Source organism: Mucilaginibacter sp. P2_D11 (assembly GCF_056404435.1).
Map to the genome: position 1 here is coordinate 1 of NZ_JBFUEA010000015.1, position 163,768 is coordinate 163,768.

At 45.6% G+C, this 163,768-nt stretch carries 164 protein-coding genes; 94 read left to right on the plus strand and 70 right to left on the minus strand.

What is annotated here, in order from left to right; translation table 11 throughout:
- On the minus strand, positions 1–137 hold a 137-nt coding region (locus AC1DXC_RS21290), incomplete at its 3' end, for a transposase family protein (RefSeq protein WP_477459078.1).
- 163 nt (positions 138–300) lie between these two features.
- Positions 301–636, minus strand: coding sequence for a DUF6616 family protein (locus AC1DXC_RS21295; RefSeq protein WP_477461204.1), 336 nt, complete (start codon positions 634–636; stop codon positions 301–303).
- A 159-nt stretch (positions 637–795) separates the two neighbouring features.
- Here AC1DXC_RS21295 and AC1DXC_RS21300 point away from each other — a divergent pair, with 159 nt between their 5' ends.
- Positions 796–1,074, plus strand: coding sequence for a hypothetical protein (locus tag AC1DXC_RS21300; protein WP_477461205.1), 279 nt, complete (start codon positions 796–798; stop codon positions 1,072–1,074).
- Positions 1,075–1,461: 387 nt separating this feature from the next.
- Here the strand turns inward: AC1DXC_RS21300 and AC1DXC_RS21305 are convergent, their stop codons facing one another.
- From AC1DXC_RS21305 to AC1DXC_RS21330, 6 genes are all read right to left on the minus strand, one after another.
- A complete protein-coding gene (locus tag AC1DXC_RS21305; protein ID WP_477461206.1) occupies positions 1,462–3,195 on the minus strand; it encodes a peptidase associated/transthyretin-like domain-containing protein in 1,734 nt (577 codons plus the stop codon).
- Between the two features lie 22 nt (positions 3,196–3,217).
- Positions 3,218–4,204: a FecR domain-containing protein gene (locus AC1DXC_RS21310; protein ID WP_477461207.1), complete on the minus strand. Its 987-nt coding sequence runs from the start codon at positions 4,202–4,204 to the stop codon at positions 3,218–3,220.
- Between the two features lie 3 nt (positions 4,205–4,207).
- Positions 4,208–4,780, minus strand: a complete 573-nt coding sequence (locus AC1DXC_RS21315) for an RNA polymerase sigma-70 factor (RefSeq protein ID WP_477461208.1) — start codon at positions 4,778–4,780, stop codon at positions 4,208–4,210.
- Between the two features lie 149 nt (positions 4,781–4,929).
- The gene (locus AC1DXC_RS21320) at positions 4,930–5,601 is read right to left on the minus strand and encodes a DUF6134 family protein (protein ID WP_477461209.1); all 672 of its coding nucleotides are present in this window, start codon (positions 5,599–5,601) and stop codon (positions 4,930–4,932) included.
- A gap of 664 nt (positions 5,602–6,265) precedes the next feature.
- Positions 6,266–6,760, minus strand: coding sequence for an SRPBCC family protein (locus AC1DXC_RS21325; protein WP_477461210.1), 495 nt, complete (start codon positions 6,758–6,760; stop codon positions 6,266–6,268).
- 165 nt (positions 6,761–6,925) lie between these two features.
- Positions 6,926–7,738 (minus strand): DUF3108 domain-containing protein, encoded by an 813-nt coding sequence (locus tag AC1DXC_RS21330; protein ID WP_477461211.1) that lies wholly within the window; start codon positions 7,736–7,738, stop codon positions 6,926–6,928.
- Between the two features lie 252 nt (positions 7,739–7,990).
- On the opposite strand from AC1DXC_RS21330, the gene AC1DXC_RS21335 reads away from it, so the two are divergent.
- Both AC1DXC_RS21335 and AC1DXC_RS21340 read left to right on the plus strand, forming a co-directional pair.
- Positions 7,991–9,010: a sensor histidine kinase gene (locus AC1DXC_RS21335; RefSeq protein WP_477461212.1), complete on the plus strand. Its 1,020-nt coding sequence runs from the start codon at positions 7,991–7,993 to the stop codon at positions 9,008–9,010.
- Positions 9,007–9,723: a LytR/AlgR family response regulator transcription factor gene (locus tag AC1DXC_RS21340; protein ID WP_477461213.1), complete on the plus strand. Its 717-nt coding sequence runs from the start codon at positions 9,007–9,009 to the stop codon at positions 9,721–9,723. The genes AC1DXC_RS21335 and AC1DXC_RS21340 overlap by 4 nt, the downstream gene beginning before the upstream one ends.
- 138 nt (positions 9,724–9,861) lie before the next feature.
- On the opposite strand, the gene AC1DXC_RS21345 is transcribed toward AC1DXC_RS21340, so the two are convergent.
- From AC1DXC_RS21345 to AC1DXC_RS21370, 6 genes are all read right to left on the minus strand, one after another.
- The gene (locus tag AC1DXC_RS21345) at positions 9,862–10,881 is read right to left on the minus strand and encodes an asparaginase (RefSeq protein ID WP_477461214.1); all 1,020 of its coding nucleotides are present in this window, start codon (positions 10,879–10,881) and stop codon (positions 9,862–9,864) included.
- A 28-nt stretch (positions 10,882–10,909) separates the two neighbouring features.
- On the minus strand, positions 10,910–11,677 hold the full coding sequence (locus tag AC1DXC_RS21350) for a TatD family hydrolase (protein ID WP_477461215.1): 768 nt from the start codon (positions 11,675–11,677) through the stop codon (positions 10,910–10,912).
- Positions 11,678–11,792: 115 nt separating this feature from the next.
- Positions 11,793–12,788 carry an FKBP-type peptidyl-prolyl cis-trans isomerase gene (locus AC1DXC_RS21355; RefSeq protein ID WP_477461216.1) on the minus strand — a complete coding sequence of 332 codons (996 nt, stop codon included), beginning with the start codon at positions 12,786–12,788 and terminating at the stop codon, positions 11,793–11,795.
- Positions 12,789–12,932: 144 nt separating this feature from the next.
- Positions 12,933–13,940, minus strand: coding sequence for an FKBP-type peptidyl-prolyl cis-trans isomerase (locus tag AC1DXC_RS21360; protein ID WP_477461217.1), 1,008 nt, complete (start codon positions 13,938–13,940; stop codon positions 12,933–12,935).
- A gap of 110 nt (positions 13,941–14,050) precedes the next feature.
- Positions 14,051–15,025 carry an FKBP-type peptidyl-prolyl cis-trans isomerase gene (locus AC1DXC_RS21365; protein WP_477461218.1) on the minus strand — a complete coding sequence of 325 codons (975 nt, stop codon included), beginning with the start codon at positions 15,023–15,025 and terminating at the stop codon, positions 14,051–14,053.
- Between the two features lie 8 nt (positions 15,026–15,033).
- The gene (locus AC1DXC_RS21370) at positions 15,034–16,044 is read right to left on the minus strand and encodes a DHH family phosphoesterase (protein ID WP_477461219.1); all 1,011 of its coding nucleotides are present in this window, start codon (positions 16,042–16,044) and stop codon (positions 15,034–15,036) included.
- Between the two features lie 145 nt (positions 16,045–16,189).
- Here AC1DXC_RS21370 and AC1DXC_RS21375 point away from each other — a divergent pair, with 145 nt between their 5' ends.
- Complete coding sequence (locus tag AC1DXC_RS21375) at positions 16,190–16,609, plus strand: nucleoside-diphosphate kinase (protein ID WP_477461220.1); 420 nt, start codon at positions 16,190–16,192, stop codon at positions 16,607–16,609.
- Between the two features lie 128 nt (positions 16,610–16,737).
- Positions 16,738–16,935 carry a hypothetical protein gene (locus AC1DXC_RS21380; RefSeq protein WP_477461221.1) on the plus strand — a complete coding sequence of 66 codons (198 nt, stop codon included), beginning with the start codon at positions 16,738–16,740 and terminating at the stop codon, positions 16,933–16,935.
- Here the strand turns inward: AC1DXC_RS21380 and AC1DXC_RS21385 are convergent, their stop codons facing one another.
- The gene (locus AC1DXC_RS21385; RefSeq protein ID WP_477461222.1) at positions 16,936–17,226 is read right to left on the minus strand and encodes a DciA family protein; all 291 of its coding nucleotides are present in this window, start codon (positions 17,224–17,226) and stop codon (positions 16,936–16,938) included.
- Positions 17,219–18,319 carry a DNA replication/repair protein RecF gene (gene recF / locus AC1DXC_RS21390; protein WP_477461223.1) on the minus strand — a complete coding sequence of 367 codons (1,101 nt, stop codon included), beginning with the start codon at positions 18,317–18,319 and terminating at the stop codon, positions 17,219–17,221. The genes AC1DXC_RS21385 and recF overlap by 8 nt, the downstream gene beginning before the upstream one ends.
- 221 nt (positions 18,320–18,540) lie before the next feature.
- Between recF and AC1DXC_RS21395 the strand changes: the two genes are divergently transcribed.
- The 7 genes from AC1DXC_RS21395 to AC1DXC_RS21425 all read left to right on the plus strand — a co-directional run bounded on the left by AC1DXC_RS21395 (position 18,541) and on the right by AC1DXC_RS21425 (position 23,746).
- A complete protein-coding gene (locus AC1DXC_RS21395; RefSeq protein WP_477461224.1) occupies positions 18,541–19,167 on the plus strand; it encodes a hypothetical protein in 627 nt (208 codons plus the stop codon).
- A 143-nt stretch (positions 19,168–19,310) separates the two neighbouring features.
- Complete coding sequence (locus AC1DXC_RS21400; RefSeq protein ID WP_477461225.1) at positions 19,311–19,988, plus strand: tetratricopeptide repeat protein; 678 nt, start codon at positions 19,311–19,313, stop codon at positions 19,986–19,988.
- A 153-nt stretch (positions 19,989–20,141) separates the two neighbouring features.
- A complete protein-coding gene (ribH, locus tag AC1DXC_RS21405; protein ID WP_477461226.1) occupies positions 20,142–20,639 on the plus strand; it encodes a 6,7-dimethyl-8-ribityllumazine synthase in 498 nt (165 codons plus the stop codon).
- A gap of 241 nt (positions 20,640–20,880) precedes the next feature.
- Positions 20,881–21,210 (plus strand): bacillithiol system redox-active protein YtxJ, encoded by a 330-nt coding sequence (gene ytxJ / locus AC1DXC_RS21410; protein ID WP_477461227.1) that lies wholly within the window; start codon positions 20,881–20,883, stop codon positions 21,208–21,210.
- A 220-nt stretch (positions 21,211–21,430) separates the two neighbouring features.
- Positions 21,431–22,309 carry a lipoyl synthase gene (gene lipA / locus AC1DXC_RS21415; RefSeq protein ID WP_477461228.1) on the plus strand — a complete coding sequence of 293 codons (879 nt, stop codon included), beginning with the start codon at positions 21,431–21,433 and terminating at the stop codon, positions 22,307–22,309.
- Positions 22,310–22,334: 25 nt separating this feature from the next.
- Entirely contained in the window at positions 22,335–22,886 is a 552-nt protein-coding gene (locus AC1DXC_RS21420) for an RNA polymerase sigma factor (RefSeq protein ID WP_477461229.1), read from the plus strand.
- A 2-nt stretch (positions 22,887–22,888) separates the two neighbouring features.
- Positions 22,889–23,746, plus strand: a complete 858-nt coding sequence (locus AC1DXC_RS21425; RefSeq protein WP_477461230.1) for an anti-sigma factor — start codon at positions 22,889–22,891, stop codon at positions 23,744–23,746.
- A 224-nt stretch (positions 23,747–23,970) separates the two neighbouring features.
- Here the strand turns inward: AC1DXC_RS21425 and AC1DXC_RS21430 are convergent, their stop codons facing one another.
- From AC1DXC_RS21430 to AC1DXC_RS21460, 7 genes are all read right to left on the minus strand, one after another.
- Positions 23,971–25,470, minus strand: coding sequence for an NAD(P)H-hydrate dehydratase (locus tag AC1DXC_RS21430; protein ID WP_477461231.1), 1,500 nt, complete (start codon positions 25,468–25,470; stop codon positions 23,971–23,973).
- A 64-nt stretch (positions 25,471–25,534) separates the two neighbouring features.
- Complete coding sequence (locus AC1DXC_RS21435) at positions 25,535–26,227, minus strand: GIY-YIG nuclease family protein (protein ID WP_477461232.1); 693 nt, start codon at positions 26,225–26,227, stop codon at positions 25,535–25,537.
- 28 nt (positions 26,228–26,255) lie between these two features.
- Complete coding sequence (locus AC1DXC_RS21440) at positions 26,256–27,071, minus strand: Fic family protein (RefSeq protein ID WP_477461233.1); 816 nt, start codon at positions 27,069–27,071, stop codon at positions 26,256–26,258.
- Positions 27,072–27,114: 43 nt separating this feature from the next.
- Positions 27,115–27,840: a phosphodiester glycosidase family protein gene (locus AC1DXC_RS21445; protein ID WP_477461234.1), complete on the minus strand. Its 726-nt coding sequence runs from the start codon at positions 27,838–27,840 to the stop codon at positions 27,115–27,117.
- A gap of 21 nt (positions 27,841–27,861) precedes the next feature.
- The gene (uvrA, locus tag AC1DXC_RS21450) at positions 27,862–30,708 is read right to left on the minus strand and encodes an excinuclease ABC subunit UvrA (protein ID WP_477461235.1); all 2,847 of its coding nucleotides are present in this window, start codon (positions 30,706–30,708) and stop codon (positions 27,862–27,864) included.
- Positions 30,709–31,302: 594 nt separating this feature from the next.
- Entirely contained in the window at positions 31,303–32,211 is a 909-nt protein-coding gene (locus AC1DXC_RS21455) for an EamA family transporter (protein ID WP_477461236.1), read from the minus strand.
- A gap of 94 nt (positions 32,212–32,305) precedes the next feature.
- Positions 32,306–34,030 (minus strand): protein kinase domain-containing protein, encoded by a 1,725-nt coding sequence (locus tag AC1DXC_RS21460; protein ID WP_477461237.1) that lies wholly within the window; start codon positions 34,028–34,030, stop codon positions 32,306–32,308.
- A 449-nt stretch (positions 34,031–34,479) separates the two neighbouring features.
- Between AC1DXC_RS21460 and AC1DXC_RS21465 the strand changes: the two genes are divergently transcribed.
- Positions 34,480–38,106 carry a YobI family P-loop NTPase gene (locus tag AC1DXC_RS21465; RefSeq protein WP_477461238.1) on the plus strand — a complete coding sequence of 1,209 codons (3,627 nt, stop codon included), beginning with the start codon at positions 34,480–34,482 and terminating at the stop codon, positions 38,104–38,106.
- Between the two features lie 59 nt (positions 38,107–38,165).
- On the opposite strand, the gene AC1DXC_RS21470 is transcribed toward AC1DXC_RS21465, so the two are convergent.
- From AC1DXC_RS21470 to AC1DXC_RS21490, 5 genes are all read right to left on the minus strand, one after another.
- Positions 38,166–39,086 (minus strand): hypothetical protein, encoded by a 921-nt coding sequence (locus AC1DXC_RS21470; protein ID WP_477461239.1) that lies wholly within the window; start codon positions 39,084–39,086, stop codon positions 38,166–38,168.
- Positions 39,087–39,629: 543 nt separating this feature from the next.
- The gene (locus tag AC1DXC_RS21475; protein ID WP_477461240.1) at positions 39,630–40,274 is read right to left on the minus strand and encodes a hypothetical protein; all 645 of its coding nucleotides are present in this window, start codon (positions 40,272–40,274) and stop codon (positions 39,630–39,632) included.
- Entirely contained in the window at positions 40,271–40,744 is a 474-nt protein-coding gene (locus tag AC1DXC_RS21480; protein WP_477461241.1) for a hypothetical protein, read from the minus strand. The genes AC1DXC_RS21475 and AC1DXC_RS21480 overlap by 4 nt, the downstream gene beginning before the upstream one ends.
- A 569-nt stretch (positions 40,745–41,313) precedes the next feature.
- On the minus strand, positions 41,314–42,105 hold the full coding sequence (cdaA, locus tag AC1DXC_RS21485; RefSeq protein ID WP_477461242.1) for a diadenylate cyclase CdaA: 792 nt from the start codon (positions 42,103–42,105) through the stop codon (positions 41,314–41,316).
- Between the two features lie 308 nt (positions 42,106–42,413).
- The gene (locus AC1DXC_RS21490; RefSeq protein ID WP_477461243.1) at positions 42,414–43,385 is read right to left on the minus strand and encodes a polyprenyl synthetase family protein; all 972 of its coding nucleotides are present in this window, start codon (positions 43,383–43,385) and stop codon (positions 42,414–42,416) included.
- A 355-nt stretch (positions 43,386–43,740) separates the two neighbouring features.
- Between AC1DXC_RS21490 and AC1DXC_RS21495 the strand changes: the two genes are divergently transcribed.
- Positions 43,741–45,066 (plus strand): Gfo/Idh/MocA family protein, encoded by a 1,326-nt coding sequence (locus AC1DXC_RS21495; RefSeq protein ID WP_477461244.1) that lies wholly within the window; start codon positions 43,741–43,743, stop codon positions 45,064–45,066.
- Between the two features lie 183 nt (positions 45,067–45,249).
- On the plus strand, positions 45,250–46,629 hold the full coding sequence (locus tag AC1DXC_RS21500) for a 3-keto-disaccharide hydrolase (RefSeq protein ID WP_477461245.1): 1,380 nt from the start codon (positions 45,250–45,252) through the stop codon (positions 46,627–46,629).
- 151 nt (positions 46,630–46,780) lie between these two features.
- On the opposite strand, the gene AC1DXC_RS21505 is transcribed toward AC1DXC_RS21500, so the two are convergent.
- A complete protein-coding gene (locus tag AC1DXC_RS21505; protein WP_477461246.1) occupies positions 46,781–47,206 on the minus strand; it encodes a hypothetical protein in 426 nt (141 codons plus the stop codon).
- A 19-nt stretch (positions 47,207–47,225) separates the two neighbouring features.
- Positions 47,226–47,657 carry a hypothetical protein gene (locus AC1DXC_RS21510; RefSeq protein WP_477461247.1) on the minus strand — a complete coding sequence of 144 codons (432 nt, stop codon included), beginning with the start codon at positions 47,655–47,657 and terminating at the stop codon, positions 47,226–47,228.
- A 238-nt stretch (positions 47,658–47,895) separates the two neighbouring features.
- Between AC1DXC_RS21510 and AC1DXC_RS21515 the strand changes: the two genes are divergently transcribed.
- From AC1DXC_RS21515 to AC1DXC_RS21545, 7 genes are all read left to right on the plus strand, one after another.
- A complete protein-coding gene (locus AC1DXC_RS21515; RefSeq protein ID WP_477461248.1) occupies positions 47,896–49,902 on the plus strand; it encodes a glycoside hydrolase family 127 protein in 2,007 nt (668 codons plus the stop codon).
- A gap of 15 nt (positions 49,903–49,917) precedes the next feature.
- A complete protein-coding gene (locus AC1DXC_RS21520) occupies positions 49,918–52,113 on the plus strand; it encodes a putative Ig domain-containing protein (RefSeq protein ID WP_477461249.1) in 2,196 nt (731 codons plus the stop codon).
- Between the two features lie 137 nt (positions 52,114–52,250).
- On the plus strand, positions 52,251–53,198 hold the full coding sequence (locus AC1DXC_RS21525) for a dihydrodipicolinate synthase family protein (protein ID WP_477461250.1): 948 nt from the start codon (positions 52,251–52,253) through the stop codon (positions 53,196–53,198).
- A gap of 208 nt (positions 53,199–53,406) precedes the next feature.
- A complete protein-coding gene (locus AC1DXC_RS21530; RefSeq protein WP_477461251.1) occupies positions 53,407–54,984 on the plus strand; it encodes an aldehyde dehydrogenase (NADP(+)) in 1,578 nt (525 codons plus the stop codon).
- A 155-nt stretch (positions 54,985–55,139) separates the two neighbouring features.
- The gene (locus AC1DXC_RS21535) at positions 55,140–56,141 is read left to right on the plus strand and encodes a 4-hydroxyproline epimerase (protein WP_477461252.1); all 1,002 of its coding nucleotides are present in this window, start codon (positions 55,140–55,142) and stop codon (positions 56,139–56,141) included.
- Positions 56,142–56,319: 178 nt separating this feature from the next.
- Positions 56,320–57,564: an NAD(P)/FAD-dependent oxidoreductase gene (locus AC1DXC_RS21540; RefSeq protein ID WP_477461253.1), complete on the plus strand. Its 1,245-nt coding sequence runs from the start codon at positions 56,320–56,322 to the stop codon at positions 57,562–57,564.
- Positions 57,565–57,652: 88 nt separating this feature from the next.
- Positions 57,653–58,534 (plus strand): AraC family transcriptional regulator, encoded by an 882-nt coding sequence (locus tag AC1DXC_RS21545; RefSeq protein WP_477461254.1) that lies wholly within the window; start codon positions 57,653–57,655, stop codon positions 58,532–58,534.
- 7 nt (positions 58,535–58,541) lie between these two features.
- Here the strand turns inward: AC1DXC_RS21545 and AC1DXC_RS21550 are convergent, their stop codons facing one another.
- Positions 58,542–59,480: a hypothetical protein gene (locus tag AC1DXC_RS21550; protein ID WP_477461255.1), complete on the minus strand. Its 939-nt coding sequence runs from the start codon at positions 59,478–59,480 to the stop codon at positions 58,542–58,544.
- 149 nt (positions 59,481–59,629) lie between these two features.
- Positions 59,630–60,649: a fatty acid desaturase gene (locus AC1DXC_RS21555; RefSeq protein WP_477461256.1), complete on the minus strand. Its 1,020-nt coding sequence runs from the start codon at positions 60,647–60,649 to the stop codon at positions 59,630–59,632.
- Between the two features lie 177 nt (positions 60,650–60,826).
- Between AC1DXC_RS21555 and AC1DXC_RS21560 the strand changes: the two genes are divergently transcribed.
- The gene (locus AC1DXC_RS21560) at positions 60,827–61,240 is read left to right on the plus strand and encodes an EamA family transporter (protein WP_477461257.1); all 414 of its coding nucleotides are present in this window, start codon (positions 60,827–60,829) and stop codon (positions 61,238–61,240) included.
- 183 nt (positions 61,241–61,423) lie between these two features.
- Positions 61,424–63,910: a TonB-dependent receptor gene (locus AC1DXC_RS21565; RefSeq protein ID WP_477461258.1), complete on the plus strand. Its 2,487-nt coding sequence runs from the start codon at positions 61,424–61,426 to the stop codon at positions 63,908–63,910.
- A 245-nt stretch (positions 63,911–64,155) separates the two neighbouring features.
- On the opposite strand, the gene AC1DXC_RS21570 is transcribed toward AC1DXC_RS21565, so the two are convergent.
- Together AC1DXC_RS21570 and AC1DXC_RS21575 are read right to left on the minus strand one after the other, a co-directional pair.
- Positions 64,156–64,605, minus strand: coding sequence for a YybH family protein (locus AC1DXC_RS21570; protein WP_477461259.1), 450 nt, complete (start codon positions 64,603–64,605; stop codon positions 64,156–64,158).
- Positions 64,606–64,678: 73 nt separating this feature from the next.
- On the minus strand, positions 64,679–65,494 hold the full coding sequence (locus AC1DXC_RS21575) for a DUF6597 domain-containing transcriptional factor (RefSeq protein ID WP_477461260.1): 816 nt from the start codon (positions 65,492–65,494) through the stop codon (positions 64,679–64,681).
- A 121-nt stretch (positions 65,495–65,615) separates the two neighbouring features.
- On the opposite strand from AC1DXC_RS21575, the gene AC1DXC_RS21580 reads away from it, so the two are divergent.
- From AC1DXC_RS21580 to AC1DXC_RS21605, 6 genes are all read left to right on the plus strand, one after another.
- A complete protein-coding gene (locus tag AC1DXC_RS21580) occupies positions 65,616–65,810 on the plus strand; it encodes a hypothetical protein (RefSeq protein ID WP_477461261.1) in 195 nt (64 codons plus the stop codon).
- Between the two features lie 260 nt (positions 65,811–66,070).
- On the plus strand, positions 66,071–66,586 hold the full coding sequence (locus AC1DXC_RS21585; protein ID WP_477461262.1) for a DUF2911 domain-containing protein: 516 nt from the start codon (positions 66,071–66,073) through the stop codon (positions 66,584–66,586).
- Between the two features lie 102 nt (positions 66,587–66,688).
- Positions 66,689–67,777, plus strand: a complete 1,089-nt coding sequence (locus AC1DXC_RS21590; RefSeq protein ID WP_477461263.1) for a DUF3810 domain-containing protein — start codon at positions 66,689–66,691, stop codon at positions 67,775–67,777.
- A gap of 894 nt (positions 67,778–68,671) precedes the next feature.
- The gene (locus tag AC1DXC_RS21595; protein ID WP_477461264.1) at positions 68,672–70,855 is read left to right on the plus strand and encodes a penicillin acylase family protein; all 2,184 of its coding nucleotides are present in this window, start codon (positions 68,672–68,674) and stop codon (positions 70,853–70,855) included.
- 50 nt (positions 70,856–70,905) lie between these two features.
- Positions 70,906–72,810, plus strand: a complete 1,905-nt coding sequence (locus AC1DXC_RS21600; protein ID WP_477461265.1) for a DUF3857 domain-containing protein — start codon at positions 70,906–70,908, stop codon at positions 72,808–72,810.
- A gap of 77 nt (positions 72,811–72,887) precedes the next feature.
- Positions 72,888–73,373, plus strand: coding sequence for a hypothetical protein (locus AC1DXC_RS21605; RefSeq protein ID WP_477461266.1), 486 nt, complete (start codon positions 72,888–72,890; stop codon positions 73,371–73,373).
- 13 nt (positions 73,374–73,386) lie between these two features.
- On the opposite strand, the gene AC1DXC_RS21610 is transcribed toward AC1DXC_RS21605, so the two are convergent.
- The 5 genes from AC1DXC_RS21610 to AC1DXC_RS21630 all read right to left on the minus strand — a co-directional run bounded on the left by AC1DXC_RS21610 (position 73,387) and on the right by AC1DXC_RS21630 (position 77,495).
- Complete coding sequence (locus AC1DXC_RS21610; RefSeq protein ID WP_477461267.1) at positions 73,387–74,106, minus strand: LolA-like protein; 720 nt, start codon at positions 74,104–74,106, stop codon at positions 73,387–73,389.
- A gap of 12 nt (positions 74,107–74,118) precedes the next feature.
- Entirely contained in the window at positions 74,119–74,448 is a 330-nt protein-coding gene (locus AC1DXC_RS21615; protein WP_477461268.1) for a putative quinol monooxygenase, read from the minus strand.
- 113 nt (positions 74,449–74,561) lie between these two features.
- Complete coding sequence (locus AC1DXC_RS21620; protein WP_477461269.1) at positions 74,562–75,050, minus strand: hypothetical protein; 489 nt, start codon at positions 75,048–75,050, stop codon at positions 74,562–74,564.
- Positions 75,051–75,602: 552 nt separating this feature from the next.
- The gene (locus AC1DXC_RS21625) at positions 75,603–76,499 is read right to left on the minus strand and encodes an MBL fold metallo-hydrolase (RefSeq protein WP_477461270.1); all 897 of its coding nucleotides are present in this window, start codon (positions 76,497–76,499) and stop codon (positions 75,603–75,605) included.
- Positions 76,500–76,631: 132 nt separating this feature from the next.
- Entirely contained in the window at positions 76,632–77,495 is an 864-nt protein-coding gene (locus AC1DXC_RS21630; protein WP_477461271.1) for an alpha/beta hydrolase, read from the minus strand.
- Between the two features lie 495 nt (positions 77,496–77,990).
- Between AC1DXC_RS21630 and AC1DXC_RS21635 the strand changes: the two genes are divergently transcribed.
- Positions 77,991–79,238: a serpin family protein gene (locus AC1DXC_RS21635; protein ID WP_477461272.1), complete on the plus strand. Its 1,248-nt coding sequence runs from the start codon at positions 77,991–77,993 to the stop codon at positions 79,236–79,238.
- A 139-nt stretch (positions 79,239–79,377) separates the two neighbouring features.
- Here the strand turns inward: AC1DXC_RS21635 and AC1DXC_RS21640 are convergent, their stop codons facing one another.
- Complete coding sequence (locus AC1DXC_RS21640; RefSeq protein WP_477461273.1) at positions 79,378–81,939, minus strand: phosphocholine-specific phospholipase C; 2,562 nt, start codon at positions 81,937–81,939, stop codon at positions 79,378–79,380.
- A gap of 250 nt (positions 81,940–82,189) precedes the next feature.
- Between AC1DXC_RS21640 and AC1DXC_RS21645 the strand changes: the two genes are divergently transcribed.
- A complete protein-coding gene (locus AC1DXC_RS21645) occupies positions 82,190–83,488 on the plus strand; it encodes an alpha-L-fucosidase (protein WP_477461274.1) in 1,299 nt (432 codons plus the stop codon).
- Between the two features lie 86 nt (positions 83,489–83,574).
- Here the strand turns inward: AC1DXC_RS21645 and AC1DXC_RS21650 are convergent, their stop codons facing one another.
- From AC1DXC_RS21650 to AC1DXC_RS21660, 3 genes are all read right to left on the minus strand, one after another.
- The gene (locus tag AC1DXC_RS21650) at positions 83,575–84,099 is read right to left on the minus strand and encodes a DinB family protein (protein ID WP_477461275.1); all 525 of its coding nucleotides are present in this window, start codon (positions 84,097–84,099) and stop codon (positions 83,575–83,577) included.
- A 164-nt stretch (positions 84,100–84,263) separates the two neighbouring features.
- Positions 84,264–85,898 carry a RagB/SusD family nutrient uptake outer membrane protein gene (locus tag AC1DXC_RS21655; protein WP_477461276.1) on the minus strand — a complete coding sequence of 545 codons (1,635 nt, stop codon included), beginning with the start codon at positions 85,896–85,898 and terminating at the stop codon, positions 84,264–84,266.
- Positions 85,899–85,919: 21 nt separating this feature from the next.
- Positions 85,920–89,150, minus strand: coding sequence for a SusC/RagA family TonB-linked outer membrane protein (locus AC1DXC_RS21660; RefSeq protein ID WP_477461277.1), 3,231 nt, complete (start codon positions 89,148–89,150; stop codon positions 85,920–85,922).
- Between the two features lie 513 nt (positions 89,151–89,663).
- On the opposite strand from AC1DXC_RS21660, the gene AC1DXC_RS21665 reads away from it, so the two are divergent.
- The gene (locus AC1DXC_RS21665; RefSeq protein WP_477461278.1) at positions 89,664–90,836 is read left to right on the plus strand and encodes an acyl-CoA dehydrogenase; all 1,173 of its coding nucleotides are present in this window, start codon (positions 89,664–89,666) and stop codon (positions 90,834–90,836) included.
- A gap of 45 nt (positions 90,837–90,881) precedes the next feature.
- Here AC1DXC_RS21665 and AC1DXC_RS21670 read toward each other — a convergent pair whose 3' ends face one another.
- The 3 genes from AC1DXC_RS21670 to AC1DXC_RS21680 all read right to left on the minus strand — a co-directional run bounded on the left by AC1DXC_RS21670 (position 90,882) and on the right by AC1DXC_RS21680 (position 93,513).
- Positions 90,882–91,589, minus strand: a complete 708-nt coding sequence (locus AC1DXC_RS21670; RefSeq protein ID WP_477461279.1) for a DNA alkylation repair protein — start codon at positions 91,587–91,589, stop codon at positions 90,882–90,884.
- A gap of 79 nt (positions 91,590–91,668) precedes the next feature.
- On the minus strand, positions 91,669–92,199 hold the full coding sequence (locus tag AC1DXC_RS21675) for a DcrB-related protein (RefSeq protein ID WP_477461280.1): 531 nt from the start codon (positions 92,197–92,199) through the stop codon (positions 91,669–91,671).
- A 123-nt stretch (positions 92,200–92,322) separates the two neighbouring features.
- Complete coding sequence (locus tag AC1DXC_RS21680) at positions 92,323–93,513, minus strand: hypothetical protein (RefSeq protein ID WP_477461281.1); 1,191 nt, start codon at positions 93,511–93,513, stop codon at positions 92,323–92,325.
- An 87-nt stretch (positions 93,514–93,600) separates the two neighbouring features.
- Between AC1DXC_RS21680 and AC1DXC_RS21685 the strand changes: the two genes are divergently transcribed.
- From AC1DXC_RS21685 to AC1DXC_RS21715, 7 genes are all read left to right on the plus strand, one after another.
- Positions 93,601–94,869, plus strand: a complete 1,269-nt coding sequence (locus AC1DXC_RS21685) for a hypothetical protein (RefSeq protein WP_477461282.1) — start codon at positions 93,601–93,603, stop codon at positions 94,867–94,869.
- A gap of 345 nt (positions 94,870–95,214) precedes the next feature.
- Positions 95,215–96,873, plus strand: coding sequence for a serine hydrolase (locus tag AC1DXC_RS21690; RefSeq protein WP_477461283.1), 1,659 nt, complete (start codon positions 95,215–95,217; stop codon positions 96,871–96,873).
- Positions 96,874–96,947: 74 nt separating this feature from the next.
- Entirely contained in the window at positions 96,948–97,721 is a 774-nt protein-coding gene (locus AC1DXC_RS21695; RefSeq protein ID WP_477461284.1) for a hypothetical protein, read from the plus strand.
- Positions 97,722–97,788: 67 nt separating this feature from the next.
- Complete coding sequence (locus AC1DXC_RS21700; protein ID WP_477461285.1) at positions 97,789–98,523, plus strand: DUF1444 domain-containing protein; 735 nt, start codon at positions 97,789–97,791, stop codon at positions 98,521–98,523.
- Positions 98,524–98,581: 58 nt separating this feature from the next.
- Positions 98,582–99,307: a hypothetical protein gene (locus tag AC1DXC_RS21705; protein WP_477461286.1), complete on the plus strand. Its 726-nt coding sequence runs from the start codon at positions 98,582–98,584 to the stop codon at positions 99,305–99,307.
- A 102-nt stretch (positions 99,308–99,409) separates the two neighbouring features.
- Positions 99,410–100,270: a tetratricopeptide repeat protein gene (locus AC1DXC_RS21710; protein ID WP_477461287.1), complete on the plus strand. Its 861-nt coding sequence runs from the start codon at positions 99,410–99,412 to the stop codon at positions 100,268–100,270.
- A 66-nt stretch (positions 100,271–100,336) separates the two neighbouring features.
- The gene (locus tag AC1DXC_RS21715; protein WP_477461288.1) at positions 100,337–101,017 is read left to right on the plus strand and encodes a hypothetical protein; all 681 of its coding nucleotides are present in this window, start codon (positions 100,337–100,339) and stop codon (positions 101,015–101,017) included.
- A gap of 70 nt (positions 101,018–101,087) precedes the next feature.
- Here AC1DXC_RS21715 and AC1DXC_RS21720 read toward each other — a convergent pair whose 3' ends face one another.
- From AC1DXC_RS21720 to AC1DXC_RS21730, 3 genes are all read right to left on the minus strand, one after another.
- Positions 101,088–101,522, minus strand: coding sequence for a hypothetical protein (locus AC1DXC_RS21720; RefSeq protein ID WP_477461289.1), 435 nt, complete (start codon positions 101,520–101,522; stop codon positions 101,088–101,090).
- A 505-nt stretch (positions 101,523–102,027) separates the two neighbouring features.
- Positions 102,028–102,249, minus strand: a complete 222-nt coding sequence (locus AC1DXC_RS21725; protein ID WP_477461290.1) for a hypothetical protein — start codon at positions 102,247–102,249, stop codon at positions 102,028–102,030.
- A 256-nt stretch (positions 102,250–102,505) separates the two neighbouring features.
- On the minus strand, positions 102,506–102,808 hold the full coding sequence (locus AC1DXC_RS21730) for a hypothetical protein (RefSeq protein ID WP_477461291.1): 303 nt from the start codon (positions 102,806–102,808) through the stop codon (positions 102,506–102,508).
- Positions 102,809–103,009: 201 nt separating this feature from the next.
- On the opposite strand from AC1DXC_RS21730, the gene rpsL reads away from it, so the two are divergent.
- From rpsL to AC1DXC_RS21760, 6 genes are all read left to right on the plus strand, one after another.
- Entirely contained in the window at positions 103,010–103,432 is a 423-nt protein-coding gene (rpsL, locus tag AC1DXC_RS21735; RefSeq protein ID WP_090645085.1) for a 30S ribosomal protein S12, read from the plus strand.
- 19 nt (positions 103,433–103,451) lie between these two features.
- Complete coding sequence (gene rpsG, locus AC1DXC_RS21740; RefSeq protein ID WP_134335638.1) at positions 103,452–103,919, plus strand: 30S ribosomal protein S7; 468 nt, start codon at positions 103,452–103,454, stop codon at positions 103,917–103,919.
- A gap of 139 nt (positions 103,920–104,058) precedes the next feature.
- Positions 104,059–106,170: an elongation factor G gene (gene fusA, locus AC1DXC_RS21745; RefSeq protein WP_477461292.1), complete on the plus strand. Its 2,112-nt coding sequence runs from the start codon at positions 104,059–104,061 to the stop codon at positions 106,168–106,170.
- A 179-nt stretch (positions 106,171–106,349) separates the two neighbouring features.
- A complete protein-coding gene (gene rpsJ / locus AC1DXC_RS21750) occupies positions 106,350–106,655 on the plus strand; it encodes a 30S ribosomal protein S10 (RefSeq protein WP_022830652.1) in 306 nt (101 codons plus the stop codon).
- An 87-nt stretch (positions 106,656–106,742) separates the two neighbouring features.
- Entirely contained in the window at positions 106,743–106,913 is a 171-nt protein-coding gene (locus AC1DXC_RS21755; RefSeq protein WP_477461293.1) for a hypothetical protein, read from the plus strand.
- A 96-nt stretch (positions 106,914–107,009) separates the two neighbouring features.
- The gene (locus AC1DXC_RS21760; protein ID WP_477461294.1) at positions 107,010–107,357 is read left to right on the plus strand and encodes a hypothetical protein; all 348 of its coding nucleotides are present in this window, start codon (positions 107,010–107,012) and stop codon (positions 107,355–107,357) included.
- Between the two features lie 35 nt (positions 107,358–107,392).
- On the opposite strand, the gene AC1DXC_RS21765 is transcribed toward AC1DXC_RS21760, so the two are convergent.
- Positions 107,393–107,824, minus strand: coding sequence for a hypothetical protein (locus AC1DXC_RS21765; RefSeq protein WP_477461295.1), 432 nt, complete (start codon positions 107,822–107,824; stop codon positions 107,393–107,395).
- Positions 107,825–107,951: 127 nt separating this feature from the next.
- On the opposite strand from AC1DXC_RS21765, the gene AC1DXC_RS21770 reads away from it, so the two are divergent.
- Positions 107,952–109,115, plus strand: coding sequence for an acyltransferase family protein (locus tag AC1DXC_RS21770; protein WP_477461296.1), 1,164 nt, complete (start codon positions 107,952–107,954; stop codon positions 109,113–109,115).
- Positions 109,116–109,147: 32 nt separating this feature from the next.
- On the opposite strand, the gene AC1DXC_RS21775 is transcribed toward AC1DXC_RS21770, so the two are convergent.
- From AC1DXC_RS21775 to AC1DXC_RS21785, 3 genes are all read right to left on the minus strand, one after another.
- On the minus strand, positions 109,148–109,558 hold the full coding sequence (locus AC1DXC_RS21775) for a VOC family protein (RefSeq protein ID WP_477461297.1): 411 nt from the start codon (positions 109,556–109,558) through the stop codon (positions 109,148–109,150).
- Between the two features lie 95 nt (positions 109,559–109,653).
- A complete protein-coding gene (locus AC1DXC_RS21780) occupies positions 109,654–110,082 on the minus strand; it encodes an EVE domain-containing protein (RefSeq protein ID WP_477461298.1) in 429 nt (142 codons plus the stop codon).
- 39 nt (positions 110,083–110,121) lie between these two features.
- Entirely contained in the window at positions 110,122–110,919 is a 798-nt protein-coding gene (locus AC1DXC_RS21785) for a hypothetical protein (protein ID WP_477461299.1), read from the minus strand.
- 228 nt (positions 110,920–111,147) lie between these two features.
- On the opposite strand from AC1DXC_RS21785, the gene AC1DXC_RS21790 reads away from it, so the two are divergent.
- The gene (locus AC1DXC_RS21790; RefSeq protein WP_477461300.1) at positions 111,148–112,404 is read left to right on the plus strand and encodes an NAD(P)-binding domain-containing protein; all 1,257 of its coding nucleotides are present in this window, start codon (positions 111,148–111,150) and stop codon (positions 112,402–112,404) included.
- Positions 112,405–112,468: 64 nt separating this feature from the next.
- On the opposite strand, the gene AC1DXC_RS21795 is transcribed toward AC1DXC_RS21790, so the two are convergent.
- A complete protein-coding gene (locus AC1DXC_RS21795; protein WP_477461301.1) occupies positions 112,469–113,287 on the minus strand; it encodes a hypothetical protein in 819 nt (272 codons plus the stop codon).
- A gap of 25 nt (positions 113,288–113,312) precedes the next feature.
- On the minus strand, positions 113,313–113,954 hold the full coding sequence (locus tag AC1DXC_RS21800; RefSeq protein ID WP_477461302.1) for an energy transducer TonB: 642 nt from the start codon (positions 113,952–113,954) through the stop codon (positions 113,313–113,315).
- A gap of 327 nt (positions 113,955–114,281) precedes the next feature.
- On the opposite strand from AC1DXC_RS21800, the gene rplC reads away from it, so the two are divergent.
- The 29 genes from rplC to rplQ all read left to right on the plus strand — a co-directional run bounded on the left by rplC (position 114,282) and on the right by rplQ (position 129,653).
- Positions 114,282–114,899 carry a 50S ribosomal protein L3 gene (rplC, locus tag AC1DXC_RS21805; RefSeq protein WP_133235764.1) on the plus strand — a complete coding sequence of 206 codons (618 nt, stop codon included), beginning with the start codon at positions 114,282–114,284 and terminating at the stop codon, positions 114,897–114,899.
- A gap of 1 nt (position 114,900) precedes the next feature.
- Entirely contained in the window at positions 114,901–115,533 is a 633-nt protein-coding gene (gene rplD / locus AC1DXC_RS21810) for a 50S ribosomal protein L4 (RefSeq protein WP_133235762.1), read from the plus strand.
- Between the two features lie 2 nt (positions 115,534–115,535).
- The gene (rplW, locus tag AC1DXC_RS21815) at positions 115,536–115,826 is read left to right on the plus strand and encodes a 50S ribosomal protein L23 (protein WP_133235760.1); all 291 of its coding nucleotides are present in this window, start codon (positions 115,536–115,538) and stop codon (positions 115,824–115,826) included.
- 7 nt (positions 115,827–115,833) lie between these two features.
- On the plus strand, positions 115,834–116,661 hold the full coding sequence (gene rplB / locus AC1DXC_RS21820) for a 50S ribosomal protein L2 (protein ID WP_133235758.1): 828 nt from the start codon (positions 115,834–115,836) through the stop codon (positions 116,659–116,661).
- A 2-nt stretch (positions 116,662–116,663) separates the two neighbouring features.
- Entirely contained in the window at positions 116,664–116,930 is a 267-nt protein-coding gene (rpsS, locus tag AC1DXC_RS21825; RefSeq protein ID WP_133235756.1) for a 30S ribosomal protein S19, read from the plus strand.
- A 6-nt stretch (positions 116,931–116,936) separates the two neighbouring features.
- Positions 116,937–117,365, plus strand: a complete 429-nt coding sequence (gene rplV, locus AC1DXC_RS21830; RefSeq protein WP_133235754.1) for a 50S ribosomal protein L22 — start codon at positions 116,937–116,939, stop codon at positions 117,363–117,365.
- Positions 117,366–117,371: 6 nt separating this feature from the next.
- Complete coding sequence (rpsC, locus tag AC1DXC_RS21835; RefSeq protein WP_133235752.1) at positions 117,372–118,241, plus strand: 30S ribosomal protein S3; 870 nt, start codon at positions 117,372–117,374, stop codon at positions 118,239–118,241.
- Between the two features lie 56 nt (positions 118,242–118,297).
- On the plus strand, positions 118,298–118,720 hold the full coding sequence (rplP, locus tag AC1DXC_RS21840; RefSeq protein WP_133235750.1) for a 50S ribosomal protein L16: 423 nt from the start codon (positions 118,298–118,300) through the stop codon (positions 118,718–118,720).
- 114 nt (positions 118,721–118,834) lie between these two features.
- The gene (rpmC, locus tag AC1DXC_RS21845; protein WP_477461303.1) at positions 118,835–119,038 is read left to right on the plus strand and encodes a 50S ribosomal protein L29; all 204 of its coding nucleotides are present in this window, start codon (positions 118,835–118,837) and stop codon (positions 119,036–119,038) included.
- A gap of 19 nt (positions 119,039–119,057) precedes the next feature.
- The gene (gene rpsQ / locus AC1DXC_RS21850; RefSeq protein ID WP_067059745.1) at positions 119,058–119,312 is read left to right on the plus strand and encodes a 30S ribosomal protein S17; all 255 of its coding nucleotides are present in this window, start codon (positions 119,058–119,060) and stop codon (positions 119,310–119,312) included.
- A 1-nt stretch (position 119,313) separates the two neighbouring features.
- On the plus strand, positions 119,314–119,682 hold the full coding sequence (gene rplN, locus AC1DXC_RS21855) for a 50S ribosomal protein L14 (protein ID WP_067059744.1): 369 nt from the start codon (positions 119,314–119,316) through the stop codon (positions 119,680–119,682).
- Between the two features lies 1 nt (position 119,683).
- Positions 119,684–120,025, plus strand: a complete 342-nt coding sequence (gene rplX / locus AC1DXC_RS21860) for a 50S ribosomal protein L24 (protein WP_477461304.1) — start codon at positions 119,684–119,686, stop codon at positions 120,023–120,025.
- Positions 120,025–120,594 carry a 50S ribosomal protein L5 gene (gene rplE, locus AC1DXC_RS21865; RefSeq protein ID WP_477461305.1) on the plus strand — a complete coding sequence of 190 codons (570 nt, stop codon included), beginning with the start codon at positions 120,025–120,027 and terminating at the stop codon, positions 120,592–120,594. The genes rplX and rplE overlap by 1 nt, the downstream gene beginning before the upstream one ends.
- Positions 120,587–120,856, plus strand: coding sequence for a 30S ribosomal protein S14 (gene rpsN / locus AC1DXC_RS21870; RefSeq protein ID WP_067190114.1), 270 nt, complete (start codon positions 120,587–120,589; stop codon positions 120,854–120,856). Before rplE ends, rpsN begins: the two co-directional genes overlap by 8 nt.
- 156 nt (positions 120,857–121,012) lie before the next feature.
- Entirely contained in the window at positions 121,013–121,411 is a 399-nt protein-coding gene (gene rpsH / locus AC1DXC_RS21875) for a 30S ribosomal protein S8 (RefSeq protein ID WP_477461306.1), read from the plus strand.
- 17 nt (positions 121,412–121,428) lie between these two features.
- Positions 121,429–121,986: a 50S ribosomal protein L6 gene (gene rplF / locus AC1DXC_RS21880; protein ID WP_477461307.1), complete on the plus strand. Its 558-nt coding sequence runs from the start codon at positions 121,429–121,431 to the stop codon at positions 121,984–121,986.
- A 5-nt stretch (positions 121,987–121,991) separates the two neighbouring features.
- The gene (gene rplR, locus AC1DXC_RS21885; protein WP_192902006.1) at positions 121,992–122,339 is read left to right on the plus strand and encodes a 50S ribosomal protein L18; all 348 of its coding nucleotides are present in this window, start codon (positions 121,992–121,994) and stop codon (positions 122,337–122,339) included.
- Positions 122,340–122,351: 12 nt separating this feature from the next.
- Complete coding sequence (rpsE, locus tag AC1DXC_RS21890; RefSeq protein WP_133235736.1) at positions 122,352–122,870, plus strand: 30S ribosomal protein S5; 519 nt, start codon at positions 122,352–122,354, stop codon at positions 122,868–122,870.
- A 6-nt stretch (positions 122,871–122,876) separates the two neighbouring features.
- On the plus strand, positions 122,877–123,056 hold the full coding sequence (gene rpmD, locus AC1DXC_RS21895) for a 50S ribosomal protein L30 (RefSeq protein ID WP_133235734.1): 180 nt from the start codon (positions 122,877–122,879) through the stop codon (positions 123,054–123,056).
- Between the two features lie 4 nt (positions 123,057–123,060).
- A complete protein-coding gene (gene rplO, locus AC1DXC_RS21900) occupies positions 123,061–123,507 on the plus strand; it encodes a 50S ribosomal protein L15 (RefSeq protein ID WP_477461308.1) in 447 nt (148 codons plus the stop codon).
- A 6-nt stretch (positions 123,508–123,513) separates the two neighbouring features.
- Complete coding sequence (gene secY, locus AC1DXC_RS21905) at positions 123,514–124,854, plus strand: preprotein translocase subunit SecY (RefSeq protein WP_477461309.1); 1,341 nt, start codon at positions 123,514–123,516, stop codon at positions 124,852–124,854.
- A gap of 8 nt (positions 124,855–124,862) precedes the next feature.
- Complete coding sequence (map, locus tag AC1DXC_RS21910) at positions 124,863–125,654, plus strand: type I methionyl aminopeptidase (RefSeq protein ID WP_477461310.1); 792 nt, start codon at positions 124,863–124,865, stop codon at positions 125,652–125,654.
- A 63-nt stretch (positions 125,655–125,717) separates the two neighbouring features.
- Positions 125,718–125,936: a translation initiation factor IF-1 gene (gene infA / locus AC1DXC_RS21915; RefSeq protein ID WP_022833270.1), complete on the plus strand. Its 219-nt coding sequence runs from the start codon at positions 125,718–125,720 to the stop codon at positions 125,934–125,936.
- 8 nt (positions 125,937–125,944) lie between these two features.
- Positions 125,945–126,061 (plus strand): 50S ribosomal protein L36, encoded by a 117-nt coding sequence (gene rpmJ / locus AC1DXC_RS21920; RefSeq protein WP_074487407.1) that lies wholly within the window; start codon positions 125,945–125,947, stop codon positions 126,059–126,061.
- 71 nt (positions 126,062–126,132) lie between these two features.
- Complete coding sequence (rpsM, locus tag AC1DXC_RS21925; RefSeq protein WP_133235726.1) at positions 126,133–126,510, plus strand: 30S ribosomal protein S13; 378 nt, start codon at positions 126,133–126,135, stop codon at positions 126,508–126,510.
- A gap of 145 nt (positions 126,511–126,655) precedes the next feature.
- Positions 126,656–127,045: a 30S ribosomal protein S11 gene (gene rpsK, locus AC1DXC_RS21930; RefSeq protein ID WP_133235724.1), complete on the plus strand. Its 390-nt coding sequence runs from the start codon at positions 126,656–126,658 to the stop codon at positions 127,043–127,045.
- 67 nt (positions 127,046–127,112) lie between these two features.
- Entirely contained in the window at positions 127,113–127,721 is a 609-nt protein-coding gene (gene rpsD, locus AC1DXC_RS21935; RefSeq protein WP_477461311.1) for a 30S ribosomal protein S4, read from the plus strand.
- A gap of 194 nt (positions 127,722–127,915) precedes the next feature.
- Positions 127,916–128,908 (plus strand): DNA-directed RNA polymerase subunit alpha, encoded by a 993-nt coding sequence (locus tag AC1DXC_RS21940; protein ID WP_133235720.1) that lies wholly within the window; start codon positions 127,916–127,918, stop codon positions 128,906–128,908.
- Positions 128,909–129,119: 211 nt separating this feature from the next.
- Complete coding sequence (gene rplQ / locus AC1DXC_RS21945) at positions 129,120–129,653, plus strand: 50S ribosomal protein L17 (RefSeq protein ID WP_477461312.1); 534 nt, start codon at positions 129,120–129,122, stop codon at positions 129,651–129,653.
- 196 nt (positions 129,654–129,849) lie between these two features.
- Here the strand turns inward: rplQ and AC1DXC_RS21950 are convergent, their stop codons facing one another.
- From AC1DXC_RS21950 to AC1DXC_RS21960, 3 genes are read right to left on the minus strand one after another with little or no spacing between them, the layout of a single operon-like run.
- Positions 129,850–130,806: an acetyl-CoA carboxylase carboxyltransferase subunit alpha gene (locus AC1DXC_RS21950; protein ID WP_477461313.1), complete on the minus strand. Its 957-nt coding sequence runs from the start codon at positions 130,804–130,806 to the stop codon at positions 129,850–129,852.
- Between the two features lie 49 nt (positions 130,807–130,855).
- On the minus strand, positions 130,856–131,353 hold the full coding sequence (locus AC1DXC_RS21955; RefSeq protein ID WP_477461314.1) for a hypothetical protein: 498 nt from the start codon (positions 131,351–131,353) through the stop codon (positions 130,856–130,858).
- Positions 131,354–131,362: 9 nt separating this feature from the next.
- A complete protein-coding gene (locus AC1DXC_RS21960; protein ID WP_477461315.1) occupies positions 131,363–131,851 on the minus strand; it encodes a hypothetical protein in 489 nt (162 codons plus the stop codon).
- Between the two features lie 105 nt (positions 131,852–131,956).
- On the opposite strand from AC1DXC_RS21960, the gene AC1DXC_RS21965 reads away from it, so the two are divergent.
- From AC1DXC_RS21965 to AC1DXC_RS21975, 3 genes are all read left to right on the plus strand, one after another.
- Positions 131,957–133,267: a gluconate:H+ symporter gene (locus tag AC1DXC_RS21965; protein ID WP_477461316.1), complete on the plus strand. Its 1,311-nt coding sequence runs from the start codon at positions 131,957–131,959 to the stop codon at positions 133,265–133,267.
- A gap of 12 nt (positions 133,268–133,279) precedes the next feature.
- Positions 133,280–134,080 (plus strand): alpha/beta fold hydrolase, encoded by an 801-nt coding sequence (locus AC1DXC_RS21970; RefSeq protein ID WP_477461317.1) that lies wholly within the window; start codon positions 133,280–133,282, stop codon positions 134,078–134,080.
- Positions 134,081–134,174: 94 nt separating this feature from the next.
- Positions 134,175–134,495 (plus strand): YMGG-like glycine zipper-containing protein, encoded by a 321-nt coding sequence (locus AC1DXC_RS21975; RefSeq protein WP_477461318.1) that lies wholly within the window; start codon positions 134,175–134,177, stop codon positions 134,493–134,495.
- Between the two features lie 210 nt (positions 134,496–134,705).
- Here the strand turns inward: AC1DXC_RS21975 and AC1DXC_RS21980 are convergent, their stop codons facing one another.
- A complete protein-coding gene (locus tag AC1DXC_RS21980) occupies positions 134,706–136,502 on the minus strand; it encodes an ATP-binding protein (RefSeq protein ID WP_477461319.1) in 1,797 nt (598 codons plus the stop codon).
- Between the two features lie 263 nt (positions 136,503–136,765).
- On the opposite strand from AC1DXC_RS21980, the gene AC1DXC_RS21985 reads away from it, so the two are divergent.
- From AC1DXC_RS21985 to AC1DXC_RS22000, 4 genes are all read left to right on the plus strand, one after another.
- The gene (locus tag AC1DXC_RS21985; protein WP_477461320.1) at positions 136,766–137,125 is read left to right on the plus strand and encodes a response regulator; all 360 of its coding nucleotides are present in this window, start codon (positions 136,766–136,768) and stop codon (positions 137,123–137,125) included.
- Positions 137,126–137,175: 50 nt separating this feature from the next.
- A complete protein-coding gene (locus tag AC1DXC_RS21990) occupies positions 137,176–138,207 on the plus strand; it encodes an alpha/beta fold hydrolase (protein ID WP_477461321.1) in 1,032 nt (343 codons plus the stop codon).
- A 145-nt stretch (positions 138,208–138,352) separates the two neighbouring features.
- Positions 138,353–140,797, plus strand: coding sequence for a TonB-dependent receptor (locus AC1DXC_RS21995; RefSeq protein ID WP_477461322.1), 2,445 nt, complete (start codon positions 138,353–138,355; stop codon positions 140,795–140,797).
- A 120-nt stretch (positions 140,798–140,917) separates the two neighbouring features.
- Positions 140,918–141,262: a Spx/MgsR family RNA polymerase-binding regulatory protein gene (locus tag AC1DXC_RS22000; protein WP_477461323.1), complete on the plus strand. Its 345-nt coding sequence runs from the start codon at positions 140,918–140,920 to the stop codon at positions 141,260–141,262.
- Positions 141,263–141,416: 154 nt separating this feature from the next.
- Here AC1DXC_RS22000 and AC1DXC_RS22005 read toward each other — a convergent pair whose 3' ends face one another.
- On the minus strand, positions 141,417–142,355 hold the full coding sequence (locus tag AC1DXC_RS22005; RefSeq protein ID WP_477461324.1) for a sugar phosphate isomerase/epimerase family protein: 939 nt from the start codon (positions 142,353–142,355) through the stop codon (positions 141,417–141,419).
- 97 nt (positions 142,356–142,452) lie between these two features.
- A complete protein-coding gene (locus tag AC1DXC_RS22010; protein ID WP_477461325.1) occupies positions 142,453–143,466 on the minus strand; it encodes a hypothetical protein in 1,014 nt (337 codons plus the stop codon).
- 347 nt (positions 143,467–143,813) lie between these two features.
- On the opposite strand from AC1DXC_RS22010, the gene AC1DXC_RS22015 reads away from it, so the two are divergent.
- From AC1DXC_RS22015 to AC1DXC_RS22030, 4 genes are all read left to right on the plus strand, one after another.
- A complete protein-coding gene (locus AC1DXC_RS22015) occupies positions 143,814–144,515 on the plus strand; it encodes a head GIN domain-containing protein (RefSeq protein WP_477461326.1) in 702 nt (233 codons plus the stop codon).
- A gap of 312 nt (positions 144,516–144,827) precedes the next feature.
- Complete coding sequence (locus AC1DXC_RS22020) at positions 144,828–145,646, plus strand: SDR family NAD(P)-dependent oxidoreductase (RefSeq protein WP_477461327.1); 819 nt, start codon at positions 144,828–144,830, stop codon at positions 145,644–145,646.
- A 75-nt stretch (positions 145,647–145,721) separates the two neighbouring features.
- Positions 145,722–146,612, plus strand: a complete 891-nt coding sequence (locus AC1DXC_RS22025; protein ID WP_477461328.1) for a helix-turn-helix domain-containing protein — start codon at positions 145,722–145,724, stop codon at positions 146,610–146,612.
- 469 nt (positions 146,613–147,081) lie between these two features.
- Entirely contained in the window at positions 147,082–148,698 is a 1,617-nt protein-coding gene (locus AC1DXC_RS22030) for a carboxylesterase/lipase family protein (protein ID WP_477461329.1), read from the plus strand.
- A gap of 865 nt (positions 148,699–149,563) precedes the next feature.
- On the opposite strand, the gene AC1DXC_RS22035 is transcribed toward AC1DXC_RS22030, so the two are convergent.
- The 6 genes from AC1DXC_RS22035 to AC1DXC_RS22060 are packed head-to-tail and all read right to left on the minus strand — an operon-like array spanning position 149,564 to position 154,312.
- Positions 149,564–150,211: an HhH-GDP family DNA glycosylase gene (locus AC1DXC_RS22035; protein WP_477461330.1), complete on the minus strand. Its 648-nt coding sequence runs from the start codon at positions 150,209–150,211 to the stop codon at positions 149,564–149,566.
- Between the two features lie 7 nt (positions 150,212–150,218).
- Complete coding sequence (locus AC1DXC_RS22040) at positions 150,219–150,848, minus strand: 7-cyano-7-deazaguanine synthase (protein WP_477461331.1); 630 nt, start codon at positions 150,846–150,848, stop codon at positions 150,219–150,221.
- Positions 150,838–152,166 carry a nucleoside 2-deoxyribosyltransferase gene (locus AC1DXC_RS22045; RefSeq protein WP_477461332.1) on the minus strand — a complete coding sequence of 443 codons (1,329 nt, stop codon included), beginning with the start codon at positions 152,164–152,166 and terminating at the stop codon, positions 150,838–150,840. Before AC1DXC_RS22045 ends, AC1DXC_RS22040 begins: the two co-directional genes overlap by 11 nt.
- Positions 152,166–152,540 (minus strand): hypothetical protein, encoded by a 375-nt coding sequence (locus tag AC1DXC_RS22050; protein ID WP_477461333.1) that lies wholly within the window; start codon positions 152,538–152,540, stop codon positions 152,166–152,168. Before AC1DXC_RS22050 ends, AC1DXC_RS22045 begins: the two co-directional genes overlap by 1 nt.
- Positions 152,541–152,562: 22 nt before the next feature.
- Positions 152,563–153,024 carry a hypothetical protein gene (locus AC1DXC_RS22055; RefSeq protein ID WP_477461334.1) on the minus strand — a complete coding sequence of 154 codons (462 nt, stop codon included), beginning with the start codon at positions 153,022–153,024 and terminating at the stop codon, positions 152,563–152,565.
- 1 nt (position 153,025) lies between these two features.
- Entirely contained in the window at positions 153,026–154,312 is a 1,287-nt protein-coding gene (locus AC1DXC_RS22060) for an AAA family ATPase (protein WP_477461335.1), read from the minus strand.
- A gap of 1,293 nt (positions 154,313–155,605) precedes the next feature.
- Between AC1DXC_RS22060 and AC1DXC_RS22065 the strand changes: the two genes are divergently transcribed.
- Both AC1DXC_RS22065 and AC1DXC_RS22070 read left to right on the plus strand, forming a co-directional pair.
- A complete protein-coding gene (locus AC1DXC_RS22065; RefSeq protein WP_477461343.1) occupies positions 155,606–156,586 on the plus strand; it encodes a M1 family aminopeptidase in 981 nt (326 codons plus the stop codon).
- A gap of 102 nt (positions 156,587–156,688) precedes the next feature.
- Positions 156,689–157,378, plus strand: coding sequence for a carboxypeptidase-like regulatory domain-containing protein (locus AC1DXC_RS22070; protein WP_477461336.1), 690 nt, complete (start codon positions 156,689–156,691; stop codon positions 157,376–157,378).
- Here AC1DXC_RS22070 and AC1DXC_RS22075 read toward each other — a convergent pair.
- On the minus strand, positions 157,365–158,684 hold the full coding sequence (locus tag AC1DXC_RS22075; protein WP_477461337.1) for a sensor histidine kinase: 1,320 nt from the start codon (positions 158,682–158,684) through the stop codon (positions 157,365–157,367). The two genes, AC1DXC_RS22070 and AC1DXC_RS22075, sit on opposite strands and share 14 nt — an antisense overlap.
- A gap of 152 nt (positions 158,685–158,836) precedes the next feature.
- Between AC1DXC_RS22075 and rpsU the strand changes: the two genes are divergently transcribed.
- The 4 genes from rpsU (at position 158,837) to hpf (ending at position 161,235) form a co-directional block, all read left to right on the plus strand.
- Positions 158,837–159,028, plus strand: coding sequence for a 30S ribosomal protein S21 (gene rpsU, locus AC1DXC_RS22080; RefSeq protein ID WP_128531938.1), 192 nt, complete (start codon positions 158,837–158,839; stop codon positions 159,026–159,028).
- A gap of 160 nt (positions 159,029–159,188) precedes the next feature.
- Positions 159,189–159,377, plus strand: a complete 189-nt coding sequence (locus tag AC1DXC_RS22085; RefSeq protein WP_477461338.1) for a hypothetical protein — start codon at positions 159,189–159,191, stop codon at positions 159,375–159,377.
- Positions 159,378–159,966: 589 nt separating this feature from the next.
- On the plus strand, positions 159,967–160,875 hold the full coding sequence (locus tag AC1DXC_RS22090; protein WP_477461339.1) for a tyrosine-type recombinase/integrase: 909 nt from the start codon (positions 159,967–159,969) through the stop codon (positions 160,873–160,875).
- A gap of 12 nt (positions 160,876–160,887) precedes the next feature.
- Positions 160,888–161,235, plus strand: a complete 348-nt coding sequence (hpf, locus tag AC1DXC_RS22095) for a ribosome hibernation-promoting factor, HPF/YfiA family (protein ID WP_477461340.1) — start codon at positions 160,888–160,890, stop codon at positions 161,233–161,235.
- A 200-nt stretch (positions 161,236–161,435) separates the two neighbouring features.
- Here hpf and AC1DXC_RS22100 read toward each other — a convergent pair whose 3' ends face one another.
- Complete coding sequence (locus AC1DXC_RS22100) at positions 161,436–162,821, minus strand: serine hydrolase (RefSeq protein WP_477461341.1); 1,386 nt, start codon at positions 162,819–162,821, stop codon at positions 161,436–161,438.
- A 50-nt stretch (positions 162,822–162,871) separates the two neighbouring features.
- Positions 162,872–163,474 (minus strand): hypothetical protein, encoded by a 603-nt coding sequence (locus tag AC1DXC_RS22105; RefSeq protein WP_477461342.1) that lies wholly within the window; start codon positions 163,472–163,474, stop codon positions 162,872–162,874.
- Positions 163,475–163,768: the final 294 nt, after the last annotated feature.

The following is a 163,768-nucleotide window of genomic DNA, read 5'->3' on the forward strand; positions in this document are numbered from 1 at the left end:
TCAATGCCGCATAAAGCTGCCGCGATTGTTATCGTGATGATATCCGTAAGTAGGTGCCGCTTCTTCCTGTCTATCCGAAAATCCTGCATCTCGCTGAAATAAGCAAAAATGCTGCTTGTGCTGTTTTTTGTATCCATCTGATTGTCAGATAAATATACAAAAAATAAATAGAAAAAACAACTTAAATGTCTAATAATCAGCTGTTTACTAAAGCCAGGATTTGTGAATTATTTTAATGCGTTTGCCCTGCGCAAAATACCCTAACTCACAATTAAAAACCGCCGGAAAGTTTAGCAAGGGTTAAATATTGATGAGTTTGCCAATGATATCCGTTGGGCTTGCTGCATTGCCTTTGAGGTTTAGCTGATCGAAATAATTGTACCAGCCTGCGCCGGTTACCAATGCCTCGAAGGATTTGGCCAGCTCATCGGTAGGGAATTTCCATACCGCGAAAAAATCGTGGCCGAGGCGCTCAACCGTGTCGGCATCGTTTTCGCCCCAGGTTATGATTTCTACGCCCTGCTCCAGCATTTGCTGTATAGCAGGACCTACCTGGCCCATGTATGCGCCACGTTCTTCGATACTTAAATCAAGCCAGGCTTGCTTGGCCGACCATACTTCGATGTAAAATTTCATCTGGTTGAGGTTTTAATTGGTTTAGCAATGATACTGATTTAAAGCGCATTAATGCGTCCATCTTCGTAAAATATTTTCACTGGGGTGATAGGGGTAGAAGCCAGCCCGGTTGTATTAAGGGTATATGAAGATACTGGTTTTAGAAGTAAAGCTGAAGGGATGATGGTAAGGTCGATACACGCACACGGGCATATCAAAGGCCTGTGCGGTTTTTTTGGCAGCATGCGCAACACCTTTGAAGTGTTGGATGGCGATACCCTAACGGTAACATCGGGCAGGTTTTGCGGGTTGAGGTTCGATTTTGAGCCGGGGCTGTGCAGCGTGAGTTATGGTTATTGCAGCATCTGTTTCGACCTGACGGGAGATTTCACGGCTGACGCACTGATCAGGGCATTGTTAAACCACCGGATTATAAAGGATGAGGATTGGGAGGATTGAACAGGTTTTTTGTCCAGTTTTATTTTGTGGAAATTTGGACAAATCCGGTGGAATTTTGCCCTTTCGCGAAATGAATACATGCCGGTCTGTCGACTCTGCCACTGGCTTAAATTTTCAAAAATACCGTAAAAAATCCGAGAAAATCCGAGTTTTTCGGAGTTTTTTGGCGCTTTTTATGGCTTTTTCCTTGCAATCATAAAAAGGGCGAAATTTGCATGGAATGGCTGTGTTTGACTAAATCGTGCGTTTACGGGCCAAAAAAAATTTCCAGCTTTTTCCAATAAATCGCACCTGCCGCAGCTATAAATTTCCAGGAAATTCCAGCTTTTATTTGGCATGAAAAGCTTCGATGAGAATCCTTAATAATCTCACCGCGCTACGTATTGCCTAAAAGAAATTCAGCCCAACATTCCATCCCATAAACCAGTTGGCGTTTTTAGCCGGGTTGAATTTGGGGTGCAAATCCTGCAGCAAGGCATAGCCCTTTATGGCATTATGCTGCCCGGTGTAGTACAAGTTTGCCGATGGCCCGCCGATGATTGCGATGCCTTTGCCCAACCGGATATTGATGTTAGCATCAAACCGGGTAAGCAGGTTGGTATAATGCCAGGTGCCCTGGTAAAGGTAGCGGCTGCTCAACTCAGGGTTAAAATTGAGCCATTTGCCAATGCCCAAAACGGTGCCGAAGCCCATCCCTATGCCGTATATCCTGGCGTTTTGGCGTAGCCTTGCGCCGCTGGTGTATAGGGTATAAAAATTTTCGCTGCCCGATTTTAGGGTGAGGTTGGCATCCAGCGTTTCGTTTGCGCTAAGGGTAATTTTATGGTAGCCGTTCCGTACGATATTAATCAACCCTACGCTGAAACCGCGCGAAGTATCCGCAATATTGATTAGCCCGAGCTGCAGCCCGCGCAGATTTTTGGCGTAATTGAATAAGCCGCCCAACTGTATGCCCTCGAATTTACTGCCCGCCACGTTGCCTATGGCAGCCACCTGTATACCGCTTACGTTCTTATTGGCGATATTGCCTAGCGGCGCCACCTGCACGCCCGATACCTCGCCGCGCACATGGTTATATAAACTCATCTGCACGCCGTTTAAATTGCGCTTTACGCTATTATGCAAAATGGCTAATTGTACCGCATTCACACTGCCCAATACGTTATTGTAAAGCCCGCCTATCTGCATCCCGCCAACATTGCCGCCCACTATATTAAACGCCCCGGCAAACTGGAAACTCTTTACGTTGCCCTTATCTAAATTAAAAATAATACCTATCTCGGCACCATCAACGCCGGCGTTGTAACCGCCAACGGCGTTCAATGATACCGTGTTCACAATTTGGCCGTTCATGGCATCATGGGTGCTTACGTTGGGTATAGCCGATGCCTGAAACGGCGCATTGGCTATCAGTCCCTTTAAATTGGCTGCCTGTATTTTTTGTTTGGTGGACAGGACGAGCTTACCTATCGACGTGGTCTCTATCCCCTCCGGGTCGTCATTCAAAGCGTAGTACAGTACGCTTTTACCTGTAACGCGGTGCACGTCTACATCGCGCAGGAAAGTAATAGTGGTATCTTTATACAATTCCTTGCTGATGGTGAGTTGCACCTGGTTGCCCGCATCCCGTAGTTTCAGTTCAAAAAAACCATTGGCATCGGTAAGGGTACTTTGCAAAATGTTTCGCTCGTAAACGGTGGCATTGGGTAGTTTTTTGCCGCTATGTTCGTCTGCAATAAAACCATTGATAACGAATTCTTCGCCCTCGGTGGCGGTTTTATCGGCAAGCAGGTTAAGCTGCAGGGGCGCATACCGCAGGATGATGAAATCAGTCGCTTCTTTATATTCGAAACGGCGCATCAGTAACCTGTCCAGCACTTCTTTTATCGTCCAGTTATCAGCGTCCAGGCTCACCAGGCTATCGGCTTTGAGCAGGTTGCTATTGTACGAAAAGAAGAATTTACCCTTTTCTTCGATGGTTTTCAGCATTAAGCCTACCGGCCTGTCTTTTATATGGATGGAGATACTGCGGCCCAGCAATGATTGCGCGCATAACCGCTGACTTAGGGCCAGGGGAACAACACAGGCGATAAAAAACAGCAAACGCTTCGGTAGCAGCATGTATTAAGGTAATAGATGGTATTTATTTGAGGATGATCTGCCCGTTTTTACGCTCTACCTTTATCTTGAATGTTTCCTGCACCACCATCAGCACCTGCTCCAGCGATTGATCCCTGAAAACCGTGGTAATAGGTAATTGCTCCAGCGCTTTGTTTTCGATGACGATATGCGCACCATAAATGGAATTGAGCGCGGGCACCAGTTCGGCAAGCGGGGTTTGGTCGCACACCAGCTCGTGGTTTACATAATAGCTGTATAGCTTACCTTTTACACTTTGCTTGCTCAACCTGGCTTTGCTGCTGCCTACCTCGGTCTTTTCGCCTGGGTTAAGGTTGATGCTGTCGCGGCTCCTGGCCACACTCACTATGCCGGTAGCTACGATTACTTCGGTTTTGCCATCCCTGCTTTTTATATTGAAAGACGTACCAACCACCCTAATGGTTACATCGTTTACCTTAATAATAAATGGCTTGGTTTTATCGGGCGTAACATTAAAAAAGGCCTCGCCCTGCAAGCTTACGTTCCGTTGGCTGCCGCTGAATTTTTGCGGGTAGGATAAAACCGAGGACTTGTTCAGCGTAACCACCGAGCCATCAGACAGCGTATCTGGCAGCACCGCGTTATTACTCGCAACGGTTACCACCTTCGAGCCATCGTTTAAATAATTAAGCGCAAAATACCCTACAGTGCAAAGCACTATTATGGATGCAGCCATCGCAAGCCAGTTTCTTTTTTTAGTTTGGAGCGGCACAACCTGCGCATCGCCAGCTGCGGGCATGTTTTTGATGCGGTTTTGCAGGCGGGCGTAAGCAGCATCTTCATCCACGCTACTTTTAGCCGCAAGGGCCAGGCTCTCGTCCCATATGCGTTTCAGTTGGGCGTAATGCGCTGTGTTTGCAATGTCGGCGGCCAGCCAGGCTTCCACTTCGGCGGCTTCGGCAGGCGTAGCTTCGCCAGCCAGGTGTTTCACCAGCAAATCGTCGTTTATATGGCTGTGTTGCTTACTCATCTGCTATCGGTTTATCCATATAAAAAACATCAGCGTTAAAAATTCGGCCAACTTAAGTCGCATCAGCTTCAGGGCCTTGCCCATTTGGTTTTCGATGGTTTTTACCGATAGGCCCATCTGGTCGGCAATCTGCTGGTATTTCAAAGCCTCGAACCTGCTCATCTGGAAAATAATGCGGCATTGCTGGGGCAACTCCAACATGGCCTGCCGTATGCGGCTTTCCAGTTCGCCGGTCATTACCTTGTCTGATGCATGCTCGTTTTGCTCTTCCATTTGCCCGCTATAATAGGTCTCGAAATTGGCCTTAACCTTTTGGTGTTTGATGTAGTTGAGGCTTTCGTTATGCACGGCCCGGTACAGGTATGCCTTTATAGAGCCATCGGTTTTCAGCTGCTCCCTTTTTTCCCATACGCGGCAAAAAATATTCTGCACTACTTCTTCGGCCAGTTCGTCATCCTTCAAAAAAGCATAGGCATAAGCGTGCAGGCTTTTAAAATGAGTTTTAAACACCCATTCAAACACCTTTTCGCTGCCCTCTTTCAGTAAAGCAATAACCGTGCTGTCGCTGTATTCCACCCTTTAGCGGCTTATAATTTGCGCTAAAGATAGGGGTTGTCTGGATTGTCTGAACTCGAATTTTATGGAATTTTTGAAATTGACAGGATGTAAGGGAATATTCAAATTCTGTAAAATTCCATTAATTCGTTTAATTCGAGTTCAGATAGCTACGCCAGCTGTATCTGAATAGTATAAAGCGAATGATGTATATCCACCTTGCTGCAGATGCCGTTGGCGTAGGTGTAATAATTGTAGTTGCCGTCGGGCAGGTCTATGCGGTAAACGTGGCTGCCGGTTTTCTTTACCTGCAAAAACTGCTGGAAGTTATCAGAATACACCTGCGCGTTATCGGCAGGCTCGTGGTTGTATAGCAGCATCAGGTTGGTGCTGATGTTTTGGTTAAGCGTACCGTTTTTGCCCTCAGCAATGGTTTGGTAGGCATTGCCTGTGGCTATGGTTTGCCTGTTGGCTTTTTCTTTGCCGTTTACGTTGCGTAGCACGTGCGAATTTACCAACCGCCCATTCTGGAAGGTGGACTCCTCGTTGCAATTAACTTTTATGCTGAAGATAAAGCGCATCTTCACTTCGGATATCATCTTGAGGTACAGGCTCTCGCCATCGCGCCGCTGGTAAAAATCCAGATGGCCCACCACCTTGCCACTGTGCAGTATATTGTATTTTACGGTTTGTTCCTGCGCGGAAGCGGTACCGGGATGTGCGAGCAGCAACAAGCAGCCAGCCGTATTGCGTGCGAGCTTTACTGCCCTGTTCCCCTTGTATCGGCCTATTGCCGGCATGGCGTATTTCTTAAAAAGCCATGTAAGTAATGCTATCATCATTGCGTGTATTTTTTGTTTTATACACGTATTACAATGATGCAGACTGTTACCCCTATGCGAGGATAAGGATTTATTTTATTTTTTGATTTCCTGCTTCCTATTGGCGCAGGGTCTCTTGATAGATTTAAGTTAACCCATAAAATCTGCGCACAAAAAAGTCGTGAGAACCCATAAAGCGTTCCCATGGAACGCGCTTTTATATCTTACTTTTTTCTACCCATAAGGTATCCCGAAGGGATACACATTTACCTTCTTCGTCTCTTCGGGATGGCTTATGGGTAGACCCATTTAAACCGCCCATTTACGTTCCATCGCAACGTTTTATGATATTAAGTATGCAATAGGGATGTCTTTTCAGGCACAATATTTTATGGGTTAACTTAAATCTATTGAGAGCCCCCTGCGGCGACGAAAATAAAAAGCTTCCCGCCCGATAGCAGTTAAGAGTGTTGTTGCTTCTTTTTCTTTGAAACGCTGCTGTTTTTCAGCCGGGCTACTTGCTTCCGCATATCTTCTAAAGAGGTATTAGGCTGTTTGGAGATGGCTGCCTGAGCCCGTTTGTTCATTTCCGAGAATGATATCCTGTAATTCATATTTACTGATTTTCATCGAAACAATATTTACCGTCCGCTATGCGGGCTAATTAGTCAGCGGTCCTTAATCCTTATTTCCCCGCCAGCAATTCATCCAGATTACCCATACCCATGCTGAAGCCTTCTTTGAAGCCCATGCCGATGATGGTCTGCAAGTCGGCCTCCGAATCGAAGCGTATCTCTATATCCACCGTGGTAGCCTCGCCCTTAGCCGCGAATCCTTTGTTCCAATACGTCACCGGGAAATTGGGATTATCTTTATAGTCCTCATCGCAAAAAGTTACGGCGTTGGTTATCCTATCCTTTATGGTAATGGTCTTAAAAACCTCCTTGCACAATTGCGCATCGCCCTGCGGGCCTGTCATTGCATAAATCCACATGCCACCTTCCCTAAAATCCATCACTTTGGTTATGGCACGGTAGGGGCGTGGTGCCCACCATTTTTCAAGCAGCTGGGCTTCAGTCCAGGCCGTCCAAACATCAGTTAATGGGGCAGCAAAATCCCTTGATACATGAATTTTTTTGTTGGGCAGGTCCTGCGTAAAAATCATCTCTGTGTTTGGCATAGCTGTATGGTTTATGTTTTTAAGTATTGGCAAGTCGGGAGCAAATTTGTTCCTCTCACAAAGATATTACAACTAGGGCTGCATAAAAGTTGGCGCCGATAACAAAAAATGGCCGCCCAAGGGCAGCCCGTATAATTTTTCAGATGGGTACCGGTAGGGCGGTGCTTATTTTGTTAACTTATCCAAAATGTTGGGCGAACCGGCCGGCATCTTCACTTTGTAACGGTACATGCCTGCAAAGTTATCCTCCTCTTTCAAAAACTCGTGATTCTTTTTGCTTATCCAGAAGGTTTCGGTAGCATGGCGGCCGGCGTTATCGCTTTCGTAGAACAGTTTCCAGCAGTCAACTTTTTGGTTATCCAGTGTGGTAATCACTTCGCTGCCGATGACTTTATAGAGTTCATATTCGGGCTTGCCGAAACCGGCATCGTAAAAGTTGATGGCGAAGGTTTTGCCGGCAGCCAGCGGTAGCATCTCGAAGGTTTCCATATCCAGGTTCCAATTGTAGCAGGGTTCTGCAAAATCGAGCTCGAAGGCTTTGGCGGTGTTGGCAGCAACGGTATCGGCACCCGTAATGTTGTCGCTACCCCAGTTGAACGATTTGTTTTTGCCGTTAATGGTTTCTGAATGGTAGATAGGCGAGAAATCGTTTGCCTTGTTTACCGAATAAACTGTGCGGTAGCTTGCGGTATCGCCGCCAAACCAATGCTGAGTGGTGATGAATACTTTCTGGCCGTTTTGGGTGCCGGTTTTGGTATCGCGCAGCCAGAGCCAAAATTTAAGCACCTTAGGGCTTTTAGGGGTCTGGAAGTAGACTGCATACTGGCGCAGCCCGGGTTTCAGGCTTGCGGTGTTCAACCGGTTATCTTTCAGGCGGATGGTATCAACTTTTTGAGCAAGCGCGTATTTGGGCTGCGCAGATAAAAATAAGGCGAGCAGGCTGACGATTATAGCCGGGGTGGTGCAGTTTGTTTTCATGTTATTGATGATAATGGTATTGCGTTTTTGTTTATTGATAACAAAGGAGCGGCGGGGCGGGCAGGTGCCGAAACTATTTCAACCCAGTGCCTGCTATATTTAGCCGTTGAGGGGCTTTATTCAATATTTGCCAAACCAGCAACAAAACGCACGATTAGCCAAACCATGAAGAAAAACAGGTTATTGGTTGAATAAATAAGCCCATCGGTTTAAAACAATAGCCCCGCACCAAAAAGCTTCGTATTTTTAAGCATGAAATTATCCTCGGGAAAGCTTACCGCCATCCAACTGCAGCAGGCGGTTTGGGTATCGGTGTTCGTGGTGATTATGCTTTCGCTACTGCCTATGGATAGCTTTGGCCAGGCCTTTGCCTACGCAATTATCTATACGGCTTTTTACGCAACAATTATTTACGGCAATATCCTGTGGCTGTTCCCGCGGTTGTACCAGCGGGGCTATATCGTTTGGTACGTATTGGCCGTTATCGCGTTCCTGTTTTCGGTGGGTATCACACGTGGGTTTGTTACACTTACCGTTTACAATACTTTTTTTGCGTTGAAGCCCGAGGCGATGACCTTTAAGGTGTTATCAAGCTTCATTGTAGGCGGCGTGCTTATCTTCCTGCTCAGTTTTATCTTCCGCATCGCGATAGCCTATTTCGAACTGAAAAGGCAATCAGACGAAATCATAGCCCAAAAAACGCAGGCCGAGCTCAACCTGCTTAAATCGCAGGTGCAGCCACATTTTCTGTTCAATACGCTCAATAATATTTATTACGAGGCGTACCTGGAAGCGCCGCGCACGGCGGGACTCATAGAGCAGCTATCCAACATCATGCGCTATTTTGTAGACGAAAGCCCAAAACAGGTGGTATCTATAGGTACCGAGATACAATTCATCGAAAACTACATCGAACTGGAAAAAATCCGGATCCGCTACGATATCCGCATCAAATTCGAAAAACATTGCGATGCCTCGCTTAGCATCCCACCTATGTTGTTGATGACCTTTGTGGAGAATATTTTTAAGCACGGCATCGATAAATCCAGTACAGATAATAGGATTGACATCTCATTGCTGCAGGACGACGGCCGACTGATATTCACTACGGAAAACACCATGCCGCAGGTACCGCCGCACGCTGCCTCAACAGGCTTCGGTATTGCCAACCTACGCAAACGGCTGGAACTACTGTATAAGGATGATTTTGAACTGACTACCCAAAATAATGGCGATATTTACCATGCCCGCTTAAATATACCGCTGCCATGAGCCTGAAGTGCATTATTATAGACGATGAACCTAATGCGGTAAACCTGCTGGAGGTGCTTATTGGCCAAACCACCCAATGGCAGCTATTGGGCAAGTGCTATAACGCGCTGGAGGCGATAGAATTTATGAAGAGCCACAAGGTAGATTTCATCTTCCTGGATATAAACATGCCGCACCTTACCGGCATGGAACTAGCCGGACTGTTGCCGAAGGACACCAAAATAGTATTCACCACGGCCTATGCCGAGCATGCCGCCGAAAGTTACGCTTACCAAACGATAGATTACCTGCTGAAACCCATTACCCTGAAACGCTTTTTGGCTGCCACCCAGAAAATAGAGGCTAGTTTTGGAAAAACGGCCGTGCCGCCTGCAGAAATAGCCGCTATCAAGCCGGAGCCAGACTACTTCTTTTTTAAAAGCGGCAAGACCTTGCGCAAGATATTGCTGGATGAGATACTATACTTTGAAGGAGAGAAGGAGTACGTGCGCCTGGTAACAGGCGCTGAGGAATTGCTGATATACCGCAGACTAAAGGATATTGAAGAGCAATTGCCGCAGCCCTTTGTGCGGGTGCATAACTCGTATATCGTAAATACTAAACAGCTTAATAAAATACAGGACAACCACATTTACATCGGCAGCAAGCAGATACCGGTGAGCGATAAATTTCGAGAGAGCTTTATGGAGGCGATAAGGCAAAGGATATTTTAGGAGGCGGGTGCCGTTTATAAAAATCGTCATTGCGAGGCACGAAGCAATCTCTACGTAGGAAGAGCAGCTTTGCAGATCCGCCCCGCTTGCCGGGAGATTGCTTCGTGCCTCGCAATGACGATGGGTAAGAAAACTTCCCTACGACTCCGTCAACTCACCCCTTAAATCTTTTTCCAAACAGCGTTTCACTTCCTGCGGATCGTCTATTTCGCCGAGGAGGTACATCATTTTGGTTACTGCGGCTTCAAAGGTCATATCAAAACCGCTGGCTACGCCCATATCTTTTAGCTCTTTGCTGGTTTCGTAACGGCCTAGCTCTACAGTGCCCACTTTACATTGCGAGATATCCAGGATAACTTTTCCTGCGCCTATTGCGGCTTTCAGCAGGTCGATGAACCATTGATCTGTTGTAGTATTGCCCGCACCAAAAGTTTCCATTACAATGCCGCGCACATCTGCTCCTAAAATGGTTTCTACCACTTTGGGGCTAATACCGGGATAAAGTTTTAGCACCGCTACATCGCTAACGAGGTTGTTATGAACTTTTAACGGCCCTTCGCCCGGCTGCCGGATGTCGTTCGCGCTGAAACGCAGGTGCACGCCCGATTCGGCCAGTATGGGGTAGTTAGGCGAGCGGAAAGCCTCGAACTTGGATGAATTATATTTAAACGCGCGGTTACCGCGGAACAGCTTATAGTCAAAGTAAATACAAACCTCGGGAACGCGACTTTTGTCGTTCTTTTTGGCCTTGGCAATTTCGATGGCGGTCATCAGGTTTTCCTTGGCATCCGTACGTACGGCGCTTATAGGTAACTGCGAGCCGGTGAATATCACGGGTTTATCTAAATTCTGCAACATAAAGCTCAGTGCCGATGCTGTGTAGGCCATGGTATCGGAGCCGTGCAGAATTACGTAACCGTCTACATCGTCGTAATTTGCTTCTATAAGCGCGGCAAGTTCGCTCCAAACAGCGGGGTTCATGTTAGATGAATCGATAATCTGCTCAAACGAATGCACCTTTATCTTGCAGTTGAGCTTTTCCAACTCGGGCACATTATCCATAATCTGCTCGAAATTGATGGGTACTAGTGTTTTGGTAACAGGGTCGGTCATCATACCTATGGTGCCGCCGGTATAGATGATCAGTATTTGGCTCATGCGTTTGGTTTATGCTTTAATAAAATAATTACACCCCAAAAACTTTCTTTGAGTTTTCGGTGGTGGTGCTTGCCACTTCTTCTACGGTAATTTGATGCAGCTCCGCAACCTTTTGGGCTATGTATGTTAAATAAGCGCTTTCGTTAGGTTTACCACGGTACGGAACAGGCGTAAGATACGGAGAATCGGTTTCTAAAACGATATGCTGCAACCCGATTTCGGGTAAGATTTTGTCCAGCCCGGCGTTTTTATAAGTCACCACGCCGCCTATTCCCAGGTAAAAGCCTAAGGCAATTACTTTTTGGGCTTGCTCCAGCGTGCCGCTAAAGCAATGGAATATACCGCGCAACAGTTCGTCTTTTTCTTGTAGTAATACTTCATACACTTCGTCGAAAGCGTCGCGGCAGTGTATCACGATGGGCAGTTTTAGCTGCTTGGCCCATTTTATCTGCAGTTTAAAAGCCTGTATCTGTTCGGTTAAGAAGGTTTTATCCCAATAGAGGTCTATACCTATCTCGCCGATGGCGTATATGGGGTGCTTGTGCAATTCTGGCTGCATCAGCATCAGTTCGTGCTCCCAATCGGCCTTTACCGAGCAGGGGTGCAGCCCCAGCATGGCAAAGCAATTATCGGGGTAAGCAGCCAGTAAATCCGCTATCAGCGGCATAGAAGCTGCATCTACATTGGGTAAGAACAGCCGCTGCACGCCGCTATCCAGGCAACGCTGCATCAGGGCCTGCCGTTTTGCATCGTCGGTTTCGTAGTATAAGTGGGTGTGCGTATCTGTCAATACCATGCTGCAAAAATAAAAAAGCCTCCGTTGCAGGAGGCTTTTTATGCTGATTAAATTCAATTTTTACCGTTAGCTGCTTTTTTGTTGGCGTTTTGGCCTTGTAAAGCAGCGCGGGAGCCTACTTCTTGTCTTTGCCAGGCACTACATCTACCATCTCTACATCAAATATCAAGGTGCTGTAGGGTGCAATGTTGCCATTGCCTTGCTCGCCATAGCCCAGGGCCGATGGTATAACAAAGGTAGCTTTAGCGCCTTTGTTAAGCAATTGCAAGCCTTCTACCCAGCCCTGTATCAGCGGCTGTACGCCCAGGCGGAACATTAAAGGCTGGTAAGGGTTACCTTCCTGGTAAGTGCCTGCAGCCCTGGCTACAGATTCGATACTGGTATCGAACACGCTCTCGTTTGTGAGGCGGCCGGCGTAATGTATCACGATAGAATCGCCCGGCATGGCGTTTGGCCCTGTACCCGGTTTGGTGATCACATAACGCAGGCCCGAGGCCGTGGTTTGTAGCACCAGGCCATGCTTGCTTACGTAAGCGTTGGCATCGGCGGTTTCGGCTTCTTTTATTTTGACGAGCCCGGCCTGGCGTTCGGCCATGGCATCGGCGATGGATTGTATCTTAACGATTTTGATAGTGCACAAAATATTGCCGCCTTTGGCCAAAAATGCCGGGCGTTGTGCTTCCATGCCTTTAAAAACAGAATCGACAGGCACTTTTACGAAGGCGCTATCGTTTGCGGCCAGCAAAGGCAAAATATCCATCAGATCGCCCACGTTGCGCGATGGCTGCGCCTGCACTTTTACAGGCTGCCCCATTTTATAGCTGCTGAAAAGCACCGAATCTTTATCGGTACGCTGGGTAACGTGGAAGGTTACCACATCGCTCAATTTTATTTTTGGCCCGGTGTTTTTCCGGACGATTTTGTAAAGCACGCCGTTGGGCAATTTGGTAAAACCGCCTGCAACCAATATCGGCCCTTTTGCCGCCGGGCCTTTTTTGGCCGTTTTGCCTTTTGCTGTTGTGGCCTTGCCTTTAGCAGCCGGCTTTTTTTTCACCTGGGCGTAGCCGGTAAAAACGCTTAGGATTAAAATGATGGTGAGGAGTTTCTTCATTTGTATGTTTGTTTGTATTGCTGGCTGGTGTTCAAAGGCCTTATCCGGCAAAAATTATTTTTCTTAAAGAGCCGTCCGCTTATACAGGGCAGGCTATAAATGTTTAAATATCTCGTCGCTAGTGGCATAACAGCGTGTAGCGCTTCAGGGTTTAGGATGTACAATATCCACCACCTCTATCGTAAATACGGTTGGCGCAAACGGCGGAACCATCGGTGGGGCGCCTTGCTCGCCCCAGCCCAGCACTGAGGGGATCACAAATGTAGCTTTGGTGCCTTTCTTCAACAATAACATGCCTTCGTCCCATCCTTTTATCACCTTGCCTTCGCCAACGGCAACACGTAGCGGGGTAAATGCGCGGCCGGGATCCAGCGGCTGGTTGTTGGCAGCGGCAGCTTTAAGGGCATCTTCTTTAATGCTGCTATCGAATATTTTGCCGTTTAATAAAGTAGCGGTATAGTTTACTACTGCGGTATCGCCCTTGGCAATGTTTGCGCCGCTGCCGGGGGTGGTTATCTCATAAACCAGGCCCGATGCAGTTGTAGTAGTTTTCAGTTGATTATCATCAACGTATTTTTTTATTTTAGCAGGCTCAGCTTTCAACATGATATCGCCCTGCGCCTTTATGTATTCGGATACCCGCGCCTGGAAAACAGCATCGCTCAGGTTGCCTTTTGGTATCACTTTCACTACCTGTAGGTTGTAGATAAGGTACTTGCCTTTAATGCCAGAAGGCTTTGGCTGCCCTTTTTTGAATATCGAATCAATGTTCATTTTAAAGGTTGCGCTATCGCCTTCGCTAAGAAGGCCAAAGCCGGTGGTTATGTCGCCCTTCTTCTCCGGTTTAGGCATTGGGGCAAATACCGGGCGGCCTTGCTGGTAGGTACTGTAAAGCACCGAGTCGCCATCGGTTTTAAGCACCAGATTAATGCTCATGAAATCGCCTGTTTTGATGGTTGGGCCGGGTTTATCTACCACTATATTATAAAGCAAGCCACCACCGGCTTGTTTAAACCCATCTATCATGGGTAAGGGGGGCTTTTTGGCTGTTACGCCATTTGCCAACTTGCCTTTAGCAGCAGGCTTTTTTTTCACCTGTGCGTAGCCGGTAAAAACGCTTAGGATTAAAATGATGGTGAGGAGCTTCTTCATCTGGATGTTTAAGTATTGCGGGCTGTTGCCGGTTAGCCCTATCCGGCAAAAATATTTTTCATAAAAAAGCCTTCCGCTTATACACGGAAGGCTTTCTCTGTTCTTAAATATTATCTGATTGTTGGCGGTTGTGGTGCCGCAACTTTTGGTGCATTAGGGTTTGGATGAACAATATCCACTACCTCAACCGTGAACACGGTAATGGCAAATGGCGGGATCATCGGCGGCGCGCCTTGCTCGCCCCAACCTAAAGATGAGGGAATTACAAAGGTTGCTTTGGCGCCTTTGTTCAATAACAACAAGCCTTCGTCCCAGCCTCTTATTACCTTGCTCTGGCCTACGGCTATGCGTAACGGTGAAAATGGGCGGCGTGGATCGATCGGTTGTTTGTTGGCTGCAGCAGCCTTCTCTGCATCAGCTTTAATGCTGCTATCGAAGATTTTGCCATTGATCAATTTACCGGTGTAGTTTACTACGGCAGTATCGCCATTGGCAATGGTTGCGCCGCTACCGGGCGCGGTTATTTCGTAAACTAGGCCCGAAGCGGTGGTAGTGGTTTTGAGTTTATTATCCTCTGCGTATTTCTTAATCTTGGCAGGCTCGGCTTTCGCAATTGCATCGGCCTGGCCTTTCATATATTCAGATATACGGCCCTGGAAAACAACCTCGCTCAGGTTGCCCCTTGGTATTACTTTTTCTACCTTAACATTGTAAACCAGGTATTTGCCTTTGATGCCCGGCGGTTTTGGCTGGCCTTTTTTGAAAACCGAATCGATACTCATTTTAATGGTTGCGCTGTCGCCTTCGCTAAGCAGGGCAAAACCGCTGATGATATCGCCTTTTTTCTGCGCTTTAGGCATGGCGTTTATTACCGGGCGGCCCTGCTCGTAAGTGCTGAATATTACCGAGTCGCCATCGGTTTTAAGCACCAGGTTCAGGCTCATAAAATCGCCTGTTTTAATGGTTTCGCCCGGTTTATCTACGTGTATATCATAAAGCAAGCCGCCTTCAGCTTGTTTGAATCCACCTTTACAGCTTGCCAACCCTACAGCTGCAAGCGCAATTAACATTACGTTTTTCCTCATTTTAGTTTTTACTGTATTAATAGTTTTTTATATTCAGGTAATATTGTTTTGAATTTTGCTACCGTGGCCTCAAGGCTTTCGTTTGATTGCCCGCCCGCCGCGTTGCGGTGGCCGCCGCCGTTGAAATACTTTTTGCATATTTCGTTGGCCGGAAATTCGTCCTTACTCCTTAACGATAGTTTTACCATATCGGTACGTTCCACAATAAAGGCCGCTAATTTAATGGTTGCCATGGATAAGGCATAATTTACGATGCCTTCGGTATCGCCGGTGTTTACGCCGAACTTATCCAGATCAGCTTTACTAACGGAAATTAGGGCCGTATTGTATTCGGGCAATATCTCCAGCCGGTTGGCCAGGCAATGCCCCAAAAAGCGCAAACGGTTTTCAGATGCGCTGTTGTATATCAATTCGTGTATGCGCCAGTTCACCGCACCGCAATCTATCAGTTCGGCCGCTATGCGGTGCACATCTGATGTGGTATTGGGCAGGCGGAAGGAAGCAGAATCGGTAAGGATGCCGGCGTACAGGCAGGTGGCCACGTCTTTATCTATCAAATCTTTGCGGCCAAGCTCGTTAACGATGAAGGTATAAACCAATTGCGCAGTCGCGCAGGCCTTGATGTCCCAATAACGGTAATCGTCGAAATCCTGCGGCTCCAGGTGATGGTCTATCATCACTTTATAAGCTTTGCTGGCGCCCACCAGTTCGCCCATTTGGTTTATGCGGCTAAGGCTGTTGAAATCGAGGCAAAAGATGATAGCGGCATCGGCAATCAGCGCGGCGGCTTGTTCGGTATGCTCGGTGTAGATAATTACTTCTTCGTTGCCGGGAAGCCAGGCCAAAAAATCGGGGTAGTCTGTAGGTGCTATAACCCTTGCGTGGTGGCCAAGCTGTACCAAATAATTATACAAACCTAACGACGAACCCATAGCATCGCCATCGGGTTTGTGATGGGTAGTGATAACTATTTTTTGGGGCTGAGCTAAAAGTTCTGTAAGCGAGGCTAAATCCAACATCAATTTTTAAAAAGAAGTTGCAAAGCTAAATAAATTAATTAAATACAAACAGCTTATTTAATAGTAAAAGCTTTATGTTTCAGATGTAAAACCCTACTTTTGCGGCAATTTTAATAATCTATAATAAAAAGATTAACCCTGAGAAATGAAAACTAACCGCACATTTACCATGATAAAGCCCGATGCAGTAGCAAACGGCCACATCGGCGCTATTTTAGACCATATTACCAACGCGGGCTTTAAAATAGTAGCCCTTAAATACACCGCATTAAGCGCACAAAAGGCAGGCGAATTTTATGCCGTACACGCCGAGCGTGGTTTCTATGCCGACCTGGTAGGCTTTATGTCTTCCGGCCCTATCGTAGCTGCTATATTGGAGAAAGATAATGCCATTGCAGATTTCCGTACTTTGATTGGCGCAACCGACCCATCTAAGGCCGAAGCGGGCACTATCCGCCAGTTGTTTGCCAAATCTATCGAAGCAAATGCGGTGCACGGGTCAGACTCTGACGAGAACGCTGATATAGAAGGCAACTTCTTTTTCTCTGCTTTCGAAAGGTTCTAACAACCAAATACATGCAAAGGGCCCGCAAATTTTTGCGGGCCCTTTGTTATTAAATTCCTCTTGTTTTTTACAATATTCCTTGGTAGCTTTACGTTGTAAGTTATATTACGATAAGCCCAGCAAGAACCATGAGAGCCCTGTTTAAATACGTCGTTTATTCTATAATAATCGTTACTATTTTATTGGTGTCTTTAGATATTTTCCGTTACCATCCAGAAGCCCAGTTTGCTTTTATCTTCCCTGGTATATTTTTGCTGGCGTTTTCGCACATTATGGATGATGCCCTGCGCGGTATTACTGCCCGCATACGCTTAGGCCGCAGGTAATCACAAAAACACTATTTCTTCTACCAGTACGGTGTGTGCCTCGTCGTTTATTTTGGCGATGATTTGGCTGCGCATGTTTACCAACTCGTTTTTCACTACAGACGATTCGATGCGCAGGAACAGCTTCTTATCACGTATGAATAATTCTTTGGTGCGGTTGGCCATGGGCTTGCCCACAATATCAGCCCAGTTGGCTACCACATGGGTTTCATCGAACCGGCGTTTTATTTTGTACACATTAAGCATCTGCTCAATGGCTTCCTTAATGGATTTGTCGTTTGCTTTACGCATCTATATTACCCTCCGTTACCTTAAATAATTTTACATCCACCTTTATTGCCTCGAAAACCTGCTGTACCCTGCTCATGCTGGTATCGGTAATGAACACCTGCCCAAAATCGTTGTTGCTTACCATCTGCATCAGCTTGGTTACGCGGCCATCATCCAGCTTATCAAAAATATCATCCAAGAGCAATAGGGGTTTAAAACCTTTTTTTTGGGTGAGGAAGGTGTATTGCGCCAGCTTCAAAGCAATTAAAAACGATTTCTGCTGCCCCTGCGAGCCAAACTTTTTCATGGGCATGCCATGGATGTTGAACTGCAGATCATCTTTATGTATGCCGCTGGTGGTACGCTCCAGTATGCGATCGCGCTCGATATTCTTCTTCAGCAGGGTTGCCAGGCTATCATTCAGCAATTGCGATTCGTACACCAGTTCTACCTGCTCGGCACCATTGCTGATAAAGCTGTAGTGCTGGTTGAATATCGGCGTAAACGCTTCCATAAATGCCCTGCGCTTTTGGAACAGGCGGTTGCCCGATGCCGTGAGCTGCTCATCCATTACGGCCAGTAGTTCCGGGTCGTACCGGCCGGTATCGGCAATCAGTTTCAGCATGGCGTTGCGGTTGGCCAGGAACTTATTGTAGGCAATCAGCTCATCCAGGTACTGGTTATCTGTTTGCGATATTACATTATCGATAAATTTGCGGCGTTCTTCGCTGCCTTCGATAATAATGCTGATATCGTAGGGCGATACCATTACCAGGGGCAGCAGGCCTATATGGTCGGCCAGGCGCTGGTAATCTTTCTTATTTCGTTTGAATTGCTTTTTTTGGTTGCGCTTTACGCCGCAGGCCACCACTTCTTTATTGCCGTTTTTCTCGAACACGCCGTTCACCATAAAAAAATCGGCACCCTGTTTTATCTGCTGGCTATCGATGGGATTGAAATAGCTTTTGCAGAGGCTGAGGTAGTGCACGGCATCGAGCAGGTTGGTTTTGCCTGCGCCATTATTCCCCACAAAAGCATTTACGCCGGGGCTGAGGGTAAGCTCGGCTTCGGTATAATTCTTAAAATTTAAAAAGGAGAGCTGCTGCAGGTACATGGGATGGCAAAATTACGCAATTGGTTCATTAGTTCAGTGGTTCATTTGTTCATTGGTGGGTAGTTTATCATATCCTGAGAAAACCGCGTTAGCGATTGCAGTGGAAACCCCGGAATGGAGTCCCCACTTCTATCAGTGGGGACGGAATGAGGAGTTGTAACGGAAAGCGCGGGCCGCAGGCAACGCCATAATAATTAATGCAGATTGCTTAAATTTATCACATGCTAAACTTTATCAAAAGGACGGTACCCGTCGCAATTGTATTTGTTTTATCGGGTTACATTCTAAACTTCATTATAGCTGCTACAAGTTGCTCGTGTTCCGCATTGGATGTCTATTTGGGTGAGGGTTTTTTTGAAATCATTTCCTCATTTATAGTGGGCACTGTTATGCTGTTTGTTGGAATAGGGGTTTACTTCTTTATGCGAAAAAGGGTTAAGCACAGGCTTCGGTTTAAATATCTTTATTGGTCATTGCTGCCCCTTTTAATTTTATCCGGACCCATTTACGACAAAATCAATAATTGGAAATACCGACGCATGGAACTGTCTATCTGCCAAAAAAGCAACAGTGATGGTAGTATGAATGCGAAAAGTACCGGCCTTGATTTAAGAGAATATGACTATTTTAAGAAACACATGAAGGTTTTTGTGCCGGAATTACCCGGTAGCGCAAAAAATATCGACATCAGTTTCTATGGCGATGATTTCCTGGGGGATTTTAGCCTTAATATTAGCTTTACGTGCGCTATACAAGAGAAAATAATTAAAGGTCAAAACTGGGGCATTGAAAGCGTTGATGAAAGTCACGCAACGCAACGTGCATTTTATAGTAGTCACGTTCAGTAATATCATCAGTTGCTACAACATAGAGTCGACAAGTGCGCAACCCCGCTCATAATCAACCAAATCAACCGTTTAACTAACCAAAAATAATTATTTGTTAAAAGTTTTGAAAACCGTAGTTTTGCAAACTTAATTTTTAAATACAGATGTCAGCAACCGAGTTGAAAACAAAGGCTACGCCAGCGCAAACAGAAGCAGTGAAGAGTGGCAGCTTTGTTCAGGAGAACCAAAAAAGCTTGTTATTTATAGCAGCCGCTATCGTATTGATGGTAGGCGTATATATTGCCTACCTTAAAGTGTACCTGGGCCCACGCGAAGAAAAAGCAGCCAACCAAATACACGTAGCGCAAGACTACTGGACCAGAAAAGACTGGGACAAAGCCATAAAAGGTGCCGACAGCTACCCTGGTTTGGAGCAGATCATTAAAGATTACAGCAATACCAAAACCGCAAACCTTGCTTATTTTTACTTAGGCGTTGCTTATTTAAATAAAGGCGAGTACCGCAAAGCGATTGATAACTTCGATAGCTACCGTGGCGATGACATGATGGTTGCAGCCGAAGCATTTGGTGGCGCAGGCGATGCTTACGTAGAATTGAAAGATTACGACAAAGCAGAAACCTACTTCAAAAAAGCGATAGATAAAGCTAACAACCAATTCCTTTCTCCGGTTTACCTGAAAAAGCTTGGCCTGGTTTACGAAGCCAAGAACGATAACAAATCGGCAGCGGAAGCCTACAATAAAATCAAGACCGACTACCCTACAAGTGACGAAGCGCGTAGCATTGATGCTTACATAGCGCGTACCGAAGCGAAATCGTAATTAGGTTACCGAGAGGTTAGAAAAGTTAGAAGGGTTAAAAAAGTTGTAATTGCGAATGCGTTACTTCTTTTTTAACCCTTTATCCTTTTAAATATATTTGATTCCTAACTTTTTTAACATCTTTAACCTTTCTAACTATCAAAAACTAACACCATGTCTTCTGCCCTTAAAAACCTTTCAGATTTTTCTACTGCTACCGAAATACCATCGGCAAAGCCTTTTACTTTTGGTATTGTAGTGGCCGAGTGGAATGCCGAAATAACCAATGCATTATATAAAGGCGCTTACGATAGTTTGATAAAATACGGCGCAAAACCAAAACATATACACAGCTACCCCGTACCCGGCAGTTTTGAATTAACCAGCGGTGCCGAACTGCTTTTGCAAACCGGTAAATTTGATGCGGTGATATGCCTGGGCTGTGTAATACAGGGCGAAACCCGCCATTTTGATTTTATTTGCAATGCAGTTGCAAATGGCGTAAGTAATGTTGCCATAAAATATTCAAAACCTGTTATATTTGGAGTGCTTACTACCGATAACCAACAACAGGCTATCGACAGGGCAGGCGGCAAACACGGCAACAAAGGCGATGAAGCGGCTGTAACTGCCATAAAAATGGCAAAATTAGCCGCAACATTACGTGGCTAAAAGCGTATAATTGGGAGATATATAAATACAGGAAATGAAAAAGATATTTTACATAGTTGTTGTGGCCCTGGTAATTGGCATAGGCTTTTCCTCATGCTCAAATAAATTGTGCCCGGCATACGGCTCATACCCCAATAGGGGCCGGTAGGTAGCTTGCCATTTTAAGCACGCAACCTTAAAACATTACGCAGTTTTACATTGTATTTACTTTTAACAGAGTTTATACGTTTATTTTTGCGGCATGGAATGGATATCGTTGGAGTCGGCTTCGCAGCTGGATAGTATTAAGCAGCAACAAGGCTACAGCCTTATTTTTAAGCACAGCACCCGCTGCAGCATCAGCATGATGGCCAAAAGGCGCTTCGAGCTGGATTGGGAAGAGCTACCCGGCGATATGCCCCTCTACTTTTTAGACCTCATCAAACATCGCGACCTTTCCGCGAAAATTGCCGAAGATTTCCAGGTACACCATGAATCGCCACAGATGCTGGTGATAAAAAACGGCGAATGCATATTAGATCAATCGCACGGCGCTATCTCTGTTGATGAAGCGGTGAGCGTGTTAGCTTAGATTCAAGAAATCAAGAACCAGGAATCAGGACAGAAAATAGATGAAGCTCTTAAGTATTTCTTAGGGGCTTTTTTTATCCGAACAATTGGTGTGCTAAAGTTATAGCTTTTCTGACTTCCCGACTTATCCGACTCACGGTCTTTCTGACTAAAATCAACCTACTGTAAAACTTCTGTTCCCCCTTTAGGGGGTTAGGGGGTTTTTAACTACTTTTGTACCTATGATTGAACTGCCTGTAGTGCCCGCTAACCAGCCGCAACGCAAGCCCGATTGGCTTAGGGTTAAGCTCCCCGTTGGGAAAGAATACGCACATGTGCGCGGCCTGGTTGATACCCATAAGCTGCACACCATTTGCGAAAGCGGCAATTGCCCCAACATGGGCGAGTGCTGGGGTGCCGGCACGGCAACCTTCATGATACTGGGTAACATCTGTACCCGCAGCTGCTCGTTTTGTGCGGTAGCAACAGGGCGCCCGCTGACCGTTGATACCGACGAGCCAAACCGCGTAGCCAATTCGGTAAAGCTGATGCAGGTAAAACATTGCGTAATAACGTCGGTAGACCGCGATGACCTTAAAGATGGCGGATCTATCATATGGGCCGAAACCATCAACGCTATCCGTCGCGAAAGCCCCGAAACTACTTTGGAAACGCTGTTGCCCGATTTTCGCGGGAATTGGGATAACCTGGCCCGCGTGCTGGAAACCCGGCCTGAGGTGGTATCACATAACCTGGAGACTGTTCGCCGCTTAACTAAAGAAGTGCGCATACAGGCCAAATACGACCGAAGCCTGGAAGCTCTACGCCATGTAGCTGATGCCGGCCTTCGTACTAAATCGGGCATTATGCTTGGCCTGGGCGAAAAGGAAGAAGATGTTTTAGAAGCCATGGACGACCTGCTGGAAGTCGGCGTGCATATCCTCACCCTGGGCCAGTACCTGCAGCCAACCCGTAACCACCACCCGGTTATAGACTGGATACACCCCGACCAATTTGCCAGCTACAAAGAGTGGGGACTACGGAAAGGATTCAGATATGTTGAAAGCGGACCGCTGGTGCGCTCGTCGTACCATGCCGAAAAGCATTTATTTGAAATGTAATTAATCCTTTCTATCTTCACCGGAGTTGAGTCGCAAAAGAAAAATATCACTATCCGAGGAAGAATTAATACTTGCCCTCCGCAACCGCGAAAAGATTGCGGTGGAGGCATTGTATGATATGTATTCCGCATCCCTGTTCGGAGTAATCTCCCGCATCATTACCGAAATCCCGGTTGCTGAGGATGTGCTTCAGGAAACTTTCGTAAAAATCTGGAATTCCTTTTCGGGCTACAGTGCCGAAAAAGGGCGCTTGTTTACCTGGATGGTGAATATTGCCCGCAATTTGGCTATAGACAAGATCCGTTCAAAAGATTTTAAGAACCAGGCCAAAAACCATGAGCTTGAAAATAACGTAACTTTCATTGACGAACAAAGGAATACCGTTTATAAACCTGAGTTGCTTGGTATAAAGGAGCTAGTTGCTACCCTAAAGCCCGAACAAAAGTCAATCCTCGACCTGGTGTACTTTAAAGGTTACACCCATGTGGAAGCCGCCGACGAACTTGGTGTTCCGCTGGGCACCATTAAAACGCGCCTGAGGATGGCCATACAGCAGCTGAGAAAACATTTTAATTGACAGTGGAAAACATCAAGGAGTACATAGAATCTGGGATATTGGAACTTTACGTTCTGGGCAGCATCAGCCCCGACGAAAAGTTACAAGTGGAGAAGATGGCCGCTGAAAATACTGAAGTTAAGGCAGAGATAGAAGTAATAGAACGCTCGATGGAGGCTTATGCCGAACTGCATGCCATTGCACCGCCCGAGGCCTTACGCGGCAGGATACTGAACAGCCTGCTCACCAATTTGGCAGATGACCGCATCTTTACCAAAGCGCATAGCCGCACCGAAGAAGTATTTGAGGATGATGATTTAGAGGTAGACAATGTTATAGCCATGCCCGCAAGGCAACCCTCATTTTTTAAATATGCATTTGCGGCCTGCCTGGTTTTATTGCTCATTAGCATTTATGGTTTAATAAACCTGTATAGCAAGCTACAGGATACCAATACGCAGCTCACTGCCATGCAGGTAGATAAGCAAAAGATTGCGAATGACGTAAACAACCGCGAAAAGGAACTGGATATATACCGCGATACTGTTTACAGGGTATTACGCCTTAAAGGTACAGCCAAGGCACCTACTGCCGCCATGACACTTGCCTGGAACACGCTCAACAAAAAGGTGATACTCGATTTAAAGAGTATGAAGCTGCCCGCGCATGACGGCTCGCATCAATACCAGCTTTGGGCATTGGTAGGGGGTAAGCCCGTAGATTTGGGTGTGTTCGATTCTGCTAACGCGATAGATACATCTGGCGTAAAAGAAATGAAAGCCATCGCCGCCGCTGATGCCTTCGCCGTAACCATAGAGCCTATGGGCGGAAGTGTTAACCCAACCATTACAGAGATGGTAGTATCAGGCGCATCAAAATAGTTGATACCTTATCAATAAAAACACGAAATCCCGATTGGTACTACCAGCCGGGATTTTTTTGCATTTGTTAAATTTTGTTAAAACTTTAAATTAAATGTGTTGTTTAAGTAACTAATATGATTTTCACACGTCATATAGCTACAAAAAAGAAGTATTTAGTTCTTTATAAGATCAGTTAATAGTTAATAAGAAAAAAGGGATGTTTGATACTTACATCCCTTTTTTTATGCATTCAATTTTGCCATAGTAATGGGCAGTTGCTGTATAATCACTCCGGGGAGGGCAACATGCATGCGATTGGGCAGGGCAAGTTCATCGCCGGCTTTTCCGTGAATGTAAATCCCTGATATGCAAGCTTGTTTCGGCGTATATTTTTGCGCCAATAATGCGGTAATAATACCTGTCAATACATCGCCCACACCCCCTGTTGCCATTGCAGCGTTGCCGGTTGGGTTAAAGTACAGCATGCCATCGGGCGTAGCGGTAATGGTGCAATTATTCTTCAGTACAATGCAAATACCCAATTCCACAGCCTTTTCTTTAGCCGTTTGCAAGCGCTGCCACCAGTTGGCATGCGCGCCAAAAAGCCTGTCGAACTCTTTCATATGCGGGGTAAGTATGCTGTCTGCGGGGAGTTTTTTGAGCAAAGTTTTATTTTCTGATAACAGGTTTAGTGCATCTGCATCAACCACTATAGGTTTTTTATAATTCTTGAGGACGGCCTTTAGCAGCTTTAGAGCCTCGGTATCTTTGCCAAGTCCCGGCCCAATGGCTATGGTGCTGAACTTATCCCATTCAATATCGGGTGTGTTTCCGTCCTTGCGGATGATAGCCATCAACTCCGGCAGGTAACTATTGAGGGCGACCAATCCGCTTTGCGGGATGCAGGCCGTAGTAAGTCCCGCACCCGCATGCGCACACGCCGATGCCGATAGCAGGGCAGCCCCCATGGTTTCGTTTTTACCTGCAATAATTAGGGCGTGCCCGTAAGTGCCTTTATTGCTGAAACGTTTGCGAGGTTTTAGCAGGTTACGAACGTCCGCTTCTTCTACCAGTTGATAGGACGTATCTGATGAATTGATAAACGCTTCGCTAAGGCCAATCTTAACCACCTCGCAGCAATCGATATACGGCCCCGATTCGGGCAGCAAGAAATTCACCTTGGGCTGCTGAAAGGTAATGGTTAAGGCCGATTTGATTGCGGTTGCATCGGCAGGTATCTCGCCATCGGTAAAGAACCCGGTGGGTACATCTACCGAAACGATGGTGGTGTCCAGTATGTTCAGATGCGCTACCAGCTTTTCATAATCGCCCGTTAAAGGTTTATTGAGTCCGCTGCCCAGTATGGCATCTATCAGGATGTCGCATCCTTCATCGGGGAAGGTATCGCCGGGCTTTATTTCGGCAATGGATATTTTACCGATGCGGGCGAGATTTGCATTGAAATCGTCGCTGGCTTTATCGCTAAAGCGGATGATTTTGATATCGATGTTTTTATAGCCATGCTCATATAGCAAACGCGCGATAGCCAGCCCATCGCCGCCATTATTGCCCGTGCCGCAGTAAACCGATATGCGCTTGCTTTTATCGGCAAAATGGTTGATGAACCAGCCCACAAACGCCTTGGATGCCCGCTCCATCAAATCGATAGAGGAGATAGGCTCATGCGCTATAGTATAAGCATCCGCTTCGCGGATTTGGGAGGCAATTAGTAAGGGTAGCATATAATGCTAAAGGTAGGATTTTGAGGAATTGTTTGGGAGGGGAGTCAACTACTTGTTATAAAATCTAAAAACCTGAAAAGCATGTATAAAATGCAATGGTCCTTAAGATATTCTTCACCGACAATTTATCGGGACTTGTTTCATCTTTCTTTTTCCGAAATTCTATCGTATCATTTACTTGATCAATTACCTGGGATGTCCTTAGCATAGATAGTTTTTTCCTGAAATTGATATTACCGAAATTGTGGTTTTTACTAATGTTTAATGGCGGGTTGAGCTTCTCAATTAAAAAGTTTTCTATTTCAATTAAATGGGCCGTACATATATAATACATTGTCAAATTTTCTTTCATCCATTTAGATAATTTGACTTCGTCATCAAGTCTAAATTTATACTTGTTTCGTGCGCCATTTTTGTCTCGATATATACGTTCATACCCAAGTAAAACTCCTATGCTTAATCTTAAGGTAGAACGACCTGCATTATTGCCGATAAAATGTTGTTTAACATCTCTATTTCTAAGACTTACTCCTGAAATTCCTGTATAAATAACTTTTCTACCGTCAAAAAGCGAATAAATAAGTTCAGCATCAAAAGCTAACTCACTACCTTTATTTAAACATATGATATAATTTCCAGGACAATCTGGCACGTCCGTGTAATGTTGGATTGCAGGATTATAGAAATTGCCTTTAAATGCATCGAGTTGAAAGTCCCAATTCGAAATTAATTCTGTTTTTTCTGGTTTAAATATCATGCTTAATAACAATTTAACGGCAGCTACATTAATTGCTCTCCTGCATATCCTTCCCTCCAATCACGTCCGCTGTGAACTGCAACGACCGCAATACCAACCCCGCCATAAATTCGTAAAACAGGTCGGGTTCACCTCCACAGGTTTGTATATCCATTAGGTATTGATAGTAAGTATTCCGCTCGTTCTCGTTGATATAAAAAGGCGGGTATCCATAAGATATCAGGATAAGGTTTGATAAAATCCTCCCGGTACGCCCGTTGCCGTCGTAAAAAGGGTGGATATTAACATATTCGATATGGAATTTCAATGCTAACTCTATGGGGTGGATTGCGCCTTTTGCATTGCGGGCAATCTTCTCCTTTTCGGCGTTGGCCCAATTAACCAGTTCTTGCATCTTTTCGGGAACATCGGTATGAGAAACGAAATCATAACGTTCGCCGCGGGAGTTATAAAGGTAATTATCTATCGTTTTCCACTGGCCGATATGCTTGCGCTTTTCCGGGTCATCCTCGTACATGATGCCTTTATGGATATCGAGTATGCGGCTTTCGGCTATATTAAGTTCGCCTTTGCCCATGCGCATAATGGTGTTGATCACGTCGTCGTGATTCTTTATTTCGAGAATATCTTTTAAAGGCTTATCGTTTACGCTTACCACACCCACCATCACCGTACGTGTTTCGCGTTTGGTGAGGCTGTTGCCTTCCATGCTGTTAGAGGTGTAGTTCCACTCTAAACGCAGCTTATAGTTGATTTTGTTGAGCAAAGCCACAGGAATTTGTCCATGCCCTTCTATCGCGGCTTGAAGATTATCGATTTCCTGAAGTTTGTCTGTGAAGCTCATATTGTCGTTTCGATTGGCAATATCGGATTTTTATCGGTAGGATTTACCTCCCCGTTACGCCCACCACCACCCCAAACTCACCGTCCAACTGCAGCCAATCCTTTTCGGGTAGGTAGGCCTTCGACACGAACCCATCTAAATACAGTGCGTTCTTACAGCCCATCTTCCTGAAGTAATCAGCGAAATCGTAAAAGTTTACGGGTTGTTTGGATAACACGAATAGCACGCTGCCATCAGGCATGATGCCTACGCCGTTGCGGATGTTCTTATTTGGTGAGCCCTCCTTAAAAGCCGGGTGGATTTGCCCGTTGATAACCAGCATGGGGCCCGATTGCGTGGCGTACTTTATTTTGCCATTATTTTTAAACTCGGGCGTGGTGCAGATAGCTGCGGTATTATCCGTGGTGAGGTAAAATACGCCATTAGGCTTAAGGTAAAAATTGCCGCTTGCCGTGGTGGTATCCAATGGCGAGAGGGTTACTTTATTTTGAATGTACAAGCCTACCGGCGAACCACCAGGTTTGTACATGCCACCATTTGTGGCGAATAATAACTGCTTCTTTTCCTTTTCGACGGCAGTCTTCAGGTTCTGGATGCTGCCGAAATTTTGCCCGCTTGCATCCTGCCAGTAGAGTTTTAGCTCCTGCTTTTTTGGGTCGACCCGGTAACTGAGGAAGGTATCATCATCCTGCGTAACAGCAAAAGCTGCCGTTGCCGCCAACAGCAGTATAATTGCGGACAGAATTTTTTTGCTTCGCGTCATTTCCATCCACAATATAGCGGTTATCCTTTATTTTATCCCCATTTCCTTTTTCAGGAACTGCCCGGTGAAGCTTTCCTTCACTTTGCACAGGCCTTCGGGCGTGCCACTGAAGAGGATCTTACCACCACCCAAGCCACCCTCCGGGCCAAGGTCTATCACATGGTCAACCACTTTGATTACGTCGAGGTTGTGCTCTATCACCAATACCGTATTGCCTTTATCAACCAACTGGTTTATTACGCCCAGCAACACGTTGATATCCTCGAAGTGGAGGCCGGTCGTGGGCTCATCCAGTATATAGAAGGTATTGCCGGTGTCTTTTTTAGATAACTCGGTAGCCAGTTTTACTCGCTGCGCCTCGCCGCCGGATAGGGTTGTAGAGGATTGCCCCAGCGTAATGTACCCCAGGCCCACATCAAATAAGGTTTTCACCTTTCGGTAGATGGCCGGGATATGCTCGAAGAACGGCGTAGCATCCTCGATACTCATATCCAACACATCGCTGATGGATTTGCCGCGGTAGCGCACTTCCAAAGTTTCACGGTTGTAACGGCGACCGCCGCATTCTTCGCAGGGCACCTGTACATCCGGTAAAAAGTTCATTTCTATCACCTTTTGGCCCGCGCCCTGGCAGGTTTCGCAACGGCCACCTTTTACGTTGAACGAGAAACGGCCCGGCTTGTACCCCCGTATTCGCGATTCGGGCAGGGCCACAAATAGGTTGCGGATATCCGAGAATACGCCGGTATAGGTAGCCGGGTTGCTCCTTGGCGTACGGCCTATCGGGGTTTGGTCTATCTCAATTACCTTGTCAACATTCTCCAGCCCCTCAATTTTATCGTAAGGGAGCGGTGTTTTTTTGGCACGGAAAAAATGGTGATTCAGGATAGGGTACAGTGTTTCCGTTATCAAACTGGATTTACCGCTGCCCGATACCCCGGTTATGCCAATCAGTTTCCCTAACGGGAAATCTGCCGAAACTTTCTTCAGGTTATGCCCCGTGGCTTTTTTCAGACTCAGGGTTTTCCCGTTGCCTTCGCGGCGTTTTTTGGGGATGGCGATCTCGCGTTCGCCGTTGATATATTGCGTGGTGAGGGTATGGTGAGCCATCAGTTCGGCCGGGGTGCCTTGTGCTACTATCTGCCCGCCGTGAACGCCGGCTGCCGGGCCCATGTCTATCACATGGTCGGCTTCCAAAATCATGTCTTTATCGTGCTCTACCACTAATACGGTATTGCCCAGGTCGCGCAGGTTTTTTAGGGCGTTTATCAGCCGCTCATTATCGCGCTGGTGCAGGCCGATGCTCGGCTCATCCAAAATGTACATCACGTTCATCAATTGCGAACCAATTTGCGTAGCCAGCCTGATACGCTGTGCCTCGCCACCTGAGAGCGTTTTAGCCGTACGGTCAAGCGTTAGGTAGCTCAAACCAACATCCAAAAGGAAGCCTATACGGGCGCGGATTTCTTTCAATATCTCTTTGGCTATCATGTTCTGCCGTTCGCTGAGGCGGTCCTCCAGTCCCTCGTACCATTGGTTTAGGGTGGTGATATCCATAGTAGCCAGCTCGAAGATGTTCTTCTCATCCACCTTAAAATGCAGCGACTCCTTCTTCAGTCTTGCGCCTTCGCAGGTGGGGCAGGTACGCAGCACGCGGTAGTTCTCCATATCGTCCATGCCTTCGTCGTTGCGGCGCTCCTGCTGCTCTTCCAGCATGCGGATGATACCGTCGAAGGTGATCTGGTAGTTCTGTACGTTCCACTTGTTGTATTCAACGGCAACGCTTATCGTATCCGGCGAGCCGTTCAGGATGATATCCAGCTGCTCGCGGGTTAGTTTCTCTATAGGGGTTGTGAGGCTGAACTCGTATTTTTTTGCTAAGGCCTTCAATACCTGGAATATCCAGGTTTCGCGGTATTCGCCTATAGGGGCAAGGCCGCCGTTGGTAATGCTAAGCTTAGGGTTTGGTATCACCGATGCTTCATCCACCTCGAAGATATAGCCCAGGCCGTTGCACTTTTCGCAGGCGCCGTAGGGTGAGTTGAACGAAAAGGTATTCGGCTGCGGTTCATCGTAGGATATGCCCGATACCGGGTCCATCAGGAACTTGCTGAAGTAAGCCACATTGTTATCCTTATCCGCTATGCGGATGATGCCTTTGGCTATTTTAAGTGCCTGTTGTACAGATTGGTAAAGGCGTTTGCTGTCATCCTCGGTCACCACCAGGCGATCTACTATGATGTCGATATCGTGGATCTTATAGCGGTCCACCTGCATTTTGGGTTCGATATCGGCAATGGCGCCGTCTATGTACACCTTCAGGTAGCCCTGCTTGCGTATCTGCTCGAATAGCTCGCGGTAGTGGCCTTTACGGGCTTTTACCACAGGGGCCATAATGTTAACCGGCTGACCCTGAAACTTCTCCATGATGGTGCGCAGGATCTGGTCCTCGCTCATGCGCTCCATTTTTTCGCCGGTGGTATAGCTATAGGCATCGCCTGCGCGGGCGAAGAGGAGGCGCATAAAATCGTATATCTCGGTAATGGTACCTACCGTACTGCGCGGGTTTTTGCTGGTGGTTTTTTGCTCGATGGCAATAACCGGACTAAGTCCGCTAACCTTGTCAACGTCAGGGCGTTCCATGCCGCCCATGAACTGGCGCGAGTAGGCCGAAAACGTTTCCATATACCTGCGCTGACCCTCCGCATAAATGGTATCGAAGGCCAACGAACTCTTGCCGCTGCCGCTTAACCCGGTGATTACCACCAGTTTATTTCGTGGGAACGACACGTCTATATTTTTGAGGTTATGCACCCGGGCACCGTACACTTCTACTTCGCTTTGCTCGCCCAGGTCTATTGTTTTTTCGCTCATATATGCTTTGGAAAACGTATAAGGCAGCCATGGGTTTGCGCAGGCCGCGTTTATACTAAAAATTTTCGCAAATATATGCAAAACAAGCGGTGTTTCATACGGTTAGCCCCGGCGCGAATTGTGGTTTTATGTAAAATTTTCGCCCTGCGGACGCCGCAAAAACGCTGGTTTTGATGGGTGGAGTTTGTCCAGTTTTATTTTATAGAAATGTTGGAAAAATCAGGCGAAATTAGACCCGCCCGCGAACACCATCGATGCCGGTTTTATGTCTTTTTTACCTGCTTAAATTTGCCAAAATACCTTCAAAAATCTGTGTTTTTCTGTGCTTTTCGGTGTTTTTAGCGCGTTTTCGTCGCCGACCTGAAAAGTGCGAAATTTGCATGGAATGGCGGTTTATAGCTAAAACGTGTGTTTACGGGCCGAAAAAAATTTCCAGCTTTTTCCAATAAATCGTACAGGGTTAGCTATGGTTTTACAGGAATTTCCAGCCTGAACCGCTGATTTTAATGATTAAATGATTTCGCTGATGAATGTCTGAACCATGATTTTCCTGATTAAAGGATAGCCTGATTTATTTGTTTTGCGGATTCGGCTTTAGGCAGAAGCTGGTTCCCCTACCGCTTTCGGCTTGAAAAACATTTGCGCATTAAACACCAGTACCGCCATGAATATGATACAATAGGCTGCCAGTTGCAGCGTACTGATATGCTCGTGGTACACCACACTGGCCAGTACGAACGCAATGATGGGGTTGATGTTGAGCAGCATGCCCACGGTAGAAGAGTTGAGTCCCTTGAGGGCGTAGAGGTTCAAAAACAGGGGGATGATGGTAAAGGCTACCGCTATAACTTCTATGTACACCCAAAAGTGGGTTTCGGTAGGTACGGGGCCGCTGTAGGCCGGGTAAAAGGGCAGCAACAAAATGGCCGACAGCACAATGTGGAACGTGAGCAAAATAAACTTATCGAAGCCGGTATTCTTACGCTGGCTCACCAGGTACAGGGCATACGTAAGGCCGATGATGACGCCGTACACCATATCCATAATATCGGCGTAGGATAATAGCAGGCAGCCGGCAATGCTTAGCGCTACGGCGGCCCATTGCGGTTTGCTCAGTTTTTCGTGCAGTAAAAAGAAGGCCAGCAAGGTGGTTAAGATGGGGCAAACCAAATAAGCCAGCGAAGTTGCCTTGATGCTGACATGGTTGAGCACATAAATAAACGAGAACCAGTTGATGTTTAAAAACACGCTGCCGCCTATGTTGAGCAGGGCCACGCTGCGTTTTTGCGGAGCGGGCAGCGCCCCGAACCTCGCCACCGCATCGGCCAGGGCTTTGCGTTTGAAAAGCGCGGTAATCAGCAGCATCAGTATAGCGCAGCTGAAAATGCGGTAAAACAAAATATCAACCGAAGCATAGGCCTTAAGCGGTTTAAGCACCAGGCTAAAAAAGCCCCAGGTGGCGTATGCGCTAATAGCGGCCAGGTAATATTTTGCGTTTTTCACGGTGATGCGCTTTGGATTGCGCGCAAATATCTGCAAAAACAGCGCGTACTAAAGCCACGGGATTGTTAAAATCGGGGATTTTGCCATGGGGCAATTACTTCGTGTTACCATGTTTGTCGATATAAAATCCTGTTGCGCCTATGAAAGCTTGCGCAGTTCCGTCTCTGAAAGTGCTGATGTAATCGTACTTTATCGGTACCACCAATTGCCCGGTATTATCAACGGCACCCGATTTTTGGTTCAGGGTAACAATGCGGAGCCCATCGCCCGGGCTATTTATATCATCATAAACGATGGGAAGGACTATCTCCCCCTGAGTATTAATAAGCCCATATTGCCCGTTCAGCATAACCCTGGCTAAGCCATCATTAAAATTATCGGCATCGCTATACTCAAGCGGTATCACCAGTTTCCCGTCCTTATCTATAAACCCGTATTTCTTATTTTTACTCACAACAGCCAGGCCTGCATGAAATTTCCCGGTATAGTCGTACGCACCTGGCGCAGGCTTGTCCTGCGCCTTGTTGCCAGGCTCCGCTGCAGTTTTCGGGCTATCTTGTTTTGGATGCGCGGGCTTCGGCCCAAGGGGCTTCGTTTCTTTATATACTTTTAAAGAATCGTCTTTATCAATGCCCAGCGTATCCGGGTCGTTCGCAAAAGAAGGCGACGCACCGGCATTGTTTTGCAGTGCATAGTTATAACCTACCAGTGCCAAAAATACTGTCACAAGGATTACTACGATGGTTACTCCCGCCTTCGATTTGCGTTTGGCCGGTGGGATGGTGCGCACAATGAGCTTCCGCTTATCAATCGTATCTGCCGGCGTTCGCCCGGTTACCGTGTCGGACACCGGTTCATTAGCAACCTTGATTTCCTTTCGCACCGGCGCTGGCGGGGTGGGTAACCGGGGCTCTTGTTTGGGTTCGGGCGTAATTTGCGGCCGCGGCATTGGCTTGGGCACGGGCGGCTTTTGTGGAGATGGTATTTCAGTGGCAGGCTCCTCCAAAAGCCCTATCAATTCGGTAGCGCCTTGTGCCCTGTGCCGGGCATCTTTTACCAGGCAGCGGCTCAATAACCTGCCATAGGGATGAGGTAGCCCCATTAACCTGGGCTGCAGGTCTTCGCGGCGCAATATCGCAGGCATCACCTCCTCAAAGCTGCCTTTAAAAAGCGGCTTGCCTGCCACCATGCCATATACCATTACCCCAAAGCTCCACAAATCGAGGTTGTTGCCTATTTTGCCATTGATGCCGTAGTCTGCCGGGTTAAACTGCTCGGGAGCCATAAACTCCGGGGTGCCTGCCAATCGCGAGGACTGGCCGAGGCTGTTGGCCGTATCCTTACTGATCCCGAAATCGGCAAGCTTGGCCACCGGGCCGTTGGGCGTATTCTTCACCAGGATATTCTCGGGCTTCAAATCGCGGTGGATGATGCCATTATCGTGCAAGTAAGCCAAGCCCAGCAGCACATCCTTAAGTAGTTTTTTAAAGTGGCCCGGGTTAGCTTTGCAATAGGTTTTGAGGTCGCCGCCGTCGATGTATTCCATAATGCCTATCTGTAGCTTTTCTTCCTCGCCCCAGCGGTTGGTTTCGTTTATGATAGCTACATCGTGAAAACGGCACAGGTTGGGATGTTCTAGTTTGATGGCCTTCTTTATCTCGCTAATGAGGTCGTACCTGGCAGAGGTTTCGGTATTAAAAATCTTCAGCGCTACGGTCCTGTCTAACACATTATCCCACGCGCGATACACACGTGCAAAGCCGCCTTTGCCCAGCAAATCGGTCTTTAGGTTGTATTTGTAGCGGGTGTGGAAATCCATAAGTGTTTATTGTGCGTTGCGTAGGTTTATGGTTGTATGGTTGCCATACCGCTGTTGCGCTTGCATGCCAATCAAACACCAGAAAGATAGTATTTATTGGCGAAAAAGTACAGCCGGGAAAAACAACAACCGCTCAATTTATTAATAGTTAAAGCCACAGGGCATTCGCCTGCTTAAATATAAATAGGCGAAGATTCAAAACGTCACGCTTTTTTTGAATACTTATTTTCAGGCGGGCTTTACGCTGCTACGGGTTTAGGTGGGGGTGTGCGGCTCGGGTAGAAAATGTCATGAGAACGCCCCGCACTTGTCCTGCACTACATACCTCACGCCAGATAGGGGGGATGTCGCGTGTACGCCGTGCATTTGGCCTGCGCTGCATACGCGCGCGGTTGGGAATCTCATGGCGATAATTAAATAATATTATCTAACTTGGATTTTTAAACCTTATGTCAACTCAGGAAAGAATTAGCCAATTATTGATTTACTGGATCAAGCAGCTTCATCGCATAAATTCGAAATGTTTTGGAAATATTCATAATCCAAACCCTAAAAATTTCGAAGATTTAACCCCACAATATCAGTTAGAGGTTGGTAATACTTATTCCGATGCACTTTCTTGGGCAGTTAGAAATCCAGAAGTGAAAAATCTCGCGCTAACGGGTCCATATGGATCCGGTAAAAGCAGTATTTTGAAAACCTTTGAAGCCGACCATCCTGAGTACACCTATTTAAATATATCTCTGGCCTCTTTTGAAGACGACATACAAAATGGAATAGACGTTCGAAAACGAATTGAGATAAGTATTCTTCAACAAATATTTTATAAAGTCAGTGTACGAAAGGTGCCTTTTTCTCGATTTCGCAGAATTCGAAATACACCCGCTTGGCGTTTTATTCTCAGTGCCACTTTGATGATTATCTGGGTATTATCAGGCGTTTTTATATTTAAGCCAGAGTTCTATGACCGCCTATCGTGGTGGAATAGATTTATGACGACCTATGGAGATATTACTTTGTATGTGGCTATAATTTTATTTATTACAGGCGCAATTTTATTTCTGACAAAGCTGTTGAAAACCTATAATAGCGCACAGTTTAAAAAATTGAATGTCAGCAATGGGGAACTTGAGTTGGCACAAGAGGCCGATACCTCCATATTAAATAAACATCTTGACGAAATTTTGTATTTTTTTGAGGAAACCGCATACGATGTTGTAATTATCGAGGATTTGGACAGATTTGAAGATCCAGAGATATTTACAAAACTAAGAGAGTTAAATAATTTGATTAACAGCTCCAGTCAAGTTAAAAGGCAGGTGACTTTTATTTACGCTTTGAAAGACGATGTTTTTAAAGATAACAATCGTACAAAATTTTTTGACTTTTTAATACCAGTCATCCCAGTTATTAATTCGTCAAACTCAGGTGAAAAACTTCTTAAAAAGTTTGTAGACTCTAATACTAAAGGGCTTCTTACTGACACTTTTATAAGTGACATAACGCTTTTTATTGAAGACATGCGGATGCTCAAAAATATATATAACGAATATATTCTGTACAAGGAAAAAATCGGGTTAAAGGTAAATGAAGAAAAATTATTAGGGATAATCGTTTATAAAAATTTCTATCCAAGCGACTTTGCTGCATTGAATATAAACCAAGGATTAGTCTATCAGTGCTTTCAAAACAAAGCTGAAGTAATAAAAAGTGTTAAAATAAAAAATGAACAAGAAATCGCCGAAAGTATTTCTCAGATAAACGCTTTAGAAAGTGAACTATTAGCAAATATAGGTGAATTACAATCTGTCTACACCATGGCGATGATAAATATGTCACCTACCGCTTATAAATATAGACTGAATTCAAACACGTATGAAAACAATGAACTATTGGGGGAGGCATTCTTTCAAGATTTTCAAGTATCTACTACAATTCAGCATGTTAAAGCTGGCTATGGTAGTTGGTCTAACGCTAACTTCACCTTTAAAAAAATCGAAAAAGAAGTAAATGCAAAGTTATCCTATGTGCAGCGTGAAGCAATAATAAACGCAAAAAACGAAGGTGAATTAAATAAAGCAAAGGCTAGGATCGAGTTACTTAAAGAAGAAAACGCCAAAATTTCCGGTTGGTCATTACAGGAATTAATCAACAAACAATCTATTTCAGCACTATATAAAGATGCAGCCAAAGAAAAGTTGTTAATTTATTTGCTACGTCGCGGGTACATAGACGAAATGTATCACACCTATATTTCATTTTTCTACGAGGGCACAATAACAAGAACCGATATGGATTTTGTTATAGCTGTAAAGAACCTTGAAGCTTTAGAATTCGACTTCGGACTCGTTAAAATCGATCAAATACTAAAAAAAATCAGCATAAATGAATTTCAACAATCTGAGCTTCTAAATTATGACTTACTGGATTATCTTGTTCAAAATGCTCAAACATACAAGCGCGAGTTTTACGCTATAATTAATCAATTAAGTAATCAAACGGCAGTTTCCAATAAATTCTTGTCTGGGTATTTAATAAATGGCAAGATGATCAATGTGGTTTTTAAGACTTTGTGTAAAGAGTGGGCCGATGTTTGGAACCATATATCGAAAGCGAGTAGTTATTCACCAGAAACCGTCACCACCTTTTTGATAACAATTTTGCGTTATGCCGATCTTGTTGATATCATAAAAATCGATTCAAAAAAAGTCTTAAGTTCTTACATTAATAATAGGTCAGACTTCCTTGCACTTTTTGAGAAACAAGATTATCCCAAAATTAAGGATGTTCTTAAATCACTCGATGTAGAATTTATTGATTTAGACTATGTCGAAGAATCTAAAGAAATGTTCGAATTCGTTTACAAAAACAGTTGCTATGATATTAATGCCGGAATGATTGAAAAAATAATCCGACTCTACGGTAAGCATGATGACAATCTATCTGAGAACCTATTGAGTAAACACTTGACCACGATAAACTATTCTGGATGCCAGCCATTAATCAATTATATAAATGAAAATTTAGACATTTATGTTGAAGGTGTTATGTTAGCCTTGGAAGATAATTATGCTGAAGAGACGGATATTCTTGCCCCAGTTTTTAATAGTAACCTTAAGGTTAATATTAAAGAAGCTATTCTTAAACAAGGGACTGAAGTATTCAAGAGTATAGAGGAACTCCCTCAAGAACTTTGGAATTATGCCCTTCAAGTAGATTCAATCATGCCGGATTGGGAAAATGTCGTTGCATACTTTCAGAGTGAAGTAAAAGACGAAAATGTATTAACCACTTGGCTACAATGGAGCGATAACGCAGAAATGCTAAGTGATGATGAAATGGGCGATCCTGATGGTCAAGATAAAGACACATTGAAAACGCTTTGTGAATTTCTGCTACTTAATAATAATTTATCTGATGAGCATTACGAAAAATTAATTGGCAAAGTATTATGGCTGTATAATGCTTTGGAATTTCAAAATTTATCGAAAAATAAAATTGAAATTTTATTAAAAAAGCGCACACTTGGTTTTACTAAATATAATTATGACCTCCTTAAGAAACATTTCAATGGATTGAATATAACGCTGCTTACGCAAAATTTCAATGCCTACTTGACAAATGCCCTAGATTACGTGTTTGATAATTTAGATTATGTCAATCTATTAAAATCTAACTTTATTACACCTCAGCAGAAAATTTCGCTAATTACAGAGATGGATGCCTCCATTATTAATAATCATGTTTTAAGCAACTTTATTTCTCAAATATTAATTACCTCGCCCGCACAAGTAACGTTTGATATATTAAATAAATTAATTATTTATAACAGTGAACAGACTACGAAATTGAAACTCCTTATAATGAATTTCAGCTCATTAACTAACGAACGACGCTTTGATATGCTTAATTTGATTGGAAAACCTTATGACCAAATCACGTTAAAAGGAAAACGTCCGTCATTTCCTTTTAACGAAGACAATCTTAACTTGACTAAAAGATTGGCCGTTTACGATTTAATCGCTTCTTACAAAATTGACAAAAATAAAATCACCATTAACAATAAAAGAAAATAACCCACTAGGCTGGCTCACGCGTGTCGCGTGTCTAGTACTTGGAACAAGTAGCTTTTTATCTAAACTAAAACGTCTTCAAGCCGGATTGAGTCACCAAGCATTAGCCATTTTTCAATTAGTTCTGTTAATAAATTCGGCTCTTTTAATTTAGCGGTTAAAATTTGTTGGTTTTTTTCATCAGACACCTCATCACCAATTTTAATCCACGTCCAAACACCGGACTGTATGGTATTGTCATTTGCATTTCCTAAATGAAGCCCAGTCATAACACACATATTGGTGTTGACAAATAACTGGAATGCGCCAATGTTTTTAGTATTTGTGTTTTTCCAATAACCTACAAGGAAATCTCCAAAAAGTTGAACCTTTATCTCATGTTCATATCTCTTCCCAGAAGGTGAAGTGATTGCCAAATTAGTGCCTGAAAAGCTGCCCCTATTTGCCTTGTCCAACCGTTCGATGTCGATTTGATAACCGAGGATTGGTTCCTTACGGCTTCTAGATACGTATTCAAAACGAGAAAGCCAATAACCAGTAATTGCATCGTAATGCGTAGTTAGCATTTCCGGCTCAGTAGTATTTTCTGGCCGTTTATCTATTTTTATCGATTTTGCACGTAAAGTATGGGACACCGCAGGTATAAGATCCCGGTCGGTTAAGCCTATGGTATCTATATATTGCGACCAAGTTAAACCCTTTGCATATTTCCTTACTAGAACTTCTCTAATATAGTGATTAGCACCTGTTGCATGTTCTTGACTCAATTCACGAGTAGCACTAAGATAACCTAAGGATTTTTTCAATGAATCGATTGATGTTCCTCGTCCAGGCCATAGCATATCATCAAACAACGTATTCTTATTCTCTTTGAAATATTTGTCTATGTAAGTGCCTAACGCTAAAAACCAATCATTTCCATGAGGCCTTCCAAATTCCTTGAGAACTTCTAATAATAAGGGTTTAGGTATTAAAAGGAGCATATCGACAAAATTTACACGCATGCGTAAGCATGCGTACGTGTGATTAGTTTACATGAAATCCAATAACGACCTTCGTAGTGCGATGAGATAATAAACTCATTGCGAAGCAAATATATTATTAATTTAATTTTTTCTATTATGAGCACACCAAATGTTGACACGTCGTCTTCTGCTTACCAGGAAGGTTACAAAGACGGCTACACGAGTGAGGACAGAGATCCAATCTCAAGTTTTTTCCATTCATTTACCACCCACAGTGACGACTACCGAGAAGGCGAAGCTCAGGGTGAGCGTGACCGTTTCCGTGATGATCATAACAAATGATCTTATGGCAAATGCTGTAATTGTTAAACTAATAACAAGCCGGCACGAGGGCCGACTTGTTATTTTGAAACTCGTCTATACCCGACCAGTTCGCAAGACTAACACATTCCTCTGGCTGGCGACGCCCTTGCTGGCGCACGCGTGTGCCGTACTTTAAACAGGGTAACTATTCCATGCATTGCTCAAATGAGCCACATCTACACCAGCATAAGACTGCCTTTACTTGATGGGAGGGTACTTTCCGGGAGTTACATCGTAAGAAAACGTTCGGCAAAGTTGTTGAACATCCCTGAATTCATAATAGTCCAGATATTTCCACATTCGTTTTTGTAAAGCAGACAATAGCTTGCTTTTCCTTTTATGGTTAGGATCAGCGATTAACTTGATCTGGTAAACAAGGTAAGTACGAAGCACAGCGGAGTCAACTACTTTAGTCTGGTAATACCTGTTAAATAATCCCAATTCGTCAAAGTATTCATCAAAAACCTCGCGGATTTTTGATTCCTGGTCGTCAAAGGAACCTTTAAGCGAGTCAATTATAAGGGCACGCTCAACCATTCTTTCATCAACAGTCACTAAATCGTCCTTGGTAAACAGTGGTAGTTGTTTGCGGTCATAGTCTAATATTTGGTTCACCAACTGCACCGACCGGTTTTCTTGAAATTTTCGGAATTGCTCAACCGAGAAATTCGCCTTTTTCCATTTTTCGCCGTCTTCATAAGTTTTATATGAAAATACTATAGTGATTACTGCGCCAATAATACCGACGACTTTCACGATAGATTCTAATTTGCTCTTCGCAACTGCTTTGCTTTCCAAAATAGCTCTTTTAATCAAAAAGGAGTTTCCGAATAATCTTTTCATTTGAGGAAGAATTTAAAGACTTTACTGTAACCGCGAAAGCGTTTTATAGCTTGTAATCGCTGCGGAATGTAGTTTAGTACGATGTCAAAGTCGATTTGGTGACTACTATCCCGAGGAATGTCCATCAATATATCTGTGTTGCCAGACAGATATTTTACATGTAATGTATCCGGATCGGCATCGTCGGCTGTTTCGAGCTGTTGTTGTTGCTGCTGCTGCTGCTGCTGTTGCCCATCTGGTATTTTAGCTAATTTAACCAAAGCGGATTGAACGACAGGAAACTTATTTGGCCCGGTTTCGGTAATTCTGATGACGATATGAGCGCCTATACTAACCTCGTATACACCGTCGATGGGCCTTACAGGGTGTTTGTTAACAAGAACGCTGATATCTCCTTGTGCGTAAACAACGGTATTTGTCGTCAGTACAAATAGTAGCGACATAAAAATTCGTATGCTATCTTTTATCATGAAAAGGCGGTTTAAATGTTGGCTGAATATACAGTATTTATTTAATGTATTTACCTGATAAACAAATTTTTATAAAATAATGATCGGTTGTACAGCTCAAAACAAATGCATAATTGCTTTAGCGTGTTTTACCTGGGCTGCATACCCCCCTCAACTGGCGCGGGTATGCAGCCCAGGGCATGAGCGCAGTGTACCCGTGCCTAAGCATGCAATTGCATGTTTAATTAAATGACGAATACTTTACCTTAATCTGCCTTCGCAGTAGGGATTGAGAGGGGAAGCCGCCTGCGCGAGGGCTTGAGCGCGGAAGGGGCGGCCGAAGCGCAGCGTAGCCCGGCAAAGCCCGGCCCGCTTCTATCAGCGGGACTGCCACAATTCACTGGGCAGTTGGCAGTTATTTGCGTAACGGCTAAGGCTCGCTAACCACTCAATGCGGGATTTGCTTCTTCCTGAAAAAAAGTGTCTCGTTGATGAAAACCGCTGTACCTTTGCGTGCCGTATAAGATCCCTCCCTCGTACCTCGGTTCGGGATGACAGGGTGGTAGAAACCCGTATGCAAAGTATCTCCCTTAAAAGTCCTTATTCAACAATTTCTCCAACTCCGCGAAGCTGATGTTCATTTTTATGCGGCCTTGTTTGGCGTAGGATATTTCGCCGGTTTCTTCTGATACGATGATGGCGGTTGCGTCGTTGGCTTCGGTAACGCCTATGCCGGCGCGGTGGCGCAGGCCGAATTGCGCGGGGAGGTCGGCCTTTTCGGTTACGGGCAAAATGCAGCTGGCCGATTTGATTTTGTTGCCGGCTATTACCACCGCACCATCGTGCAGGGGGCTATTCTTCTGGAAGATGGCCTCCAGCAGGCGTTTGGATATTTTGGCTTCTACCACCTCGCAGCTGTTCTGGTAAAATTGCTCGTCGTAATACTTGGCGAACACGATGAGCGCCCCGGTGCGGGTTTGCTTCATGGTTTTGCAGGCATCAATAATGGGTTTTATGCGGGCGTAGTTGTTCTTTTCGGCTTCGGCTTTGCCGAAGAAATATTTCCACCAGGCCTTGTTTCGCTGCAGCGAGGCATTCTTGCCCACCAGCAGCAGAAACCGCCGCACCTCCTGCTGAAAAACGATGATGATGGCTATGATGCCCACATTGGCAAAGCGACTGAGGATGGCGGTAAGCAGCTTCATGTCCAGCGCTTCTACCACCTTATACAGCAAAAATATCGCGATGAAACCGATGAAGATATTGGTGGCGATGGTGCCCCGCATGAGGTTATAAAGCTGGTACAGGATGAACGCCACCAGCAACACATCCAGTATATTGGGGATAGTGGGTTTCAGGAAGCTGAAATCGATGCCTTGCATGTTGCGAAGTTAATAAGTTTTGGGTGATATTGGATGGGGGTAACTACGTCAGCCATCATGTTGAATTTATTTCAACACCCCATCATAAAAGTGGCCACCATGCTAAGCCGCTTTGCGTGCCGTTGACCTGCCGTGTGGGGTACTGAAACAAGTTCAGCACGACGATGTGTATGCTTTGCATGCCGCCGACTTGCCGTGTGGGGTACTGAAACAAGTTCAGCATGACGATGTGTTTGCTTTGCATGCCGCCGACCTGCCGTGTGGGGTACTGAAACAAGTTCAGCATGACGATGGGGGGGCGCAGCCTATTATTTACTCCGTTCCGTAGTAAAGCGCACCAGTTGCTGCAGGCCGGTGCGGGCAGGGCCCGGGGGGAAGGTATCCAGTATGGCGAAGGCGCTTTCCTGGTATTTTTTCATCTGGATCTCCGAGTATTCCAGTCCGCCTTTTTGTTTCACGAAGCTTACGATCTCGGCAATCTTTTTGGGGTCGTCGTTATGGTTTTTCACCAGGTTTATCATCCGTTTCTTATCGGCGGGGCTGCTGTTGTTTAGCGCGTAGATAAGCGGCAGGGTGACTTTCTTTTCTTTGATATCGATGCCCACGGGCTTGCCCACATCGTCGGTACCGAAATCGAACATGTCATCTTTTATCTGGAAAGCGATACCGATATGCTCGCCGAAGAGGCGCATTTTTTCTACTGTTTCGTCGTCGGCACCGGCAGACGCCGCTCCGCAGGCACAGCAGGAGGCGATAAGCGATGCGGTTTTCTGGCGGATAACCTCGTAGTAAACGGGCTCGCCAATATCCATGCGGCGCACTTTTTCTATCTGCAGCAGTTCGCCCTCGCTCATTTGCTTTACCGCTTCTGATACGATCTTGAGTAAAGCAAAGTCGCCGTTATCTATAGATAGCAGTAAGCCTTTAGACAACAGGTAATCGCCAACCAGGACGGCTATCTTATTTTTCCATAAAGCGTTGATAGAGAAGAAGCCCCGGCGCTGGTAAGAGTTATCAACCACATCGTCGTGCACCAGCGAAGCCGTGTGCAGCAGTTCTACCAATGCCGCCCCGCGATGGGTGCTTTCGTTGATACCCCCGCAAATGCTGGCCGAAAAAAACACGAACATGGGGCGTATCTGTTTGCCCTTGCGTTTTACGATGTAGTGGGTAATACGATCGAGCAGGGGTACCGAGCTTTGCATGGAAACCTTGAATTTCTCTTCGAAAACATCAATTTCTGCAGCAATAGGTTTTTTAATCTCGTCGATGTTCAGCATCTGCAATGAATCGCTTTGGTGGCGTTGTTATTTGAAGCAAACATAAGCTAAAAAAAATTATCTGCGTAAAAGGGGTATTTTTTTACGGCAATTAAACTATTGGCCGCCAAAACCATCTATAAGGTGTACATCGCCAGAGACGATATATAAGTTTTGATTTTGTGAGTTAGAGTTTTCGTTTGAGCAGGTCCCGGTGGTACGGGGCCTGCTTTTTTTGTGGGCTTTAATGTCTCGCGCCTGCCTCCCCTTTAATTTATGTATTAATTTATGTATTAATGTTACAAACAACTAAATACATAAAAACCTAAATTAGCCCTTACCAATTACCGCAAATACATTTACCAAACCCGGTTTTATGCAACGCAGAAGATTTATCCAGAACATGGCCGTTACCGGCACCAGTTTCCTTGTTGGCTCGCAAATGGCCATGGGCGGCGTTTTTAAAGGCTCGCCCAATAAAAAAGTAGTTTTAGGGGTGATGGGCGTTAACAGTCGCGGCGCCTTTTTGGCGGCGAAGCTGGCCGCCATACCCGATACCGAGATAGGCTACATTTGCGATGTAGACAGCAAAGCGATGGATAAATGCATCGCCGAAATCGAAAAAATTACCAGCAAACGGCCAAAAGGTATAACCGATATACGCCAGCTATTAGAGAAGAAGGATCTGGATGCCCTGGTAATAGCCGCGCCCGACCATTGGCACGCCCCCGCCACCATCCTGGCCTGCCAGGCCGGCAAGCATGTGTATGTAGAGAAACCCTGCAGCCACAACCCGCACGAAGGGGAAATGGCCATTGCAGCCGCTGCTAAATACAACAAGCTGGTGCAGATGGGTAGCCAAAGGCGTTCCTTCAACAATGTACAGAAGATGGTGCAGGAATTGCACGACGGCATCATCGGCAGGGCGTATTTTGCGAGGGGCTGGTATGTAAACAACCGCAAATCCATCGGGTTCGGCAAGCCTGCGCCTGTGCCCTCCAACTTGAATTACGAACTATGGCAGGGCTACGCGCCGCGCAAGGCTTATAAGGATAACCTGATACACTACAACTGGCACTGGCATTGGAACTGGGGCACAGGCGAGGCCCTTAACAACGGCACGCACGAAATTGACGTGATGCGCTGGGGCCTGGGTGTTGATTTCCCGGACAGAGTGACCTCATCAGGCGGGCGTTTTGCCTTTAAGGACGATTGGGAAACTCCCGATACGCAAACTATACTGGCCAACTTCCCCAATAACACCGCCTTAAGTTGGGAGGGGCGCAGCTGCAACAGTTTCAACTCAGAAGGCGTGGGTCGCGGCGTAGTGTTTTATGGCGATAAAGGCACTATCAACTACGGAGGCGGCAACGGCTACCAGGTTTTCGATTACAATAATAAACTGGTAAAAGAAATAAAAGACGAAACCCCGGTAGATGCCGGCAACAAAGTGAGCCCTACCGAACTGCTGGACAGGGTGCACCTGCAAAACTTCATTACTTCGATACAGGGTGATACGCAGCTGAACCAAACCATCATCAACGGCCATAAATCAACCGTGATACCGCAACTGGGCAACATTGCCCAACGCATGGGCCGTGTATTGAACTGCGACCCAACCAACGGCCACATCCTGCACGACCCCGAAGCCATGAAGCTTTGGACACGGGATTACGAGCCGGGATGGGATTTGAAGGTGTAGGCTTTTTTAAAATCCCCTCTTGAGAGGGGGCGCGACGGGCAAGAGCGAGGGGAGGGGTGTGTTTGCCACGATGCTACGTTTGCAATGCATATCGGCTAACACACCCCTGCCCCCTCTCAAGAGGGGAATCGCACGTCGCCCCCGCTTTTTATAGCAAATTGAATAAAAACATCAACCATAAATATGAAGAACAACCTAAAAATATGGATACTAGCCGCTGCTGCTGCAACCCTTGGCATACAAACAGCATCGGCACAAATAAAACCGGGCTATACCAGCCTTTTCGACGGTAAAACCTTGAAAGGCTGGAAAAAACTGGCCGGTAATGCGGAGTATGCTGTGGACAATGGCGTAATCATTGGCACGGCAGTGCTTAACAGCGGCAACACCTTTTTGGTAACTGAGAAGGAATACAGCGATTTTGTGCTGGAACTGGATGTGATGACCGAAAGCAACCTCACCAACTCGGGCGTGCAGGTGCGCAGCCATTACAACCCTGCCGGTCACGAAGGCAAGGGCCTGGTTTACGGCAAGCAATGCGAAGTTGACCCCAGCGACCGCAGCTGGACCGGCGGCATCTACGACGAAGGTCGCCGCGACTGGCTATACCCCATGGAACTAAACGGCAAAGCCAAAGAGCTTTGGAAAACCGGCGAGTACAATCATATCAAAATAGAATGCATTGGTAATGCCACCAAAACCTGGGTAAACGGCGTAGCCAAAGCCTTTGTGGTGGATACGCTGGATAACAAGGGTTTTATAGGCTTGCAGGTGCATGCGATAAGTGAAGCCGGACAGGCAGGAAAGAAGATATTTTTCAAAAACATCCAGATAAAAACGGGCAAGCTAAGCCCGCAGCCATTTTCTGAAGACGCTTACGTAGTAAACCTGGCACCCAATAAGCTATCAGATTTTGAAGAACACGGCGGCTGGAAACTGCTGTTTGATGGCAAGAGCAATAAGGGCTGGCACAGTGCAACGGCTGCTACCTTCCCCGTAAAGGGCTGGAGCGTAAAAGGTGGCACCATTTCGGTACTGGGCTCGGTAGGTGGCGAAGCTACCAACGGCGGCGATATTGTTACGGACGGGGAGTATGCTGCGTTCGACCTATCGTTTGAGTTTAAAATGGTAACCGGCGCGAATAGCGGGGTTAAATACTTTGTTACCCTGAGCGAGAAAACTGCTGGCTCGGCCATAGGCCTGGAGTACCAGGTGCTCGATGATGCCGTGCACCCCGATGCCAAGCTTGGCCGCGATGGCGACCGTACCCTGGCTTCCCTTTACGACCTTATCCCCGCCAAAAAGCAGGCCCGTTTTGTGCACCCTATTGGTGCCTGGAACATCGGGCGTATTGTAGTGTATCCCAATAACCACGTAGAGCATTACCTCAACGGCATCAAAGTGCTGGAGTATGACCGAGGCTCGCAAGCCTACCGCGATCTGGTAGCCATTAGCAAATACAAAGTTTGGAAAGATTTCGGCGAAGCTGCGAAAGGGCACCTGCTATTGCAGGATCATGGCTTTGATGTGAACTATAGGAATATAAAGATAAAGCAGCTTTAGTTCTTGGTGGCGACTTAAACACAAAGGCCACAGAGGGAGAAACACAGAGGCCACAGAGCTTTGCAAATTGGTATTTTAACTCTCTGTGGCCTCTGTGCTCGCCACTTCGCAAGTTCTCTGTTCACTCTGTGTTTAAATGGCCACTAACGCGTCATTCAAATTTATCCGCCACCACCTGTATCTTCATATCGGGCATTTCTGCCGCTACCATGGTTACGGTAACCTTGCCTGCTTTGCCCTCGATGGTAATGGTGGCATTAAGCTCTTTGCCGCCATCGGTAAATACGGAAGTTACTACCGTTTTCCCTTCCTTATAAGGCATTGTCCAGTTGCAGCTGTAAGATTTTATAGGGCCTGTCATTTTGTGTTCCTCATCGCCCGGTGCAATAATCACTTCGGTTTTGGTGAGGGTGATTAGCGTCTCTTCATCCTTAGTGCGCTGCAGTTCGCCTTTGGCGTTGTAGTAATTGGTTGTCGATGATGCCAGGAACACCGGTTTGTCGCATTGTGCAAAGCTGATTGTTGTGCCTGCCAGTACCAAAGCAAAGGCCAGCGCGATTTTCTTTAAATTTTTCATGTTGTTATAATTAAGCGGTTTATTCGAATGTGTTGGCCACTACCTGTATCTTTTTACCGGGCATCTCATCGGCGGTAAACGTGAGCGTAACTTTTCCGTCTTTACCTTCGATGGTAATGTTTACGTGCAGGTCGTTGTTGCCATCGGTCAGCAGGGCTTTCAGGGTTGTTTTGCCTTCTTTGAAAGGGGTGGTCCAGTTGCAGGTATATTCGGTAACGCTGCCATTCATCATATGATCGCCCGGTGTTATGGTTATTTCCGTTTTGGATAGGGTTACGATGGTTTGTTCATCGGCTGTCTTTTCCACTTCGCCCTTGTCATTCAGATAAGTGGTTACTGATGAGGTTAATTTTACCGGTTTCTCGCACTGCGCAAAGCTAATGGTGCTGCCTGCCAGTACCAAAGCAACAGCCAGTATGCCCGCTTTTAAAATGTTGTTTTTTGTTTTCATTGTATGGGTTGAATTTTAATTTCCACAAAGATATATGTTTAATATAGTATTATGCAATACAAAGTACTATATAAATTAATAAATTGTGAATTGATTGTATTTTATCGCAACTTGGCGAGTGTTGTTGATTATGATGGTAATATTTAGTTATAATCAGATAAAAACTAATCGATAAGCCGCTCATTTTCCCTTACTTTTGAATAACTTTACCTTTAGCTATCAAATTATCCTGTCGCCCATGAAGAAGCTCCTTTTTTTGCTTTTAGCCTTTGGTGGTACTTCGGCATCTGCGCAGATGCACGATTATCCTATACAGCCCGTTGCCTTTACCAAGGTTACACTGGCGGATAAATTCTGGACCTCGCGCATCGAAACCAACCGAACAGTAACCATCCCGGCATCGTTCGACCGTTGCAAAACCACGGGCAGAATAAAGAACTTCCAGATGGCGGCGGAAGGCAAGGGCAAGTTTTGCACCGTTTATCCCTTTGATGATACGGATATCTACAAAACCATCGAAGGGGCCTCTTACTCTTTGGCGGTGCACCCCGATAAACAATTAGATGCCTACCTCGATTCGCTGATTACTGTTGTTGGAAAGGCGCAGGAAAAGGATGGTTATTTGTACACCTACCGCACTATCGACCCGTTACACCCAGGTGGGGCGGCAGGCCCCGAGCGCTGGGTAAAAGAGAACGAGCAGAGCCACGAACTATATTGCGCCGGCCATATGTACGAGGGCGCAGCCGCGCACTTTATGGCAACAGGCAAACGCAACTTCCTCAATATAGCTTTAAAAAATGCCGACCTGCTGGTAGCAACTTTCGGCCCCGGAAAAAGGGCAGTTGCCCCGGGCCACGAAATTGTGGAGATGGGCCTGGTGCGCCTTTACCGCATCACCGGGAAGAAAGAATACCTCGACCTGGCCAAATTCTTTATCGATCAGCGCGGCAAAAAGCCCTACAACAAAAAAAGCAAGAACGTTTGGGAAAACGGCACTTATTACCAGGACGATAAACCTGTAATCAATCAAGATGAGGCCGAGGGCCACGCCGTACGCGCCATGTACCTGTACTCCGGAATGGCCGATGTAGCAGCCTTAACAGGCGATAAGGAATATCTAGCCGCCATAGATAAGATATGGGACAACATGGTGGGCAAAAAAATGTACGTGCAGGGCAGCATAGGCGCCGTTGGCGATGGCGAACGCTTTGGCGATAATTACGAACTGCCCAATACCACCGCCTATAACGAAACTTGCGCCGCCATTGGCAGCGTGTTCTGGAACCAGCGTATGTTTCTGTTGCATGGTGATTCTAAGTATATAGATGTGCTGGAGAAAGTGCTTTATAATGGCCTTATCTCGGGCGTTGGACTGGATGGTAAATCGTTCTTCTATACTAATGCCATGCAAATTCAAGAACATTTTAATCATCCTGATATCGAGCGCGAGCGTTCGGGCTGGTTCGTATGCTCTTGCTGTCCAACCAATATTGCCAGGCTCATACCCTCGGTGCCAGGCTACATTTATGCGCAGAACGGCAAGGATGTGTTCGTGAACCTGTTCATCAGCGGCACGGGCAGCATGCTGGTAAACAATAAGACTTTGCAGATAACCCAGCAAAACAATTACCCATGGGATGGCGGCCTTGCCTTTATTATCAACCCGGCATCGGCTATGGATATGAACCTCAAGATACGTATTCCTGGCTGGGCACAGAACCAGGCCGTACCGTCGGACCTGTACAGCTATCAGCAACCCTTGAATAAAAAAGTGGTTATTAAGCTTAACGGCCAGCCGGTAGATTATCAAATAGAAAAGGGCTACGCCGTCATCAGCAAAAAATGGAAAAAAGGCGATAAGGTAGAAATGCTATTGCCGATGGATGTACAGCGCGTAGTAGCCAGCGACAAACTGCCCAACGATGCCGGCAGGATAGCCCTGCAGCGCGGCCCCCTCATGTACGCCGCCGAATGGAAAGACAACGGCGGGTTGGCCAGCAATATCATCATCCCGAAGGATGCGGTGTTTACTTCTCAATTCGATGCGGGCCTGCTTAATGGGGTGACCGTTTTAAAGGCCGATGTAAAGGCCATCAATATAGATGCCGACAAGCAAATAGTAAGCACCGAAACAAAAACCCTTACGGCTATACCCTACTATGCATGGGCCAACCGGGGCAAAGGAGAGATGATGGTTTGGTTTCCTGAACAGGTAAAATATGTCGATATTATCAGCCGATAACCAAATCTCTATCAAATGAAAAAGATATTCGCCATTTTGTTCCTGCTGGCCTGCTTTGCAAAAGCCAATGCGCAGGTTTCGCTCGCGACCGGCTGGAAGTTCATGCCCGGCGACAGCACCATTTACAGTGACCAAACCTATGACGACAGCCAATGGAAACCCATCGATGTGGCTAAATCCTGGGAGCGGCAAGGCTACCCCGACCGTAACGGTTTTGGCTGGTACCGCCTGCATGTAACTATACCCGCATCATTAAAAAACAATGCCTATTTAAAGGACAGCCTCCGTTTTGATTTGCAGAATGTAGACGATAACGACGAGGTGTACCTCAACGGCAAACTGGTAGCTAAAACCGGCAATAATATCAAAGAAGGCCATTACGGCCCGCGCCGCTATGTGCTGGCCACCAACAACTCCGCTATTTTGTGGGATAAAGAGAACGTAATCGCTATCCGCATATTTGATACAGGCGGCGATGGCGGCCTGTACGGCAACCAGTTCAGCATCAGCATGAATGATATCATGGACTATGTTACCATTAATACTGATGCGGATTTTTTTTACGGTGAAAAAAAATCCTTAGGTAAATCCATCAAACTCGTAGCCAGAGGCAGCTACAAATATAAGGGCATCCTCGAATTTAAGATGACGGACCCTGAGGACGGCAAAGTGCTTTATCAAAAAGCAAACAACGCTGCTTTCACAAATCACAAACCTTTCACTTATACCTTTAATGCTGCATTACTCGAGAAGAAATCGTACGTATTGAGCTATGAGTTTACCGATAGCCTATCGGGAACCAAAATTTCGAAGACAGAAAGTACGCCGTACATTCTTACGCCCGAGCCATCGGCGCAGCCAAAAATAAACGGCCCCGAGGTTTATGGCGCAAGGCCGGGCAACCCCTTCTTGTACCTCATCCCGGCAACGGGGCAAAAACCGCTTACTTATAAGGCGGTTGGTTTACCAAAGGGCTTAGTGCTTGATGGTAAAACCGGTATCATTTCCGGTACTGTTGCCCAAAAAGGAAACTATGTTGTAACGCTTACGGCAAGCAACGCCCTGGGCGGTAATAGCAAAAAATTCAGCATCAGTATAGGCGATAAAATTGGCCTGACCCCTGCTTTGGGCTGGAACAGCTGGAATGCTTTCGGCCTGAGCGTGGATGATGCCCGCGTGCGCACCGCCGCCAACACCATGATAGAAAAACTGGCCGCTTACGGCTGGAACTACGTGAACATAGATGATGGCTGGGAAATAGACAAACGCCTGCCAAACGGCGCAATAACTACCAACAGCAAGTTCCCGGATATGAAAGCGACTACCGCTTATGTGCACAGCCTGGGGTTGAAGATGGGGATTTACTCATCGCCCGGCCCAACCACCTGCGGTGGCTACTTAGGCAGCTGGCAGCACGAGGATCAGGATGCCCAAACCTATGGCGACTGGGGTATCGACTACCTGAAATACGATTGGTGCTCTTACAGCGAAGTAACGGCTTCGAAGCCATCGCTTGATGATTTGAAGAAGCCTTACCAGGTAATCCGCGCATCGCTGGATAAGGTACACCGCGATATTATGTTGAGCTTTTGCCAATATGGCTGGGGCAAAGTATGGGAGTGGGGTGCCGAAACCGGCGGCAACAGCTGGCGCACTACAGGCGATATAGAAGACACCTGGAGAAGTATGTCGCAGATTGGTTTTAACCAGAACGAGGCCGCCAAATTTGCGCAGCCCGGCCATTTTAACGACCCGGATATGCTGGTTGTAGGCAAGGTGGGCTGGGGGCCAACCCTGCATAACAGCCGCCTTACTGCCGATGAGCAATATACACACATCAGCCTGTGGAGCTTGCAGTCGGTACCACTATTGATAGGATGCGATATGGGGGCACTGGATAAATTCACCCTTAACCTGCTTACCAACAGCGAGGTGCTGGCGATAGATCAGGATGCCCTGGGCAAAGCCGCCCGCCAGATCGTAAAAGGCGATACTTACCAGATATGGGTAAAACAAATGAAGGACGGCAGCAGGGCAATCGGCCTGTTCAACCTGAGCGACAAGTACCAAACCATTACGTTGGATAGCCAAACAGCAGGTGCATATACCAGCATCCGCAACGTATGGCAGCAAAAAGATATTGCCAAAAGCGCAGGCGATTTTAAAGCCAGCATAGCGCCGCACGGGGTGCTGCTGTTGAGGGTGAAGTAATATAGAAATAAGAAACGTCATTGCGAGGAACGAAGCAATCTCTACGCAGGACAAGCGGTCTCGCAAATCGGCTCTGCTTGCCGGGAGATTGCTTCGTGCCTCGCAATGACGAAGTTTAATATTAAATAAATAGGTTTATGAGCATAGTATGGAAAGGGGTATTCCCCGCGGTAACAACCAAGTTTACCGATAACGATGAATTGGATTTCGAAGCGTTCGACAAGAACATCGAAGCGCAAATAGAGGCCGGCGCAAACGGCTTTGTATTAGGTGGTTCGCTGGGCGAAGCAAGCGTGCTTACCGACGAGGAAAAGCTAGCCTTGCTGGAGCATACCGTAAAGCTGGTTGATAAACGCGCCTATGTGATATTGAACATAGCTGAGCAAACTACTAAAGCTGCCTTGCTTTGCGCCAAAAATGCCGAAAAATACAGTGCCGATGGCCTGATGATGCTGCCGCCGCTGCGTTACAAAGCCGACGATGCCGAAACTGTGAAGTATTTTGCCGACGTGGCCCAAAGCACGCACCTGCCCATCATGATATACAACAACCCCTACGATTATAAGATAGAGGTTACGCTGGATATGTTTGAAGAGCTATCGGCATACCCGAACATACAGGCGGTAAAAGAATCAACCCGCGACGTAAGCAACGTTACCCGTATGATCAACCGTTTCGGCGATAGGTTCGCGATCATGACAGGTGTTGATACCCTGGCCCTCGAAAGCCTTTTCATGGGTGCCGATGGTTGGATAGCCGGCCTGGTTGATGCCTTCCCGCGTGAAACCGTAGCTGTTTACCGTTTGGCTAAAGCCGAACGTATGCAGGAGGCTCTGGCCATCTACCGCTGGTTTTTACCCGTGCTGGAGCTGGATATCCACCCTAAACTGGTACAATACATCAAACTTGCCGAAAGCGTAACCGGCCTGGGCACCGAAACCGTGCGCTTACCGCGCTTAAAAATAACAGGCGACGAGCGCGAAAGGGTTCTAAAAGTGATTAACCACGCCGTTAAAAACCGGCCCGAATTGCCTGTTGGCAGCTGGGGTGTAGAAGCAGAAGTGGATGTGACCGGGGTGAGCTAAGGGAGAGAGTAAAGAAATAAGAGCCAAGAGCCAAGAAGTGCCCAAGCACCTCCACGTCATTGCGAGAAGCGATGGGCTGGCTAAGGAGGTGGGGCGACGAAGCAATCCTCGGCAAGCAGAGTCGCTCTGCAAGTCCGACCTGCTTGCCGCAGGTTGCCACGCTTCGCTCGCAATGACGGACTGTTTAAATAGGTTCTAAAATTAACACATGATTACTCAAAATATAATAGGATATTCGTTAATACCCCCAACCGGTAAAAGCTTCAGGGCGATGAGCCCTGCAAACGATACCGAACTGGACGGCGATTTTTCGGCAGCAACGGCTGCCGATGCAGATGCGGCCATGCAACTGGCCGATAAAGCATTTGCCGTTTACCGCCATACCGATGCCAAGACAAAGGCTGCCTTTTTGCGCAGCATTGCCGAAGGCATCACCGCACTGGGTGATGAATTGCTTAACCGTTGCGCGGCAGAAACTGGCTTGCCCATTCCCCGTTTAACGGGCGAGCGTGGCCGTACTACAGGTCAACTGAACATGTACGCCAACCTGCTGGAAGAAGGCAGTTGGGTAGATGCTGTGATAGATACCGCCATCCCTGATAGAACGCCGCTACCAAGAGTTGACATCCGCAAAATGCTGGTGCCAATTGGCCCGGCGGCGGTGTTCGGTGCAAGCAACTTCCCGATGGCTTTTTCTGTTGCCGGGGGCGATACCGTTTCGGCATTGGCTGCGGGTTGTCCGGTGGTGGTGAAAGCGCATCCGGCGCACCCGGGTGCAAGCGCATTGGTTGCGGAAGTAATTATGCAGGCAGCTAAAAAGCATAACCTGCCTGATGGCGTTTTCTCTCACCTGTTCGATGATGGCTACGCCGTTGGCGAAGCATTGGTGAAACATCCCAAAACCAAAATCGTAACCTTTACCGGTTCGCTAAAAGGGGGCATGGCATTGGTGAAAATGGCCCGCGAACGCGATGAGCCTATCCCGGTATTTGCCGAAATGGGCAGCATAAACCCGGTGGTATTATTGCCGCAGGCCTTGCAAAACCGTGCCGAAGAACTGGCTAAAACCTATGGCGAATCTATCACCATGAGTGCGGGGCAGTTTTGTACCAACCCGGGCTTATTGCTGGCGGTGAAATCCGAAGGATTAGACAGGTTCAAAGCCGCCCTTGGTGCAGCTATAGTAAGCGTGAACTCCGCTACCATGCTCACGGCGGGTATCTGCAGCAATTACCAAAAACTTTCCGAAGAAAGGCTGGGTAACCATGCCGTAGTGGTTATTGGGCAGTCGGAAAAGTTGAATACCGGAAGCGCAAACCAGGCATTGGCTGTGGTAAGCGAAATAGCTGCTTCAGATTTCCTGGCGGATGATAAATTCAAGGAAGAAGTCTTCGGTCCTTACAGCATGCTGGTAGTTGCCGATAATATGGCGCAGTTGGAGACGGTTATCAGCACATTACAAGGGCAGTTAACCGCCACCATTATGGCCGAAAGGGAGGAACTGGCCTTGTACGAACCCATACTAGATAAACTAGCGGCCATAGCCGGTCGCGTGATATTGAACGGCCCGCCAACAGGCGTGGAGGTGGGTAACGCCATGCAGCATGGCGGCCCTTTCCCGGCAACATCTGATAGCAGGTTTACATCGGTGGGTACAGGTGCTATCAAGCGTTTTGTGCGCCCGGTAGCCTGGCAAAACTGGGATAATGCTTTGTTACCCGATGCCCTGAAAGACGAAAACCCGCTGGGTATTTGGCGGCTATTTAATAATGAATGGAGTAAATAATAAGAATAACGTCATCTTGAACTTGTTTCAAGACCCCATCATAAAAGTAGCGAATATGCAAGCCCGCTTTGCATATCGTTAAACTGCCGTGTGGGGTATCGAAACAAGTTCGGCATGACGGTTATTTTTTGACTTTAAGCTTCGACTTAGAAAACATGACTAAAACATTCTTCTGTATCGACGCGCATACCTGCGGTAACCCGGTGAGGCTGGTTGCCGGTGGCGGCCCCAATTTAACAGGCGCCAATATGAGCGAGAAGCGCCAGCACTTTTTAAAGGAATACGATTGGATACGCAAAGGGCTGATGTTCGAGCCGCGCGGCCACGATATGATGAGCGGTAGCATCCTGTACCCGCCTCACGACCCGGCTAACGACGTAGCCGTACTGTTTATCGAAACCAGCGGCTGCCTGCCCATGTGCGGGCACGGCACTATCGGTACGATAACCATCGCGGTGGAGGAAGGGCTTATCACCCCAAAAACTCCGGGCATTATCCGTATGGAAGCACCCGCCGGATTGGTGCTCATTTCCTACCAACAAGTAGGCGGTAAGGTAAAATCGGTAAAGTTGGTTAACGTAGCCTCGTACCTCGATTCGGAAGGGCTGGAAGTTGAATGCCCCGATTTAGGGATGCTCACAGTCGATGTTGCCTATGGCGGCAACTTCTATGCCATAGTGGATCCGCAAGTGAACTTTGCCGGACTGGAAAACTACACTGCCGATCAGCTCATATCATGGAGCAGGGTATTGCGCACGCGTATCAACGAGAAATATACCTTCGTCCACCCCGAAAATCCGACAATCAACACCTGTACGCATATCCTTTGGGCAGGTAAGACCATATCACCGGAAGCAACTGCCCGCAACGCTGTTTTTTATGGCGATAAAGCGATAGACCGCTCGCCCTGTGGTACAGGTACATCGGCACGAATGGCGCAATGGCATGCCAAGGGCAAACTCAAAAAAGGCGACCAGTTCATCCACGAAAGCATTATCGGCAGCCAGTTCATCGGCACGGTAGAGTATGAGGTAACGTTAGGCGGCAAGCCCGCCATTATACCCGGCATAGAAGGCTGGGCAAAAGTTTACGGCTACAACACCATCAAAATTGATGACGAAGATGACCCGTACGCGTTTGGGTTTCAGGTGATATAGAGGCATATAAAAATAATCATAATAAACTATGTCATTGCGAGGCTCATGTGTGGGCTGCGCGAATGGGAGCCGTGGCAACCTCATAGGACAAGCGCCGATGCTTTGCGAAGTCGCCAAGTGTCCTATGAGGTTGCCGCGCTTCGCTCGCAATGACAAATTTGTTAAAGAATAAGATTCCATGAGTAAAACAACCATCATAGGAGGCGGCATAATAGGCCTTTTTTCAGCTTATTACCTGCACAAAGCAGGCTGGGAAGTAGAAATACTGGAGCAGGGCGACCTGAGCGACAATGCCTCGTTTGGCAATGCGGGCATGATAGTGCCCAGTCATTTTATACCATTGGCTGCACCGGGCATGATAGAGCAGGGCATCCGCTGGATGTTCGATAGCAAAAGTCCGTTCTATGTAAAACCATCGCTCAACCCCGAACTGATAGGTTGGGGATTGAAGTTCCTGAAAGCAGCCAATAAAAAACATGTGGAACGCTCGGCCGTAGCCTTGCGCGACCTTTCGCTCCTGAGCAAAAAGCTATATCTGGATTTTGGCAAAGCGGCGGGTTTTGATTTCGGGTTGGAGGATAAAGGCATCCTGATGCTATATAAAACTGCCAAATTTGAAGATGAAGAGCACCACATCGCCGAAAAGGCAAGAGCGCTTGGGCTCGACGCGCAAAACCTTACTGCCGATGAAGTTCGCGCTTTGCAGCCCGAGATTGATACGGACGTATTAGGTGCTGTGCATTACCATTGCGATGCGCATCTGTATCCCAATAAACTGATGGCGGGTTTAGTGAAATACCTCGAAGCAGCAGGCGTAAAGATTCATCGAAATACGCCGGTTACGCATATCGAACGCGGTCAAGGTAAAGTGGTATCCGTGCAAAGTAATGATAAAAGTTTTAAGGCGGATAAATACCTGATTGCGGGTGGTGCCTGGTCGCCGGCGATTGCTAAACTTGCCGGGCTTAACGTTCCGTTGATGCCGGGCAAAGGCTATTCGTTTATGGTAGAGGAGCCACAGAAAAGGATGAGCATTCCGGCCTTGCTTTGCGAGGCAAGGGTATCCGTAACGCCGATGAATGGCAGTATCCGCTTTGGCGGCACCATGGAAATAGGCAAGATAAATGATAAGATAAACATGAACCGCGTAGCGGGTATCGTAGAATCTATCCCCAAATATTTCCCAGGCTTTAAACCAGCTACCCCGCAGGTAAAGGATATCTGGTACGGTTTTCGCCCCTGCTCGCCCGATGGCTTGCCTTATATCGGCACGTCATCAAAATACAGCAACGTAGCCATAGCTACCGGCCACGGCATGATGGGCCTTAGCCTGGCACCGGCAACAGGTAAACTAATTGAAGAGGTGCTCAACGAAAAACAAGTATCAACAAATATTGACCAATTTTCACCTAACCGATATTAATCAGCCCCCTCTAAATCTACCCCGGGAGGGGAGACTTCAAAAAGCCCTCCCTTCCGGGGAGGGTTGGGTGGGGCTTAACCAATAACCCATGAAAGTCCTCCCCTTTACCATACCGGTGCCACATGGGCAAAGCATTATTGTGCAGGAGGAGGAATTGCCACATTTTTACCCGCACCTGCATCGCCACGCCGAAATACAGGTAACCTGGATACAACAGGGCGAGGGTACGCTGCTCGCAGGTAACAGCATGCACGTTTTTGGTAGTGGGGACGTATATGTATTGGGTGCTAACCAGCCGCATTTGTTTAAAAGTAGTCCCGAATATTTTGCCGAGGGGAGCGACAAGCAGGTGCGGGCCATCAGCGTTTTTTTTAACCCCAACGGGCAATTGACTGCACTTTTTGGCCTGCCGGAGATGGCGCTGGTGAAAAGCTTTTTTACCCAATGGCAAAGCGGTTTTAAGATACCTGCGGATGCCGCTGTGGCTTTTTGGGCCATGATACAGAAGATACAATACGCCAATGGAGCCGCGCAGCTGGCTTTGCTGATAGATATGCTGAATGCGATGAGTTCGCTGGAGGGCATTGAGCCATTATCATCCGGCAATTACCCCTACTCCATGACCGACCCCGAAGGTGCCCGCATTGCATCGGTGTACAACTACATTATGCACAACTACAGCAACGCCCTCACGCTGGATGAAGTAGCCCGCCTGGCGCATCTAACGCCGAACGCTTTCTGCCGGTATTTTAAAAAGCATACCCGCACTACCTTTATCGCATTTGTAAACAAGGTGAGGGTGAACGAAGCCTGTAAATTGCTGGTAAACGGCAGCCTGAACAACATTGCCGATGTGGCGTATAGCTGCGGCTTTAGCAGCATTACCAATTTCAACTACGTGTTTAAGGCCATTACAGGCAAATCGCCGAGGGAATATATGAGCGGGTACGCGGGTGCGGTAAAAAACTAACGGCTGATTAATTCGGTACGTCGTAATAATAAATGGGCGAGTACACGCCTTCGCTGGTAGTATAATAACCCTTGCCATCAGGCGTAAAGCCAATGGCTTCGCCTTGTTTCTCTTGTTTATAAGGCAGTTCGCGCGGGGGGCGCTGCATGGCCTGCCATACGGCTTCATTGGGGCGACGCGTCCAATAATATACTTTCTCGTAGCTTTTCAGCAAAATGCGGGTTCCATCTTTAGAAATATCCCCCGCAGTTATCCATTTAAATGGGCGTATGCCTTTAAAGAACAGCTTGGTGCGCAAGGTCATGGTAACGGTATCGTCGTTGCGGTAGTTGAGAGGCGAGGTATAAACGCCCACGCTATCGCCACGTTTAGATACGATGTATATCAGCTTCTCCAGCGGATCTATCATCATGGTTTCGGCGTCGCGTGGGCCGCCAGGATATTGCAGGTTGATAGGAACAGGGACAGTATTGGCCACACTGTCTTTCCCCCAGGTCTTTTTCTCTTCGGCGCGGTAAATGGTAATGAATAACCGTTGGGAAGAATTGTCGCCTATGTCGCCAACGTAAACATAGCTTTTGCCTTTTACGGGGCCGGGGCCAACGTCTATGTCTTCTACATCCAGCGCGCCCAGGTGCTGTTTATGGCCTCGGTAATAGATGGTGGTTCGCAGTTTACCATCGGGCGTTATGGCAAAAAAACGGCTGGTATCGCCGCTATCGTTATGTACGTAATAAATATCGGGGTTAAGGGTTGATGCGGCAATGCCCGATGTTTCGTCCATCGCTTTATCCTGCAATCGGCCGGCCGGCTGCTGCTTGCGATCAATAAGGCGATGCTTGGCATAGGCACCAACAAACATCAGTATCACAATGGGTATCAGCACATTTAATTTCTTGCGTCGGCTCATGTCTTTATAAGCATTAATAACATATAATCGTTTCATATATTATCAACTTCGCACAAAATTAGCTTATTGGTTATCAAAAATAGCAAAATTGTGCCATTTAAATGCATCAGGTTTAATATGATAGCGTATAAGTATAAAAAAAGCCACCCTGCTAGGGGCGGCTCATCTATATTTTAAAATAACGGTTAAGCTACCTTTTCAGTTTTCAGGTCGGCGGTCATTTCAATATCCGGCTTGCTGGTATCCGTAATGGCCACTCGGCCACGCTCGCGGCGCAGGATGCGGTTGAATAGTGATATCTCCCTATCAAATAAAAACTGGAAGAACAGCTTGGTCCACGAGGTATGGTAATACAAAGTATCGTAATACTCGGGGGCTGTTTTCTTGATATCCGGGAGCTTGTTCCAGGGGATAGAAGGAAAATCGTGGTGCTCGTTGTGGAAGCCTACGTTAAAGGCCACGGTATTGAGCGGACCGTAATAGCTATAAGTTTCCTGCTCTACACTGTGGGTAAGGTAGTGCTCCTGTATCCAGCGGGCGCCCAGCGGGTGAAGGCCAACCGAGAACGAGAAGCTAAGCAACAGGAATACAAGTGAATGCGGACCCATGAAGTAAACGATAGCGGCTGTAAATACTACCTGTATCAAAAAGTTGGTTACTATCCAGCCGTCGAATGGGTGAATCTCGCGCAGGCGTGATAAACGGAACAGTTGGAACACCGGGAAAAACAATAACCACAAGGCTTTACCGAAGAATGAATTGCTGATGAGCCTTGCTTCCCAACGGTTGGGTAAATCGGCATCCAGTTCATGCACGCCCTGGAACGAGTGGTGCTTGATATGGTATTTCTCGAAAGATATAGCGCTTGGCAATATCTGCGGCAAATTGGCAAACATAGATGCAAAGCGGTTGGCATTACGGTTTTTGAAGAGCAATTGATGGGTGCACTCGTGTATCATCACAAATAAAGCATGATCGGCAAAGGCGCCTAAAAAATAAGCTGCACCAACTACCAGCCACCACGATTGATCGCGCAGGAACCAGGCTAAAACCACCTGGAAAGCTACCAGGCCTATGATTGCGAAGATGGTATTGGGGTTTTTCCCTATTAGTTTCCTAAGCTCCGGAAACTTTTTCAATATCTTTTTTGTACGGATACGATGCGGCTCAGACTCTTCTGAATAAACGAAATCGGTTTTCTTCATATTGGGTTAAAACGATGAAGATAAGAATAACGTGCCACAAAATCTATTTTATTGTAAATTTTGATGATTTTCATCGGGCAGAATAACCTTGTTATTTCTTTTTAGGTAAATAATCTCCTCAATTTAAAATCAGTTTTTGTGCTTAGTTTTGTGTAATTGCTAATTAAAAACACGGATATGTGGTGGATTTACGCTCTTCTCTCAGCACTGTTTGCGGCACTCACCGCTATATTCGCCAAAATTGGCATCAAGGGCGTAGATACCGATTTGGCTACGGCTATTCGCACCGTTGTTATTTTATTGATAGCCTGGGCGATTGTTTTGTACAAAGGAGCGGAACACGGCATGGGTAGTTTAACCAAAATCAACTGGGTGTTCCTGGTGCTATCGGGCTGCGCAACGGGTTTATCGTGGATATTTTATTTCAAGGCGCTGCAATTGGGCAAGGTATCGCAAGTGGCACCGGTAGATAAGTTGAGCGTGGCCATCGCCATCGTACTATCAGTAATCTTTTTGGGCGAACCGCTCACGCTGAAAAGCTCGGTAGGTGCGGTGCTGATTATCGCGGGGACGCTGGTGTTGATATTCTAGGGAGTATCGGGTGACCAAAAGTTTTTTTAAACACTTAGCGGCTTTGCGCCTTTACGAGAAATAAATTCTTATAAATGCATGGCGTTACGCGGCCATCCCATATCGCCACCCATCTGTAACAATTCCGTAACCTTAGCTTAAACTCAGTTTTTATCCAAATTTCTTTGGCAGTTTTGTGGTTCTATGAATATCAGGTTATCCATCAGGGCTATATTTTCGGTCCTATTATTAGTTATTATATCTGCAAATAGCTTTGCGCAAGTGGGCAAAGGTAAAATAAACGGGAAAGTTGTTGATGCTGTTACTAAGCTGCCCGTAGATTATGCTACCATCTCGGTTTTCAAGCAAGGCGCCACCAGTCCGTTCAACGGCATCAGCACCGACGCCAAAGGGACGTTTAGCATAGATAACGTACCCGCCGGCGACTATAAAGTGACCGTAGATTTTTTGGGCTACACCCGCACCACTATTGATCATGTAATGGTAATCGATGGCGGTGGTACCCCCGCCTTGAGCAATATATTGCTGGCCCCCGTACAAAATCAGCTAACCGGGGTTACTATCACCGCCAAGGCCCCCATCATAGAAAACCGCATAGATAAAATGGTGTACAACGCTGCCAATGATCTTACGGCCCAGGGCGGCGTGGCGCTGGATGTGCTGAAGAAAGTACCCCAGGTATCGGTAGATATTGATGGTAACGTAGAACTGCAGGGTAACGCCAATGTGCGTTTCCTCATCAACGGCAAACCGAGTAGCATTTTCGGAGCCAGCCTTGCCGATGCCTTGCAGGCCATACCGGCCAGCCAGATCAAAAGCATAGAAGTAATTACCAGTCCCGGTGCTAAGTACGACGCTGCGGGTACAGGCGGTATCATCAACATCATCTTAAAAGATAGCAAGGTAAAGGGCATCAACGGTAGCGTTAACCTCGCCGCAGGTACAAGGCTGGAGAACGGCTCGTTCAACCTTAATATGCGTAAGAACAATTTCGGTGTAAACGCTTTTTTCAGCGGGAATGCGCAGTTGGCCACAACCGGCTTAAACAGCAATAACCGTACATCTACCGACGCAACAGCGGGTACCATTACCAATTTAACGCAAGGCGGCAACAATACGCAACGTCGCAGCGGCTATCAATCGGGCCTCAGCTTCAACTGGAGCATTTCGCCTAAAGATGAATTGACAGCGTCGGTAGGTTTTAACCATTTCGGTAACCATGGCAATGGCTTTAGCAACCAGGACGAATTTAAAAGCACTACTGCCGGCACGCCGATATACGATTTGCTGAGCAACCGCATATCCGATAGCCGGTTCCACGTAAACGCAACCGACCTTAGCCTGACCTACAAAAAACAATTTAAAAAGGAAGGACAGGAACTGGAGATATTGTACAGTACCAGCTATGGTAAAAATACTTTCTCGTACTTTAACGAGCAGGATTATTTAACCGGCGGCTACCCAACATCCGGCTCGCGCAGCAGCAACCCAGGCAACGACAGGGAAACCAATATTTCTATTGATTATGTGCATCCTTTCAGCAAAGCTTTCACGCTGGAAGGCGGCGCAAAAGCGGTAATAGAAAACCTGAAGAACGTTGTTAATACCGATACGCTGCTGAACGATGGTACGTATGTCAATAACGCAAACCAAAGCTATGGTTTCAACTACAAACGCCAGATATATGCGGGCTACCTTTCGGTATCTACATCGTTATTCCACGAATTTTTAGATGTAAAAGCAGGCATCAGGGACGAGCATACCAACACCACTGCCGATTTCCCCGGCGTGGTGATACCGGGTTACAATACCGTAGTGCCATCGTTAACCTTCTCGCATAAGCTGAGCCCGACCTCATCTGTAAAAGCTAGTTATTCGTATCGCATAGAGCGCCCCGACTATGGCGACCTGAACCCCTTCTACAACATCAGCGATCCGCATAACATTAGCACCGGCAACCCCAATTTAAAACCCGAGCTGAGCCACGGTATCGAGCTTGGCTACAACAAATCTTTCGATGGCGGCGCTAATATTTATATAGGCAGCTTTTACCGCCATAACATCGATGACATTCAGCAATTCAGTACCCGTTACGATAGCCTCGACGTTAACGGCCGCGTGTATCCCGATGTATTACTGAACCAGCGCAGCAATATCGGCACGCAAACCACCGTAGGTGCCAACCTTTTCGGGTCGGTACCCATAGGCAAGTTGAATTTGCGTACCAATATGTTCTTTGCTAGCCGTACCAATACCAACCCGGGCGTATCTAAAGTAACGGGGCTGGCTTACCGCATCAACCTCAATGCCAGTTACCAGTTCCCGCATGATTTTATGGCAGAAGCTTTTGCTAACTACAACTCATCGCAAAAGAATTTGCAGGGTACCCGTCCGTACTTTTTCTTTTACAATATTGCGGTGCGCAAGCAATTCATGAACAAAAAGGCTAGCCTTGGCCTGCAGGCCGCTAATCCGTTTACGCATTACGTAACGCAACGGGCTACCACCTTCGGCCCTGGTTTTAACCAGGTAAGCATCAGGCAAGTGCCTTTGCAAAGCTTCGGTATTACACTTAGCTACAAATTCGGCAAGCTGGAGTTTTCTAAGGATAAGGACAAGGGGCGCGATAAAGAAGACAACAATATGCCGCAGGGCGACGGCGGAAGGTAGTAGCTGGGAAAATATCGAATATTCGGGACTCTAAAACTCGTTTCCTGTCGCTCGCATATTTGACTCACCCCGACGGCCCGCAATACGCGGACGTCGACCCTCTCTGCTTCGCAAAGAGGGTTAAGAAAAAGAAGAAAAATATAACCCCAATATCTCCCCTTCTTTGCGCAGCATAGGAGGGGGCGGGGGGTGAGTCGACTCGCGACGCGGACATATGGCCATGCTGATATTTCCCACAGCCAACTTTATCCTTTTCTGTCGCTATTAAATATATCCCTAAATATTTTCCAGCCTTGTTTGGTCTTTTTCCAAAGCTTCAGGTATTTGCCGGCATCAACCAATTTACCATCGGTGCCGATTACCTGCCAGGTACCCTCTTCGGTTATGTATTGCGTACCCACGCCATAAATATCAAGTGTAGAAAATTTTACACCTTTGATTTTAGTATCGGCGTACGCAGTTTTAAAATCTTTGGTGAGCGCGGCGCGGCCGCGTACAGCCGCCGCGTTGGGCGGTAACAGGCTGCCATCGACAGTGTACAAATCCACAATGGCCATATCTTTGTTTTGGAACAGCCGGAAATACAGGGCGTTGGTTATTCCGATTTCTTTCTTGATGTTGACGAGGCCCTGCGCATGGCATAGGCTACTGATGCATAAGAAGGCGAGGGCTGCTAAAATGATGTTCTTTTTCATGTTTGGTGGTTTTATCGAGCAGTAAACCTACCGCTTGTGCAAACCAACAAATTGTAAAAATCGGAACTTGAGCTTACCTGTTCAGCGGAACGAATAAATCGGTAGAACTTTCCGGACGGAAGTGCGATGGCGCTATGCCGGTAAAGGTTTTAAAATCTTTAATGAAATGCGATTGGTCGTAATATCCACATTGGTAGGCGATGGTGGTTAGGGGTAATTGCTTTTGCGTTACCAGTTGCAGGCTTTTTTGGAAACGGGCTATCTTGCCGAACAGGTTGGGTGTGAGCCCCGAGTGAGCCAGGAAAAGCTTTTGAAGATAACGCGATGATATACCGTAACGCCCGGCTATAGTGTTGATACGGTCGGGCAAATCATCGGGATTTAGCCGACGGATGATATGGTCCATCATATTCAATTTTGCCAATTTTAGCTGGAAGCGCTGCAGGCGCGATAGCAGGAACGCTTCGAGGAGCGTGATACGGGCGGGTAAGGAGGCGGTATACAGCAACCGATCATACAGCAGGCGGCCCTCGGTACTGGTTATATCATGCAGGTCTGTTACCTCATCGTTAAACGCGGCAATGGGTTCCTCAAAAAAACAGGCTGCTGTATGCGGGAAAAAGCGGATGCCGAGCATGGCATGCTTGCCGGTGGTGGTGAAAGTAAAGGGCCGGATGGTTTGTCCCCATAATTGTACGCGGGGTTGGCTTACTGTGTTGCCGTTGATGATGCGTTGCGGGCCATCGTCGCCCAGGTTAAACATCAGTTCCATCGTGCCCGAAGCGAAAACCTGATCATGCGTGGTGATATGGGTATCGCTTTCGCAGGTAAAATAGCATTGCACGTAATGTTTCAAAATACCATCGGGAAGGAATTCTTCGTAACGCATGTCAGTGTTGTACAATCAGCATAAAAGTAACAAGAAAAAGAGTAACGCGCCTAAGCAATTCCTCCCATACTAAAACAAAAACCTTGCAGTTTGTATTATATAACAACAAGCATTATCTGCCATGAATACTGCTGACAAACACTACAAATGCATCAATAGCCGTACCGGGTACGCTATTTTTTATCACTCCTTAAATAAGGCACTAAGCGCCGACGAATTAAAGGCCGAACTGGAACGCATAAAAGCGCAGGTAGCTATCAAGAACGATATTTACCAGGAAACCCTTTATTGGGAAGAGATAAAGGACGAAGAATAAAATTGCCGTTTTGCATAAAAAAACCCTCTGCCTTGTTGAGGACAGAGGGCCAAAACTCACAACAATTGTTTAACCTTTCGGTCAATTCCTAACTGCAATGTGGGTTATAGGTGAATAACAAGGCCGGGAGATAAAAGTTTTTTAAATCGGGCTATTTTTGGATGAATAAGCGCATTTTTGCCAATACATGCACCTATATTTGTCAACAATAAATCACGCTTCAGGCGTTTATATATCAATCTAAAAAGAAACATTGAATTATGATGAAAAGAACATTCCAGGTTAAGGCAGCAGCATTTTTTGTGTTTGCCTTGTTAATTTCGAGTTTTGCATTTGCACAGCAAAAACCCGCCAGCCCGCGCGATAGCGTTAGCGCTAAAGTTGCAGGCTCTACCATTACCATTAATTACGGCAGCCCATCGGTACGTGGCCGTAAAGTTTTTGGCGAATTGGAACCATTTGGCAAAGTATGGCGCGCCGGTGCAAACGAAGCCACCGTGTTTACCACCAGCAAAGATATTATGATAGAAGGTAAGAAATTGCCTGCTGGTACGTATGGCTTCTTCGCCATCCCTACAGAAACCACCTGGACTATTATCTTCAATAAAGTGGCCAAACAATGGGGTGCCTTTAAGTACGATGAAAGCCAGGATGCCCTGCGTGTAACCGTAAAACCGGTAGCCTCGGCCATGAACGAGCGTTTGGTTTATAAAATCAACGGCAAAGGCTTCTCACTTAACTGGGATAAGTTATCGGTACCGGTAAGCGTAAAATAATCATTTCGTGATTTTTAATAGCAAGGCCCTCCGCAGCAAACGGAGGGCTTTTGTTTTAACCGGATGTTTACCAGCGGCCGCTAAAAGCCATATATTTACCCTGTGGAGATAAAACGATATTTCGCAGAACATCCCTTGCTAAAAAGATGCGCGGTTATTGCGCTGCTGGCCCTCGCCATTTGGCTGCTGATGCTTTTTGCCCGGCACCCTGCGGCGATAGAGAGGTATTATTCGCAAGGCCTTTACCCGGCTATTTGTTTTGTGCTGCACCCGGTGCTCAATCTGTTGCCCTTTAGCTTTGGCGATTTGGGATACATTGCGGTGGTTGCCTATTTGCTGTACGCGGTGATTAAACTCATCGGGCATTTGATCAGGAAACGTTTCCTGCGCGCAGGAATGCTGGCTCTGGGACTGTTGATAGGCGTGCAGGTCGGCATATTACTGTTTTACCTTTTTTGGGGTCTTAATTATTTTCGCCCATCGGCTGCAGAAAGGCTTCATTTGAAAGAAGAGAAATTTACGGTTGCGCAACTGCAAGCGGTTACTACTTTGCTGATAGATAGCGCCAACGCCACCCGCGCCCGTGTCACCGCTGCCGATCTGGCGGCATCCAACGATACCATCTATAAAAATGCAATGGAAGCGGTAAAAAAGCTGGGCACTACATCGGCTAATTTTAAAACGTATAGTCCGGCTATCAAACCATCCCTGCTTACGCCGTTGCTCAACTATATCGGCACATCGGGTTATTACAACCCTTTTTCCACCGAGGCACAGCTGAATTACCAGCAACCGGCATTTGTGCGGCCATTCGTCGCCTGCCACGAAATGAGCCACCAGATGGGGTACGGGGCCGAGGACGAGGCCAACTTTGTGGGTTACCTGGCCGCAACCGGCTCGCGCAACAGGTTGCTGCGCTACTCGGCCTACCAGTTGGCCGTGCGCGAGTTTATGTTTAGCCTATACATGGCCGATAGCCTGATGAGCAAACCCCTCAAGAAACGCATATCCCCGCAAGTAAAAGCCGATTTTAAGCAGGAGCGCCAATACTGGCATGCTTACCAGAATAAAGCCAACGTAATCACCGGCATTTTTTATGATAATTTCCTGAAGGCCAACAACCAACCCCAGGGCCTCGATACCTACAACCGTATGGTAACGCTGGTAATGGCGATGTATAGGAAGAAATGAGGTTAAAGGTTAAAGGTTAAAGGTTAAAGGTTAAAGGTTAAAGGTTAAAGGTTAAAGGTTAAAGGTTAAAGGTTAAAGGTTAAAGGTGCATTATGTTAAGCATGAATCGTGGAATCCTTAAATCAAGCGCATCATGGTTCAGAAAATAATCCTGCATAATCCTGAAATCGCTAAATCCCGTAAATCAAGGTTCGGAAAAAAAACAACAAAAATCGGTGAAATCCGTATAAAATAAAAGCGTCCCGTATCTCACCCCGGGACGCTCTGCAACATCATCTCTCAAATAATGTCGATCAACTAAATCTCAGATAACATGTTAGTTTATCCAAGTTCTTTATTTATGCAACCCTGCGGTTGATGAATGGCTCTTTAAATGGCATCATGGGAGCTGTTTTTCCTGCGGAAAACTAGTCGCACCCTCCATCATACCGATAGATAACTGTCAAATATACAAATAAACGACATTGCAGACCATATATTGTCTTCGTCTTATTATAAAAAGACGAAGTTTTACATATAAATGTTACACTATCCTTAAATATTATTTGCTTTTGCTGCCAAAACAGCATCGAACACAAAATGCTGTAAATTATAATGCCAATATACAAATTATAGGCATAGTGTAAAAAACTTTTTAAAGTATTTTTTTTACGATACACTATGCCGGGTGTTAATGCTAATAATGGCTTTTTTTATAGCTGTTTTTGGCGTATTGATGATTTGTTTGAAGGCGGCACTTGGTAAATGTTTTTAAAGTGTCCATTTTACACTATTATTCGCCTCCTTTTTGGCCGGGAGCAACAACAGTAGGCCACATTATGGCAATTATTATTAAATTGGCAATAGTTTAAACCCCGGCAGCGGGCCATAAGCCATGCTGCCGATATATCGCTTATGAAGAAGCTTTTTATATTCGTCCTTTTTGCGCTGCCGCTGCAAATGCTGGCGCAAACATATACGCCTGCAGAGATTGCCCGCTACAAGCAGCAGGCGCAATCGGTAACCATTATCCGCGATAATTATGGTACGCCGCATATCTACTCAAAAACGGATGCGGGCGTGGTGTTCGGGTTAATGTACACGCAGGGTGAGGAAAACTTCAAGGGCATAGAACGTAACTATCTGTACCAAATGGGCCGCCAAAGCGAGGCCGACGGTGCTGCCCCGCTTTATACCGATGTGCAGCTGCAATTGATAGCCGATAGTGCCGATGCCATAAATGATTATAAAAACAGCAGCCCCTCATTCAGGAAACTGCTGGATGCCTTTGCTGATGGGCTTAATTACTACCTGTACAAACACCCGGAAGTAAAGCCGCTGGTTTTTAAAAAATTCAAACCCTGGTACGCGCTTATGTTTACCGATGGCAGCGTAGCCGCAACCGAAACGGGCGACATCACAGCTAAAGAAACGGAAGCTTTTTATGGCGATGCCGCGAACAGGGTGGGTGCGCTGTACAACCCGCAAAGCATCATCAACATGAAGCAGGAGCGCGAGATTGGCTCTAACGGCTTTGCCATTTCGCCATCGCGCACGGCAAGCGGGCATGCCATGCTATACATTAACCCGCACGTGCCCTTTTATTTCCGCAGCGAGGTAGGGCTGCAAAGCGAAGAGGGTTTGCATGCCTATGGCGTGGTTACCTGGGGCCAGTTTTTTATATACCAGGGCTTTAATGCCCATTGCGGCTGGATGCACACTAGCAGCTATGCCGACGTTGGCGATATGTATGCCGAAACCGTAGTGAAAAAAGACGGCAAATGGTTTTACCAATACGATGGTAAACTACGCCCCGTAACGGAAAAAAAACTGAGGCTTTTGGTAAAAAAAGGCGATACGCTGGCGGCTACCGATATTACCGCGTACTATACCCATCATGGCCCCGTGCTGGCTGCCCGCAATGGCAAATGGCTTGCCCTGAAGCACTACAACCGATCTTACAAAGCCCTGCTGGAATCATGGCTGATTACCAAAGCCAATAACCTGGCCGGGTACCGCAAGGCCATGGGCCTGCTGGCCAATACCAGCAACAACACCGTTTATGCCGACGATAAAGGCAACACCGCCTTTTGGTACGGCAATTTTATGCCCAAACGCGATCCGGCGTTCAACTGGGAGATACCCGTAGACGGTACAACGCCCGCCACCGAATGGAAGGGGCTGTGCACTATAGATGAGCTGGTGCATGTGTACAACCCATCTACCGGGTTTATTCAAAACTGTAATTCATCGGTTTTTACGTCGGCAGGGGTTGCCGGTCCCAACAGGGCAAAATACCCCCTTTATATGGCACCCGACGATGAAAATTACCGGGGCATAACCGCCGCGAATGTTTTGAAGGATGCCAAAAACCTTACGCTGGATGGCTTGATTGCCAAGGGCTACGATCATTACCTCGCCGCTTTCGACGATCTGCTGCCCAACCTCTTTGCCGCCTACGATGGCGCACCCGACAGCCTCAAAACCAAACTGGCCGAACCTATGGCCATACTGAAGGCCTGGGATAGGCGTAGCGGGGCCACATCCGTAGCTACCACGTTGGCAGTAGAATGGGGCACGCTGGTGTTCCGCGCCATGCCCCCGCCCGAGCCAGGCGAGAGTAGCTACATCGTAAAACGCATGCGCAGTTTGTTGCAAACGCTACCCGCCGCCCGCCAGCTGGAAATGTTTAGTACGGCATTGAATACCCTGCAAACCCGCTACGGCAGCTGGAAGACGCAGTGGGGCGATATCAACCGGTACCAGCGCCCTGCGGATGGCCTTACCTTTAGCGATGCCTTGCCCAGCCTGCCGGTAGGGCAAACCTCATCCAACTTTGGGCAGCTGCCCTCATTCGTGAGCCGTATAATGCCGGGTACACAAAAACGTTACGGCTACTCGGGTAATAGCTTTATAGCTGCCGTTGAGTTTGGCCCCATCCTCAAAGCAAAAACCATTATCACCGGCGGGCATTCATTCGATGCATCGTCGCCAAACTTTACCGATCAGGCGCAGGGATATATCGACGGGAAGTTTAAAGATGTGCTGTTTTACAAAGGCGATGTGCTGCGGCATGCGGTGACCACTTATCACCCCTAATTTTATTTGTTGCAGCATTTTGTTAATTTGGTAGCACCAAAGCCGTTCACGTGAAAAATATTTTCGCTTTCCTTTTGCTCTTTATATGCGCAGGCTTCAATGTTAGTGCGCAAACATCCATTTATGGTGAAATAGATACTGCCGACCTTAAACTCGCCTCTTGCAATTTCGATAGAGGGGCCAACGCCATGGTGCTGTTTGATGTGGGCAAAATTACTTATGATAAGTATGAGTCTATTGTGATGGAGCGTCACAAACGGATAAAAATATTCAATGATAAAGGGCTCGAACAAGCCAATATACGTTTAGAATATTTCGGCGCGCGCAGCAACGAATCGATAAAGAATATCCAGGCGGAAACCATAAACCTGGAGGGCAATACCATCGTAAGAACACCTGTAGACCCCAAACTTTTTTATACCGAAAAGATAGATAAACAGCGGCGTGCTATTGTATTTACATTCCCCAAAGCAAAGGCAGGCTCGGTTATAGAAATAAAATATACCTGGAAAACGGGTTATGGGTACAACTATCCCGATTGGCTTTTCCAGACGCTGATACCAACCCGCTATAGTGAACTAAACGCAGGTTTACACTTCAGGTATAGCTTCAGCATCGTTAAGAAGGCAACCCTGCCCTTTGTTAATGATACAGTTTTTACTCCGAAAGATAGCTATGTAACCAATTACATATGGAGCATGAAAAATGTACCCGGCTTTAGAATAGAGCCATATATGCATTCGATAGAGGACAACTTACAAGGGATTTATTTTAAGCCTATGCGCGCATTTGCCTTTTGGAACACCATAGCAGAAGAAGTATTGGCCGATGAGGATTTTGGCGGCCAGCTTAAACTACCGCTGGATAAAGAAGCACAATTAATTAGCGATGCAAATGCCCTTGCCACTACCGACGACAAGATAGCTTACCTGTTTAATACCGTTAAAAATGCGATGAAATGGAACGAAGTAGACAAATGGTACACGGAGGATGGCATTCAAAAATCATGGCTTAACAAAACAGGCAATTCAACCGAAATCAACCTCATTTTGTATCACCTCTTAAAATTAGCGGGGATAAAAGCAACCCTGTTGGTACTGGGCACACGCGATAATGGGGAAATAGAACTAACGAATCCAAGTTTCGGCAGGTTGAATAAAACGGTTGTGCAGGTGCCTATAGATGCGATTAATTTTTATGTGATGGATGCAACAGGCAAGTACAATACGTATAATAACACCCCATACGAATTACTGGGCTTAAATATGCTTATGATTAACGCGGACCGGCTAGGCACCGACGTGATAAAGCTTAAAACCGGCGTTTCATCTACGGAAATTGTTTTTGTAAATGCCACCGTGAGCCCGGTCGGTAAGCTGGAAGGGAACGTGCAAAAGAGCAGTTCGAATTATAAACGCATAAGCAAGCTGGAAGAATACGATGACATTGGGCAAAAAAAATATATCGAAGATGAGCTTAAGGAAGGCAATTCCAACCTGGAGATAATAGCCCATAAGTTTACCAATATGGATGTGGATACTTTGCCGCTACGCGAAGATTTCGATTTTAAGCTGGAACTTACCGGGTCTGATGCCAACTATATCTATATTAATCCCAATCTGTTTACAGGCCTGGGGCAAAATCCGTTTTTAAGTGAAACCCGCCTCTCCGATATCGATTTTATTTACCTGAATACCTATTCTGTAAATGGCAGGTATATTATCCCTGCGGGGTATAAAACAGATGTGCTGCCAAAATCACTAACAATAGTATTGGCTGATAATAGCATCACTTTTAAACGGTCTGTTGGGGAGTTTCAAGGGGCGATAATTGTTAACTATGTTATTGATTTTAAAAGAAGTTATTACAGCCGCGATGAATACCCGGAATTGAGAGCGTTTTTTAAAACCATGTACGAGATGCTTAATGAGCCGATAGTATTAAAAAAGCAATAGCATATTATCCGGTAAAGCTATAATGCCGCATTTACAAACTCACTTAAAATGGATTATATTTGTTGGGAGGAAAAGAAATGAAAAAATACCTGTTGCTCATGCTATTGTTTTGCCTGCAGGTTAGCGCCCGCGCGCAAAGCATCACTTTTGCCGATCTTACCAACCTGGCTAACCTGAGCGACGGGCAGGCGCATACCTATTTAACGCTTGGCCGGGTGTTTAAGCACCAGTATATTGAAGAAGTGGATGGTAAGAAGATAGAACATTTCCGGTCGATAAACCCAAAGGCGAGCGAGCAGACCATCGTTATAGGCGTAAACAAAGTTTTGCCCAATACGGCGGTGTTGCATACGGTTACCTATACCTCGCGCGATCCGCAGCACATCCTCAATATGGTTGCACAGGCACGCCGTTCAAGGCTCGTGATGCAGTTCCAGGGGGCAGACAGGTATAATAATATCTACGTTTTCGATAACGACTTTTACCGCATTTCGATGTACATCAGCACCACCGAAAACAAAGGCTCGGTGCGGATAGATCAGAAGGAATACGTGGCGTATTAATTTGGTGCCTGCCTTATTTGTTGCCTAACAATGATGGATCGAAAACAGCCTTATCAGTAGGTAAATTGGGCACTATATCATGATACGTTTCTGTTTGCAGCAGTTTATCGTTGATGTAGAACTTGCAGAAGGTTTCGCTCCACGTGCCGCCTTTTAGTTGTACGTGTTGCTCAAAAGTGGCTTCTTCCTTGCCGTTGGCGTCGTATTTAAAATATCGTACTGCCACTAGTTTATCCTTGTCTATCCAAAGCTGGGTTACTTTTTCGCCATCCTTATCGGCGCCTATCACGTAAACGGGCTTGCCGTTGTAAGTGTCTTCATGAAATTTGGACAGGTCGAACTTCAGCTCGGCAAAATGGGCCAGCACCTGCTCGAATGGCTTGAAGTACATCCCGCCTAAAAAGAAAATCAATTCGTTTTCGCCTTTGCCCGCCCGTACTACCTTATTGTTGCGGAACACGTACGATGAATCGCCCCGGTAAATAACACCGTTGCCCGTTTTGTCGCCAAAGTCTATCCGCAGCAAATCCGGATAAACGATGTGCTCGTACCAGGTATCGCTGCGCAACAGGCTATCGTTTCGGTAACGCTGGGTGGTTTGGTTAAATGTAAGCGAGGTATGCCATTTGCCGTGGTATTTGGCGTACATCTTCTCCAGCACGGCGGTGCTGCTTAGCTTAGCGCCCGATAGGGCGGATAAGGATATGAGGGCGGCGAAAAGCAAGGCTTTCATATGATAATGGTATTAATTACTTCCCGGTTTTGTAGCAGCCCCGATTAGGTTTACATCCACCAGTTCCAGCGATGTTACCATGTGCTGCACCGTTTGTTTGTATTTTTTAAAGTGGGGCGTTTCTATGTGCAATTTGTATGCAGCTGTATCGGCGTATATCTCCAGTATGGTGATGTGCGCGGGGTTGGTTTTATCGGCAACAGCGTAGTAGGTAAGTACGCCCGGCTCAAGCTTCACGGCTGTGGTCATCTGCTCTTTTAAAGCGGCGTTATATTGGGCTAACTGTGCGGGGTCTACCTGTATCTTCGCCAGCCTCACCATTTGTTCTTCTTGCTGTGCCATTGTTTTTTGGCTAAAAATAAGCATGAATATACACATGCAGAAAATTAGAAGCGGCCGCTCCGGGAGATTTAATTTCATATCAGTAATGTTAATTAGCGTGCAAATGCACGGCTTTACTTCATTTTATCCAAATTAATAGCGACTACCTTGTTGTTAATATGTATTGCAACGGTAACGCTATCCACAAAGTTCAACGAATCGCTCGAATTAAAAAAATAGTTTGCCAATGGCGTATTTGGGCCAGTGAGGTGTATTCGCTTTAGTAGCTTATAATTTCCGCCCTCTTCGCCTAAAGATATATGTTCTGCTACCAGCATGATGTTTTCTTCTTCGGGCACTTCTAGAATCCGGTAAAAACAGTCAATACCATCGCTTTTTTTAAAGATATTACCCGAGTGTACCTTGTCTATTTTGAGGTAAATAGCTTTTTCAAAAGCATCGGCAGAAGGCGTAGCGAGAGTTTGTTGATTTGGAACAATAGCGCGCGATTGCTTTAAAGTATCCTTTTTTAACGCTTCCGTCGGCGTGCCTGCTGTATTGGGTTTACAGCCTATCAAAACAACAACGGGAATTATTAAAACAGCTTTAATTGCTAAATTCATATTTCCATTTGTTTTCTTTGCTTAAGCTTTTGGCCAAACTTTTGGCCCTGTAATAGTTTATTACTCCCAAAAAAGCAAATAGCGAATCCCCCCTGCCTAACGACATCACATTTAAATAAACATCTCCGCCATCAAACAGGCAGCTTATAGACGTTGACAGGCTGGGGTATATTCGGCCCTTTTGGTATCTAACATAGGCTTTGGTATTCTTCATCCTGCTTGCCCGCGGATATTTTATTGTCAATGCCTCGTGCAGCAATTTTCGATTGCTTGCGCTATCGCCGCTCCCGCTTATTTTTACGGTAAGGTGCATTACCCACGTATCAATTAACGCCCAAATTACAACTGTAATCCCCCACAGCGTCTCTATGTAGTGTGGAGCGCCGGAAAGTTTAATAATCAAGGCACCAAAAAGATTGAAGACGACAATCCCCGGGATGGCAATGAAGCAAAACATCGTATAAGAAAAGAGCATAAAAAAGCCTGTCCTATAAATTAGCCGGCGCTTTTGTAAGCTCTTTTCTACATTTAAAGATAAGAACGGATCTTCTATCACGCCGATAACTCCTCATACGCCGCCGACAAACTGCGCTGTATACCATCGCCCTGCCAAAGCGTTACGCCGGGGATAGCTTTTGCGGCTAATATCTCCTCCTTGGTTTTGCCGGCTTTTATGCTGCTTTCTACAAAAGCCACCAGTTTCTCCAGATAATCCTGCATCTGCTTTACATCCTCTACCGTGCCGGTAACTTTTAATGGCTCGAAGGCATGGCCGAAAACGTATTGCGTGTTTTTATCGAAGTGCTTGGTGGCAGCTTCCAGGGCGATTGGCCAATGTTTGCACGATGCGCCTGCGCCGCGGTCGATAAACGGGTGCATTTTATTAAACACCAAATCGCCTGCATGTACGATGTTGGCATGCTCAAAGTGGATAAAGGCATCGCCATTGGTATGGCCCGCGCCAAAGTAATGCCCGCTGATGATCTCGTCGCCTACTTTTACTTTCCATTTATCGGTAAACGTAGTATCGGGGTATAGTTGCTGGTCTTCTTTTTTCTGCTTTACTGCCGATGCTTGCTGGTTTACAAGCGAATTGGCGTGCGCGGCCACATTTTTGGCTATGCCTTTAAAAGCGATGTTGCCGCTGGTATGGTCGCCGTGGTGGTGGGTATTGATGAGCCACTGGAAGGGCTTATCGCTTTTCTTCTGCATTTCGGCAATCAGGTGCGGTGCGGTGTTAGGGAACTGCGCGTCAACCACTACGATGCCTTCCTTGTTCACCATCCAGGCGATGGTGCCGCCCTGTTCGATAAAGATACCTACGTTATTACGTAATGGGATAACCTGGTAAGCCGGATCAACCAATATCGAAGCAAAGCTACGGTTGCCCAAAAACGATAATGCCCCTGCGGCGACAGCTGTATTTCTTAGGAATTGTCTGCGTTGCATATATGTTAGTTCATGGTTAATAGTTCATGGATGATAGTAGCTCATAGTTCATAGCCAAATTACGAATAGCAGAGTAGATATTCAAATTGCTCAAATCCTACCATGAACCATTATCTATGAACCATGAACTAATTAATACTGATGAAATGCCTGGGATACGAACTCCAACACACTGGGTAACGATGCGCGCCAGTAGGTCCAGTTGTGGGCGCCGTCGCGGATGCGGTACTCATGCGGTATCTCCTTTTTGCGCATCAGGTTATGCACCAGGCCGTTGCCCTCGTACAAAAAGTCGTCGTCGCCGCAATCAATATACCAGCGCACGGCTTTTTTGTTGGCATCGGTAAGGGCGTTCATCAAAGGTATTACGCTGTAATTGTTGTAAAAGTTGGTTATGGTGCTATCGGTCAGGGTTACGCCGGGGTTCATGCGGGCTATGCCTGCTTTAGCCTCATCCAGGCTCAGGAAACCGGTAGCTGCGCTTAAAGGACAAGCCGAAGAGAACAATTCTGGATGGTGCAGCGCGTAAACAAAGCTGCCACCTCCGCCCATGCTGAGGCCGGCAATTGCCCGGTAACGCTTCTCGGCTTTTACGCGGTATTTTTTCTCTATGTAGGGCATCAGTTCGGTAAAAAAGAAATCCTCGTAATTCCAGTCGCCCTTAATATCGTTGAAATAGCCTCTGCGACCGGTGTTGGCATCGGGCATCACAATGATCATGGCGGTGGCGCTACCCTCGCGGGTGGCTTTGTCGGTAATGTTTTGCACCTCGCCAAATTGCACCCAGCCGGTTTGGTCGTCGCCCGCACCATGCAGCAGGTAAAGGATGGGGTAGCTGCGGCCGCTGGTTTCGTAATCGGGCGGCAGGTAAATGGCAAACTTGCGTTCGCTCTTGAGTATTTTGCTGTTTACGGTAAGGTTATCGAACACTTTGCTGCCCTGGGCAAACAATAAAGCAGGGCAAAGCACGAGCAGTACGGACAGGATTTTTTTCATCAGCTATTGGTTTTGATAATTTGGTTTCGATGCAACCGGGGTTTGTTGCAGGCAGATAAATTTAGGATTAAAAGTTGAGAATTAAACACGTTTTATATGCTGGATAATTTTATTAAAAAACGAGCCGTCGGGTTTTGTTAGCCGTAATTGATGGCGTTGCCTACGGCCCAGGCTATACGTTCCAACTCCTCGCCCTTCCACCCGCGCCATCCCTCCCGCGGCTGTGGGGTTTCCACTACTATCCTTAACGCGGAGCTTCTTTATTTGTCAAATTAAGGTGCTGAAATTTGACGTTTCCGATAGCGAGGGGAGAAGTGCGAAAAATAGACGCAAAACGCATCACTAAAATGAGAAAAACTACCTTTTTTTGCTGCATTATGGCAAAAACACGGAGATTTTAGCAAGTAATTTTTCTCCATTTGCCTGTATCACTTGTAAATACGTCCCCGTAATGTAATTAACTAACCAGGTGAAAATAAATTAAAAACTGATCTTATGAAACGCATTGCTCCGCTGCTATTTGGCTTATTAATGATTGGCTTCGTTTCCTGCAATAAAAACGACATCGACCCCGGCGAGGGCAAGAGCCTGGTGCTTACCGCCGCCGAACAACAAAAGGTAGCAGCGGATAATGCGTTTACACTCAAGCTGTTCAAAGAGATATCGGCATCAGAGGGCACCGACAAAAACCTGTTTATGTCGCCGCTTAGCGTAAGCTTCGCCGTGGGGATGACGGCCAACGGCGCCCGCAACGGAACGCTGGATGCTATCAACAGTACCATGAATTTCACCGGCTTTACGCAGCCTGCAGTAAATAGTTACTATAACAAGCTGATGACGGAACTACCGGGGCTGGAACCCAACACGCAACTAAAAATAGCCAACTCCATCTGGTACCGGCAGGGGCTTGAGGTGCTGCAACCGTTTATCGATGTAAATACCAGCAGCTACCAGGCAAAGGTGCAGGCCTTGGATTTTGCCAGCCCCGATGCCAAAAACACCATCAACAGCTGGGTAAGCGATAAAACCAACGGCAAGATACCCCGTATTGTAGATGCCATTAACAGTGAATCGCAGATGTTCCTGATCAACGCTATCTATTTCAAAAGCGTATGGAAAACCAAATTCGATGCCGGCGAAACCAAAAAGCGCAACTTTAACCTCGCAGGCAGCGGTAGCGTACAGGCCGATTTTATGGCCGGTAAGATAGATTACAACAACAATATCGTTACCGAGGGTGGCAAAACCACCATCATCGCCGAATTTCCCTATGCGCACGACAGGTTCAGCATGGTAGCTATTTTGCCCGATGCAAGCGTATCGGCGAAAGAACTGATAGCGAGTATTAATGCTGATAAGTGGAACAGCTGGATGGCCGGGCTGGGCGCACAGCAAAGCCAGGTTTACTTCCCTAAGTTTAAATTCAGCTATGGCAAATCGTTAAAAGACCCGTTGATAAACCTGGGCATGGGCCGGGCCTTTAGCGATATGGCCGACTTTACGGGCATCCGCGCCGCGGGCGGCCTCACCATAACCGATGTTAAGCATAAAGCGTTTGTAGATGTGAACGAGCAAGGCACCGAAGCCGCCGCCGCAACATCGGTAGAAATCGGCCTTACTTCGGCAGGCCCTATACCGGTATTGGAATTCAACCGCCCCTTCATCTTCGTTATTCGCGAGATGAAAACCGGGTTGGTACTGTTCGCCGGTGTGGTTAACAATCCGTTGTTGGGCGGGGAGTAAAAGGAAGTCCGAAAGTCCGAAAGTCAGGAAGACGGAAAGGCTGGAAGTCTGAAACAAACAGCCGGTGCTAGGGTCAAATAAAGCGACTTTTGTAGCTCTCTTTCGGACTTACTGACTTTCGGACTTCCCGTCTTTCCGACTAAACTACAACACCACCCATCAATGGGTCGGTAAAGCTGTGGTTGCCGGTTTCTACCCGGCCTGCGTAGCGTTTCTCGAAAGTGGTGTGGCCTTTAACCTTTATGGTAAAATCATACCAGCAATGGTTTTTTTGCAGGTTTAGCACCAGCGGCGTAAACCTTGCGGCGTTGTAAACCGTGCGGGTAAGCGGTGCGCTTTTGTAGGCATTGTCAATCACTTCTACCAGCAACGGCGTTGTACTGCCCGAGCTGAAACCTATCTGGATGTTGCCCGTAAGCTTTTTGCCTGCGGCATCCTGCTGGTATTTCACATCGGCAGTCAGGTCGGGGTCTTGGGCGTTGCCCTTAAATTCGCGGTAGAAACCGTTGGGGCCATATACGCGCAGGTGGTACAGGCTATTTTCGAAATCATTCAATGCCCACTCATCGCTTATGTTATCGCCGGGAGTGAGGGCGTAGCTCCACGTGCGGGCAGCTTCCATCTGGCCGGGGTTGTAAAAGCCGGCGTGCCTACCCGGCGCGTACACATTGAAAGGCGCGCCAAGCGCTTGTTTGCCAAATGCCCTGTTTGATACTTCGAATTTGATTTGGAACGATTTCTTATCATCGCTCAATACACCATCGGCATATAATTCATAAGGCAGCGCGTTGGAATGTTTGATGCCCGTTTCCTGCTTCGGCATCAGGGGCGATGCGTGGCGGTTGGTTTTGATGAGCCTGATATCGGTCTCGTTCAGTTTCTTGAAAGTCGGTAGTTTTTTGAACTTGGCCTTGTGGATGCCTTCTACATATTTATTCTTATCCAGGAACGTGGGGTTGGCTATATGCTCGCCATGGTAGGGGCGGAATACTGTCGTTAAATCACCGCAAACGGTGCGCCGCCAATCGCTTATGTTATGTTCGGTGATGGTTTTGCCGGTTTTGTGCGCGAGGAATTTCTCCAGGAACATCAGGCAGGAGGTATGGTCGAACACTTCGGAATTTACCCAGCCGCCGCGGCTCCAGGGCGATGCGATAACCATTGGCACCCGGAAGCCCAGGCCTATGGCGCTTTCGCGGTCGTAATGCGTTGGGAAATCCTTGCGTTCCTGCTCTTGCTGCAGGGTTACGAATTCTACACGGGTGTCAATGCCATTAGACACCTTGCCCGTTCCCTCTTTGTGCGAGTGCGGGGCCACGAAAGGCGGCACGTGGTCGAAGTAGCCGTCATTCTCGTCGTAATTCAACACAAAAATGGTTTTCTTCCAAACCTCCGGGTTTTGAGTGAGAATATCGAGCACCTCGGATACGTACCAGGAGCCATACCATGGCGCGCCGGGATGGTCGGAGAAATTCTCGGGTGCTACCAGCCAGGATACTGTTGGTAGCTTGCCTGTTTTTACATCCTGCCTAAACTGGTGCAGCACATCGCTTTTTGGCACCTGCATTTCGCGTTTAGTGCCGTTATCGTCGTATTTCAGAGTGGTCAGGTCGTGGTAATGCGGGTCGGTACGGTTGGTGTCGAAACCTTTAAGGTGTATGTTCTTCTGCTTTTGCGAAAGCTTGTCGAATGCACCCGGCTCCAATAGTTGCGGGTTGTTTTTGATATCGGCCAGTTGCTCCTGCATCCAATGCAATTCCTCCTTAAGTCGCTTAAGCTTTGCATCGCCTGCCGGCAGGGCGTTTATCTTGACCTCGGTCTCCGTGATTTTGCCGGGCAGTATTTCCAGCATTTTCTTGCGGAAGACGGTGTGCTTATCGTGCAGTTTTACATTGTATTGCTCAAAAAACTCCAGTGGGTTATCGGTAAAGTTTGAGAGCCATGGGTCTTGCTCGCCCTCGAAACCAACGGGTATGCTCAATTCGTTCTGGTAGCATTTCCAGCTGATGCCTGCATCTTCCAGCCGCTCGGGGAAGGTGGTCCAGTTCAGTGTGCCGAAATCGGCGTCCTCGTTCCAAACCCTCGGCCGTGATGATTCTTTTTGTTCTTCACGTATGGTACCCGACCAAAAGAACAACCTGTTTGGCGTAGTGCCGGTAAGCGATGAGCAGAAATTTTGATCGCACACGGTGAACGCATCCGCCAGGGCGTAGTTAAAGGGCAGGTCGGCACGGGTATGGTAGCCCAGGGTTAGGGGCATATCGCGGTACTCGGGGTTACCCGATTTTTTCTCTATCAGCCACTGGTCGAATTTGCCGTCGTTGCGGGCGTTTACCTGGTTGGTCCAGCTGTGCGGCAGCGAGTTCATCCAGGTGGCCTTGGTGTTTTTGATATCGAGGTGGAAAGGCGCGAATGTTTCGCCCTTTTCGTTGGTTTGCAGCCAAACGGGGTTTTTATTGGGAAGGTCGATAGCCCGTGGGTCGTTATATCCGCGTACCCCTTTCAGCATACCGAAGCAATGATCGAACGAGCGGTTCTCCTGCATCAGGAAAACAACGTGCTCGGCATCGTGCCAGGTGCTGCCAGCCGCCGGGTTTATGGCCAGTGCTTTTTGGATGGATGCGGGCAAAACGCTGCTAAGACCTGCCGCGCCGGTAAGCATGGCTGCCTTTTTAAGGAAATCTCTGCGGGAATCTAACATGAGGGTAAATATAGTTATCGATAAATTGTCTGAACTCGAATTTTATGGAATTAATGAATGAACAGAATTTAAGCCATAGACAACCAATTGCTATGAATTCCGGCAATCCGGTTAATCTGCTTAATCCCGGTTCAGACAATATCCTGCAAGGTTATGATTACACTGTTAACTGTAAATAATATAAATGTGAATGTTACGGTTAAGCATAAAAATTGCTAATTTTCGGCTCGATAAATCTATATACATCATTATGCGGAAACTTACCCTCATTTGCCTGCTGTTTTTAACGGCTATCTTAAATACCCGTGCGCAAAGCCCGTACGCGCCCACTGCCGATAACCTCGCCGCCCGGAAGAAATTCCAGGAGCTGAAGTTCGGCTTGTTTATCCACTGGGGTATCTACAGCATTTTGGGCGATGGCGAATGGGTGATGCATGAAAAAAAGATACCTTATGATAGCTATAAACGCCTCGCCGGTTTTTTTAACCCACAGGAATTTAATGCAAAGGAATGGGTGGCCTTTGCCAAAAAAGCGGGCATGAAGTATATCACAGTTACCTCGCGCCATCATGATGGGTTCAGCATGTTCGGCACCAAAATGTCGCCTTACAACATTGTGGATGCTACCCCATACCATAAAGACCCTTTGATGGAACTGGCCAAAGAATGCGAAAAGGAAGGCATCGAACTGCATTTTTATTATTCGCTGCTGGATTGGGGCCGACCTGATTATGCTTTCGGTAGCCCGATTGTTGATGGCAAGCCCGTAAACGGCGATTGGGATAGCTATATCAAATTCATGAAAGACCAGCTTACCGAACTCATCACAAAATACCCTGCTGTAAAAGGGATTTGGTTCGACGGGCATTGGGAGCGAAAAAACGTAAACTGGCATTACGACGAAATATATGGCCTGATACACAAACTAAACCCTGCGATACTGGTTGGCAATAACCACCATATGGAGCCAATAGGCGGCGAGGATTTCCAGATGTTTGAGAAGGACCTGCCCGGCGCTAATACCACAGGTTTCAGCGGGGGCTCTAAAATTGGCAACCTGCCCCTGGAGACCTGCGAAACCATCAATAACAGCTGGGGCTTCAACATCAACGACAGGAGCTTTAAATCATCTAAACAGATTATCCATTACCTGGTAAACGCCGCCGGTCGCGATGCCAACTTTTTGCTCAACATCGGCCCAATGCCAAACGGTAAAATACAATCGGAATTTACCGACACGTTGGCCATAGTAGGTAATTGGCTGGAAAAGAATGGTGAGAGTATTTACAACACAAGGGGCAATGCCATACCGCCGCAACCATGGGGCGTTGCAACCATTAGCGGTAAAACGATGTATGCGCACGTAACCACTGCACCAAAAGAACCGTATGTTTTTATTCCGCAGTTGAAAGAAAAGGTGAATAAGGTTGTGTTGCTAAGCAGCGGGGCAGCCCTCAAATTTAAGCAACAACCCGAAGGCGTATTTATCTACACTAACGGCGTTGCCATCAACCCGGTGGATATGATTATCAAACTGACGGTGAATTAAATAAACACTAATTAAGGGCATTTTACGAATTCTATAAAAGCAAGATTTGTCAACTTTTTAAAAGTTGACAAATCTCCTTATTGTAATTAAACCGTTTCGGCCTCAACTTCTATCGGCACAAATTCTTCATCGGCACTTGGGCCGTAGCTGCCGGGGATTGGAATATCCAGCAAGCGAAGGTAAACGCCCAGTTGTGCGCGGTGGTGGATGATTTGTGATATGGTGAGGCGTATTACCTCCCATTTTTTATCGCGGCTGTAAATTTCCCGGCCGTTGCGCAGCGTCCAGATATCGTTCATCAGCCACTCTTTGTCGGCCACCAGTGCTTCTAATCCGGCTACGAATGATTTTTCGAATAGGGCCATCAAATCTTCGGTATTGTTAATGATGGTTGGGTCGTAAGGCGCAGCGGCAAAGTCCAGCTCTTCGGTAGATAGTACCATGGGTATCCAGGTAGGCAGCTCGGCAATATGGGTGGCAAGGCTGCGGATATTCATGCTTTTTGGATGCGGTTTCCAATCGTATTTGTCGTTTGGTATGCGCTGCAGCATTTTGCGGGTGGCTGCCACTTCTGAGTTTAATTGTTCCAGGAAAAATTCGATGGTTGTCATAGCTTGTTGTTTTTAGTTTGTAATTCAAAGAAACGACGAGCTAATGACAGCCCTATGTCAGTAGGAAAAAAAGAATTGATAAAATAAAAAGGCCGTGCAATTTGTGTGCACAGCCTTGGGGTATTAGTATTAACTGATATAAAGAACGAAACAAATAAGAATCATTAATTTGGATTCTTTATCGGCGCGCTACCTGCTGCCGGCGGGTTTAATTCAAACTCATCAGCTGGAACGTCCCAATAGTCAAGGAAGTTATAGTTGATAGTTGCATTCGTGTTTAATACGCCAGAAGATGTAAGCACTACAGCATTTGTGCGGCCACCACCTTTAGATATGTCATAAATCACACCCCAACGCCTTGCGTCGTAAAATGCGGTCCCCCTGAATAAAAGCGCAAGGCGTCGTTCTTTACGAAGTTCTTCTTGTGCTGCAGCCAGATTTAAACCGGTGCCGGATACTTTTGCAAGCCCGGCGCCCTGGTAAGTACGCACCGCATCAACACTCGCTAAGCCTAAATCAATTTGGCCGGTGTTAATAAGCGCTTCTGCTTTCATTAGTTCATTCTCTTCGTAGCTGCCTGCCATATACACTTCCTGGTTGCCCGGGGTTTTGTCAGCAATTGTGAAGGCGTTGTTACCCGGAATTGGGGTGAGTTTAGCATCATTCAATTGCCACCTTGTGCTAAAAGTAAAGCCGCCTACCTGGTTGTAAAAAGGCGTTCCTTGTAAAAAGTTCTTGCTTTTACGTAAATCGCCCGTTTTAATATCCTGCACTAAACGTTCGCTGATGGTGAAGCTGGTTGCTGTTTTATCACCCGCAGTATTAGCTGCTACCGAGCCGCCACCGGCGGAAAAGACATAATTATTGGCGGCGGTGAAACCTGCAAAAACATTATCGCCCGCCTGGATCCCAGCGTTGGTTAAAGTTAAAATAGTTTGCCAATTGGCGGCCGTCATGGCCGATGTACGTGTGTTAGCCAATAGATTGCGCGCCATCAATGTATTTATGCTGCGCACAAACATATCCGTTGTAGGCACTTGCGCGTTACCCACCTGGAAAAATGAAGGGATCAGTTTACCCATCAGTTCGGTATAAGTTGCGGTATTGGATATGCCTTTTAAAAGCGTCATAGCCTGCGTAAGGTTTTTGTTTGATTCGGCGATGAGCGCAGCGCTGGTAACATAGTTGCCGTTTGTTACGCTCACGCCATCGTTTATTAGCCCGGCGTAATAAACAGAACCTAACCTGGCGTAGGCAAGGCCTTTCCACCAGTATGCCCATGCCTTGTACGTAGCTTGTTTAGTTGCTGCGTCGCCACCTAAGCTAACGTTGTCGGTTAATGCCAGTATCTGGTTACAGGCATTGTTTAATCCGTACATGCTTTGCCATTCGTAGTAGAACATGTTGGTTCCCTGCTTGTCGCGCGTGTTGTTAAGCCTTAAATTGGCTATTTGCCGCTGCGGGTTAGTTAGCCTGCTGCCATCGTCGAGGATTGCGTAATCAGGCACGTTAACAAGGTTAACGTTTTGGTTGGATGCCTGCGCAGATACATCGTCGGCCAATAATTCATGGTAACCGTAGCATAACGAAAAGAAACTGTCTCCCAGCCATCCGTCGCCATTTACAAAGCCATTGATATATACGCTGCCTGCTGCAAGTGAAGTAAGGCCCGATTCTGTTTTTGCCTGCTCCAGCGTGGGTGAATTTGGATTTTTTACATCCAATTCTTTCTTACATGCCGACGAGCATACTACTCCGGCCATGATCATTGATGTTACTATATATTTATATTTTTTCATTTTATTTTCAATTAAGATCAATTAAAATCCAAGATTTAAGCCAATTTGATAAGTTTTGCTGTTAGGTGTTGAATCATGATCCACGCCCCTGTCAAAAGGTGAGTTAGATGAACCAGAGCTTGTCTCCGGATCGAAGCCGGTGTATTTGGTAATTGTGAGTATGTTACGACCGGTAAATGTTAACATAGCTCTCTTAAATACCTTGCGGCTTATCAGCTTAGAAAAATCATATCCAAGGTAAATGTTTCTCAATCTTAAAAAGGAAGAGCCCTCGTAGAAGTAATCTTTGGTTCCATTTCTTGCACCGTTACGGGCACCTATTATATCAGCATAAGCGCTTCTGTAGTAGGCAGTGTATGCACCGGATGTGCCTCCAATATCAACAGGTGTGTCATAATCACCGCTGATACCATCGCGGTACTGCCATTCTTTGGTTTGGTTGTACAAGTGGCTGCCATAAACCCAGTCGAACTGAAAGCCGAAGGTGAATGCTTTGTAGTTGAACGAGTTAATGAACGACATGTTGAATTTGGGGTTTGGATCGCCAATGGGAGAAACCTCGTTAGCAAACTGAATACCTTTATTGGCGATGTTTACAACACGGCCATTCACAATGGTATATTTGTCGTAATCTGCCGGCAATATGTATGGTACACCTAAGCTGTTTGTTTCGCTAACGCTGGTTAAAGCCTTAAAGCCATATATCTGGCCAATTTTTTGGCCTGCAATTAAGCTCAGCTGTGTACTGCCGGCTGCAGTAGCGAGGATGATAGGCGCGCCGCCGGTACTGGTAATCATGGTGGTTTGATTACTAAAGTTGGTGGTAAAATGCCAGTTAAAATCCTTGGTTGTTAATACGCTCAGGTTTAACGACGCCTGTATACCGTGCGATGCAAGGCCAATGGCATTGGTTTTTATTTGATTACCACCTGTTGATGGAGCTGTATTTACGTTATAAATAACATTATTAGCTTTACGGTTCCAGTAAGTACCACTGATGGTGATATCATTAAACCAGTTGCCCGATGCGCCTTTAATGCTAAAATCAGTACCGATCTCGTATTCTTTGGAGACCTCTACTTTAAGGTCGGGGTTAGCGAGTGCCGTAGGTAGGTTAAATGTTAACGACTGGCCAAGGTTGCCGGGATTAATGGTGGGATACCTGTCAAACGGATAAGGTTGTGTACCAGCCTCGCCATAACCACCCCTGATCTTAAATTCGGGAATGGCGTTCCCAAGGAATGAGTTTTTCCAGAAACCGAACGATGATGTGCGGATATATGCATTTGCATTAGGAAAGGTAAATGGCTTTGAACCTGCACCAAATGCAGACGAATAGTCTGTTCTGAAACCGCCGGATACACCACCGTAATCGCCAAAGTCGATTTTTTGATTTACTACAAAGCCATAGGTTACAAAAGGCGTGGTATAATCAAAAGACACGGCCTGGGTTGCGGTTTGGTTAAAGTTGTAAATAGCATAAACAGGCAATTCTAAACCATAGGTATTAAACTGCTTATCTAAACTCTTCCTGTAATCATATCCTAATAACGTACTTGTAGTAATAGGCACATTAAGATGAAAGTCTTTTTCAAAATCGGTTTTAATTACCGCCGAACCGTTAAAATTTTGGAAGGTAGTAGAGCTTGTATTTTTCACTAACTCGCCATTCGGGTTGGCTGCAAAAGCACCGTAGTACGAACCTAAATCTATAGCAGTTAAAGTGGCAGATTGATTTTTATAGATAGTGTTTTGCTCGGTATGCTGGTAGTTGAGGCCATATTTGGCGTTTAGGCTTAGGAATTTGTTAACCCTATAATCTGCCATGAAGCTTTGCAATAAGTCTTCGCGGTGCGAAACTCTGTTTGCCCATTGCGTATAATAGTTGGGGTTAGATCCGTTTACGCTAACAGTACCGGAGTTTAATGATAGCGGGTAACTGCCATCCTCATTTTTACGGTCAAAATCATAAAAAGGAGAAGCATTTAACACATCAAATATACCGCCAGCGTTACCAATCCCGTAATTAGGGTTAATGGTGTTTTTGGTATATATTAATTGCGTAACAGAACGTATTGTAAAACCTTTAAATAGTTCGGTGCCTATGTTTGCGGTTAAATTTGAACGGTCGTTATAGCCGTTGTTCTTGATGTTACTTTGTTGATGATTGTTTGAAGCCGTTAAATTGTAGTCTGACTTGTCGCTACCGCCGGAAATGGCTACGCTATTATTAATAGTGTATGCTGTTTTAAATAGCTGTTTAAGGTGATCGTAGTACTTTAAGTTTGTGCCATATTGCTGCTGAGCAATGTTTTTGGGGTTGCTCATTGCTGTTGGGGCACCCACAGATGGGTCTGCACCAAAGGCCCATTGTATGCCTGTATAACGGCCATCCTGGTCAATAGCTATTGGAGCATTGCTCGCATCAACAAAAATACCATTTGCATCCACCTTAAAGCTACTCAGTTTTGCCTGGTGCACATTGCCAAGGTTTAAATATTGGTTGCTGCTGGCGGTCGACGCAACTTCAACCCGTGTTTTGCCAACACGGCCTTTTTTGGTGAAGATTTGGATAACACCGTTTGCACCCTGCGCACCATAAATAGTAGACGCTGCCGCGCCCTGTACAATTTCTATATGGTCAACCGTCGCAGGATCGAGTTGGCTTATATCTGTAGTACGGGATTCGATACCATCTACAAGGATCATGGGAGAGGTGCTTCCCTGTACAGTATTTATACCACGTAATACGATATTGGTTCGTGCACCCGGTGTACCGTCTACCGAAGATATCTGTGCACCGGCAACCTGGCCAACCAAACCCTGGTCGATAGATGCCTGGGGAGATGCGGTAAGCGCTTTGCCTGATAGCGATTCAACAGCAATACCTAATTTGGCTTTGCTTGTTGCAACACCCGAACCGGTTACCACAACTTCGCCCAAAAGTTTTGAGTTGGTAATAAGCACCGCATTAATTACAGAGCCATTAATTGGTACCTCTAAAGAGTTGTATCCAAGATAGGAAAACACCAGTACACCACCTGAAGAAGGGACGCTTAAGCTGAATGTACCGGTTGCGGATGTTTGTGTGCCGGTGTGAGCGCCTTTTAGCACAACAGTGGCGCCGGGCACCGGCAAACCATCGTCTTTAGCGATAACAGTACCGGTTACTGTCCGGCTTTGGGAGTAGGCAAATTGGCACGATAGTACCAACAGCAACCCAATGAGGTTTTTGAATAATTTTTTTTTCATGAAAAGATCAGTTAAAGTGAAAAGTTAATGCACACAAGATACTAGTGTAACATTTACATTACAATTGGCTTGGAATTTTTACTTTAATTGCAAAAATGATGTTGCAATTGACATTGTTTTATAGTTTTTTTAAAAAAATGCAATAATAATTGTGTTATTTTTAATTATTTGCTGGTGTTATATTAGTAAATTGGTATTTATTGTGAGTTTTTACTACATAAATTTCATTAATAATAGCTTTTTTATGAAATCTATGTGAAATACTAGTCTGGAATTGTAACATTTTAGATTAGTTGTAGATATTTTTTTAATAATTTGATTTTTATAGATAGATATATAATTTTTTTTCGAACCATTGTGGTCTTTTTAATGAATTATAAAAAGATTTTCGTTTTTTTTTATTTAAAATAAGGTTTATTCGAGGGTGCAAGAGCGGGTAACATTATTTGATAAAATACTATGCATGCATAGTATTTTATCTCTATCTTTATCCCAATCAATTATAACCCTGAAATGGACCACCTACTAACCGATACGCCCGCAGGCTACGATTTCTCTATCAGCGATAACCAGAAAATGATAGGCCAGATGGCCAAAGATTTTGCAGAGAAGCATATCCGCCCCAATGTAATGCAATGGGACGAGGAGCAGCATTTCCCGCTGGAATTGTTTAAGCAACTGGGCGAAACCGGCATGATGGGCGTTTTGGTGCCCGAGGAGTACGGTGGTTCGGGCTTTGGCTATGCAGAATACGTAACGGTTATAGTAGAAATTGCTAAAGTTTGCGGTTCGATTGGTTTATCGGTAGCGGCGCATAATTCATTATGTACCGGCCATATACTGGCCTTTGCCAACGAAGAACAAAAGCAACGCTGGTTACCCAAACTGGCCACCGCCGAATGGCTGGGTGCCTGGGGACTAACCGAGGCCAACACCGGCAGCGATGCCATGGGCATGAACACCACTGCCGTTTTAGACGGCGACCACTACATCGTTAACGGCTCTAAAAACTGGATAACCCACGGTAAAAGCGGCGACGTGGCCGTAGTGATGGTACGCACCGGCAACAAGGGCGATAGTAAAGGGATTTCCGCGTTAGTGATTGAACGCGGTACGCCGGGTTTCAGCGCGGGCAAAAAAGAAAATAAGCTGGGCATGCGCGCATCCGAAACCACAGAAATGATTTTCGATAACTGCCGTGTACCCAAAGAGAACCTATTGGGAGCCGAGGGCGAAGGCTTTAAACAAGCTATGAAAGTGTTGGATGGCGGGCGTATATCCATCGCGGCCTTATCCTTGGGCATTGCCAAAGGCGCTTTCGAGGCGGCGGTTGCTTACTCCAAAGAGCGCCACCAGTTTGGGCAGCCGATAAGCAGTTTCCAGGGGATATCTTTTAAACTGGCCGATATGGCAACCGAGATAGAAGCCGCAGAATTATTGGTGATGCAGGCCGCCGAGTTGAAGAACCGCCACCTGCCGGTTACCAAACAATCGGCGATGGCTAAATATTTTGCATCGGAAGTAGCCGTGCGTTGCGCCAACGAAGCCGTGCAGATATTCGGCGGCTACGGCTACACTAAAGATTTCCCCGTAGAGAAATTTTACCGTGATGCCAAGCTTTGCACCATAGGCGAAGGCACTTCAGAGATACAGAAGATTGTGATTGCCAGGGAGGTGTTGAAATAACACTGATTACACAGGTTGAAGTTCATTTCACCGATTTTGTACTCTCTAACACTTTACCGTCTTTTTCTTAGCGGAGTTTGGGTTTCGTTCCTTTGCTTTTTTGATATAATCTGCCGCAGCGGGCACTTTGCAGGCTGTGCCATTCATATCTACCATTACTGTTCCGTTTTTAGCTGCCGTGGCCAGGGCATGCTCATTTAATTCCGAAACATAGGCACCTACAGAAATGATAAAGCTGTTCATTTGGTAGCGTACGCGGTTTGGGGAGGTATGGATAGTCTGCTCAATGCGCGTTAACAGACTTTTCAGTGCATCCATATCCAACTCACTATCCGGTTTTAAGGCGACCATGTTAGCCAGCGTGGCCCAACCCGAGGAGGCGATGCGTTCTTCGCTGCTATCTATCCATTCCAACCCAAGTACGAAACCAAAACGGCTGCCGGCGGCAACCCAGGGTACTGTGTATTCGCCGATGTTGTTAGACAGGGCAAGCTCGGCCCATCTTTGCAATTCGGCTTTAGTCATTTTGGCATCATCGGTTATCAGGCCGGCCAGGTACATGGCATCGGCGTTGCCGGTTTCAAAAAGGCCCTTGGCCAACTCGTAGTCGGTTTTGGTTTTCTTTTGGATTTTTTTCAGGCACTCTACCTTCACCCCGAAAAACGGCTCTTTAACGCCATGTTTTAACAATATCTTTTTGATGCTTTCGCTGCCGTACGCCTGTAGTTCGGCCATAACTTCGTCTACGGTCATGGTTGGTCGGTTAATATAAAATAGATTTTGAAGAATCCTAAGTTAGTTATTTAAGCCCAAAACTGAAATGAACGCCCTATTACTTCAGAGCTATCGATGCCATAATTTCTTCGGCCGTGGCTTGCCATTTCGGTAGCAGTTTTTCGGTGCAATTAAAACTTAGCATTAAAATTTTCCCGTTCAACTCCGAAAACGCCATATAGTTATACACTTTCTGATCAACGGCATCAATTGTAAACTTTAGAAAGCCAAACGTTTTGCCATTTATTTGTTTTACCCCATCTGCCAGCCATTGTGCATCGGGGCGGTTCTTTTTAAAAAAGTTCAACTGGAATTCTTTAAATTCAGCTACCTGGCCTGGTTGTATAGATTGAGGCAAATAGTTAACAATAATATTTACCGTTCCATCTTCGTCAGATAGTACAGCTTGGGGCTGCTGAGTACGATTAGGATATTTTACGGCAATCATTTCTGCCGACATTTGTTTGAAATCTGTGGGGATAAGCATTTCAAGTCTTCCTTCGAGGTAGGTTCGCTTCTCCAGTTTTATTTGGGCATTGGCAAATGTGTATATAAACAGCGCGACAAAAGCGAGGAACGGTACTTTCATGGAGTGGGTGTTTTTGGTTTTACAGGGCTTAATATATTAAAACACCTAAAAATATGGATAAAAAAGAAGACATCAGAATATTATGAGCCGCTGGTTGGCCAACCAGCGGCTCATAAGGCGTTCTTACTCCTGTAAAACAGCTATGCTGCCATCCATCTTAGCTATGCGGGCTACGATGCCCCAACCGTAAAAGTAGTTGGATACGCCGATAATCAACTCGTTATCGCCGGCTTTGAGGGGGATGTCGAACGAGGAGTTGGCCACATCCAAACGCCCGTCGGGATATTTGCGTATGGGTTGCGGGTACTGGTTCTTATCGGCATATATCAAGCCACCGTTGATAAATACGTAGGCCTCATCGCTAAAGCCGAGCTGTATTTTTACCAATTGTTCTTTGGTGCTGCGTATTTTTGTTTTGAGCCATGCGTAGCGATTTTTGTTCTGCACGCCGCCGCCGCGGTTTTCCATGCCGCCGAACATACGGGTAAGGTTGATGAGGCCGTGCCGCTCGGCCAAGATGGGCTGCCATTTGGTGGTGTCGGTGGGTAAGTCTTCGCGTATCAGTTCGCGGCCTTTTTCTAAAAACTGTGCGGCAGATACATCCCAGCGGCGGATGTAACCTACGTCGTGATTGGTAAGATCGGCACCTGCAACCGGCGACAGTCCCTCCGTATCGTTGGGTTTGATAACCAGGTTAGCAAAGTATGCCGGCCCATCGAACGCGATGCCGCCTGTTGCAGCCTTTGCTTCAAGTCGGGGTATTTCCAAAGTGGGTTTGGCCATGTTGTTTACATACACCCGCATTTGCATGCCCGATATTACCAGTTTAAAATGGTTCCAGTCCTCATTCTTCAGTTGGGCTGGCCCCTGGTAGTGGTTCATCATATCCCATAGGTTCACCCCGCGTACGATGGGCGCATATTGGATGGCATCGTTTCGTTGCAGGGTTTCGTCTTTAGCCATGCGCAAGTACACCAACTCGCTTTCGTTGCCGTTTTGCCGGCGGAAATACACGCTGAGGAACGATGATTTGGCAACATCCACCGGCTGGGCATCAAATTCGATGGTGCCGTCGGTGAAAATCAGGTCCTTTAACACCACTTGTTTGTTGCCGGGGAGTACCTTCATGGCCTTTGCGCCTTTATAGGTGATGAACTCTACCTTTTGCAGGGTAGTATCGAAGTGGGCAGCATCGAAAGGGATGGCGATAGCTTTAATTTTAGCTTGTTTTACCTGTGCCATGCCGACGATTGCGTAAAATAGTAGTGCAAGGATGAGCACCGGTTTGATGAGATGCGGAAGTTTATTTTTCATGATTATTTATAATTTTAAGCTAAATTGGATGGCCACAACGGCAAAGCCATATTCAAGTTCATTCAAACACATTCACGGTCAATCAGCATGCAAAAAGAGGTTCAGTACATAGCCCGCTGGCGGGAGATTGCCGAAGAGCAATTGGGCTGGGGTGATAGCACGGCTTGGAGCGATCTCGATTTTGAGAAGCTGAGCCAACTTTTTTTGCATAAAACTGGTGCCATGCTCAGCGTTACCACGTTGAAAAGGCTTTGGGGCAAGGTGAAGTATGATAGCACACCTAATGCAGCTACGCTGAACACGCTTGCCAAATTTATCGGGCACGACAATTGGCGGGAATTTAAACAGCGCATCGACGAGCAAAGGCAAACGACCGCAACACCTGTGGCCGATTTGTCCCCCAGGAAAAAGAATTACCTGCCGACAATCATCAGTATAGCCATCATGAGTATTGTTCTGGTCGGGATATTGGCCTGGATAATTAAACCAAAGCAGCCCGGGATAGTAGCCGCCAAACCCGTGCAATTTGCTGCGAGGGTTGTTGCCGATGGCTTGCCCAATTCGGTAGTGTTTGATTACGATGCATCGGGTTTGCAGGCCGACAGCCTTACCTTGCAGCAAACCTGGGACCCAAGCAGAACGGAGCGCATCGCCACATCGGGCACACAGCATACCTCTATCTATTATCACCCGGGTTATTTCACCGCGAAACTCATGGATAAAGGAAAGATAGAAAACGAAACCCCGGTATATATAAAAACGAAAGGTTGGGTAGGCTTGCTTGATAAACAACCGTCTCCCACCTATCTGAGCGATGCTGAAATACATCTGCCCGGCGCGCTGGGCCTGGGTGCAAAGGCCATTGCAGCCAAAACAGGCCTACCCGTTTTTAACGGCCAATGGCTGCGGTTTTATAATGTGCGGGAATTTGATGGCATATACGGTAGCGATTTTATGTTGGAAACCACCCTGCGCAATACATCGACTCCGCAAGAATCCTCGTGCCGCAAGGTTATCATTTACATTTTGGGTAAGCAGAACGCCATCATCATCCCCTTGGCCAATAGAGGCTGCAGTTCTGATCTGAGGCTTTTTACGTCATCAGAATGGGTAAACGGGCGGGATAAAGACCTGAGCGCTTTCGGCTGCGATTTTAGCAAATTCCAAAAGCTGCGTTGCAGCGTAAAAAACATGCAACTTACTGTGCGGCTAAATGGTGTGCAAATATATAGCGCGCCCATAACCCAAACCATTAAAGAAGTTGCGGGCCTCTGCATCGCCTTCGAAGGCCCCGGCGAAATAAGGGATGTTATACTAAGTAACAGCAGCAAAACAGTGCTGAACGATAGCTTCTAAATCGTGAAAACAAAAAGCAGGCGTGGCCTTGCGCTATACCTGCTTTCATTTAATCTTTATTAACTATTAACTGACCGATTTTTAATTCGGTTAATTACTGGTATAACTCCATAATTATATTTCTAGTATAATAATTATATTATAAATTAATATTTCTTTTCCACCCAATTCTAAGGATAATGTGTGCTTCCTTATCCATCTTAAAGCGACTGAAATTTTGTTTCGATTGACTAGCTATGAAAAGATTTAATCGGATTATTATTCGTCTCAATCGATAAATATCAAAATTATATTTGTTTTTATTTGTTTCGGCGATATCTTTACCTCATGGTTCTTTATCGCACAATGAAAATAACGTTTGTTTTATCCCTTTTCATTGCCGCCTGCGGGCCGGCGCATGCCCAACCCTTGAAGGTATTGAAAAATATGTTGAGCGATAACGGTTTGCCGGGCTTGCAACTGGCATATACTGTTAATGGTAAAACAACAACGCTTAATGCCGGCCTGGGTGGGATGGAGGCGTCCGAGCCCCTCGACGCGGAGACTATATTCCGGGCGGGTTCGTTGGGGAAATCTGTCTTCGCCTATGCGGTGATGCGGTTATACGATAGGGGGCTTATTTCCCTGGATACGCCTTTATTAAACTATACTGGTACTTACGACAGGTTCGACGCTACCGACCCACGCTTTGCCAAGATAACGGCGCGGATGGTGTTGAGCCACAGCAGCGGCCTGGCAGAATTTTCGCAGTTCGATATCCATGCGCAGGTTAAGTTGTTGTTCGATCCGGGTAGTTCATTTTCCTATTCGGGCGAGGGTATATGGTTCCTTCAAAAGGCTGTGGAGAAAATAACGCGTGTGCCTTTCGAGCAATTGATGCAACAGGAAGCCTTTATCCCGCTGAAAATGAGCAACAGCACCTACACAGAAACCGACAAACTGGATAGTACATCGCTGGGCGCGGCAAATGAAGAACTAAAGTGGATGTCGCCCAACGCCGCCTTTACCCTGCTTACCACTGCGCACGATTATAACCTGTTCTTACAGGCATTGATAAGTGGCAAAGGACTAAAGCCCGCCACGAAACAGCTGATGTTTGCCAGGCAAAGCAATGCCCAATGGTATCAGCGCGATACAGTTAAGGCCGATGCCTATATCGATTGGGGCCTGGGCGTGGGGCTTCAGCAGAACGAAAAAGGCAAAGCCATTTGGCATTGGGGCAGCGCCGGCGATTTTTATTCCTTTTATATAGCCTGCCCGGCTACAAAAGAAAGCCTGGTATTTTTTACCCGCGGCGATAGGGCTTTGAAGATTACTGATGCTATCATCAACCGTTTCCTTGGCCGGCAAACTACCTGGGCCATGCGCTGGCTACAGTTAGGCTATGATAACCCCGAGACGATGGATCGGTTGTTCAATAGCCTGCGCCAGCAAGGCATTGCTGCTGCTCCGGCTATCTTCAATAAGCTGAAATTTACGGGCAATCAATTTTCGGAAAGAGACATCAACAACTACGGCAAAACGCTGCTGAAACAAGGGCGCAACAAGCAGGCGTCAGCTATTTTTAAGCAGCAGGCAGCCCGGTACCCGCAAAGCCCCGTAGCTTATGAGGGCATGGCTGCTGCCGCAGAGGCGAACGGCGATAAAGTATCGGCAATAGCGAGTTATCGCCGCTCGCTCGAGTTAGACCCGGGTAACTCAGGTGCAGGCTACCACGTCAAGGCTTTGGAAAACGCAGCGCGTTTTACGCCCGCCCAGTTAAAAGATTTTGAGGGGAGATTTAAAAACACAGGCAACGGAATGTATTTGCAAATGAACGCCGTGGGCGACAAGCTGGTGATAACCCAAAGTTGGGATGGCGGGAAACTGGAATTTTTTAGGGTAGAGGAGCTGCTGTTCTATAACAACGAGCCGGGCTTTACCCTGAAGTTTACCAGGGATGCCGCAGGGAAAATAGAGAAGGCTTTTGTGAACGATATACCAGTGGGCTGGGTGAAGGAATGAGTCTATCTATCAAAATTATTACCTTGATTTATAGCTGATTTGCTTATATTCGTTCAGTTCAATTTTAAATTCGGATGAAAAAGCTGCTTCCTGCCGTCGCGCTGTTTATTGTGGTTATTTGTTTGCTTACTGCCTGCACCAAGAACGGCGTACCCAACGCCCCCAAAGGGGAAATTGCCGTTACCAAGCTCCGGGTGAAAATAAACGAGCCTGATTCTATGCTGCTGGTTGGTGTGGATACCAATAAAGTGGTCAGTTGGACGGTAGCGCCCGCAGGGCAAAATACTTTACGTACTTTCAAAACTGCCGCGCTTATTCAGTTTAATAAAGCAGGAAGCTACGTTATAAATGCCGGCAATAGCGATATTCAGGCCAAACCCATTACCATTACGGTTATCGATTCGGTTTACGAACCGCCTGTTTCCTACATTAATTTTGATGCCAGCGAAGAGATAACCGTTGTGCCGCGGTACGTAAAAAGCGCCACTTCCGATTCCAGCTATATAGCTTACACCGCAACCACCAAAAAGAAGTACTGCAATAACTACAGCCTTGGCGGCGGCGTTTGGTACGATACCAATGGAGGTGGGGCTTACTATCTGAGTTTCGACTATGCTTTTTTAAAAGTGCCCATAACCGGCTGTAGTGCCAGCGTTATTTTATCGCAGAATAATGATTATCGCAGTTACCAGCGAAAGTTGTTGCCGGGCACCTACGCACTGCATTGCGAATTTGGTAACGGTGTTTCCAGCGGCACAGGCAGTATTGAAGTTACCGATACCCAAATCATTTTCCATTGGGATGATGCTCACAATATTATTATCTCGCCAAAGGTATTAACGAGATAAACCTGGTATTTATGGTTTAAGGGCTTTTATATTTATACGTAATTTATCCGCCTTAAATAGCCCTGGAATGCCTTTATCACTACACGCTAAAAAAATCAATCTTGTTGTCTTGCTGCTGTTGTTCGATAGCTTTTGTTTCGGCCAAACAAACAGCATAGATATCAGCACTTACGACAAAGCTAAGCCTTATTTAACCGTACGCATTTATTCGGATGCCAGCGTTGCACAAAAAGGCGGCGTAGGGAAAATGGTTTCGCGTGTTGACCTGGAAGGCGCCACCACCGTTTTGATGCTGGATATGCCCGGAGGGTTTTCGCCGCTGTTTAAAACTGATTTCGAAAAATGGAACAAACCTGCCGATGAGGTATTTAAAGATGCCCTGGCCAATGTGGGTAGCCAAAAGGTGGAAAAAATTACGAAAATATTCGATGGCGATATCTACAAAACAGAATTCAACTTTTTGGCCAACGATGATTATGCGGCCAGCTATGCGCTAAACCTGGCCGCAAACGCGCCCGATCTGGTTGGCGAATGGGGCTCGGTTATCGTGATACCCAACAGGGGTTTTGCAGCGATATGCACCATATCGAAAGCCAAACCGGTCGACTTCGTAAAATTTATCCAACGCATTAAACCTGTAACCGATAAATCGTTCGCCGAACACAAGGTGCCGGTATCTAACGGGTTCTATTGGTACTACAAAGGCAAATTCACCCTGGTACAGGTATTTACCGACGATAAAGGGAATATAAACGTAGTGGCGCCCTTGGGACTGGGAGAATTGATGAGTGTGAAGAATTAGGAGGGAATGTACGCTACCGGCCATCTTAGCATCTTATGGTAAAATTGATAAAAGACATATGATTTTCTACTTTCCCTTAGATAGCGCGCGCCAAAAGCTACATGTAGAAATTGGTAATGCTATAAAAGAGCTTTATCCTATAGGAGTCACCCGCGAATCAACGGGATATCGTGAGTATGAGGGAATAAAGAAAATCATGGAAGTGATTGAAGAAAGTATGACCCGGAACAAAAAGTTCAGCACACCTTGGGTTGAATTTTTGAAAAAGCTGCGTGCCGGATTCCCTAAAAAAGTACACAGCACGACTATGCCAATAGATATATCCTTCAGCGGAGATATGATTTTGGAAAAATATGAGGACAACGCATTGAGGCGAATAAAACGGCTTGCTTTTTCGGTTAGCATCGTTTCTCCATTCTTTACCATTTATGGTGTTGATGAAACCTTTATAAAGATGATAGAATATAAGGAGGCAAGTGGCTTTCACGCTATCAATGTAATCACCGAATCGCCTTATCTGGAGTTTGAAGAAAGCTTTAATTACTTAAAATTAGAAATATCGCAGCAATGGCCCAACTATAGCTTTGTGCCAATAAGAATAGGATTGATGAACGTAAAGGGCCTGCAAACGCCCTATAGTAATTTGGAAGAATGTAAAGTGCATAATGCACTTTTTAATGGAGCGCTCGATTATAGCCCGGTTCAATATTTCCGGGGCGAAAGTTATTATGGGAGCGGCAACAGTGATGTTACCGTTAATTTATCGCCTCCACCCCCGAGTTAACCTAAAAGCCAAATGTTTTAAGCTTTACGATTAGATTCGTCAACTTTTTAAAAGTTGACGAATCTGTATTGGCGAGCATTTATTTAATGCTAACTTTAGCATATGAAACCTATCCTGTCGCTTATTATCCTCTTTAGCATTGCCCTTACCGGTTTTTCTCAAACCGCAGGCAACGCCCCTTTACAATTCAATAAACGTTACACGCAATGCGAGCGGAAGTGGGTAGTGCTGACAAAAGCAGATACTGCTAAAAGCTACGGATTTGGCTTTATTTATATAGACGAACAGGCTGGGTTTACTTATGATTTAAAAGGAAACTTAACCATCGACGATAAGGGCGTTTACAAAGCCGATACCACCATCTTCAACGGGCAATCTATAAAGCTCCGTATCCCGCCCAACTGGAAAGATATAGCGTTGCTGCCGCCTGATAAAATTAAGGCGCTTGGCCTGCCCCAGCAGCCCTCGTGGGTGAGTAGTTATTACAATTACACCGATACTGTTAAACATAATTACCGCTGGGGATGGATTTATAATGATTTGGGCGAATCGGCCATTGCTATAACCTACCTGGAGCCGGCTTACCGTATGAGTAATAAGGCGGACAGCATAACATTTGAATTGGGCTTTTCATACAATGCCATTAACGATTTTAAAAAAGCAATAGAAGTGCTGGAGCCTGCCACTACCCGTCAGCCCGACTATTTTCTTTATTATAAAGAACTGGGCTACGCTTACCTGTATTCGAAATTGTATGATAAGGCTATTGAAACTTATAAACGGGGTTTAGGCCGTTTCCCCGATAAGCAATCAGAATCGCGCTGGGAACTGGCATATAATATGGCACAGGCGTACAAAGCAGCTGGCAATTCCGATGAATATAAAAGTTGGATGGCCAAGGCCAAAGCCTACCTCCCTGCCGATTCGCAGTATAACAAGGTAATGACAGATGCCGGGTATTAATTTTCTACTAACTTTTTAAAAGTTGTCTAATCCGTTTTTTTATCATTTGTAAATTCATTTAAATGCATGAAAGATCGTTTTGCGGTGATGCTCGGATTGGCTCTACTCATTGCATGCAAAAGGCGCGGGGAACAGAAGTTTGTGATCTTGCAAAAAGATTCGACACATGTACTAAATAAAACCATTATCGATTCGGACACCGTAACAAGTATTATAAATGAAAAGCAAGAGGAAGAGGTTGACGAATTGGACGACAAGCTAAAAACAATCTCGTTGGCCGAATATAAAGGACTCGATAGTTTAAACAAACCTCGGTGTGCCTTAGACTCTAATGGCTTCGTCAAAAACTTAGGAGTTATCGTAAAAAGTGGATGTGATGAAGTTTGCGAAACACATCTACTTGAAATTAAAAGCGGCAAGACAATGCCCTTGCCAGCTGATTTTGATGCCGGTCTTCTTGGGATACTGGTATCACCACTATGCGATCGGTTTGTAACATATTCCTCTTATGATATCCCCGATTATGATAAATATTATGCTCACCGAGCATTAGTTGTGTTGTACGAAATAAATAAGGGTGTGGGGTTAAAAGCAATCAAGAAAAAAAAGACTTTCGGCCTTAAAACATGGTCTATTAAAGAAGTGAAATGGCTTGGCGATAAGTCAATCGCTTTGAAATTATATCAAGAAGTATATTCGGAAAAAGTCAAATTCGCGTATTTTAAGGTGGGAATAAAAGCAAGATGAACTCCTAAAACTAATTGTACCGTATTCGACGCTATTAGCCCGATGAGATTTGATGACTTTTTAGGAGTTGTCAAATCTGGCTTTTCAACGCTCTCCTAAACTTCACGTAGGACATAATTAGTACAATAACATACGGTACTGTGTTCAAAACCAAGAAAATACCGGCACTATCCCATCCATGGGAATAATCAAATGTGTCTGGGGCCGTCGCAATAAAAAGAAAAGCTATCCAAGCTGCAGGAAATGCAAACCATGTTAAAGCGCTTAAGGCGAGGCCGCTATTTATTTGCATATAATGATTCAGTAATATGGTCAAACACAAAACCGCAAAAATTAATGCGTTTACCAATACCATAAACAGCATTATCGGGAAAAATGATTCCATCGTCAACCATTCACTTTTGTAGGTGCTGAATAGGCTTTCTAATATCATATAAAGGATATTGCAACCTAAAGCAATCCAGAAAGACAATAGCACAGCCCGTTTGTAGTATGTTTTTGCCATGGTGTAAGATAATAGTTTATCCGCTACTCTGCACCAGCCCAACCCACCTAAACCCGATTGACGGAAAAGCCGCTTCTATCAGCGGCTTGTACAGAAAGCGGGGCTGGCGGGAGATAGCAGCACAAGCCCGCCTTTTCAAATTAATAAACCTGCATGTTCCCTAAATAAAATGCAATTGCTACGGGTATAACTATAAATACTATAAACCAAAGATAAAACTTGTATTGTTTGCTGTGATAGGCGTTAAGTAAGCTCACGATGATAAAAAGCATAGCAGTAAGCATTCCGCTGAACACTAAAAGCCCACCATCTTTTATGGGGTGCAGTATTATTATATATGTGCCATACCACAGCCAGCAATATATTAAATAAAAAAACACCGAGTAGGGGTGTTGCTTAATACTTTGCAAAACTTGTTTCATGCTTGGGTTAGCATTGATACGCTAACAGTGGAAAAGTAACCCTACCAATGTCACCGTTCCTATCGCGATTGAAAAATTAGGTTTTAATAACTACCTAGCAATATAAGTGGTAAGATGATGAGCGGTAATAGCGACAGGTAAAATTTATTAACTTTTACCCCAATGGCATAGCCGGCTGTTACAAAGCTGAAGATAATATCTATTACAAACGTACTGAAGATGACTAATTGTACTGCTTCGCCACAGTTTTGAATCCCGCTTCTTTCGGGGTGCGATGCCATTTGCCTTGTCAATTCAATTCGCATAGAAATACACCGGTTAAGTAACAGCCAATAAATTAAATATGTAATAATTGCAATTGGATGCTTTTTTATAAGGCTGAACAAATGCTGCATGGCTATATTTCGTATTAATAACAATTGCCCCTAATAAGTAACCCTGTGGTTTATTAGAATCTGTTTTTAATTGCCCACCCCGCCCAGTGAAGCATCCACACTGACGTGTTTGACTTTTGATAAATCGGAGATATTCGCAAGCGTGTATTTTGGTTGGGCAGAGACATCAAATATTCCCGTAAATAATCATTGGCAATAAAATTGCCAACGAAAGCCACCAGTAAAAGCTGCCGTTTTCGTGTTTAGTAGTACCCCCAAAAATAGTTACTACCAAAAATATAATGCCGAATAAGTAAACAGGAATACCTACCCATTCTCTAACCCCATGCGGCCATTTACCATTGTTTTGTTCTACTATTCTTTGATATTCAAGTTCCCGTATAACCTGCGATACAAAAAGTGTGAAAAATAGAATATAGCAAATTGTAGAAATGGGATGCGCGGCAATTGACTTTAAAAAGGCTTTCATTACTTTGCTATTAATACACATTGCGTTTAAAGGTAACCTTTTAGCCCAAAATCCCCTCAAAATCACCCCATTTCGGCAATCCACCCACCTAATCAGCCCATTACAAAAACTTTTTTACGCAAGCGCTTGAAAATCAAAAAATAGTGCCTACCTTTGCAGTCCTTAAAATAAGGATAAAACAGTAAATACAAAAAGGAAAAAATGCCTACTATTCAGCAATTAGTTAGAAAAGGTAGAGTAGCTCTGGTTGACAAGAGTAAGTCACCAGCGTTGGACAGCTGTCCACAGCGAAGAGGCGTGTGCACCCGTGTGTACACCACTACCCCTAAAAAACCAAACTCAGCAATGCGTAAAGTTGCACGTGTGCGCCTTACAAATGGTAAAGAAGTTAACGCCTACATCCCTGGTGAGGGCCACAACTTACAAGAACACTCAATTGTTTTGATCCGTGGTGGTCGTGTTAAAGATTTACCTGGTGTACGTTACCACATCATCCGTGGTGCACTGGATACATCAGGTGTTGCGGGCCGTAACCAACGCCGCTCTAAATACGGAACCAAACGCCCTAAACCAGGTCAGGTAGCTGCACCTACAAAAGGCGCACCAGCTAAGAAAAAGAAATAATTAAAGGAGGATAGTAACAATGAGAAAGTCAAAACCAAAAAAAAGAATCCTTCTTCCTGATCCAAAATTCAATGATGTTTTGGTAACCAGGTTTGTAAATAACATGATGTTCGACGGTAAAAAATCTACCGCCTATACTATATTCTATAACGCAATTGAAATTGTTGAAAAGAAAACCAGCGAAAACGGTTTAGATAGCTGGAAAAAAGCTTTGAACAATGTAATGCCTGCCGTTGAAGTAAAAAGCCGCCGTGTAGGTGGTGCAAACTTCCAGGTACCAACCGAAGTTCGTCCTGAGCGTAAAGTTGCTTTGGGTATGAAATGGTTAATTAGCTATGCACGTCGTCGTGGCGAAAAAACCATGATGGAGAAACTTGCCGGCGAAATCATCTCTGCTGCAAAAGGCGAAGGTGCTGCTGTTAAGAAGAAAGAAGATACGCATAAAATGGCTGAAGCCAACAAAGCGTTCTCTCACTTCCGTTTCTAATAAGATTACACCGATATAAAAAGGATTACACCGATTATATATTACGGTTACATTGATTTAGTATGATTGCGCCCTTAAGCGTGATCGTACCAAATCGGTGAAATCATCCAATAATCAGTGAAATCAAAAAAAAACAAAAATGTCAAGAGATCTAAGATATACAAGAAATATAGGTATTGCCGCTCACATCGATGCCGGTAAAACCACTACAACAGAGCGTATATTGTACTACTCGGGTGTTAGCCACAAAATTGGCGAGGTACACGAGGGTGCAGCTACGATGGACTGGATGGCGCAGGAGCAGGAACGTGGTATTACCATTACCTCGGCTGCTACAACCGTTGGTTGGAAATACAGGGGCCAAAACTACCATATCAACATTATTGATACCCCGGGACACGTGGATTTCACCGTTGAGGTGAACCGTTCATTACGTGTACTGGATGGTTTGGTGTTCTTATTTAGTGCTGTTGATGGTGTTGAGCCGCAATCAGAAACTAACTGGCGCCTTGCCAACAACTACAACGTTGCCCGTATAGGTTTCGTTAACAAAATGGACCGTAGCGGTGCCGACTTTTTAAATGTTGTAAAACAGGTAAAAAGCATGTTAGGCAGCAACGCTGTTCCTTTGCAATTGCCAATTGGTGCTGAAGAGCACTTTAAAGGTGTTGTGGATTTGATCAACTGGAAAGGTATTGTTTGGAATGAGCATGATAAAGGTATGACCTTTACCGAAGTGCCTATCCCGGAGGATATGATCGAGGAAGCTACAGAGTGGAGAGAGAAATTGCTCGAATCTGTTGCTGATTACGATGAGAGCCTGATGGAGAAATTCTTTGATGCGCCTGAAACTATTACCGAACGCGAAGTGCTTGACGCTTTACGCAAGGCTGTTTTGGATGCTAAGATAGTTCCAATGGTTTGCGGTTCATCGTTCAAAAATAAAGGTGTACAAACCATGCTCGATTACGTGATGGAATTGCTTCCTTCACCTATGGATGTTGAAGGTATTGTAGGCCATCACCCAGATACAGGCGAAGAAATTTTACGTAAGCCATCAGAAAAAGAGCCGTTTGCAGCTTTAGCATTTAAAATTGCAACCGATCCTTTCGTAGGCCGTCTTTGCTTTATCCGTGTTTACTCGGGTAACTTAGAGGCTGGTTCATATGTGCACAACATGCGTTCTGACAACAAAGAGCGTATCAGCCGTATATTCCAGATGCACGCTAACAAGCAAAACCCTATACCTAACGTAGGTGCAGGTGATATTGCTGCGGTAGTAGGCTTTAAGGATATCAAAACTGGCGATACCCTTTGCGATGAGAAACACCCGATCATCCTTGAATCGATGAACTTCCCTGACCCGGTTATCGGTTTAGCTATTGAGCCTAAAACACAGGCCGACGTAGATAAATTAGGTATCGCTTTAGGTAAATTATCAGAAGAGGATCCAACCTTCCACGTAAAATCTGACGAAGAAACCGGCCAAACCGTAATTAGCGGTATGGGCGAGCTTCACCTGGATATCATCATGGACCGCTTAAAACGTGAGTTTAAAGTAGAGGTTAACCAGGGTGCGCCGCAAGTGGCTTACAAAGAGTCGATCACAGGCACTATCCAACACCGCGAAACATACAAGAAACAAACCGGTGGTCGTGGTAAATTTGCCGATATACAGGTTATCTTATCACCAAACGACGAAGGTAAAGAAGGCTTACAGTTTGTGAACGAAATTAGCGGTGGTTCTATCCCTCGCGAGTTTATCCCATCTGTAGAAAAAGGCTTCGCAGCTTCTATGGCGAATGGTGTACTGGCAGGTTACCCGTTAACCAGCTTAAAAGTAAGGTTAATTGATGGTTCGTTCCACGCAGTCGATTCAGATGCGCTATCTTTCGAGTTAGCTGCTAAGATGGCCTACCGCGAGGCATTGCCAAAATGTAAACCGGTATTGCTTGAGCCGATCATGAAAATCGAGATCCTTACCCCTGAAGAAAACATGGGTGATGTTATCGGTGACATGAACCGCCGTCGTGGCCAGCTGTTAGGTATGGATTCACGTGCAGGTGCACAGGTAATTAAAGCTACTGTACCACTTTCAGAAATGTTTGGTTATGTAACCCAGTTACGTACCATCACATCTGGCCGTGCTACTTCTACCATGGAATTTGACCACTACGCTGAAGCCCCACGTAACGTGCAGGAAGAAGTAGTTGCCAAAGCAAGAGGTAAAAGAGCAGCTGGTAATAACTAAGAAGGATTTAGGATTACACCGATTAAAACGATTACACCGATTATCTGTGTAATCCCCAAAATCGGTGTAATCATTAAATAAAAATAAACAAGTACTGCTCTAACAAATAGCTCTTAGGGTAGTTAATTTTAAATCGGTGAAATCATCCTAATCGGTGAAATCCCAAAAAAACAAACAACATGAGCCAAAGAATCAGGATCAAATTAAAATCTTACGATTACAACCTGGTAGATAAATCTGCCGAGAAGATCGTAAAGACTGTAAAGCCAACCGGCGCTGTAGTAAGCGGACCGCTGCCTTTGCCAACCGAAAAGAAAATTTTCACTGTATTACGTTCACCACACGTAAACAAAAAAGCACGCGAGCAATTCCAATTATGCTCTTACAAGAGGTTATTGGATATCTACAGCTCTAACTCAAAAACTGTAGATGCTTTAATGAAGCTTGAATTGCCAAGCGGCGTTGAAGTTGAAATCAAAGTGTGATAGTACCGGAAGATCCGAAATTGAAAAAGCCATTCTTGCAAAAGAGTGGCTTTTTTGCATTTGGATAATTTTAGTTAAATTTGAGAAATGGCAACCTATATAGTAAATCCTTCAAAAGCGCAGGAAAAAGCTGTGGAAGCTTTTCTTACCGCACTGGAAATTCCTTTTTTTAAATATGAAGGGGACTCGCCGCCTTACTTAATAAATGGTAATGAAGTTGTAGGAGAAGATGATAACGCCGGGGGGATCCCAACCTAATTTGTAGTTGTAATGGCGTTGTATAAGGTTTCCGCAAAAACATTTCTTTTATTATCATTTATGACAGCCATTGTTCTTGCAGCCTGCAACAATAGAATGCCAATAACAACTCAAAACCATACAGCCGCAGTTGCTTCTCAGCCTAAATGGAGTTACGGCCAATTAACTGATACAATCAAGAACGCCATAGTAATAACCCAAGCAAAAAATGGCATGTTTTGCGGCCGGGCAACCTGCGCATCTGTAAGCATAATTGAAGTAAATAAAAAAGATACCATACGGGTGCTCGAACTATCCAGCATGCATGGGGATTTTGCAGAAGGGGTAAAGGTTAATATCAAACCCGGCAATAAGCCAATCTCGTTTGTGTTGATGCCGGTAATTGAGGGCTACGACCGAAAGAATTACAAAACCTACTACGGTACCATACTTGCGGCTAACTAAATGCCGCGAATGGTTAGTTAGATGAAGCGCTGCCGCTAATAATGCAACTCCCCGCTCTCCAGCTTCACCACAAAAACATCGCTTCCTTTATAAGCAATTAACTCCGTACTACGAGTAAAGTTGCCCGCTGGAACACTGGTTGCCGTAAAGTAAATGCTGCCGTCGCTGCTGAACCTTTTGCCTGATGTTAAGGTAAGCTCGTCGTCGCTTATCAAACCATCGCCATGGGTTTTCAATACGATTTTATCGGCATTGGTAGTGCCCTCCAATTTTAAGTTAACCGTACCGCCGGTGCCCGTGGTAAAACGGGTAACATACCATTGGTTGGTGCTTAAAGTGATGGTTGTACCTTTATTGCTGGTGTATTTTTCAACAGTGGGGGAGGTACCCGCGGTTTTGGTGCAGGCACTAAGCAGGGTGGTAAAACATAGCGCCAGCAACAACACGGTTTTGGATATAGGTTTCATATCGTCGATTTAAGGAATTCGGTTCATTATACGTTACGGCGTTTTGTTGCAAACGATACACCTTACGCAAATTATCGTTCCACAATTTGGCTATCTTAGCCAACGAATTCATCAGTATAAAAACGCCTTGGCTTACCTTAAAGAACTCGCCCATAAATTATCTGCAGATATTACCGAGGTGCCTCCTGTATTGCAGCAAAGCCACTTCCCCGCGCTCGATGGTTTGCGCGGCCTGGCCATATTGCTGCTTGTATTTGGCCATTTTGGCATTAATTATTATTCGTGGCATTACGGCGTTCTTTTTAACAGCACCACAGGGGTGCATATCTTTTTCGTGCTTAGCGGTTTTTTGATCACCACCCTCCTCATCAAAGAAAAACTGCGGAACGGCCGTATCTCCTTAAAACACTTTTATATCCGCCGGGCCCTGCGCATATTGCCGGTTGCCTGGTTGTTTTTGCTGGTACTTGCCGGGCTTAACCATGTTTTTGAATTGCATATCAGGCTTTTCGATTTCATTGCCGCCATGCTGTTTTTCAAGAACATGCCTATGCCGCAGGAGCCTTACACGGCACATTTTTGGTCGTTAGCGGTAGAGGAACAGTTTTATCTTACCTTCCCCATTTTACTGGCCCTTAATATAAGGTGGTACACCATCGTATCGCTGGCTATTGTGATTTTTGTGCCGATGGTTTGTATCATAGATTACTTTACGCCCGTCGTATTTACAAGTAATGCCGTTTTACACCTGCTTGTGCGTATTTGCAACTATACATTTTGGAAGGGGCCGGTAATCATCCTCATCGGCTCCGTGTTTTCAGTGCTGATGTTTAAAGGAGTAATCAAGCCCGAAAAGCTGAAAGCTAACCAGTTTTTAAGCTTGGCAATCCTGCTGATTGGGATTATCATCCATGCCAAAACGTTTTTATTGTACACAAAATACGTATCAGAATATCTGTCGGCAATACTTATCGGGTTTGCCCTCGTTATCACCATCAGCCAAAAAGATTTCCTTTCAAAAATACTCAGCAACGTCTTTTTAACCACACTGGGCGTGTTGTCGTATAGTATTTATATATGGCAGGAACTGTTTGCCGGGCCAAGAAGCCTGCAGCCATGGATGCAGTATTTTACGCAGTTGCCGCTATGGGGCGCTATCGGCTTTAAGTTTATATTCCTCGCTATCATCGTGAGTTTTTCTTTCGTGTTCGAAGCCTGGTTCCTGAAGCTGAAAGATAGATTCCATTACGCACGCAACGGCGCAGATAAAAAAGCAGCACCCAAAAGCTAAATTCGGGTGCTGAGTGCTATTGTATAAATATCTTATTGATGCTGTGGCATGCCCGCAGGATCCATCCAGGCGTATTCCCATTGGTGGCCGTCGAGGTCTTCAAAACTGCAGCTGTACATCCAGCCATAATCAATTTTGTCTTTAGGGGCGGTTGCGCCGGCTTCTACCGCTTTGCTGAGGATGTCATCTACCCCTTCGCGGCTGTCTGCAGACAGGCAGATGATCGATTCCACAACCTTAGTAGAATCCGCAATTTCTTTGCTGCTGAAAGTTTTGAAGAACGATTCCACCAGTAGCATCACATAAATGGTGTCGCTCACGATCATGCAGGTAGCTTGTTCGTTGGTAAATTGAGGATTAAAGGAATACCCCAATTTTTTGAAGAAATCCACAGATTTATCCAGGTTTTTCACGGGTAAATTCACGAAAATTTGAGTTGCCATAATGTTTTTTTTGGTTTGTTATGTCAAAGGTATATAAAAACAACAACCGTGGTAGCGTGTAAAAACGACCTTTAAGTGGCGATTTTACGACATGGCTAGGGATGCAGGAAATCCTGCCAAACGCCTTCCAGCTCATCAATCAGTTCGGAGCGAATAGAGATTCCCGATGCCTGCGGCGACCAGTTTTGCTGGGCAAGATTGCCGGTTTTCAGGATGTCCATGGTGAGGATAAGCTCTTTAGCAGGGTTCAATAGAGTATCGATGCTGATTTCTATCCGGTGATAGTGCCTGCCTTTACGGAAAGCAATGTATGGTTCTGACGAGATGGTACCCGAAGCGAAGATGCCTTTTGGTTCAACGCCAAGCCTTACGATATAGGCCCTATCGCCGGGTTGGATTGCTTTATGGCTGGCAACACTCCAGTTGTCAACCAGTTTGCCGGTTAATTTGAGCGTTTGAATATCCTCGTCCATATCTGCCCAGGCAAATTTTAACGGATTCCAGCCGAAGAGATAAGCTTTCATCTATAAATCACATTACTACTTTTCAACGGCTGGGGGGACTTAGCCTTTACCCAACAACTCATCTAGTTTATTGCGTTCGGTTTGCAATTCGCGGGCAAGTTTCTTTTCTTTTTCGTTGGCTTTCGCTTTGTAGGTTTTGTAATCCTCCTCCAGCTCGTTATAAAGCTTGCTGCGGTAATTGGCCTCGCGGCGATGCGCGCCCGAACTGGCTATAACGATAATGGCAATTGCGCCAAAGCCAACTACCAATCCCCACATTATCAAGTTGTAAGTGGCTTTGGTAAGCGGCATACCCAGCAGGCTTACGCTATCCGCCTTCGCGTTGGAAGTAGATAGGTTCTGGTCCTTAGCCGTAATATCAGCTAGCAACGAATCCGCTTTTTGCGTTTGCACCCTTAGTTTAGTGCTGGCTTCGGTAAGCTTGCGGCGGGTGGCGTTAAGCGTATCCGAATAGTTTTTCCAAAGAGCCATTATCAATGGCTGCTGGTAATGGTAAACTTTGGTAAGCAGATATTGGTATTGCCCATTCAGGCTTTTATCGTTCAGCAGGGCAGGGTTATCCGGGATGTACTGCGGTATTGGTTTAACGGTAGCAGCGCCGGTAGTTGCCGGCGTTTGGCCAGGCGTACTAACGGCAGTTTTTGCTGCAGTGTATTTCGGCTTGATACCGACAGACGGTTGCTTTACTATGGACTTCAGTGTTGCGGCCTGCCCGGCAACAGGTTTAACAACCACAGGCTTTGCTTTTTTTACAGTATCCTGTGCGTAGCCGCTGGCCGCAATACCTATAAAAAGCAATGTGGAAATAATTACGGTTATTTTCGGAAGCTTTATCATATAACGTGTATATCGGGGGAAACAAGTTTTATTCAAAAAGGCGTACAGCCTTTAAACGGGAAAATGTAACCTAAAGTTTGTAAAATTAATTTTAAGGTATTATTTGGCTGTAATTGGCCCGATTTTGCCTGATAGCTAAATTCACATCTTAAAAATATAAAAAAGATGGAAACTTTTGCTAATTGCGTGTAAATAGCAAAAGCATATATTAGGCCTTTTATTTGTAAGATGCATATAGGGTTTATTGGATTGGGTGATATGGGGCGATTGTACGCCAAGGCATTTGCCAGGGCAGGCTACGAGGTTTGCGGTTGCGACCTACCCGCCAACCGCGAACGTTTGGAAGAGGAGCTACGGCCATTGGGCATAAAGCTGATGGATGACGGTAAGGATGTATCGCGCGTAAGCGACCTTATTATCTATTCGGTAGAGGCAGATAAACTGGAGCAGGTGGTGGCGTTGTATGGGCCATCTACCAAATACGGCGCAATAGTGGCCGGGCAAACGTCCGTAAAGCACCCGGAGATTGCCGTATTCGAAAAATATTTACCGGGAGATGCGCAGATTATTACCTTCCATGCCATGCATGGGCCGGGCTTCCAGCCGAAAGGGCAAAAGCTTATCCTGATACCCCACAGGCATGCAGGCGACTCTTACCAACAAATGTTCGATTTATTTACCGCCGTGGAAACCGACATTGTAGAAATTGCCGATTACCACGAACATGATAAAATAGTGGCCGATACGCAGGCCGTAACGCACGTTGGTTTCGAGAGCATGGGTACCGCTTGGAAATCGGCAGGTTTTTTCCCTTGGGAAAATGCCTCGTACGTTGGAGGCATCGATAATGTAAAAATATTGACCACGCTGCGCATCTTCAGCTACAAGGCGCACGTGTACGCAGGGCTGGCCATATTAAACCCATACGCGCGGCAGCAGGTAAAGCAATACGCCAATTCCGAATCGGAGTTGTTCAAACTGATGATAAAAGAGGAGGAGGCCGAGTTCCGCGAGCGGCTTTACCGTGCGCGCGATTTTGTTTTCCATGAGAGCCGTAAGCCTATTATGTTTAATGATAAGGTTATGCAGGAATTTTCATTAGCTAAAGACGCAGGGCACCAAAAACCAAACTCACATTTGAGTATATTAAGCATGGTTGATGCCTGGTACCATCTGGGCGTAAACCCTTACGATAACCTTATCTGCCAAACCCCGCCTTTCAGGCTGCGCCTGGGCATTGCCGAATACCTGTTTAAGAACGAGGAGCTACTGGAAGAATCGATCCTGACTGCCCTATACGATAAAACCATCCGCGGCGACGATCTGGAGTTCCACTCGGCAGTAAGGGAATGGAGCGCAATAATTGGCTACGGCGATATGGAAGGCTACAAGAAACACTTCAACGAGGTGCAGGCCTTTTTTAAGGGGAGGCTGGAGGAAGGCAATAAGCAGAGCGCGGAGTTGATACGGAGGTTGATGGAGTAGAATAATATGAGATTGCGGCACTGTATGTCATCCAATGCCGCAATCATTATTGAGGACGAACCTCTTACTTAAACCCCGGGAACACGATGTGGAAGATTGCCCACCATCCATACTCACAAGAAAGATATAGCTTAAACGGCCCTTTAACGACTACTTGCTCGCCATTTTCTAAAACCGCGTTGTATTTTACGAAACCCTCGGCGTAGCCCATGCCCGTTTCGGTTTTAAATTCAAAGTCGATTTTGGCGATAGTATAATCGGTATCGGTAAATGCTGTATATGAATCGAATATGCTTTTAAGCCTTTCCGATAACGCTTCTTTATTTATAGCAACTCCACCAGCCAAAACAAATTCATCTGCCAGGCACCAGGCTCCTTTTGGGTCGCGCTTAAACCAACCGGATATAAATTCTTCGGCGCGGCTTTCAATATCCAGTTGGTGATTGGGGTGATATTCCTCGTAGTGGAAATGGCTTATCATGCCCGGCACCTGCATATCGTCCGTTTCCTTGTCGAATAACTCTTCTACAATAAAGGTGTATTTGATGCGGTTTTCATACTCTCCGCTAAAATCAACCACCATATTTTTTGAAAACAGCAGGGCATTTACCTCTTCCAAAGCCTTATCCAGTTCTGCGTCGTTCAGTTCATCGGCTGGCTTAAAATCGGGCTGGCCCAATATCTCGAAGACGGTAGTTCGCTTGTTCGCCGCATAGTTGTTCTCAAAGGCCATGATGTTCTTCAGGAACATATTCTCCATTTCCGGATTGAGGTTGCCGCTGCTGAAAGAATCGGATCCAAATTCCGCCTTCAGTTTCAGGTGGAGGAACTCATTTTCCATACGGAGACTTTCTTCCTCGTTATTTAGCTCATTGTTATTCATATCAACAGTATTAAATGTTATTGACTTAGTTTTTCATTTTTACCAGATATACTCCCTTTTTATCAGGCATTAAAAATTCCGGGTTATTATTGGTGTCGTAGGGTAGGGCTATGTCTACATCTGCCGATGGCACAAATGCCCCAAAAATGGTTTCAGCTTCTTTTATCGTAAGTAGTTTGCCCTTTACTTCAAAGATAAAACCATACTCTGACTGTTTCAGAGCGTCGAACGCAACAATGTTTTTTGGCATGGAAAACACAATGGGCACTACAAACTTCACGTCCACCGGGACGCTGTTTTGTATTCCCGGTCGCCACCTGGGAGAGGATAAGATTATTCTTACGGCTTCCTGTTCGCAGCCGGAGCCAATAGTATCAAGTGCTTTTACATCTGTTACAGTACCATCTTTTGCAACGGTGAAACTGACTCTTACTCTACCGGTAACGCCAATTAATTTTGCAATTTCGGGCACCCTCATCACATATTGAATGTATTTTTTAAAACCAAGATCGCCACCGGGGAATGATGGTGCCTGTTCTATGGCTATAAAAACCTGGCTGCCTTTTTTTATAGTATCGGCATGCGGAGGTTCTTCGCTAACAGAGGACTGCGCAAACGCTACTTTTGCAACAGTAATGAGTATAAATAAGGTGTAAAGGCGTTTCATGCACTAAAGATAAAACTTCAATAAGAGTTTTTCCATTATCACGCCGAAAATTACTGGCCTAACCTTTCGCTGATTGAACCTCCTCTTATGATTTCGTCGGTTTAAGATAATGTGTTTGCAGTTAAAGTTAATTGAAAATGAGGATAATTAAGCATGCTATGTGACCCTTGCAAAGTGATTTTTGTACTACCAAATAATTATTTAAAAATAACTTGCTAAGTATTTGACAATTAATACAAAATTCCTATCTTTGCCGTCCCTTAAGGGGAAATCATATGCCTTGAACGAAGCCCTACTGCTTCGATGGGCACTAATAAAATATAGAAAATGTCAGGAATAATTGGTAAAAAAGTAGGAATGACCAGCATTTTCGATGAAACAGGGAAAAATATCCCCTGCACTGTAATCGAAGCTGGCCCTTGCGTAGTAACTCAGGTCAGGTCTGTAGATACAGACGGATACGCTGCTGTTCAGTTAGCGTATGGCGAAAAGAAGGAGAAAAACACCTCCGCACCTCTAAAAGGCCATTTTGAAAAAGCCGGCACTACTCCTAAGCGTAAGCTTGTAGAATTCAAAACTTTCACGGATGAAAAAGCTCTTGGTGACACTGTTACCGTAGATATTTTTGAAATCGGTGATTTTGTTGATGTAGTTGGTACTTCAAAAGGTAAAGGTTTTCAGGGTGTGGTAAAGCGTCACGGTTTTGGTGGTGTGGGTATGCAAACTCACGGTCAGCACAATCGTTTACGTGCACCGGGTTCATTAGGAGCTTCTTCTTGGCCTTCACGTGTATTTAAAGGTATGCGTATGGCTGGTCAAATGGGTAACGTTCGCGTTAAAGTACAAAACCTTCAGGTTGTTAAAGTATTTAGCGAGCAAAACCTAATCGTAGTTAAGGGTTCCATCCCAGGAGCTAAGGGTTCATTCGTAATATTGGATAAATAAGATGGAAATCAACGTATTAAATCTATCAGGTAAAGAAACGGGTGCCAAGGTGCAGCTGCCTGAATCCGTATTCGGTGTAGAGCCCAACGATCATGCTATTTACTTAGATGTAAAGCAGTTCTTAGCTAACCAGCGCCAGGGTACGCACAAATCAAAACAACGTAATGAAATTGCAGGTAGTACCCGCAAATTACATAAACAAAAAGGTACAGGCGGCGCCCGTGCCGGTAGCATCAAATCGCCATTGTTTAATGGTGGTGGTCGTGTTTTCGGTCCGCAGCCACGCGATTATAGCTTTAAGCTGAACAAAAAGCTTAAATCATTGGCGCGTAACTCTGCCTTATCATACAAAGCAAAGGATAATAACATTTTGGTATTGGAAGATTTCAACTTCGATGCTATCAAAACCAAAACTTATATCCAGATGGAAGCCGACCTGAATGTAACTAACGATAAAACGTTATTGGTACTTGCAGGTGTGGAAAATAACAATGTGTATTTATCAAGCAGGAACCTGAAGAAAACTAAGGTAATAAACGTTACCGACATCAATACTTACGATGTATTGAACGCCGGCAAACTTATCCTTACTACAGGTGCTGTTAAAACTTTGGAGGAAGCATTAGCTAAGTAATTATGGAAATTTTAAAGAAACCCTTACTTACTGAAAAGGTTGCTCAATTAACTGAGAAGCTTAATCGCTACGCTTTCAAGGTTGATCCCAGGGCCAACAAAATTCAGATCAAAGGCGCTATTGAGGCTATGTATGGTGTTAACGTTACAGCAGTTAACACAATGAAATACGCAGGCAAACTCAAAACCCGCAACACAAAAGCAGGTGCAGTATCTGGCCGCGCCGCTACTTACAAAAAGGCCATCATTACGCTGAAAGATGGTGAAACAATAGATTTTTACAGCAATATATAATAAGAAGATGGCAGTAAAGAGATTTAAACCGGTTACGCCGGGTACCCGCTTCAGAGTTGATGTATCTAACTCAGATATTACAACAAATGTTCCTGAAAAGTCGTTGGTTGTATCAGTAAATACAAGGTCAGGCGGCCGTAACCACGATGGTAAGATGACCATGCGCTATTTAGGCGGTGGGCACAAGCAAGCATACAGGTTAATTGATTTTAAACGTAACAAGTTTAACATCCCTGCAAAAGTTGCAACAATTGAATACGATCCAAACCGTTCGGCACGTATAGCTTTGCTACACTTTGTTGATGGTGAGAAACGATATATGATAGCCCCTACAGGTTTAACAGTTGGACAAACTGTAGTATCTGGCGAAGGCGCTGCTCCTGAGGTTGGCAACACAATGCCCCTTAAGAACATCCCTTTAGGTTCTATTATCCATAACATCGAGCTTAACCCTGGTCAGGGTGGTATCATAGCACGCAGTGCCGGTACCTACGCACAGTTATCTGCACGTGATGGTAAATACGCCATCATCAAATTGCCTTCTGGCGAAACCCGCATGATACTGGCTACCTGCCTTGCAACTATAGGCTCGGTTTCTAATGCCGAAAGGGCAAACGCCGTATTAGGTAAAGCCGGCCGCAAACGTTGGTTAGGTCGTCGTCCTCGCGTTCGTGGTGTTGCCATGAACCCGGTAGATCACCCTATGGGTGGTGGTGAAGGCCGTGCTTCGGGTGGCCATCCGCGCTCACGTAAAGGTTTGTTAGCTAAAGGCTACAAAACTCGTGACAAGAAAAAAGGGTCTGATCGTTATATCATTGAAAGAAGGAAGAAATAATAATGGCACGTTCAATTAAAAAAGGACCTTACATAGATCATAACCTGGAAAGAAAAGTTCTTACCTTGAATGATTCTAGTAAAAAATCAGTTGTTAAAACATGGTCGCGCCGTAGCATGATCTCTCCTGATTTCGTTGGTCATACATTCGCAGTACACAACGGTAATAAGTTTATCCCTGTGTACGTAACAGAAAACATGGTTGGTCACAAGTTGGGCGAATTTGCTCCAACCCGCACATTCCGCGGTCACGCAGAAAAGAAAAAATAACAGGCAATGGAAGCAACAACAAAAATTAAAAGGTCTGTACAGATCAGGCAACAAAAAGAAGCTGCGAAACTCGTTGTGGGTGGCTCGTCTATTGCCAAGTTACAGAACTGCCCAACTTCACCGCGCAAAATGCGTTTGGTGGTTGACCTGATACGTGGTGTTGAAGTAAGCAAAGCTTTAAACATCTTAAAATTCACCAATAAGGAAGCAGCGATACGTGTAGAGAAGCTTTTGTTATCAGCCATCAAAAACTGGGAAGCAAAAAACGAAGACAAACGTATTGAAGATAGCAACCTGTTTGTGAAAGAAGTATCAGTAGGTGGTGGCCGTCAGCTTAAGAGGTTACGCCCGGCTCCGCAAGGAAGGGGTTACCGCATACGCAAACGCTCTAACCATGTAACACTGATTGTGGATAGTAAAAACGATAACAACTAATTTGAAATGGGACAAAAAGCACATCCAATAGGTAACAGGTTAGGGATCATCCGCGGTTGGGATTCTAATTGGTTCGGTGGAAATCACTATGCCGACAAATTAGTTGAAGACGAAAAGATCCGCAAATACTTATCAGCTCGTATCAACAAAGGTGGTGTATCTAAAGTTGTTATAGAACGTACTTTAAAACGCATCACTGTAACCATCCACACTGCCCGTCCGGGTATTGTGATTGGTAAAGGCGGTGCCGAGGTTGATAAGATCAAAGAAGAGCTAAAGAAATTAACCAAAAAAGATGTTCAGATCAACATCTTCGAAATAAAACGCCCTGAGCTTGATGCTCAGTTAGTTGCCGAAGGTATTGCTAAACAGCTTGAAGCACGTATCTCTTTCCGCCGTGCCATGAAAACTACTATCGCATCTACCATGAGGATGGGTGCCGAAGGTATCAAAGTAATGACCAGCGGCCGTTTGGGCGGCGCCGAGATGGCCCGTACCGAGCAGTACAAAGAAGGACGCATACCATTGCACACTTTCCGTGCCGATATCGATTACGCTTTGGCAGAAGCATTAACTACCTATGGTAAAATAGGTGTTAAGGTTTGGATTTGCAAAGGCGAAGTTTACGGCAAACGCGATCTGTCTCCAAACATTGGCGGTACAAGCAGCGCAAGCGGTAAAGGTGGCAGGCCAGAAGGTGCAGCCGGTTTCGGCGGCCGTGATGGTGCAAGAGGTGGCGAACGTGGCGGCGAACGCCGTGGCGATCGTAAACCAGGCCCAGGTGGCGACCGCAGAGGCGGTGGCGGCCAGGGTGGTAACAACCGCCCAGGTGGTGGCCAGGGTGGTGGTAACCGCCCGGGTGGCCCAAGGAGATAATATTAACAATAAGGTTAGAAAAGACATATCCGTGACGGATATAAAAGCTTAATAAAATGCTACAGCCAAAAAGAACGAAGTTCAGAAAGATGCAAAAAGGCAGGATGAAAGGGTTAGCCAGTCGTGGCACCGAGCTTTCATTCGGATCTTTCGGTATAAAATCACTCGAAGCAGCCTGGATTACCAGCCGCCAGATCGAGTCTGCACGTATCGCTGTAACACGTTTCATGAAACGTGAAGGCCAGGTGTGGATCAGGATATTCCCTGATAAGCCTGTAACCAAGAAACCAGCAGAGGTACGTATGGGTAAAGGTAAAGGTGCTCCCGAGTATTGGGTAGCAGTTGTACGCCCGGGCAGGATGATATTTGAAGCAGAAGGTGTACCCTTGGAGGTTGCCAAAGAGGCATTGCGCCTTGCTGCACAGAAATTACCGGTGCAAACCAGATTTGTAACACGTAGGGATTACGTAGAGGCATAAACGCGGAGTTGAAAGGTTGTAAGGTTGAATGTTGCAAAGTTGAAATGACTTTTCAACCCAAAAAGAAACATTACAACATTAATACATTCCAACATTACAACAAACAATAAGAAAATGAAGAACTCAGAAATTATAGGGCTTACTACCGAAGAATTAGCGGCGAAGCTCGGCGAGGAAAAAGGTCAACTGACTAAACTGAAATTTGCTCACGCGGTTTCGGCTATCGAAAATCCAACCCGCATTACTAAAGTGCGCAAGGAGATTGCTCGTTTAAACACTGAAATAACAAAGCGTAAAGCTGCGTCGGCTTCTAATTAATTTTAAGCGTCGGAAAACAATGGAAAGAAATTTAAGAAAAACACGTACCGGCCTGGTAGTAAGCAATAAGATGGAAAAGTCTATTGTAGTTGCTGTAGAGCGGAAGGTGAAGCACCCCATCTATGGTAAGTTCGTAAAGAAAACTACCAAATTTATGGCTCATGACGAAACTAACACATGCGGTGTTGGTGATACCGTATTGATTATGGAAACTCGTCCGCTGAGTAAGAACAAAAACTGGAGATTAGTTCAAATTTTAGAAAGGGCTAAATAACATGGTACAGCAGGAATCAAGATTAAATGTAGCCGATAACAGCGGAGCTAAAGAAGTTTTAGTGATACGCGTATTGGGCGGTACAGGTAAAAGATACGCTTCTATCGGTGATAAGATCGTAGTAACCGTAAAAAGCGCTATCCCGTCGGGTAACGTAAAAAAAGGTACCGTATCTAAAGCCGTAGTGGTAAGAACCAAGAAAGAGATCCGCAGGAAAGATGGTTCATACATCCGTTTCGACGATAACGCAGCCGTGTTATTAAACAACCAGGATGAGCCAAGGGGCACACGTATCTTTGGCCCTGTTGCCAGGGAACTGCGTGAAAAACAATTTATGAAAATTGTATCATTAGCACCGGAGGTATTATAATATGGAAAAGAAAGTAACAAAACCGGCTAAATTGAAAATCCGTAAGGGCGATTTAGTAAAGGTTATTGCCGGCGACTCTAAAGGTTCGCAAGGTAAGATAGTTGAAGTAATAATAGACAAAAACAGGGCTATTGTAGAAGGTGCCAATATGGTATCTAAACACACCAAGCCTAATGCAGCCAACCCTAATGGCGGTATATTGAAGCAGGAAGCTGCTATCCATATTTCGAACCTGGCGCTGGTTGAACCAAAAACCGGAAAAACTACCCGCGTTGGCCGTAAATTGAACGATTCCGGCAAACTGGTTAGGGTTTCTAAAAAATCAGGGGAGGAAATTAAATAATGACTTACGTACCAAGGTTAAAAACCAAATATAAGGACGATGTTCGCGGCGCACTGAAAGAGAAATTTCAGTACAAAAGCGTAATGCAGGTGCCTAAATTGCTTAAAATAGCAATTAACCAGGGCGTTGGCGGTGCTACTACCGATAAGAAATTGATCGAGAACACCATCACCGAGCTTACTACCATCACCGGTCAGCTAGCGGTATCTTCAAAATCTAAGAAAGATATCTCGAACTTTAAATTACGTAAAAATATGCCTGTTGGCGTGCGTGTAACTCTGCGCGATAACACCATGTACGAATTTTTAGATCGTTTGATCTCTGTGGCCCTGCCACGTATCCGCGATTTCAAAGGTATCAATGATAAAGGCTTCGATGGCCGCGGTAACTATACTTTAGGTATTACCGAGCAGATTATCTTCCCGGAGATAAATATCGATAAGATCAACAAGATACAAGGTATGGATATTACCTTCGTAACCTCTGCTGCCAACGATGTTGAAGCATTGGAGTTACTAAAGCAATTTGGTTTACCATTTAAAAATCAAACACCAATCAACAATGGCTAAAGAAGGCGTAAAAGCACGCGAAGTAAAACGTGCTAAATTAGTAGCAAAATATGCTGAAAAAAGAGCAGCACTTAAAGCAGCCGGCGATTTTCAGGGTTTAGATAAACTACCTAAAGCATCATCACCGGTAAAATTGCACAACCGTTGCAAGTTAACTGGCCGCCCACGTGGTTATATGCGTCAGTTTGGTATTTCGCGCGTAACATTCCGCGAGATGGCACTGGATGGCAAAATACCAGGAGTAAAGAAAGCAAGCTGGTAAATACCAGGTAAAATACGAGTCAAGGTAAATTCAAAACATACAACAATATGTTTTGAATTTTTTTGTACCTTTGCGGCTCGAATTTTAAAACGAATTAACCGATGGAAGGTCGCCCCGGATGTTACGGGAAGGAAACCACCATCATAATCAATAAAAATGAATACAGATCCAATCGCAGATTATCTTACAAGAGTAAGGAATGCTATTAAAGCCAACCATAGGGTTGTTGAAATTCCTGCATCAAATCTGAAAAAGGAAATCACTAAAGTGCTTTTCGAAAAAGGTTACATTGCTAATTTTAAGTTTGAGGACAACGGCCCTCAAGGCAGCATCAAAGTTGCTTTGAAGTACCACCCGATAACTAAGATTTCTGCTATACGCAGCATTTCTCGTATTAGTAAACCAGGTTTGAGGAAATACGCCGGTATGGATACCCTGCCGCGTGTATTAAATGGTTTAGGTATCGCCATCTTATCGACTTCTAAAGGTGTAATGACCGATAAAGAAGCTCGTACCCAGAATGTGGGTGGCGAAGTTTTATGCTACGTATATTAATAGGAGGAAATTAAGCAATGTCAAGAATAGGAAAAGCACCTATAGCAATAACCGCCGGCGTAACTGTTACCGTATCTGCAGAAAATGTAGTTACCGTAAAAGGCCCTAAAGGCGAATTGCAACAGGCAGTTGATAGAGATATCATCATTGAGCAAGAAGGCGACCAGTTATTGGTTAAACGCCCGTCAGACCAAAAACGCCACAAAGCGTTGCACGGTTTGTACCGCTCGTTGTTAAACAACATGGTTGTTGGCGTAACCGAAGGCTACAAAATTCAGCAAGAATTAGTAGGTGTGGGTTACCGTGCAACAAACACAGGCAACACTTTAGATCTGGTGCTGGGTTATTCTCACCACTACGTATTTGAATTGCCGCAAGAAATTAAAGTTACAACCACTGCTGATAAGGGTAAGAACCCAACCATCATCCTGGAATCTAACGATAAACAATTGATTGGCCAGGTAGCAGCGAAAATCCGCTCGTTACGTACGCCAGAGCCTTACAAAGGTAAAGGTATCAAGTTTGTTGGCGAAGTATTGAGAAGAAAAGCAGGTAAATCAGCATCTAAAAAATAAGCGCCATGAAATTATCAAGAAGAGACAGGATTAAAAAAGGCATACGTAAACGCCTTTCAGGATCGACAGCACGCCCTCGCTTATCTGTTTTCAGAAGCAACAAAGGCATCTACGCTCAAATTATTGACGACGTTAGTGGCAAAACCTTAGTATCAGCATCTTCATTATCGAAAGATTTTGTTGCAAGCGGCTCTACTAAGTCAGATCAATCAGTAGCTGTAGGCAAATTGGTAGCTGAGAAAGCTATCGCTGCAGGTATCGTAGATGTAGTGTTTGACAGGAATGGTTATTTGTACCACGGCCGTGTTAAATCACTGGCTGAAGGCGCACGTGAAGGTGGTTTAAACTTTTAATCGAAACAGGAAATGTCAACAATCAACATAAAAAGAGTAAAAACCAGCGAGATCGAATTAAAAGATCGCCTGGTAAGCATACAACGTGTAGCCAAAGTAACCAAAGGTGGCCGTACATTCAGCTTTTCTGCTATCGTAGTAGTAGGCGATGAAAACGGTGTTGTAGGTTACGGTTTGGGTAAAGCAAAAGAGGTTACCGAAGCAATTGCAAAGGGTATAGATGATGCTAAGAAGAACCTGGTAAAGGTTCCAATCATCAACAACACTATCCCTCACGATCAGATAGGTAAATTCAGCGGTGGTTTCGTTTACATCAAACCAGCAGCAAACGGTACCGGCGTAATAGCAGGTGGCGCGATGCGTGCTGTGTTAGAGAGTGCCGGCGTGCACAACGTATTGGCAAAATCAAAAGGATCGTCAAACCCGCACAACGTGGTTAAGGCAACCGTATCTGCATTATCGCAATTACGCGATGCGCACACGGTGGCTCAACAGCGCGGTATCAGTTTAGGTAAAGTATTTAACGGATAATCAGCCATGTCGAAAATTAAGATCACACAGATAAAGAGCGTTATCGACAGAACCGAGCGCCAGAAAAAAACTGTTGAGGCCCTTGGCCTTAAAAAAATTAACCACAGTGTGGAAGTTGAAGCCACTGCAGCTATTATAGGTATGGTACGTAAAGTAAACCACCTGGTAGCGGTAGAAAATATTTAATATCATGAATTTAAGTAATCTTAAACCTGCAGAAGGTTCTACTAAAAATAGAAAAAGAATTGGCCGTGGTACAGGTAGTGGCCGTGGCGGTACATCAACCCGTGGCCACAAAGGTGCGGGTTCACGTTCGGGTACATCTACCAAGGTAGGTTTCGAAGGTGGCCAGATGCCATTGCAGCGCCGTGTACCTAAGGTTGGTTTTAAAAACCCTAACCGCGTAGAGTATGTTGGTGTAAACCTTGATGTATTGCAAGCGTTAACTGAAAAATATTCGTTATCAACAGTTAACTTCGATATATTGAAAGAACACGGTTTGGCATCACGTAACGACCTGATTAAGATTTTAGGCCGTGGCGAACTTAAAGCCAAGTTAGAAGTTACAGCACATGCATTTACTGCTACTGCACAAAAAGCTATCGAAGCAGCCGGCGGAACCATTGTAAAGTTATAATTTTCGATGAAGAAATTTTTCACCACATTATCCAATATCTGGAAAATTGAGGATCTAAGAGTGCGTATACAAAACACACTCTTATTTCTTTTAATATATCGTATTGGTTCGTTTATAGTGTTGCCTGGCGTAAACGCAGCAACGCTTGATACTGCTAAAGCAAAAGAGGGCCTTGTAGGCTTGCTTAATATGTTTGCAGGAGGTTCGTTCTCACGTTCGTCCATCTTTGCGTTGGGCGTAATGCCTTACATTTCGGCCTCTATCGTGGTGCAACTTTTAGGCATAGCGGTGCCTGCCGTTACTAAAATGCAAAAAGAGGGTGAAAGCGGCCGTAACAAGCTAAACCAGATGACCCGTTATCTAACCATAGCAATTACTGCTTTGCAGGCTATCGGTTATCTTAAATCGCAGATTACCGGCGAACCACTTATACCTAACCCGTACTTTATTGTACTTAACGTATTCGTGTTAACTGCAGGTACTCTATTTGTAATGTGGCTGGGCGAGAAAATCACCGATAAAGGTATTGGTAACGGTATATCGCTTATCATCATGACGGGTATCATAGCGCAGCTGCCTGCAGCATTCGCTACCGAGTTCCAGTCACGTACCAGCGGCCCGGGTGGTTTGATTACCTTCATCGTGGAAATTGTAGCGCTTTTGGGCGTGGTGATGTTTACCATCCTCATCGTACAGGGTACACGTAAAATTGCCGTGCAATACGCAAAACGTATCGTAGGTAACAAACAGTACGGCGGCGTACGCCAGTATATACCTTTAAAGGTAAATGCTGCGGGCGTAATGCCAATCATCTTTGCCCAGGCATTGATGTTCATCCCGGCTACTGTTGCCCAGTTTTTCCCTAACGCTGCATCAAACGGCATATTGATAGCATTATCTAATATCAACTCATGGGAGCATAACCTGGTATTTGCTATACTGATCATTCTGTTCACGTATTTCTATACTGCTATTACGGTTAACCCTAAGCAAATGAGCGATGATATGAAAAAGAACGGCGGCTTTATACCGGGTGTTGCACCAGGTAATGCTACCACTACTTTCATAGATGAGGTTATATCTAAGATAACATTGCCGGGTTCTATCTTTTTGGCCATCGTAGCGGTTATACCGTCGTTGGCTAGTATGGTAGGAGTAAGCAGCTTGTTTGCAAGGTTCTTTGGCGGCACGTCGCTCATTATCCTTGTAGGTGTTGTGTTAGATACTTTACAGCAGATAGAAAGCCATTTATTGATGCGTCATTACGATGGGTTGATGAAGACTGGCAGGATCAAAGGTCGTTCAGGCGTGCCTACAGCTGCAGGTACTACGCCCACTGCTATCTAATATACAGCATGTCGAAAATCATTTATAAGTCTGTTGAACAAATAGAGCTGATAAGAGAAAGTTCGTTACTTGTTTCTAAAACACACGGGGAAATAGCTAAGGTTATAGGCCCCGGTGTTACAACCCTCGAATTAAATAAACTTGCCGAAACCTTTATCCGCGACAACGGTGGGGTTCCGGCATTTTTAAACTATAACGGTTTCCCCTATTCTTTATGCATTTCGCTTAACGATCAGGTGGTACATGGCTTCCCTGGAAAAAAACCTTTGGTTGAGGGCGACCTGGTATCAGTTGATTGCGGTGTGGTATTGAATAAATACTACGGCGATTCGGCGTTTACATTTGCTATTGGCGAGGTTGACGAGAAAACGCAAAAACTGATGCGCGTAACCCGCGAGTGTTTGGATTTGGGCGTAGCTAAGGCCGTAGCAGGCATGCGTATTGGCGATATAGGCCACGCGGTGCAAGAGCACGCCGAAAAGAATGGGTTTGGTGTAGTACGTGAACTGGTTGGCCACGGTGTAGGCACGCGCCTGCACGAGAAGCCTGAGGTACCTAATTACGGCAAACGCGGTTCCGGGATTAAACTGGAAGAGGGGATGGTAATTGCTATTGAGCCAATGATTAACGCAGGCCGCGCCGGCGTTAAGTTTTGGGACGATGGCTGGACCGTATCAACCAGCGACAAAAAACCATCCGCACATTACGAGCATACGGTAGCCGTAAAAAAAGGACAACCAGACGTTTTATCGACGTTTTCGTACATTGACGAAGTTTTGAAAAATAAAAATAATAATTAAAATATTTTTATTAATTTTGCATCCCGTTTTGGGGGCAGATAATTAAGTAATAATCAGTAAAATATGGCAAAACAATCCTCGATTGAGCAAGATGGTACAATTCGCGAAGCATTATCCAATGCGATGTTTAGAGTTGAACTTGAAAACGGCCACGAGATTATTGCGCATATATCGGGCAAAATGCGTATGCACTACATTAAAATCCTTCCTGGCGACAGGGTAAAACTGGAGATGAGCCCGTATGATTTAACAAAAGGAAGAATAACCTACAGATATAAATAATAAACGAGATGAAAGTTAGAGCATCCATTAAAAAACGCAGCGCTGATTGCAAAATCATCCGCCGTAACGGGAAACTTTATGTGATAAACAAAAAGAATCCTAAATACAAACAGCGTCAGGGATAATAAAAGACAAGTGTAATAGTCCGTACAACGGTGGCCCGCCGTTCGGTATTACGTAAAACAAAACAACAAACATGGCAAGGATTTCAGGTATTGATTTACCAAAAAACAAAAGAGGTGTAATAGGTTTAACTTACATCTACGGAATAGGACGCTCTACTGCAGCGGAAATTTTGAAACAAGCAGGTATTGATGAGAGCGTTAAAGTTCAGGAATGGAATGATGAGCAGTTGACTGCCATCCGTACCATCATCAACGATCAGATAAAGGTAGAAGGCTCACTTCGTTCGGAAGTTCAGCTTAACATCAAACGTTTAATGGATATCGGTTGCTACCGTGGTACCCGTCATCGTAAAGGTTTACCGTTACGTGGCCAGCGCACCAAAAACAACTCACGTACCCGTAAAGGTAAACGTAAGACAGTTGCTAACAAAAAGAAAGCTACTAAATAGTAAGTGATTAGTGACCGGAGAGTAGAGTTTAGTTAACAGCTGCTTTATTTGAAAGTCACTAGGAATATAAAATTATAACAAATGGTTAATGGGTCCGAATTAGAAATCACTAATTCAGTAATTCACTAACTCAATAATTAAGAAAATGGCTAAAGCTAAAAAAGTAACCAAAAAACGCATTGTTATTGTTGAGTCAGTTGGCGAAGCACACATCAATGCAACTTTCAACAACATCATCATTACCCTTACCAACAAAACCGGCCAGGCTATTTCATGGTCTTCGGCAGGTAAAATGGGTTTCAAGGGTTCTAAAAAGAACACCCCTTACGCTGCCGGCCAGGCTGCTGCCGATTGCGGTAAAGTAGCTTATGATTTAGGCTTGCGTAAAGTAGAGGTATTTGTAAAAGGCCCGGGTTCTGGCCGCGAAAGCGCTATCCGTACCCTGCAAACTACAGGTATCGAGGTTACTACCATCAGGGATATTACGCCGCTTCCGCACAACGGTTGTCGCCCATCAAAACGTAGAAGAGTTTAATTCACTAAATTTTTAAAGCTAAGATTCGGCAGCTACAGGTTGCACGATACTTTAAAACACACAAATAATGGCAAGATATACAGGCCCAAAATCAAAAATCGCACGTAGGTTCCGCGAGCCAATCTTCGGCCCGGACAAGGCATTGGAAAGAAAAAACTACGGACCAGGTATGCACGGTGCTTCTAAAAGAAGAGGAAAGCAATCTGAGTACGCAGTACAGTTGATGGAAAAACAAAAAGTTAAGTACACTTACGGTGTATTAGAACGTCAGTTTGAAAACTTATTCCACACTGCATCAGCTAAAGAAGGTATCACAGGTGAAAACTTGTTGAAATTTTTAGAGGCACGTTTAGATAACGCAGTTTACCGCTTAGGTATTGCGCCTACCCGTTCTGGTGCACGCCAGTTGGTTGGCCACAAACACATTACCGTAAACGGTAACGTAGTAAACATTGCATCTTACCAGTTAAGGGCAGGTGACGTTATCGCAGTACGCGAAAAGTCAAAATCTCTTGAAGCCATAACCACTTCGGTTGCCGGCCGCAAGATTAACAAATATAGCTGGTTGGAGTGGAACGCTGCCGAATTAACAGGCAAGTTCTTAAACTACCCTAACCGCGATGAGATACCTGAAAACATTAAGGAAAACCTTATTGTGGAGTTGTACTCAAAATAAGAATTAGATATGAGATTGGAGATATGAGATTTGAGATTAGGTTCGCAAATCCCATATCTCAATTTTTAGTTTATAACATTTACAATTATAGGCGGTTTGGATTATAGGATATGTTGAGGGTGCGGTTTTATTCTCACATCTCATATCTCACATCTCAAATCTATTATTAAACAAACAATAAACCCAAGATATAAATGGCAATTTTAGCATTTCAAAAACCAGACAAGGTTATCATGCAGAAATCGAATGATTTTGATGGCACGTTTGAGTTTCGTCCGTTAGAACCAGGCTTCGGTGTAACCATTGGTAATGCTCTGCGTCGTATCTTACTTTCTTCATTAGAAGGTTATGCTATTACATCAGTACGTATCTCTGGCGTAATGCATGAGTTCTCAACCATCAAAGGCGTGGTTGAAGATGTTACCGAGATAATCCTGAACCTGAAACAAGTACGTTTCAAAAAAACAGGCGAATCGGGCGATAATGAGAAAATATTTGTGATCATTAACGGCCAGGATGCTTTCAAAGCAGGCGATGTTACCAAGTTTTCAAACAACTTTACTATACTGAACCCTGACCTTGTTATCTGTAACATGGATTCATCGGTAACGCTCGAAGTTGAGCTTACTGTTGCTAAAGGTCGCGGTTACATCTCTAACGAGGAAAACAAAAATCCTGATGCAAACGTAGGTGTGATAGCTATCGATTCTATCTTCACCCCGATAAAGAACGTCAAGTACACGCTTGAAAACTACCGTGTAGAGCAGAAAACGGATTATGAAAAACTAATCCTTGATATCTCTACCGATGGTTCTATCCACCCGGAAGATGCTTTGAAGCAAGCTGCCAAAATCCTTATCCAGCACTTTATGCTGTTCTCTGACGAGAACATGATGCTTGAGGCGCAGGCTAAAGAAGAAACTAAAGAAGTTGACGAAGAAATTCTTCACATGCGTAAGATCCTTAAAACCGAATTGGTTGATTTGGACCTGAGCGTACGTGCTTTGAATTGCTTAAAAGCTGCGGATATCCGTAGCCTGGCCGATTTAGTTTCTTACGATGTTGCAGATATGCTTAAATTCAGGAACTTCGGTAAGAAATCTTTAACTGAAATTCAGGACCTGGTAAAATCAAAAGGCTTATCTTTTGGTATGAACCTGGCTAAATTTAAGTTAGACGAAGAATAAGATATGAGATGTTAGATTTGAGATATGAGATTGCTCTGTTTCGGATCTGACATTTTTATTTACAATAAACGGGGTAAAAAGAAGCGGGGGAGAGCTTTGTCTCACATCTCAAATCTCATATCTCACATCTAATAATTAACCCGGCATAATTCCGAGGGCTTGACGATAACACGCCGCCCAACGGTATGCACGTGCCATAACAAAAAAACAAATGAGACACGGTAAAAAAGTAAACCATTTAGGCCGCACCGACAGCCACCGCAAAGCGATGTTGGCTAACATGGCCTCTTCGCTTATCCTACACAAGCGTATTACAACAACCTTAGCAAAAGCAAAAGCTTTGCGCGGTTATGTTGAACCTTTATTAACAAAATCAAAAAGCGATACTACGCACTCACGCCGTACCGTATTTAGCTACCTGCAGGATAAAGAGGTAGTTGGTATGCTGTTCCGCGAAGTTGCTGAGAAGATTGCTAACCGCCCAGGTGGTTACACACGTATAGTTAAATTAGAGAACCGTTTGGGCGATAACGCCGAGATGGCCATCATCGAGCTGGTAGATTACAACACTGTTTACGGTAATGATACTGCTGCTAAACCAGAGAAGAAAGCAACCCGTCGTCGTGGTGGCGCTTCAAAAGCAAAAGCACCTATCGAGGTTGCCCCGGTTGCTGAAGCCCCCGTTGCAGAAGCTACACCAGAAGCACCTGCTGCTAACGAAGAAAACGCAGAAAAAGGCGAATAATTTAGCTTTTACTGATATTGAAAACGACTTCCGATATTTCGGGAGTCGTTTTTTTTGTGGGCTTTTTACAGTGGAATAGAAATTATCACCTCAACTAAGGGCAACAAAAAAAGCGGCTTAACGCCGCTTCCTTGTCTTGTATCTTGTCCTTCGATTTTTCCTCTTGATTCTTGGCTCTCGATTTCTGCACCTATAATTACGCCTCTATCACTACGCCCATGTTGCAGAACTTGTCTATACGTTCGGCAACCAGTTCATCTACGTTGCGTTCGCCAAGTACCTTAAGGTCTTTCAGGAGTTGTTTTTTAAGGGTAGCTGCCATAGCAACCGGATCCTGATGGGCACCCCCAAGCGGTTCTTTTATCACGCCATCGATGAGTTTGTTTTTCAGCATCTCAGTTGAGGTAAGCTTCAGCATTTCTGCTGCACGCTCCTTGTGTTCCCAGGTTTTAAACAGGATGGTAGAGCAGTTCTCCGGCGAAATAACCGAGTACCAGCTATTATCCAGCATCATTACTTTATCGCCTATGCCTATGCCCAATGCGCCGCCCGATGCGCCTTCGCCAATAACTACGCATATAACCGGTACTTTCAGTACGGCCATTTCCAGCAAATTGCGGGCTATGGCTTCGCCCTGTCCGCGCTCTTCCGCTTCCAGGCCTGGGAATGCGCCGGGGGTATCTATCAGCGTAACTACCGGCTTGCCGAATTTTTCAGCCATTTTCATCAGTCTTAAAGCTTTGCGGTAACCCTCTGGATTCGCCATGCCAAAGTTGCGGTACTGGCGCTCTTTGGTGTTACGGCCCTTTTGGTGGCCAATGAACATTACGGTTTGGCCGTTTAAAGTGCCAAAGCCGCCGATGATGGCCTTATCGTCGCCTACGGTACGGTCGCCATGCATCTCGATGAAATCATCGCACATCAGCTCTATGTACTGCAGGGTGTAAGGGCGTTCGGGGTGGCGCGATATCTGCACCTTTTGCCAACCGGTAAGGTTGCTGTATATTTCTTTTTTTGCGGCTTCCAGTTTGGCTTCCAGTTCGGCAATGGTGGCGCTCATATCCAGCTTATTCTTCTCTTCCACCTGCTGCACCTTTTCTATCTGCCCCTGAAGCTCTGCCAGCGGTTTTTCAAAATCAAATGTAATCTTCATACGATTTATTGAGCCGCTAAATTAAAAAAATCAAACGGCATATTGTCAATTATTCGTTTTTGAATGATTTGAGCTTTTCTATTTGCGACGGCGCAAGCTGCAGCCGGGTATTATAAGCCGCAGTTAAAATGGCTATGCGCAGTTCGCCAAGGTACAATCCGTAGCGGTTGGCAAAAAATAATATATCCCCATCATTTACCTTTTTCGACTGGAACAGACCATCCAGCTTAGCTTCGTTAGTTACTATAAAGCCACCCATTTCTATTTTCTTACGCTGTAACTCGGTGTTTATTTTGGTTAAGGCAGCGATTTGGGTAGGGCTAAGGCCGAGCTCTTTCTTGTATTTTAAAGCCTTTTGTGCCGATGGGTAACCATTCAGGTCGGCAACCAGGCTCATCTGGTACAAATCCTGGCCTTTCATCAGCGCATCATATTGGCTATTACTGATGGTTTTTACCGGCGAAGGTTTCAGCAGGCTATCGGGCGTTTGGGCGGAGGCGCTGATGCCAACGAGTACCAAAACGAAAAGCGCATATATTTTTTGCATAGTTGTGATTTAGGACGTCGGTAAGTCAAGTGCGTTGCGCTGATTTTCATGAACAACCTCTTTGTTAACAGACCAACCTTTATTCTTTAATATTTTGAAACTTAATATAACGCCTATTGCCAAGCCAATGATGATAAAAATTAAAGTGCTTACAATAATCATTTTCGGCCCTTTTGGCCATTGCTGGTGTATCCACAGCGACCTAAGTCCAGCATACATTACCAACGCGCCACCTGTAAACGTTATCAGAATCCCATACTTTCTTGGAGAGGGGGCCAATGAGCAACATAGCAGAACATAAGAACTGTACACAAAAATCAAATCAACTCCGTGTATCAAAAAATGTAAATTAAAAAGAGGCAACCAATAGATCCGGTAGGGATATATATAGTTGAAGATCACCAACATCCCCAATGTTATCGCGGTGGGTAGAATAACGGCGGCCACCCATCTTAATATTTTTAGTTTTTGCAGTGCCATTATGAATGCTTTTCTCATGCTAAGCTAAAGATACCTAATAATATCTGTCTAAAATAAAAGGCCTTGTTCATCTTTTACATAAATGTTGTTACTTTAGATGCACCTGTTAATAACCATTTATCCATGCTGGTCATATTTTTTTGCATCGTGTTGCTCATATTGCTGGTAAGCTGGGCTAAAGTAAACCCGTTTTTGGCTTTCCTTATCGTATCTATTACTGCCGGGTTGTGCCTGGGCATCCCGCTGGGTAAGATAGCCGGCTCGGTACAAAAAGGGCTGGGCGACACGCTGGGGCAGTTGGCCATTATTATTTGCCTGGGTGCTATGCTGGGCAAACTGGTGGCCACCAGCGGCGCGGCGCAAAAAATTGCCGAGGTGCTGGTAAATGCATTCGGCACAAAATATATACAACTAGCTTTAGTAACCGCTGCGTTTGTGGTGGGTATCCCCCTGTTTTACGGTATCGGCTTTGTGTTGATGGTACCTTTGATATTCTCGGTAACGTATAAGTATAAGCTGCCTGCAGTTTACATTGGTTTGCCCATGCTGGCGGCACTATCGGTAACGCATGGCTTTTTGCCGCCGCACCCCTCCCCATCGGCATTGGTAGTGCAGTTTCAGGCCAACATGGGGATTACGCTGTTATACGGGCTTATTGTGGGCATTCCGGCCATTATAGTTGCCGGCCCGGTATTGTCGCAATTCCTCAAGAACATCCCGTCAGAACCCCTGGCTACTTTCCGCGCCGAAGAAATACCGCAGGAAAAACTGCCAAGTGCCGCCAATAGCTTTTTTGCGGCCCTGCTGCCCGTGCTGCTACTGGGCATTACAGCTGCGTTCCCTTTCATTGGTGATAATAAAGACTACCTGCACAAAGTTATAGCCTTTATAGGCGACCCGCCCATCGTAATGCTTATCGCGCTTATAGTAGCCACCTACACACTCGGTATAAAACAGAAAAAAAACATGGGCCAGTTGGCCGGTATTTATACCGATGCCATTAAGGATATCTCCCTCATCCTGCTAATCATCGGTGGTTCGGGCGCGTTTAAGAATGTACTTACCGATGCTGGCATCAACAACCAAATTGCTAACAGCCTCAAAGCCCTCAACCTGCAGCCTTTGTTTTTGGGCTGGTTGATAGCGGCAATCATCCGTATAAGTTTGGGTTCGGCCACAGTAGCAGGATTAACGGCGGCAGGCATCGTCTCAACCCTGTTCGTTAAAGACCCAAGCATCAACCGCAACCTCATGGTATTATCTGTAGGTGCGGGCAGTTTGGCTTTCTCGCATGTGAACGATTCCGGTTTTTGGTTGTATAAAGAGTATTTCAACCTCACTATAAAAGATACGTTCCTCTCCTGGAGTGTAATGGAAACGGTGGTATCGGTTGTGGGACTGGCGGGGGTGCTGCTATTGAATGTATTCGTTTAAAAACCATCAATAATGAAAAAGGTAATCATCCTCGCCCTTTGCCTGGCATTCGGCACAAAAATATATGCACAGGCAATAGCTAACGATGGCAGCTATTACACATCGTTCGATGGCACCAAAATTTATTATGAAGTAAAAGGGGAGGGGTTCCCGGTGGTGATGCTGCACGGCTTCACCGGCACAGCGCAAGGATGGAAGAACGGCCTGCTTTACGGCAATCTGCTGAAACAGGGGTATAAGGTAATTATACTGGATATGCGCGGAAATGGCCGCTCTGATAAGCCGCATACCGATGCTGGCTATAACAACGATGCCGAAGCTAAGGACGTGATGGGCTTGGTCACCAGCCTTGGCATAAAAAAGTATGATGTTATTGGTTACTCGCGCGGTTCTATCATTACCTCGCGCGTGATGGTGCTGGATAAACGCGTGCAGAAGGCCGTAATGGGCGGCATGGGTGCCGATTATACCAACCCCAACTGGCAACGCCGCATACACGCATGGAAAGCCCTGGAGGGCGATACCAGCATGCATGATGTTGATGATATGATGGTATGGATAAACAAGAACCCTTTTGATAAAGTGGCGCTTGCCCTACAGCAAAAGCATCAGCCCAGTACCAGCCCTGCCGAACTGGCAAAGTTGAAGATACCGGTACTATTGATAGATGGCACCGAGGACACCACCAATGGCGACGTTGCCGATTTGCAGAAACTGATACCGCATGCGCAGATGGCTACCGTGCCCGGCGACCATAATAATGCAGGGAAAACTATACAGTTTTCTGACGCAATTATCCATTTCCTACAATAGCGCATTAAACCATAGCCGTTTTAAGCACTCCCATAGTATGTAAACAGCGTGGCCTGCTATTTGTAATAGCAAGCCATATTTAGATACTATCACCATGAAAAAGATATTCATATACGGCGGCCTAATTATGGCATTAACCTCAGGTTTAAGCATTAATGCCGAGGCCCAACAGAAAAAAGGATTAAGCAAACAAGGTAAGGGCGCTATTATAGGTGGTGCCGGTGGTGCCGTTGCCGGCGCATTAATTGGCCACAACGTAGGCGGTGCCGTAATAGGCGGTGCCATAGGTGCAGGCGGCGGTTACATTATTGGCAACGAAGCACGCAGGCGCGAACAGAAAAAGAAACATGCCGCGTGGCTGCAACGCCGCAGGGCCTGGAAAGCAGCGCATCCGGGTAAAGCATACCCATATTAATTAAGGAGTTTTTACGCAGGGAAGCCCACGGCGATTGGCCTTGGGCTTTTTTTGTGTGCGGTCTTCAACTACCCATCGTCTTTGCGAGCGATAGCATGGCAATCATCGGCAGGAAAATCGTAGTGGACTCTGCTTGGCTATGATTGCCACGTCGTGTCGCCGCACGTTTCGCGCGCCGCTCCTCGAAACAACGATGAGAGAAGGGAGAAGTTACACCGGCAGTATGAAATAGAACTCGGCTCCTTGCCCTTCCTGGCTTTCTACGCCTATTTTGCCATGATGCAGTTCTACTATTTCGGCGCACAGGTAAAGCCCTATGCCGAAACCGCTGAATCCCCTGGTGCTTTCGTCTTCTACCCTGTAAAAGCGTTTGAAGATGTTTTGCTGATCTTTTAACTTAATGCCAATGCCCCGGTCCTGCACAGATACTTTTACCCGTCCCTCCTGTGTTTGTATCGATACCTTTACTGCTGTGTTTTTGGGCGAATATTTTACCGCATTGCTAATGAGGTTATTGATTACCTGCCCAATCTTTTCACGGTCGGCCTCTAAAATAACCAGTGGCCCTCCCTCAAACGTAATAATATGGCTTGCGGCGATGGGCCTGTAATCGGCCACCACCTCTTCTATCAGGCCATTGATGTCCGTTTCGCTTTTGTCCAATGTTAATTTACCCGATTCGAGCTTGGAAAGGTCCAGGAAACCGTAGATAAGCTTGGTCATTTTGTTTACCTGGTTTTCTGATTTCTGCAAGGCATTTATCAGGAAGGCATCGCCGGCGGTTACCGCTTTAGAGAGTAGTAATTGTATATAGGCTTTTAGCGAGGTAAGCGGCGTTTTCAATTCGTGGCTGGCCATGGCAATAAAATCGTTCTTGCGTATCTCGTCCTGTTTGCTTTCGGTAATATCCAGCACAGTGCCAATGAAGCGGTAAGGCACTTCCTCGTCGGTAAACATTACTTTGCCCTTTGCCCGTACCCAGCGCAGGCGTTTATCGGTTATGCCTATAGTGCGATACTCTACATCATACTCGCCGTTGCTAAGGCCTTTGTTGAAGGCGTGGGTAACCGCATCGTCGGTTTTTTGGCGGTCGTCGGGATGCAGCCCTAATAAAAAGGACGTTTCGTAACTTACCGGCCCGCCATCATCTATGCCGAACAGTTCGCGGCAGCGGTTGTCCCAAATCAGGCTTTGGTTCATCAGGTCCATATCAAAGGTGCCTAGCTCCGCTGCCTGCGTAGCCAACCTTAGGTTTTCTTCGCTTTTGCTTAGGTCCTGCATAATGCGCTTTTGCTCGCTTATGTCCTGCACGGTTCCCAGCATGCGCACCGGCACGCCGGCATCGCTATAAAGTATTTTGCCGGTAGTACGTATCCAATGTATAGTAGCATCCAGCCAAACCACCCTTGCTTCGTAAAAATAAATACCCGTAAGCAGGGCTTCATCAAAAGCTTTTATCAGGATGTGCAGGTCGGCAGGTAGTATTATCTGGCGCAATTCGTTATGGGCGATATTTTGCGAGCTATCCCTACCGAATATAGCAGCCAGTCGCGGAGAGTGGATGATGGCCCCGCTTTGCAAATCCAGATCGAAAGTGCCCAGGCCGGTAGCTTCAGCAGCCAGACGCAAGCGCTCTTCTGCATCCTGCAGCTTCCGGCGCGAGTTTACTTGCTCGGTAACATCGGTTGCTATCACCATAATGCCCGTTATACCTTCGCCGGGTGCCGTTATGGGCTGATAAACAAAATTGAAATAGTATTGGCCCTTTACATTATTGCGTACTAAAAATACGCTGGCTTCATAACCGTAGTAGGTAACACCCGTATCATAAACGCCCTGCAGGATGCTGATGAACGGCTGACCCACAATTTCGGGCAGGCCCTGGGTAAGGGGCATCCCTATAACCTCCCGGCCTTTGCCCCATACTTGCAACATTTGTTCGTTGGCCAGTTCGATAACCAGTTCGAAACCGCGCAAAACACCTATAGCTACAGGGGCCTGTGCCATTAAATCAGAGAAATTTTGCTGGTTTAAATTGCCAGCTTGGCTTTGGTTTGTTTTCACGTTTTATATATAACAATAATAATACAATTAATAAGAAACACCCCGTTCATATTCTTTTAATTTAAACTATGTAAAATAATTATGCTATTTTTGAACAGCCTTTCCCCCGAATATTTGCGCTATCTGTAGTTTTTGAATGCAGCGGTAAAAAAAATCATATACTTGAATACCATTTTGGGCTTTTTGTAGTTTATTAAACATCTTTTATGGTAAAGCGTATTTTAGTATTAGACGACAACCAGGACATTCTGGACATAGTGCACGAGACCCTCACCTACGAAAATTTTGAGGTAAGGAGTACCGGCGAAAGCGAAGAGGTAATGCCTTTGGTTGAGGAATTTAAACCCGACCTGGTGATATTGGATTACCGTGTAGCGGGCACTAACGGCGGCGAGCTTTGCCGTCAGATAAAAGCGCATCCCAAATTCGGCAACGTGCCTGTTATAATTTTTTCGGCCTACATCAACCGTGATGCAGAACTTTTGCGCTACGGCTGCGATGCCATTATCAACAAACCGTTCGACCTTACCGAACTGGTAGAAAAAGTAAACAACCTTATCTCGTAAATTTCCTGTCGCCCATAATTTTAAAGCCCTATTAAAGTTTAAGCTGTATTATGCTTAGTAAATTTTATGCGTTAGCGCTTACCTGCGCGTTGCTGTTTACCTTAAGCGCGGCATCGGCCCAAAGCAACTATACCACCACTGATTTTTTTGTAACCAACGGCCCGTTGCAATTGCAGGTGCGCAAAATTGTAGAAACTACCTACTCATCGCGCCGTAAACTGCCGCTGCTGCTGATACATGGTGGCACGGGAGCTACCACCTCTTTCGATTTGAATTTAGAGGATGCCTCGTTCGCCAAATCGCTCGCACTTGGTGGTTTTACCGTTTATCTGATGAACATACGCGGCTGGGAACATTCTACAGCGCCGGCTTACAACCTTGCCGATACCTCCCTGGTTGCGGGCAGTTGCCAGGAAGCGGCTTCTGACATAGACGCCGTAGTGAATTATGTGCTGCAAGGCAACCCCGCTGGTAAAATAAACCTGTTTGGCTGGGCTGCGGGCGGGCATTGGGCGGCTTACTATACTACCCTACATAACGACAAAGTAGCCAACCTTATCGTACTCAATAGCCTCTACGGCGTAAAAGCTCCCTGGGCATTTAACGAAGCTTTTGCAGATGCTGCCGATTCCTCTAAATTCAGTAATAGCATTTCCGCTTATCGCCAATCCGACGAGCAGGCAGTTGCCGATATCTGGAAGATGGGGTTGGCAGAGGCCGACACTATCAGCAAGGCAGATTCTGCCACCATACAAGCCTTTGCCAAAAGCGCGGTGAGTTTTAACGATGAGCATTTGCTTAAAACGCCGGGAGGGTTTCGTAAAGAAAGCTTTTATATGGCCGGCGGCCGAAAATATTGGGATGCGAAAGATATCACGGTACCCACGCTAATTATCCGTAGCGACAAAGACTTTTGGTCGCGACCGATAGATGTGGATACTTTTTATGATGAGCTTGCAAACGCACCAAATAAAAAGAAACTGACGATTGCCGGAGGCCACTTCTTGTTTTTAGATTACCGGGGCAATGGGCGCAGAAGATTACTTATCGCTATCAATAATTTCGTGAAAATGGGCTTGTAATAATCACCCGGATCCAGCCCTGCTTGCCCATGAGCGACCTTGTATCAAAACTGTTACCTAAAAATTTAGTTAAAAGATGTTAAATGGCATTTTTGGGTGCAACGGTGCTATAGCTTTGTGCGTCTTGTAAACCAAAACTATTACAATGAGAATATTTTTACTTGCCGCCATAGCCAGTTTAAGCTGCACTTTGTCTTTTGCGCAAAGCACCGCGCCTATTACTATTAAAGGCATGGTGATAGATTCTGCCGCAAATAAACCATTGGATTATGCAACCATTGCATTAGCTGATGCAGCCACCAACGCGCCGGTAAAAAGCACCCTAAGTAAAGATGACGGCACCTTCTCCTTAGCCAACCTGCCCGCAAAAGCCTATAAGCTTACCATCGTATCTATGGGCTACCGCAGCAAAACCATCGACATAAAAGGCGATGCCAGTATAGACCTGGGCAAACTGATGCTATCCTCAGGCAATAAACAGCTTAATGAGGTGACCGTAACCGCGGCCCGCCCCTTGATGAGGCAGGAGGTTGACCGCATAAGCTATGACGTACTGGCCGACCCGGAAAGCAAAGCCCTTTCGGCATTGGATATGATGCGCAAAGTACCGATGTTATCGGTAGATGCCGACGATAAGATACAGCTGAAAGGCAGTGGCAACTACAAGATACTCATCAACGGTAAGGAATCGGCACTAATGGCCCGGAACCCATCTGATGTGCTAAAGGCTATGCCCGCCACCAATATCGAGCGAATCGAAGTGATAACCACACCTCCGGCCAAGTACGATGCCGAGGGATTGGCAGGCATCATCAACATCATCACCAAAAAAAATGGCGACCAGGGGTACAACGGTAGCTTAAACTCACGCATCAATAGCGTTTTCGGGCCGGCAATTAATTTAAACGGTACGGTAAAACAAGGCAAGTTGGGGCTGTCGCTTTTTGGGGGGATAGGCAGCAACGGGCATAACAGCAACCCATTCAGCACTTCGCAAACCTTTTTTGCGCAGAATACCACCATCCAGCAAAACGGAGAAAATACCTTTGGCGGCCACTTTAAATATGCCAATGCCGAGCTGAGCTACGAGATAGATTCGCTTAACCTTATCACGGGTTCGTATCAAATGTTTCAGGGCGATTTCGACCAGAGCAGCACCCAGCTATCTGCCCAAACAAATAGCGCAGGCGGGCTTATGCAAGGTTACAATTTAGCATCAGATGGGTACAACCATGATCGTGGTATGGACCTAAGCCTAAACTACCAGCTTGGGTTCAAGGGCCATAAAGACGAATTGCTTACCCTAAGTTATAAATACAGCTACGGGCCCGGCACTATATTTGCCGATAACCTATTCAGCAACCGCGTAAATTATGCAGAAGCCCTGCAGCCCAACTACCGCCAGTACAACGAGGCGGGTAACCGCGAACACACCTTTCAACTGGATTATGCTTACCCCATAAAAAAAGTGAGTATAGAAGCCGGTGCGAAGGCTATCCTGCGTAATAATTTTAGTGATTTCCGCCGCGAAGATTTCGACCCGGTAAGCAGCCAATATGTTATTAACGATGCCCAAACCAACATCTTCAACTACCACCAGGATGTGTATAGCTTTTACAACTCTTACCAGTTAAAGTTCACCAAATTTACCGCCAAATTTGGAGCCAGGCTGGAGCGCACAGAGGTGAACGCCGATTTTTCGGGTACGCCGCTGGATAAGGGTTATAATAACCTTATCCCATCTATATCGGTACAGCGCAGCTTTAGCAAAAGCAGCGTAAGCCTTGGCTTTACGCAGCGCATACAACGCCCGGGCATTTTTCAACTGAATCCGTTTATCGACAGGAGCAACCCCAAATTCATCAACACCGGTAACCCCGACCTGCGCCCCGAGCTGAACAATACGTTCGAACTCACATACAGCAATTTCTCCAAAGGCTCTATCAATGCCAGCCTTAGCTATGCCTTCTCTAACAATGCCATCCAAAATGTTACCAGCATCGATATAGAGAACGCCGGCAGCGCCCACCCCGATACCGTTACCACCACCACCTACCAAAACCTCGGCAGTAATCGTACGCTGGGTTTAAACCTAAACAGCAACTACGCGCTTACCAAAAAGATATCATTCAGTTTAAATGCCCGCATCAGCCATGTATGGCTAAAGGGTACTTATAGCGGCCAGTTCTATAAAAACGACGGTTTTACCGGCAACGTGTTTACCAATCTGGGCTACAAATTTGCCGAGGGGTACCGCTTTGGCATTGATGCCGGCTATTTTAGTAGTAATGTTTTGTTGCAGGGGAAAAACGGCAGCGGCATATTTTCCTCGTACGTATTGGGTAAGGAGTTTCTTAAGAAAACGCTCACCATATCGGCGGTGGCCAATAATCCCTATGCTAAGTTCCGTACCTTTAAATCCTACACCACCACGCCTGATTTTGAGCAATCATCGTTCTTCAGCAACCGCTACCGCAGCTTTGCCATCCGTATCAATTACAAATTTGGTAAGCTGAGCGCTAACATCAAAAAGAACCAGCGGGGCATTAATAATGACGATACGCAAGGGAAAAGTGCGCCATCGAATTAGAATTTGTCTGAACTCGAATTTGCCGAATTAAGGAATCAACAGAATGTATAGTTTCTTAATTCTGTAAATTCTCCGAATTCTTTAAAATTCGAGTTCAGACATTTCCCTACCTTTGCCCCCATGAAAATTTACGGCATCACCAACTGCAACACAGTAAAAAAAGCGCTCGACTGGCTAAAAACCAACAACGTTCCTTACGAATTTCACGATTTTAAAAAGCTGGGCATAAGTGCTGAAAAACTGCAAGAATGGGAAGCCAAAGCAGGCTACGAAAAAATCATGAACAAACAGGGTACTACCTATAAACAGCTTGATCCTGAAGTAAAGGAAGGTATCAAAACCAAAGAAGATGCGCTTGCCCTGTTAAAAGAAAAAACCAGCATGATAAAACGCCCCGTGATAGAAAAAGATGGGTTTTTGTTTTTTGGGTTTGATGAAGGGGTTTATAGTAAGGGGTTGTTGTAAGTATACAGCGAATTTATCCCCTAACGTCCTTGCGAGCGATAGCGTGGCAATCATCGGGAAGCAAGGCGGCTTTGCAAGTCTGCCTTGCGTTGTTGACCTCCTTGCCGATGATTGCTTCGTCGTACCTCCTCGCAATGACGACGTTTTTTAGTGCCTACCCCAACCTCTCCTTCATCAACTTAGCATAATCAGCAATTGCAATAGCCGGGTCGCTCAATTCAGGGTGCCAGAGTTTTTCCCATTCAAAGCTGTAATAGCCTTTGTAGCCACCGTTCTTCAGGATATCTACTGCCTCTAAAATAGGGGTATCGCCTTGACCCAACAGTACGTATTGCAGGTTCTCTCCTTTTTTCACATCGTCACCCCTCAGTATCTTCGCATCTTTTATATGCGTATGCCTGATGTAGGGCTTCAAAACTTTGTATGCATCGGCAGGTGCCTCGCGGGTAATGCTCCACATGTTCACCACATCCCAAATGAGGCCGGCGTTTGGGTGTGTGGCAGCCTTCATCACCATTTCCAGGTCACTTATTTGCACCAGGTCGCCGTGTGATTCTAACAGGATGCTCACCTTGCTGCCTTTGGCATGCTCAGCCAGTTCCAATAATCCTAATGTTATCAGTGCCATGGTCACGGCCTTATCTTGTCCTTTCGGAATGTTATTAGGGAAGGCACGCACAAAGGGGCAATCCAGTTGCTGTGCCAGGTCGATGAAGCGTTTGCCTTCGTCCAGGTTTTTCTGCCGCTCGGCACCCTCGGCAAAGTGCAGCGCGCAGGACGAGCCTAAGTCTACAAAACGCAGTCCTTTATCTTTCATTAGTTGCAGGGTATCTTTCCGGGTTTCCGGGCGTGACAGCTCTTTAACCTTGGTCAGATCCATTTCTCGCTGAATGCCCCGCAGTTCCAGCCCGCTGAAGCCATGCAATGCCGCGAAATCAACGATTTGATTAAACGGCCAATCCGGGCAGCCTAGGGTAGAGAAGCTAAGCAGTGGCTTGTCTTTTTTTAAAGTAAATGAGGATGCGACGGCGGCCCCCGCTACCAGCAGCGAAGATGTTTGTAAAAATTTACGGCGCGAGTAGGAACTTGTCATAGATGGTTCTTTTTAAAAGAATAGATAATTGGCTAAAGCAGGGCGTTGCCTTGGAGGCATCTGCTTTTTAAAGTTAAGAAAAAAACAGGCAGGCCCCTCACGGTTTCAGTTTCTTATTACTGTTCAGTTGATTTTGTATCTGTACAAGTTGTTTCAATATTTTTTGGCTGAGCTGGTCCTGGGCCCGCTGTTTTTCTTCCAGCATTTTTACCTGCTTATCTTTCTCAATCAGGTATAAAGTAAGTTCTTCTACTTTTTGCAGCAGCAGTTTATTCATCTCCACAAGGCTTACACCATTATTAGGTGCATCGCCCGCCGATGGCATTTGCGGAAGGTTATGTTTTTGATCGATATAGACTTTCAGTTTTAAAAGCGGTGTTAACGTATAACCTGGCTTTAAAGCATTGCCTGTGGGGCCTAAATCGACTTTAACGTCCCTGGCGCGAATGGTACCACTAACCGACAATTTTTCCTGAGGGTTTGATACGCCTATCCCAACGTTCCCCGCAAAAAAATTGTTTGCGCTGCTATCTTCCACGTATACACCATACTTATTGCCCACCCCAACGGGGAAAGTATTTACATACAGCCCGTATGCATTGGCTATTTTAGCCGCGCCTGTATTGCCTATGCCGGCGCGGAAGATCTTCCAGCTGGTAATAGTCCCCGGCATACTGGTGTTGCCCCCGCCCTGTACGCTAACCGCGCTGGCTAAAGTTTGTGCACTATTGAGCTGCACATTCCCAATGGTACCCAGAGCCAGGTTTACGACGCCAGAGGGGTGAGAGACTGCCACAAAGCCCTCTGTACCCTGTATTGAGCCAATGGTGGCAGCTTTTTGCTCGGCATAATTAAAATTCGCTATCTTAAAATTATCGCTGGCTGTGGTAGAAAAAATTGCCTGGCTACCCAAAATGGCCGCCGGTATGCCAAGCGCACCAACGCCAATGGGGGTGCCATCGGTAAAAGTTGCTATTCCGTTAACCTGTAGCGGATATGCCGGCTTGCCGGTGCCGATACCCGTATTGCCAGATGGAGGGAATGTGTTTTGAGCAAAAGAAAACTGAACTGTAATAAATGCTGTAGCTAAGGTTAAGTAAATTTTTTTCATGAGATAAAGGGCAGTTAGGGCATCATAATCATCGAACGAATGCAGCGCGCTGGGGGTTTATTCCCTGCCGTAAGGCTCCGGCTTTAAAGATAAGTTTATTTCCACATAAGGCGCTACCGTACACGTCTCCGCATGTATCTTTGAAAGTGCCTTGCGGTAATCCATTATGCAACCAATCCCCACTCACTAACCCGCCCATTTCCGCCCACCTGCTGTACCAAAAACGGACAATCCTTACCTTTATAAATAACGCAAGTATCTGTAATTAAGCTATATATAAAAAAGGTACAGCAATTGATTACCTTAGCGTAACCAATCATTAAAATACATTATCAAAAATTACCTGTATGAAAAAGCACCTATCCGCCATCTTAACGCTCGTTTGCGTGTTCTTTATGTTTACAAGCGCTACAGCACAAACAACCACACGCACGGTATCCGGCTATACCGGCATCGAATGCAACGGCCCGTTTAACGTAACCATCAAAATAGACGGTACCGAAAGCTTAACCCTGGATGTGGATGCCGATGCCGAAAAAGACGTAATAACAAAAGTAGAAGACGGCGTATTGAAGGTAGAACTAAAAGGCGGCTGGAAAAAACACCGCGATATTAAACGCGCCAATATTTATATCTCGGCAAAAAGTTTAAACTATCTGGGCAGCGGCGGCTCGGGCAATGCGGTACTGGCTGTCGGTACCATAACCGGGCAGCGCGCCAAAATAGAAGTAAGTGGATCGGGCAACCTAACAGCGGCAGTAAAGGCCGAAAGCATCCTGATCGGGGTAAGCGGATCGGGCAATGCCAAATTAAGCGGTAGCGGCAACAATACCCGCATCAGTGTATCAGGCTCGGGCGAAGTAAACGCAAAGGCGTTGCAGGTAAACACCGTAGATGCCTCCATTTCCGGCTCGGGCAGTATCCGCATCACAGCAAACCAGTCCGTTCCGGCACGTATATCCGGGTCGGGTAGTTTACAATATTCGGGCAATGCAAAAATCATTAACGAAAGCCATTCCGGCTCGGGCAGGATCGAGAAAGCCGATTAATGGGAGGGAAGGAACCTTCGTCACTTAAATGATGCGCTTTGGGCGGTTGGTTTAAACTGCTAACCGCCCAAGTAAACTGGCATCTCACCTTACTGAGGAATTTCGTTCAGCAATCGACGCACTCTTAGGTGTCATCTTCCCAATCCTTTCATCACTTTTCCAAAAAAGTTCGCATACTGCTTCTGCGGTAGACCACCATGTTATGCTCTGACAGCTAATCTACCACAATCTGTGCTAAACATCCCGTGTTTTGTATAAATCCTGCCGACCACGCCGCCATACCTTTGTTATCAACAAATAACAAAACAAGCAATGTCAAAAATAATCTTTATTACCGGTGCCTCGCGTGGTTTCGGTAAAATTTGGGCAAAGGCCCTTTTAAAACGTGGCGATAAAGTCGCCGCAACCGCCCGCAATACCGATAGCCTTAACGACCTGGTAACCGAATTCGGCGATGCGGTACTCCCCATCCAACTGGACGTTACCGACCGCGTCGCCAGCTTCGCCGCTGTAAACAAAGCAAAAGAACACTTTGGCCGTATAGACGTGTTGATCAATAACGCAGGCTTCGGCTTATTCGGTGCCATAGAAGAAACTACCGAAGAGCAGGCCCGCCAACAGATGGAAACCAACTTCTTCGGGCTGCTTTGGGTAACGCAGGCCATAACGCCTATCATGCGCCAGCAGCAGAGCGGGCACATCATACAGGTATCCAGCGTACTGGGCCTGATGACCCTGCCGGTTTTAGGCCTCTACAATGCATCCAAATTTGCAGTAAACGGCTTAACCGAAACCCTGGCAACAGAGGTAAAGGGCTTCGGCGTCAACGTAAGCCTCATCGAGCCTAATGGCTTTTCTACCGATTGGAGTGGCGCATCGGCTGCACAAACTGAAGCCATTGAGGCATACGCCCCCGTAAAACAAGCCTTTGCCGAAGGTGCTACGCCCGATACCTGGGGCAACCCCGAAACCACCTCAGATGCCGTACTGGCCCTGATAGACAGCCAGAACCCGCCGCTGCACTTCCTGCTGGGTAAGGTAGCTTACCCGATGGTAGCCGGTGTTTATGCCGCCCGCCAGGCGGACTTCGATGCCTGGAAAGAGGTATCTGCAGCTGCCCACGGTCATTAATAAATCATTTTAACACCCTGAGCCACAAGCTGTGCATGCAAATTGCGTAGTTTGTGGCTTGTTAATTTACCCGCCATGAAACACTATAAGAACCTCACCGAACTGCACCGCGAGAATGGTTTCCCCGCACCTGAGAGCCCGCTCTTCAGCGCCTACCGCTGTGACCACGCCTGCAGCATGGGCGACCGCGAGTTCACCAGCGATTTTTATATGATCGGTTTCAAGAAGATCAAATCGGGCATGGTGCTGTATGGCCGCACCCGGTACGACCATGAAGCCGGCTCCATGATGTTCTTTAAACCCCGGCAGGTGATAGAAATGAAAAACCTCCAGTTTGAGGAAGACGGTTTCATGATGTTCGTGCACGAGGACTACCTGAGCGGGCACCCCCTGCATGCCGAGATCAGGAAATACCACTACTTCGATTACGAGATAAACGAAGCGCTGCACCTCTCGCCCCGCGAGGAAAAGACCGTTTGGGAACTCTACAGCATCATTGAGGGTGAGTATAACAACAACCAGGACGAGTACAGCCGCGAAATCATCCTCGCCAACGTAGATACCATGCTCAAGTATGCCCAGCGGTTCTACAAGCGGCAGTTCATCAACCGGGCCGAGATTTCGGGCAAAACGGTTACCCGGTTTAACCAGGAGATAAGCAATTATGTATCAACTGGTTTGCTGGCCAGCAAGGGCCTGCCATCGGTGCAGGATATGGCCAGTCGGCTCAATATTTCGCCCGGCTACCTTACTGATGTGCTGAAACAGGAAAGCGGCAAAACCGCGCTGGAGCATATCCACATCTACCTCATCTCCGAGGCCAAGAACCGCCTGCTGGGCGAGGACCTATCCGTATCGGAGATAGCTTACGAACTCGGTTTCGAGAACCTGTCGTACTTCTCGCGCCTGTTCAAAAAGGAAACAGGCATCAGCCCCAATACCTATAAAAAGCAGATGTTGAATTAGTCGGGGGGAGGAGAAATTCAGCGGCCCGAAACGGACCAAAAAAGCCTTTTCTTGTCCAGTTTTATTTTATAGAAAATTCAGGTGAAACCGCGGCTGCAAACATGTAATAATACCGGGGTTTTTCCCGTGTTTTTCTGTGTTTTTCTTCGTTTTTCTTCGTTTTTCGGAGGATTTCGATGTTTTTTCGGGCCAGGGAATTAGGGCAAAAACCGCTGTTTTTGGGCAAAAACGCGTCTAAAATTTCCAGCTTTTTCCAGCTTTTCGGTAGTTTTTATGTGTGGGTTTCTAATAAATTCTAATGGGATTTTTGGGGGTGGAGAGGACTCGTGTGGAAATGCGATGACGTTAATCATCACTTGCTGCCACAAGCCGGGGACCAACTACGGCAGAAATTTATTTTATATAGATAGTTTTTAAATGTCATTGCGTTATATTTACGCAATGTAAATTGTAACCAACAAAAAACTATATGAGAATAAAGATAACGCTGTCAACATTATTGTGCCTGTGCCTGCTCAGTACAACCACATTTGCACAAACCCAGTACGCCGTGAAAGCAGGCGCGGATATCGCGGTAACCACTACCGTGTACGGTAAAGTAAAGGGCTATATCCACAATAATATCTTTACTTTTAAGGGCATCCCTTATGCAAAGGCGGACCGCTTTACCCTGCCGCAAAAACCAACCCCCTGGACGGATGTACGCAGCTCCATGACCTATGGCCCCGTTTGCCCAACAGACCCTACTACCAGCGTAAGCGACCCTTTTGAATTTGCTTTTAACCATAATTTAGGCTATAATAACGAGCATTGCCAAACCTTAAACGTGTGGACACAGAAATTAAACGACGGTAAAAAACGACCCGTAATGGTTTGGTTGCACGGAGGCGGATTTACCGCAGGCTCATCTATCGAACTGCCATCCTACGATGGTGAAAACCTCGCCAAAAAGGGCGACGTTGTTTTGGTTTCGGTAAATCATCGCTTAAATGTTTTGGGCTTTCTCGATCTTTCTGCCTATGGCGAAAAATATAAGAATTCAGGCAATGCCGGGCTTGCCGACCTGATAGCAGCTTTGCAATGGGTAAAAGAAAACATTGCTCAATTTGGGGGCGATCCAAACAATGTCACCATTTTCGGGCAATCCGGCGGGGGAGGGAAAGTTACCTGCCTGATGAATACGCCCCTGGCAAAGGGCCTGTTTCAAAAGGCTATTGTTGAAAGCGGCAGCTATATTACTTCGTTCACAGATAAAGCTGTTTCGCAACGGGTAGCGGCAGCCTTGCTTGCCGAATTACATCTGCAGCCCTCGCAGGTAGATTCGCTTCAAAAGATCCCTTACGAAACCTTGAACTTAGCAAGCAAAAAAGCGTTAGTAAAAGTTGGCGCCGAATTAAGGAAAGAAGGGCACCCCACCAATGTAGGCTGGAATGCCGTACTGGATGGCGAAATGTTCCCTTACCAACCTGCCGACGCTAAGGCAATGGAACTGGCCAGGGAAATACCCTTGTTGGTAGGCACCACAAAAAATGAATTTGCAGCTTTCGCTCCCACGCCTAAGGACCTCACCATGGACAAGGTAAAGACAACGCTGCAGCAGAAGTATGGCAGTAACACAGATGCCTACATGGCGGCCGTAAAGCAGGCGTATCCAAACACCAGCAAGCCATCGGAGTATATTGATATCGAATTTGGTTTTCGTTCCTTAGCCATTAAGCAGGCAGATCAAAAATCGGCACTACAGGGCGCGGCGCCGGTGTACATGTACCTTTTTACCTGGCAGTCGCCCGTAAACGATGGTATGTATAAAGCGATGCATTGTATGGATATTGCCTTTCAATTTGATAATATCAAACGCTGCGAAGAAATGACAGGCGGTGGCAAAGATGCCTATGCGCTTGCCGCCAAAATAAGCAGCGCCTGGATCAATTTTGCCGCCACAGGTAACCCCAATACACCCGGCTTGCCGCAATGGCCGGCTTACACAACAGCCAATGGCGCGGTAATGATACTTGACGTTAAACCCGTAGTTCGTAACCATCCCGACGCCGAACTGTTAAAAATAGCTGCCGCGCCAAAGTCTTAAGGTAAGGTAATGATCGTATCGTTCGCTTAAACGCATCTATTCAATATTAGCTTACGCCGTTGGTCACAAGGCCAACGGCGTTTGTTTTAGCTCCCGCCGCGGTTAGTTTGGTGACCAACGGCGGCGAGAAATTAAAACTGTCGTCATGTTGAACTTGTTTCAACACCCCATCATAAAAGTGGCCAATTGCTTAGCCGCTTTGCATGCCGTTTACCTGCCGTGTGGGGTGCCGAAATAAATTCGGCATGACGTGGGGTTTATTAAATAAAAAACCGTCATGTTGAACTTTTTTCAACACCCCATCATAAAAGTCACCACCTTGCTGAGCCGCTTTGCATGCCGTTTACTTGCCGTGTGGGGTGCCGAAATAAATCCGGCATGACGTGGGGGGAGCGAGGTTTAGCCCCAATGTAATCACTCACCGCTCCCCATTTACCACATACCAATGATGGCCTTCCCTGCGGGCCGGGCTTTCTGCTCATACGCCTGCAGGCCTTACGCGCGAAGGCTCCCAACTACCGTCGGGACGCCAATCCCTAAGGCGGGAGAGGGGATTAGGGACAAACCAATAGCACAGTTTCCGGCGCCAGTAGGTAGCGCAAGGAAAGAGCTTGGCGTACTCGTGACTTTCTTTGCAATGTGGTTGGGCACGAGTGCTCTGCCCGCTTGGCCTGCGCTGCATCGCGCGCCAGGGTGGGGGGCTTCACTGCCCTGGCCCTCGAATGCGAAACGAAGCCAGTTGCCTTCTTTTACGATGCCCCGCCGCTGTTGGTCTTGTGACCAACGGCTTTTATTTTGATGAATGAAATTTATTCCCGGAACGTCATTAGCTTGTTTGGTGACAACACCAACAAGGGCGGAGATACTAAATTTGCATTGAGAGTTGCGTTGTTATATTAGTAGACCTACCAGACATAAATAACCAGATACTATGGTCAATTGAAGACCTTGAAATCTCCAAGAAGTCTGCAGCGTATTCAACCAATTTCTTGGTGTAGTCATAACCGATGGTATCGATATCAGCCATCTCGACAAATGAATATATATGTCGATCTACAGCTACTGTGTCAAAATTAAGCAACTTTAATGTGTAGTCTATCGTTTTGGGGCCGAATCCTTTTAACATGCGCATTTTATTTCTGTTACGATCTGCTTTTAAGAATGATCGAAAATCGTCACAGGAATCAACGCCGTATGATGAAGCGAATTCCAAAAGATCTCTAAAGCGACGCAGTTTTTCAGGATGTTGCCAGCGAATGATTTGGCTAAGCCCATATATATTAATTAGTTCTTCGAATTTTGTGCATGTATTCGCGTCTGGATGATTCAATAATAGATTTTGAACGCGAGGCCTAACAACAGTTTTATAATTTAAACCGGCCTGTAAAACAATATCGGTAAATAAAGCGCCCATATGGTCGTAGCAATATTCACGATTGAAATTAACCGTTTGAAATGTTTCTAAACTCTCGATGTAATTTGCTAATTTTCGCGCTTCTAATACTATTGTCATAGTGGCATTATTCGTTTTCAATTCGTCTAATTGCTTCGAGACGGTCTACGCAGTTGGGACACGCACCACATGGGATAATAGAAGAAGCTTGACAAGAAAAAGTTTCGCCTATTGCAGCTCCCAATGAAACACCCAATTTCGCTACTTCGTATTTTGAGTAATAACGAAATGGCATGTTGATTTTTACTGAACCATATTCTTTCAACATCCCTTCCATTTTATCGAAAAATTCATTAGAACAATCGATTTCTTTGGCGTGATTACTATTAATAAAGGCAGAGTAAACGTTATTCAATCCTAATGTTTGTGCAAAAGTGGCACCAATAGTCAGCAAAAGTACGTTTCGGTAAGGAATATAAAGCTCATCAGCAGTAATTTCTTCTTCCCATAAGTTTGCTTCCCGAATGAACCTCGAACGCGATTTCGCGTAGACAGACTGAATATCAATGCATTCAATTTTATCTTGATATTCCGTTGGAAGTACTTTTTTTAGGGACTTAAGCTCTGTATCAGCGCAATGTTGACCATAATTTATAAAAAGTGGTACGAACTCGATTTGTTGTTTTTTTAACCAATAGGCCATTGTGGTTGAGTCTAAGCCACCGGAGGCCAATAGAACACCATCTTTATTCTCCATTTAATAATAAATTTGATTGGATGAAAACCTCAGCAATGATATTATCAAGATCGTCGGATACTATTAGAGGCAATTCTGTTAACATACAGTTATTTGCGATACAATAGGGGTCAAATACTAATGTTGGTAAACCTCTTGCTGCTGATATCCCAATTTCAATTAAAGTTCCAGGATCATTGTAAAGTAATATGGCAATTAAAATTTGGCAGCGGTCTAATAACAGCATGTCATTTTCAAACAAAACTTGCTTTCGTTTTTTTGAAGCACCAACTTCCATTTGTCCATTTTCTAAAATAGGCCGGTGGGGGTTGAAATTGTGATAAATTAAAGCATCGTATAAAATATCAATAAAGGTAGTATCAACGTGATCAAAATCAGGCGCAGCTATGTAAATATGGATATTAGACCTCTGTTCCCACGGTACACAAACGCCGCCCAAGCTGAGAAGGTCACCTAGGTTAGCTTTTAAAAGGCGATTTACTTGAGTTTTAAAATCATCTGGATAAGTAGTTTGGGCATATTCCGCAGCAAGCCATGACGCTAATGTCATAGCGTGACGAACGCCTAAAAAGTTTTTTTGAATGACAAAACAAGCGTCATACACATCGCCGACCCCAACTGAATGAATGATCGGTTGAGTTTGAGCACCAACAGAAAGGTAATCATCAGAATCAAAATCAAATCCGCGACTGCCGCCGCGATTTTCTTTTAATATCAACAAGTTCGTGAATGGTCGAAATAGGTCAGCGAAATCTTGAAAATGATTATCATAAAAATTTTGAAAAATAGTCGATGATGTAGAAACAAAAATCGTGTCGATCTTTCTCGAAACTGAAGAAAATAATGAAAAATCGTCAATATTGTTAGCAACATCGATATGCACTCGACCCTTTATATTCTTTAAAAATCTATTTATATCGTAGTTCCCTGAAATAAAAAGGCAATCTGTATAATCACAACTTAAAAAATGTTCAATCGCAGTAAAATCATATTCTACCTTAATTTGGTCTCGAAGAATAAATTCGTAACCTTGATTACCCGCTTCCTTAACTTCCTCAATTAAAAAAAGATAAGGCGCGCCCACAACGTTTCCTACTTTAGTAATTTCAGTACAGCCGTTACTATTTAAATAATCAACTATTTGGCTGTCGAGATAAGCAGGAGCGAAATACGCAACTTCAAACGGAATTCCCTGGGCCCACAGAGATCTTGCGGCATGAATGATGCCTCCTAAACGCATTTTAGTTGGTGTCGTAGTTGTTTTTAACGTAATATCAACAACTATATCGCCTATCAAACAAATTCGTGTTTCCGCCATTATATTGGAACGATATCAACTAATACTGTGGGAGTTGGCGTTGTGCGTGAACTATTGACAACCCCGTGATATGCAAAACTATCATCCAAGCAAATTTTAATATAATTATATTTTGTAGGTAAATAACCAATTTCTTCGCCAAGGTCGGTTTCAACAGCAATTCTGTGACCATTAAACGCTACTTTTACAGTAGTGCCACCTGGGGGGACGTCACCATAATTAATGAAATAAAAACATCGGGCAACTTCTTCTAAGTTGGCTGAAAAGCCCAACCCGCATTTGTCCACACCGCTTGACCCGCCATTTGCCTCTTCTGCGTTAGTGGGTTTGCGTTTTGAGTAATCTGTAAATGATCCTGAACCTGTACTTCCCATGATAATTTGTGTAAAAACTTATTTATTGTTGACAAATTGGCGCGATATTTCGTTGTACCAAAAGATCGCGATTTCTATATTGATTATAAATCCGCGGTCGTTTCGCAGCTCGCCCAAAAAAATCTTCGTGCCTGAAATAGGGATATGCCCTTTCGTCTAATGAACAAATTAATTTGCAACCCGATATCCGCAATAATGCCACCAAATGCTGGTCATCAAAATTGGCGTGTTGAATTTGATGACCAACTACAATTTCTTCTGCATCAATAAGGTGATCATCAATATAAATTGCCCGTTTTTTCTTTCGTAGTTCGTTAAATAACCCTAAATATTTGTTTAATTCACGAGTGTATTTGGACCCGCCATAGATAACTTTACCTCTACCAAATAGTACCCACTCTCGAACTGGCAGAAAATCATGATGTCGCTGAGCATCATCTTCAAAAACATTGGCCAAAGTATTCGTATCGATGATAATACACATGCTATATTTTTAATAAGCTTAATTGTTCTTTTAGAAAAAAATCACGGAATTCGTCAGGTTGATTATCACTGTAAGAGCCGTCTGGATTTATGTCAATAAATTGAACATTGTTTCCATTGTTGTCCCTCTTAAAAAAAACCACCTGCCCTGACTCATATTCTTCTTGTTTTTTAAATGCCTTATGTAAACGAATCCGATAGCGATCTATAATGTAATCACTATGTGTTTCAAGAATGAACTTTTGGTGATCGCTTTGATTAGATTTAAAAATAAACTCTCCAACTGCTGCTTGAGCTTTAGGATGTAAATGTGTTTCGGGTTGTTGAACTATAAGTAATGTATTATCCGGGCGGGCAATTGCTTCCAAAATAAATGGTAAAATTTGGGAAACTCCATAACCTACGTTGACAATATTCAATTTATTTTCATTTATAGTAATTTGGATCTCAAATGCGTCTTCAGAGATGGTCTCAAGATTTTTGACATTGATATCTTCAAAAAGTCCGCTATCTGCGCCAAAGCGATTAAGAATGCTTTTGACATCACGACCTTCAATAATATCGCGCAAAACGGATGCGAAATGCTCGCCCTTTGCAGTGAAAACTAACTGAACAAGGTTATAAACTTTTAAAGGGGCGACTAACGACGGTGCAAACCAAGCAACGCTATTAAGCAAATAAGGTATTGAAATTTCTACTTCATTTTTATCATCATTGATTTTTAACCTTTCAATCTGAACTGCCGTCTGCAGCTGTCTTAAGATTGAAAGAGAGGAAGTCAAGTCAAGTGCTAAACGTTTAAATTCAATACCATTTAATCCATTGTCCGAAATCCACAATTTAAAGTTATCGACGTTTTCTGAAAGTATTTGCTCACTCTCGGTCCATTTATACCGATATTTTAAAAAGCGCCCTTCAACTGTTACTTGAAGGTTAAGGGCGTTATCGCAATAGCTAATTTCTTTCGGTACGGGGTATCCATCTTTTTCGATAAACCTTATCTTAATGGCAGAAACGGCCGTCGAACGTTCATTTTTTTTTCCTATAAAAGCAGTTTCGAAATGTGCCTTATTGCTATTGGAAGTTATTATCTCAGAAAAACTACCTAAAGTCGTATCTTCTTCACCAAATATATTGTAGCGCCAAAATCCTTGCGAGGATAAGATACCAAGTAATTTAATAATAGAAGACTTCCCTGTGCTGTTCTCCCCAACAAAAAAATTGATATCCTTTAATGGCAAATATGTTGCTTGAAATCCGCGAAAATTGTCTACGTATAATATCGGCATGCGATTAGAGCTATGATAGAAATCTTAGGTTTTTTGTAAAAGTAGAAAAAGTTCTCGTAACAAAGGTGCGTCCATTTTTGTTTAATTCGTTATGCAGCATTTTATGCTTTGTTTTTTTTACTGTAAACTGAAGTGCTACTCAAAGATAGCGCGCATGCTCTCCATCGTGTCTAATCAAAACCATACCCCGGCACACCCTTTTAATAATTTGGTAACTTCCTCATTACAACCATGCAATAAATTTAATCCATAATCCATATTTACTATACTTGCACATTAAATACAATTACTGATTTTATTATTATGAGATTAAACCTGTTAGCCGGCTGTGCGCTGGCCATGATGGCTGTTGGCAGTGCCGCGCAGGCACAGCAAACGCCTGCCAGTCCCGCAGCATCCAACTACAATTACCACGACGCCTTTGCGCCGCTGTTCTACACCAAAAATGGCAGCGAATACCGGGCTGCGGATGGGCAGCCCGGCCCTAAATACTGGCAAAACCGTGCCGACTACCAGTTAACGGCCCATCTTAACGATCAAACTAACGAAATTTTGGGCACCGAGGCCCTTACCTATACCAACAACAGTCCGCAAAGCCTGGGCTTTTTGTGGATGCAGCTGGATCAGAACCTGTTCAAGTCAGATTCGCGCGGTACGGCTATCATCCCGCCGAGCGGCAGCCGTAACGGCGGCCACGGCGATATGGCCGAAGGCGGTTACAAGATAAAATCGGTAAAAATTGGCGGGGTAGATGTTAAATACCTCATCAACGATACCCGCATGCAGATCTTTTTGCCTGAGTCGGTTAAGCCTAACGGCGGTATCGTAAAGCTGAACATCGAGTACAGCTACATCGCGCCCGAGTATGGGAGCGACCGTACGGGTATCCTCAATACCAAAAACGGCAAGATATACACCATAGCGCAATGGTACCCCCGCATGTACGTGTACGACGATATAATGGGCTGGAACGCCCTGCCATACACCGGCCCGAGCGAGTTTTACTTGGAGTATGGCGATTTCGACCTGGCTATTACTGCGCCGGCCAACCACATTGTGGTAGCATCGGGCGAGTTGCAGAACCCTGCGGAAGTTTACACACCCGAGCAATTGAAACGTTGGGCAGAAGCTGAGAAAAGCGAGACGACGGTGATCATCCGCTCGGCAGATGAGGTTACCAACGCCGCATCGCGCCCCACAGGCAAAAAAGAACTCACCTGGAAATTCAAGATCAAGAACGCCCGCGACGTATCATGGGCATCATCCGCAGCATTTATTGTTGATGCGGCTAAGATGGACCTGCCAAGCGGCAAAAAATCTATCGCCATATCGGCTTACCCGGTGGAGAGCAACGGCAACGATGCCTGGGGCCGCAGCACCGAGTACGTGAAAAAATCTATCGAGTTCAACTCGCAAAAGTGGTTTGAATACCCTTACCCTGCGGCTACCGCTGTTGCGGGCAACGTGGGCGGCATGGAGTACCCGGGCATTGTGTTCTGCGGGTACCGCGCCAAAAGGAGCTCGCTATGGGGTGTTAACGACCACGAGTTCGGCCACACCTGGTTCCCGATGATCGTTGGTTCTAACGAACGCCTGTACGGTTGGATGGACGAGGGTTTCAATACCTTCATCAACACCCTCAGCACCGCCGATTTCAACAAAGGCGAGTACGGCCCAAAACGCGCAACCGATATGCAGCGCACAGGCAATGCGCTTACCAACCCAAGCCTGGAGCCAATTTTGAGCAACCCGGAGAATTTGAAGGAGGCCAACAACGGCACCCTGCTTTACTTTAAGCCTGGCATAGGCCTTACCTTGCTGCGCGAGCAGATACTGGGCCCCGAGCGTTTCGATTTCGCTTTCCGCACCTATGTGGCGCGCTGGGCATTTAAGCACCCAACGCCCGATGATTTCTTCCGCACCATGGAGAACGCCAGCGGCGAGAGCCTGCAATGGTTCTGGAGGGGCTGGTTTGTAAACAACTGGCGTTTGGATGTTGCCGTTACCGATGTAAAATACATTGGCAGCGACCCTGGGAAAGGCGCTTACATCACCCTCACCAATATGGAGAAACTGGCCATGCCGGTGATATTGGATATCAAGACCGTTAGCGGCAAAGTAAGCCGGTTGAAACTACCGGTAGAGATATGGGAACGCAACAACAGCTTTGTGGTGAAGTACCCATCTACCGAAGAGATAGAATCGGTAACGTACGACCCGGATAAGCAACTGCCCGATTACAACCCGGATAACAATGTCTGGAGAAAGCAATAAACAACATGACCCGGCTGCAAGCCGGGTTTTTTGTTGGCGTAAATGCTAAATTGAGCAAACCATTGCAGCCTTAAGCAAGTTAAACTACATATACCTTCCGCTATGAAAAAGATATCCTCACTAATCATCCTCTTGCTAATCGCAGCCACCTTTGCCCAGGCACAGGACCTTTTAAAAGGGACGGTTGTAGAGAATGGCAGCAATACCAGGCTCAACAATGTTTTCATTCGCGATAACAACAACAAGCAGATAACCCTTACGGATAAGAACGGCGATTTCAGCATCAAAACCGCTACGGGGCACACCCTTATATTTACTTCGCCTGGCTACACGCCCGATACCTTGTACATAATTGATATGCGCCCTAAAAGGGTGGCGATGAATTCGGTAGCTATCGCTTTGGGGCAGGTGAATATCCACTCCACCCGGCTGCCCTTCGATCCGCAGAAAGAATACCCCGAGGTTTACACCAAGAGCAAGGTGTATGCCTTTTCGCCCTCTACCTGGTTCAGCAAAGAGGGGAAGGATGCAAGGCGGTTAAAAAAATACTTCCAACGCGAAGCGCAGGAGCGGCATGTGGATGAAGTTTTCAATAAAGCCTACGTGGGCAGCATAGTGCCCCTAAAGGGCCAGGATTTGGAGAATTTCATCACGCTGTACCGTCCCACTTACGCTTTCCTGCGTAATAACAATGCCGAATCGTTAGTGGCGTATATTAATGATAGCTACAAAAAATTCCAGGCGCTACCGGCCGATAAGCGCAGCCTGCCGCCGCTTACTACTGCTCCGTAAAAAGCCTTAGCTGCACCAACGGCAGCGATATATAAAAGGTAGTGCTTTCTTTCTCCACGCTGTTGAACCATATGCGGCCGCCCTGCAATTCGGTATAATCTTTACAAAGTACAAGCCCCAGGCCGGTGCCGCTTTCGTTGCCGGTGCCGTTGGTTGATGAAGTGTTGAGCGAGAAGATATCCGCCTGCCTGTTGCGCGGTATGCCAATGCCGGTATCGCTTATGGAGATAACGCAGTTGGCGCCATCGGCAATGGCTTTCATCACGATGCGGCCACCGGGGCGGGTAAACTTTACGGCGTTGTTGAGCAGGTTGCGTATTACAATCTGCAGCATATCCGGGTCGGCGCGTACGGTGATGGTTTGGTCGGCAATGGTAGTGAGGGTAATATCCTTCTTTACGGCTATGGTCTGGAACAACTCGGTAGTTTCTTCCAGATAGGTGCTTAGTTGTACGGCCTGCAGGTGGGCGGTTTCGCCATGCATCTGGTTCTTGGCCCATTTAAGCAGGTTGGTAAGCAGGTCCTGCGTTTTTCCAATGGTTTCCATCAGGCTCTTCTCCATTTCGGCCCTTTCATCGGCATCTATACCCACTTCTGCCATTACGGTGAAATACTGCTGTACCGATGCCAGCGGCGTGCGCAAATCATGTGCGATGATAGAGAACAGCTTTACTTTCTCGGCGTTCAGCAGTTCGAGGGCAAGGGCTTTCTCGTCGGTAAGGTTTTTTTGGCGGGTGTAGCTTTGGCGGATAGCAGCAGTGCCTACATATAATAATATGATGGTAACCAGGTACGATACAATGTTATCGGCAAATTGCTCACCACGTGTTTCGTAATGTTTTTGGATGATACCGGGGTTCAGATATTCGGATACGATAATTGATAACACTACCAAGGCATTAAAAGCCAATAGAAAGGGCCATAGTTTTTTGTGCGATACCGACATCAGTACAAATAACGATGCAGCAAAAAGCAGCAGGGTGGCACCGGTTATACCATCATTATAATAGTATCCGAACCCCTTTATAGCATTAATTTCAATAGCCGAGAGTATTACTGCAAGCTGTAACTTGTTTTTAAAACGAACAATGTAGTATAAAACGCACTGTACCGCCAGCACCCCCAAAGCCAGTGCAGCTGATACGTACATATGGATGGCGATATTGAAAAACACCTCGAACAGCAGTATAAGCAGCACGAAGAAAGAAAAGGTATTGAAGATCCTGCTCTCCAGCGAAAGCTTTTGCGGGTCTCCAATAACAAGCGCGCGATATCTTTTTAAACGGTTTACTGTAGCAGGGGACATGTTGATTTAGGGATCAATAGTTGCCCAAATTTATGATAACAATCCGGATAAAAACGCAGGTTGAAACGCTTAAATAAATATTAAAATATTGTGTTTCAGATTTTAAATTATTTATCTACCTTTGTCGTCCCTGAAAGGAGGTATTTGGGATTATGATCATTATCAACGTAAAAGACGGCGAATCATTGGATAAAGCATTGAAACGCTTCAAGAAGAAATTCGAGAAAACAGGTGTATTAAGAGAACTTCGCAGCCGTCAGGCATTCGAGAAGAAATCTATCACACGCAGGCACGAAATTAAGCATGCCATCTACAAGCAGAATATGAATATAGAAACTGTTTAATTTTTTCTGCGGAAAGAATTTCAAACTTTTTCTTGTCAACATAAAAAAACTATTTGTACATTTCAATTATTGGGGTGTATAAATAGTTTTTATGCTTTTAGGGAATTTTTAAGTAACCGATCCAAAGCCACCCCAGCTAAATGGATACCTAAACTACCACATGAATAACCGCATCTTTCTTATGATTGCCTTGCTGATGATAGTAGTATCGTCGACAGCAGGGGCGCAGGAGCTTAATAAGGCGCAACGGGAGGCGTTTATATTAGGCACACTAAATGATTATTTGGGCCGAAGAGGCGATGCCGGTTTCAAAAACGTGGTTGATAATTATGAACCGGGGGAGGTGTAATAGTTCATATCATCGACTCGCTGCTATCTAAAGACTACAGCAAATCCGAATACGGAGTTAAACGCCTTAACCATAGGGGAAATATCACATCTTTCGAAATAGATTCAAAAGCCATCGCCGAAAGGCTTAACAGCTATTACCTTTTTAATGATACAACGCGTTATGGAGTTCTAATTGATAGCATATTGGTTACCGATGAACAAAAGATGGCATTTTTAGCCGGGGCGTACGTAAGGTTCAGCAAATGGGATAGTGGAAAGTATAAAATAAGCATCGCTAATAGTGCAAGTAAAATTCAACTTTGCGAAAAGTTGCTCAAATATTTTAACAGCAGCTCTTCTCTGAAAATATTTCATGGAAACGTGCCCACAGGGATGATTTTGTCTTTTCGGCCAAAGGGAGAACTTAAGAAATTTTTGGAGAATTATACGTCCATGGCAAAGCGGGTAAGTGAAAATTACTTAAGGGTTGAAAAGGAAATGTTCGGTCAATAGTTGCTCGTCACCGCCAATTAATAATTTAAACTTTTTCTTGTCAACATAAAAAAACTATTTGTACATTACCTTTCCGGTGTGTATAAATAGTTTTTATGTTTTTAGGCAAGTTCATACAGTATATCCAATACGAAAAACGGTACTCGCCGCATACTGTAGCCGCCTACCGGTCGGATCTGGAGCAGTTCATGCTTTTTTTGAACCCTGCCGGCCAGCCATTAGCCATTAGCCACCCCTCAGAAATTACCCATCACGATATCCGCAGCTGGATGGTGAGCGATGAAACCCTCGCACCCCGCAGCCTTAACCGCAAGCTGGCCACCCTGCGCAAGTACTTCAAATTTTTGTTGCAGGAGGGGGATATCCAAACCAACCCCGCATCGCGCCTGGGCCCGGCCAAAACGCCGAAGAATTTGCCTACCGTGGTAGAAGGTGCCAAGCTTACCGATATGCTGGATGGTAAGCTGGATAAACCCGGCAATCCTATTTTTGCTGACGATTTTGAAGGCATCCGCGATAAAACGGTTATAGAGTTGCTATTCGGCACCGGCATGCGCCTGGCCGAATTATTGGGTCTGCAGGATACAGATATAAATTTCTACGAAAACACCGTCAAAGTTTTAGGTAAACGCAACAAACAGAGGATAATACCCCTCAATAACGAACTGCTGATACTGCTAAAAGAGTATATAGAGGCGAAACGAATTGAAAATTTTCATAACAATTCCTTAACTTTTATCGTTACAACTAAAGGAACAGCAGCATACCCTAAGTTAATTTACCTGATAGTGAATAAACACCTTGGCAACATATCAACCCAAAATAAAAAGAGCCCCCACGTGCTGCGGCACACCTTTGCAACAACCTTACTAAATAATGGCGCCGACCTTAACGCCATTAAAGAACTTTTGGGGCACGCCAGCCTGAGCGCTACCCAAATTTATACCCACAATTCAGTTGAACGTTTAAAGTCTATTTACAAACAAGCCCATCCAAAGGGTTAAAAAGGAGGAAAAATGAAAATTACAGTGCAATCTATTCACTTTACAGCAGACCAGAAACTGCTGAGTTTCATCCAAAAAAAGGTTGACAAGCTGGAAACATTTTATGACCACATTATTAGTGGCGAGGTTTATTTAAAACTGGAGAATGTAAAAGACGAAGCAAACAAGATAACGGAGATAAAACTGCTGCTGCCGGGCAACCAGATTTTTGCTAAAGAAAAGTGTAAAACTTTTGAAGAAGCAACAGATGCAGTAGTTGAAAGCCTGCGACTGCAGATAGAGAAACATAAAACCAAAAAATCCATAGCTGCCGAAGCTGCCAAAAAAGCAGTGCTATTGCCGGCCGAAGACGATTTTTAGACATCATAAAACAAGGGTACTAATCCCCCGGGAACCGGCAGGCTGTGAAGTTTGCCGGTTTTTTTTGTGTATGATTTTGCGTTTGTTCTCCACCACGTCATTGAGGAACGAAGCAATCTCCCGGTATGCAAAGCGGTCATGCTCAGCTTAGAGATTGCTTCGTTCCTCAATGACGAACTGTTTTGGGAATGCCCTAACGCCTACTTCCCCGCCAGCTCCTTTATCACTTTCTTCGCCGTTTCATTAGTTGGATCCAACTGCAGGGAGCGTTTGTAGTTCAATAGCGCTTTGGTTTTATCGCCTTTGTTGTAATAGGCTTCGCCCAGGCTATCGAATGCATTGCCTGATGTAGGGAATAGGGTGGTGTTGTACTTTAACACCACGATGGCGGCATCAATGTTTTTAGCGCCCATCAGCGCGTAGCCTATTTCATTCAACGTAGATTCATTGTAGAAAGCGTATTCGGCGAGGTGTTTGGCTTTCAGATCCTGATACAAAGCCAGTACCTGCGCGCCGCTTAGCGTATCCAACTGTTTGCGGTAATCGGCCAGTATAGAGCGTTTGGGCTGGCTATAGGGCTTGCCATCGAGTATATCCTCTATTGCGTTGTCTATATCGAAGATATTCTCTTGCTTGTTATTGGTCATCAGTATCACCGTGCGGCCTTTGGGCTGGTTGCCTACGATGAGGGCCTGGTAATAAACGCTTGCGCCATCGTGCTGGTGGAACACTAGCTTATCGCCCTGCATGGTGCCGCCGCCCAGGCCGCATTGCTTATCCGGCGCAAAGGGCGTAACAAGTACGCGCGTAGATGCCGGGCTGATGAGTTTGAAGCTTTCTAAGGCCTGTTCCCATTTGTAGAAATCATCCAGTGTTACGGCCACCCAGCCGGTAATAGGGTAAAAGAACGAGCCCTGCTTGCCATCGTTGGTGTAGGAGCGTGCCATCAAAGGGGTGTTTAAGTCGGGGTCTATAACGGCGGTTGCCATGCCGGCGGGCTTCAGTAATTTCTCCTCTACGAATTTATTGAAGGGCATGCCGGTAACCTTTTCGATGATGCGGCGCTGCATAAACACGTTGTTGTTATTATAGTTGTATTGAGTGCCTGGCGCAAAATCAAGATGGGTAATCTTCATGATATCGGCCATATTGCTGGCGTCTCCTATGACCGTTTTCCACTTTACATCGGGCAGGCCACTGGTGTATTGCAGTAGGTTTTGTATGCTGATGGAGTCGGCCCAGGCAGGCAGCTGCGGCAAGAATTTCGATAGCTTATCGTTGATGTTAAGCTTGCCCTGCTCTTGCAGCATCATAATGCCCACGGCATTGAATTCCTTGGCGATGGAACCGATATGGAAGCGATAATCCGGGGTGAGGGCTTTCGTTTTAGTTGCATCAGTAAAACCTATGGCATTTTTGTACACGATCTTTCCGCCATCTATCACCAATATATTACCGCTGAAGAGGCCCATACGGTTGCTGCGCCTTATCATAGTATCGATTTTAACGGCCTTATTTTGGCCAAATAGGGTGCCTGTTATCAGCACTAAAGTGAATAGGAGGGAGGCAGCGGCGTATTTTTTCATAAGCGATGGGTGTAGAATTTAGACCCCGCTCTTAACTTATTGTTACGTGTTTAATTGCCCTTCACATAATACCAATTGTCTCCCAAAGATCTAACTTCATACACCTTATCAAAAATTCCATTTTCAGCAGTGTCAAATTTCCCACCAGACACCTTGACAAAGCCGCCTTGGCCATCAGGCACACCAAGGAATGTATAGAAGATAACTGCCGATGCCGTTTTATTATGCGCTACACGTACAACGCCATCGTTAATGGATAGGTATTGGTAATTGGCAGGCAGTTTTACCCTTTGGAAAGTGTCTGCCTGTGCCTTAAAAGCCATTTGCGATGCGGCCTCAAAATCACTTCGGTGCAGACTGAACTTTACCTGATTGCGTATAAAATTCAATGGCAAAGCAATTACCATTATCAGAAATATGACATTTATGAGAAACGGGGCGTAAGTAAGTCTATCAGCTTTGTGGTGTGTTGCCCAATAGATAATACTCCAAATAAGTACGTAGGCAAACAATAAAATTAACGCGAATTCGATTAGCCCAAATAGTATCCATAATTGGGTCCATAAATAATCACCAAACATTATTGAGAAGAACAATAGCAATGAACTTATAACAGAAAGTTTAAAAACAAGAGTGTTAAAAACGCTGGTCATAAATTGGTGATTTTGTTATCCTATTGCAAAAACGCCCCGCGGTTTGGGAGGGCACTGAAAAAGCACCTTCTTTCATAAAGGCAATAATTAGAAGCGATCAAGTAAGGCATGATTTTACTTGGTCGCTTTTTTTATTTCTGCATTCGCGATGGTTAGCTGTTTATCAGCGGGTGTTCAAAAAGGGCTGAATGGAAGAATTTGAGTCTTTTTTTCTCTGAGTTTACAGAGTTAGGCGATTAGTTTGATGATTCTTTTAAGATTAACTGTGAAGATCGCCAACGCTCCCTGCATCTG

Coding starts and splice junctions, on each gene's coding strand:
- AC1DXC_RS21295 (WP_477461204.1), bottom strand. CDS start 636: ATGAAATTTTACATCGAAGTATGGTCGGCCAAGCAAGCCTGGCTTGAT.
- AC1DXC_RS21300 (WP_477461205.1), top strand. CDS start 796: ATGATGGTAAGGTCGATACACGCACACGGGCATATCAAAGGCCTGTGC.
- AC1DXC_RS21305 (WP_477461206.1), bottom strand. CDS start 3,195: ATGCTGCTACCGAAGCGTTTGCTGTTTTTTATCGCCTGTGTTGTTCCC.
- AC1DXC_RS21310 (WP_477461207.1), bottom strand. CDS start 4,204: ATGAGTAAGCAACACAGCCATATAAACGACGATTTGCTGGTGAAACAC.
- AC1DXC_RS21320 (WP_477461209.1), bottom strand. CDS start 5,601: ATGATGATAGCATTACTTACATGGCTTTTTAAGAAATACGCCATGCCG.
- AC1DXC_RS21325 (WP_477461210.1), bottom strand. CDS start 6,760: ATGCCAAACACAGAGATGATTTTTACGCAGGACCTGCCCAACAAAAAA.
- AC1DXC_RS21330 (WP_477461211.1), bottom strand. CDS start 7,738: ATGAAAACAAACTGCACCACCCCGGCTATAATCGTCAGCCTGCTCGCC.
- AC1DXC_RS21335 (WP_477461212.1), top strand. CDS start 7,991: ATGAAATTATCCTCGGGAAAGCTTACCGCCATCCAACTGCAGCAGGCG.
- AC1DXC_RS21340 (WP_477461213.1), top strand. CDS start 9,007: ATGAGCCTGAAGTGCATTATTATAGACGATGAACCTAATGCGGTAAAC.
- AC1DXC_RS21345 (WP_477461214.1), bottom strand. CDS start 10,881: ATGAGCCAAATACTGATCATCTATACCGGCGGCACCATAGGTATGATG.
- AC1DXC_RS21350 (WP_477461215.1), bottom strand. CDS start 11,677: ATGGTATTGACAGATACGCACACCCACTTATACTACGAAACCGACGAT.
- AC1DXC_RS21355 (WP_477461216.1), bottom strand. CDS start 12,788: ATGAAGAAACTCCTCACCATCATTTTAATCCTAAGCGTTTTTACCGGC.
- AC1DXC_RS21360 (WP_477461217.1), bottom strand. CDS start 13,940: ATGAAGAAGCTCCTCACCATCATTTTAATCCTAAGCGTTTTTACCGGC.
- AC1DXC_RS21365 (WP_477461218.1), bottom strand. CDS start 15,025: ATGAGGAAAAACGTAATGTTAATTGCGCTTGCAGCTGTAGGGTTGGCA.
- AC1DXC_RS21370 (WP_477461219.1), bottom strand. CDS start 16,044: ATGTTGGATTTAGCCTCGCTTACAGAACTTTTAGCTCAGCCCCAAAAA.
- AC1DXC_RS21375 (WP_477461220.1), top strand. CDS start 16,190: ATGAAAACTAACCGCACATTTACCATGATAAAGCCCGATGCAGTAGCA.
- AC1DXC_RS21380 (WP_477461221.1), top strand. CDS start 16,738: ATGAGAGCCCTGTTTAAATACGTCGTTTATTCTATAATAATCGTTACT.
- AC1DXC_RS21385 (WP_477461222.1), bottom strand. CDS start 17,226: ATGCGTAAAGCAAACGACAAATCCATTAAGGAAGCCATTGAGCAGATG.
- recF (WP_477461223.1), bottom strand. CDS start 18,319: ATGTACCTGCAGCAGCTCTCCTTTTTAAATTTTAAGAATTATACCGAA.
- AC1DXC_RS21395 (WP_477461224.1), top strand. CDS start 18,541: ATGCTAAACTTTATCAAAAGGACGGTACCCGTCGCAATTGTATTTGTT.
- AC1DXC_RS21400 (WP_477461225.1), top strand. CDS start 19,311: ATGTCAGCAACCGAGTTGAAAACAAAGGCTACGCCAGCGCAAACAGAA.
- ribH (WP_477461226.1), top strand. CDS start 20,142: ATGTCTTCTGCCCTTAAAAACCTTTCAGATTTTTCTACTGCTACCGAA.
- ytxJ (WP_477461227.1), top strand. CDS start 20,881: ATGGAATGGATATCGTTGGAGTCGGCTTCGCAGCTGGATAGTATTAAG.
- lipA (WP_477461228.1), top strand. CDS start 21,431: ATGATTGAACTGCCTGTAGTGCCCGCTAACCAGCCGCAACGCAAGCCC.
- AC1DXC_RS21430 (WP_477461231.1), bottom strand. CDS start 25,470: ATGCTACCCTTACTAATTGCCTCCCAAATCCGCGAAGCGGATGCTTAT.
- AC1DXC_RS21435 (WP_477461232.1), bottom strand. CDS start 26,227: ATGATATTTAAACCAGAAAAAACAGAATTAATTTCGAATTGGGACTTT.
- AC1DXC_RS21440 (WP_477461233.1), bottom strand. CDS start 27,071: ATGAGCTTCACAGACAAACTTCAGGAAATCGATAATCTTCAAGCCGCG.
- AC1DXC_RS21445 (WP_477461234.1), bottom strand. CDS start 27,840: ATGGAAATGACGCGAAGCAAAAAAATTCTGTCCGCAATTATACTGCTG.
- uvrA (WP_477461235.1), bottom strand. CDS start 30,708: ATGAGCGAAAAAACAATAGACCTGGGCGAGCAAAGCGAAGTAGAAGTG.
- AC1DXC_RS21460 (WP_477461237.1), bottom strand. CDS start 34,030: ATGGATTTCCACACCCGCTACAAATACAACCTAAAGACCGATTTGCTG.
- AC1DXC_RS21465 (WP_477461238.1), top strand. CDS start 34,480: ATGTCAACTCAGGAAAGAATTAGCCAATTATTGATTTACTGGATCAAG.
- AC1DXC_RS21470 (WP_477461239.1), bottom strand. CDS start 39,086: ATGCTCCTTTTAATACCTAAACCCTTATTATTAGAAGTTCTCAAGGAA.
- AC1DXC_RS21475 (WP_477461240.1), bottom strand. CDS start 40,274: ATGAAAAGATTATTCGGAAACTCCTTTTTGATTAAAAGAGCTATTTTG.
- AC1DXC_RS21480 (WP_477461241.1), bottom strand. CDS start 40,744: ATGATAAAAGATAGCATACGAATTTTTATGTCGCTACTATTTGTACTG.
- cdaA (WP_477461242.1), bottom strand. CDS start 42,105: ATGCAAGGCATCGATTTCAGCTTCCTGAAACCCACTATCCCCAATATA.
- AC1DXC_RS21490 (WP_477461243.1), bottom strand. CDS start 43,385: ATGCTGAACATCGACGAGATTAAAAAACCTATTGCTGCAGAAATTGAT.
- AC1DXC_RS21495 (WP_477461244.1), top strand. CDS start 43,741: ATGCAACGCAGAAGATTTATCCAGAACATGGCCGTTACCGGCACCAGT.
- AC1DXC_RS21500 (WP_477461245.1), top strand. CDS start 45,250: ATGAAGAACAACCTAAAAATATGGATACTAGCCGCTGCTGCTGCAACC.
- AC1DXC_RS21505 (WP_477461246.1), bottom strand. CDS start 47,206: ATGAAAAATTTAAAGAAAATCGCGCTGGCCTTTGCTTTGGTACTGGCA.
- AC1DXC_RS21510 (WP_477461247.1), bottom strand. CDS start 47,657: ATGAAAACAAAAAACAACATTTTAAAAGCGGGCATACTGGCTGTTGCT.
- AC1DXC_RS21515 (WP_477461248.1), top strand. CDS start 47,896: ATGAAGAAGCTCCTTTTTTTGCTTTTAGCCTTTGGTGGTACTTCGGCA.
- AC1DXC_RS21520 (WP_477461249.1), top strand. CDS start 49,918: ATGAAAAAGATATTCGCCATTTTGTTCCTGCTGGCCTGCTTTGCAAAA.
- AC1DXC_RS21525 (WP_477461250.1), top strand. CDS start 52,251: ATGAGCATAGTATGGAAAGGGGTATTCCCCGCGGTAACAACCAAGTTT.
- AC1DXC_RS21530 (WP_477461251.1), top strand. CDS start 53,407: ATGATTACTCAAAATATAATAGGATATTCGTTAATACCCCCAACCGGT.
- AC1DXC_RS21535 (WP_477461252.1), top strand. CDS start 55,140: ATGACTAAAACATTCTTCTGTATCGACGCGCATACCTGCGGTAACCCG.
- AC1DXC_RS21540 (WP_477461253.1), top strand. CDS start 56,320: ATGAGTAAAACAACCATCATAGGAGGCGGCATAATAGGCCTTTTTTCA.
- AC1DXC_RS21545 (WP_477461254.1), top strand. CDS start 57,653: ATGAAAGTCCTCCCCTTTACCATACCGGTGCCACATGGGCAAAGCATT.
- AC1DXC_RS21550 (WP_477461255.1), bottom strand. CDS start 59,480: ATGAAACGATTATATGTTATTAATGCTTATAAAGACATGAGCCGACGC.
- AC1DXC_RS21555 (WP_477461256.1), bottom strand. CDS start 60,649: ATGAAGAAAACCGATTTCGTTTATTCAGAAGAGTCTGAGCCGCATCGT.
- AC1DXC_RS21560 (WP_477461257.1), top strand. CDS start 60,827: ATGTGGTGGATTTACGCTCTTCTCTCAGCACTGTTTGCGGCACTCACC.
- AC1DXC_RS21565 (WP_477461258.1), top strand. CDS start 61,424: ATGAATATCAGGTTATCCATCAGGGCTATATTTTCGGTCCTATTATTA.
- AC1DXC_RS21570 (WP_477461259.1), bottom strand. CDS start 64,605: ATGAAAAAGAACATCATTTTAGCAGCCCTCGCCTTCTTATGCATCAGT.
- AC1DXC_RS21575 (WP_477461260.1), bottom strand. CDS start 65,494: ATGCGTTACGAAGAATTCCTTCCCGATGGTATTTTGAAACATTACGTG.
- AC1DXC_RS21580 (WP_477461261.1), top strand. CDS start 65,616: ATGAATACTGCTGACAAACACTACAAATGCATCAATAGCCGTACCGGG.
- AC1DXC_RS21585 (WP_477461262.1), top strand. CDS start 66,071: ATGATGAAAAGAACATTCCAGGTTAAGGCAGCAGCATTTTTTGTGTTT.
- AC1DXC_RS21595 (WP_477461264.1), top strand. CDS start 68,672: ATGAAGAAGCTTTTTATATTCGTCCTTTTTGCGCTGCCGCTGCAAATG.
- AC1DXC_RS21605 (WP_477461266.1), top strand. CDS start 72,888: ATGAAAAAATACCTGTTGCTCATGCTATTGTTTTGCCTGCAGGTTAGC.
- AC1DXC_RS21610 (WP_477461267.1), bottom strand. CDS start 74,106: ATGAAAGCCTTGCTTTTCGCCGCCCTCATATCCTTATCCGCCCTATCG.
- AC1DXC_RS21615 (WP_477461268.1), bottom strand. CDS start 74,448: ATGGCACAGCAAGAAGAACAAATGGTGAGGCTGGCGAAGATACAGGTA.
- AC1DXC_RS21620 (WP_477461269.1), bottom strand. CDS start 75,050: ATGAATTTAGCAATTAAAGCTGTTTTAATAATTCCCGTTGTTGTTTTG.
- AC1DXC_RS21625 (WP_477461270.1), bottom strand. CDS start 76,499: ATGCAACGCAGACAATTCCTAAGAAATACAGCTGTCGCCGCAGGGGCA.
- AC1DXC_RS21630 (WP_477461271.1), bottom strand. CDS start 77,495: ATGAAAAAAATCCTGTCCGTACTGCTCGTGCTTTGCCCTGCTTTATTG.
- AC1DXC_RS21635 (WP_477461272.1), top strand. CDS start 77,991: ATGAAACGCATTGCTCCGCTGCTATTTGGCTTATTAATGATTGGCTTC.
- AC1DXC_RS21640 (WP_477461273.1), bottom strand. CDS start 81,939: ATGTTAGATTCCCGCAGAGATTTCCTTAAAAAGGCAGCCATGCTTACC.
- AC1DXC_RS21645 (WP_477461274.1), top strand. CDS start 82,190: ATGCGGAAACTTACCCTCATTTGCCTGCTGTTTTTAACGGCTATCTTA.
- AC1DXC_RS21650 (WP_477461275.1), bottom strand. CDS start 84,099: ATGACAACCATCGAATTTTTCCTGGAACAATTAAACTCAGAAGTGGCA.
- AC1DXC_RS21655 (WP_477461276.1), bottom strand. CDS start 85,898: ATGAAAAAATATAAATATATAGTAACATCAATGATCATGGCCGGAGTA.
- AC1DXC_RS21660 (WP_477461277.1), bottom strand. CDS start 89,150: ATGAAAAAAAAATTATTCAAAAACCTCATTGGGTTGCTGTTGGTACTA.
- AC1DXC_RS21665 (WP_477461278.1), top strand. CDS start 89,664: ATGGACCACCTACTAACCGATACGCCCGCAGGCTACGATTTCTCTATC.
- AC1DXC_RS21670 (WP_477461279.1), bottom strand. CDS start 91,589: ATGACCGTAGACGAAGTTATGGCCGAACTACAGGCGTACGGCAGCGAA.
- AC1DXC_RS21675 (WP_477461280.1), bottom strand. CDS start 92,199: ATGAAAGTACCGTTCCTCGCTTTTGTCGCGCTGTTTATATACACATTT.
- AC1DXC_RS21680 (WP_477461281.1), bottom strand. CDS start 93,513: ATGAAAAATAAACTTCCGCATCTCATCAAACCGGTGCTCATCCTTGCA.
- AC1DXC_RS21685 (WP_477461282.1), top strand. CDS start 93,601: ATGCAAAAAGAGGTTCAGTACATAGCCCGCTGGCGGGAGATTGCCGAA.
- AC1DXC_RS21690 (WP_477461283.1), top strand. CDS start 95,215: ATGAAAATAACGTTTGTTTTATCCCTTTTCATTGCCGCCTGCGGGCCG.
- AC1DXC_RS21695 (WP_477461284.1), top strand. CDS start 96,948: ATGAAAAAGCTGCTTCCTGCCGTCGCGCTGTTTATTGTGGTTATTTGT.
- AC1DXC_RS21700 (WP_477461285.1), top strand. CDS start 97,789: ATGCCTTTATCACTACACGCTAAAAAAATCAATCTTGTTGTCTTGCTG.
- AC1DXC_RS21705 (WP_477461286.1), top strand. CDS start 98,582: ATGATTTTCTACTTTCCCTTAGATAGCGCGCGCCAAAAGCTACATGTA.
- AC1DXC_RS21710 (WP_477461287.1), top strand. CDS start 99,410: ATGAAACCTATCCTGTCGCTTATTATCCTCTTTAGCATTGCCCTTACC.
- AC1DXC_RS21715 (WP_477461288.1), top strand. CDS start 100,337: ATGAAAGATCGTTTTGCGGTGATGCTCGGATTGGCTCTACTCATTGCA.
- AC1DXC_RS21720 (WP_477461289.1), bottom strand. CDS start 101,522: ATGGCAAAAACATACTACAAACGGGCTGTGCTATTGTCTTTCTGGATT.
- AC1DXC_RS21725 (WP_477461290.1), bottom strand. CDS start 102,249: ATGCGAATTGAATTGACAAGGCAAATGGCATCGCACCCCGAAAGAAGC.
- AC1DXC_RS21730 (WP_477461291.1), bottom strand. CDS start 102,808: ATGAAAGCCTTTTTAAAGTCAATTGCCGCGCATCCCATTTCTACAATT.
- rpsL (WP_090645085.1), top strand. CDS start 103,010: ATGCCTACTATTCAGCAATTAGTTAGAAAAGGTAGAGTAGCTCTGGTT.
- rpsG (WP_134335638.1), top strand. CDS start 103,452: ATGAGAAAGTCAAAACCAAAAAAAAGAATCCTTCTTCCTGATCCAAAA.
- fusA (WP_477461292.1), top strand. CDS start 104,059: ATGTCAAGAGATCTAAGATATACAAGAAATATAGGTATTGCCGCTCAC.
- rpsJ (WP_022830652.1), top strand. CDS start 106,350: ATGAGCCAAAGAATCAGGATCAAATTAAAATCTTACGATTACAACCTG.
- AC1DXC_RS21755 (WP_477461293.1), top strand. CDS start 106,743: ATGGCAACCTATATAGTAAATCCTTCAAAAGCGCAGGAAAAAGCTGTG.
- AC1DXC_RS21760 (WP_477461294.1), top strand. CDS start 107,010: ATGCCAATAACAACTCAAAACCATACAGCCGCAGTTGCTTCTCAGCCT.
- AC1DXC_RS21765 (WP_477461295.1), bottom strand. CDS start 107,824: ATGAAACCTATATCCAAAACCGTGTTGTTGCTGGCGCTATGTTTTACC.
- AC1DXC_RS21775 (WP_477461297.1), bottom strand. CDS start 109,558: ATGGCAACTCAAATTTTCGTGAATTTACCCGTGAAAAACCTGGATAAA.
- AC1DXC_RS21780 (WP_477461298.1), bottom strand. CDS start 110,082: ATGAAAGCTTATCTCTTCGGCTGGAATCCGTTAAAATTTGCCTGGGCA.
- AC1DXC_RS21785 (WP_477461299.1), bottom strand. CDS start 110,919: ATGATAAAGCTTCCGAAAATAACCGTAATTATTTCCACATTGCTTTTT.
- AC1DXC_RS21790 (WP_477461300.1), top strand. CDS start 111,148: ATGCATATAGGGTTTATTGGATTGGGTGATATGGGGCGATTGTACGCC.
- AC1DXC_RS21795 (WP_477461301.1), bottom strand. CDS start 113,287: ATGAATAACAATGAGCTAAATAACGAGGAAGAAAGTCTCCGTATGGAA.
- AC1DXC_RS21800 (WP_477461302.1), bottom strand. CDS start 113,954: ATGAAACGCCTTTACACCTTATTTATACTCATTACTGTTGCAAAAGTA.
- rplC (WP_133235764.1), top strand. CDS start 114,282: ATGTCAGGAATAATTGGTAAAAAAGTAGGAATGACCAGCATTTTCGAT.
- rplD (WP_133235762.1), top strand. CDS start 114,901: ATGGAAATCAACGTATTAAATCTATCAGGTAAAGAAACGGGTGCCAAG.
- rplW (WP_133235760.1), top strand. CDS start 115,536: ATGGAAATTTTAAAGAAACCCTTACTTACTGAAAAGGTTGCTCAATTA.
- rplB (WP_133235758.1), top strand. CDS start 115,834: ATGGCAGTAAAGAGATTTAAACCGGTTACGCCGGGTACCCGCTTCAGA.
- rpsS (WP_133235756.1), top strand. CDS start 116,664: ATGGCACGTTCAATTAAAAAAGGACCTTACATAGATCATAACCTGGAA.
- rplV (WP_133235754.1), top strand. CDS start 116,937: ATGGAAGCAACAACAAAAATTAAAAGGTCTGTACAGATCAGGCAACAA.
- rpsC (WP_133235752.1), top strand. CDS start 117,372: ATGGGACAAAAAGCACATCCAATAGGTAACAGGTTAGGGATCATCCGC.
- rplP (WP_133235750.1), top strand. CDS start 118,298: ATGCTACAGCCAAAAAGAACGAAGTTCAGAAAGATGCAAAAAGGCAGG.
- rpmC (WP_477461303.1), top strand. CDS start 118,835: ATGAAGAACTCAGAAATTATAGGGCTTACTACCGAAGAATTAGCGGCG.
- rpsQ (WP_067059745.1), top strand. CDS start 119,058: ATGGAAAGAAATTTAAGAAAAACACGTACCGGCCTGGTAGTAAGCAAT.
- rplN (WP_067059744.1), top strand. CDS start 119,314: ATGGTACAGCAGGAATCAAGATTAAATGTAGCCGATAACAGCGGAGCT.
- rplX (WP_477461304.1), top strand. CDS start 119,684: ATGGAAAAGAAAGTAACAAAACCGGCTAAATTGAAAATCCGTAAGGGC.
- rplE (WP_477461305.1), top strand. CDS start 120,025: ATGACTTACGTACCAAGGTTAAAAACCAAATATAAGGACGATGTTCGC.
- rpsN (WP_067190114.1), top strand. CDS start 120,587: ATGGCTAAAGAAGGCGTAAAAGCACGCGAAGTAAAACGTGCTAAATTA.
- rpsH (WP_477461306.1), top strand. CDS start 121,013: ATGAATACAGATCCAATCGCAGATTATCTTACAAGAGTAAGGAATGCT.
- rplF (WP_477461307.1), top strand. CDS start 121,429: ATGTCAAGAATAGGAAAAGCACCTATAGCAATAACCGCCGGCGTAACT.
- rplR (WP_192902006.1), top strand. CDS start 121,992: ATGAAATTATCAAGAAGAGACAGGATTAAAAAAGGCATACGTAAACGC.
- rpsE (WP_133235736.1), top strand. CDS start 122,352: ATGTCAACAATCAACATAAAAAGAGTAAAAACCAGCGAGATCGAATTA.
- rpmD (WP_133235734.1), top strand. CDS start 122,877: ATGTCGAAAATTAAGATCACACAGATAAAGAGCGTTATCGACAGAACC.
- rplO (WP_477461308.1), top strand. CDS start 123,061: ATGAATTTAAGTAATCTTAAACCTGCAGAAGGTTCTACTAAAAATAGA.
- secY (WP_477461309.1), top strand. CDS start 123,514: ATGAAGAAATTTTTCACCACATTATCCAATATCTGGAAAATTGAGGAT.
- map (WP_477461310.1), top strand. CDS start 124,863: ATGTCGAAAATCATTTATAAGTCTGTTGAACAAATAGAGCTGATAAGA.
- infA (WP_022833270.1), top strand. CDS start 125,718: ATGGCAAAACAATCCTCGATTGAGCAAGATGGTACAATTCGCGAAGCA.
- rpmJ (WP_074487407.1), top strand. CDS start 125,945: ATGAAAGTTAGAGCATCCATTAAAAAACGCAGCGCTGATTGCAAAATC.
- rpsM (WP_133235726.1), top strand. CDS start 126,133: ATGGCAAGGATTTCAGGTATTGATTTACCAAAAAACAAAAGAGGTGTA.
- rpsK (WP_133235724.1), top strand. CDS start 126,656: ATGGCTAAAGCTAAAAAAGTAACCAAAAAACGCATTGTTATTGTTGAG.
- rpsD (WP_477461311.1), top strand. CDS start 127,113: ATGGCAAGATATACAGGCCCAAAATCAAAAATCGCACGTAGGTTCCGC.
- AC1DXC_RS21940 (WP_133235720.1), top strand. CDS start 127,916: ATGGCAATTTTAGCATTTCAAAAACCAGACAAGGTTATCATGCAGAAA.
- rplQ (WP_477461312.1), top strand. CDS start 129,120: ATGAGACACGGTAAAAAAGTAAACCATTTAGGCCGCACCGACAGCCAC.
- AC1DXC_RS21950 (WP_477461313.1), bottom strand. CDS start 130,806: ATGAAGATTACATTTGATTTTGAAAAACCGCTGGCAGAGCTTCAGGGG.
- AC1DXC_RS21955 (WP_477461314.1), bottom strand. CDS start 131,353: ATGCAAAAAATATATGCGCTTTTCGTTTTGGTACTCGTTGGCATCAGC.
- AC1DXC_RS21960 (WP_477461315.1), bottom strand. CDS start 131,851: ATGAGAAAAGCATTCATAATGGCACTGCAAAAACTAAAAATATTAAGA.
- AC1DXC_RS21965 (WP_477461316.1), top strand. CDS start 131,957: ATGCTGGTCATATTTTTTTGCATCGTGTTGCTCATATTGCTGGTAAGC.
- AC1DXC_RS21970 (WP_477461317.1), top strand. CDS start 133,280: ATGAAAAAGGTAATCATCCTCGCCCTTTGCCTGGCATTCGGCACAAAA.
- AC1DXC_RS21975 (WP_477461318.1), top strand. CDS start 134,175: ATGAAAAAGATATTCATATACGGCGGCCTAATTATGGCATTAACCTCA.
- AC1DXC_RS21980 (WP_477461319.1), bottom strand. CDS start 136,502: ATGGCACAGGCCCCTGTAGCTATAGGTGTTTTGCGCGGTTTCGAACTG.
- AC1DXC_RS21985 (WP_477461320.1), top strand. CDS start 136,766: ATGGTAAAGCGTATTTTAGTATTAGACGACAACCAGGACATTCTGGAC.
- AC1DXC_RS21990 (WP_477461321.1), top strand. CDS start 137,176: ATGCTTAGTAAATTTTATGCGTTAGCGCTTACCTGCGCGTTGCTGTTT.
- AC1DXC_RS21995 (WP_477461322.1), top strand. CDS start 138,353: ATGAGAATATTTTTACTTGCCGCCATAGCCAGTTTAAGCTGCACTTTG.
- AC1DXC_RS22000 (WP_477461323.1), top strand. CDS start 140,918: ATGAAAATTTACGGCATCACCAACTGCAACACAGTAAAAAAAGCGCTC.
- AC1DXC_RS22005 (WP_477461324.1), bottom strand. CDS start 142,355: ATGACAAGTTCCTACTCGCGCCGTAAATTTTTACAAACATCTTCGCTG.
- AC1DXC_RS22010 (WP_477461325.1), bottom strand. CDS start 143,466: ATGAAAAAAATTTACTTAACCTTAGCTACAGCATTTATTACAGTTCAG.
- AC1DXC_RS22015 (WP_477461326.1), top strand. CDS start 143,814: ATGAAAAAGCACCTATCCGCCATCTTAACGCTCGTTTGCGTGTTCTTT.
- AC1DXC_RS22020 (WP_477461327.1), top strand. CDS start 144,828: ATGTCAAAAATAATCTTTATTACCGGTGCCTCGCGTGGTTTCGGTAAA.
- AC1DXC_RS22025 (WP_477461328.1), top strand. CDS start 145,722: ATGAAACACTATAAGAACCTCACCGAACTGCACCGCGAGAATGGTTTC.
- AC1DXC_RS22030 (WP_477461329.1), top strand. CDS start 147,082: ATGAGAATAAAGATAACGCTGTCAACATTATTGTGCCTGTGCCTGCTC.
- AC1DXC_RS22035 (WP_477461330.1), bottom strand. CDS start 150,211: ATGACAATAGTATTAGAAGCGCGAAAATTAGCAAATTACATCGAGAGT.
- AC1DXC_RS22040 (WP_477461331.1), bottom strand. CDS start 150,848: ATGGAGAATAAAGATGGTGTTCTATTGGCCTCCGGTGGCTTAGACTCA.
- AC1DXC_RS22045 (WP_477461332.1), bottom strand. CDS start 152,166: ATGGCGGAAACACGAATTTGTTTGATAGGCGATATAGTTGTTGATATT.
- AC1DXC_RS22050 (WP_477461333.1), bottom strand. CDS start 152,540: ATGGGAAGTACAGGTTCAGGATCATTTACAGATTACTCAAAACGCAAA.
- AC1DXC_RS22055 (WP_477461334.1), bottom strand. CDS start 153,024: ATGTGTATTATCATCGATACGAATACTTTGGCCAATGTTTTTGAAGAT.
- AC1DXC_RS22060 (WP_477461335.1), bottom strand. CDS start 154,312: ATGCCGATATTATACGTAGACAATTTTCGCGGATTTCAAGCAACATAT.
- AC1DXC_RS22065 (WP_477461343.1), top strand. CDS start 155,606: ATGGACCTGCCAAGCGGCAAAAAATCTATCGCCATATCGGCTTACCCG.
- AC1DXC_RS22070 (WP_477461336.1), top strand. CDS start 156,689: ATGAAAAAGATATCCTCACTAATCATCCTCTTGCTAATCGCAGCCACC.
- AC1DXC_RS22075 (WP_477461337.1), bottom strand. CDS start 158,684: ATGTCCCCTGCTACAGTAAACCGTTTAAAAAGATATCGCGCGCTTGTT.
- rpsU (WP_128531938.1), top strand. CDS start 158,837: ATGATCATTATCAACGTAAAAGACGGCGAATCATTGGATAAAGCATTG.
- AC1DXC_RS22085 (WP_477461338.1), top strand. CDS start 159,189: ATGAATAACCGCATCTTTCTTATGATTGCCTTGCTGATGATAGTAGTA.
- AC1DXC_RS22090 (WP_477461339.1), top strand. CDS start 159,967: ATGTTTTTAGGCAAGTTCATACAGTATATCCAATACGAAAAACGGTAC.
- hpf (WP_477461340.1), top strand. CDS start 160,888: ATGAAAATTACAGTGCAATCTATTCACTTTACAGCAGACCAGAAACTG.
- AC1DXC_RS22100 (WP_477461341.1), bottom strand. CDS start 162,821: ATGAAAAAATACGCCGCTGCCTCCCTCCTATTCACTTTAGTGCTGATA.
- AC1DXC_RS22105 (WP_477461342.1), bottom strand. CDS start 163,474: ATGACCAGCGTTTTTAACACTCTTGTTTTTAAACTTTCTGTTATAAGT.